Origin of the sequence: Nocardioides exalbidus, assembly GCF_900105585.1 — a bacterium.
Taxonomy (GTDB): domain Bacteria; phylum Actinomycetota; class Actinomycetes; order Propionibacteriales; family Nocardioidaceae; genus Nocardioides; species Nocardioides exalbidus.
Genome location: NZ_FNRT01000002.1, coordinates 2,710,436 through 2,934,646, shown reverse-complemented (window position 1 = coordinate 2,934,646; position 224,211 = coordinate 2,710,436). Strand labels below are relative to the sequence as shown.

The window sequence follows — 224,211 nt, the reverse complement described above, 5'->3', positions numbered from 1 at the left end:
GCCGAGGACCGGGTCGCCGACGAGCAGCCACATCACCGCCAGGTGCGGCGCCGGCCAGTCCGCGGCACCGACCACGACGATGACCCACGTCGAGACGCTGAGCACCGCCGCGAGGACGTAGCGCCACGTCGAGGCCCACCAGGTCGGGCGTCCGACCGCTGCGGTGCGGTCTTCGCGGGTCCGGGCCATGGGCCGAGGCTAGAGGTACTCGGGTCACCGCCGCGTCCGACCCAGGTGTCGGCGCCGGCCCGAGGTCGATACCGGAGTCGGATGCCGCCGACCCCTGCGCCCGATGCCCGGGCCCCCTCGCCCGGCGCAGGGTGGAGCCATGATCACAGTCGAGAACCTCACCAAGCGCTACGGCGGGTTCACCGCCGTCGACGACATCTCCTTCGAGGTGCGTCCCGGCAGCGTCGTCGGCTTCCTCGGTCCCAACGGTGCCGGCAAGTCCACGGCGATGCGGATGATGACCGGGCTGACCCCGGCGACCTCCGGCCGCGCCACGATCCTCGGGCAGACCTATCGCGAGCTGCACAACCCCGGCCGCCAGGTCGGCGTCATGCTCGACGCCTCGGCCCAGCACCCGGGCCGCACCGGCCGCGAGGTGCTCCGCGTCGCCGCCGTGTCCGTCGGTGTCTCGAAGGCCCGCGTGGAGGAGGTCCTGCACACCGTCGGCCTCACCGACGAGGAGGCGGGCCGCCGGGTCCGCAACTACTCCCTCGGCATGCGCCAGCGCCTCGGCATCGCCGCCGCGCTGCTCGGCGAGCCGCAGGTCCTCATCCTCGACGAGCCGGCCAACGGCCTCGACCCGCAGGGCATCCACTGGATGCGCGGGCTGCTGCGCCGCTTCGCCGACGGCGGCGGCACCGTCCTGCTGTCGAGCCACCTGCTCCACGAGGTCCAGATCGTCGCCGACGACCTGGTCATGATCGGCCGCGGCCGCATCGTCGCAATGGGCTCCAAGGAGGAGCTCCTCAGCCGCGGCGGCACCACCGTCCAGTCCACCGACGACGCCCGCCTGGTCGGCCTGCTCGAGAAGGCCGGCGTGCCGGTCTCCCGCACCGGCTCCGGCCTCGTCGTCGACGCCGAGGCCGAGGTCGTCGGCCGGATCGCCGCCGAGGAGCGCGTCGTGCTCCTCGAGCTGCGCTCCGGTGGCTCCGAGGGCCTCGAAGAGATGTTCCTCGGCCTCACGGCCGCCACCTCCCGGGAAGGGGACGCAGCATGAGCACCACCGCCACTGACAACACCACCCCGGCCACCGTGCACCCGCACCCGTCGTCGGCGGGGACGCGGACGACGTACGACCGGTCCCCACGGCCCTGGAGGGCCGCCCGGGCGTGCCGTTCGCCCGCACCCTCCAGAGCGAGCTGCGCAAGGTCGTCGACACCCGAGCCGGCCTCTGGATGGTCATCGTGATGGGCCTCCTGGCCGCGATCGTGCTGGCCGCCGTCGTCATCTGGGGCGAGCCCGGGGACGCGACCTTCGACGGCCTGCTCGGGATGGCGACCATGCCCCTCGCGATCGTGCTGCCGATCCTGGGCATCATGGCCGCGACCGCCGAGTGGTCGCAGCGCACCGGCCTGGTGACCTTCACCCTGGAGCCGCGCCGCGGTCGCATCGTCGCCGCCAAGGCCGTCGCGTCGATGCTCTTCGCGCTGGGCGTCATCGCCGTCGCCTTCGTGGCGTCCGCCCTGGTCAACGTCACCGCCGGCACCGGCACGTGGGACCTGACGGGCGCCGCCGCGGGCGGGCTCGTGCTCGCGCTGATGCTCTACGTCCTGCAGGGCGTGGCCTTCGGCCTGGTCTTCCTCAACACCCCGATCGCCATCGTCGCGAGCCTGGTGCTGCCGAGCATCTGGGGCATCGCGACGGCGCTCATCAGCCAGCTCGAGGAGGTCGGCCGGTGGATCAACCTGGACCGCGTCATGGAGCCGCTGTTCGCCGGTGAGATGGCCGGGCAGGACTGGGCGCAGCTCGGCACCGGCGTCGCCGCGTGGGTGCTGCTCCCGCTCGCGATCGGCACCTACCGGGTGCTCAACCGCGAGGTGAAGTGAGACGTGGGGTGACGTCGGTCGGGGGACCCGTCACCCCATCCGTCGCCTCCTCACCAGGGGACGTCGATCTCGACCTCTCCTGAGGCGACACGGGCCGCCAGCCCGCCCAGCGTGACCACGTCACCGGGGACGAGCTGGCGGCCCCGTCGCGTCTCGACCTCGTCGTTGACGAGCACGGCGCCGTCGGCGATCACCGGCTTGGCCTCGGCTCCCGACTCCACGAGGTTCGCGAGCTTGAGGAACTGGCCGAGCCGGATCGACTCGTCACGGATGGGTACGTCGATGGGCTCCGGCCGGGGGGACATGGGCATCAGTGAACCAGCACCGAGAACGCGTGGATCAGCACGCCCACGAGACCACCGACGATGGTGCCGTTGATCCGGATGAACTGCAGGTCCTTGCCCACGTGGAGCTCGATGCGCCGGGCGGCCTCCTTGCCGTCCCAGCGCTCGATGGTCGTCGTGATCACGGTGGTCAGCTCGGCGCCGTACCTCGCGACCATGAAGACGGTCAGGTCGGCGGCCGTCCGGTCGAGGCGCTCGCGCAGGGCGGCATCGTCGCGCAGCCGCTGGGAGAACTGGTTGAGCTCCAGGAGCAGCCGCTGGCGGACGGCGCCCTCGCGGTCCTGGACGGAGGCGAGGAGGGCTGCGCGCATCGCCTTCCAGAGCGAGATCGCGGTCGTGACCACCTGCGGGTGGTCGAGCAGGCGCTCCTTGAAGGCCTCGGCGCGCTCCTGGGTCTCGCGGTCGTGGAGCAGGTCGGCGGCGAGCTGGCCCAGCATCGAGTCGAGCGCCTCGCGGGCGCGGTGGTGCGGGTCGTCGCGGATGTCCTCGAGCCACGCGAGGGCCTGCACGTGCAACCGGGAGGTGACGGCGTCGTTGAGGCGGGTCGGCGTCCACCAGGGGGCACGCTCCTCGAGCACCTGGGAGAACGTCTCGGGGTTGTCCACCAGCCAGCGGTGCATCTCGTCGAGGGCGAGGTCGACCACACCGTGGTGCAGGTCGTCGCGCAGCACCTCCATGAGCGTCGTGCCGAGCAGCGGCGCGATGGGCTCCTCGCGGAAGCGCGGGACGAGGGCCTGCGTCACCAGGTCGGCGACGTGGTCGTCGCGCACCTTGTCCAGCGCGATCGCGGCCACGTCGGAGGCCTCGTCGACGACCCGCCGGGCGTTGACCGGGTCGGCCAGCCAGTCGCCCACGCGTGCCGAGATCGTCGCGGCGGCGACACGGTCGCGGATGATCTCCTCCTGGAGGAAGTTCTCCCCCACGAACTCCTCGAGACCCTTGCCCAGCTCGTCCTTGCGCTTGGGCACCAGCGCGGTGTGCGGGATCGGCAGGCCGAGCGGGTGCTTGAAGAGCGCGGTGACGGCGAACCAGTCGGCGATCGCACCGACCATCGACGCCTCGGCGCCCGCGTTGACGAAGCCCCACGCGCCGTCGCGACCCAGCGTGGCGACGTACACGCAGGCGGCGAGCAGGAGCAGCCCGACGGCGACCGTGCGCATCTGCCGCAGCCCGCGCCGACGTGCCTCGTCGGCGCCGGGGTCGGGCGTGATCAGCGAGACCTTCGGCCGGGTCGTGCTGTCAGTGGTCGCCATGGCAGCCATTCTCTCCGACGGCACCGCCTCGGCCGCACCACCCCGCGGCGTGCGTGCCAGAATGCCGCGCATGCCTCGCACCGTCATCACCTTCGGGACGTTCGACGTGTTCCACGTCGGTCACCTGCGCGTGCTCGAGCGCGCAGCGGCGCTGGGCGACAGGCTCGTGGTCGGGGTGTCCGCGGACGCCCTCAACGAGCGCAAGAAGGGCCGGGCCCCGATCTTCAGCGAGCGCGAGCGACTCGCGATCGTCGGCGCCCTCAAGGTGGTCGACGAGGTCTTCGTCGAGGAGAGCCTGGAGCAGAAGCGCGACTACATCGTCGAGCACGCCGCAGACGTCCTCGTCATGGGCGACGACTGGGCCGGGAAGTTCGACGAGTTCGGCGACGTGTGCGAGGTCGTCTACCTCGAGCGCACGCCGGCCATCTCCACCACCGCGATCATCGAGCACATCGCCGACCTGTAACAGGTTTCGTCACCGTGGCGCTGGGTTAGTGTCACTCCGAGCTGACAACCAAGAGGGGAACCAGAGGACACCATGCGCAGAATCCTCACCACCGCCGTGGCCATCGCACTGATGGGAGGCGCGGCGCTGTCCGCGCCCGCCGTCGCCGCCGAGGGCCAGCGGACGATCGACCCACGCACCGCCGACCCGTCGCCGTCGACGTCCGGTGCCGCGCCGCAGGCCGCCCTGCCGGAGGTCGCCGACATCGCCGGCGCGGACGCGCTCACCACGGCGCGCCGCGTGCTGTCCGGCAAGGCCCGCGCCTCGGACCCCTCCGTCACGCTCGCGCTGCGCGACCTCTGGGCGAAGAAGTCCGAGCTGAGCGGCCGCGACCTGGCCCAGGCCGAGGACCTCCTCGCCCGCCCGACCGACGGTGCCGGCGACTCCCAGGGATTCGGCTACACCGTCCCCGAGGCCGCCCCCGTCTGCAACACCCGGCTGTGCCTGCACTACGTGCCCACCACGGCCGACGCCCCGCCGTCGCTCGACTGGGTCAACCAGAACCTCGCCGTCATGGACTCGATCTGGTCCACCGAGGTCGACCAGCTCGGCTACCGCGCTCCGCTGAGCGACGGCGCCAAGGGTGGCGGTCCGCAGCTCGACGTCTACCTCAAGGACCTCGGCGGTCAGGGCATCTACGGCTACTGCGCACCCGAGACCCGGGTCAAGAACCGCACCGCCTCGGGCTACTGCGTCCTCGACAACGACTTCTCCCAGGCGCAGTTCCCCAACGCCACGCCGGTCGACAACCTGCTGGTCACCGCCGGCCACGAGTTCTTCCACGCCATCCAGTTCGGCTACGACTACAACGAGGACCGCTGGATGATGGAGTCCACGGCGACGTGGATGGAGGAGCGGGTCGCGACCCACGTCAACGACAATCGCCAGTACTTCGAGACCAGCCCGATCTACGCGCCCTACGTGCCGCTCGACCTGTTCAGCAGCCAGTACACCTTCCAGTACGGCAGCTGGGTCTGGTGGGAGTACCTCTCCACGAAGTACGGCAAGAAGATCGTGAAGCAGGCCTGGGACCAGGCCGGCTCGCTCAAGAAGGACGGCGGCAAGAACAGCATCGAGGCGCTGCAGAAGGTGCTGAAGAAGAAGGGCGGGCTCACCAAGACCTTCGCCAAGTTCGCCGCCGGCAACCTCACACCCGCCGCCAACTACCCCGAGGGCGCCGAGTACGAGTTCCCGCAGTTCGCCAACGGCAAGGTGCTGAAGAAGGGCAAGTCGAAGCGCTACAGCGCGAAGGTCTACCACCTCGCGTCGGCCTCCTACGGGTTCGCCCCGAAGAACAGCAAGGGCAAGAAGTGGAAGCTCGCCGTGACCGTCAACGGTCCGGTCAAGCGCACCTCGCCCGCCGCCGTCGTGGTCGTCCACCTGAAGAACGGCAAGCGCCAGGTCAAGCTGGTCAAGCTCAACAACAACGGTGACGGCCGCATGCGTGTGAGCTTCGACAGCAAGAAGGTGCTCGTCGTGTCGGTGACCCTCGTCAACGGCTCGACCCGCTACCAGTGCAACCGCGGCACGGGCTACGCCTGCCAGGGCAAGCCGCTCGACGACAAGGCGCGCTTCTCGGTGACGGCTCGCGTCACCAAGTAGTCAGCCAGCAGTCACGGCCTGAGGGCCAGCAGGGCGTGGAGCGCGGCGACGCACTCCGCGACCAACCCTGACACCGGGACCGGGCGTTCGCCGGTCGGCACTGCCGACCACGTGAGCGCCCGGTCCTCTGTGTACGCCCACCACGCCCGCACGACGTCGCGCTTGCCCTCGGCGACGGCGAGCGCCGTCATCACGCGTTCGGTGGTGCCGTCGCGGACCGAGTCCATCACCTCGCTCACCCGCGGGTCGGCCACGCCGTGCCCGTGGACGAGCGCGAGGTAGAAGTCGCGACGGCGCTCGATCTGCTCGACCATCAGCCGGGTCACCATCTCGACCTGCGCCGCCCCGGCAGGTCCTCGTCAGGCGCCGTGGTGCGCAGCATCCGGCGCCCTGCGGCCGCGATGCAGGCGAGGTAGAAGTCGGTCTTGGTCGGGAAGTAGTGGAAGAGCAGGCCGCGCGAGATCCCCGCCTCGGCCGCGATGTCGTCCATCGAGAGGTCCTGGATCGGCTTCTCGACGATCTTCGACAGGCCGATGCCGACCAGCTGGCGACGGCGCTCCTGGGCGCTGAGCCGACGGCGTACGGGCGCCGTCCCTGGCCCTGCCGCGCCGTCCGTCACACTATTGAGCATTGCTCAACAGTGTGCGAAGGTCAATGGCATGGACTTCTCCCTCTCCCCCGCGCCGCCGACCTCCGTGACCGCGTGCGCGCGTTCGTCGCCGACGAGGTCGAGCCGATCGAGGCCGAGGCGCACCGCCGGATCACCCGGCTGCGCGAGTCGGGTGGCGACCACTGGACGCCGGACCCGGTGATCGCCGAGCTCCAGGCCAAGGCGCGCGAGCAGGGCCTGTGGAACCTGTTCCTGCCCGCCGCGCACGCCGGTCGGTATGCCGCCGACTTCGGCACCGACGGCGGCGAGGGCCTCTCCAACGTCGACTACGCGCCGGTGGCGGAGGCGATGGGCCGCTCGTTCCTCGCTCCCCTGGTCTTCAACTCCAACGCCCCCGACACGGGCAACATGGAGGTGCTGCTGCGCTACGGCACCGAGGAGCAGAGGGCGACGTGGCTCGAGCCGCTGCTGCGGGCCGAGATCCGCAGCGCCTTCTGCATGACGGAGCCGGCCGTGGCCTCCTCCGACGCGACCAACATGGCGGCGACCGCGACGGTCGACGGAGACGAGGTCGTCATCAACGGGCGCAAGTGGTGGTCGACCGGCGTGGGCAACCCGGACTGCAAGATCTTCGTCTTCATGGGCCTGTCCGACCCCGACGCCGACCGGCACTCGCGACACACGATGGTGCTCGTGCCGCGCGAGACCGCCGGGGTGAAGGTCGAACGGATGCTCACCACGATGGGCTACTACGACGAGCCGCTCGGGCACGGTGAGGTGTCCTTCACCGACGTGCGCGTCCCGGTCGGCAACATCCTCCTCGGCCCGGGCCGGGCGTTCGAGATCGCGCAGGGCCGGCTCGGCCCCGGCCGCGTCCACCACTGCATGCGCGCCATCGGCCTCGCCGAGCGGGCCCTCGAGCTCGCGTGCGCCCGCGCCACCAGCCGCACCGCGTTCGGCAAGCCGATCGCCAACCTCGGCGGCAACCGCGAGCGGATCGCCGACGCCCGGATCGCGATCAACCGCTCGCGCCTGCTGGTGATGCACGCCGCGTGGCTGCTCGACCAGGGCCTCAGCGCCGAGGCCGTGTCGGCGGTGAGCGAGATCAAGGTCGAGGTGCCCCGCATGGCGCTCGACGTCATCGACATGGCGATCCAGCTGCACGGTGGCGGCGGGATGAGCGACGACTTCCCGCTGGCCAACGCGTGGGTGGGCGCCAGGTCGCTGCGGCTGGCCGACGGGCCGGACGAGGTCCACCGCAACGTAATCGCCAAGATCGAGCTCGGGAAGCACACGACATGAGCCGGGTCCTGGTCACGGGGGCGGCCTCCGGCCTCGGCGCCGCGCTCGTCGCCGCCCTCCGGGCTCGCGGTGACGAGGTCCTCGCGACGGACCGGGTCGCCGCCGACGGCATCGACCTCGTCCTCGACATCACCTCCGACGACGACTGGGCGGCCGCGGTGGCCGCGGTGACCGAGCGGTGGGGAGGCCTCGACGTGCTGGTCAACAACGCCGGCGTCGCCGGTGGCGGCCGGGTCGACGTCTGCACCCTCGACGAGTGGCAGTGGATCACCGACATCAACCTGTTCGGCGTCGTCCGCGGCACCCGCGCGTTCGTGCCGATGCTCAAGGCGCAGGGCTCCGGCCACCTGGTCAACGTGGCCTCGCTCGCCGGCCTCGTCCACCCGGGCGGCATGGGCTCCTACAACGCCGTGAAGGCCGCGGTCGTCGCGTTCACCGAGACCTGCGGCCACGAGCTGGCGTCGTACGGCATCCGGGCGAGCGTGGTGTGCCCCTCCTACTTCCGCACCCACCTGATGGACTCGATGCAGGGCAGCGACGAGCTCGTCGGCCAGGTGGTCGGCGGGCTGGTCGCGCGCTCCTCGATCACCGCCGACGACATCGCCGCCGCGGTGCTGGCCGGGATGGAGGCCGGCGACGACGTGATCGTGCCGGACGAGCCCGCGCGCCAGGCGTACTTCCTCAAGTGGGCCGACCGGCCGGCCTACGACGCCGTGATGCGCGATCAGGCGGCGAAGCTGCAGGCGGCCGGGAGCGGCTCGTGACCGCCGTGCCCGGCGCCCGGGCGGTGCGTGAGGAGGACGCCTTCGACGTCACCGCCGTCGCCGCGTGGATCCGTGCGAACGCCGCGAACCCGGACGGCCTCGACGGCCACCCCGAGGTCCGGCAGTTCACCGGCGGTGCCTCCAACCTGACCTACCTCCTGCGCTACCCCTCGGGCCGCGACCTGATCGTCCGGCGCGCCCCCGCGGGCACCAAGGCGAAGGGTGCGCACGACATGCACCGGGAGTACGTCATCCAGTCGGCGCTCGCGCCCGTCTTCGACTACGTCGCCCCGATGGTCGCCTTCTGCGACGACCCCGAGGTGGTGGGCGGCGACTTCTACGCGATGGACCGGATCGCCGGGGTGATCCCGCGCAGCGAGTGGCCGGCCGACGTGCCGCTGTCGCCCGAGCAGGCGCGGGAGCTGTGCCTCCACGCGGTCGACGTGCTGGCCGAGCTCCACGGCATCGACCCCGCCACGACCGGGCTCGGCGACCTCGCCAAGGGGGCCGGCTACGTCCGCCGCCAGGTGGAGGGGTGGTCGACGCGCTACCGCAACGCCCGCACCGACGACGTACCCGCCCTCGACGAGGTCATGGCGTGGCTCGACGAGCACCAGCCCGACGACGTCGCGACCTGCGTGATCCACAACGACTTCAAGCTCGACAACCTCGTGCTCTCCGGCGACGACGTGACGCGCGTGGTCGGCGTCCTGGACTGGGAGATGGCGACGCTCGGCGACCCGCTGATGGACCTCGCCGGCTCGATGGCCTACTGGGTGCAGGCCGACGACACCGAGGAGTTCCAGATGATGCGGCGGGTCCCGACCCACCTGCCCGGGATGCTGACGCGCGAGGAGTTCGTGGCGGCGTACGCCGAGCGCACGGGGCGGTCGGTCACGCCCGGGCAGTGGCGCTTCTACGAGGTCTTCGGGCTGTTCCGGATGGCGGCGATCGCGCAGCAGATCTACTACCGGTGGTTCCACGGCCAGACGACGAACGAGATGTACGCCCTCTTCGGTCCCGCGGTGCAGATCATCGGGCGGCGGCTCGACGGACTCATCACCGACGGGCTACCCGCGTGAGCCGGATCCTGCTGGTCCGGCACGGCCAGGCGTCGTTCGGCGCGGACGACTACGACAACCTCTCCGACCTCGGGCACGCGCAGTCGCACATCCTCGGCGCGGCGCTGGCCGCGCGCGGCACCCGCGGCGACCTCGTCGTGGCCGGCCAGATGAAGCGGCACGACCAGACTGCTCGCGGCGTGCTCGAGGGCGCCGGCTGGGAGGCCGACGTGGCCGTCGACGCGGGCTGGAACGAGTTCGACCACCTGCAGGTCCTCGGCGTGCACTCCGAGCCGAGCACCGTCGAGGGTGAGGACGAGAAGGCTGCCTTCCAGCGCTGGTTCGAGGAGGCGACCCGGCGCTGGACCTCGGGCGCCGACGAGGCGTCCTACGACGAGTCCTTCGCCGCCTTCGGCGAACGGGTCGACGCGGCCCTCGCGCGAGTGGTCGACGCCGTACCCCGGTCCGGGACGGCCGTCGTGCTGACCAGTGGCGGGGCGATCGCCTGGACAGCAGCGACGCTGCTGGCCGACGACGCGGCCGCCCGCGCGGAGCTGTGGCTGCGGCTCAACCCGGTGTCGGTGAACTCCGGCGTGACCACCCTCGTCCGGGGCCGGCGCGGCACCACCCTCGTCGCCTTCAACGCCCACGACCACCTCTCCCCCGACCTCATCACGTATCGCTAGGAGCATCCGTGCCCACGATCCTCATCACCGGCGCCAGCAGCGGCCTCGGCGCCGAGATGGCCCGCCAGTTCGCCGCGCTGGGCTACGACCTCGCGCTCTGTGCGCGGCGTACGGACCGGCTCGCGTCCCTGGCCTCGTCGATCACCGAGGCGCATCCGTCCGTGCGCGTCTCGGTGAAGGCGCTGGACGTGAACGACCACGACGCCGTCTTCGCTGTCTTCGAGGAGTTCCGCGAGGAGTTCGGCTCGCTCGAGAAGGTCGTCGTCAACGCCGGCCTCGGCAAGGGCCAGCCGCTCGGCACCGGTCGCTTCGACGCGAATCGCGAGACCGCGCAGACCAACTTCATCGGCGCGCTCGCCCAGACCGAGGCGGCCGCTGCGATCTTCCGCGCGCAGGACGCCGGCCAGCTCGTCATGGTCTCGTCCTTCTCCGCGCTGCGGGGGATGCCGAAGAACATCACGACGTACGCCGCCACCAAGGCCGCGGTCGCACACCTCGCCGAGGGCTTCCGCGCCGACGTCCACGGCACCCCGATCAAGGTGACCGTGCTCTACCCCGGCTACATCGTCAGCGAGATGTCCGGGACGTCCGCCAGGACGCCGCTCATGGCGTCGACCGAGAAGGGCGTCCGGGCCATGGTCGAGGCGATCGAGAAGGAGAAGCCGCGCGCCCGCGTGCCCGCCTGGCCCTGGGGTCCGCTCGGCTTCGTGGTGAAGCACGTGCCGACCTCGGTGCTGCGCAGGATGAGCTGACGCCGCCCGGCTGAGCAGGCATTCGGGGCCTCCGATGCGCTCAGGCCCTGTCTACCCGAGGCAGGTCGAGGTCGTGCTCGTCGACGAAGGCGTCGATGTCTGCCTGGCTGGTCTGCCCGGCCGCGAGGGCGGCCCTGGCTGCGACGAGGTGCTCGTTGGGTGCCGTGAGCTCGAGCGCGATGTCGTCGGGATCGCGGAAGTTGAGGTGGAAGCCGAGCTCCATGTCCCGGATCGGCGTGTAGGCCACGCCGAGGTCGTCGAAGCGTCGCTCCCACACCTCCAGCTCGGCCCGGGACCCGGCGGTGAGCCCGAGGTGGTCGAGACCGGTGGTGAGCTCGGTGAAGCCCCCGCCGCGCGCTCCTTCGTGCTTCATCAGCGAGAGCGTGAAGCCGGTGGCCGGGTGCATGAGGATGCGGCCGTAGCCGACGTCGAGGACGGGCACGAAGTCGAGGACGGCCGTGTAGAACTCCTGGCTCCGGGCCAGGTCGGTGACCGTCAGCGAGACGTGGTCGACTCCGGCGAACGTCACCATCCGACACCTCCAGGGGCTGCGTGGACCTCCCCGCATGATGCTCCTCGTGGAGGCCCGCGCACAGGCGGTACAGACCTCTGCGCCAGGCCCGCTGTCCGACGGCACGTGCAGACTGGCCGGCATGCCGCGCTTCGAGGACGAGGACCTGTCGGACGCCGAGTTCCGCGAGTGCGACCTGAGTCGCGCCCGCTTCGTGGGGGTGGTCATGCAGGACGCCGTCATCGACGGGCTCGTGACCAACCTCGTGGTCAACGGCGTCGAGGTGACGTCCTACGTCGAGGCGGAGCTCGACCGACGCCATCCCGTGCGGGTGCTGATCCGGTCCGCCTCCCCTGCCGACCTGGTCTCGGCCGCGTCCCGGCTGCGCGCCTGCTGGGACGCGACGGTGTCCCGGCTCCGCTCCATGCCGACCGGCTCCGAGCACGAGCGTGTCGGCGGTGAGTGGTCCGCCGTCGAGACCATGCGGCACCTGGTGTTCGTCCACGACTCGTGGTTCCGGCGGTGCTGCCTCGGCTCGACCGCGCTCTTCACCGGCCTGGGACTGGCGTCCGGCTTCGTGCCCGACCAGGAGTCGCAGGGCCTCGACCCCTCCGCGGCGCCGTCGCTCGACGAGGTGCTGGCGGTCCGCTCCGCGCAGGCCGCGGAGCTCGCCGACTGGCTCTCGGGCGTCACTCCTGCCGAGCTGGCATCGCCCGCACCGGTCCCCGACGGGCCCGGCTGGCCGCCCTACGCCCGCGGCAGGACCGTGCTCGAGTGCGTCCACGTCGTGCTCAACGAGGAGTGGGAGCACCACGGCTTCTGCGTGCGCGACCTCGCCGTGCTGGAGGGCTGACCGGCCGCGACCAGCCGGCTGACGGCCGTCGTGCCCGGGATGTCAGTGAGTCGAACGGCCCGGGGCGCTGTCGAGCCGCTCCAGGATCTCGCTCACGTGCTGACGGAGGTGGTGTGCGTGGTCCTCGGCCAGCTGCTGCAGCCGGGAGACCTCCGCCTCCTCCAGCGCGCGCTGGCGCGACATCTCGGTGCGGACGCCGGCGGCGGTCGCATGCGCGTCGTCGACGGCCTGGGCGGCCTCGGTCCTCGCGGCCTCGACCATGCTCTCCGCCGCCCGCTGCGCCGAGCGCACCATCGCGCTCGCCTCCCGCTGCGCTGCAGCGACGATCTCCGCCGCCTCGGCCCGCGCATCCGTGCGCCACTGGTCGGTGTCGCGCGCCGTCATCTCCAGGAGTCGCGCGGCGGAGGGCGACCGGGGCTCCGGCACCGTGATCCGTCCGGTGGGGTCGTCGAGCCGTCGATCGTCCGCGTCGCTGCGGACTGCTTCGTCGTGATCCTGGTTCAGCACCTGCGTCTCCTTGCGTTGCCCGCCTCAACGGGGTTGTCGGCAGCGTACGAGGTCGAGGCGCCGTCGGTCGATGGGGATCGGCACCAGGAACGGTCAGCATGCGACTGCCGAATCCTCAGGTCACCGCGCGGCGCCGGGCCGGACGGCGCCCCACCAGACCAGCAGCAGCCCTCAGATCTCGTCGCCCTCGGGCGGCTCGGGCTCGCGCGTGATGTGCATCGCGGCCTCCTCGGCGGACGCGCCGGCACCGTCGATGCCGACGTCGTGGGCGACCTCCTGCTTGTCCAGGTCCTCCCCCAGGCCCTCGTCGGGCTGGACGAGCCGGCCGGTGCGCTCGTCGGCCTCGTCGAGGCCGAGCTGCTCGTCGAGGGCGTTCTCGTCCTCGCGGTCGTCGTCCTCGTCGTCCTCCGCGTAGGGGTCGATGTCGGGCTCCTCCTCGGCGAGCTTCTCGTCGAGAGACTCCCCCTGCAGGCGCTCGGCCTCGGTCGGGTAGTCGTCGTAGCCCTTGGGCGCCCGCTCCGGCGGCGAGTAGCCGCGGTCCAGCACGTCGGTGAGGTCCCCGTCGTCGAGGGTGTCCTCCGGCTGGAGCTGGTCCTCGTCGTCGACGGACATGTCGCCGTAGGTCTCGCGATCCTCAGTCATGCCTCGAGCATGTCCAACCCGACCCCGGAGGACAAGGCTCGGACGGGTGGTCAGGCGAGCTCGCGCTCCAGGGCGTCGGTGAGGAGTGCGACGAGGGCCTCGGTCTGGATGTTGGCCGACGAGCCCACCTCCTCGTCGGAGCCGTCGAGCGCGCGGGCGGCGAGGCCGGCCTTGGAGTCGATGAGCTCCGCGATCCGCGTGTCGATCGTCTGCGCGGCGATGATCCGCCACGCGGTGACCGGGTCGCTCTGGCCGATGCGGTGCACGCGGTCGATCGCCTGGGTCTGCTCGGCGTCGGTCCACGAGAGCTCGGAGAGCACGACGTTGGACGCGACCTGGAGGTTCACCCCGACGCCGGCGGCGGCCAGCGAGCAGACGATGACCTGGACGTCGGGGTCGTTGACGAAGGACTCGATGGCCTTCTCGCGGGCCTTGGGGGTCTGGTCGCCGCGGATGGAGGTGTGCTTCAGACCGCGGCGGGTGAAGGTCTCCTCGGCGATGTCCATGACGTCGACGTGGCGGGCGAAGAAGACGACCTTGCCGACGTTGCGCGCGAGCTGCGCGGCGTAGTCGGCGGACAGGCCGGCCTTGGCGCGGCCGATGCGGCGGAACATCGAGAAGACGTTCTCCCCACCGGTGCCGTGGTCCATCTCCTCGCGCTCCCACGTCGCGACGCGACGGACGAGCTCGTGGTCGATGCCGTCGACCACGGAGCCGGTGCGGCGGGTCTCGAGGGCGGCCTTGTAGCGCTGGACGAGCCGCCGGGCGAGGTCCTCCTCGGCTGCGCGGATCGAGCGGGTGTCCTCGTCGTCGAGCTCGACGGGGATGTCGGCGATGCGGCGGGCCGGGATGTCCTCGGCGACGTCGACCTTGCGGCGCCGGACGATGCCCATGTCGATCACGGCCTTGCGCGCGGCCGGGTAGAACGGCGGGTCGGCCGGCGTCAGGTCGGTCTCCTCGAGGGCCTCCATCAGACGGGCCATCGGCTTGTGGTCGTCGATCCAGCCGAGGAACTGCCAGATCGCGCGGAAGTCCTCGATGTCGTTGATCAGCGGCGTGCCGGTGAGCGCCATCAGCAGTGGGCGCGCCATGCGGGCGCGCAGCCGCTCGGAGAGCTCGAGCACGTGGCGCGAGCGCTGGGAGGTCTTGTTCTTGATGAAGTGCGCCTCGTCGACGACCATCCCGCGGAAGCCGAAGTCGCCGAGCCAGCCGACGTGCCGGTCGAGGATCTCGTAGTTGACGATGACCACGTCGGCGAAGGCGTCGACGTGGTCGCCGTCGCCGTGGATGACGGTCGCACGGCGGCGCGGGGTCCAGCGCTCGGTCTCGCGGGCCCAGTTGGTCTTGACGACGTTGGGGCACACGACCAGGAGCGGGTAGGCGTGGGCGGCCTGCGCGGCGAGCAGCGCCTGCGCGGTCTTGCCAAGGCCGGGCTCGTCGGCGAGGAGGTAGGTGCGGTGACCCTCCGCGGCCGAGGCGATCATCGCGGCCTGGTGGGGCATCAGCTCGAGCTTGCCAGGGGCGTCGAGCGTGGTCGGCTCGGGCAGCGCCATGCACGACGACGACCCGCCGAGCTCGAAGGAGCGGAAGAGCGGGCCCAGGAGCTCCCAGGTGGTGAGCCGGCCGTGGGTGCTGCGGCGCTCGCGGCCGATGCCGAAGTCGGGCACGAGGAACGGGTTGGCGAGCTGGTGCTGCGCCACCGACTGCGGGATGACCCGGCGCTCGCCGAGGCCGGGGCCGGCCTCGTCGGTCGGCTTCGGCTCCTCGGCGACGGCCTCGACGCCGGCCTTGCGCAGCATCTCCAGGCGCAGGTCGCGGGCGCTGTCGGTGATGACGGACTCCTCGGACAGCAGGCCGAAGAGGGAGGGGTCGCGGGTCGCGGTCTTGGCCAGGATCGTGCCGATGCCGTCGAGGCGCTTGAGCTCGTCGGCCTTCTGGGCGTCGGTGAGCTCGGTGGAGGCCTTCACGTCGTGGCGGTGCTCGCGCGCCAGCAGCGCGACGACCTGGAAGCGCACACGCTGCCCGGGGGCGAGGGGTCCGCGCTGCACGGCGGACTCGAGCTCGCGCACGGCACGCGCCAGGACGGGGACGATGCCCTCGTTGTCCTTGTGGCGGGCGTGGGCAGGGGTGCGGCGGCTGCCGCGTGAACGCTGGCGCTGGGCCAAGGTGTCCTCCAGGACTGGGCTACGCGTCGTGGAGCGGGCGAGTGGAGCAGGCGAGCCGGTGTGGCTCGGTCCCGCGCGCCACGGCGTCAGGTGTGGAGCGGGCGTCAGGTGCGCGGTGGCCGGAGGATCCTGGGGGTGATCACTGCGGCACGGCGTCTGGACGCTGGCTCCACTGTAGCCCGGTCCGCGCCGCGAGCGGCAATTACCCGCGGATCAGCGCGCCGGGCGGTGGTCGACGATGCGGCGCATCTTGCCGACCGACCGCTCGATCGAGGCCACGTCCACCACCTCGACCCCCACGCTCACCCCGATCGAGGCCTTGATCCGCGCTGCGAGCTCGTCGCGGGCGGCGTACGCCTCCGCGTCCGTCGTGTGCTCGCGCCGCTCGACCCGCACGGTGAGGTCGTCGAGGTTGCCGGTGCGGTCGAGGTGGCACTGGAAGTGCGGGGAGAGCGCCGGGATGATGAGCACGAGCTCCTCGATCTGCGTCGGGAAGAGGTTCACCCCGCGCAGGATGATCATGTCGTCGGTGCGGCCGGTGACCTTCTCGATCCGGCGCATCGAGCGCGCGGTGCCCGGCAGCAGCCGGGTGAGGTCGCGGGTGCGGTAGCGGATGACCGGCATCGCCTGCTTGGTGAGCGTGGTGAGGACCAGCTCGCCCTCCTCGCCGTCGAGCAGCACCTCGCCGGTCACCGGGTCGATCACCTCCGGGTAGAAGTGGTCCTCCCAGACGTGCAGGCCGTCCTTGGTCTCGACGCACTCGCTCGCGACGCCGGGGCCGATCACCTCGGACAGGCCGTAGATGTCGACCGCGTGCATGTCCGTGCGCTGCTCCATCTCGCGGCGCATGTCGTTGGTCCACGGCTCGGCGCCGAAGATGCCCACCTTGAGCGAGGTGGAGCGCGGGTCGACCCCCTGCGCCTCGAGCTCGTCGATGATCGAGAGCATGTAGGACGGGGTCACCATGATCACGTCGGGCTCGAAGTCGCGGATCAGCTGGACCTGGCGCTGCGTCATGCCGCCGGAGACGGGTACGACGGTGCAGCCGAGGCGCTCGGCGCCCGCGTGCGCGCCGAGGCCGCCGGTGAAGAGCCCGTAGCCGTAGGCGTTGTGCAGGACCATCCCCCTCCGCCCACCGGCGGCACGGATCGAGCGGGCCACGACGTCGGCCCACATGTCGAGGTCGTCGCGGGTGTAGCCGACGACGGTGGGCTTGCCGGTGGTCCCGCTAGACGCGTGGAGGCGTACGACGTCCTCGCGGGGGACGGCGAACATGCCGAACGGATAGTTGTCCCGCAGCGTCGCCTTCGTGGTGAACGGGAGTCGCGCGAGGTCGGCCAGCGTCTCGATGTCTTCCGGAGCGACACCGACGTCGTCGAAGGCCTGCCGGTAGTGCGGGACGTGGTCGTAGGCGTGGCGCACCGACCACTGCAGCCGCTCGAGCTGCAGGGCGCGCAGCTCCTCCACGGGCGCGGTCTCGATCGGGTCGAGGTCTCCGGGTCGCGGGGCGAGGTCGTGCATGTGTCGTCCTCCAGGTCAGGCGTCGGGGCGTGGGAAGGTGGGTCCATGGCGGAAGTGTCGGGCGGGGCGGGCGTGCGGCCCGGGGGTGCACCACGGCGTGGCCGACCCGGCCACGACCAGGCCTCTGTGCTGCGGGTCGCGATCGACCTCTTCAACCGGCAGGGCTACGACGCCACCAGCGTCGGCGACCTCGCCCGCGAGCTCGGGCTGACCAAGTCGGCGATCTACCACCACGTCCCCAGCAAGGAGCACCTGCTCGAGCGGGCGCTCGACGAGGCCCTCGGAGAGCTCTCCTCCGCGCTCGACGCGGTGGGCGCGGAGGCGTCGTACTCCCCCGAGCAGCGGCTGCGTGCCGCGGTGCGCGCCAGCGTCGTGGTGCTCGCCGGGCACCTCCCCGCGGTGACGCTGCTGCTGCGGGTGCGCGGCAACACCCCAGCCGAGCAGGCGGCGCTCGCCCGGCGGCGCGACATCGACCAGCGGCTCGCCGAGATGGTGCGCGAGGCGGCGGACGCCGGGGCGATCCGCGACGACATCGACCCGCTCGTGATCAGCCGGCTGATCTTCGGCATGGTCAACTCCCTGACCGAGTGGCTGCGCCCGGACGGCGAGGCCGAGGCACTCGCGGACACGGTCGCGACGCTCGCCTTCGACGGCCTGACCAGGCACCGCTAGCCCCGTCGGTCCGCGATCGTCCGGCTGCGGCCGCGGAACTCGGCGACGACCTCGCCGACGACCGGGTCGCCCGCGCGGACGGAGACGTCGTAGATCCCGGACCTGCCGCGGCGCGACACCTCGCGCGCGTCGGCGTGCAGGACCTCGCCGAGGCGGCCGGAGCGGACGAAGTCGACCGAGAAGCCCGCAGCGACCGTCACCGGGCCGTGCGAGTTGCAGGCGAGGGCGAACGCCGAGTCGGCGAGGCTGGCGATCAGCCCGCCGTGGCACAGGTCGTGGCCGTTGACCATGTCGGCCCGCACGACCATCGAGACGCGCGCGGTGCCGGCGCCGAGGTCGTCGACCTGCATCCCGAGCGCCGCGCTGGCCGCGTCGGCGGCCCACATCGCGCGCGCCTCGGGGAAGTCGGCGGAGCCGGACGAGGCCTCAGGCATCGAAGTCGACCGTGACCTCGGGGCTGACCGGGAAGGTCTGGCAGGTCAGCACGAACTGCTGCTCGACCTCGGCGGGCTCGAGGGCGTAGTTGCGGACCATCTCGACCTCGCCGTCGGTGACCTTCGCGCGGCAGGTTCCGCATACCCCGCCCTTGCAGGCGAACGGCAGGTCGGAGCGCACCGCCTGGGCGGAGTCGAGCAGCGTCGCGTCGCGCGACACCGGCGTGGTCGTCGTACGCCCGTCGAGGACGACCGTGACGTCGCTGGTCACGCCCTCGACGACGCGGTCGGCGTGGCGCAGGGTGGGCGGCGGCTCGTCGACGAAGAACAGCTCGAAGTGGATCTTCTCCGGCGGCACGCCGAGCTCGTCGAGCACCGCGCGGGCGTCCTCGACGAGGCCGAGCGGGCCGCAGAGCCAGACGTGGTCGAGGGCCGCGAGCGGCACCTTGACCGGCAGCAGCCGCCGCAGCCGGTCGGCGTCGAGGCGGCCGGAGAAGAGCTCGACGTCGCGGGGCTCGCGGGAGAGCACGTGGACGAGGTCGAAGCGCGGGCCGTGGAGGTTCTTGAGGTCGCCCAGCTCCTCGGCGAACATCACCGACGTGGTCTCGCGGTTGCCGTAGAGCATCGTGACGGTGCTGTCGGGGTTGGCCAGGACGGAGGCGGCGATCGAGAGCATCGGCGTGATGCCGGAGCCGGCGGCGATGCAGAGGTGCCGGCCGGCCATCGACGGGTCGGCGCGAAAGCTGCCCGAGGGCTCGGCCACCTCGACGGTCTCGCCCGGCGCGACGCCGTGGATCAGCCACGAGGAGAACAGTCCGCCCGGGATCTCGCGCACGCCGATGCGCGGGGCGGCGCCGGCGGGCGCGCAGATGGAGTACGTCCGGCGGTGCTCGACGCCGTCGACGACGCGGCGCAGGGTGAGGGACTCCCCCGGCTCGAAGTCGAAGACCTCGCGCAGGTCGTCGGGCACGTCGAAGGTGACGGCGGCCGAGTCGTCGGTGAGCGGCTCGACGTCGCGGACCCGCAACGCGTGGAACGTGGGCACGGTCAGATCTCCTTGACGTGGTCGAAGGGCTCGAGGCAGGCGGTGCAGCGGTACTGCGCCTTGCAGGCCGTCGAGCCGAACTCCGAGACCAGCTCGGTCGCGGGCGAGTCGCACTGCGGGCAGCGGACCTGGCGCGCAGTGGGCAGGAGCGTCAGCGGGATCGGACCGTCGGACGACGGGGCGGGACCGGGCGGGGAGATGCCGGCCGCGGCGAGCGCGGCGCGACCCTCCGGCGTGATCCAGTCGGTCGTCCAGGCCGGGTGGAGGCTGACCCGCACGTCGACGCGGACGAAGCCGGCGCCCTGCAGCTCGCGGACGAGGTCGTCGCGCATCGCGGCCATGGCCGGGCAGCCGGAGTAGGTCGGGGTGATGTCGACGACCACGTGGCCGTCGGCGACCACGTCGACGTCGCGCAGCACGCCGAGGTCGGCCAGCGTGAGCATCGGCAGCTCGGGGTCGGTGACCTTATCGGCCACGGCACGTGCCTTCTCCAGGGGGCGGCTCAACAACCTCACCACTGCCCCCTCGGGTGCGCACGGGCCACGGACTGCATCTCGGCGAGCATCCGGCTGAGCGGCTCGCCGTGCATGCCGTCGCGGCCGGTGCGACCGAGGACGCCGGCACGACGCGGGGCCTCGGACCGCTGGACGTCGGCCGCGGCGAGCACCTGGTCGAGCACTGCCTCGGCGGCCTCGCGGACTCCTGCCGGGTCGACCCCGACCCCCTGCTCCGCGGCCGCGGCCTCCACCTCGTGGGTGTCGAACAGCTCGGGCCACAACGGCCAGAGGGCGTCGTACGCCACCAGCAGGCGGCGACGCGACTCCTCGGTCCCCCGGGCGAGGGTGACGAACCAGCGGGCGGCGTAGTCGCGGTGGTAGGCCAGCTCCTTGACGCCCTTCACGGCGACGGCGGCGAGCACGTGGTCGCGGCTGTCGCGCAGCCGCTCCCAGGTCGCCAGCCGCCACACGGAGAACAGCAGCACCCGCACGGTCGCCTCGGCGAAGTCGCCGTTGTCGAGCTCGGCGAGACGGACGTTGCGGAAGTCGTGCGCCTCGCGGAAGTAGGCCAGCGCGTCCTCGGGCGGTGCCGGTGAGCCCTCGGGCAGCGCCGGCACGACCGACTCGTCGGCCTTGGCGGCCCGGGCGAGCAGCAGCCGCGCCTGGCCCAGCAGGTCGAGCGCGATGTTGGACAGTGCGATGTCGTCCTCGAGGTCGGGCGCGTTGCTCGTCCACTCCGCGATCCGGTGCGACATGACGAGCGCGTCGTCGCCGAGCATGAGGGCGTACGCCGCGAGCGTGGGGCCGTCGACGCCCACGGGGATCGTGGTGTCGACGCCCGCGAGGGGGTCCTCGAAGTCGGTCCCGAAGGCCCAGTGGGCGTCGTTGACGAGCAGGCCGGCGTAGGCGCTGTCGTGCTCGTCCTCTGCAGGTGTCTGGATGTGGTCAGTCATGTCGCCGGGTGTCCTCACATGTGGGGGACGTTGTCGGGGATGTCGTAGAAGGTCGGGTGGCGGTAGACCTTGTCGCCGCTCGGCGCGAACATCGGGTCCTTCTCGTCGGGGCTCGACGCGGTGATCGCGTCGGCGCGGACGACCCAGATGCTCACGCCCTCGTTGCGCCGGGTGTAGACGTCGCGCGCGTGCAGCAGGGCCATGCGGTCGTCGGCGGCGTGCAGCGAGCCGACGTGCACGTGGTTGAGCCCGCGCTTGCCGCGCACGAAGACCTCGTAGAGCGGCCACTCCTTCTCGACCGGCGCCATCCCGACGCCGCTCGGGACGCCCTCGAGCGGGACCGCGCCGTGGCCGCCCTCGGCGGAGAGGTTGCTCATGCGATCGCCGCCCGCTGCTTCGCGGCGTACGCCGTCGCTGCGTCCCTGACCCAGGCACCGTCCTCGTGGGCGCGCCGGCGGTGGGCCATCCGCTGGGCGTTGCAGGGTCCGTTGCCCTTCACGCCCTGCATGAACTCCTCCCAGTCCGGCTGGCCGAAGTCGTGGTGGCCGCGCTCCTCGTTCCAGACGAGCTCGGGGTCGGGCAGCGTGACGCCGAGCGCCTCGGCCTGCGGGACGGACATGTCGACGAACTTCTGGCGCAGCTCGTCGTTGGTGTTGCGCTTGATCCCCCACGCCATCGACTGGGCGGTGTTGGGCGAGTCGGCGTCGGGAGGGCCGAACATCATCAGCGCCGGCCACCAGAAGCGGTCGACCGACTCCTGCACCATCGCGCGCTGCCCGTCGGTGCCGCGCATCATCGTGGTGAGCAGCTCGTAGCCCTGGCGCTGGTGGAAGGACTCCTCCTTGCACACGCGGATCATCGCGCGGCCGTAGGGGCCGTAGGAGGTCCGGCACAGCGGCACCTGGTTGCAGATGGCCGCACCGTCGACCAGCCAGCCGATCGTGCCGACGTCGGCGTAGGACAGCGTCGGGTAGTTGAAGATCGAGGAGTACTTCTGCCTGCCGGCGAGCAGCAGCTCGGTGAGCTCGAGCCGGGAGACGCCGAGCGTCTCGGCGGCGGAGTAGAGGTAGAGCCCGTGGCCCGCCTCGTCCTGCACCTTGGCCAGCAGGATCGCCTTGCGGCGCAGGCTGGGCGCGCGGCTGATCCAGTTGCCCTCCGGCTGCATGCCGATGATCTCGCTGTGCGCGTGCTGGGCGATCTGGCGCACGAGCGTCTTCCGGTAGCCCTCCGGCATCCAGTCGCGCGGCTCGATGCGGTCGTTGCGCGCGATCGTGGCCTCGAAGTGGGCCTCCAGGTCGCGCTCTGCTGCGGTCTCGGTGAGCGTCATCAGCGCCTCCAGAAGATTTACTGACCGATCGGTCTGGTATTAGTGTGTCACCAGTCACTGTGGCACGCAAACCTTGATCTGGCCCTGATCTGGCACTGGAGGAACACCGTGAGCCGACTGCTCGAGAGCTACGCCGCCGGACGCTGGTACGCCGCCTCGGCCGAGGGCCATCCGCTCCTCGACGCCGGCACGGGCGAGGAGGTCGCGCGCATCTCGAGCGCCGGCCTCGACCTCGGCGCGATGGCCCACCACGCACGCACGGTCGGCGGCCCGGCGATCCGCGAGCTGACCTTCCACGAGCGCGCGCTGCTGCTCAAGGAGCTGGCCACGCACCTGACCGGGCTCAAGGAGGAGTTCTACGAGCTCTCCCTGGCGACCGGCGCGACGCGGCGCGACTCGGCGATCGACATCGACGGCGGCTTCGGCACCGTCTTCTCCTACTCGTCCAAGGGCCGCCGCGAGCTGCCCAACGACACCGTCGTGTGCGACGGCGACCTCGAGCAGCTCGGGCGCACCGGGGTGTTCCTCGGCCAGCACGTCTACACCTCGCGCCCGGGCGTCGCCGTCCAGGTCAACGCCTTCAACTTCCCGGTCTGGGGCATGCTCGAGAAGCTCGCGCCGGCCTTCATCGCCGGGCTGCCCTCGATCGTCAAGCCGGCCAGCCAGACGGCGTACCTCACCGAGCTCGTCGTGCGGCGGATCGTCGAGTCGGGCATCCTCCCCGAGGGCTCGCTCCAGCTGCTGTCCGGATCGGCCGGTGACCTGCTCGACCACCTGACCGTCCAGGACTCGGTGGCGTTCACCGGCTCCGCGCACACCGCCGGGATCCTGCGCCAGCACCCCTCCGTCCTCCACGGCGGCGTGCAGCTCCAGGTCGAGGCCGACTCGCTGAACTGCTCGGTGCTCGGCCCCGACGTGGCCGCCGGCGACCCGGAGTGGGACCTCTTCGTGAAGGGCGTCGTCACCGAGATGACCGCCAAGGCCGGGCAGAAGTGCACGGCCATCCGGCGCGTCATCGTGCCCGCGGCCGTCGCCGACGAGGTGACCGACGCGATCGCCGCCCGACTGTCCTCGACGGTCGTGGGCCTCCCCGGCGACGAGTCCACCCGGATGGGTCCGCTCGCGTCCCTCGGCCAGCGCGACGAGGTCCGGAAGGCCGTCGAGGCCCTGCGCTCGTCGTGCGACGTCGTCGTCGACGAGGTCGCCGTCGACGGGAGCGAGCGCGGCGCCTTCATGACGCCGGTGCTGCTCCGTGCCCGCGCCGGCGCGGTCGAGCCGCACGACGTCGAGCCCTTCGGCCCCGTCTCGACCGTGATGTCCTACGACGACCTCGACGAGGCGGTCACGCTGGCCGCCCGCGGCCGCGGGTCGCTCGCCGGCTCCGTCGTCACCCACGACCCGGCCGCCGCGCGCACGCTCGTGCTCGGCCTCGCCCCGTGGCACGGCCGGATCCTCGTGCTCGACCGTGACGACGCGCCCGAGTCCACCGGCCACGGCTCACCCCTGCCGATGCTCGTCCACGGCGGGCCGGGGCGTGCCGGCGGCGGCGAGGAGCTCGGCGGCGTCCGCGGCGTGCTCCACCACATGCAGCGCTCCGCGATCCAGGCGTCCCCCGACATGCTGACCGCGATCACCGGCCGCTGGACCCGGGGCTCGTCGCGCACGATCACCCCTGAGCACCCGTTCCGCCACTCGCTGGCCACGCTCTGCGTGGGCGACACGATCGCCTCCGCGTCGCGAGTCATCTCGCTCGAGGACATCGACCACTTCGCCGACTTCACCGGTGACACCTTCTACGCCCACACCGACCCCGAGGCCGCGGCGGCCAACCCGCTCTTCGGCGGCATCGTCGCCCACGGCTACCTCATCGTGTCGATGGCCGCCGGCCTCTTCGTCGACCCCGCCCCCGGCCCGGTCCTCGCGAACTTCGGCGTCGACCACCTCCGCTTCCTCACCCCGGTCAAGGCCGGCGACTCGATCCGCGTGACGCTGACCGTCAAGCAGATCACCCCGCGCTCGTCGGCCGACTACGGCGAGGTCCGCTGGGACGCGCTCGTGGTCAACGGCGACGACGAGCCGGTCGCGACCTACGACGTGCTGACGCTGGTGGCCAAGGAGGCCTGAGCCCTGCGTGCTCGCCGCGGGCGGTGCGTGAGCCACATTCGGGGTCGACGGAATGTGGCTGGCGCACCGCCCACCGGCGCGCCGCCGGCCGACGCGCGGGTCCGAGGTGCGTGAGCCACATTCGGGGTCGACGGAATGTGGCTGGCGCACCGCCCACCGGCGCGCCGCCGGCCGACACGCGGGTCCGCGGTGCGTGAGCCACATCCAGGGTCGACGGAATGTGGCTCACGCACCGCTCCGGCATGCTCTAGGTTCGGCCCATGACCAGGGCAGCGCAGCGCGTCGTCGGGATCGTGGTGCTGCTCGTCCTCGGGATGCTCAGCCTGCCGCTGGCGGCGTACGTCCTCGACGGGCCGGGTGCGGAGAACTGGATCGTGCCGGTGCAGCTGGTCGCGATGGCGGCGCTCGGTGCGGCGGTCACGATCGGCCTGCCCGGCCTGGCCCGCGAGGGTGCGGGCACGGGCCGCCGGGCGATGACGGGGACGTGGTGGGGGCTGCTGGCGTCCTTCGTCGGGGTGGTCGTGTTCTGGTTCCTGCTGAACGGGATCCGCGGCGCCTGACTCACCCGGAGTACGGGACCTCGCTGGTCCAGCCCGACTCGTCGCGGGCCACCGCGGCCCAGAGGGCGTCGGCCACGCGGTCGGGGGTGAAGGCGCCCTCGCGTGCGAGCGCACCGCGCACCGTGACCGACACCGCGCGGATGCCGTCGTCGGCCAACGTCTTGTCGAGCGAGTGCACGAGGTTGCGCACGCCGGCCTTCTGCACGCCGAGCGACGCAGCGCCCTCCCACGGCTCGTCGGCCGCCATGCTGCCGGTGACCGAGATCCGTCCGCCGGCCGACATGTAGGGCCGCGCCGCCTGCACCACGGTCAGCAACGCACCGACCCCGAGCGCGACGTCCTCGAGCAGCTCGGGGACCGAGAGCGACAACGGGTCCTGCTCGCGGTAGGCGCTCGGGTTGAAGTGCAGGACGTCGATGCGGCCGGTGTGCTCACCGAAGCGGCGTACGGCGTCGCGCGCGGCCTGCTCGTCGGTCACGTCGGCGACGGTGTGGCCGACGGCCGCACCGAGGGCCTCGAGGCCGGGGACGAGGTCGTCGAGCACGGCCTGCTCGGCCCCGAGGAGCCCGACGTCGTACCCCTCCCCCGCGAAACGGCGGGCCACCGAGCCGCTGACTCCCGGCCCGGCACCCACGACGACGATCACTGGACGGCTCATGGGGAGTTCCTACCGCATCCTCAGGTCGTGTGGGGGTGCTTGCCGGTCGGGTCGTCCGGGATCGCGTTCGGTCCCTGCGAGCCCTCCTGGGTCTTGCCCGACTCGCCGTCGGGCTGCCCGCCGACCGAGTCACCGGGGTTGATCGGCTCGGGCTCGTCACCCTCCGGGACCATCTCCGAGACCTGGCCCCCCTGGCTGCTGTCCGGCTTGCCGTCCTGCTTGCTGTCCGGGCTGTCGCCCGGGCCGTTGTCCGGGCCGTTGTCGGGGTGGTCGTGGTCGTGGTCCTGGTCGTGGGTCATGCCTCCACGCAAGCACGCACGGGCGCCGGGCGGCCCACCTGCCGGGGCGGTTTGCGCGGACTCCTCGCTGGCTACGGTCGAGGCATGACCCGCTTCGGATACACCCTGATGACCGAGCAGAGCGGCCCGCGGCAGCTGGTGGACTACGCCGTGGCCGCCGAACGGACCGGCTTCGACTTCGAGGTGATGAGCGACCACTACTCGCCGTGGCTCACCGACCAGGGGCACGCGCCGCACGCCTGGACGGTGCTCGGCGCCGTCGCCCAGGCGACCGAGCGCGTGGACCTGATGACCTACGTGACGTGCCCGACGCTGCGCTACCACCCGGCAGTCGTGGCCCAGAAGGCCGCGACGCTGCAGCTCCTCTCCGGCGGACGCTTCACCCTCGGGCTCGGCAGCGGGGAGAACCTCAACGAGCACGTCGTGGGCGCCGGGTGGCCGGCGATCGCCGAGCGGCAGGACATGCTCGCCGAGGCGATCGAGATCATCCGCGAGCTGCACACGGGCGAGCTCGTCGACCACCGCGGCGAGTTCTTCCAGGTCGACTCGGCGCGCATCTGGGACCTCCCGGACGCGGGTGTCGACATCGGCGTCGCCGTCGCCGGGAAGCGCGCGATCGAGCGGTTCGCACCGCTGGCGGACCACCTCGTGGCCGTCGAGCCGAAGGCCGAGATCGTCGAGCAGTGGAACGACGTCGACGGTGCTCCGCGCATCGGTGGGGAGGCACATGCGATCGGCCAGATCCCGATCTGCTGGGACCCGTCCGAGGAGGCCGCCGTCGCCCGGGCCCACGAGCAGTTCCGCTGGTTCGCCGGCGGCTGGTCCGTCAACGCCGACCTCCCGACCCCTGCGGGCTTCGCCGGCGCCACCCAGTTCGTCCGCCCCGAGGACGTCGCGGACTCCATCCCCTGTGGGCCGGACCTCGACAAGATCGTCGAGGCCGTCTCCGACTACTGGGAGGCCGGCTTCACCGACGTCGCGCTCGTGCAGGTCGGCGACGAAGGCCAGGACCGGTTCCTCGCCGAGGCGGCCGGCCCGCTGCTCGAGAAGCTGCGCGCGGCCGCCCCCTGAGGCCGGTCAGGCGATCGCGGTGAACCGGCTGCGGCGCGCGGCCGGAGTGTCGACCTCGTCGAGGATCGCGAGCGCGAGGTCGTCGGCGGAGATCGTCGAGGCTCCCTCGGCGTCCTTGAGCAGGATGTCGCCGCCGCGGGTGTAGGTGCCCTTCGAGGGGGTGCCGAGCCACGAGCCGAAGTCCTGCGGCGGGCTCACGTAGAACCAGTCGAGCGACTCCGGGCTGTCCTGCAGCGCGGCGAGCGCGGCGAGGCCGGTCTGCACCTCGGGCTTCACCTCGTCGGGCATGTGCTCCTCGGTGACGTCCCACAGCCGCGGGCCGCCCTCCTCCACCAGCAGCGACGACGCGCCACCTACGAAGCCCAGCCGGATCGGCTGACCGGTGAGGCGCTCGACGAGGTCGGCGAGGACGCCCTCGACCTTGCCGGCCATGTCGTCGCGCGGCGAGAGCGCGCTGATGACGACGTCGGCGCCGTCGATCGCGCGGTCGAGGACGGCCGCGTCGAGGACCGAGCCCTCGACGTAGTCCGCTCCGGCGACCGGGTTGCCAGGAGCTGAGCGGCTCACCGAGGTGACCTCGTGCCCGCGGGAGACCGCCTCCGCGACGATCGCCGCGCCTGCGTAGCCGTTGCCGCCGAGAACCGTGATGCGTGCCATCGGGTGTCCGTCCTTCGTACGTCGTGGGGTGGGGTGTGCGAGGTGGTTCAGCGCCAGCCGAGGTCGGGCGCCACGTCGGTGAGCACCGTCTCGAGCAGGTGGGCGTTGTAGTCCACCCCGAGCTGGTTGGGCACCGTGAGCAGCAGGGTGGCGGCGGCGGCGATCGCCTCGTCGTCGGCGAGCTCCTTGACCAGGATGTCCGGCTCGGCGGCGTAGGTCTTGCCGAAGACGGCGCGCAGGTTGGCCTCGATCTGGCCGAACTGGTCCTGGCTGGTGCCCTCGCGGCCGAAGTACATCCGGTCGAGGTCGGTGGTGATCGGCATGATCGAGCGGCTGACCGAGACGCGCGGCTCGCCCTCGTGGCCGGCCGCCTTCCACGCCTCGCGGTAGACCTCGATCTGCTTGCGCTGCTGGACGTGGAACGGCTCGCCGGTCTCGTCGGCCTTGAGGGTCGACGACATCAGGTGCATGCCCTTCTCGGCCGTCCAGCGGGCGGTCGCGTCGGACGCGGCGCCCCACCAGATGCGGTCGCGCAGCCCGGGCGAGTGCGGCTCGGGGCGCAGCAGGCCGGGCGGGTTCGGGAACATCGGGCGCGGGTTGGGCTCGGCGAAGCCCTCGCCCTCGAGCACCTGGAGGAAGACCTCGGTGTGGCGGCGGGCCATGTCGGCCTGGTCCTCGCCCTCGGCGGGTGCGTAGCCGAAGTAGCGCCAGCCGTCGACGACCTGCTCCGGTGATCCCCGGCTGATGCCGAGCTGGAGTCGTCCGCCCGAGATGAGGTCGGCGGCGCCCGCGTCCTCGGCCATGTAGAGCGGGTTCTCGTAGCGCATGTCGATGACGCCTGTGCCGATCTCGATCCGGCTGGTGCGCGCGCCGACGGCGGCGAGCAGCGGGAACGGTGAGGCGAGCTGGCGTGCGAAGTGGTGGACGCGGAAGTACGCCCCGTCCGCGCCGAGCTCCTCCGCCGCGACCGCGAGGTCGATCGACTGGAGCAGGGTGTCGGACGCGGTGCGGACCGCGGACTGCGGCGAGTCGGTCCAGTGGCCGAAGTTCAGGAACCCGATCTTCTTCATGACTGGTTCAACGTTCAACCGCCTCAGTTGTTCCCGAGGTCGCCGGTGAACCCGTCGCCGATCACCGGCGGCCGACCCGGGGCCGCCAGGGACAGGACCGCGCGGGCGATCCAGGGCCGCTCCTCGAGGTGGTCCTCGAGGCGCTGCAGCTCCTCGGCCGCGCGGCTCTCGGGGTCGTCGCCGACCAGGTCCACGGAGCCGACGAGGAAGACCTTCTCGGGACCGACGTACTCCAGGTGCAGGCTGTTGACCGACTGCACCTCGGGACGCTCGCGGAGCCAGCCGATGACAGCCTCATAGGCCCGCGGGTCGGCGATCTGGCCGACCAGGAAGGCCATGTTGCGCCGCAGCAGGTAGATCGCGATCCCACCCAGCAGCAGGCCGACGAGGATCGACCCGATCGCGTCCCACACCGGCTGGCCGGTGACCTGGTGGAGCGCGAGGCCACTGACGGCGATGACGATGCCGATCAGCGCGGCGGCGTCCTCGAAGAAGACCGCGCGCAGGGTCGGGTCGGAGGTGCGGTCGAGGAAGGCGGCGCCGCTGATCTCGGCCTCCTGCGCCCCCTTGCGCACCTCCCGGCGCGCCTGGAGGAAGGACGTGCCCTCGAGGAGGAACGCCGCGCCCATGACCACGTAGGCCCACAGGTAGTCGGCCGACTCCTCCTCGGCACCGAGCGACTGCACGCCGTGGATCACCGACACAGCGGCGCCCACGGAGAAGAGCCCGAAGGCCGCGATCATCGACCAGACGTAGGCCTCGCGGCCGTAGCCCAGGGGGTGCCGCTTGTCGGCCGCCTTCTCCGAGCGGCGCTCGGCGACGACGAGGAAGACCTCGTTGCCGGCGTCGGCCCAGGAGTGCGCGGCCTCGGCGACCATCGACGCGGAGCCGGTGACGGCGGCGACGATCGTCTTGAGGACGGCGAGGATCGTGTTGGCGGCCAGCGCGACGACGACGGTGAGCACGGGGACAGCCTCCCACTTGACGCCCACCCCTGCGCAGTGTGCAATATATTGCATGCCGGTGCCCGCGCTTGAGGCGTCGATCCGCCCCTCCCTGCTGCGCGACCGCGTCCACGACCGCCTGCGCGACGCGATCGTCGACGGCACGCTCGCGCCGGGCGAGGTGGTGCGCGACACCGAGCTCGCCACCTGGCTCGGGGTCAGCCGGACCCCGGTGCGCGAGGCGTTGCTCAGGCTCGGCGAAACCGGGCTGGTGCGGGCCGCCCCCGGCCGCTCGACCGTCGTCGCCGAGATCGACCTCGGCGAGGTCCGCGCCGCGCACGCCGTCGTCGCCTCCATGCACCGGCTCGCGGTCGCCGAGGCCGTCGCCCACCTGACGCCCGCCGACCTCACCCGGATGCGCGAGGCCAACGAGCGCTTCGCCCACGCGATCGACGAGCGGGACACCGACGCCGCGCTCACGGCCGACGACGCCTTCCACGCCGTCGCCGTCGACGCGTCCGGCAACCGCGCGCTGGCCACCGTGCTCGACCAGTTCAGCCCCGTCGTGCGCCGCCTCGAGCGCCGCCGCTTCGCCTCCCACGCCGGCGCCGAGTCCGTCGCCCTCCACGACCGCCTGGTCGCCGCGTGCGAGGCCCGGGACGTCGACGCGGCAGCCGAGGTGGCCTTCCGCACCTGGCAGAACCTCGCCGCCCTGATCCCCGACCCCGACCCCGACGCCGAGCCCGGCACCGACATCCCCACCACCCAGCAGGAGACCCCGTGATCCTCGAGCAGTTCGAGCGCTACCCGCTCACCTTCGGCCCCTCCCCCGTCCAGCACCTCAAGCGGCTGACCGAGCACCTCGCCGCCCGGGGCGGCGGGGCGCAGGTGTGGGCCAAGCGCGAGGACGTCAGCAGCGGCCTGGCCTACGGCGGCAACAAGGTCCGCAAGCTGGAGTACATCGTCCCCGACGTGCTCGCCAGCGGCGCCGACACGCTCGTGTCCATCGGCGGCTTCCAGTCCAACCACACCCGGCAGGTCGCCGCGGTCGCCGCGCACCTCGGGCTCAAGTGCCGCCTGGTGCAGGAGAAGTGGGTGCCGTGGGACGACCCGACCAACACCCAGGTCGGCAACATCCTGCTCAGCCGGATGATGGGCGCCGACTCGCGCCTCGATCCGGCCGGCTTCGACATCGGCATCCGCGACTCGTGGAAGGACGCGCTCCGCGAGGTCGAGGAGTCCGGCGGGACGCCGTACGCCATCCCGGCCGGCGCGAGCGAGCACCGGCTGGGCGGGCTCGGCTTCGCCAACTGGGCCTTCGAGGTCGCCGAGCAGGAGAAGGCGCTCGGCATCACCTTCGACACGATCGTGGTCTGCACCGTCACCGGCTCGACGCACGCCGGCATGATCGCCGGCTTCGCGGCGCTCGAGGACCTCACCGGCGTACGACGTCGCGTGCTCGGCATCGACGCCAGCGCGACCCTGGAGAAGACGCGCGACCAGGTCGGCCGGATCGCCCGCCACACCGCTGAGCTGATCGAGCTCGGCCGCGACCTGCGCGACGACGAGATCACCGTGCTCGAGGGCTGGGCGGGCGACCTCTACGGCGTGCCGGTCGACTCGACGATGGAGGCGATGGCGCTCGGCGCGCAGCTCGAGGCGATGATCACCGACCCGGTCTACGAGGGGAAGTCGCTCGCGGGCCTCGTCGACCTCGTCGCCGGCGGGGACATCCCGCGCGACTCGCACGTGCTCTACGCCCACCTCGGCGGCCAGCCGGCGATCAACGCCTACCACTCGCTCTGGCCCGACCAGGGCTGAGTCCTCCACTAGCGTCACCCGGGTGACCGACGACCGGACGGCCGCCCTCGACTGGGCGGGGGCGAGCCTCGGCAGCGCGGTCGCCTCGGCGGACCCGCTCGAGGGCGGGATGACCTCGACGATGCTCGCGCTGACCCACGAGGACGGCCGGGAGACGGTGCTGCGACTCATGACCCACGAGCCGTGGCGCACCCATGGCGCCGCTCTGACCGCCCGCGAGCGGGACGCGCAGCATGCCCTGGCCGGCAGCGCGGTCCCGGCGCCCCGCAGCATCGCCCTCGACGCGGGTGGCGCGGCGACCGGAGTGGCCGCGCACCTGATGTCCCGTCTGCCCGGACTCGGCCGTGAGTCCCTCCGAGACTCGCGGCTCGAGGCGATGGCGGAGATGCTCGCGACCATCCACGCGGTCGCGCCGGACGAGCCGTTCCGCGCCTACGAGACCTGGGCATGGGAGGCCAAGTGGGTCGTGCCGGCGTGGACGCGACACCCGGACTCCTGGCGGCGCGCCTTCGACCTGCTCGCCGGCCCTGCGCCGGACCACGAGCCGACCTTCCTCCACCGCGACTTCAGCCACCGCAACCTGCTGTGGACCGACGACACGATCACCGGTGTCGTCGACTGGGTCGAGACCTCGACGGGACCTGCCTGGCTCGACGCCGGGCACGCCGCGACCAACCTGGTCGTCGCGTTCGGCCCGGACCCCGCCACCCGCTTCCTGGAGCTGTACGCCGACCGCGCACCGGAGCCGGTCGACCCGTACTGGCTGGTGATGGACGCCGTCGGCTTCCTCCCGCCACCCGGTCGGGCGCCGATGTTCGGCGACCCCGGGCAGCTCGCGCGGCTCGACGACTGGCTGCACCAGCTGGTCAGCTGAGCCCACACGTGTCTGCGATGTCGCCCCCGAAGGGGCTCGTCGAGGGCAGTCTCTCGGACACGTGTCCTTGCACCGGCCGGCACCCCGACCCGACGCCCATCACCCGAGCGCGAAGTCCACCGCCGCCAGCGCGTGCAGCCGCGTCGTCGCGAAGACCGGCACCTCGACGTCGTCGGCGCCGATCAGCAGCTCGATCTCCGTGCAGCCGAGGACGACCCCCTCGGCGCCGCGGGCGGCCAGCCGCCGCACCACGTCGACGTACTGCTCCCGGGACTCCTCGCGCACGACACCGTGGACCAGCTCGTCGTAGATCACCCGGTGCACCAGCTCGAGGTCGTCGCCGGCAGGGACGAGGACGGACAGGCCGTGGGACTCGAGGCGCTCGCGGACGAAAGGCTGCTCCATGGTGAAGCGGGTGCCGAGGAGCGCCACCTGCGAGGGACCGGCCGACCGGATCGCCGCCGCCGTCACGTCGACGATGTGGATCAGCGGCACGGACGTCGCCGCCTCGATGGCGCCCGCGACCTTGTGCATCGTGTTGGTGCAGAGCACGAGGCAGTCGGCACCGGCCGCCTCGAGCGCCGCCGCCTCGGCGGCGAGCATCGCGCCCGCGGCGTCCCAGTCGCCCGCCGACTGCATCGCCTCGACCTCCGCGAAGTCGACCGACGCCATCAGCACGCGCGCGGAGTGGTAACCCCCGAGCCGCTCACGGACCGCCTCGTTGACGACCTGGTAGTAGAGCGCCGAGCTCTCCCAGCTCATCCCGCCGAGCAGGCCGATCGTGCGCATCGCGTGGCTCATGCCTCCATCCAACAGGGTCCCCACGGGGTCTAGCGTGGGCGCCATGGCGACGACGGCGCTCGCGACGACCGACGACTTCCGGGTCTTCCCGGCCACCCACGCCCGCTTCGGCGACGTCCGCACGATGGTCGGCCCGAAGAACCCGACGTCCAGCGTGTGCTGGTGCCTGAGCCACCGGGTCCCGGCGTCGCTCAACCGGGAGCTGGCCGGCGCGGAGCGCGCCGACTTCGTCGAGGCCCTGACCCGCAAGCGCACCAAGCCGGGCGTGCTGGCCTACGACGGCGACGAGGTCGTCGGCTGGGCGGCCGTCGCCTCGCGCGCCGAGCTGCCGTTCGCCCGGTCCACGAAGATCCCGCACGTCGACGACCAGGACGCGTGGTCGGTCTGGTGCATCCGGGTCCGCCCCGGGCACCGCGGGCGCGGCATCTCGCACGTGCTGCTCGAGGGAGCGGTGGCCTACGCCGTCCAGCGCGGCGCCCCGGTCGTCGAGGGCTACCCGGTCGACAACCGCGGCGAGAAGGTCGACCTGACGATGGCCTACGTCGGCACCCGCGCGGTCTTCGAGGCCGCCGGTTTCGCGCTGGCGATGCGGACCGAGGCCACCTCGGCCGGCTTCCCGCGCGTGATCATGCGACGCGACGCCTGAGCCCCGCGCGCCGACTCGCCCCGTGGCCGCCCGCCTTGCTACCTTTAGTCGCGTAATTCACTGCACTAATGGGACGGAGTGGGGACATGGCGCCGATGGGGACGAACGAGGGTGACTGTCGGGTCGTGGTGGTCGGCGCGGGCGCCGGCGGCACGCTGGTCGCGACCCACCTGGTGACCGCGCTCTCCTCCCGCTTCCGCGTCGAGCTCGTCGACCCGGCGCCGACGACCGGTCGCGGGCAGGCCTACTCCACCACCGACGAGCGCCACCTGCTCAACGTCCCCGCCTCCGGGATGAGCGCCTTCCCGCGCGACCCGGAGCACTTCCTGCGCTGGCTGCGCAACCACCACGACCCGAAGTTCCAGCCCCACGACTTCGCACCGCGCGCCGTCTTCGGCCGCTACGTCGAGAGCCTGCTGACCACCGCCACGGAGTTCCCCGGCAACGCCCGGCTCGTACGCCGCCGCGCCGAGGTCGTCGACATCACCGGGTCGGGCAGCGGCTTCGTCGTCGACCTCTCCGACGGCGAGCGGCTCGAGGCGCGCGCCGTCGTGCTGGCCACCAGCAACCGCCCCGGCACCGCCTGGGCGCCGGCCGCACTGGCCGGCGACGACCGGCTCGTGGCGGACCCGTGGACGCAGCCCATCCCCGAGGTCGGCGACGTCCTCATGCTCGGCTCCGGCCTGACCATGGTCGACCTCGCGATCAGCGCCGACCGGCCGGACCGCACGATCCACGTGGTCTCGCGCACCGACGCGGTGCCGCAGCCGCACGTGCTCCCCACGACTCCCCCGGTACCGCCGCCGCCCGGCATCACGCGCACGCAGGGCCTCGACGCGCTGCGGTCCTCGCTCGCCGCGCACGTGGACGAGACCGTCGGGTCCACCGGCGACTGGCGCGCCGCGATCGACGGCCTGCGCCCGGTCACCGCACAGCTCTGGCGCGGGCTCTCCGAGGCCGACAAGCGCCGCTTCATCAGCGAGGACGCCCGCCGCTGGGACGTCCACCGCCACCGGATGGCACCCGCGACCGCCCGCCGCTTCGACGCGATCGCCGACGGGGGGCGCCTGCAGCGCCACCGCGGCACCCTCGCCGACGTACGCCCCGACGCGCACGCGCTGCACGTCACCCTCGACGACGGCACCACGCTCCGCGTCGCCGCCGTCGTGAACTGCACCGGCCCGGTGGGCTCGATCGCCGCCGACCCGTTGCTCACGCGCCTCGCGCAGACGGGCCTCGTCCGTCCCGGCCCCGCCGGCCTCGGCATCGACACCTCCGACGACGGCCGCATCCTCGGCACCCTCCCCGACACGGTGCCGTTCCTCGCGGTGGGGTCGCTGCGCAAGGGCAACATGTGGGAGTCCACGGCGATGCCGGAGATCCGCGAGCAGGCCTACGACGTCGCGCGCGTCGTGAGCCGCTCCATGCACGGGGAGTCCCGACGCCGCCCGGTCGATCCCTACGGCCTCACCCTCTCGGCCGGCGCCGACGCCGCCGACCGCTACAACGACGCGCTCGGCCGGCTGCTCCGGCTCCAGGGTGGCGTCGAGGAGGGCCTCGCCGAGGCCGTCGCCGCCGACGAGGGCTTCGTCCAGGCGCACGCCGCCCTCGCGCTGCTCGGCCACGAGTGGGGTGCGAACACCCACTGGGCCGCCTCGCTGCGCGCCGCCCACCGCGCCGCCTCCGAGCGCCACCTCGACGACCGCGAGAGCTCGTTCCTCGACGCCGTGACCACCCGGCTGCGCTCCGACGAGGCCACCGGCGCGGCCGCCCTCCTGCGCCACGTCCGGCTCTTCCCGCGCGACGCGCTGGCCGTCAGCGTCGCCGTGCCCACCGTGGCCTTCGGCGGGCTCACCAGCGGGTCCCAGACCGCCGAGCTGGTCGAGTCGCTCGGCCGCTCCTACGGCGACGACTGGTGGTACGCCGGCCAGCTCGCGTTCGTCCGCCAGGACCAGGAGCGCTGGGCCGAGGCCGAGGAGCTCTCGTCGTACGCCCTCTCCGTCGAGCCGGCCTCGGGCCACGCCGTGCACGCCCGTGCCCACGTCTTCTACGAGACGGGTGACCACACCGCCGGGCTGGCCTGGCTCGACGAGTGGATCCGCACCCGCGGCCCGGAGGCCAACCACCGCTCGCACTTCTCCTGGCACGCCGCGCTGCACGAGCTGATGCAGGACGACGTCGAGGCCGTACGCCGTCGCTGGCGCCGCGAGCTCGCGCCGTCGGTGGTGAGCGGCAGCCGGGTCGTCGTCGACAGTGGTGCCCTGCTGTGGCGGGGGCGCGTCACCGGCGCGTGGACCGAGGACCTGCCCGTCGCCGAGGTCCGCGAACAGGCACCCGCCGAGTGGCTGACCGCGCCGTCCACGCCGTTCGCGGCCATGCACGGCGCCGTGCTGCTGGCCGCCGACGGCGACGCCTCGGCGCTCACGGCGCTGGCCGAGCAGTCCGCCCGCAGCCAGGAGGCCGTCTTCCGCGACGTCGTCGCACCGCTGTGCCGTGGCCTCGTGCAGGTCGTCGAGGAGCGCTGGAACGCCGCCTCCGCGACCCTGACCGACGTGGTCCGCACGATGGCCCAGCTGGGCGGCAGCAAGGCCCAGCGCGAGGTCGTGGAGGACACGCTCGTGCACGCCCTCGCGATGGCCGGCCGCAACGCCGAGGCAGCCGCGGTCCTCGACGAGCGCCTCAGCCGTCGCTCCTCCGCCCTCGACGCGCGGCGTCGGGCGGCGGTGGCCGGGACGCTGACCCGGTCATGACCGGGCCGCTCGGCGAGGCGTTCAGCTCGGTCGCGTTCACCACGATGGTGACGCTCGCGATCATCGAGCTGCACGTCGAGCTGGTCGCGGGTGCGGCTGCCTGGCTGGCCGCGTGGTGGCTGCTGCGCGAGGACGCGCCGGCGCCCTGAGCGACGCTGCTCCCCTGCTAGGGGACCTCGAAGCGGACGGTCTTCACCGGGTTGTCGAACTCGCTCGTGCGCAGCGAGACCTGCACCTCCCAGGTCCCACCGGTCGGCAGGACCAGGTCACCGGCGTAGGTGCCCGGGCCCTGGTTGGTGAGCGTCACCTCGCCGAGGTCGACGTCGGTCGTCGACAGGCTGAGGCGGGGTGCCTCGTAGCCCTCGGTCGGCCGGCCCGCGTCGTCGGTCAGGGTGATCGTGATGGTCGTCGGACCGACCGCGAGGGGGTCGAGGGTGAGGTCGGCCGTGATGGCGTCGAGCTCCACCGACTGGTCGCCGCTCTGGCCCTGCGCGGACGGTGAGGTGACGACGACGTCCGGCTCGGGGCTCCGGTCCACCAGGAAGCCGGTGACCAGCAGGACTGCGACCAGCACGCCGGCCTCGGCGACCGTCGTCCGCACCAGGACCGACGCGGCACCGACCCGGTCCTCGCCCGACGCGGCCTGCAGGTTGGGCAGCAGCGCGAAGCGGTTCCAGGCGGCGATCACGATCGCCACCAGCACGATGAGCACCTTGACCAGGAGGAAGCTGCCGTAGCCGGTCTCCAGCAGGGCGTCCCACGAGCCGGCCACCCGCCACGCCATGAAGGTCCCGGTGATGACCAGGAGCGCCAGGAGCGCCGAGGCCCACGTGGAGAAGCGCGCCAGCACGACCGCCCCGGAGTCGTCGCGGCCGGTGAGGTCGCGCAGGACGAGCCCGATCGCCAGGAGCCCGCCCAGCCAGGTCGCGCCCGCGACGAGGTGGAGCACGTCGACGGCGATCACGAGCGCCTCGGGCGTCGTGGCCCGCGTGTGCCCGGTCATGGACGGAGCGGCCAGCGCCACCGCACAGCCCACGAGCGCCAGGCCGGCACGCGCCCGGTCCGGCGCCCCGGCGGGCAGGACGCCGACCGCGAGGGCGAGGCCGACCGCGACGGCGGCCGGGACGGCGTACTCCCAGGTCGAGAGGGTCGCCCAGGTCGACCCGTCGCCGAGCGCGGAGGTGGGCAGCCCGAGCTGGTAGAGCGCGACGAGGGGCACGGCGACCCAGAAGGCGACGATCGCCACGAGCGCACCACCGCGAGCCACGGCCCGCAGCCTGTGCCGACCGGCCTCGGGGGCGTCCCGGGGCAGGAGGAGGACGTAGAACGCGGCCAGGCCTGCGGCAGCGAGCAGCCCGAGGTAGCCCAGCCACCTGACGAGGCTGAGCACGAACGGTGCGTCGGTGCCGGCGTCCGCGCTGGTCTCGGGCACCGCGACCGTGGCGCTCGGCTCACCGACCGAGAACGTCAGGGAGCCGCCGATCGGGTGCCCGTCCGCGGACACCAGGCGCCAGACGACCACGAGGGTGCCCTCGCCGACCTCGTCCTCGAGCTCGACGACGAGCTCGGCCTCCCGCACCGTGGCCTTCGAGGCCACCACCTCGCCGGTGGCGTCGAAGACCTGGATCCCGGTGGGCACGCCGATCACGGCCTCGTTGAACGTGAACGTCACCTGGTCGGGCGCCGCGTCGAGGACCGCACCCTCGGCGGGGTCGGTGCTGACCAGCGTCGCGTGCGCCGACGCGGGAGCCGCCGTCCCCAGCACGAGGAAGGACGCCAGCGGCACGAGCAGGGCGGCGAGCAGGCGTACGACGACGTGGTGCGGCAGACGCCGGCGCGGGCGTCGCGGGTGGGGGTCTGTCATGCGCGCCGACGACGCATCACGAGGACGGCACCGCTGGCCACGCAGCCGGCCGCGAGGACGCCGGCGGCGCCGTAGGTCATCAGCCGCCCGTCACCCGGTCCGGCGACAGCGGCGCCGGTCGCGCCGGTGGACCCGTCGGACGCGGTCACCACGATCACGGGCGCCGGCATGTCGAGGTCCTCACGGCTGGCGGCGTCCTCGGCGACCTCGGTCCACGCCGACTCGCCCTGCTCGCAGCGCTGCACGATCGGGAAGACGAGCTCGGCACCCGGCTCGTCGGGCAGCCGCACGGAGAAGGCGACCTCGTCGCGCAGGGCGTCGGGGAGCGGGTCGTCCGTGGTGAAGGTGATCGACTCCCCCGCCGGCTCCGCTGCCCAGCGCTCGGTGCTCTCGGCGGTGAGCTCGCCGACGCCGGGCGGCATCCGGACCGCGAGCGCGGTCGTCGCCGAACCCGCACACCCGTGCGGCACCTCGAGCCGGACCACGGCCGTCGCACCGGCCTCGGTGGTCGTGGAGGTGATGGTGACGTGGGCGGAGGCGGCGCCACCGGTGAGCAGCAGCACGGCTCCGGCGAGGAGTCCCGGCGCGAGCGCACGCAGCGTCGCGCGGGTGCGGGTCATGGGGTCTCCTGGGTGCTGGGGTGACCGTGCTCACACAACCAGCCTGTGGAACTGTTGTCAAGGATGTGAACTGCCACTACCGTGATTCACGTCACTGAAATGAAGTCCCACGTGTGAACCTGCACGATCCACTCCCCGAAGGGAACACCCATGCCCAACATCACCGTCGAGCTGCTCAAGGGCCGCTCGGTCGAGCAGCGCCGCGAGTTCGCCCGGGCTGTCGCCGACAGCGCCGTCGAGATCCTCGGCGCCCGCCGCCAGGACGTCCGCATGGTCTTCAGCGAGATCACCCCGGACATCGTGGCCAACGGCGGCGTGCTCGCCAGCGAGGACGAGAGCCGCGCGGGCGTGGTCGCCGCGCTCGCCGACGACTGATCGGCACTCGCACCGCCGGCTGACGCTCGGCGCCAGCCGCACGCACGACGGGACGGGCCCCGGAGGATCTCTCCTCCGGGGCCCGTCCCGTTGCTGGTCGTCAGCGCTTGCGCACCCGGATCTTCAGCTGCTCGGAGGTGGACTCCACCGCCGCGCTCCCGGCGTAGGTCACGGTCAGCTTGATCCGCTTCCCCTTCGCCTTCGGCAGCTGGATGAAGACCCGACCGCCGTTCAGCGTCCCGGAGAGCGTCTTGCCCCCCGCGATCTTGAAGGTCACGTCACCGTTGACCGCCACGCCGTCGGGCGCGTCGAGGGCGACCCGGATGGTGGCGCGGTTGCCCTTCCTCACCTTCGACGGCGCCTTGACCACCATCTCCGGCACGACCTTGGCGACCACGACCGAGACCGCCGAGGACGACGGCTTGTGGCTGGCGTCTCCGAGGTAGCGGAGGGTGAGCGCCCAGGTCCCGGGCATCAGGCCCTTGGCTGCGAGGTCGATCCGGGCCTGGCCCGCGGCGAGCGTGCCGGTGCCCACCACGTCGGTGCCACTGACCAGCTCCACCTTGCCGGTGGCCGTCGCCGGGGCGACGCTGACCACGAAGCTGCCGGCCTGGCCGTAGGTGTAGGACGCCGAAGCGCCTGCCACCGCGGAGTTGACCGGACCGGTCCCGCCACCGTTGCCGCCACCGTTGCCGCCCCCGTTGCCGGTGGGCTTGACGATGATCGTGACGTTCGCCGGCGTCGAGCCGAGTGCGGCGTCGCGGGCGGTGTAGGTGAACTTGTCCTTGCCCACGAAGCCCGCGTCGGGCGTGTAGGTGAAGGAGCCGTTCGCCCGCACCACGACCGTGCCGTTGATCGGCTGGGTCGCACCCGTGGCGGTCAGCACGTCGCCGTCGGCGTCGGTGTCGTTGCCGAGGACGCCCGGGGCCGCCAGGGTCAGCGCCTCCCCGGAGATCGTGCTGAACTCGTCGTCCACCGCCACCGGCGCCCGGTTGGGCGTCTGCGGCTGGCCCGTCACCGTGATGGTCACCGTCGTGGCCGCCGACTTCGACGTCCCGTCGTTGGCCCGGTAGGTGAAGGTGTCCGTCCCGGAGAAGCCGTCGTCGGACTTGTAGGTGAAGGACCCGTTGGCAGACATCACGACCACGCCGTTGGCGGGCTGCACCACGTCACCGGCCGTGAGGGTGTTGCCCTCGGCGTCGGTGTCGTTGGCCAGGACGCCGGGCGCGGGAACCGAGAGGGTCTCCCCCGCCGTGGCGGCGTAGGCGTCGGGCGCACCGACCGGTGAGGCGTTGGTCGTCGCGTTGAAGATCGCCTGGACCTCCTGCTCGCTGAGCGTGTAGCCGTAGATGCGGAAGTCATCCACTCGCTCGGTCGGCCGGGGGTCGTTCCAGCTGCCGTTGCCGATGAAGTTGGCGGTGGTGCCGCCGTCGGCGATGTCACCGATGGTGACCGGGATGTTGTCCCGGCTGCCACCGTTCTGCAGGACGCCGTTGAAGTAGATCCGCACGGACGTCCCGGTGGCGTTCGGCGTCCCACCGAGCGTGACGGCCACGTGGGTCCACTGGTTGAGCGGCAGGTCGGTGTTGCCGTCCAGCTGGGTGCGGTACTGCTCACCGTTGTTCATGCGCATCGTGACAGCGAAGCCACGCTGGCCGTTCTCCGTCCTGGACTGCAGGAGCAGGAACTCCGTCGTGTCCTTGCCGATCTGGACGTGGGTGGTCCAGTTCGGCAGGGCGGTCGGACGGATCCAGGTGGAGATGGTCATGTCCTTGGTCATGCCGAACGTGACGTCGTTCGGCAGGTTGACGTGACCCTGGCCGGGCAGGGCGACGGCGCTGCCGTACTTGCCGTCGGCCGACCAGTCCGCGTTGCCCGTGAGCGTGGCGTTGCCGATGGCCGTGTCGGATCCCGAGTTGGCCGCCGTGGTGCCGGTTCCCTCGTCGAACTTGTAGTGGACGGGGATGCCCTCACCCACCGGCGGACGAGCCACCGTGTGCTGGACCGTGCCGGTCGAGTCGCGCCAACCGGCGGCCGCGGTGAAGCGGACCTCGATGGTGTGCGCACGCGGGCTCAGCGTGACGCCCGGGAAGGAGACCTGGCCGTTGGTGACCGTGACCTGGCTGCCGACGCTCTCGCCGTCGACCCACAGGTCGGCGACACCGGTCGGGTTCGCGTTGGCCGAGTCCTTCACCGTCGCCGACACCGTGACGGGGGTGTTGAACGGCGACGGGGAGGCCGGCGTGACGCTGACCGTCGTGGTGGTGTTGAGCGCCGTGCCGTCGGCGTACATCCCGGCGACGTCGGCGTCGGACAAGGCGGACGTGTAGAGACGCACGTCGTCGACCCGCCCGTCGAGGGGGGCGTCCGGGAAGCCGTTGCGACCGAGCCAGTTGTTGGTGGTGGGACCGACGTCGGTCATGGTGAGCGTCAGGTTGGGGTTGGTGGCGATCTTGGCGCCGTTGAGGTAGAGCGTGCCGGTGGCACCCTGCCGCGTGAAGACGACGTGGTTCCACTGGTTGAGCACGACGTCCTTGGTCGGGACCGCGTAGGTCCGTTCCTGGAGGCTGCTCCCCTTCTTCTTGAAGGTCGCCGCCAGGCCCGTCTGGCCGTTGGCCTCGGTCCGCATCTGGATCTGGAAGAAGCTGCCTGCGTCGCCCAGACCGTCACCGATGTGGAACAGACCGGTCCACGGCCGTGTCATGTCGTCCGGGCGGACCCAGAACGACGTCGTGAACGCGGCCTCGTTCTGCAGCAGGTTGTCGGGCAGGTCCACGGCGTTGGCGTTGTCGGTGCCGCCCTTGAGGTCGACCGATCCCCCGGTGACGCCGGACGGGCTCCAGCCGGTGGTGCCGGTCAGGACCGCGTCGCCGACGGTGGTGTCGGAGCCCGTGTTGGCAGCGGTGGTGCCGGTGCCCTCCTCGAACTGGTACGACACCTGGGCGTCGGCGACCCCGAGGCCCGTGCCCACGACGACGAGGTCGTCGAGGACGAGGCCGGCGGCACCGCTGCCGGTGATCGTCAGGTCCTGCTGCCGCCCGGTGGCGACGAAGGTCCCGGCGAAGGTCTCGAACGCGGCGGTGGAGGCCGTCGTGCTCGTCAGGGCCTGCGAGAGGTTGGCGACCGAGAGGGTCGCCGTGCCCGGCGCAGTGCCGCCCGTGCGGCTATCACGGGCGTAGCGCACCGACACGCGGTACTCCTTGCCCACGTCGAGGCCCTTGATGGTGCGGGTCAGCTTGCCGGCGGTGCCCACCGCGAGGTGGTAGCCGGTGCCGCCGAGGCCGCCCATGCTGCCGCCGCTGGCGCGCGTGAGCCGAACCTCGCTGTCGACCTTCCAGGGCGACATCCGGCCGTTGCCCGCAGCCACCACGACGTCGTCGGTCGAGTAGCCACCCGACAGGTAGGACGCCGGGATCCGCGGGTACTCGAACTGGTCGACCACCGTGGGGGCCGGCTTGTTCATCTTCACCGTCGGGTCGATCTGGACGATGTTGGCGACCGACGGCGTGCCGTTGCTCCACACGAAGACCATGTAGGCGCCGGGGGGCGCGAAGTTGGCGTTCGTCGGGGAGGTGATGTTGACCGTGTTGCCGCTGGTCGTGAAGGCCAGGTCCTGGAAGTTCTGGTCGTTGTTGAAGCCGTGGGTGACCGAACCGTTGCGGACCAGGGTGACCCGGTCGACCGTCTTGTCCGACGTCAGCGAGAACGAGCCGTTGTAGCCGATCCGCTTCGGGGCGTTGGTGACCACCGGACGCACGGCCGGGGTGTTGCCGTCGAAGAGGTAGGCCGGGGAGTAGTACTCGACGTCGGTGTAGTTGTGCGGGCCGGGAGCGCCGCCGCCGCCGATCATGATCCGGCCGTCGGGCAGGAGCAGTGCGGTCGAGTGGTAGAGCCGGGCGTGCTCGTAGGGGATCTTGACCTCGGTCCACTGCAAGCCGCTGGGAGCGTCCGGGTTCCAGATCTCGGCGTTGGTGACGTAGCCGGACTGGCCGTTGTTGTCGCGCGAGCCACCGGTGACGATGACCTTGCCGTCGGGCATGACCGTCGAGGACGCCCAGTGGCGGGCGTACTTCATCGGGTCGGTCGCGGTGACCACCGGGCTGGCGGTGCCGCCGGAGATGTCGACGGTGAAGCCGGCGCGGGCGCCGGCGGGGCCGCCGCCGTTGGCCCACCAGCCGCCACCGACCTGCAGGATCTTGCCGGGGCGGTACATCGTCGCGGTCGACGTGGCGCCGACCGGGTTGCCCAGGGTGCCCTGGTTGCCGCTGCCGTTGCCCAGGGTGCCGCGCATGGTGACCGCACCGTTGCCGGAGGGGTCGAGCTCGAACATCTGGGTGCCGGTGATGGTGAAGACGTTGCCGTTGGTGGGGGCGACGAAGGCGCGCGGGTACCACCAGCGGTTCTCGTCCTGCGGCGCACCGGCGCCGTCACCGTAGGCCTGGGCGCTGGTGGCGCCGGTGAGGAGCTTCCACGAGTTGCCCTGCGAGGGGTCGTAGAGCTCGGGCGTCTGGACACCGGGGCCGCCGGGGCCGCCGCGCAGCGAGCCGCCCTGGACCACGATGGAACCGCTGGGCAGCGTCGTGCCGGTCGGGTACCAGCGCGGGTAGTTCATCGGCGCCTCGTTCCTGAGGCCGGCACCCGAGGAGTAGCTGGTGACACCGATGGCGGCGTCGTTCGGGGCGTTGCCGCCGAGGCTGTCGTCACCGCCGACCGTGAAGGTCGAGCGGCGGTGCGGCATCTGCACCTGCATCGAGCAGAAGAGGTCGGTGTAGGTCGCGTTGGGCACCACGCCGGAGACGAGGTTGGCCAGCGTCCGCGGGATCTTCGGGTCCCACACGTCGATCTGGGTCTGGCCACCCTGGCTGACGCAGTCGTTGCCGCTGTAGTCGTAGGGGTTGGCGTCGGTGCAGCCCGTGCCGACGGATCCGAAGGACTGGACCTTGCCGTCGGAGGTGAGGGCCGCGTTGATCGGCATGACGGGCCACGGGGTGACCGCGCTCATCTCGCCCTGCTGGTCCTTCTGCGGCGGCGAGCAGTCGGCCGCCAGGAGGCCGGCCGAGTAGGCCATGCCGTAGCGCAGCTGGCTGCGCACGAAGTCGTCGGCGCGGTTGTCGTCCGCGTTGCCGTCGTCGGCCGCGGTCCACGTCGTCGCGTGGTGCCCGAGCGAGGAGTACCACGAGCGACCCTGGTCGATCTTCTGGCACCACGTGACGGGGTGGGAGGTGCCCTCCTCGCCGATGCGCCCGCCGCTGTACGTCGACTCGTCGACGGTGACCAGCGTCTTGACGTTCTGCGTGGGATTGACGTCCCACTCGTACCACTCGTCGGTGTAGGACAGGGGCGACTGGAGGCCCTGCGTCAGGGGGCTGGTGCCGTCGGAGACCGAGATGGTGCCGCGGTAACCGCCCGCGGGCTCGGGGTGGCCGGTCGCGGCCGCGCCGACGAGCCGCCGGTAGAACGGGTTCACGTCGTGCTCGGTCTGGTCCGGCGACCAGGCCGTGTAGTGGAGGCCGACGAAGCCACCGCCACCGCGGATGTAGGACTCGAGGGCCGCGCGCTGGTCGGTGTTGAACAGCACGCCCGCGGTGTGGGCGAAGACCAGCAGGTCCTTCGAGGCCAGGTTGTCCGTGGTGAACGCGCTGGCCTGGTTGGTCTCCTGGATGTCGACCGTCTGGTTGTACTGCGTGCCCAGCGCGGTGGCCATCTCGCGCACGGCGGCGCGGGTGTTGGGCACGGAGGCGTGCACGTTGTCGTTCGTGTAGAAGAGCAGCACCTTCAGCACGCCGTCATCGGCGGGTGCGAGGGCGGCGACCGGCGCGGCGGTGACCGTCGCCAGCGGGAAGGCCACCGCAGCGGCGGCCGTCACCGCCACGAGGTGCCTCAGCGCGCGACGGGTTCCTCCGGGCCGGCGGCCGGAGGGGCGCCAGCGGGCAGATCTGGAGAGCAGGTTCATCAACGATTCCCTAGGACTCGGCGGGGCCGGAGCTCGATGGGCGGCGGGTGCGGGCAGCGCTCACGGAGTCACGGGGTGGAGACAGGCCTGAACGTATGACGGCCGTCACACAGAGTCAAGAACTCTGTCCAGAATTGTGAACTCTTTGCGAATATCGTTCAGATACATGAAAACAGGCCTGGGCGGCCGATCCCCCGCACGGGGTCGACCACCCAGACCTGGTCCGGGGGTGTGCTGCTCGGGGCAGCGTCAGCGGCGCACGCGTGCGCTGCCACCGCTGGCCAGCGCTCGTACTTCCTCGCGGGTCGCCATGGAGGTGTCACCGGGCGTGGTCATCGCCAGCGCGCCGTGGGCGGCACCGAGCTCGAGGCACTGCTGGAGGGGCTCGCCCTCGAGCAGGCCGTAGACGAGGCCGGAGGCGAAGCCGTCGCCGCCGCCGACCCGGTCGAAGATGCCCAGGTGGTCGCGCGGGGTGGAGGCGAGCACGCCCGTCTCCGGGGACCACGCGATGGCCTGCCAGTCGTTGTCGCTGGCCGAGTGGACCGTGCGCAGCGTCGTGGCGATCACCTTGAACCACGGCATCTTCTCCGCGACCGTGCCGACCATGGCCTCGAAGCTGTCCATGGGCAGCGAGCTGAGGTTCTCGTCGACGTGGGCGACCTCGAAGCCGAGGGAGGCGGTGAAGTCCTCCTCGTTGCCGATCATCACGTCGACGTGCCCGGCGAGGCGGGTGTTGACGTCACGCGCGAACTCGGGGCCGCCGATGCCCGCCCAGAGGCTGGGACGGTAGTTCAGGTCGAAGGACACGACCGTGCCGTGCTTCTGGGCAGCGGCCATGGCCTCCTCGGCGACGGCTGCGGTGTTCTCCGACAGCGCGGCGTAGATGCCTCCGGTGTGGAGCCAGCGCACCCCGCGACGACCGAAGAGGTCGTCCCAGTCGACGGTTCCGGGCGACATGTGCGCGATGGCGGTGTTGGCCCGGTCGGACACGCCGACCGCGCCCCGCACGCCGTACCCGCGCTCGGTGAAGTTCAGGCCGTTGCGCACGGTGCGCCCGATGCCGTCGTACTTCTCCCAGCGGATCAGCGAGGTGTCGACGCCGCCCTGCATGATGAGGTTCTCGACCAGGTGGCCGATCTCGTTGTCGGCGAGCGCCGTGACGACGCCGGCGCGCTTGCCGAAGACCTTCCGCATGCCCCGGGCGACGTTGTACTCGCCGCCGCCCTCCCACGCCTCGAACCGGCGGGCGGTGCGGATGCGCCCCTCCCCCGGGTCCAGGCGCAGCATCACCTCGCCGAGCGCGACGATGTCGAACTCGCACTCCTCGGCGGGTCGGGTCTCGATGGTCATGCAGTCACTCCTTGGGCGATCGGGTGGAGGTCGGGCGCATAGAGCGCGGTGGACGCGGCGCACGTGGCGGCCACGTCGTCCCAGCGACCGGCCTTGAGCAGGTCGCCGGCGACCATCCAGCTGCCGCCGACGGCGGCGACGGACGGGTGGGCGAGGTAGGCCGGGGCGGTGTCGACGGTGATCCCGCCGGTGGGCATGAAGCGCACCTGCGGGAACGCGGCGGCCAGCGCCTTGATGGTGGCCAGTCCCCCGTTGGCCTCGGCCGGGAAGAACTTCACGGTGTCGAGGCCCAGGTCGAGGGCGAGCATGATCTCGCTCGGGGTGGCGACGCCCGGGATCACCGGCACGCCGGCCTCCTGGCAGCGTCGTACGACGGACGCGCTGAGGCCCGGGGACACGACGAACTTCGCCCCTGCCTCGATCGCCTGGTCGACCTGGCGGTCGGTGAGGACGGTGCCGGCGCCGACGACGAGGTCGTCGTTGGCCGCGAGGCGGCGCAGGACCGCCGCCGCCTCCGGCGTGCGGAACGTCGCCTCGGCGACCGGCAGCCCGCCCTGCACGAGGGCCGCGCCGAGGGCATCGGCCTTGGCTGGGTCGTCCAGGACGACCACCGGCACGATGCGGTGGCCGCCCAGGACGTCAGTGGCGTTCACGGGTGGAGTCGACCCCTCGATCAACGGAGCTCGGCGATGACGGTCTTGAGCTCGGTGTAGTCGTCGAGGCCGAACGAGCCCAGCTCACGGCCCCAGCCGGACTGCTTGAAGCCACCGCGCGGCAGCGTCACGTCGTCGGCGTGCCAGGTGTTGAGCCACACCGTGCCGGCGCGCAGCTTGCTGCCGACGCGGTGCGCGGTGCCGAGGTCCTTGGACCAGACACCGGCGGCGAGGCCGTAGACGGTGTTGTTGGCGGCCGCGACGACCTCGTCCTCGGTGTCGAACGGGATGGCGGTGATGACCGGGCCGAAGATCTCGTCGGTCTGCACGGCCATGTCCTCGGTGACGCCGGTGATGAGGGTCGGCGAGAAGAAGTAGCCGGTCTCGGCCGCCCGCTCGGGGCTGCCGGCGACGATGTTGGCGCCGTCCTTGACCGCGCCCGCGACGTAGCCCATGACCTTCTCGTGCTGCTCCTGCGAGACCAGCGGGCCCATCGTGGTGCTCGGGTCGAAGCCGTCGCCCACCTTGATGGCCTTGGCCGCGGCGGCGACACCCTCGATGACCTGGTCGAACACGTCGCGCTGGACGTAGAGGCGCGAGCCGTTGACGCAGCACTGGCCCTCGTTGAAGTAGCCGGCGAGCGCGGCGCCCGCGATGGCCGCCTCGAGGTCGGCGTCGTTGAAGATGATGTTGGGGGCCTTGCCGCCGAGCTCGAGCGAGACCTTCTTGAGGTTCTTCGAGGCACCGGCCGCGATCTTCTTGCCGACCTCGGTGGAGCCGGTGAAGGCGACCTTGTCGACGTCGAAGTGGTCGACGAGCGCGGCGCCCGCGTCACCGAAGCCGGGCAGCACGTTGACGACACCGGCGGGGACGCCGGCCTCGAGCAGCAGCTGGCCGAGGTAGAGCGCGGTGAGCGGGGTCTGCTCGGCCGGCTTGAGGACGACGGTGTTGCCGGCCGTGATCGACGGGATCACCTTGAACGCCGCCATGGTGAGCGGGAAGTTCCACGGCACGATGCCGGCCACGACGCCGAGGGCCTCGCGACGGGTGTAGGCGTGGAACTCACGACCCGGCACCGACATCGGGATGGTGGTGCCCTCCATCTTGGTGGCCCAGCCGGCGAAGTAGCGGAAGAGCTCGGCGGCCACGCCGGCGTCGCCGCGGGCGGAGGCGAGGCTCTTGCCGTTGTCGAGCGACTCGAGCTGCGCGAACTCCTCGATGCGGTCGTCGATCATGTCGCCGATGCGCCACAGCAGGTGCGAGCGGTCGCGCGGGCTCATCTTCGACCACGGCGAGCCGGCCTCGAAGGCGTTGCGGGCGGCCACGACGGCGCGGTCGGCGTCGACGGCGGACGCCTGGGCGACCGTCGCGAGGACCTGCTCGGTCGCGGGGTTGATCGTGTCGAAGGTCTTGCCGTCCTTCGCGTCGACCCACTCACCGTCGATGAGGAGCTGGCGCGGCGAGGACAGGAACGAGGAGACGGCGGGCAGGAGCTGGGAGTTCTCGGACATGAGAAGCCTTCCGGGGTACGGGGATCCAGTGCGGGGTGCTGATCGGTGGTGCTGATCGGTGGTGCTGGTGCGGTGGGCTCGGGCGCGACTACTTGATGATCGCCACCTTCGAACGGTCGAGGGTCAGCGCGACGGCGGCGACGATGATCGCGCCGTAGAGGATCTGCTCCCACGCCGACGGGACGCCGACGATGGGCAGGCCGACCCGCAGCAGGGTGACCACGAGGGCGCCCGCGAGGCTGCGCCAGAGCGAGCCGTGGCCGCCGGTGATCGCCGTGCCGCCGACCACGATGGCCGCGACGGCGGGCAGGAGCAGGTTGTCGGCCATGGTCGGGCTCCCGCTGAAGTTGCGGGAGGCCAGCATGACCGCGGCCAGGCCGGCGCAGGCGCCGGAGATGGTGAAGGCCGCGACCTTCACGATGTCGACGGGCGTGCCGGCCAGGCGGGCGGCGGACTCGGAGTAGCCGATGGCCTTCACGAAGCTCTCGAGCGGGGTGAGCTTGAGGACGAGCGAGACCACCGCGACGACGAGCAGCGCGACGAAGAACGACATCGGGACGTAGCCCGCGACGTAGAGGTTGAGCCACTTGGTCGCGTCACGGTCGATCACCCGGATCGGGCCGGCGTCGGAGATGACCAGCGCGACCGCGGAGAAGATGCTCATGCCTCCGAGCGTCACCACGAACGACGGGATCCGGAGCAGCACGTGGGCCAGGCCCTGGATCGCACCGATCGCACCGGCGGCGGCGATCACGACCAGGATCGTGAGGCCGCCCAGGTCGGGCAACCACATCGCGAAGAGGACCGTCGAGAGCGAGCAGAGCGCCGCGATCGACAGGTCGATGCCGCCGCAGAGGACCACGAGCGTGGCGCCGGCCGCGAGCACCACGAGCGGTGCCGAGGTGCGGACAGCGGCGGTGAGGCTGCGCTGGGTCAGGAAGTCCGGGTCGGCGATCGTCAGGGCCGCGAGCAGCGCGACGAGCGCGATCACCGGCATGAACGACGTGACCCGCTGGGCGACGGTCGGGCCGCCCTTGACCACGGCGGCCTCGGCCGACGGGGTCTGGCCGGACTCGGGAGCCAGGACTGGGGTGGCCATCAGACCATCTCCTTGACGAGGTCGAGCGGGGTCGGCTTGCCTCCGGAGGGGCACGCGACCTCCTTGGTCGCCCGGCCGTCGTTCATCACGATGATCCGGTCGGACATGCCGATGGCCTCCTCGAGGCTGTCGGCGAGCAGCACGGTGGCCACGCCGCTGTTGGCGAGCTCGCGCATCAGGCGGTAGACCTCCGAGCGGGCCCCGATGTCGAGGCCGCGCGTCGGGTGGTCGAGCAGCAGCAGCCGGATGTCGCCGGCCACCAGCCAGCGGGCCAGGACGACCTTCTGCTGGTTGCCGCCGGAGAGCCGGCCGATCTGCGTGCCGCGGTGCGGGGTGCGGATCGAGAGGCGCTCGATCCACTTGTCGACGAGCGTCGCCTGCTTCTGCGGGACGACCATCGGTCCGGCGCAGCGGGACTTCTGCTTGGTGAGGGTCATGTTGTCGGCGACCGACATCGGCCCGACCATGCCCTCGATCTTGCGCTCGGCGGGGACGTACCCGACACCCGACGCGACCGCGGCACGGGTGCCGGACAGGTCGAGCTTCGCGCCGTCGAGGGTGACCTCGCCGGCCACGGTCGGCTCGGCGCCGAAGAGCGCGCGGCACACGTCCTCGCGGCCGGAGCCGTGCACGCCGACGATGCCGACGATCTCGCCGGCCCTCACCTCGAGGTCGACGTCGCGGAAGGTCTTGCCGGACATCCCCTTCACGACCAGGCGGGGCTCGGCGGCCGCAGCGGACCGCTCGGACATGCCCTCGTGGTAGTGGTCATCGGAGCCGGTGGAGCCGATCATCAGGCGGTGCAGGTCGGTGGGGACGGCGTCCGCGGTGGGCATCTCGCCCACGGACTGCCCGCCACGCAGCACGGCGACGCGGTCGCACACGTCGAGCACCTCGTCGAGGCGGTGCGAGACGAAGACGACCGACGCGAACTCGCGCAGCCGGCGCACCTGCGTGAAGAGCGTCTCGATCTCCTTCGACTCCAGCACCGAGGTGGGCTCGTCGAGGATGATCACGGGCGGATTCGAGGTGCGCTCCTCGATGCGGAGCACCTTGGCGATCTCCACCATCTGGCGCTCGGCGAAGCTCAGCGAGTCGGTGCGCGCCAGCGGGTCGATGTGGGAGCCGATCTTGTCGAGCTGCTCCTGCGCCAGCTTGCGCATCGTGTCCCAGCGGTAGATGCCGCGCTTGACGCCTGCACCCTCGCTGCCGAGGACGATGTTCTCGGCGGCGGTCAGGTTGGGGACCAGCGACTGCTCCTGGAACACCATGCCGATGCCGTGGTCGGCCGCCTCGACGACGCTGCGCAGCCGTACCTTCTCGCCCCGCACCCAGATCTCGCCGGCGTCGGGCCGGACCAGGCCGACCAGCGCCTTGAGCAGGGTGGACTTGCCGGCACCGTTCTCGCCGGCGAGGCCGAGCACCTCGTGCTGGCGCACGACGAGGTCGACGCCGTCGAGCGCCTTGACGCCCGGGTAGTGCTTGACCAGGCCACGCACCTCGAGGGCGTTGACCGGGGCCGACGGCTCCGTCTCGGGATGGACCTGCAGGTTGGTGGTCACTTCGTCACCTGGTTCCTACGACGCTGCGGGATGACTGCGGCCGAGACGGCCGCGACGACGATGAGTCCCTGCACACCGCCCTGCCAGTAGGGGCTGACGCCGATCTGGACGAGGCCGTTCGTGAGGACGATGACGAGCAGGACACCGACGGCGGAGTGGAGCACGCCCCCGCGCCCGCCGGTGAGCAGGGTGCCGCCGACGACGGCGGCGGTGATCGCCGCGAAGTCGTAGCCCTTGCCGGCCTGGACCAGGCCGGCGCTGAGCTGGCTGGTCACCATCACGCCCGCCAGTCCGTAGAACGAGCCGGCGAGGGTGAAGACGGCGACCTTGAAGGGGGCGACCTTCACGCCGGAGAGCGCGAGCACCTCCTCGGCGCCGCCGATGGCGTACGCGTAGCGGCCCAGGCGCGAGTAGCGCTGGATCAGCCAGCCGACGAGCACGCAGCCCATCGCGATCCAGGTCAGGTAGGCCAGTCCCAGGAAGCGGTTGACGGCCCAGCCGTGCAGCATCTCGTCGGAGATGTTGGGCTGCACGCCCGAGAACATCAGCGTCGCGATGCCGAGCCCGACGGCGGAGACACCGAGCGTGGTCATGAAGGACGGGACCTTCAGGCTGACCAGCGCGAGCCCGCTCAGGCAGCCGAGCGCCGCGCCGAGGCCGACCGCGACCAGGACCCCGAGAAGTCCCAGGTCGTTGCCGTTGCGGTTGTTGGCGACCAGGAGGGCCACCGCGATCGCGGAGGCCCCCATGACGCCCGGGGCGGAGAGGTCGATCGACCCCATCATCAGCACGAAGGTGATGCCGCAGGTCACGACGGCGAGGACCGCCGCCGCGTCCATGATGTTCTGCACGTTGCCGACCGTGCGGAAGTCCGAGCTCAGCACCGCGAAGATGCCGAAGATGACCACCAGTGCGATCGGGGGACCTGCGTCCCGGAGCGACACCCCCCGCCGAGGCTGGGGGCGCGGCCCGACTGCGACCTCGTCGTCAGCCTTGGCGGGGGATGTCATGGTCACGAAATCGCGCCCTGCGAGCGGCTGAAGACGTTGTCGCAGTCGAAGTCGGCCTCGTCCACGACGGGAGAGGTGAAGTCGGCGACGTTGTCCCCGGTGATGAGGAACTGCTCGGCGAACCAGGCGCGGTCCTCGGCGGAGATGTCGTCCACGGCGAGCTCGCCGGTGGCGACGCAGTAGCCGATCGCCAGGCCGATGCCGCCCTGCCACGGGCCGTCGGAGGAGACGGTCGCGGTCATGGTGCCGTCCTCGATGGCGGTCAGCGCGTCCGGGACGGCGTCGATGCCGACCACGGCCACGTCGGTGCGACCGGCCTGCTCGAGCGCGGCGAGCGCGCCGAGGGCCATGTCGTCGTTGGCCGCCCAGATGCCCTTGATCTTGTCACCGTGCTTGGTGAGCAGGGTCTTGGTGACCGCGAGCGCCTCGTCACGCGAGAAGTTGGCGGTCTGCTGGTCGAGGAGCTCGACGTCGGGGTTCGCGTCGAGCGAGGCCTCGAGGCCGGCGTAGCGGTCCTTGGCGGCGCCCGTGTCGAGGATGCCCTGGAGGGCGATGATGCCGCCCGAGCCGCCGATGGCCTCGGCGAGCGCGTCACCGATCTGCTGGCCCGACTCGACACCGTTGTAGGTGATGTGGCTCAGCCACTGCGAGTAGTCCTCGACGTTGACGTCGGCGGGCTTGTTCCACTGGGTGACGAGGAAGGCACCGGCCTCCTGCGCGCCCTCGACGATCGGGAGGGTGTCGGAGTCGCCGTTGGGCAGGATGTTCATGACGAGGCAGTCGGTGTTGCCGGCGAGGAGCTGGGTGATCTGCTCCTGCTGCTTGGTCGAGTCGCCGTCGTAGGTCAGGCGCTGCTGCTCGAGGCCGACCTGCTCGGCGAACGCGTCGCCGCCGTCGAGCCACGAGGCCTCGTAGGGGTTGGACTCGTTGCGCACCTGGCCCACCAGGGTGACGTCCTCGGGCGCGCAGGCGGAGGCCTCGGAGCCGCCGTCGTTGCCGCCGCCGCCGCTGGCCTCTTCACTGCAGCCGGCGAGCGCGGCGGCAGCCAGGGTCAGGCCGATCACGACTGCGGTCGGTCGAGAGGTGAACTTCATGGTCGATCCTCATTCTCTTTCGGTGCCGGGACTCCGGCGGTGGGACTGACTGGGTCAGGCGTTGCCCCGAGGTGATGGATTCCTTGCTGGTGGTGCGGGGTCGTGCTGGTTTCTGCTGGGTGGTGCGGGTCGTGCAGGTCTAGCGGGCCATCCAGCCGCCGTCGACGACCAGCACGTGGCCGTTGACGTAGTCGGCAGCGGAGGAGCTGAGGAACACCGCGGCGCCCGCGATGTCGTCGGCGGAGCCCCAGCGACCGGCCGGGATCCGCTCGAGGATGGAGCGCGAGCGGTCGGGGTCCTCGCGCAGCGCCGTGGTGTTGTCGGTGGCGATGTAGCCGGGGGCGATCGCGTTGACCTGCACGCCGTGCGGGCCCCACTCGTTGGCGAGCGCCTTGGTCACGCCGGCGACGGCGTGCTTGCTGGCGGCGTACGACGCCACGCGGATGCCGCCCTGGAAGGTCAGCAGGCTCGCGATGCTCACGATCTTGCCGTGGCCGCGCTCGACCATCGGGCGACCGAGCGCCTGGGCGAGCAGGAACACGCCGTTGAGGTTGATGTCGAGCACGCGCTCCCAGTCGTCGCGGGAGACGTCGACGGTGTCCTGCCGGTCGATGATGCCGGCGTTGTTGACGACGACGTCGACCTGCCGCGACGCGGCGAGCTCGGCACCGGTGCGCTCGACGGCGTCGAGGTCACCCATGTCGAGGTCGACCACGTCGACCTTGCCTCCGAGCTCGACGACGGCCTCGCGGGTCGCGTCGTTGCTGCCCGGGCGTCCGACCAGGACGACCTCGGCACCTGCGCGGGTCATCCCGAGCGCGATCGCCCGGCCGATGCCCCGGCTCGCGCCGGTGACGACCACGCAGCGACCGGTGAGGTCGAACGGGGACGCCGTCTGGGACGGGTGGGTCACAGGTCCTCCACCGCCACGGGCGCGAGGTCGGTGTAGCAGTTGTTCTCGCCGGCCATGGCCCAGATGAAGGCGTAGGAGCCGGTGCCGGCACCCGCGTGGATCGACCACGGCGGCGCGATGACGGCCTCACGGTTCTTCATCACGAGGTGGCGGGTGGCGCCGGGCTGGCCCATGAAGTGGAAGACGCGGTCCTCCTCGGCCAGGTCGACGTAGCAGTAGATCTCGGTGCGACGCGCGTGCAGGTGCGGCGGGAAGGTGTTCCACACCGAGCCGTTGGCGATGACGGTGACGCCGAACTGCAGGACGGAGGTCTCGACCTCCTGGCCCCAGACGTAGCGGAAGAGGTTGCGCTCGTTGGCCGAGTCGGAGGAGCCGAGGGCGACCGGCTCGATCTGGTCGTGGCTCAGGTGGGAGGCGGGGTACGTCGCGTGGGCGGACGCGGAGACGAAGTAGTAGGCGGCCTCGGCCCCGGCGAAGGTGACCTCGCTCCCCCGGCCCGCGTAGAGGCCGTCGAGGTGCTCGAGCTCGAACTTCTCGCCGTCGACGAGGACGTGGCCCGGACCACCGACGTTGATGATGCCGAGCTCGCGGCCCTCGAGGTGCGACTCGGTGCCGAGCACGTCGGCGTACGCCGGCAGCTCGAGCTCGCCGACACTGGGAACGGCTCCGCCGATCACCATGCGGTCCTCGTGGGTGTAGGTCGCGCGGACCTCGCCGTCGACGAACAGGTCCTGGACCAGGAAGTTGTCACGGAGCTCCGCAGTGGTGGACGTCTCCGCACTGGTGGGAGAAGTCGAGTATCGGACCTGGATCACGCGGAAGCTCCTTGGTTTATGAACTGCGTTCGTCTATGTGAACTGCGGAGGACGCTACATGTGACGGCCGCCACTGGTCAAGCACCTGAATACTGTCCATGTATGCGAACTCCCGCTACAGTCGGAAGTACTGGGGACAGGGGGTCCCTGACACACGAGGAGTGCGATGTCCACGCAACAGCTTCAGAAGGAGATCGGCGTCACCGCCGCCGGTCCGGTCAAGTCAGCGGCGCGAGCCCTCGACCTCCTCGACGAGATCGCGGCCAACGGCCCCGGCACGCAGCTCCAGCTGTCGACGCGGCTGAGCATCCCCAAGAGCAGCCTGCACGCGCTGCTGCGCACGATGACCGACCGCGGCTGGCTCCAGACCGACCAGACCGGCAGCGTCTACCAGCTCGGGATCCACTCCCTCGTCGTCTCCTCCGCCTACCTCGACGGCGACCCCGTCCTCGCCCGCGCGCAGTCGGTGCTCGACGAGGTCGCCGCGGCCACGGAGGAGACGGTCCACCTCGGTCGCCTCGACGGCGACGACGTCATCTACACGGCCAAGCGCGAGTCGATGCACCCCCTGCGCATGCACTCCGCCGTCGGCCGCCGCCTCCCCGCCTACGCCACCTCGCTCGGGCGCGCCCTGCTCGCCGAGCTCCCCGTGGAGCAGCGCGTCGGCATGGTCCCCGAGCACATCAGCGCGATCACGCCCAACACCACGACGAAGAAGGAGGCGGTCCTCGAGATCATCGACCGCGCCGTCGTCCAGGGCTACGCCACCGAGAGCGAGGAGTCGTGCATGGGCGTGCGCTGCTTCGGCGTGGCGCTCCCCTTCAGCCACTCGGCCGTCGACGCGCTCAGCGTCGCGGTGCCGATCAGCCGCCTCGACAACGGCCGCGAGGACCTCATCATCGAGACGCTGCTCAGCGTCAAGGCCCGCCTCGCCGCCGTCCACGGCAACAGCATGGTGCGCTAGTCACGTCCCGAGGCCCTCAGCCCGTCACCAGCCGGTCCATGACCGCCCGCAGCGGTGGCCAGGTGTCGCGCCCGCGCCGCACGACGGCGAAGGCGCGCAGCATCGTGACGGGGTCGCGCAGGCGTACGACGCTCACCCCGCGCCGCGTCGTCCGACCGCGCGGCAGCAACGCCACTCCCCTGCCGTCGAGGATCAGGTCGTCGACCAGCTCGAGGGAGTCGATGCGGTGCACGATCCGCGGCACGAAGCCGGCGCGCGAGGCCAGGGTGCGCAGCGCGTCCTCGTCGGCGGTGTTGCGCGAGTTGACGATCCAGTCGCGGTCGGCCAGGTCGGCCAGGGCCAGACGGCGGTCACGCGTCGGGACGCCGACGCCCCACTCCCTCTGCCACAGCGGCGTGACGTCGTGGTCGTCGCGCCACTCGGCCGGGGCGAGGTCGTAGTCGTAGACCAGCGCCAGGTCGACCTCGTCGCGCGCCAGCAGGTCGAACGACTCCCGCGGCTCGTGCTCCAGGATCCGGACCTCGATGCGTGGGTGCGTACGACGCAGGTCGTCGATCGCGGGCGACAGCGAGCGGCGGATCGCCGAGGCGAAGCCGGCCACGCGCAGGACGCCGGCGGGCTCGGCGGCGGGGTCGAGGTCGAGCCGCGCGGACTCGACGGCGGCAAGGATGGTGACGGCGTGGTCGGCCAGGCGCCGGCCTGCCGGGGTGAGGCGCACCCGCCGGCCGTCGGGCTCGAGCAGCGGGGTTCCCACGTCACGGGCCAGGGCGGCGATCCCCTGCGAGACGCTCGACGTCGTGGTGCCGAGCACGCCGGCGACCTCGTGCATCGAGCCGAGCCGTGACAGCTCGAGCAGCATGGTGAGCCGGCGGACGTCCATCCTCCCATTGTGTCGATCTCACGAACGATGTGTCCAGCAGAGTCACGTGGACGCGAACGGTTCTCGTCCCCTCTACTGGGGACATGACCCGCTCGAGCTCCCTCTCCCCCGCCCGCGCCGGCGCCTCGATGGCGATCGCCTCGATGCTCTGCGTCCAGCTAGGGCTCGCTGTCTCGGTCGGCCTGATCGACGACATCGGCTCCTCCGGCGCCGCCTGGCTGCGGCTGTTCTGGGCCGGGGTCCTGCTGCTCGTCGTCGTCCGTCCGCGGCTCGGGCTCTACTCCCGCGAGGCCCTGCTCGCCGGCACGGCGCTGGGCGTGGTCACCGCCGGCGTCACCCTCCTCTTCATGGAGGCCGTCGCCCGGCTGCCGCTCGGCACCGCCAGCGCGCTGGAGTTCCTCGGGCCGCTGGCGGTCGCCGTCGTCCGCAGCCGGGGCACCGGGCGGGCGTGGGCGCTGCTCGCCGCGGCAGGCGTCGTCTGCCTGACCCAGCCGTGGTCCGGGCACGCCGACCCGGTGGGCGTGGCCTGCGCCCTCGGCGCAGCGGTGTGCTGGGCGGCGTACATCCTGCTGACCCAGCGCGTCGGCGACGCGGTCAGCGGCCTGGGCGGGCTGGCGATCTCGATGCCCGTGGCCGGCGTCGTGGCGACGGTGGTGGCGGGACCGGGCGTGGTCGACCACCTCACGCCGGAGCTGCTGCTGTACGGCCTCGGGCTGGCGATCCTGCTGCCGGTCGTGCCGTTCACCCTCGAGCTGCTGGCGCTTCGACGGCTGACGACCGGCGCCTTCGGGACGCTGATGGCCCTCGAACCGGCGTTCGCCCTCGTCATCGGATTCCTGGCCCTCAGCCAGGTGCCGAACGGGCTCGCGGTCGCCGGCATCGCGCTGGTCGTCGCGGCCGGCATCGGCGCGGAGCGCAGTGGCGCCCGGGGCGAGACCCGCGACGCGCCCGATGACGTCAGGGCGCTGGCCGCCTGACGACCCGGACCACGCCGGCCACGAACGCACACGTGTCCGAGAAGTCGCCCCTGGATCGGTGGATCGAGGGCAACCTCTCGGACACGTGTGGTCGCCGGGGGCGCGTCAGCCTGCCGAGACCGCCTGCTTGAAGCCGGCCGCCGGCTTGAACGCGGGCGAGGCGCCGGCCGCGATCTCCATCGCCTCGCCGGTCTGCGGGTTGCGACCGGTGCGCGCCGCGCGCTCGCGTCGCTCGAAGGTGCCGAAGCCCGGGAGGGTCACGCGGTCACCGGCGGCGACGGCGCGGGTGATCGCGTCGAGCACGGCGGTCACGGACGCGTCGGCGTCCGCCTGGGTGTGACCGGTGGTGGCGGCGACGGCCTCGACGAGGTCCTTGCGGTTCATGTGCTGCTCCTTGCGTGGTGCGGGTGTGCGGTGCGTGCCGGGCGGGGTTGCCCGGCTGGACGAGTGTGTCATACTTGAGAACGATTCTCGTTCTCAGGAGGACTTGTGAAGCAGGACATCCACCCCACCTACGGACCCGTGGCCTTCCGCGACCGTGCCACCGGCCGCCTCTTCGTCACCCGCTCGACGCTCGCCGGGCGCGACGGCGACGGGTCGGTCGAGCACGTCGAGGTCGACGGGACGTCGTACCCGGTCATCGACGTCGACGTGACCAGCGACAGCCACCCGTTCTGGACCGGCACCGCCCGCACGCTCGACAGCGAGGGCCGCGTCGAGAAGTTCCGGCGGCGCTACGGGGCCGGCGCATGAGGACGTCGCTCGTCGTGGTGACCGGGGTCGACCCGGTGGCGATGGACTCCACGTTGCTGACGCTGGCGTGGGACCTCCCGCGCACGGTGTCCGTCCGGCACCGCATCGACCCGCACTCCCAGGTGCTCACCCGCGTCGTGAGCGACGTCAGCGGCGTGCTCGAGCAGGTGCACACCCAGCTCGAGCACGCGTGCGTCCACTGCGCGCTGCGCGAGGACATCCTGCCGACGCTGGAGCGGCTGGCCCGTGACCCGCGCTGGGGCACGATCGTGGCCGGACTGCCCACCGGCACCGAGGCCGGCCAGCTCGCCACGGTGCTGGCCCGTGACACCCGGCTCGCCCGACACCTGCGGCTGAGCAGCGTGGTGGCGACGTTGTCGTCGGGCGACCTCGTGCGCGACCTGCTCAGCAACGACCTGCTGCGCGAGCGCGACGCCCACTGCAACCCCGGCGACGACCGCGGGGTCGGCGAGGTGGCGTGCGCGCAGCTCGAGCTCGCGGACCACGTGGTGCTCGACGCCGACCCCGGAGCCGAGGCGACCGACCTGCTGCGTGCGCTCGTACGTCCGGGGGTCCCGCTCGTCGTCGGCGTCGACCGCGTCGACGCAGCCGAGGTGGCCAGCGGTCGGCACCACCACCAGCTCGCGCACGGCTGGAGCTCGCCCGAGCTCGACACCGAGCTCCCGGCGCTGGGCGACTCGCGCGCCTGGCGGCTGCGGCTGGCCTCCCCCCGGCCGTTCCACCCCGACCGGCTGCTCGACCGGATCGAGCGCCTCGGCAGCGGCGCCTTCCGGGCCCGCGGCACCTTCTGGCTGCCGACCCGGCCCGGCGACCAGCTCGAGTGGTCGGGTGCGGGCGGCCAGCTGAGCATCGGCGCACACAGCCCGTGGGGTCGTCGTACGCCGGCCACGCGGCTGCTGTTCACCGGTCTCGGCGCCCCGCCCGCCGCGCTCGTCGCGGCGTTCGAGGACATCCTCCTCACCCCCGCCGAGGCTGCGCGCGAGCCGCGCTCGTGGCACGTCCTCGAGGACGGGCTCGAGCCCTGGCTCGGCACCATCCGCGACGTCGCCTGACCCGCCCACCACACGACAGGAGCTCCCATGGCCGTGCCCAAGCGACGTACGTCGCGCAGCAACACCCGCCACCGCAGGTCGCAGTGGAAGGCGACCCCGACCGACCTCGTGCCCGTCACCGTCGACGGCGGGACCCACCGCGTCCCGCGCCGCCTGGTCCGCGCGGTCCAGCGCGGGCTCGTCTCCCCCGGGAGGAGGTCGTCGTGAAGGTCCGCAGCTCGATCCGGTCGGTGAAGGAACAACCGGGCTCCCAGGTCGTGCGCCGCCGCGGGCGGACGTACGTCATCAACAAGCGCAACCCCCGGCTCAAGACCCGCCAGGGCTGAGCACACCAGAGCACACCAGAGAGGACCCCATGGCACGCACCTGCCAGGTGACCGGCGCCCGTCCGGGCTTCGGCCACCACGTCTCGCACTCGCACCGCCGCACCAAGCGCCGCTTCGACGTCAACGTCCAGTCAAAGCGCTACTGGGTGCCGAGCCTGCGCCGCCACGTGACGCTGACCCTCAGCGCGCGGGGCATCAAGACCGTCGACCAGCGCGGCATCGAGGCCGTCGCCGCCGACATCCGCGCACGAGGGGGTCGGATCTGATGGCCGCCGGCAACCACGTCCGTCCGAAGGTGAGGCTGCGCTCGAGCGCCGGCACCGGCTACACCTACGTCACCACCAAGAACCGCCGCAACGACCCGGACCGGCTCACCATGCGCAAGTACGACCCGCGCGTGCGCCGGCACGTCGAGTTCCGCGAGGAGCGCTGATGGCGAAGCTCTCGAAGGTCGTGGCCGACGAGCGCCGCAGGCGGACGGTGGCGAGGTACGCCGAGCGCCGGGCCGCGCTGAAGCACGCGGTCCGCACCGGCACCCCGGGCGAGCGCGACGCCGCCGTCCGCGCGCTGTCACGGCTCCCCCGCGACGCGTCACCCGTGCGCGTGCGCAACCGCGACCAGGTCGACGGCCGGCCCCGCGGGTACGTCGGCCGGGCGGGCGTCTCGCGGATCACGTTCCGCCGTCTCGCGCACGCCGGCGAGCTGCCGGGGATCCGCAAGGCGTCCTGGTAGCGCGCCACCAGGAGCGGAACCGACGAAGGCCCGGACCGTGCGGTCCGGGCCTTCGCCTTCTGTGTAGCGGGGGCAGGATTTGAACCTGCGACCTCTGGGTTATGAGCCCAGCGAGCTACCGAGCTGCTCCACCCCGCGTCGGTGAACAGAACATTACAGGGGTGGTCCGGCACTACCCAAATCGGGGTCAGCCGGCGAGGTTCACCGCCTGCTCGATGAGCTGGCGGGCCTCCTCCATGAGGCGGGCCCACTTGACCGTGTTGCCGTTGCGCTGCGCCTCGTCGGCCTGGTTGAACTTGGTCTCGGCCTGCTGGAGCAGGTCGCGGATCTGGGCCTGCGTGCCACCACCCGACGGCGGGTTCGACGGTTCCGCCGTGGGCGACTCGGTGGGCGAGGTCGTCGGCGTCTCGGTGGGCGTCTCGGTCGGGGTGCCGGGGTCCGTGCCGCCGGTCGACGCGGTGTCGCCGTCGAGGGAGTCCGAGATCGCCGACGTGAGCGTCGTACCGATCCCCACGTTGCCCTTGTAGGAGACCAGCACGAACGTCAGGACCGGGAAGGCCGACTCGTTGTTGCGCCGCGTGTAGAGCGGCTGGACGTACATGAAGTCGTCGGCCACGGGCAGCGTCAGCAGGTTGCCGTAGAGGATGTCGGCGTCGCCCTGGGTGTAGGGCAGCAGCTGGTCACGCACCTCGTCGTTGGTGCTGAGCTGGTTGGCGATCAGGCGCGGTCCGTCGGTGCCCTCGTCGGGCAGCTCCTTGACCGAGATCTTGCCGTAGCTGTCCGACGTGGCGTCGCTGTCGACCTCCATGAAGGCGGCGAGCTTGTCGCGCTTGGGCCACACGTAGGTCGAGGTCAGCGACCAGACCTGGGTGCCGTCCTGGTCGGTGAAGAGGCGGTAGGGCGGCTGCACCTTGTCGGTGGCCTGCGGGTCCTTCGGCGCCTCCCAGCGCTCGGAGCCCTCGAGCCACGACTGCGGGTCGGTGACGTGGTAGCGCTGGTACTGGTAGCGCTGGGCCTTGAAGAGGTCCTCCGGGTAGCGCAGGTGGTCCATCAGCGAGTCGGGGATCTGGTCCTTCGGCTGGACCGTGCCGGGGAAGACCGCCGACCAGGCCTTGAGGATCGGGTCGTCCTCGTCCCACTGGTAGAGCGTGACGGTGCCGTCGTAGGCGTCGACCGTCGCCTTGACCGAGTTGCGGAGGTAGTTGACTTCGTCGGTCGGGAGCGTGGCGAAGGCGTTGTCGTCCTGCAGGGCGTCCTGCGTCATCGACTCGAACGACGCCCTCTGCGAGCCGGGGTACTTGTCGGTGGTCGTGTAGCCGTCGAGGATCCACTGGATCTTGCCGTCGATGACGGCCGGGAAGGGATCGGAGTCGACGGTCAGCCACGGGGCGACCTTCTCGACCATCTCGCGCGGGTTGCGGTCGTAGAGGATCTTCGAGTCGGAGTCGACGCGCCCGGACAGCACGAGGTTCGGCTCGGAGTACTTGATCGCGTAGAGCAGCTTGGTGAAGACGTTGCCGATCGGGACGCCGCCGGCCCCGTCGTAGGTCGTCAGGCGGTCCTGCTCCTCGGCGGCATCGGTGCCGGAGTCGGTCGTCAGGTCGAGCTCGATCGAGTTCCCGTTGGGGCGGGTGCCGACGACGCTGTAGGTCGGGCTCATCTCGCCGTAGTAGACCCGCGACTCGTAGCCCTCAGGGTCCATGGTGCCCAGCGCGTTCTGGTTCGCGGCCTGGCCCTCGGCCCACTGGATGGTGCTCGACTGGCGCTCGTCGTCCTCGGGACGCTGGTTGGCGTAGGCCGCGATGACCCCGTTGCCGTGGGTGTAGACGGTGTGGAGGTTGGCCCACGTCTGGTTGTCGGAGGCGATGTTGCTCTGGTCGAGCTCACGCACGCCCAGCACGATCGCCCGGTCGTTGCCGTCGAGCTCGTAGCGGTCCACGTCGAGGACGCTGTTGACCGCGTAGTAGGGACGCACCTGCTGCTGGCGCTGGAAGGTCTCGCTCGCGACCTTGGGGTCGACCAGCGGCACCGACGAGGTGATGCCGTCCAGTGCGGCGAGCCGGCCGTCGGCGGGGATGGGCGTGCCGGCGAACTGCTCCTCCTCGATCTGGTCGAGCATGAACGCCTCACGGGTCGCCTCGATGTTCTTCTCGAGGTAGGGGCCCTCGCGGTCGGGCACGTTGGGGTTGACCTGCAGGGCCTGGACGAGCGTCGGCACGACGAGACCCAGGATGATCGCCGAGAGCGCGAAGAGCGCGACGCCGACCGACGGCAGGAGCCAGGTGCGGCGCCAGATGTTGGCGAGGAACAGCCCGGCGCACACGATCGCGATGCCGGCGAGGATCTCCTTAGCGGGGAGCACCGCCTTGTCGTCGGTGTAGCCCATGCCCGTGAAGATCGAGCCGGAGCTGGTGACCAGGTCGAAGCGGTCGAGCCAGTAGTCGACGGCCTTCGCGAGCACGAACATCGCGAGCAGCGCCGAGACCTGGATCTGGGCGGCGCTGGTCAACCGCTCCCCCGCCCGTGCGGAGAGCCGGATGCCGCCGAAGACGTAGTTCATCAGGATCGTCGCGAGCAGGCCGATGACGGCCAGCGCCATCACGTAGTCGACGAGGTAGTGCCAGAACGGCAGCTGGAAGACGTAGAACCCGATGTCCTTGCCGAAGTAAGGGTCGGTGCTCCCGAAGCTCTCGCTGTGCTGCCACAGCGAGTAGCTGCGCCACTGGCCGGTGGCAGACGCGCCCGCGAACAGGCCCATCACGGCCGCGGCGCCGCCGATCACCCAGCCCATGCGCGGCGAGAGCAGCTCGCGGTAGCGGTCCATGCCGTCGTCGGGAAGCCCGGGCATCCCCGGGAAGAGCACGGGCCGGTAGCGGTAGGCCATCGACATCGTCACCGCAACCGTCGCGGCCATCAGGCCGGCGAAGACGAAGAAGAGGCCGATGCGGGTCAGCAGCAGCGTCGTGAAGACCTCGCTGTAGCCGACGGACTTGAACCACAGCCGGTCGGTCCAGAACGACGCGAAGCCGCTCAGCAGCATGAAGAGCAGGATCAGGATGATCGCGGTGATCACCAGCGCACCGGGTCGTCGCGACGGGGCCGCGGGACGCTGCCCGCCGGGGCCACCGGGTCGCTGCGGGCCCTGGGGCCCGGTCGGTCCGCTCGGTCGGTCGAATGGAGTGCTCATGCGGGCCCTTGCTCGTGGGGGTGCTCGTGGGGGTGCTCGTGGGTGTCGTGCAACGTCGCGTGGAGGAGGTCGAGGAGGCCCGGCACCAGCTCGGTGCCGTTGACGACCGACTGCTCGTCGTCGTGGGCGCGCAGGCGCAGGGCGCAGTAGGACGCCCCGGCGCGGGTCACGCCCGCCACCATGCGTACCTCCTGGCGGTCCGGGTGCTCGCGCGCGAACAGCTCGGCCGCCGTGGGGTCGTCGGGGATCTCGTCGTCGGTGCCGGGCGGCAGCACGAGGCGCTCGATCACCGCGGCGCAGCCCGACACGCTGTCGGGCCACGCGATCGTCTGGAGCGCCTCCTCGAGCGCCTGGCCGGGCGGGAGGCCGTCCTGCTCGATCGGGGTGAACGACCCGTCGTCGCCGGGGCCGTCGATGCGCATCGCGGCGGCAAGCCCCGGCTCCTGGGCGACGAGGGCCGCGGTGTCGACGAGTGCGTAGAGCCGCGCCGGCTGGTCCCAGCCGTCCTGGGCGACGTGGGCCTCGATCTCGAGCACGGCCGCGGCCAGGGCGGGGTCCTCCGGGAGTGGCTGGTCGGGCAGCGCGGGCTCCGGCCGGGGCTCGTCGGGATTGGGCTGCTGGTCGGGCAGGTCGGTCATGAGGCGGTGTCCTCGCAGCTCGGGAGCGTGGCGTCGTGGTCGGCCACCCAGTCGGCGATCGTCGTGACCGCGCCGTCCATCGTCGTCGCCTTCGCCAGCCGCATGCCACCCGGGTCGACTCCCCCGATGCCGTCGCAGTTGTCGGCCGGCACGAGGAAGAGCTCGGCCCCCGCGTCGCGGGCGGCGGCGATCTTCTGCTGGATGCCGCCGATCGGGCCGACCTTGCCGGCGGGCGTGATGGTGCCGGTGCCGGCGATGTCGGCGCCGTCGGTCATGGATCCGGGCGTGAGCGTGTCGTAGATGGCGAGCGACATCATCAGCCCGGCGCTCGGGCCGCCGATGTTGTCGGCGATGTTGACGCTGACCTGGAACGGGAAGTCGTAGCCCACTCCGGGCGTGATCCCGACGCGGAGGTCGCCGTCGACCGTCTCGGGCGTGACCCGGACGGTCTTCTCCGTGCCGTCGCGGCGCACGACGAACGTGATCGGCTGCCCCGCCTTCGCCCTGTCGACCGCGTCGACGACGTCCTGTGCCTCGGTGATCTCGGTGCCGTCCACCTCGAGCAGCACGTCGCGGACCTCGAGCCTGCCGTCGGCCGGCAGGCCGGGCGTGACGTCCTGGACCTCGACGACGGGGGCGACCTTCTCGCCGAGCTGGGTGAGGGCCGCGGCGATGGCGGTGTCCTGCGAGGACACCATGGCCACCGCCGACTCGCGGTCGCTCGACTCGTCGGTCTCGTCAGGGGCGTAGATGGAGGACCGCGGCCACACCGCCGCGTCGGGGTCGAAGTAGGCCTTGAGCAGGATCGGGAGCGTCACGTCCTGCTCGGGCTGGCTGACGTAGACGGTGGTCATCCGCATCTCACCGTCGTCGTAGTAGGCCTTGTGGCCGGTGACCTGCACGGTCTCCTCACCGTCGCTCTTCGCGAGGATGTCGACGGTGGGGCCGGGGTAGTAGGTGACGTAGGGCAGCGGCACGAAGGCGGCGGTCCCCCACAGCACGGCCAGCAGGCACAGCGCGAGCAGCCCCGCCCTGGTCCGCTGACTCATGGGCGCAACTCTCTCAAACCGTCGCAACCCGCGGACAACCCGCCATCACCCCGAGTCGCTCAGCGGTGGTCCAGTGGTGGCTCGGGGGTGGCTCAGGAGGCGCGTCGGGTGCTGCCGTCGGTGCTGGAGCTGGGACGGACAGCGATGCCGGTGCTGCGGTCGCGTGCCGGGGTCGGACCGCGAGGTGGCGTACGACGGGCGCCGGCCGGCAGCTCCTTGGCGAGGGCCTTGGCCATCCGCTCGACGGCGACGTCGCGGTCGACCTCGCCGCGTCCGTCACGGCCCGCCCACGAGACCCACAGCATCGCCACCACCGTCGCGACGACGGCGGGCACGAGCCACAGCAGGATCTCCACACGGTGAGCCTAGGCCGCCGGCGGCGGTCGATCGGCGAGCGCGCCGAGCGTGTCGAGGCCCTACGGCGTGCCGACCCACTCCTCGGTGTCGTCGTCGAAGAGCTGGTGCTTCCAGATGGGCACCTCGGCCTTGAGCGTGTCGATCAGCGCGCGCGAGGCGGCGAAGGCGTCGCCGCGGTGGGCGGCCGTCGTGGCGACGACCACGGCGAGGTCGCCGATGCGCAGCTCACCGACGCGGTGGACCGCGGCCACCGCGCGGACGTCGTGCTCCTCCGCGACGCGGCGGCACACGTCCTCGAGCCGCGCCGCCGCGGTGGGGTGGGCGGAGTAGCCGAGCCCGACGACGCCCTTGCCGCCGTCGTGGTCGCGGACCTTCCCGACGAACAGCGTGAGGCCCCCGGAGCCGTCGTCGTCGAGCGCGTCGAGCACCTCGGTCACGTCGAGCGGCGTGTCGCGGATGGCGACGAGTCGCACCGGATCCGATCCGGGGCCGGGCTGGGGATTGCTCACGCGGGCGAGTGTAGGGCGGCGCGGCCGGGCGAGGTGTAGGTCGGGTGGGTACCGTGGACGGCATGAGTGACACCCCCGGCGGCCCCGGGCAGTCCGGCCAGGACCCCGACGACAACAACCCGTTCAAGGGCACGCCCTTCGAGCAGATCTTCTCGCAGATGGGTGGTTTCGGCGGGGGTGGGCAGATGCCCGACCTCAACGCGCTGATGTCGCAGATGCAGTCGCTCTTCGCGCCCGGCGGCGACGACGGCGGGCCGGTCAACTGGGAGACCGTCACCGACCTCGCCCGCAAGTCGGCCGCGCAGGAGCCCGACCCGACGGTGACCCCGGCCCAGTCGGGCGCGGTCGCCGACGCCGTACGGCTCGCGGACCACTGGCTCGACACCACCACCGGCTTCGCGTCCGGCGTGACCACCACCGCGGCCTGGTCCCGCGCGGAGTGGATCGTCGAGACCGTCGACGTGTGGAAGGTGCTGGTCGAGCCCATCGCCGGCTCCGCCACCAACGCCCTCGGCGCGGCGATGCCCGAGGAGATGCGCCAGCTCGCCGGCCCGCTCATGGCGATGCTCGGCAAGGCCAGTGGCGCGATGGTCGCCTCCCAGGTCGGCAGCGGCCTCGGCGCCCTCGCCGGCGACGTGCTCAGCGCCTCCGACATCGGCCTGCCCCTCGGCCCGATCGGCAAGGCCGCCCTGCTGCCGACCAACGTCACCGCCTTCGCCGCCGAGCTGCCCGACGTCACCGCCGACGACGTGCTGCTCTACCTCGCGCTGCGCGAGGCCGCGCACCAGCGACTGTTCGCCGGCGTGCCGTGGCTGCGCGACCACCTGATCGGCGCCGTGGCCGACTACGGCAAGGGCATGGACTTCGACACCTCCGGCATGGAGAGCAAGCTCCGGGAGATCGACATGACCAACCCGCAGGCGATGCAGGACGCGCTGGCCGGTGGCCTCTTCGACCCCGAGCCGTCACCCGCCCAGAAGGCCGCCCTGGAGAAGCTCGAGGTCACCCTCGCGCTCGTCGAGGGCTGGGTCGACGAGGTCGTGGGGCAGGCCACGGCCGAGCGGATGCCGGCTGCGGCCAAGCTGCAGGAGACCGTACGCCGCCGGCGTGCCGCCGGCGGCCCGGCCGAGCAGACCTTCGCCACCCTCGTCGGCCTCGAGCTGCGCCCGCGCCGGCTGCGCGACGCCTCGACCCTGTGGGGCTCGCTGCGCACCCGACAGGGCGAGGAGGCGCGTGACGGCGTGTGGATGTCGCCGCACCTGCTCCCCACCGCGGCCGACCTCGACGACCCGCTGGGCTTCCGCGAGGGCTCGGACGCCCCGAGCGCCCTCACCGAGGACGAGTTCGACGCCGAGCTGCGCAACCTGCTCGACGGCGGCACGCAGGAGTGACCGAGCTCCACGCGAGCGCCGTCGACACGCTGGCCCGCTGGGTGGCACCGACGGAGGGCCAGGACGTCCTGCGCCGCCGCTACCTCGACCACCTCGCCGCGCACCCCGACGGGCTCGCCAAGGCCTGCTTCCCCGACCACCTGACCGCCGGCGCGATCGTGGTGTCGCCCGGTGCCGACGCGGTGCTGCTCAACCACCACCGCAAGGCCGGTGCGTGGCTGGCGTTCGGCGGCCACCTCGAGCCGGGTGACGCCTCGCTGGCCGACGGCGCGCGGCGCGAGCTCGTCGAGGAGTCCGGCCTGGCGTCGTTCGACTTCGACGACGAGCCGCTGTGCCTCGACGCGCACGCCGTCGAGTTCTGCTCCGACCGCGGCACCGTCCACCACCTCGACGTGCGCTTCGTCGCCGTCGCGGAGCCCGACGGCTCCCACGCGACCAGTGACGAGTCGCTCGACGTGCGCTGGTGGCCCGTCGACGCGCTGCCCGAGACGTTCCCCGACATGTACGTCCTCATCGACACCGCGCTCGAGCGGGTCCGCTCGCGTCAGTCGTCCTCGACGCCCGGCGGCGGCTCGAGCCGCGCGGCCGCGGAGTAGCCCTCGAGGTAGCCCTTGGCCTTCTCGGCCCTCGGGTAGCGGTCCACCCACCCCCAGAACGCGGGGGTGTGCCCCGCCTCGAGCAGGTGGGCGAGCTCGTGGACGAGGACGTAGTCGACGACCCACGCCGGCACCTGCTGCAGGCGGTCGCTGAGCCGGATCGTCCGGTCGCCCGGGGTGCACGAGCCCCAGCGGGCGTTCTGGTTGGTCACCCAGCGCACCGACGCCGGCACCGCCAGGCCACCGAAGTAGAGGTCGTTGAGCTTGGCCGCGCGGGTCGCGAGGTCGTCGTCCGAGCGCAGCTTGCGCCTCTCCTGGCGCTGGATCCGGGCGACCATGTCGGCCACCCAGGTGGCCTCGTCACGCTTGCTCATCGTGGCCGGGATCAGCACGACGATGCGGTCGCCGTCGCGGTAGGCCGACACCGTGCGACGACGCCGGCGGGATCGGCGTACCTCCACGGCAGGCGGGACGTCGGGCGTGACGTCAGGCGTGCCGGCCGGGGCGCTCATGCGGCGAATCTAGCCGTCCACCCCCTGCCGCGGCACGCATCACGCGCGATCCAGACACGCTCTGGACAACCTTCACAGCCGATGCGCGGCCCACTCCAGCAGACGGTCGCGCTCCCACGTCGTGACGATCCGGTCGGGGTCGATGCCGGCCTCCGTGGCGCGCGCGGCGCCGTGGTCGAGCATGTCGAGCTGGCCGGGCGCGTGGGCGTCGGAGTCGATCGAGAACAGGCAGCCGAGGTCGCGGGCGAGCCCGAGAAGCCGGGTGGGCGGGTCGCGGCGCTCGGGGCGCGAGTTGATCTCCACCGCCACCCCCTCCTCGGCACACGCGGTGAAGACGGCCGTCGCGTCGAACTGGCTCTGCGGGCGGGTGCCGCGGTTGCCGGTCACCAGGCGGCCGGTGCAGTGGCCGAGCACGTTGGTGTGGGGGTTGCGGACCGCGCCGATCATCCGCCTCGTCATCGCGGCGGCGTCCATCTTGAGCTTGGAGTGCACCGACGCGACGCGCACGTCGAGCCGGCGGAGCATCTCGGGGGTCTGGTCGAGCGAGCCGTCGTCGAGGATGTCGACCTCGATCCCCTTGAGCAGCGTGAACGCGCCGCCGAGGTGCTCGTTGACCGCCTCGACCACGCCGAGCTGGCGCGAGAGCCGTTCGGCGCTCAGCCCGTTGGCCACCCGCAGCCGGGGGCTGTGGTCGGTGAGCACGAGGTAGTCGTGGCCGAGCTCCATCGCGGTCATCGCCATCTCCTCGATGGGCGAGCCGCCGTCGGACCAGTCGGAGTGGGAGTGCAGGTCGCCGCGCAGCCGGGCGCGGAGCTCCTCGCCGCCCGTCGCGAGCGGTCCGGCGGTCTCCTCCAGCGCGACCAGGCGCTCGGGGACGACACCGTTCACCGCGTCGGTGATGACCGCGGCCGTGCTGGGCCCGATGCCCGTGAGCTCGGTGAGCGTGCCGGCCCCCGCACGCTGGCGTACCTCCTCCTCGGGCAGCGGCAGGATCGTGCGCGCCGCCTTGCGGAACGCCTCGATGCGACGGCTCTCCTCGCGCTGGCGCTCCATCAGGAACGCGATGCGTCGCAGGGTGGCGACAGGGCCGCGGACCTCGCTCACTCTTCTCCCTCCACAGCGCCCTCGGGCGCGTCTGCGCTGGTCACCCGGCACAGTACGGCGATCCGGCGGGCGTGTCGCCCACAGGGTGCTCCCCACGACGGGGCCCGTGCTCCACGGGGTCGGGCCCGCCCTCCCCACGCTCTCCACAGGTCTGTCCACAGGGGTGGACGCCGACCCGGCGACCAGGGCCGGCGGCACTCCCGGCGTTGCGCCTCAGTCGCGGGCGGTCAGCGGCCCTCGAACCGCGGCGCCCGCTTCTCCCGCGCGGCGCGGATGCCCTCCTGCAGGTCGGCGGTCGCGAGCGTCATCGGCTGCGCCAGTGCCTCCCACTGCAGGGCGGACTCGAAGTCGGCGTGGCCGCCGTCGGCGAGCGCGATCTTGGTGAGGCGGGCCGCGATGGGGGCCGTCGCCGCGATCCCGGCTGCGGTCTCGAGCACCTCGTCGAGGAACGACGACGGCTCCAGGACGCGCGAGACCAGGCCGAGGCGGAGCGCCTCGTCGGCCTCGACGACACGGCCGGTGAGCAGCAGGTCGCGCGCGTGGGCGGGACCGACGACGTCGGGCAGCAGCCAGGTGCCGGCCATCCCGGCGTGCATCCCGAGCTTGTTGAAGGGCAGCCCGAGCCGCGCACCGGATGCCGCGTGGCGGATGTCGCAGGCGAGCGCGAGGCAGAGCCCGGCCCCGATCGCCGGGCCGTTGACCGCGGCGATCGTCGGCACCTCGAGGCGCCGGATCGAGAGCCAGGCCCGGTAGAAGGGCAGCATCCGCCGGCGCAGGTGGTCGACGCTGGCGTCGGGCTCGCTCGCGATCCACGACGTGTTGCCGCCCGAGCAGAACGCGCTGCCCTCCCCGGTCACCACGACGGCCCGCACGGAGGTGTCGGCGGCCAGGTCGTCGATGGCGGCGGACCACGACGCGGTCATCTCGTCGCTCATCGCGTTGCGCATGTCGGGGTTGTCGAGGGTGAGCAGCACGACGCCCTCGGAGGGGCGCTCGAGGCGCAGGTGGACGAGGTCTCGGTGGGGTCGCGCGGGGGTCTCGGGCATGGCCCGAGGGTACTGATCGGGCTGAGCGTGGGGAGAAGCGGTTTCACGCTCAACGCGTGTGGTGCGTGAGCGTGGCCCACGCGTGGCGTAGGGTCTTCGACGGAGCGCTGGCAACCGCCGCGTTCCCCGGCGGGCTTCCCCAAGACAACCCCGTCGCGACGACCAAGAAGTAACGAAGCAAGGAGGCCGTCATGGCGGAGACCTGGAGCGGTGAGTTCTACTGCGTCAAGTGCAAGGAGAAGCGCGAGGCGGAGGGCGAGATCAAGGTCAACGACAAGGGCACCAAGATGGCCAAGGGCGTCTGCCCGGTCTGCGGTACCAACCTGAACCGCATCCTCGGCAAGGCGTGACCTCAGCCCTCACGAGCTGAGCGCACCCCGCGCTGATCACAGCGGCGTCACCCCTCGGGTGGCGCCGCTGTTGCGTGTCGAGCCGCCAGTCAGTCGGCCGCGATCCGGAAGCCGAGGTTGCCGGCGGTCGAGTCGGGCGAGTGCGACTGCCGGGCCGAGACCCGGTAGCGGCGGCAGTACGACGCGTGGCACAGGTAGGAGCCTCCGCGGCTGACGCCGCCGGCGTCGGTCGGCGACCACTGCCCGGCGCACCACTCCCACACGTTGCCGGTCGTGGCGTGGAGGCCGAGCGCGTTGGGCGGGTAGGCCCGCACGGGTGCCGTGCCGCGCCAGCCGTCCTCGGCCGTGTCGTCCGTCGGGAAGGTGCCCTGCCACACGTTCATCCGGTGCTCGCCACCCGGTTCGAGCTCGTCGCCCCACGGGAACGGCTGACCGACCAGTCCCCCGCGCGCGCCGTGCTCCCACTCGGCCTCGGTCGGCAGCCGGCCGCCCGCCCAGGCGGCATACGCCTCCGCGTCGCGGCGCGAGACGTGCACGACCGGGTGGTCGCGGCGGTCGTCGACGCTCGACCGCGGTCCCTCGGGGTGCGCCCAGTCCGCGCCGTGCACCTCGCGCCACCACGGGGCGGCCGCGACCCCGCGCGTGGGCGGGAAGTCGTCGGGCAGGAGCCCGCCGAAGACGAACGACCACCCGAAGGTCTCGGCCTCGGTGCGGTGGCCGGTCGCCGCGACGAAGTCCGCGAACTCGGCGTTGGTCACCGTGGTGCTCGCGATCCGGTAGGCCGCGAGCACCACCTCGCGCACCGGCCACTCCTCGGGGTGGTCCGGGTCGTCGCTGCCGACGAGGGTGCTGCCGCCGGGGAGGCTGACGAGCCCGCCAGGCCCGCCGAGCCCGCCGGGACGTCGTACGACGACGGGGTCGGGCACCGCGGACGGCTCGCGACCCGCGTCCCGCCCGTGCGCCGACGGCGAGCAGCAGCCGCTCACTGGTGCACCATCACCGCGTGCTCGCGTCCCTCCTCCGTGCCCGGGTCGACGACCTCGTCGAGGTCGAACCGGACGCGGTGGATCAGGCCCTCGAACGCGTTGCGCACGGGCAGGTAGTCGTCGACCACCGGCGTGCCGCGGTCGACGCCGACGTTGAAGGTCTCGTCGAAGGAGAAGTAGTAGGCCGTGGTGACCGGGATCCGGCCGCTGCCGACCGCGACGCCGTCGACCTCGAGGGTCACGTGGGCCCCGCTTCCGACTGGGCCGCCGTCGTAGTCGAAGCGGACGACGAGGTCGTGCCGGCCCGGGGTCATCGTCTTGCCGCCGCGGACCACGTTGAGGTCGCGGCCGACGAAGTTGTAGGCGTAGTGGGGCACGCCGTTGACGACGTAGAGCGACCAGCCGCCGAACCGCCCGCCCTGGGCCACCACGACGCCGCTGGCGCCGGTGATCACCTCGATGTCGGCGGTGATCACGTGCGAGCGGTTCTTGACGTTGGGCGCGGCCTCCTCGGTCAGCCGGCCGACCCGCGGGCCGAACGACAGCGACGAGCGGCCGAGGTGCAGGTCGAGGCGACCGGCGACGTCGGGGTTCTCGCGCTCGGTGACCCGGTCGTCGAGCGGCAGCACGTGGTAGCGCGCGGCCTCCTGCATGAAGAGCTCCTGGAGCTCACGGAGCTTGTCGGGGTGCTCGGCGGCGACGTCGTGCGCCTGGCTCCAGTCGCCGCTCGTGTAGTCGTAGAGCTCCCAGACGTCGTCGTCGAACGCCGGCTTGTCGTCGCCGACCATCTCCCACGGGATGCTGTGCTGGGTGACCGCGGTCCAGCCCTCGTGGAAGATGCCGCGGTTGCCGATCATCTCGAAGTACTGGGTGCTGCGCCGCTCGGGCGCGTCGGCGTCGTCGAACGAGTAGGCCAGGCTGGTGCCCTCGATCGGCTGCTGCTCGACCCCGCCGAAGACCTCGGGGGCGGGCACCCCGGCGGCCTCGAGGATCGTCGGCAGCAGGTCGATGACGTGGTGCCACTGGTGCCGGACCTCGCCACGCGCCTTGATCCCGTTGCCCCAGCGCACGATCATCCCGTCGCGGGTGCCGCCGAGGTGGGCGAGCTGCTTGGTCCACGGGTAGGGCGTGTTCATCGCGAGCGCCCAGCCGACGGGATAGATGGCGTACGTCGTCGCGTCCCCGAGCGTGTCGAGGCGCGCCGCCATGTCGGCGGTGTCGTCCTGGATGCCGTGGCCGACCAGGTGCTCGCGGAAGGTGCCGCGCGGTCCGCCCTCGCCGGAGGCGCCGTTGTCGCCGAGCATGAGCACGATGAGGGTGTCGTCGAGCACGCCCATCTCCTCGAGCGCCTCCACGAGCCGCCCGATCTGGGCGTCGGTGTGCTCGGCGAAGCCGGCGTAGGTCTCCATGAAGCGCGCGGCCACGCGCTTCTCGGTCTCGTCGAGCTCGTCCCAGCGCGGCACGCCCTTCGCCCAGGGCGCGAGGTCGGTCGACTCCGGGACGATGCCCAGCTCCTTCTGGCGCGCGAGGGTCTCCTCGCGCTGGGCGTCCCAGCCGGCGTCGAACTTCCCGGTGTACTTGTCGCGCCACTCGGGAGCGACGTGGAACGGCGCGTGCGTGGCACCGAACGCGACGTAGGTGAAGAACGGGCGGTCGGGCGTGATCGCCTGCTGGTTCTCGATCCAGGAGATCGCCTTCTCGACGAGGTCCTCGGACAGGTGGTAGCCGTCCTCGGGCAACCTGTCCGGCTCGACGGCGTACCGGCCCTGGTAGAGCTGCGGGTACCAGTGGTTCATCTCCGCGCCCATGAAGCCGTAGAAGTAGTCGAACCCCTCGCCCATCGGCCAGCGCGGGAACGGCCCCGACGGGCTCACCTCGACCGGCGGGGTCTGGTGCCACTTGCCGACGGCCGCGGTGCAGTAGCCGTTGCCGCTGAGGATCTGCGCGATGGTGGCCGCGCTGGCCGGGCGGTAGCCGTGGTAGCCGGGCTCCGGCGTCGACATCTCCGAGGTCACGCCCATGCCGACCGAGTGGTGGTTTCGGCCGGTCATCAGCGCCTGGCGCGTCGGCGAGCACAGCGACGTGACGTGGAACCGGCTGTAGCGCAGGCCCTCGTCGGCCAGCCGCTGCGCGGTCGGCATCTCGCACGGTCCGCCGTAGGGCGACGACGCGCCGAACCCCATGTCGTCGATGAGCACCACCACGACGTTGGGCGACGTCGGCGGTGCCTCCACCGGCCGGATCGGCCGGGCGGTGGTGTCGACGTCGAGCGGAAGGCGGGTGCGGTCGGGCTGGCTGGTGGTCGCGTCGTCAGTCACCGGTGGGGGCCTCTTTCTGTCGGGTCGGTCGAGGGTCGGGTCGGCGGTGCGGTGGAGAGTCTGGCGTGCGGGAGCCCTGCAGCTCGTGGCGACGCCCGGCGATCTCGTCTGCGGCGGCGACGGCGAGCCGGCCGAGCGGCTCGAAGCGCGACTCGGTCAGCCGCTCCCCCGGCCCCCAGAGGCTGACGACGGCCACCGGGCGGCCGGACACGTCGAGCACGGGGGCCGACACGCCCCAGGCGGTGGTCTCGAACTCGCCGCGGCACACGGCGTACCCCCGTCCGCGCGTCAGCGCGAGCTCCTCCTCGAGCGCCGCGAGCGAGGTGATCGTGGCGTCGGTGTGCCGGGTCAGCCGGTCGCCGCGCGGGACCTGCAGCAGCGTGCGGAGCTGGTCGGGCTCGGAGAAGGCGAGCAGCACCTTGCCGGTCGAGGTCGCGTGCATCGACACCGCCCGGTCGCGCCAGCCCGCCGCCACGACGGCACCGCCGGTCGCCTCGGCCACGTAGGTCAGCGTCCCGTCGCGCACGACGGCGAGGGCGGCGGTCTCGCCCACGGTCGCGGCGAGGCCCTGGAGCACCGCCTGCGCCGAGCGGGCCAGGGCCGCGCCGCCGGCCTGGCCGGCGAGGTCGATCAGCCCGAAGCCGAGGGAGTAGATGCCGCTGGCGTCGTCGCGGGAGACGAGGCGCTGGTGCTCGAGGGTGGCCAGGATGCGCCAGGTCGTGGTGCGGTTGAGGCCGACGGCCTCGGCGAGGGCGGCGGCCGTGCCGTCCGGGCCGGTGGCGGCGGCCACGGCACGCAGCAGCGCGACCGCCCGCTCGACCGACTGCACCCGGTTGGCACCGGGACGACCCTGTCCGGACATCCCTTCTCATTTCCCTCAAGTTCATTGACCGCTCCTTGCGAGCGGCCTATGTTGCGTCTACCACTACTGCCGTTCGCATTGCGCAACAGGGAGCTCACGAAGTGAACCAGAACCAAGCAGGCAACTGGAAGATCTCTCGCCGTCAGATGCTCCGCTACTCCGGAGTCAGCGCGGTCGCCGTCGGAGGCAGCAGCTTCCTCGCCGGATGCGGCGGTGGTGACGGCGGCGGCGGTGGTGGCGGGGGTGGCGGTGCGCAGAGCGCGGGCGGCCAGCTCATCCACGGCGCCACCGGCGGCGGCGCGAAGGACACCCTCGACCCGCACCAGCCAGTGACCGCGGCCGACATCGCCCGGTGCCTCAACCTCTACGAGCCGCTGCTCATCTGGGACAACAACTACGAGCTCCAGCCGGCCCTGGCCGAGTCCGTGGAGCCCTCGAAGGACGCCATCACCTGGACGGTGAAGATGCGCTCCGGCGCCACCTTCCACAACGGCGCGCCCGTCACGGCCGAGGACGCCTGGCTGAGCATCCGCCGCGTCGCCGACCCGAAGGCCCCGCTCTCCGCCGGCGGCCAGCTCTCGCAGATCATCGACTTCGAGTCCTCCAAGGTCGTCGACGACACCACGCTGAAGATCGTGCTCAACACGCCCTACGCGATCCTCGACTCCCTGCTCGCCGAGTACACCCTCGGCATCATCCCGGGCGGCAAGTTCGACCCGGCCAACCCGGTCGGCACGGCGGGCTTCGCCTACAAGTCGTTCGAGGCGGGCAAGACCAGCACCTTCACCAAGTACGCCGACTACTGGGGCGACGCCGCGTTCCTCGACGAGCTGGTCATCCAGGACTTCGCCGACGACAACGCCAAGGTCAACGCCCTGCAGGCCGGCCAGATCCAGACGCTCGACAACCTGCCCTACAACCTGGTCGACACGATCAAGGGCGCGGGTGCGGGCGTGCTCACCGCCGAGGGCGGGCAGTGGGTCCCCTTCACGATGCGCGTGGACCAGGCGCCGTTCAACGACCCCAAGGTCCGCCAGGCGATGCGCCTGATCGTCGACCGGCAGGCGATGATCGACCAGACGCTCAGCGGCTACGGCTCGCTCGGCAACGACATGTACGCCCCGCTCGACGTGGCCTACGCCAGCGACCTGCCGCAGCGCGAGCAGGACATCGACCAGGCCAAGTCCCTCCTGGCCTCGGCCGGCGCCGACGGCCTCCAGGTCGAGCTCTTCACCGGCGACGACATCGGCTCGGTCGCGGTGCCCGCGGCCAACCTGTTCGCCGAGCAGGCCAAGGCGGCCGGCGTGGACGTGAAGGTCACCAAGAAGACGCCGTTCTACGACGACGACTACCTGTCCTACACGTTCGCCCAGGACTTCTGGAACACCCGCAACTACATCCCCCAGGCCGTCGTCGGCACGTTCCCGCCCGACCAGGGCGGCACCTACAACGAGACCCACTGGGACAACGCCGACCACCGCGACCTGGTCAACGCCGCGGCCAAGGAGGTCGACGAGGCCAAGCGCGCCACGCTGCTCCACGACGCCCAGGAGATCGAGTACGACGAGGGCGGCTACATCATCTGGGGCTTCCGCCAGCAGGTCGACGCCTACGGATCCACCGTGCAGGGGCTGGAGCCGAGCAAGTACCTCCCGCTCGGCAACTACAACTTCCGCAAGGTGTCCCTCTGACATGACACAGGAAGCGACTCTCCCTGATCCGCTCGAGGAGGTCGCCCCTCCTCGTGGACGCTCCGGCGGGGCGGCGTGGGGCATCTGGCTCGCACGCCGCCTCGGCCTGGCCCTCATGACGCTGTGGCTGGTGTCGATCGTGGTCTTCCTGGCCACGGCCGCCCTCGGCGACCCCGTCCGCGCGATCCTCGGGCGCGACTACGGCACCAACGTCGCCCGTCGCGAGCAGCTCGAGGCGCAGCTCGGCATCGGCGACTCGATCGTCACCCGCTACTTCGACTGGCTCGGCGGGCTGCTCACCGGTGACTTCGGCACCTCGCTCGCCAACCAGCAGCCGGTCTGGGGCCAGATCTCGAGCAGCGTGACCAACTCGCTGGTCCTGGTGCTGCTCTCGGCGCTCGTGATGGTCCCCCTCGCCTTCGGCATCGCGATGATCTCCTCGCACTTCCGCCGCCGGCGCCCCGACACCGTCATCCAGACGATCCTGCTGGCGCTGGCCGGCGTGCCCGAGTTCGTCACGGGCATCCTGCTCGTGTCGGTGTTCTCCACCACGGTGTTCAAGATCTTCCCGGCGGTCACGCTCGTGGCGCCGGGCGGCAGCCCGTGGGACGAGCCCAAGAGCATGGTGCTGCCGGTCCTCACGCTCGTCATCGCGGTGACGCCCTACGTCTCGCGCATCGTGCGCGCCACCCTGCTGGAGGTGCTCGACAGCGACTACGTCGAGCTCGCCCGGCTCAAGGGGATCCCCGAGCCCGTCGTGATGCGCAAGCACGCGCTGCTCAACGCGATCGTCCCGGGCATCCAGGTCGTCTCGCTCCAGCTCGCGTGGCTCGCCGGTGGCGTGGTGCTCGTCGAGACGCTCTTCCAGTACCCCGGGGTCGGTCGCCAGCTCGTCGACTCCGTGCGCAACCACGACGTCGCGATGGTGCAGGCGCTGAGCATGATCATCGCGGGCGTCTACATCGTGGTGAACCTCGTCGCCGACGTCCTGTCCATCCTGCTGACTCCCCGAGCGAGGACGGCGATCTCGTCATGAGCACGACTCCCTCCGCTGCACCGGTCCCGTCGTCGCCCGACGCGACGGCCCCCGCGCCCGCCGGCTTCTTCCGGCGCGCACTGCACCAGAAGCGCTTCGTCTTCGGCTTCGGCGGGACGCTCCTGGTGGTCCTGTTCGCGATCCTCGCGCCCTTCTTCGCCCCCTACGGCGAGAAGGAGACCGCCGGTCCGCCGTACGCCAAGGACGGCCTCTTCGGCACCGACTACATCGGCCAGGACGTCCTCAGCCGCGTGATGCACGGCGGCCAGGAGGTGCTGACCATCTCGGTGCTCGCCACGCTGCTCGGCATGGTCGGCGGCATCCTGATCGGCGTCGTCGCCGCCTACGCCGGGGGCTGGTGGGACGAGATCATCATGCGGCTCAACGACGTGCTGCTGGCGTTCCCCCAGATCCTGCTGTCGCTCGTCGTGCTGACCGCCCTGCAGAACCCGTCGGCCTGGGTGATCATCGTGCTCGTCGCCGCCGGCCACGCACCGCGTGTCGCCCGCGTCGCCCGCGGCGTCGCGCTCGGCATCGTCTCGCGCGACTTCGTCGTCGCGGCCGAGGCCCTCGGCGAGAGGCGCTCACGCGTGATCGTCGCCGAGGTGCTGCCCAACATGACCGGGCCCCTGCTGGCCGAGGCCGGCCTGCGCCTGACCTACTCCATCGGCATCGTCGCCGCCCTCGGCTTCCTCGGCTTCGCCGCCGACCCGGGTGCGGCCAACTGGGGCCAGATGATGAACGAGAACCGGCTCGGCCTCCAGACCCAGCCCTGGGCCGTGATGGCCCCGGTCGTCGTCATCGCGATCTTCACCATCGCCACCAACCTCATGGCCGACGGGCTCGCCCAGGCCGCCCAGAAGGGCGAGTGACATGACTGCCTCACCTGGCACCACCGACTCCGGCCACGCGGTCCGCAAGACCGGCGGGCTGGTCATCGAGGACCTCGGCGTCAGCCTGACCGGCAAGGACGTCGACGTCGTCGACGACATCGACCTGGTGCTCAAGCCCGGCGAGGTCGTCGGCCTGGTCGGCGAGTCCGGCTCGGGCAAGACCACGGTGGGCACCTCGCTGCTGAACTACTCACGCGCCGGGGCCTACATCTCGTCGGGCAAGGTGCTGCTGGAGGACCGCGACGTCCTCCAGATGCCGTGGAAGGAGGTCCGCAAGCTGCGCGGCGAGGAGATCGCCTACGTCCCGCAGGACCCGGCCTCCGCGCTCAACCCGAGCATCCGGATCGGCAAGCAGCTCGTCGAGCTCCAGCAGCTGCGCGGCATCGGCACCAGCGAGTCGCGGCTGGCCGCGGCCCGCGCCGGTCTCGAGGAGGTGGGCCTGCCCAGCGACGACGAGTTCCTCCGGCGCTACGCCCACCAGCTCTCCGGCGGCCAGGTGCAGCGCGTCGCGCTCGCGATGGCGTTCCTGCCCAAGCCCAAGGTGCTCGTCCTCGACGAGCCCACCACCGGCCTCGACGTCACCACGCAGAAGATGGTGCTCGACACGATGGCCGAGCTCTGCCGCACCTACGGCGTCTCCGCGCTCTACGTCACCCACGACCTCGCCGTCGTCGCCAACATCGCCGACCGCGTCGCGGTGATGTACGCCGGCCAGATCGCCGAGCTGGGCCCCCGGGACGCGATCTTCGCCAATCCCTCGCACCCCTACACGCGCGCGCTGCTCGACTCGATCCCGCACCTGAGCCAGGCACGCGCGCTCAAGGGCATCCCGGGTCGTACGCCCTCGCCCGGCCGTCGCCCCGGCGGCTGCCGCTTCAACGACCGCTGCACCTTCGCGATCGATGTCTGCCGCGCCGAGGTGCCGCAGCTGCGGACCATCGCCAGCGAGCACGAGGTGCGCTGCCACCGGGTCGGCGAGATCGGCACGTGGGACATCAACATCGGTACGGTCCCCGACGCCGACCCCGACCGCGAGCGCGACGTCATCCTCTCGATCCAGGGGCTCGACGTCTTCTACGGCCGCAAGCACGTCGTCCACGACGTGTCGTTCGACGTCGCCAAGGGCGAGGTCGTGGCCCTGGTCGGCGAGTCCGGCTCGGGCAAGACGACGATCTCGCGCTCGGTCGGCGGCCTGCACAAGGACTGGACCGGCTCGATCACCTTCGAGGGCCGCGAGCTGGCCACCAGCGCCCGCAAGCGCAGCGCCGAGGACCGGCGCCGGATGCAGTACATCTTCCAGAACCCCTACCTCTCCCTCAACCCGCGACTGACGATCGAGCAGATCATCAGGCGGCCGATGGAGCTCTTCGGGCTGGCCAAGGGCAAGGACGCCACCGACCGGGTGGTCGAGCTGATGGGCCAGGTCGCCCTCGGCCCGCAGATGCTGCACTACCAGGCCAGCAGGCTCTCCGGCGGCGAGCGCCAGCGCGTCGCCATCGCCCGCGCCCTGGCCGCCGAGCCCGACGTGATGATCTGCGACGAGATCACCTCGGCGCTCGACGTCTCCGTGCAGGGCTCGATCGTGGAGCTCCTCGAGGGCCTGCGGATCGAGCGCGGCATCAGCATGCTGTTCGTGACCCACAACCTCGCGCTGGTGCGCTCCATCGCGGCCCGCGTGGAGATCCTCCAGGCGGGCAGGGTCGTCGAGGCGGGCTCGGTCGTCACTGTCATGGACACGCCCCGCGAGGACTACACCCGCAAGCTGCTCAGCAACAGTCCCAGGATCGACTAGGTCGGACTGATCCACGTGCCGACCACGTCCGAGGCGGGGTCGAGGCTCTCGACCCTCCCGTTCACCGACCCCCAGCTCGAGCCGGGGTGGCGCCACGTCGTGGTGCCGGCCGCCGATCCGCGGCCCCTCGCCGCGGCGCCGCGCATGCTGGAGGTGTCGGTCGCGGGCGCCGGCCGGCTGCACACGTGGTCGCAGTGGCACGAGGCGACCTGGGGCACCTCGCTCCTCGTGCTCGACGGTGGCCGCGTCGTCCACGAGACCTACTCCGACCGGGGCGGGGCGGAGGGGCTGGGCCCGGACACACGGTTCCTCGGCGCCTCGATGACCAAGTCCGTGCTGGCGCACCTCGTGGGCCGCGCCGCCACCGACGGCGAGCTCGGCCTCGACGACCCGGTGGTGCGGCACGTCCCCGAGCTGGCCGGCACCGGCTACGACGGACCCACCGTGCGCCACGTGCTCACCATGACCACCGGCGTGGACTGGGTGGAGGACCACCGCGACCCCGACAGCCTGGCCTCCCGGCTCCTCGGGTGCTTCCCCGACGGTGACTCGCGTGCGCTGCTCCGAACGGTGCGCCCAGGCGTCGCGCCGGGCACGCGCTGGGCCTACAACACCGCCGACTCGCAGGTGCTCGACTGGGTGCGCGAGCGTGCCACCGGGCGGGACTACGCCGACGACGTCGCGCGGCTGTGGCGCGACCTGGGCTGCGCGAGCGAGGCCGTCGTCGGCATCGACGCAGCCGGCACCGCGCTCGCCGGCGGCGGCCTGGCAGCGACCGCGCGGGACTGGGCGCGGATCGCCCTCCTCGCCGTCGACGGCACGACCGACGACGGCACCCGCCTGCTGGACCCCGCCTGGGTCGAGGCCGCCGCGCGGTCGTCGTACGCCATCACGGGGGTGGGTCGGCTGCCGAGCTCGATCACCACGCACGCGGGGTTCGGCCACCACTGGTGGCCCCTCGACGACGCGGGCACCCGCCTGACCGCCGACGGCAGTCGCGGCCAGTTCGCCGCCGCCGACCGACATACCGGCGCCGTGGTCGTGAAGACCTCGCTGTGGCCCTACGACGACTTCCTCGTCGACCGCCAGGCGCGCGACCTCAGCTACCTGGGCCTCCACGCCCTGCTCGACCTGTTCGTCCCGCACTGAAACCGCACCGCCACACCCCTCGAGAAGGAGCACCACCCGTGAACCGCAACGTGATGATCACCTGTGCACTCACCGGAGCCGGCGACACCGTCGGCAGGTCCGAGCACGTGCCGGTGACACCGGAGCAGATCGCCGAGTCCGGCATCGCCGCCGCCCGTGCCGGCGCCACCATCGTGCACATCCACGTGCGCGACCCCGAGACCGGCGTCGGCTCGCGCGACGTGGCGCTCTACCGCGAGGTCGTCGAGCGGATCCGTGCCTCCGACGTCGACGTCATCATCAACACCACCGCCGGCATGGGCGGCGACCTGGTCCTCGACCCGGCCGACCCGACGACGTTCCTCGAGGGCACCGACCTCGTCCGCGGCGTGGACCGGCTCCCCCACGTCGAGGAGCTGCTCCCCGACATCTGCACCCTCGACTGCGGCAGCCTGAACTTCGGCGAGGGCAGCCTGGTCTACGTCAGCACGCCCGACATGCTGCGCGAGGGCGCGAAGAAGATCCAGGAGCTCGGCGTCCGCTGCGAGATGGAGATCTTCGACACCGGGCACCTCTGGTTCGCCAAGACCCTCGTCGAGGAGGGGCTGATCGACGCCCCGGCGATGTACCAGCTCTGCATGGGCATCCCCTACGGCGCTCCCGCCGACCCGATGACCCTCATGTCGATGGTCCAGCAGCTGCCCGAGGACGCCGTGTGGGCCTCCTTCGCGCTCGGCCCGATGCAGATGCCGTGGGTCGCGCAGTCCGTGCTGCTCGGCGGGCACGTGCGCGTCGGGCTCGAGGACAACCTCTACCTCGCCAAGGGCGTCAAGGCCACCAACGCCCAGCTCGTCGAGCGGGCCCGCACCATCGTGGAGTCGATGGGCGCCAAGGTCGCCACCCCCGACGAGGGACGCGAGATCCTCCAGCTGAAGGCGCGGTCCTGATGCGGCCCGCACCTGCCGACGTACGCACCGTCGTCTGCGTCGGCGCCGGCGTCATCGGCGGCGGCTGGGTCGCCTACTTCCTCGCCCGGGGCTACCGCGTGGTGGCGTGGGACCCCGCACCCGACGGCGAGGAGCGGTTGCGCCACCTCGTCCGCGCTGCCTGGCCGGCGCTGACCGACCTCGGCCTCGCCGACGGCGCGAGCATGGACAACCTCTCCTTCGAGCCCGACCTGGCCAAGGCCTGCGCGCAGGCCGACTTCGTCCAGGAGAGCGCACCGGAGGACCTCGAGCTCAAGCGCACCCTGCTGGCCGACATCGACGCGGCGACCCCCGAGGGCGTGGTGATCTCGTCGTCGACGTCGGGCTACGGGATGAGCGAGATGCAGGACAAGTGCGCCCACCCGGACCGCACCGTGGTCGGCCACCCGTTCAACCCGCCCTACCTGATCCCGCTCGTGGAGGTCGTCGGCGGCACCAGCACGTCGAGCGACGTGGTCGCGTGGACCTCGGAGTTCTTCACGCTGGCCGGCAAGTCGGTGATCACCATGGACCGCGAGGTCCCCGGGTTCATCGCCAATCGGCTGCAGGAGGCGCTGTGGCGCGAGGCGCTGCACATGGTCGCGGCCGGGGAGGCGACGGTCGAGCAGATCGACCTCTCGATCACCGACGGTCCCGGCCTGCGGTGGCCGATCTTCGGGCCGATGCTGACCTTCCACCTCGCCGGCGGACAGGGCGGCATGGCGCACATGCTCGACCACTTCGGCCCCTCGCTGCTCTCCCCGTGGACCCGCCTCGTCGCGGCCGAGCTCACCCCCGAGCTGCGCGACGCGGTCGTCGACGGCTGCGACCGCGAGGCCGACGGCCGGAGCATCGACGACCTGGTCGCCGAGCGCGACCGCGGCGTCGTGGCCGTGCTCCGCGCGCTGGGCAAGGCATGAGCGCACCCCCGGACCAGGGGCACGTGCTCGTCTGGCAGGAGCCGGTGCAGGAGGCGTGGATCGACTACAACGGCCACCTGTCCGAGCCCTACTACGTCCTCGTGTTCGGGCACGCGACCGACAACGTGATGGACGCCGTCGGCATCGGCCCGGACTACCGCGAGGCGAACGATGCCTCGCTCTACACTGTCGAGGCGCACGTCCGCTACCTCGACGAGGTCTCGGCCGGGGCCGACCTCGAGGTCCGCTCGACGGTCGTCGGTGCCACCGGCAAGCTGCTCTGGATCTGGCACGAGATGTGGGTCGACGGCCGGCTCCGGGCCACCGAGGAGATCCTCGGCGTGCACGTCGTCGGCGGGGGCTCCGCACCCTTCCCCGATGACATCGCCGCGCGCGCCCGGGAGCTGCTCGTCGACCCGCCGGAGGAGGCCAGCGGCCGGATCCGCCCGCTCCGCCGGGCCTGACCTCTCGCGATCCACCCGGCTCGGCTGACCCTCTCCAGCGATCCACGGCTGACCGGGGATCGCTGAAGTTGTCGGCCCTTGCAAGGCCTGACGAGTTCAGTGAGTGGCCGACAACCCCTGGGCCGCCGGTCAGGGGTGGCGGCGTACGCCGTCAGGACCCGCCGGACCGCAGATGGGCTGTGGACAACGGCCCACGTGTGCCGGCCCGGTGGCAGCGTGTCGCCATGCCCGCGAGCCGTCCCACCGCCGCCCAGTCCCTCCTCCGCGCGCAGCTCGACTGCCCGGCCGTGTGGCGCGCGCCGGTGACGGCCGCACTCGGCGCGGCCGGGATCGCGGTCGACCCCGAGGCGCCCGTGGGGATCGCCGTCGCCTCCGGTCGGCTGGTGTCGGGGACCGTCGACGACTGGACCGTCTCCTCGCTCCCCCACCTGCTCGTCGCGGTGTGGCCGTGGGCGGTCGACGTCGGTCCGTGGGCGGCGCCGGGCGTCGGGCCCTGCGCGCGGTGCGTGGCGGCGGCGGTCCTCGACGAGGGCTCCGAGGCGGTCGAGGGACGGGCTCCGGCCCACCTCCTCGCGCTCGCGGCCGGCTCCGCGGCCCGCGAGCTCGCCGCCTGGGCGCGGGGCGAGTCCCCGCACACCTGGCTCACGTCGTGGCGCTTCGACCACGAGCCGCTGCCGCGAGCACGCCGCTGGCAGCGTCACCCCTACTGCGGGTGCGGGTGGTTCGAGACGGCCTGAGCGCCGCCCGTCACCACCACTCGCTGTCGAGCTTGCTCTCCATGGCCCGCAGGTGGGTGCGCGAGCAGCTGTCGCAGAAGACCTGCTTGCGACCGCGCTCGACCGCGGTCGTCCAGGTCAGGGTCTCGGCCTCCGGCGCCTGGGTGCCGCAGAAGTCGCACGTGACGAGCTCGCTCACGCCTCGACCCTAGCCCCGTCCCGCCGGCACGCTCCGGAAATGACGAACGAGCCGGTACGTCGTCGTGGTGACGACGTACCGGCTCGTGTGTGCTCACCCGCGATCAGGGCGAGAGCTCCCACTACCGGCCGGGTGGCCGGCGGGAGGATCAGAGCGCGCGGGCGAGGGCGAGGCGCGCCTGCGCCGCGGCCCGCTCGGCCTTGCGGCTCATCCGACGGGCGAGTGCCAGCTGGTGGCCCCGTCGCAGCTCGTGCGCCTCTCCCAGGCGCGCGGACATTTGCGCGCGTGCGAGTTCTTCATGCATGAGATTCATGTCGTTGCTTCCGTTTCGGTAGGTCTTCATGGGTGGTGGTTCCTGTGTTTCCTCAGTGGGATGGGTTGCGGTGACACCTGTTCGGCGACCCCGTCTGCTGACTGACGTCCGACCTAGGCGACCTGGATGGTCTGCTCGGACTTGCGGGGCCGGCCTCGCGGCCGCTTGCGCGGGATCACCACGCCCTGGAGGAAGAGCTCGCCTCCCCAGACGCCCCACGGCTCGCGCCGCTCGAGGGCTCCGTCCAGGCACAGCGTGCGCACCGGGCAGTCGATGCAGAGCGCCTTGGCGTGCTCCACGTCCGCGGGGGACTCGGCAAACCAGAGCTCGGCGTCGTTGACGCGGCAGGGCAGCAGCTCCTCATCCACCTCGGCAGCTGCGTCGTGCAGGGCGCCCAGGGGGGCCTGGGGGTCCAGCTCGTCGGCAGCTCGCTTGCGGTCGAGAACGCTGATGGTCATGTGTTCACCTCCTTCTCGTTGACCTGATCGCGGGTGCGGTGCGGGTGCACCGCGTGGACAAACAGAAAGGCCGCGGATCCCGGGGTTCGGGTTCCGCGGCCTGGAGGCTGCCGATGCTGGTGTGGACCTAGCTCGACGGACTCCAGACAGGTGAACCCGGGAAATCGCCCTTGACGCGGACAATGGCGGCAGCGGCGCCCTGGGCAGCCACCACGCCGGCACCGAAGACACGCAGACGCGCGCAGGTGTGGCCGAGGGTGGACATGCCGAAGGACGGCGTCCACGCCGTCATCGTCATCGTGTTGTTCTCCATGGTGGCCACCTCCTTCGGGGCGTCGGGCGCGGATCGTTGTCAGCGATCTGATTGCGCGTGCGGTTGTGAGAGGAACGTTAGACCCCGACTCACGTCAGGGGCAAACGATTTTATGGGTATTACATGGATTTCTTTCGAGAAAGTTCGCGGTCGCGCTCGGGCCGGGCTGTCGGACGGCTCAGGAGGCCTTGCTGGAACCCTGGGACGCCACCAGCGCGAGCACCTCGTCGCCGTACTTCGCGATCTTGCTCGGACCGACACCGCTGATCGCCCGCAGCCCGCGCTCGTCGGAGGGGACGTGCTCGGCGATGAGCTGGAGCGTGGCGTCGGTGAACACCACGAAGGCCGGCACGCTGTCCTCGGACGCGCGGGCCAGGCGCCACTCGCGGAGCTTCTCGAACAGTGCCTCGTCGTAGGACGCCGGGCAGTCGGCGCACCGGCCGGTCTTCTTCTGGCGAGCGTCGGACAGGGGCTTGCCGCACTCGCGGCAGTGCATGGCCGCCCGGTTGCGCCTGGTCCGCTCCTTGTGGGTCGCGGAGACGCCGGGGGCGCCGTCGAGCAGGGTGGCCAGGAACGGCGAGCTGCCGCGGTTGGAGCGACCGCCGGGCTCGCGGGCGGTGGCCCACGAGACGGTCAGCTCGTCGCGGGCACGGGTCATCGCGACGTAGAGCAGCCGGCGCTCCTCCTCGACCTCCGCCGGGGTCTGCGCCTGCGAGATCGGCATCATCTTCTCGTGCATGCCGGCCACGAAGACGGCGTCCCACTCGAGGCCCTTGGCCGAGTGGATGGTCGCGAGGGTGACCGCGTCGGCCACCGGTGCGTGCTGCTCGCTGGCCCGGCGGTCGAGGTCGTCGACGAAGTCGCCCACGGTCGACTCGGGCCGCTCGCGGCCGAAGTCGGCAGCCAGGTCGACCAGCGCCTGGAGCGACTCCCAGCGGTTGCGGACCTCTCCCCTGCCCTCGGGCGGCTCGGTCGAGTGACCCATCTGGGACAGGACCGCCACCACGGCCTCCGCGACGGGTCCGGTCGCCTCACCCCCGCGGGCAGCACCACGGACGAGGGTGATCGCCTGCCGCACCTCGGCCCGGTCGAAGAACCGGGCGGCACCGCGTACGACATAGGGCAGCCCACGGGCGGCGAGGGCCTCCTCGAAGCGCTCCGACTGGGCGTTGATGCGCAGCAGCACCGCCATCCGGCTGGCCGGCGTGCCCTGCGCGCGCAGCGCGGCCACGCGGTCGGCGACGGCGTCGGCCTCGGCGACCTCGTCGGCCGCCTCGCGGTAGGTGATGCGGGCACCGGACGGTCGCTGCGCCACGAGGTCGACGCCCTTGCTGGCCGTGCCGGCGAGGAGCGTGTTGGCAGCCGCCACGACCTCGGGCGTGGAGCGGTAGTTGCGGACCAGCTCGACGCTCGTCGCGGACGGGTGGCGCTGGGTGAACTCGCGGAGGTAACGCGCGTCGGCGCCGGCGAAGGAGTAGATCGTCTGGGCGGGGTCGCCGACGACGCAGAGCTCGTCGCGGCCGCCGAGCCACAGGTCGAGCAGCGCGTGCTGGAGCGGTGAGACGTCCTGGAACTCGTCGACGACGAACCACTTGTACTGCCGGCGGACCTGGGCGGCGACCGCCTCGTTGTCGGCCAGCAGGCCGGCGCCGAGGAGGAGGACGTCCTCCATGTCCATGCGGCCCTGGCCGCGCTTGACCTCCTCGTAGCCGTCGAAGGCGCGGGCGACCACCTCGGGATCGATGCCCGAGACCTGGCGGCCGCGCTGCCGGGCGATGGCGGCATAGGTCTCCGGGCTGACGTTGGAGACCTTGGCCCACTCGATCTCGCTGGCGAGGTCGCGCAGCGTGGCCTGGTCGACGCCGAGGCGCTGGCGTCGGGCCGCCAGGGCGACCATGCCGAGCTTGGAGTCGGTGAGCTCGGGGAGCTCGCGCTGGTGCACCCGTGGCCAGAAGAACCGCAGCTGGCGCAGCGCCGCGGAGTGGAACGTGCGCGCCTGCACGCCGGGGGCGCCGAGGGCCCGGAGCCGCTCGCGCATCTCACCCGCGGCACGCGTGGTGAAGGACAGCGCCAGCACCTCGGTGGGCGCGTAGACCCCCTCGGCCACGCCGTGGGCGATGCGATGCGTGACCGCACGGGTCTTGCCGGTGCCCGCGCCGGCCAGCACCCGCACCGGTCCGCGGAGCGCCTCGGCGACCTGGCGCTGCTCGGGATCGAGCGCTTCGAGCAACGGAACAACTCCTGCGGGATGGTGGTTGAGGTGGGTGCCTGACCCTTGTTCTTCACCCTAGACGTCGGAGGGGACACTCACTCCCATGACCTTCACCATGTTCAGCACCCCGTGGTGCGGCTACTGCCACCGCCTCAAGAGCCAGCTCGACCGCGAGGGCATCGAGTTCACGATCATCGACATCGAGGCCGAGCCCGAGCACGCGTTCACCGTCGAGCAGGCCAACGGCGGCAACCAGACGGTGCCGACGCTGCTCTTCACCGACGGCAGCACGCTCACGAACCCCTCCGTGGCGCAGGTCAAGGAGAAGCTGGCCGCCCTGTCGTGACGGGCTGCCCTGATGGCCGGACACCTCCCGGGGATAGCCTGACGTCGTGTCACTGCTGAACTCGATCGACCGCCCCCACGTCCTCACCGCGATCGAGACGTGGGACAAGGCGGGTGGGGCCAACTACATGCTGGTCCGCGGCGGTGTCTCGACGCACGTGCTGCTGCACGGCGGTCGCGAGTACGACGCCGCGGCGATCATGGGCATCGCCCACGGCCTGGCGACCGGTCGCACCCTGACGCCCGCCGACATCCCGGGCGGTGGCGCCGGCGCCACCAAGGCGCTGGTGCGGCTCGGCTTCCAGGTCCGCGACGACTCGCCTCCGGCCGAGCGCGTCCCGGGCACCCGCGCCCGCGCCCCGCGCACGCCGTCCACGACGCCGCGCGCGTCGGGCGTGCGCAGCACGGGCACCCCGCGCCCCACCCGCGTCGCGGCGAGCGACCGGCCCGACAAGCTGTGCCCCACCTGCTTCATCGCGCTGCCCGCGACGGGCATCTGCGACCAGTGCGACTGACCGGCGCCGACCGAGGTCCGACGGCCCGGCTCAGTCCCAGCCGGGGCCGTCGAGCGGGCGGCCGAACCAGGACTCGATGAGGGACGACGAGATCGAGATGCCGCGCGGCACGACGAGCTCGCCCGAGCGACCGGCCGCCTCGAACTCGGCGCGCGTCCACCAGCGGGCCTCGGCGATCTCCGCGCCGTCGACGTCGATGTCGGTGCTGACGGCCCTGCCGGTGAAGCCGAGCATCAGGCTCGCGGGCAGCGGCCAGGGCTGGCTGCCGAAGTAGGCCACCTCACCGACCCGCACGCCGACCTCCTCGTCGACCTCGCGGCGCACGGCGTCCTCGAGGGTCTCACCGGGCTCGCAGAAGCCGGCCAGCGTCGACCAGCGGCCCTCGGGCCAGGCGGAGTTGCGGCCCAGCAGGATCGCCTCGTCGTCGCCGTCGCCGTGGGTGATCGCCATGATGACGGCGGGGTCGGTGCGCGGGAACTGCGCCCGGTCGCACTGCGTGCAGCGCAGCTCGTGACCGGCGGCCCGGCTGACGAGCGTGCCGCCGCAGCGGGGGCAGAACTTCGTGGCGTGGTGCCACTCGGCCAGGCCGACGGCGTGCATCAGGAGCGGTGCCTCGTGGGGCGCGTGGTCGGCGAGGAGGGACAGCACCGACCGGAGCGGCACCCACTCGTCCGGTGCGCCGGGGGCGGCCTCCGGGTCGACGATCACCGCGACGTGGACCGTGTCGTCGGCGTCTCCGAGCAGCACGAGCGTGCCGTCCGGGGCCTGGTCCCCCGGGAGCCACTGGACCGCACCGTCGACGGGCCGGAGCCGGTTGCCGGCGATGACGAGCACCTGCGTCGCCGGGTCGGCCATCTGCTCGGTGAGCCACTCGGCGTCGGTGCGCCGCAGGCCCATCCGGTTGTGGGCGTGGGCGGAGAGCGCGACGTGCGGCAGGAGGCGGTCGGAGGTCACGTCGTCAGGCTAGCGAGCCCGTCTCTTTGACAATCATTCTCATTTGCATTGAGAATCGTTCTCATGAAGCGCAGATCCCTCCATGCCCTCCTGCCCGCCCTCGTCGTACTCGGCGCCTCTGCCTGCGCGACCGAGTCCGAACCGACCACCTCGACCTCCACGTCCACCTCCACCTCGACCTCCCCCTCCGCCTCCCCCTCCAGCGACTCGTCTGCCGAGTCGGCTGCCGAGACCGGGTCCGGCACCGAGGCCGCGTCGGCCAACCCGCGGCTGGCAGTGACGTACGACGGTGGCGTGCTCGTCGTCGACACGACGAGCGGCGACGTCCTCGCCGACGAGCCGATGGAGGGCTTCGTCCGCGCGTCCGCCGCCGGCGACGGTCGCCACGTCCTCATCAGCGGCGCCGGCGGGTGGCAGGCCCTCGACCTCGGCTCGTGGAGCCACGAGCACGGCGACCACGGGCACCACTACACCGGCGAGCCCGGTCTGACGGGCGTCGCGTTCGAGGCGGCCGAGCCCGGTCACGTCGTCGTGCACGACGGGATCACGACGCTCTTCGACGACGGCACCGGCACCATCACGGTCTTCGACCCGGCCGACCTCGGCGAGGGCGCTCCCGAGGTCACGACCGCGGCCACCGACGAGGCGCACCACGGTGTCGCGGTGCAGCTGGCCGACCGCAACCTGCTGATGACGGTCGGCGACGAGGAGTCGCGCTCCGGCGTCCGGCTCGTCGGGCCGTCGGACGCGGTCATGGCCGAGACCGACGAGTGCCCCGGCGTGCACGGCGAGGCGTTCGCCGAGGACACGGCCGTCTTCGGCTGCGAGGACGGTGCGGTGGTCCTCGACGGTCGCTCCTTCACCAAGGTCTCGAGCCCCGACGGCTACGGCCGGATCGGCAACCAGGCCGGCTCCGAGGTGTCCCCGATCCTGCTCGGCGACTACAAGGTCGACGCCGACGCCGAGCTCGAGCGCCCCACCCGCGTCGCGCTGATCGACACCCGCGACGCGTCGCTGGAGCTCGTCGACCTCGGCACGAGCTACACCTTCCGCTCGCTCGGCCGCGGACCCGACGGCGAGGCCCTCGTGCTCGGCACCGACGGCGCCCTGCACGTGATCGACGAGGAGACCGGCCGCACGACCGACACCATCGAGGTCGTCGACCGCTGGCGCGAGCCGCTCGACTGGCAGCAGCCCCGCCCGGCGCTCCACGTCGTGGGCGAGACGGCGTACGTCACCGACCCGCGCCGCGACCAGGTGCACGTCGTCGACCTCGGCCGCGGCAAGGTCACCTCGACCCTCGACCTGCCGCACACGCCCAACGAGATCGTCGCCAACGCCGGCTGAGTCCCCCGTCCTGTCCGGCCGACTGCCTAGGCTGGGCGCCGTGAGCACGCACATCGGCGCCCAGCCCGGCGACATCGCCCCCACCGTCCTGCTTCCCGGCGACCCCCTCCGGGCGAGGTGGATCGCGGAGAACTTCCTCGACGATGCCCGCTGCTACAGCGAGGTGCGAGGGATGTACGGCTTCACCGGCACGTGGCGCGGCCAGCCGGTCTCCGTACAGGGGTCCGGCATGGGGCAGCCGTCGATGTCGATCTACGTCAACGAGCTCTTCACCGACTACGACGTCCAGTCGATCATCCGCGTCGGCTCGTGCGGCGCGGTGACCGAGGGTGTCGGCGTGCGCGACGTGATCATCGCGTCCGGCGCCTGCACCGACTCCTCGATGAACCGGATCACCTTCCACGGCCTCGACTACGCACCCGTCGCCGACTTCGGCCTCCTGCGCGGCGCGGTCGAGGCGGCCGAGGCTCGCGAGGGCGGCTCGCCCTTCCACGTCGGGCTGATCTTCTCCAGCGACTCGTTCTACGCCTCCCGCCCCGAGCTGCTCGGCGAGATGGTGAAGTACGGCGTCCTCGCCGTCGAGATGGAGGCCAGCGCGCTCTACACGCTCGCCGCCAAGCACGGTCGCCGGGCCCTCGCGATCTGCACCGTCTCCGACCACATCGTCACCGGCGAGGAGACGACCTCCCAGGAGCGCGAGCAGACCTTCGGCGAGATGATCGACATCGCGCTGACCGCCGCCCTCGGCTGACCTCCTGGCGCCGCCGCCGGCGGTGCGGAGGAGGATTCCAGGGGGTTCGAACCCGCGTCACACACCGCTCGCGCGCGTGTCGTCCGACGACTCACCGCCGGCGGTGCGTGAGCCACACGCGGCGACCCTCGAATGTGGATGGCTCACCGCTCGCGCGCGTGCCGTATGGCGACTCGCCGCCGGCGGTGCGTGAGCCACACGCGGCGGCCGTGGGATGTGGCTGACTCACCGCTCGCGCGCGTGCCGTATGGCGACTCGCCGCCGGCGGTGCGTGAGCCACACTCGGCGACCCTCGAATGTGGCTGACTCACCGCTCGCGCGCGTGCCGTATGACGACTCACCGCCGGCGGTGCGTGAGCCACACTCGGCGACCCTCGAATGTGGCTGGCTCACCGCTCGGGCGCGTGTCGTACGACGACTCGCCGCCAGCGGTGCGCGAGGAGGATCCGGGCGGCCCAGAGGCCTCACCAAACGCCGCCCGGGGTCAGAGGTCGAGGAGCCGCTCGAGGCCGGCCCGGTCGGGGAGGTCCTTCGGCTCGACGGTGCGGCCCGAGCGGACGTAGTGGAACGCCGCCCGGACCCGTTCGATCGGCACCCCCGTGAGCTCGGACCAGGCGAGCCTGTAGAGGGCGAGCTGGAGCGGGTCGGAGGCCTCGTGGCGACTGGTCTTCCAGTCGACGACCAGGAAGTCGGCGCCCGAGTCGGAGGCCTCGGCGTAGACCGCATCGATGCGGCCGCGGACCACCTGGCCGGCGAGCACCAGCGCGAAGGGCGCCTCGACGGCGTGCGGAGCCCGGTCGCCGAAGGGGCCGTCCTCGAAGCGCTTGACCACCTCACCGAGGTCGGCGTCGTCGTCGATGCCGGCGTCGGCACGGCCGGGCAGCTCGTCGGGCTCGATCAGCGCCTGTTGGCCGAAGCGGTCCTCGACCCAGGCGTGGAACGCCGTACCGAACCGGGCCGCCGGTGCCGGCGGACGCGGCATCGGGCGGGCGAGCTCGCGGGCGAAGCCGTCGGGGTCGTCGCGCAGCCGCGTCATCGAGGTGGCCGACAGGCTGCTCGGCAGCGGCAGGTCGATGGCGGTCGCGCGTTCGGCGCGCGCCTCCGCGACGAGCTGCGCGAGGTCGTCGTCCCACTCGGCCACCATGGCGGCCTCGACCATGTCGAGGCCCTCGTCGGGCGCGCTCGGGTCGACGGTGCGGACCAGCTCGGCGGCGGCCAGCCGTCGCGCGGCCTCCTCCCCCGGGCCGGGCACGGGCCACGGGCGGGACGGGTCGACGTCGTCGTTGGGGTTGGGCGACTTCGGGGCGGGCTTCTCGATCCAGTCGTCGACCGTCTCGCCCCACTCCTCGAGCTGCTCGCGGACCACGGCCTGGTAGCTCGACGGCCCGAACGGCGTCGAGCGCTGACCCCAGACGTAGGAGGAGACGGCGAGGTGGTGCGCGGCGCGCGTGTAGGCGACGTAGCCCAGCCGGAGCTCCTCCTCGGCGTCGTGGGCGCGGGTCGCGGCGCGGTAGGCGTCGAGGGCCGCCTTGTCATGGCCGACGAGCTGGGGCTGGTCGGCCCGGTCGCCGCGCAACGGCGCCGGCAGGACGGCGGGCGAGGAGGTCCACAGCGTGCGCGAGCGGTTGCTCGGGAACCGGGTCTCCCCCACCCCGACGCAGAAGACCGACGACCACTCCAACCCCTTGGCGCGGTGGACGGTCAGCAGCTTGACCGAGTCGGCGGCCGTCGGGGTGGCGACGTCGAGGCCGTTGCCCTGGTCGTCCTCGGCGGTGAGGTAGGCCAGCAGCGCCGGCAGCGTCACGTCGCCGTCGACCGACTGGAACTCCGCCACGGCCTTCACGAAGAGGTCGAGGTTGTCGCGCCGCGCGGCGGCCGCGGGCGAGGTCGCCGACGCCAGCTCGACGTCGACACCCGTGGTGTCGATGATCCGGCACACGACGTCGAGCAGCGGGTCGCCGACGTGGGTCCGCAGCCGGCGCAGCTCGGTGGCGAGCAGGCCGAAGCGGTCGAGCGCCTCGGGCGAGTACGCCGCCTCGCCGGGCGCCTCGACCGCGTCGCTGAGGGCGGGCAGCTCGGAGGCGTCGATGCCGTCGGCGATCTGGAGGAGCTGGTCGGCGACGGTCGCCGCCTCCTTGCGGCCGCGGACCCCGGCGATCTCGGCGGCGCGCAGCGCGAGCAGCCGCAGGTCGCGCGGACCGATCGCCCACCGTGGCCCGGTCAGCAGGGTCAGCATGGAGGTGTTGGCGGTGACGTCGTGCATCAGCGTCAGCGTCGCGACGACCTCGGCGACCTCCGGCAGGCGGATCAGGCCGGAGAGGCCGACGATCTCGACCGGGATCCCGGCGGCGGTGAGGGTGTCGTAGACCTCCTCGCCCTGGGCGTTGTCCCGGCTGAGCACGCCGATGTCGGACCAGTCCGTGCCGGACTCGTGGACCCGGCGCACCTCGGCGGCGAGCCAGGCCAGCTCGTCGACGGCGCGCTCGAAGACGTGGGTCTCGACGATGCCCTGCTCGGCGATCTCGGCCGCGCGCAGGCGGGCCACCTTGTCGCCGTAGGCCTCGAGCAGCGGCTGGGCGAGCCGGTTGGCGACGTCGAGGATGCGCCGGTCGGAACGCCGGTTGACCGTCAGCGGCAGCCGGCCGGGCTCGCCGTCGGCGGCGGGGAACGTCTCGGCGAAGTTGAGGATGTTGGACACCGAGGCGCCGCGCCACCCGTAGATCGCCTGGTTGGGGTCGCCGACCGCCATCACCGGGTGGCCGAGGCCGTGGTCGTCGTCGGGGCCGGAGAACAGGCGGGCGAGCATCGTCGCTTGCGCGACCGAGGTGTCCTGGTACTCGTCCAGCAGCACGACCTTGAAGCGCCCACGCTCGATCTCCCCCACCTCGGGCTGGTCGTCGACCAGCCGCGCCGCGAGGGCGATCTGGTCGCCGAAGTCCATCAGCCCGAGGTCGGCCTTCAGCCTGCGGTAGCCGGCGACGAGCTGCAGCAGCTCGGCCCGCCGGTCGATGGCGTTGATGGCCTTCGCCGGCGGCTCGAGGTAGGTCTTGCGGGCCTTGCCGGCCAGCTCCTCCTCGATCGCGCGCTCGAAGCCGCGTCGGGCCTCGGCGTCGATGCGTCGTACGTCGTCCTCGTCGACGAGGTGCTCGCTCATCGCGCCGTCGAGGGCGAGGAGGTTCTGGATGGCGGTCGCGGGGTGGTCGGTCAGCAGCTCGATGTGCCCCGTGAACCGCTCGATGACCCGCGCCCCGAGCTGGTAGCGCGAGGCGTCGGAGACGACCCGGGTGTCGGGCTCGTGGCCGATGCGGAGGCCGTGGTCGGTCAGCAGGTTGGCGGCGTAGGCGTGGTAGGTCGCGACGGTGGGCTCGAGGACGTCCTCGCCCTCGGCGACGACCGACCGGTCGAGCAGCCCTGCGTCGCCGAGCGCCTGGGTGACGCGCTGGCGCAGCTCGGCGGCGGCCTTGGTGGTGAAGGTCAGGCCGAGCACCTCCTCCGGGCGGACCCGGCCGGTGGCGACGAGCCAGACGACGCGTTGCGCCATCAGCGTGGTCTTGCCGCTCCCGGCCCCGGCCACGACCACGGTCGGGCGCAGCGGGGCCGTGATCGCGGCCCACTGCTCGTCGCTCGCGGCGTGCTTCGCCCTCATCAGGTCGCGGAGGTCCTCCGCGGTGTCGAGGCGGATCGGCGTGAACGCGGGCGGGACGTCGTGCGTCGTGGTCGGCTCGGTCACTGGACGGTCACGCTCCCCGCGCCCTTGGCCGGGCAGAGGGCGACGAACGGGCAGTCGCGACAGTGCGGTCCGGCGGTCGCCGGGAAGCTCTCGGCGCGGACGAGCGCGGCCGCGCGGGCCAGTCCGTCGCGCAGCGCGGTGCGCTCGGCCCCGTCGGCGGAGTGGGCCGGCTGCGCCTGGACCTTGGCGCTGGAGGAGTCGTCGTCGATGCCGAGCTGCACGAGCTCGGCACCACCGGAGGCGAACGAGCGACCGCCCTCCTCGTCGAGCGCGCCGGCGTCGACGGCGTACTGGTAGAGGGCGAGCTGGAGGTTGCCGGCGACGGCTGGCCCGGACGGTGCGGTGCGGGCGCTCTTGAAGTCGACGACCACCACACGACCGGCGTCGTCGATCTCGAGCCGGTCGGCGTAGCCGGTCAGCATCACCGGTCGTCCGTCGACGTCGACCACGCCCTGGAAGCGCTGCTCGGCGCCGAGGACCTCGCGGGGGTTGGCGAGGTGCCACTGGACGAACCGGCCGACCGCCTTGCGGATGCGGGCGAGCTCGCGCTGGCGCGACCACGGCGTGCGGAAGGCGAGGCGGTCCCAGATCGCCTCGACCTCGGCCATCAGCGGGTCGACCTCGGGCGGCAGGTCGCCCACCGCCACGCGCTCGGCGAGGGCGTGGAGCACCTGGCCGAGGTTCGCGGACTGGTGGACGGCCGAGACGCCGCCGGCCTCGCGCTCGAAGAACCACTGCGCCGGGCAGAGCAGGATCGAGTCGAGCATGCTGGCCGAGATCGGCACGGGGCGCTCGGGGTCGCGGATCGGCTCGACCGACCGCGTGGCGCTGCGCGTGCCCCACCAGGTCGACGGGTCGGCCGTCGGGACGAGCCGACGGCCGTCGACCTCCTCGACCGCGAGGGCGGCCAGACGCCGGGCCGCGGCCTCGCGGAGCGCGGGCGACACGGACGGGTCGGCGGCGTTGCGGCGGAGCTCGGCGACGAGGCCGCCGAGGGACAGCGGGCGCGGCGGGCGACCGTCATGGTGCTCGATGGTGACGCCGAGCTCCTCGAGGAAGCGGGAGGGCTGCTCGCCGTCGTCGTCGGGCGAGCGCACCGCGCTGACCACGAGGCGGCGGCGGGCGCGGGTGCAGGCTACGTAGAACAGCCGGCGCTCCTCCATCAGGAGCGCCCGGGCCGTGAGGGGCGGGACGAGGTCGGGGTGCCCGGAGGCGTCCACACCGATGCGGTCGGCGCCGAGGAGGGTCGTGCGACGTCGCAGGTCGGGCCAACCCTCCTGCTGCACGTGGGCGACCACGACGAGGTCCCACTCCAGGCCCTTCGACCGGTGCGCCGTGAGGAGCCGGACCGACTTGCCGCGCACGCCGCGCTCGGCGAGCGTGTCGGCCGGCAGCTGCTGGTCGACGAGGTTGGCGAAGAACGCCCCGACTCCCGTGTGGTCGCGCTGGTCCACGACGCGCGAGGCGAGCTCGAAGAGCGCGACGACGGCGTCGAGGTCGCGGTGTGCCCGGCGGGTGGCCGCGCCGCCGAGGTCGACCTGGCGACGGAGCCGCTCGGGCCACGACGTGCTCGACCAGAGGTGCCAGAGCAGGTCCTCCGCGCCGGCCTTCTCCTCCAGCATCCGGGCGCCCGCGCGCAGCAGCGCGGCGAGCGCGACGGCGCGCTCCACGTCGGGGCCCTCGATCCCGTCGAGGAAGCCGTCCTCGACGAGCGCGAGCCGGAGCAGCTCGCGGCTGGTGCGTCGGGCCGTGGCGTCGGGCAGCTCCTTCTCGCGCGTGCGGAGGCGGCGGGTGAGGGCACGCAGGTCGGACGCGTCGAGACCGCCGAGCGGTGAGAGCAGCAGCGACTCGATGCGCCCGGGGTCGAGGAACCCGGGCGAGTCGGGGTCGTCGTTGTCGAGGTTGACCACCGCGCGGAGGCCGTCGAGCAGGGGCACCACCGCGGGGTCGTGGACGAGCGGCAGGTCGTCGGTGGCGACCTCGACGGGCACGCCGGCGGCTGCCAGCGCGCGTCGCAGCGGCGGGATGCTGGTGCGACCGGAGCGCACGAGCACGGCCATCCGGTCCCAGGCGATGCCGTCCTCGAGGTGTGCGCGGCGCAGCAGGTCTGCGAGCCGCTCGGCCTCGGCACGCTCGGTGTCGTAGGTCATCACCTCGACGCGGCCGTCGCCCTGCGGACCGGGCACCGCCTCGGGCGAGAGGAACGCCTCGCGCGCCGCGCCGTCGATGCTGCCGGTCAGCGTCAGCCGGCTCGCGACCCGACCGGCGCCGAGCAGGATCCGCGGGCCGAAGCGACGCGTGCGCCGCAGCACCACCACGGGCGCGGCGTCGCCGGCCGAGGTCGGGAAGGCCGCGGGGAAGTCGAGGATGCCGCGGACGTCAGCCCCGCGGAAGCCGTAGATCGACTGGTGCGGGTCGCCCACCACCGTGAGGTTGCGCCCGTCGCCCGCGATCGCCCGGAGCAGGGCGACCTGGCCGGGGTCGGTGTCCTGGTACTCGTCCACGAAGACGTGCGCGTAGCGCGCCCGCAGCTCGTCGCGGTGCGCCTCGGCCTCGATCACCGCGCGGCGGATGAGGTCGGAGTAGTCGGTGGCCCCGAGGTTGTCGAGGACGGTGAGGTACTGCTCGAGGAAGAGCCCGGCGGCGATCAGCTCGGGCAGCTCGTGCTCGATGCCGAGCGCGCGCAGGCCGGCCGGGTCGAGCCCCTTCTCGCGCGCGCGGGCGAGCACCGCCTGCACCTCGCGGACGAACCCGCGGGTGCCGACCGCGCGGCGCAGGGCGTCGGGCCACACGACCGACTCGGGGTTGTCGCGCAGCAGCTCGCGCAGCACGACGTCGGCCTCGGGCGCCGACAGCAGCCGGATCGCACCCTCGTAGAGCTCGGCGGGCGCGTACTTCCGGACCAGTGCGTAGGCGAAGGAGTGGAAGGTCGAGCAGGCGGCGGCAGAGGTCGTGCGCGCCACCCGTGCGGTGACCCGGTCGCGGAGCTGCTCGGCGGCCTTGCGGGAGAAGGTGAGCGCGAGCACCGAGTCGGGCGGGGCGCCGCGGTGCTCGAGCCGGTCGACGATCGCCTCGACGAGCGTCGTGGTCTTGCCGGTGCCGGGACCGGCGAGGACGAGGAGCGGACCGCCCTCGTGGTCGACGACGCGCTGCTGGTGCTCGTCGAGCGTGGGCACGACGACCTCGCGCTCGGGGCGGACCAGCCGGTACGTCGTCATGGGGACACACCATCACGGACCACCGACAGCGAACGTCGTACGCACCCGGTGTCGGTGGACGAGCACGACGTCACGCGGACGGGGCGACCCCCGGCCCCGTCCGCACGACGTCCCGGGGTGGTCAGGAGAGGTCGACGATGGCGGCGACCGGGCCGCCGCCCTCGGGTCCCTGGTGGGCCGCGGAGACCGAGACGAAGACCGCGGGGTCGCCGGTGACCGACGCGGTGACGCCGCCCACGGCCGCCTTGATCTGGCGGTGCCAGTGCACGTCGGAGTCGTCGAGCATCGCGTTGCGACGCCCACGCACCTTGCCGTCGGCCGACGCCTCGCACTTGAGGAACACGTTGACCAGGCGGCCGTCGAGGTCCTCGGTGCGCGGACGCTCGGGCAGGTCGAGGCCGGCGGAGCGGATGGCGTCCCAGATGCCGTCGGCGTCGAGCGCGTCGTCCATGACCGAGTGGCCGATCCGGTAGTTGCCGCCGACACCGGTGGCGTTGCCGACGACGACGACCTGGGCGCGGTCGAGCTCGACGCCGGAGGAGCACGAGGCGACGCTGGAGAAGAGGTCGCGGTCGCGCAGGACCTGCTCGTCGGTCGGCATCTCGATCTCGCCGAGGGCGACGGCGATGCCGAGGGCCGTACCGCCGTTGGAGACGTCCATCGAGTAGAGCGTGTCCTCGGTGAACACGTCCTTGCCGCGCGACTTGGCGTCCTCGATCGTCGAGAGCGTGAGCAGCGGGGTCTTCGTCTGCACGTAGTGGACGTCGGAGGCGTCGGTGATGCCCGCGCGCTCCATCGCCACCTCGACGGCGGCGGCGACCTTCGACACCATCGCCGTGCGGCCGATGTCCTCGGGCAGGAGCACCTCGCTCATCGCGAAGCCGACCGTCAGCCGCGGCTCGTCGCTGGGCTCGGCGTCGGTGGTCGCGAAGATGGTGGCGTGGGGGCTGATCACGCCGTCGGTGCCGCCCGACCACACGATCGGGATGCCCTTGACCTGCTCGGCGTCGGCCCCCTTGGCGACCAGCGCCTCGCGGAACGCCCGGTCGGCGATGATCCGGGTGTAGTCGTTGACGCCGCCGTTGCCCTCGGTCTTGCCGATGATCGCGATGACGCGGTCGGCCGCGATGACACCCTCGTCGATGAGCTTCGTCAGCTCGGAGGCGTCGGAGACGGAGTGGATCGGGACCTTGCGTACTTCGATGGCGCTGGGCATTTCGAGGGTTCCTTTCGGCAGGGTTATGCGGGTACGACGACGGTGCCGGCGTCGCCGGCGACGGCGGAGGTGATCTGGTCGAGGCTGGTGATGACGCCGCGCCTGCCTGTGTCCTCGACGAACCGGCAGACGGCGTCCACCTTGGGTCCCATCGAGCCGGACGCGAAGTGGCCGTCGGCGGCGTACGCCCTCATCTCCTCGAGCGTCACGGTCCCGAGCGGGCGTGCGTCGGGGGTGCCCCAGCCGATGACGGCGTTCGGGACGTCGGTGGCGATCACCATGACGTCGGCGCTGGTCGTGCCGGCCAGCAGGGCGGCGCCGAGGTCCTTGTCGATGACCGCCTCGACCCCTCCGAGCGAGCCGTCGGGGAAGCGCACGTGCGGGATGCCGCCGCCGCCGTTGGCGACGACGACGAAGCCGGCCTCGATCAGCGCGAGCACGGCGGGCGCGTCGAGGATCTCGAGCGGCTCGGGCGAGGCGACCACGCGTCGCCAGCCCTTGTCGCCGCGGTCCTCCCACGTCTCGCCGTGCTCGATGAGCACGCGCGCCTCGGCCTCGGGCAGGTGCCGGCCGATCGGCTTCGTCGGGGTCGTGAAGCCGGGGTCGTCGGCGTCGACGAGCGTGCGGGTCACCACGGCGGCACTGCGCCGGTCCACGCCCCGCGCGGCCAGCTCGCGATCGAGCGCGTCCATCAGCACGAACCCGAGGGTCGCCTGCGTCTGCGCGCCGCACCAGTCCAGCGGGACGGGAGGCACGACGGAGGCGGCGAGCTCGTTCTTGACGAGGAGGTTGCCGACCTGGGGGCCGTTGCCGTGGGTGACGACGACCTCGTGGTCGTGCTCGAGCAGACCCGCGACAGCGGCCATGGCGACGCCGGCAGCAGCGATCTGGTCCTCGGGACGCGCGCGGCCGTCGGCGTTCGTCATGGCGTTTCCGCCGAGCGCGAGCAGGACCCTCATGGGTCGACCCTAGTGACGCGGGCCGACCCGTCCCCACGGCACTTTCGGCCAACAACCCAGCCATTCGATGGCAAGAGTTGCCCGGCCGGTCGTCCGGAGGGTCAGACGAAGGCGAAGTAGCGGAGGTAAACCCAGCCCCACGCCACGACCAGCGTCATCGCGGTCACCACGACGCCGTACTTGGTGAAGCCCCAGAAGCTGATCGGCTCCCCCGCCTTGGCGGCGATGCCGAGCACCACGACGTTGGCGCCGGCGGCGACCGCGGTCGCGTTGCCGCCGAGGTCGGCGCCGAAGACGAAGGCCCACCAGAGCGGGCTGTCCGCGCCGGAGGCGGAGGTGCTGGCGACCATCTCCTCGACGACCGGGACGGTGGCGGTCGTGTAGGGGATGTTGTCGACGAAGGCGCCGACGATGCCCGAGCCGAACAGGAGCGCGGTCGCGCCGAGCAGCTCGCGCCCGCCCATCGCCTCGGCGGCCCACTCGCTGATCGCGCCGATGACGCCGACCTGCACGAGCGCGCCGACCAGCACGAAGAGCGCCATGAAGAAGGCGAGGGTGTCCCACTCGACCTCCTCGAGGAACTCCTCGGGCTCGGTGCGCGAGACCAGCACCATCGCACCGGCACCCATCATCGCGACGACCGACGGGTCGAGGTGGAGCACGGTGTGCAGGCCGAAGGCGACCATCACCAGGACGAGCACGACCAGGCACTTGCGCAGCATCCGGACGTTGGTGATCGCGTCGCCCGGGCTCAGGTCGTCGAGCCCGTGCACGTCGGCGACGTGGTCGAGGTCCTTGCGGAAGAGCCACTTCGCCATCACCACGAAGAGCACCAGCAGGATGATCGTGAGCGGCAGCGCGTGGACGAGGAAGTCGGTGAAGCTCAGCCCCGCGCGGCTGCCGATGATGATGTTGGGCGGGTCGCCGATGAGGGTCGACATGCCGCCGATGTTGGAGGCCAGGATCAGGGAGATGAGGTACGGCGCCGGTGGCAGGCCGAGCCGCCGGGTGACCGACAGCGTGACCGGGGCGACCAGCAGCACGCAGGTCACGTTGTCGAGGATCGGCGAGACCGCGGCCGTGATGAGCACCAGCAGCACGAGCAGCTTGTAGGGCTCACCGCCCGACTTCTGCGCGGCCCACAGGGCGAGGAACTCGAAGAGGCCGGTCTGCTTGAGCACGCCGACGATGATCATCATCCCGAAGAGCAGGAAGATGACGTTCCAGTCGACGCCCGTGTGCTCGTGGAAGAACGCGGTCTCGGCGTCGACGAGGCCGAGGACGACCATGCCGGCGACACCGCCGAGCGCGGCCGCGACGCGGTGCACGCGCTCGGTCGCGATGAGGGCGTACGCGACGATGAAGACCGCCAGGGCGGCCGAGGTGAGGATCACGCGGCCGTGACCCCCGACCGGCGACGGACGCCGAACGCGCGGACCGAGCCGGAGTGGTCGTCCATGTCCTCCGCCCACGTGGCGAGCCGGCCGTAGCGGCTCACCGACCGCAACCGCTCCTCGACCGCGCTGACCTGGCCGAGCGCGGCGACGACGAGCACCTGGTCGCCCGTGCGCAGCACGCTGCGGTCGTCGGGGACGAAGACGTGCTTGCCGCGGGTGACGATCGCGACGCCCGAGCGCTCGGGCAGCCGCAGCTCGCCGATCTCCACGCCCTGCAGGCGCGAGCCGCTCTCGACCTCGAAGCGGAGCATCACCGCGTCGAGCCGGTCGAGGTCGGCGAAGCCGATCGACACCTTGTGCACGAAGCTGCCCTTCTCCTGCCAGCGCGGCTGGCGGCCACGGCCGACGGCCAGGCCGATCGCGAAGCCGATCGCCGAGGCGAGCAGCGCGACGGAGACGGCGACCTCGAGGAGGTAGGGCGTGTCGCTCATGCCGCGCCGCCGGTCAGGCGCGCCTCGACCTCGGTGACGTCGAGCGCGACGGCCTCGGTGCCGATCGGCAGCTCGCGGCTCAGCTCGAGGGGCCACCGCTCCTCGAGCGCCTCGAGGTCGTCGACGAGCGCGCGCACCTCGAGCTGCTCGACCTGACGGCCGACCACCTCCTCCGCGCGTCGTACGACGTCGGTGGTCGGGACCCACGGGTCACCGGACTCCACCTCGTGGACCTCCACGGTCAGGTCCGCCAGCGCGATCACGTCGACGCCGTCGCACGTGCGGGCCCGGACCACGAGCGGGAGCACCCGCGGCCCGGTCGGGACCGACTCGAAGGACTCGAGCACCGGCGTACGCGGCACCAGGCCGAACCGGCGCGAGCGCACGACCGTGCCGTGGCGGACCACCAGGACGAGCTCGCCGGGACCCACGCGTCGTACGCACGCGAACGCCGCGACCAGCAGGCCCGGGCCGACGATCACGAGCCAGACGACCCACGCGGTCCCGCTCGGGTCGACGGTGGTGTTCTCGTCCGGCGGCGGCATGCATCCATCCTTCGGGGCCCGCGGACCGCAGCACATGGGGCGCGGACCCCATCTCGCCCTGGCCGTGCGTGGCGGTCGCGGATGGGAGGCTGGGGCCATGCGCCTGCCCAGCCACCTCCCGTTGTTCTGGACGATCTGTCTGATCAACGGTGCGGTCTTCGTGCTCGGCGCGCTGCTGCTCGTGCTGTCGCCGGCGAGCGTCTCGGCCGACCCGGTGCCCTCGGAGCTGGTCGTGATCGCGATCGGGCTCGGGGTCATGATCCTGACGAACGCCCTGCTGATCCGGTGGGCCCTGGCCCCGCTGCACCGGCTGATCCAGCGTCTCGGCGACATCGAGCACCTCGAGCCGACCCGGCTGCCCGAGGAGGGGTCGGGCCCGATCCGCGGCATCACGACGAGCGTCAACGGCCTGCTCGCCCGGCTCGCCGAGGAGCGCCGCGACGGCGACGCCCGGGCGCTGGCCGCACAGGAGGCCGAGCGGCACCGCATCGCCCAGGAGCTGCACGACGAGGTCGGGCAGGGGCTGACCGTCGTCCTGCTCGGGCTCAAGCAGGTCGAGCAGCGCGCGCCCGCAGAGCTGGTCGAGGAGCTGCACGCGCTGCGCGAGAGCACCCGCGCCGGCCTCGACGACGTACGACGCGTGGCGCGGCGGCTGCGACCCGGGGTGCTCGAGGACCTCGGCCTCACCAGCGCCCTCGCCGCCCTCGCCACCGACTTCGCCGACCACAGCCCGGCGCCGGTGCGGCGCTCGTTCGCCCCCGGGCTCCCCACGCTCAGCCCGGAGGCGGAGGTCGTGGTCTACCGCGTCGCCCAGGAGGCGCTCACCAACGCCGCCCGGCACGCCGACGCCCACGAGGTCGAGCTCTCCCTGCAGAAGCTCGGCGGCTCGGTCGTGCTGGAGGTGCGCGACGACGGCCGCGGGTTCAGCGGGCTCACCGAGGGATCCGGGCTGATGGGGATGCGCGAGCGGGCCGCGCTGGTGCGTGCCGAGCTGTCGGTGATCAGCCAGCCCCGACGGGGTACGACGGTCCGGCTGCGCGTGCCCGTCGGCGGCGAGGTGGTCGGATGATCCGGATCCTGCTGGCCGACGACCACACGCTCGTCCGGCGCGGCGTGCGCCTCATCCTCGAGCAGGAGCCCGACCTCACCGTGGTGGCCGAGGCCGCGGACGGGGCCGAGGCCGTCGAGCGCGTGCGCGACACCGAGGTCGACCTCGTCGTGCTCGACATCGCGATGCCGCGCATGACCGGACTCCAGGCGGCCGCCGAGATCGCCGCCCGCCGCGACCCGCCGAAGATCCTCATGCTGTCGATGCACGACAACGAGCAGTACTTCTTCGGCGCGCTCAAGGCCGGCGCCAGCGGCTACGTCCTCAAGTCCGTGGCCGACGAGGACCTCGTCGGCGCCTGCCGCTCGGCGATGCGCGGCGAGACCTTCCTCTACCCCGGCGCCGAGAGCACGCTCGTGCGCGACTACCTCGACCGGCTGCGCCGCGGCGAGCGCGTGCCGACCTCGGTGCTCACCGCACGCGAGGACCAGGTGCTCAAGCTGATCGCCGAGGGCCGCTCGTCGCGCGAGATCGCCAAGGAGCTCCACATCGCGCTCAAGACCGTCGAGGGCCACCGCGCCAACATCCTCGGCAAGCTCGGCATGCGCGACCGGGTCGAGCTGACGCGCTACGCCATCAGGGCCGGGCTGATCGAGCCCTGACCCGGCCTGGACCCCAGCGGACCTGTGTCCGCTCAGGTGGCCCTGTGTCCGCTCGAGCAGGGATCTTGGGGGCTGTGGGGAACCGACCGGTCGCGATCGAGGCCGTTCCGCTGCCCGACGATTCCCCACCCAAGCCGCGCGGCCCCGCCGAGATCCGCGTACTGCTCGTGCCCCGTTGCGACCTGCTCACCCCTGGTAGGGCGGAGCGACGCCCCAGCCCCAGCGCGGCGTGGGCGCGTGCTCGACGGGAGCAGCGCCGGGCCGGGAGTTCTCCATCGCGAGACGCGTGCCCCACTCGAGGTAGCCGATGATCGCGGCGCGGAACTCGGGGTCGGCCGGCAGCTCCGCGTCGTCGGCCGCCAGGCTCATCGTCGAGGCGAACCGGTGCCGCTGGGCCGGGGTGATGTCCGGCCGAGGTGGTGGCGGAGCATCGACTCGTAGCCACCGTGCTCGTCGGTGTAGGTCGTCGGGCCGCCGAGCACCTCGGCCCACCAGTCGGCCACGTGCGACCGGTGCGCCTGCGAGACGCCGCCGGGGAAGAACCCCGCGAGCGCCTCGTCGGCCTCGACCCGGTCGTAGAAGCAGTCGATCATCCGGCGCAGCGGCTCGAGCCCGCCCGCCCACTCGTAGAGGGTCGGCAGCCCCGGTTCGTCCACTCCCATCCCGCCATTGCACCTCATCGGCGCCCGCGGCGCACCCGGGTTGACGACGGGTCAGCCGAGCAGGGCCGCGAGCGTACGCGTGCCGACGAGGAGCCCGTGGTCGTCGTAGTACTCGAACATCGCCGAGAGCCCCGGGTGCGTCTTCGGGTCGGGGACGTGCCGGACCTCGACGCCGGCCCCGGTCGCGAGCTCGCGCACCGTCGCGACCCGACTGGCGAGCTCGTAGGTCGCCCCGACGTGGCCGGGCTGGGTCAGCACGACCGCCGCGGCCCGGCCCAGGTCGGTGAGGTCGAGGAAGCCGAACGGCCGGTCGGGCGAGTACGGCAGGTCGATCGCGGCGGTGAGGTCGAGGTTCTGCAGGTAGGCGCCCGGCTGGAGGATCGTCCAGTCCAGGTCGGAGCGGCGGACGAGGTCCTCGCTGGCGGCCTTGCCGAGGTGGTGCGGCATCGACGGCGCGTAGGGCGAGGCCACCGAGTGGTAGACCACCCGCCGGATCCCCGCCTCGATGAGCGCGGTCAGCACCTCGCCGACGTACGCCGGCTCGTCGGGGTGGAGGTTGGGCGCGATGACGTACGCCGCCTCGCAACCGGCGGCCGCTGCCGCGAGGTCCGGCCAGTCGGCGCGACCCAGCGGCAGCGCCCCCACGTCGACGGCGCCCAGCGCGTCGCACACGGCACGGCCGGTCTTGCCGTGACCACCGACCACGGCGACGCGCAGCGCGGGCATCAGATCCTGTCCACCTCGGCGAAGGCGGCACCGTCGGCGAGCGAGGAGTAGCCGGGGCCGCGGTCGAAGAAGGCGTCGTCGTCGCGGCTCCAGGCCGCACGGCCACCCCGCTCGCCTGCCGTCGCGTCGGCGTCGAAGCCGAGGTCGCCGGCTTCCACGGAGCCGGTCAGCACGACGCCGTAGTCGCGCAGCGCCGCCGCGGCCGAGACCTTGCCCCAGACCACGTCGCGCACGACCGACCCGGGGTCGCGGGCCAGCGGGTCTCCCCAGCCGCCACCACCCGTCGTACGGATGCGCACGAGCTGGCCGGCCTTGACCACCTCGGCGTCGGCGAGGGCGTCGACCTCGCGCTCGTCGGGGCCGCCCGGGTCGATGACGACCTGGAACGGCATCCCGGCCTTGCCGCCGCGGACCCCCCAGCAGGCCAGGATCGAACGGTCGGCGATGGACATGAAGTGCGCGTCCTTGAGCATCCGGATGTGCTTCTCGTAGCCCAGGCCGCCGCGGTACTCCCCCGCGCCGCCGGAGTCCTGGGCCAGGCCCAGGCGCTCGACGATGAAGGGGAAGCGCGACTCGGTGAACTCGGTCGGCAGGTTGCGCGAGTCCGGCACCACGTGGATGGTGTCCTCGCCGTCGGCGTAGTAGCGACCGCCCGAGCCGCCACCAAGCACCTCGCGCATGAGGTAGTCGTTGCCCTCGAGGTCCTTGCCGTAGACACCGGTGTAGCGGATCGTCTCCTGGTCGGCCGGCATCTTGCCCTCGACGGCCTTGGCCACCACGCCGGCGAGCACGCCCAGCAGCCGCAGGATCACGAACGTGCGGGCGTTGGTCGGACCGGGGTGGATCGGCGTGAGGAGCGTGCCCTTCTCGGGGAAGCGCATCTCGATCAGCGGCACGATGCCCTCGTTGACGTCGAGCTCGGCCATCCGCTCCGGGGTGTCGGCGAGGTTGCGGAGGATCGGCGCGAGCCACTTCTTGAGGAAGTTGCCGCCGACGTAGTCGCCGCAGTGGTTGATCGGGCCCTTCGCCTGGGCGCTCGTGCCGGTGAAGTCGATGATCAGCCGCGGGCCTGCAGGCCGGCCGTTCTCCGGGTCGGCGGGTGCGTCGCTCACCTTGGTCAGGGTGATGCGCTGCGTGTGCAGCTGCGGCTCGTCGACGCCGTCGTGCTCGGCGTAGTCCTCCCAGACGTAGGTGCCGTCAGGGATCTTCGACAGGATCTCGCGGCGGTAGGTCTCGGTCGTCGCGTCGAGGATCGCGTCGAACGACGCCTCGATCGAGTCGCGGCCGTAGCGCTCGAAGAGCTCACCGAGCCGCCGGGCGCCCATCAGGCAGGCCGAGCACTCGGCGTCGAGGTCGGCGGCCAGGCTGTCGGGCATCCGCGAGTTGCGCGTCATGATCCGCAGCGCGGACCGGTTGGGCACGCCGGCGTCCCACAGCTTGATCGGCGGGACCGCCAGCCCCTCCTCGTAGACGGTGGTCGCATTGCTGGGCATGGACCCCGGCACGGCACCGCCGATGTCGTCGTGGTGGCCGAAGGCCTGCACGAAGGCGACCACCTCGCCGTCGTGGAAGACCGGGACGGTCACGCAGAGGTCGGGCAGGTGGCCGATGCCGCCCTCGGACTCGTAGACGTCGTTGTGGAAGAAGACGTCGCCCTCGCGCATCTCCTCGATCGGGAAGTCGCGCACGATCGGGTGCACCAGCGCGCTGTAGGACCGGCCGGTGAGCTTGCGCAGCTGGCGGTCGTGGATGCCGGCACGGAAGTCGTGGGCGTCGCGGATCATCGGGCTGCGCGAGGTGCGCCCGATCGCGGTCTCGACCTCCATCTCGACGCTCGCCAGGGTGCCCTGGACGATCTCGACGAGGATCGGGTCGACGGTCGTGCCCTCGGCGGTCAGGCGACCGCCGTGCTCGTAGGCCGTCGGCAGGCCGGCCGGGTTCACCGGCTTCGCGGTGACGTACGCGGGGTCGACTGCAGCCATCACGCCACGACCTTTCGGATCACGAGGTTGGCCCAGTCGTCGACCACGACCTCGAAGCCGGGGTGGACGGGGATCGTCGAGCCGAACTCCTCGACGATCGCGGGGCCGCTGAAGGTGTCGCCGGCGCCGAGGTCGGTGCGCCAGATGACCGGGGTGTCGACGTATCCGACCTCCGGGTCGAAGCAGACGGCCCGTCGCCCGCGCACGGCGCGCTCGACGTCACCCTCCGCCTTCGCCAGCGTCGGAATCTCCGGACGCGTGATCGGGCCGATGCCCGTGACCCGGAGGTTGACCCACTCGACCTGCTGGTCGCGGTCGCCGCGGAAGTCGTAGCCGTAGAGCTGCTTGTGCTCGGCGTGGAAGGTCTCCGCCACCTGCTCGACGTAGGCCGCGTCGACGGTGCCCTCCGGCGCGTGGACCCGCACCTCGAAGGCCTGGCCGACGTAGCGGACGTCGATCGTGCGCTGGAAGCGGTGCTCGTCGGACGTGAAGCCCTCCTTGGCGAGCGCCTCGCGGGCCCGGCCGGTGAGGTCGTCGAGGATCGCCTGGACGGCCGCGTGGTCGAGCGCCGACTCCTTGGCGACGTGGGTCTGCACGTAGTCGTTCTTCACGTCGACGGTGAGCAGGCCGAAGGCGCTGACGTTGCCCGGGTTGGGGGGTACGACGACTCCCGCAAGGTCGAGGATGTCGACGAGCCGGCAGGCCAGGAGCGAGCCCGATCCACCGAAGGTGGTGAGCATGAAGTCGCGCACGTCGAGCCCGCGTTTCACCGAGACCTGACGCAGCGCGTTGGCCTGGTTCCACGCGGAGATCTCGAGGATGCCGGTGGCACAGCGCTCGAAGTCGAGCCCGAGCTGGTCGGCGAGGTCCGCGATGCCCGTCCGGGCCGCCTCGACGTCGAGCGGGATCTCGCCGCCGAGCAGGTGCGGAGGGATCCGGCCGAGGGTGACGTGGGCGTCGGTGATGGTCGGCTGGGTGCCGCCCTTGGCGTAGCAGAGCGGGCCGGGGTCGGCGCCTGCCGAGTGCGGACCGACCTTGAGCGTGCCCTCGGGCGAGAGCCAGGCGATCGAGCCGCCGCCGGCGCCGACCGTGACCACGTCGATCATCGGGATCTTGCTGGGGTAGGCGCCGACCGTGCCCTCGGTCGTGAGGGTCGGCTCGCCGTCGAGGACGACGGACACGTCGGTCGACGTCCCGCCTCCGTCGCACGTGAGGATCTTCGGGAAGCCGGCGACCTTGGCGATCAGCGCGGCGCCGAGCGCGCCTGCGGCCGGGCCGGACAGCACGGTGGTGATCGGCTGGTGCACGACCTCGTCGGCGGAGAGCACGCCGCCGTTGGACTTCATCACGTAGAACGGGATGACGTTGCCGGTGAAGTTCACCAGCCGGTCGGAGATGTTGGTGACGTAGCGGCTGACGTTGGGCTTCACCGCGGCGTCGACGAGCGTGGTCATCGAGCGCTCGTACTCGCGGTACTCGCGCAGCACCTCGCTCGAGATGGAGACGACGGCGTCGGGGTGCTCGCGGCGCAGGATCTCGCGCATCCGCAGCTCGTGCTCGTCGTTGGCGTAGGCGTGGAGGAAGCAGACGCCGAGGGTGGTGATGCCCTGGTCGCGGAACCAGCGGGCGGCGGCGACCGCGGCCTCCTCGTCGAAGGGGCGGATCTCGGCGCCGGTGAAGTCGAGGCGGCCGCCGACGGTGCGGACGCGGTCGGCCGGCACGATGCGGTCGGGCTTCACCCAGAAGTAGGAGTTGCCGTAGCCGTCGGGCACCGACTGGCGGGCGATCTCGAGCATGAACTCGTAGCCCTCGGTGGTGATGAAGCCGAGCGCCTCGACCTTGCCCTCGAGGAGCTTGTTGGTCGCGACCGTCGTGCCGTGCGAGACGGCCGTGATGTCGCTCCCCTCGGCGTCGACGATCCCCAGGATCTTCTCGATGCCGGCGATGAAGCCGTCGGCCGGGTTGCCCGGCGTGCTGGGGGTCTTGGTCGTGACCAGCTCTCCCGAGTCCTCGTCGAAGGCGACCACGTCGGTGAACGTGCCCCCGGTGTCGATGCCGATCCTGATCCGCCGGTTGCTCATGGGTCAGATTCAACTCACGCGAGACGATCGGGACCACGGCAGAGATTGCCGACGAAGCAGCGATTCATCGGCAAGTTGTGAGGTGCGCCGGAAAGAGGTGAAGGGCCCTTGACGGTATGAGCGTCAAGGGCCCTTCGGTGTGACCGGTGGCGGTGATGTCCCGGTCGATCGCTCCCTCTGTCCGGTCCCAGCCACCTCATCACCCGGTGACTGCGGTGCTTCCCCAGCGGACTGGTTCTGCGCCGTGCGGACCCTCCTTCCGGAGCCATCCCGCCTCCCCTTGCGGGGCTGCGTAGGGAGAGTTCTATGCCGTCGCCGCACAGCTGCGCAAGGGGTTCTGACCAGCGTCTTTCACATACCTCGGGTTCCGGCGCGTCGTCCACCGGAAGGCGGCTTCCATCCCCAGCCGCGGAACGTTCTCCACACCTCTCTGCACAGCTTCGTGCACAGGGTGCGGTCCAGACCGCGGACGCGGGAGGAGCGGTCGAGCCGCGTCAGCCGGCGATGTAGGCGTCGGTCATCGAGCCGTCGGGCTCGACCTCGACGAGGACCACGTGGCCGAGGAAGAGGTCGCCGTCGTCGTAGTAGGGCGTCGCCGCCCCGTCCGAGGTGATCGCGAGCTCGCTCAGCCGGATCCGCCGCACGAAGGACTCCGGCGTGACCTCCTCGACCTCGCCCTCGTCCTCGCCCTCGTCCTCCACGGCCTGGCCCTGCCAGTCGTTGGCGAGGTCGACGAGGGTGGTGGCGGCGTAGGCCCGCCAGCGCGCGTCGGTGCCGGCCGCGTCGGCGGCGTACGACGTCAGCCGGGCCAGCGCGGCCTCGCAGGTCTCGGCGCCCTCGGCCGCCGAGTCGTCGACGTCGAGCAGCACGTGGACGGACCTGCCGGCCCAGTCGATCTCTCCGGAGAAGTGCCCGTAGGCGCGCTCGAGGGTGAAGTCACCGAGGTCGGAGGTCACCACGACCGGCGCGAGGTAGGCCGCGAGCCGCTCGTCGAGCGCGGGCACGTGCACGTCGCGCCGGACGACCTCGTCGAGGGCGAAGTGCCCGGACAGGTCGGGGACCGGCTGGCCGTACCTCGCGTACTCCGCCGGGTCGGGGTCGGTCCGACGGACGCGGACGACGTACTGCGTGTGTGCCTGCAGGTCGTGGATCCAGGTGGCGCGCTGCTCGTCGGTGGCGAGCCAGCTGAGCCGGCCGTCACCGGTGACGACGGCACCGTCCTGGTTGACGTGGGCGATCACGTCGGCCGACGGCGTCCACAACACCGCGTCGCCCGCCTTGCCCGCGCCGCCGACGGTCGTGCCGGTCAGGACGGTGATCTCGACGACCTCGCTCGCGTGCCGCCGGTCGAACGCCTCGCGCTCCTGCTTCTCCCCCATGGCGACAGCGTAGGAGGGGCGGTCGGTCAGGTCGCGGGCCAGGCGGCCATCGCGGTGTCGGCGATGCCTGCGAGGTCCTCGGCCGTCCCGCCGTCGCGAGCGCAACCGGACATGCCACGCATGACGGCCACCAGGAACGCGGCCAGCTGGTCGGTGGCGACCGAGGCCGGCAGGTCTCCCTCCTCGACACCGCGGTCGAGACGGTCCCTCACGAGCCGGCGCAGCACCTCCCGCTGACCGTCGAGCAACGGCTCGGTCAGCATCAGGCAGCCCGGAGGGGTCGCCACGTCGGTGTGGGCACGCGCGGTGTCGTGGAGCATCCGGACCACGGCCTCCCGTGCGGTCGGGAGCTCGACCGCACGAGTGAGCCCCTCGCAGGTGCGGGCGAAGTAGGCCGCCGACGCCTCCTCGAAGAGACGTCGCTTGTCACCGAAGGCCGCGTAGAGGCTCGGTGGCGTGATGCCCATCGCGGAGGTCAGCATCGCGATCGACGTCGCCTCGTAGCCCGAGCGCCAGAACAGCTCCACGGCCGCAGCCAGCGCTGCGTCGCGGTCGAAGCTGCGCGGCCGCCCCACCATGTGAGCCACCCTAACGTATCGATCACTACAGAACCTGCTACCGTCGTGCTGAATCACTAGCGATCACTACAGAATGGATGTCCCATGGACCTCAACGGCGCGGTGGCACTGGTCACCGGAGCGAATCGCGGCATCGGCGCGGAGTTCGTCGAGCAGCTGAAGAAGCGCGGCGTGCGCAAGGTCTACGCCGCGGCTCGCGACACGAGCACCCTCCGGGCGGAGGGCATCCACGCGATCGCGCTCGACGTCACCGACCCCGCCCAGGTCGCAGAGGCGGCCGCGGTGGCGAGCGACGTCCAGCTGCTCATCAACAACGCCGGCATCTCCACCGGGACGCCGCTCGTGACCGGTGACGAGGCAGCGATCCGGCGCGAGATGGACACCAACTTCTTCGGCCCGCTGCAGCTGACCCGGGCCTTCGCACCCGTGCTGGCAGCGAACGGCGGTGGAGCGATCCTCAACGTCGTCTCGGCCCTGTCGTGGTTCACCGTCCCCGGCGCCGGGGCCTACTCCGCCTCGAAGGCCGCCGCCTGGATGCTGAGCGACTCGACCCGCCTCGAGCTCGCGCCGCAGGGCACCCACGTCGTCGCGGTGCACATGGGCCTCGTCGACACCGACATGGCGCAGGGCGTGGACGCACCCAAGATCAGCCCGGCCGACCTGGCGAGTGCGGGCCTCGACGCCGTCGAGTCCGGCCGCCAGGAGGTGCTGGGCGACGACTGGGCGCGCTTCGTCAAGTCGGGCCTCGGCCTCGACCCGCACGAGCGCTACGAGCAGATCTTCGGCGCGTTGGGCGCCTGATCACGCACGGTCGGCCAGCAGCTCCTCGACGGCGGCGGCCACCTCGAGCAGCTGCCGGTCGGCGCCGTGGCGGGCGACGAGCTGGACGCCGACCGGCAGGCCCTCCGGAGTCGTGCCCGCCGGGACCGAGATGGCCGGGCAGCCGGTGACGGAGATGAAGTACGCCGAGCGCATCCAGGCGAGGTAGTCGGGCATCTCGTTGCCGTTGATCGTCTCGGGGAACTCGTGCTCCACCGGGAACGGCGGCACCTGCGAGGTCGGCAGCAGCAGCACGTCGTGGTGCCCGAAGAAGAGCCGCATCGTCTCCGAGAGCGAGGTGCGCTGGGCGTAGCCGCGCGCGACGTCGGCGCCCGTGAGCGGCTCGCCGGCCCGGATGTTGGCCTCGAGCGAGGGCTTGAACGACGTCGGGTTGTCGGCGAGCAGCCGGCCGAGCTTCGCCTGGAAGTGCCACGCGCGCAGGGTGCGGAAGGTGTCGTCGGCCAGCGACAGGTCGGGGTGCGCCTCGGTGACCGCGGCGCCGGCGTCGGAGAGCCGCGCAGCCGTGGCGCGTACGACGTCCGCGACCCGGTGGTCGACCTCGAAGGCCGCGCCGAGGTCGATGCTCGTGGCGACCTTCAGCCCGGCGATCGGGGCGGGCGCGAGCGGCGGCGCGAACGTCGTACCGGCGTCACCGAGGGCCTGCGGCGCGCGCGGGTCGGGACCGGCGAGCACGGACAGCAGGAGGGCGACGTCGCCGACGTTGCGGGCCATCGGACCGCCGACCGAAGTGGTCTCCCACTGGTTGTAGAGCGGCCACTCCGGCACCCGGCCGAGGGACGGGCGCATGCCGACGACGCCGCAGAACGACGCCGGGTTGCGGAGCGAGCCGCCCATGTCGGAGCCGTCGGCGAGGGGCACCATGCCGGAGGCCAGCGCGCACGCCGCTCCCCCGCTGGACCCGCCGGCGGACCTCGTCGGGTCGACCGGGTTGCGGGTGACGCCGAAGACCGGGTTGAAGGTGTGCGAGCCGGAGGCGAACTCGGGGACGTTGGTCTTGCCGACGAAGACGACGCCGGCGCCGCGGAGGCGCTCGACGAGGAGCTCGTCGTGGTCGGCGACGTGGTCGGCGTAGACCGGCGAGCCGAAGGTGTGCGGCCAGCCCTTGAGGGCGTGGGTGTCCTTCACGGCGAAGGGCAGCCCGTGCAGCGGTCCGGTCTCCTCGCCCGAGGCCTGCGCCTGGTCGGCGACCGCCGCCCACGCCCGGGCGCGCTCGGCGTCGAGCGAGACGATGGCGTTGAGCTCGGGGTTGCGCTCCTCGATCCGGTCCAGGTGGAGCTCGAGGAGCTCGGTCGCGGAGATCGTGCCGTCGCGGACCGCCGCCGCCTGCTCGCGCGCGGTGGAGCCGACCGTCAGGTCGGTCATCGGCGACGACCGAAGAGGCCGCCGACCACGACGCCGAGCACGACGAGCCCGGCACCCACGGCGACGCCGGTGAGGAACTCCTGCCTGCTCCCGGCAGCGGGCGCCTTCGCGGGCGCGGTGAAGACCTGACCGGCCGCAGGAGCCGTCGCCGGCGTGCCCGTCGCGGGTGCCACCGCGGCCGCGGCCGGGGCCACCGGCCCGCCCGCGATCGCGGAGTCGACGTTGCCGAAGAATTCCCCCGCCATCCGGCGCGAGACGGAGGTGAGCATCCGCTGCCCGACCCCGCCGATCATCCCGCCGACCACCGCGTCAGCGTCGTAGGACACCCGCGTGGTGTCGCCCTCGGGCGTGAAGCGGACGTGGACCGTCGCGCCGATCGTGCCGGGCGCGCCGGCGCCGTCGAGCTTCATCACGAGCGACTCGTGCTCGACGAGGTCGCTCATCACGCACGAGCCGGCGTAGGTGCCCTTGATGGAGGCGACGCCCGCGGTCACGGTCATGGCGTAGGCGTTGTCGCCGGTGGCCTCGAGCTTCTCGCAGCCCGGGATGGTGCGGACCAGGACGGACGGGTCGAGCAGCGCGTCCCAAGCCTGGGCGACGGGTGCGGCGATGGTGTTCTCACCGGTGAACTTCATGCGGGGGTCTCCTTCAGGTCGTGCTCGAGCCGCAGGGCGAAGAGCTCGGAGGGCGAGATCGGCATCGCGGCGATGGGGAAGCCCTCGGCGTCCTCGATGGCGGCGGCGAAGACGGCGGCCGACGGGATCACGCCCGCCTCGCCGGCGCCCTTGATGCCGAGCGGGTTGAGCGGCGACGGGGTCTCGAGGTGGTCGATGTCGATGGTCGTGGGGACCTCGGTGACGTAGGGCATCAGGAAGTCCATGAACGAGGCGTTGAGCAGCTGCCCCGACTCGTCGTACTCCATCCGCTCGTAGAGCGCACCGCCGACGCCCTGCGCGACGCCGCCGTGGATCTGCCCCTCGACGATCATCGGGTTGATGAGGTGGCCGCAGTCGTGGACGACGGCGTACTTGAGGATCGTGATCTCGGCCGTGTCGGGGTCGGTCTCCACGATCACGGCGTGCATGCCGTTGGCGAAGGTGGAGCGCTCGGGCGAGTAGAAGTCCTTCCCCTCCAGGCCGGGCTCGTCGTCCTCGGCGACCGGCGGCTTGCCGGGGTCGCCGACGGAGAACTGGGTGGCCGCCTTGGACGCCTCGTCGAAGGCGTAGCGCAGCGGGTTGGACAGCACTGCCACGGTGCCGAGGTCGATGGAGGCGTCGGTGCCGCGCACCGAGACGACGCCGTCGGAGATCTCGAGGTCGTCCTCGGCCGCCTCGAGCGCCTCGGCCGCGATCCGCAGCGCCTTCTCCTTGGCGCGCAGCGCCGCGAGATGGATGGCCGAGCCGCTCATCACGGCCGCGCGGGAGGCGAAGGTGCCCACCGCGTAGGGCATCTTGCGGGTGTCGCCGGTGGTGATCTCGACGTCCTCGAACCGCACGCCCAGGGTGTCGGCGACGATCTGCGCGAACGCCGTCTGGTGACCCTGGCCCTGGGTGGTGAGGCCGGTCGCCACCTTGACCTTGCCGGACGTCTCGATGTGGACGTGCGCGCCCTCGTAGGGGCCGACGCCGGTGCCCTCGACGTAGCAGGCCAGCCCGATGCCGACCCGCCTCCCCTGGGCGGCCATCTCGGCGCGGAAGTCCTCGAACTCGTCCCAGCCGACGAGCTCCTTGAGCTTGGTGAGCGAGGCGGGGTAGTCACCCGAGTCGTAGGTCAGCGGGCGGCCGTCCTGGAAGACCAGTCCGTGCTCGTAGGGGAACTCGTCGGGCTGGATGAAGTTGGTCGAGCGGACCTCGGTGCGGTCCTTGCCGAGGTAGGCCGCAATGGCGTCCATCGTCCGCTCCATGACGAAGCAGCCCTGCGGGCGGCCGGCGCCGCGGTAGGGCGTGACGATGACGGTGTTGGTGTAGAGCGACTCGAGGGACACGCGGTAGTTGTCCGGCTTGTAGGGGCCGAGCAGCTGCGTCGAGGTGATGATCGGGACGATCAGGCCGTAGGGCGTGTAGGCGCCGTGGTCGTGCCAGAACTGCACGTGCAGGCCGAGCACGTGGCCGTCGTCGTCGAAGCCGACCTCGACGTGGTGCTGCTGCGCGCGCTCGTGGGCCGACGAGATGAAGTGCTCGCGGCGGTCCTCGGTGAACTTCACCGGCCGACCCAGTGTCATCGCCGCCAGCGGGACGAGCAGCTCCTCGGGCCACGGGTGGTTGATCTTCACGCCGAAGCCGCCGCCCACGTCGGGCGTGATCACGTCGACCTTCGCCAGGTCGAGCCCGAGCTTGGCGGCCACGCAGCCGCGGACGCCGGTGCTGGTCTGGGTCGAGCTCCACACCGTCAGGCGGGACGTGTCGGGGTCCCACCGGGCCACGGTGCCGCGGCCCTCCATCGGCGTGCAGGCGGAGCGCTCGATGTCGAGGTCGAGGGTCAGCACGTGCGGCGCGGCCGCGATGGCGGCACGGGCGTCGCCGTTCTCCTGCGTCATCCGGGCGCCGACGTTGTCGGGTACGTCGTCGTGCACGGCCGTGGCCGCGGCGCGGGCGGCGGCGATGCCCACGACGGGCTTCAGCTGCTCGTAGTCGACGCGGATCCGCGAGACGGCGTCCTCGGCGACGTAGCGGTCGACGGCGACGACGAAGGCGATCGCCTCGCCGACGTAGTTGACCTCGTCCCTGGCCAGTGCGTACTGCGTGCGGCCGTGGGTCAGCGTCGGGTGCGGGATCAGCAGCGGCAGCGGCTCGGCCATCGGGCCGGTGAGGTCGTCCCACGTCCACACGGCCAGCACGCCCTCGAGGTCGAGCAGGTCGGAGACGTCGATGTCGACGATGCGCGCGTGCGCGTGGGGCGAGCGGAGGACGGCGGAGTGCAGCAGCCGCGGGTCGTCGGTGAGCAGGTCGTCGACGTAGCGGCCCTGGCCGCGCAGGAAGCGCTGGTCCTCGACCCGCGGGACCTTGGTGCCGAACAGCTTGGTGGTCACTCGCGCTCCTTGGTGATCTCCGCAGCACGCAGGACCGACTTCACGATGTTCTGGTAGCCGGTGCAGCGACAGAGGTTGCCGGCGATCATCTCCCGCGCCTCGTCCTCGGTGGGGTCGGGGTTGTCACGCAGCCCCGCGGTGATCGTGGTGAGGAAGCCGGGCGTGCAGAAGCCGCACTGGAGGCCGTGGCAGTCCTGGAATCCCTGCTGGACGGGGCTCAGCCGTCCCTGCGCGGTGCCGTCCGGCTCGGTCAGCCCCTCGACCGTGGTGATCTCGGAGTCGACCGCCGAGACCGCGAACATCAGGCACGAGCGCATCGGCCTGCCGTCGACCAGGATCGTGCACGCCCCGCAGACGCCGTGCTCGCAGCCGACGTGCGTGCCGGTGAGGCCGAGGTCGTGGCGCAGCGCGTCGGACAGCAGCCGACGGGCAGGCACCCGCACCTCGTGGACCGTCCCGTTGACGGTGAGGCGGACGTCGTGGAGCTCCTCCCCCGACGGGCTGGGCTGGATGCTCATGAGGCCCTCCTGTCACGTGCGTGGTCGGTGGCGGCCGCGAGCACCTTCGGCACCAGCACCTTCACGAGGTGGGCGCGGTAGATCGCGGTCGCGTGGATGTCGTCGGCCGGGTCGAGCTCGGCCAGCGCCTTCTCGGCGGGTGCACCGAGTGCGTCGGTGACGTCGACGACGGTCGGCACGTCGCTCACCGACACGAAGCCGAGCCGCGCGCGGGTGACGGTGTCGCCGTCCGCGCCCGTGCCCAGCTGCACGTGGGCGGCGACGCCGACGAGGGCGTAGTCACCGTGGCGACGGGCGATCTCCTGGAACGCCACGCCCGCGCCCGGCGCGAGGGCCGGGAACGACGCCCCGACCGCGATCTCGTCGTGGGCCAGCGTCGACTCGAGCGGGCCGGCGAACAGCTCGGCGGCCGGGACCGTACGACGACCGCGCACCGATGCGACGTCCACGGATCCCTCCAGCAGTCGCAGCACCATCGGCATCTCGGCCGCGGCGTCGGCGTGCACGAGGGAGCCGACCGTCGTACCCCGGTTGCGGATCGTGGGGTGGGCGACGTGGGACAGCGCCATCGCGAGCAGCGGCTGCACGTCGGCCGCCTCCGCCGAGGCGAGGACCTCGGCGTGGCGGGCGAGGGCGCCGATCCGGACGCCGTCCGCGTCGGCGGTGACGTGGCCGAGGTCCGGCAGTGCGTTGATGTCGACCAGGGTCGAGGGAGCGGCCAGCCGCATGGACAGCAGCGGCACCAGCGACTGGCCGCCTGCCAGCACCTTCGCCCCCTGGTCCTCCGCGAGGGCCGCGAGGGCTTCGTCGAGGGTGGTCGGACGCAGGTAGGCGAAGGGTGCGGGCTTCACGGGGTTACTTGGCCTCGCCCTCTGCGGACTCGGTGTGGCTGAGGTTCCGGGTCACGCGACCGGCGCCGTCGCCCGTGCGCCCCTTCACCATGTGGAAGAAGACGATGACGAGGATCGTGCCGAGCGAGATGCCGCCGAGCTGGAAGTCGTCGGTGAAGGTCAGGGTGACGCCACCCACGCCGGCGATGATGCCCGCGGCGAGGCCGACCATGTTGACGGGGTTGCCGAAGTCGACGTTGTTCTCGACCCAGATCTTCGCTCCCACGAGTCCGATCATCCCGTAGAGGACAACCGTGATGCCGCCGAGCACACCACCGGGGGTGGCGCTGACGATGGCACCGAACTTCGGGCACAGGCCCAGCAGGATCGCGACGCCGGCGGCGACGTAGTAGGCCGCGGTCGAGTAGACCCGGGTGGCACCCATGACGCCGATGTTCTCGGCGTACGTCGTGGTCGGCGAGCCGCCGAAGGCGCTGGCGAAGGCGGTCGCGACGCCGTCGGCACCGATCGCGCGGCCCATGTAGGGGTCGAGGTTCTCCCCGGTCATCTCGGCGACCGCCTTGACGTGGCCGGTGTTCTCGGCGACGAGGGCGATGACGCCCGGGAGGACGAGGAGGATCGCGGTGAGCGAGAACGACGGGCCGTGCACGACGGAGACGCCGTCGGCCAGCGTGCCGCTCGGGAGCCCGATCCAGTCGGCTGCCTGGACGCCTGCCCAGGAGACGCGGTCGTGCTCGGTCGCCTCGGTCGCGCCGCCGAGGACGGACGTGATCGGGCCGAGGACGAGGTCGGCGAGCCAGGACAGGACGTAGCCGAAGATCAGCGCCAGGAAGACCGCGATGCGCGACCAGAAGCCCGGCAGCATCACGGCCGCGAAGACCATGAACGCCGCGGTCAGCAGTGCGATCCACTGGTCCTGGGGCCAGTAGACGCCCGCGACCACCGGCGCGAGGTTGAAGCCGATCAGCATGACCACGGCACCGGTCACGGCCGGCGGCAGGATCTTGTGGATCAGCTCCGCACCCGCGAAGTGGACGAGCACGCCGACGGCTGCGAGGACGAGGCCGCCGACCAGGATCGCGCCGGTGACGTAGGACGAGTCGTTGCCCTCGTCGAGCATCCGGATCGCCGCGACCGACGCCACGAAGGAGGCGCTCGTGCCGAGATAGCTGGGCACGCGGTTCTGGACGATCAGCAGGAACAGGATCGTGCAGAGGCCCGAGAACATGATGGCGAGGTTGGCGTCGAGCCCCATCACCAGCGGGAAGACGAAGGTCGCTCCGAACATCGCGACCACGTGCTGGGCGCCGAGCCCGATGGTCTTGCCCCACGGGAGGCGCTGGTGCGGGAGCACCGCCTCGCCCGGAGCGGGATCCACCACGTCCCACTTGAACATCGACATGTCAGGCCTCCAGATTCGCAGGGGTGTGTACCCGAGATGCCACAAACTAGTGCGGCCCATCTCACACCCTCACTGGCGACACTTGCCGAAGGAACGCCGCGGTCGATGACAAGTTCTCGCGCGCGTTACGGTCGTCACTACGGTGGGTGCATGGATCTGCCTGCCACCTCCCTGCGGCGGGCCACCCCCGCGGACGTGGCTGGGGTCGCCGCCCTCGCGGAGGCGGCGTACTCCCCCTACGTCGAGCGGATGGGCGGCCTCCGCCCCGGCCCGATGGACGTCGACTACGCCGCTGCTCTCGCGTCCGACGACGTCGAGGGGTGGGTCGCGGACGTCGACGGAGTGATCGGCGGCTACCTCCTGCTCGTCCCCGAGGACGACGGGCTCCTGCTCGACAACGTCGCCGTCCATCCCTCGCTCCACGGCCGCGGGCTGGGCCGGGCGCTGCTGTCCCACGCGGAGCTCCGCGCGCGTGCCCTCGGCCTCTCCCGGATCCGGCTCTACACCCACGTCTCGATGGTCGAGAACCAGCGGCTCTACGCCCACCTCGGCTACGTCGAGACGCACCGCGCGACGACCCACGGGTTCACCCGGGTGTTCTTCGCCAAGGACCTCTAGGCCGGGGACAGCATCGCCCCGTCCACCCACATCTCCACGATCGCCCAGCCGCCGTCGTCGGGCACGGCCACGCAGATGCGTCCGTCGTACCGTCCCTGGATGTTGCGCCACGCCAGCAGCAGGACCGCCTGCCGGCCGCGCGGGCCGTCGTACCAGGCGTGCTTCACCGGCGGTGGCGGGCGCTCCTCGTTCGGCTCCACCTCGACGGCCGGAGCCGGCTGCTGCCCCGCCTGCCGTGCGCGGGTGTTGGCGACGCGCTGGGCCAGCGTCTCGCGCTCGGGGTCGTCCCTCCTGCCCATCCCGCCTGCCACGCCGATCATGGTATCCGCTGATCGATCACATGATCGAATATTGTTGGCTTCGGCCGGATCTCGAGCGCTGTCTCGGCGACCCGGTGGCCATGCGGCGCTGACCGGCCCATAATCCGGACCATGACGACCGTCCGCCCCGAGCGCCTCTCCCCGGACCGGCGCGGTGTCGCGACCGTCGGCGCCCTGGCGACCGGACTCCTCGTGTCGGTGCCACTCTGGTGGATCTCGGGTGGGACGGGGATGAGCGTCCGGGAGCTCCAGCGCTGGGTCAGGGTCGTGGCCCTGGGTGCCCTGGCGATGCTCACGATCGGCGTGCTGCTGTGGCGGTCGGAGCGCGGGCGCGGCGACGGAGCAGGACTCCTGGCCGGCACGGTCTGGGCGCTCGCGGCCGACGCCACGTGGTTCTCGCTCGCCGCGTCGACCGCAGGTGACTGACTCACGCCTCCGGCCGCACCAGCACCTCGAAGTCCTTCCCGTCGTACGTCGACGAAAACCGCCCGACGCGGGAGAAGCCGAGGCGCTCGACCACCCGCAGCGCGCGGGCGTTGAACGACGCGACCGTCACCCGGAAGGCGGGCGGCGCGAAGGCGGCGCGACCATGGGCCAGCCCGGCCGCGATGGCGACCGGACCGAGCCCCTGGCCGGTCAGCGAGGGCCGGAGCCCGCCGCCGGTGTCGAGTGCGTGGTCGTCGTACTCCCAGCCGGGGACGCGACCGTCCTCGCCGTAGGAGCGGAAGCCGACGAGCTCACGGCCGCGCAGGACGGCGTGGAAGCCGGACGCGGGATCCAGCAGCCGGTCCGGGTCGGCACCGGTCATGTCGTAGGAGGAGTACGGCGCGGCGTACTGCCACGTGCAGATCTCCAGTGCGTGCTCGCGCGACAGGGGCGCGATGACGAGGCCGCTCACCGGCGCGGGGTGGCGTCGGGTGCCCGGACGGCGTACTGCACGTCGGGCGCGGGGTACCCGGGCCCCACCAACGAGCCCAGCGTGATGCTGGTGTTCCCGGAGCCGGCGACGACATCGATGGTCGGATCCTTCGGCAGCCGCCAGGTCTGCTCGGTCGCACCACGCAGGCCACCGCGGGGGCCGACCGTGAACGACCGAGCCGTCACCGCCCAGTCGGTCGCGTCGCGCTCGTGCTGCGCGTGCGCCACGACCCCGCGCCCGTCGCCGCCGACCGACAGGTCGAGGGAGCGGTCGAACCACGCGGCGTCGCCCGCCGTCGTGGTGCCGGCGAGGCGCCGGGCGGTGGGGCGGCCGCGCGAGGGGGCCCACGTCGCGACCCAGCTGCGCAGCTGGCTCACGGGCGAGGCTCCCAGCGGTTCGTCCACGGGCACCGGCTTGCCCGCTGCCTGCCAGGCGACGACCCCCACGCCGGAGGCCGTCATCGCAGCGCGGCCGGCGGCCACGCCGTAGGTCCAGCGCGGTGTCCACGAGCGCGGAGCGGAGGGCCGTCCCGACAGCACCAGGACACGGTAGGCCCGCCCGTAGAGCTCACCGGTCGACCGGGACTCCACGACGGTCGCCACGAACCGGCCGCCGGAGACGTCCACGGCCCGGGCGGTGAATCCGCCGGACTGCCGGCGACGGGAGTGCTTGATCGTCCACTGCTCGGTGCGCGCGTTGTAGCCGTCGATGCGGAGGCGGCCGTCGTACCAGGACCCGGGCTCCTCCTCGTAGCCACCGCCACGCACGGTGAGCACGCTCCCGGAGTCGTTGATGGCCCCGATCATGTCGGCACCGGAGTTGCCGCGGGCCACCGGCCGGGTCAGGTCGCGCCAGCCGAGGTCGGGGTGGTAGCTGGTCAGGTGGTGCGGCCGGCCGTAGCCGCTGTTGCTGGCGAACAGGGCGTACTGGCCCTGCGGCGAGTAGTCCACCGACCCGATCTCGCCCTCGGGCCGCACCTTCCACACCCAGCCGTCGTCACCCGTCCACACCAGCTGCACGAGGCGGGTCGGCGGCTCCTCGGTGTCGGTCCGCACCCGGCACTCGACCGCCACGGCGAGGTTGGAGACGGCGGTGGCCGCGTCGACGACACGGCAGTCCTCGACGTCGTCCACGCTGGTCACCTCCGTGCGCGGACCGAGCGAGCCGTCAACGCCCAGGCGCTGGTCGAAGACCGTCGCGTCGTGGTCGCCGCCGACACTCACCAGCGCGGCGCTGCCGTCGGCGAGCGCGATCGCGAGGCTGCCGGTCGCGGGGTGCAGGGGGCTCCACTGCCCGGGAGCGCCCGCGCGGAGGTGCCCGACGACGCGGTCCGGGGACGGTGCGGTGGGCTGCGCACCCGACGCTGCGAGCGGCACGCCGACCACGGCGACGACGAGCGCGGGCAGCAGGCGGTGGCGGCGTACGTGCACGAGGGGCTCCCGGGACAGGTGGTCCGCCGACCCTACGCTTCCCTCAGCCCACGATCTCCAGTGCGCGCAGTGCGACCGCGACGTCGAGGCGCAGGTGCGGGTCGGTGGCGACGGGGCCGAGAATCCGCTGCAGCTTGCCGACGCGGTAGCGCATCGTGTTGTAGTGGAAGAACTGGGCGCGGGCGGCCTCGGCGACGTTGAAGTTCGTGTCGAGCAGCACCTGCAACGTCTCGCGCAGGTCGGCCGCCTCGGGCGTGCGCTCGGCGAGCGGTCCGAGCACGTCGGAGGCGAACGCCGTCAGCTCGGCGCCGTCGGGCACGAGCGCCAGCAGCCGGTGCAGGCCCAGCTGGTCGAAGCGGGTCACCGAGCCGCCGCCGTGGACCCGCCGGCCGATCTCGACCGCGCGTTGCGCCTGCCGGAAGGCCTCGGGCAGCTCACCGAGCCCGTCGGCCACCCGGCTCACCCCGGCCGAGAACGCGATGCGGCCACCGCCGCGGTCGCCGCGCACCGCCTCGACGATCCGGTCCACGGCGGCATGGCCGGCCTGGACGTCGGAGCTCGGGACGAGCGGCACGAGGGTCACGACCTCGCGGCTGAACGCGACCGAGGCGATGCTGTCGTCCGCTGCTGCCGCGACCTGCCGCCACGCGTTCGCGAACCGGTCCTGCCAGGCCCGACGCTCCTCCGGTCCGGGGTGCAGCGCGGCCATCGCGTCGGGGTCGAGGGTCGCCACGACCACCACGACCGGCCGGCCGAGCTGCCAGCCGAAGGCCTGGGCGTGCTCGGCGACGTAGTCGTCCTCGCCTGCCCGGCCGAGGAAGACGTCGCGCAGGAAGTCGCCGCGGTACTTGTTCTCCACCGCGGTGATCGCCTCGACGCGCGTCACCAGCAGTGCCGCGACGATCGCGGCGCGCTCGAGGGCGTGCACGTCGGAGGCGTGGATCCGGCCGTCGGGACGCAGCGCGACCAGGCGCGCGAGGTCGACCCCGGCCGCCACCACCCGGCGTACGAGTGCCTCACCGTCGCCCACCGCGGTGCCGTCGGGGTCGATCCGCTCGACGCGCAGCCGGCCGGTCTGGTCCCACAGGTCGGCGGTCGCCAGCGCGTCGCGCTGGGCGTCGTCGAGGTGGGCCGCCCGCTCGCGCCCGTCGGTCGAGGTGAACACCACCCCACACCCCAGCGCGTCGCCCACCGCCTCGGCGATCGCGGCCAGGTCGCCGCCCTCCAGCACGATGTGCGACAGCGCGGTGTGCAGCGCGTCGGCGCGTTCGAGCGCGGCGACGGCGTCCGGGTCGCTTATCAAGTCTTGGCCCACTTCTGCCCCTTGCTTGTCAGGAACTCACATCGGCGAGTGTGTCATGGCCCGATAGCGTCGGGGTCGTGAAGTCCGGCTCGATCTCCGTCGTGGCGCCGATCCGGGTGCGTGAGCGGCTGGCGGAGGCGAGCGACGGACCGCGCGACGTGCTCCACGCGAGCAGCACCGCGCTCTACGTCGACCTCGACGGCTGGTGCCTCGGGCTCGTGTCGTCCTCGGCGACGCGGGTGCCCTGCGCCCTCTGGTCGACGCTCGACGACCTCACGCCGCTGGCCGGTCGTCCCGTGGTCGTCTGCGACGGCACGCTGCTCGTCGGCGACCTCGACGTCCGGGTGGGGCGCCTGGTGGACCCGCGGGTCACCCGGGTCGGACGTCATGGAGATCCTCGGTCCGAACCGGTCATCCCCATGACGTCCGGTGTCGACCTGCCCGCCGACGGACGCCTCACCGGCCCCGACCTCGACCGGCTGGTCGGTCGCGGTCCGGGCCTCACCCCGCTCGGCGACGACGTGGTCGCCGGCTGGCTGGTCACGCGCGCCGCGCTCGGCCGGCCCGACGACGCGGTGGTGGACGGCGCACGACACCGGCTCGGCGCGACCACGCTGCTGTCGGCGACCCTGCTGGACTGCGCGATCCGGGGCGAGGCACTCCCCCCGCTCGCGCACTGGCTGGCCGCGCCGTCCGAGGCGACCGCGCGGGCCCTGCTCGCCGTCGGCGCCACCTCCGGCGCGGGCCTGATGGCCGGCGCCTCGCTCGCACTCACCTCACTCGAAGAGAAGTCCCGGAGGGCCGCATGAAGGACCACGTCGAGCTCAGGAGCGGTGCCTACGCCGACTCCGTCACCCTGCTCCAGGTGAGTCGCGCCGTTCAGGGGGCGCCCGGGGTGGTGGCCGCCCAGGTGGCGATGGCGACCGGCCTCAACCTCGAGGTGCTCACCGGGATGGGCTTCGACGTCCCCGACTCCTCCCCCAACGACATGGTCGTCGCGCTCCGCCTCGACGACGACGCCGACCTCGCGGCTGCGCTCGCCGCCGTCGACGCCGCGCTCGTGCCGACCCGACCCACGTCGGGCGACACGACGGTCGCTCCCCCGCGCACGACCGGGTCCGCCTTCCGCCGCACCGGACCGGGCGCCGTCGCGCTCGTCTCCGTCCCCGGCGCCAGCGCGACGGTCGAGGCGATGGACGCCCTCGAGGCCGGCCACGACGTGATGGTCTTCAGCGACAACGTCCCGGTGGCCGAGGAGGTCGCCCTCAAGCGCTACGCCACCTCGGTCGGCGCGCTCGTGATGGGCCCCGACTGCGGCACCGCGGTCATCGACGGAGTCGGCCTCGGCTTCGCCAACACCGTGCGCCCGGGACGGATCGGCATCGTCGCCGCGTCGGGCACCGGCTGCCAGCAGCTGCTCGCACTGCTCGACCACGCGGGGGCCGATCTCGACGGCGTCGGTGTGCGCCACGCGCTCGGCGTCGGTGGTCGCGACCTGTCCTCGGCCGTCGGCGGGCTCTCCACCCGCGAGGCGATCCGCCGGCTCGACGAGGACCCTGAGGTCGACCTCGTCGTCGTGGTCTCCAAGCCGCCGGCGCCCGAGGTCGCTGCGTCGCTGCAGGAGTACGCCGACGGGCTGGGCACGCCGGTCGAGCTCGGCCTGCTCGGCCGCGGGCAGCGCGACCTCACCGCGGTCGCCGAGTCGGTGCTGGCGCGCCTCGGGCACGACGCCCCGGCGTGGCCGTCGTACGGCGCCGACGACACCGCAGCCGCGACCGGCCCGCTGCTGCGTGGCCTCTTCGTCGGCGGCACGCTCTGCGACGAGTCGATGCTGATGGCGACCGAGGCGCTCGGCCCCGTGCGCAGCAACATCCCGCTCTCCGACGACCTCGCGCTCGGCGACGACCTGCTGGTGGACGACCACACGTTCGTCGACTTCGGCGACGACGCCCTCACCCAGGGCCGCGCGCACCCGATGATCGACCCGACGCTGCGCAACGAGCAGCTCGCCCGCGCGGCCGCCGACCCGGCGACCGGCGTGATCCTGCTCGACCTGGTCCTCGGCCACGGCGCCGAGCCCGACCCCGCCTCGCTGCTGGCACCCGCCATCGCGGCGGCCCGCGCGGAGCGGCGGGTCCCGGTCGTCGTGAGCCTCGTCGGCACCGAGCTCGACCCCCAGAGACTCGCCGCCCAGCGCGACGCGCTCGTCGCCGCCGGCGCCGAGGTCCACCTCTCCAACGCGGCCGCGACCCGCCGCGCCCTCCAGCTGATCGAAGGAGCCCAGTGATGAGCGAGACGACCGTCGTGACGGTGGGCGCCGACATGTTCGCCGAGGCCGTCGAGGGCCAGGCCGTCGGTGTCGAGCGGGTCGACTGGCGACCGCCGATGCCCGGCACTGAGGCTGACCTCGCGAAGGTCGCCACCGACGCGCGACGGCCCGAGGCCAACCGGTTGGCCGTCGAGGCGATGCTCGGCGTCACCGCCCACCTCGTCGATGTCGCGCCGGCGTCCGAGGTGCTCGGCCTGGAGAAGGGCCAGTTCCTCCACGCCGGACCTCCGATCACCTGGGACCGCGCGTCCGGTCCGCTGCGCGGTGCTCTCATGGGCGGGGCTGCGCTCGAGGGCCTGGTCGACGACCCGGAGGACGCCGTCGCGCTCTTCGAGTCCGGCAGCTCCGTGAGCCTCGAGCCGTGCCACCACCGCAGCGCCGTCGGCCCGATGGCCGGAGTCGTCACGCCGTCCATGTGGATGTGGGTCCTCGAGGACCGCGCCACCGGCAGGCGGACGTACTGCTCCCTCAACGAGGGCCTCGGCAAGGTGCTGCGCTACGGCGCCTACAACGACGAGGTGCTCACCCGGCTGCGCTGGATGGGCGACGTGCTCGGCCCGCTGCTGCAGGCCGCGGTGCGCGGCACCGAGGAGGCCACCGACGTCACCGGCATCCTCACCCAGATGCTCCAGATGGGCGACGAGGCGCACAACCGCAACCGCGCCGGCACGCTCATGCTGCTGCGCGACCTCTCCCCCGCGATGGTGGGCAGCATCGACCGGGGAGGCTTCGCCGCCAAGGACGTCGCGGCCGCGCTGCGCTTCGTCGGCGGCAACGACCACTTCTTCCTCAACCTCGCGATGCCCGCCTGCAAGCTCGCCCTCGACGCCGGGCGCGACGTGCCCGGCTCGACGATGGTCGTCGCGATGGCGCGCAACGGCACGGACTTCGGCATCCAGGTCTCCGGCACCGGCGACGAGTGGTTCACCGGGCCGGCCCAGGTGGCCGAGGGCCTCTTCCTCGGCGACTACGGGCCCGACGACGCCAACCCCGACATCGGCGACTCCGCGATCACCGAGACCGCCGGCATCGGCGGGTTCGCGATGGCGACCGCGCCCGCGATCGTCCGGCTCGTCGGCGGCACCGTCCCCGACGCGCTCGCGACCACCCGCCGGATGCACGAGATCACCCTCGCGGAGAACCCCCGCTGGTCGGTCCCCGTCCTCGAGTTCCAGGGCACGCCGACCGGCATCGACGTGAGCAAGGTCGTACGCACCGGGATCCTGCCGCAGATCAACACCGGCATGGCCGGCGCGGTGGCGGGCGTCGGCCAGGTCGGCGCCGGGCTCGTGACCCCGCCCGCCGAGATCTTCCCGAAGGCGCTCGCCGCCCTCGCGGCGCGCGTACCTGCCTGAGCGGTGCGTGAGCCACATTCGACGCGTGCGAAAGGTGGCTCACCCACCGCCCACGGGCGTGTCGCGACCGAGGCGCTGATGGAGCGGTGGCCCAGCGACGTTCCACCGCCCTGGAATGTGGCTCACCCACCGCTCACGAGAGGATCAGGCGTCGACCGGCCGCTCGTTGTAGACGCCGGCGGGCTCCTGGTCGGTGAGGCCACCGATGGCGGCCATGATCCGGTCGGTGAGGTCGCGACGGGCGCGGCCGGTGGGGACGCCGTCGTACTCCCCCGCGACGCGGATCGGCTCGCCGAACCTCACGGTGACCTTCGCCAGGCGCGGGACGTTGGAGCCGATCGGCTGGATGTCGGGCGTGCCGGTCAGCCCGACCGGGACGACGGGGCAGCCCGCGGTGAGCGCGAGGTGCGCGACCCCGGTGCGGCCACGGTAGATCCGGCCGTCGCGCGAGCGGGTGCCCTCGGGGTAGATGCCGAACGCCTCGCCGCGACCGAGCACCTCGAGCGCGGTGTCGAGGCTGGCCAGCGCCGCCTTCGTGTCGTCACGGTCGACCGGCAGCATGCCGAGGCCCTCGAACCACGCGCGCTGCGCGGCACCCTTCACGCCGCTGCCGGTGAAGTAGTCGGACTTGGCGAGGAAGACGACCTTGCGCGGCACGATGCACGGGATGACCACGCTGTCCACGAAGGACAGGTGGTTGCTCGCCACGATCACCGGACCCGTGGCGGGCACGTGGTGCAGGCCCTCGACCGTCGGCCGCCACACGGCTCGCGCCAGTGGGGGTACGACGCTGTGGAGCACCGTGTAGAGCATGGCGGTCATTCTGCCCTGAGCCCGGGCTGCCAGAACGCGAGGCTCAGATCCACGGACCCCGACGCCCGGAGCGGCGTGCCCTCCTCGAGGTAGGCCTGCCGCGCCTCCTCTCCGTGCGACGGCGGGAGCGACCCGTCCGCACGCACGACCCGCCACCACGGCACCGCCGCACCGTGCGTCGCCATCACGTTGCCGACGAGGCGGGGGCCACCGCGCCCGAGCCGTTCACCGACCACGTCCGCGATGGCGCCGTAGGTCGTCACGCGACCGCGCGGCACCGACTCGGCGCACTGCAGCACGAGCTCGGCGTAGAGCTCGCGCTCCTCCTCGGCGGTCACTCGCCCACCGGCTGGGTCACCCGCAGCGTCACGAGCACGAGCACCACCACGACCAGGGCCGCGGACGACCACACCCAGGGCGGGGCGAGGTCGGCGTCGAGGCCGCGGACGGCGACCCACGTGAACGGCAGCGGCACCAGGGCCAGCAGACCCCGCCTGAGCCAGAGGGCAGCCAGGCGCGGGTCGACGGCGAGCGCGACCGGGCCGTAGGACAGGACGACCGACACGACGTGCGCCGCCACGAGGAGCACCCCGACGACCAGGACCCGCCAGTCGACGACGCCGTGGACGGTCCACCACACCATCACGACCGCCAGCACGAGGCCGCCCGCCACGTGGTCGGGCGTGCGCGCCCACATCGCCGACATCAGCACGACAGCGACCACCACGACGACGTGCGGGCGGGTGGGGAGGGCGAGCGCGAGGGCGGCGCACGGCAGTGCGAACAGCACGACGCGGAGCGCGAGCGCCCCCGTGGTCAGCCCGGCCGGGAGGCGCAGCAGGGAGGCGGCCGTCATCGCGCACGCACCTTCGGCACCTGCGCGCGCCGGGCGAGCTGGTGGAGGACGGTGTCGAGGGTGCCGGGGCCGCGCCACGGCACGACCGGACAGCCGAGCGCGGCCAGCTGCTCCAGCCGGTCGTCGCGCTCGATCTTCTGCATCCGGGCGGCCAGGCTGTCCAGCGCGAGCGGGTCGGCACCCTCCGGGCGTTCCCCCAGCGTGTCGATGACGACCGCCGAGGTCCCGCCACGCAGCAGGCTGGCGGTGGCGGAGACGAGTGGTGTGAACAGCATCGGCGAGAGGACGTAGACGACGCTGCCGGCTCCCGCGCCGAGGTCGAGCCGCTCGGGCGCGACGCCGCGGGCCTCGGTGCGCACCCGCGAGAGCGTGCCCTGGATCTGCTGGAGGTGCCGCGGCCCCGAACCCAGGCGCACCCGGGCCGCGTCGGAGGCGACCACCAGCATTCCCACCCGGTCACCCGTGCGCACGTGGTGCTCCGCCAGCGCGGACGCGGCGCGGACCGTGAGGTCGAGGCTGCTGGCGGCGCCGTCGATGCCACCCGAGACACCGATGTCGCGCAGTCCGTCGACCACGAGCCACACGCCCGCGTCCTGCTCCGCGCGGGTGGTGATGACGTGCAGGTCGCCGGTGCGCAGCGACACCGGCCAGTTGATCCGCTTGAGCCGGTCACCCGACGCGAACGGCCGGATCCCCTCGAACTCCGTGCCGCTCCCCAGTCGTCGCGACCGGTGCCGGCCGACCAGGCCGTCGGGTTGCGGGACCTCCGCGCGGCTGTCGTACGTCGCCGCCTGCGGCAGCACCACCAGCCCGTGCTCCGGCAGGTCGACCGGCCCGCTGCGCCAGCCGGCCCACGCCGAGGTCAGCGCCACCCGCTCCGCCCCGATGGTGCGCCGGCCCCACCGGCGCGGGCTGAACTCGATCGACGGGAGGCCGTGGGCGACCAGCGACCCCACGGTGCCGTACGTCGGCCGCGTGGCGACGTGCGGCGCCCTGGCGGACGCCCGGGTGACGTGCTCGACCCCCGCGAGGTCGCCGACCACGAGCCGGGACGTGGTGCCCTGCCCCTCGTGCAGGCGGCGGTGGTCGATGGTCGTGCGGATCGTGGGGACGGTGCCCGGCCGGCTGACCAGCGCCATCGCGCCCAGCACCACGAACGGGGCGGCGAGCACCACCAGCACCTCGCGACCGGCCACGACGCCGCCGCCGAGGCCCACCAGCGCGAGCAGGCAGGCCCGCACGGCCGCGGGGGTGGGCTGCCACGAGGTCACGCGCGCGACTCCAGCGTCCGCGGCGTCTCGACGCTGCCCATGACCGAGTCGACGACGCGGGCACCCGATGCCTGGGTCATCCAGAGGTCGGGCTTGACCGTGATCCGGTGGGAGAGGACGGCCCGCGCGACGACCTTCACGTCCTCGGGCACGACGTAGTCCCGGCCGCGGATCGCCGCCCAGGCCCGTGCCGTGAGGACCAGCCCGAGGCTGCCGCGCGGCGAGGCACCGGTGAGCACGTCGCCGTGGGTGCGGGTGGCCGCGACCAGGGCGACGCAGTAGCGGACCACCGACTCGTCGACCGCGACCCGCTCGACAGCGGCCTGCACGGCGGCGAGCCCGGCGGCGTCGGTCACCTGCTCGACCTCGACCTCCTCCTGCCTGCGGTCGAGCCGACGGCGCAGGACGTCGTACTCCTCCGCCGCCGACGGGTAGCCGAAGCCGACCCGCAGCAGGAAGCGGTCGAGCTGGGCCTCGGGCAGGGGGTAGGTGCCCTCGTACTCGACCGGGTTGGCGGTCGCGAGGACGTGGAAGGGCCGCGGCAGCCGGTGGGTCTGCCCCTCCACTGTCACCTGGCCCTCCTGCATCGCCTCGAGGAGCGCGGCCTGCGTCTTCGGCGGCGTGCGGTTGATCTCGTCGGCCAGCAGCAGCCCCGTGAAGATCGGACCCGGCCGGAAGTCGAACTCGGCGCGCCGCTGGTCGTAGACGTAGGACCCGGTGAGGTCGGCCGGGAGCAGGTCGGGGGTGAACTGCGCGCGGGCGAAGTCGAGGCCGAGCGCAACGGCGAACGACCGCGCAGCGAGCGTCTTGCCGAGTCCCGGGAAGTCCTCGAGCAGCACGTGTCCCTTGGCGAGCACGCCCGCCAGGACGAGGGAGAGCGCCTCCCGCTTGCCGACGACGGCCCGGCCCACCTCGTCCAGCACGCGCTCGGCGAGGGCAGCGACCTCGCCGGCTCGCAGGTCACCGTCGGTCATGGGACTCCTCGATTCGGGTCAGGATGCGGTCGATCTCGGCGGGCGTGATCCGCCGGGACCCGGACAGCTCGGTGCGGAGCTCGTCGGCGAGGGCTGGATCGCGACCCCGGGCGAGCGCGACCAGCCGGTCGGAGAGGGCGTCGGACGGCTCGGTCGCCTGCTGGTGGCTCGAGAGCACCCGCAGGTCGGAGGTCGCCTCGTCGACGCGGTCGCCGGTGGTCGGCAGTGTCGGCGTCCAGTGCGTCGGCTCGCCGTCGACCACGTCGACGAGCAGCCAGACCAGCGACAGCACGACGGTCATGGCGACGGCGTACGGCACGGGCTGGGGGTCGAAGCGCAGCAGCCGCGCGAAGAGGAAGCCGACGACGCCGATCGAGGCAGCGATGACGAGCCGGTTGCGCCACGGCCGGGAGATCGCGCCCCGCATCAGCCCCGCACCCCCAGGCGGGCGCGGATCTCGCCGAGTGCCTCGAGCGCCTCCGTGCGGTGGACCTCGGTGATCGGGTGCTCGGAGAACCGGGCCTCGCGGTAGAGCACGGCCAGCCGGTTGACCGCACCTGCGTCCGCGGCGACGAGGTCGAGGATGCGGATGGCGTACTCCGACGAGGTCTCCCACGACCTGCGGGGGACTCCGGCCTGCTCGCCCTGCACCTCGAAGCGCTGCCAGGCCGCGACGATCGCGTTGCGCGGATCGCCCTCGCGCAGCGCCGCGTCCTGCTGCGCGGCGTCGCGGGTGATCGCCGCCGCCAGCCGGCCCGGCTCACCGAGCGTGTCGAAGTCGACGGCGGTGCGGGCGGCCTCGCGCCGGTGGCCGCGCCGGTCCAGCAGCACGCTGGCGAGGAACACCAGGAAGGCGAGCAGCACGAGGAGGAGGCCGGCGACGAACACCCAGAGCAGGACCTTCACCCAGGTCGGTGCGTCAGCGGTGGAGGTGGGCCGCGGCTCACCGGGGTCGCTGCCGTTGTCCTCGCAGACCGGGAGCCGGCGCGGGTTGTCGGGCAGCGTGGTCGTCTCGGTGCCGTCAGGGCCGGTCACGACCTCCGACGGGACACAGGTCTCGGCCGGCTTGGTGACCGTGAAGTCGAGCCGCCCCGGGCCGGTGAACACCTCACTCGGGCCGATCAGCGTCGCCCAGGCGGCGAGCACCATGAACAGCGTGGTCACGGCGACCACCAGCACGGCGCGCGCGCCGGGCGGGACTGCCGGGAACACACGCATGGCGTGACCCTAGGTGAGTGGGTCACGCCATGCGAGCGGGGCGCGGCAATGGTGCTGGATCGTTGCCGAAGGGCTCCGAGGTGCCCTTCGGAAGGAGTGGCCGCGGGGTCGGTGGGGTCAGAGGACGGGGGTGAAGGGCTCCGTCCCGAGGACGAGGCGCAGGCCCGCGATGCCCGCGTGCTGCTGGGCGTAGGCGAGCTCGCGGGACAGGTCGCCGATGTTGTTCGACGCGGGCAGCGGGGCCAGGCCGAGCGTGGAGAGCGTGCCGAGCGCGTTGCCGCTGCCGTCGAGGAAGGCGCTCCCGGAGTCGCCCGGGATGCCCGGGGTGACCGTGTAGAGCGGGTGGGTCCAGCCGTTGTCGGCCGCGTCCTGCCCGAGGCTGATCCCGGTCTTCGGCGAGAGCTGCTCGACGCCGCCGCGCAGCCCGGAGTTGCCGAAGCTGTGGACGCGGTCGCCGGCGGTGGTGCCGCTGGTGTTGATGCCGACCGGGCCGCCCCAGAACGGGATCGACGGGTTCACCTCGCCGACGTCGGCCGCGTCGACCTCCACCAGTGCGAAGTCGTTGCAGGCGCAGGTGGTGGCGTCGGTCTCGCCGCGGGCCTGCATGGTGTTCCACGAGCTGTACGCCAGCGTGCCGGCGCCGACCTGCGTGCCGGCCGAGACGATGCTGCCATTGCGGTTGAAGGTCACCCGCGTGCCGAGTGGCAGGGTGCCGGCGTCGCAGCCGTTGGTGTCGGTCGCCTCACCCAGCCCCGAGCAGTGGGCCGCCTGACCGACGTAGACGGAGCCCGCGGCGTCGGTGAACACGAAGTTCGCGGTGCACTGGCCCGACCCCTCGGTGTTGGTCTGGACGCCCGGGGTGATCGCGGCCGAGGCGGCAGGCGCCCAGGCGGTGACGGGAGCGGCCGTCGCGGGGCCGCCGACAGCCGCACCCAGCGCGCCGGTGAGGGCGAGGCCGGAAGCGACGGCGAGGAGCTTCGTCGAGGTACGCATGTACATCAGAACGAGGGATGGCCCGAAAGGGTTACGCGCGGGTAGCCCTTTCGGGCCACGAGCACGACGAAGGCCCCCGACCGTGGTGGTCGGGGGCCGTCGTCGTGGCCGTCAGTACGTCGGCTGGCTCGGGTCGATCTGGCTGACCCAGGCGACCACGCCGCCGCCCACGTGCACCGCGTCGGCGTACCCGGCGCCCTTGACGATCGCGAGCGTCTCGGCCGAGCGCACGCCCGACTTGCAGTGCATGACGATCTGCTTGTCGCTGGGCAGCTGGGTGAGCGCGTTGCCGTTGAGGAACTCGCCCTTGGGGATCAGGATCGAGCCCGGGATGTGGTTGATCTCGGCCTCGTTGGGCTCGCGGACGTCGACGAGGACGAAGTCGCGCTCACCGTTCTCGCGCTCCTTGAGCATGTGCTCGAGCTGGACGACCGAGATCGTCGAGCCGACGGCCGCCTCGGCCGCCTCGTCGGAGACCGCGCCGCAGAAGGCGTCGTAGTCGATGAGCTCGGTGACGGTGGCGTGCTCGCCGCACAGCGCGCAGTTGGGGTCCTTGCGGACCTTGAGCTTGCGGTACTCCATCTCGAGGGCGTCGTAGATCATCAGCCGGCCGGCGATCGGCTCACCGATGCCCGTCAGCAGCTTGATGGCCTCGTTGACCTGGATCGAGCCGATCGACGCGCAGAGCACGCCGAGCACGCCGCCCTCGGCGCAGCTCGGGACCATGCCCGGCGGCGGCGGCTCGGGGTAGAGGCAGCGGTAGCAGGGCAGGTCCTCGCCGAGCATCGGCGCGAAGACGGAGGCCTGGCCGTCGAAGCGGTAGATCGAGCCCCAGACGTAGGGGATGCCGAGGAAGTACGCCGCGTCGTTGACCATGTAGCGCGTGGCGAAGTTGTCGGTGCCGTCCACGATCAGGTCGTAGCCGCGGAAGACGTCGAAGACGTTGTCGTTGTCGAGCCGCTCCTCGTGGAGGACGACCTCGACGTAGGGGTTGATCTCGGCGATCGACTCCTTCGCGGACAGGCCCTTCGGCTTGTCGATGTCGCTGACGCCGTGGATGACCTGGCGCTGGAGGTTCGACTCGTCGACGGTGTCGAACTCGCAGATGCCGAGCGTGCCCACGCCCGCGGCGGCGAGGTAGAGCAGCGCGGGCGAGCCCAGCCCGCCGGCGCCGATGACGAGCACCTTCGCGTTCTTCAGCCGCTTCTGCCCGGTCATCCCGACGTCGGGGATGATCAGGTGGCGGCTGTAGCGGCGTACCTCGTCGATGGTCAGCTCGGCGGCCGGCTCGACAAGTGCGGGGAACGACACGATCTCTCCTTGGCTCGGGTGCAGGTGCAACAGCACCGTCACGCTCCATGTTCCCCGCGGTGCCGAGGCGCGCCGGACGACGTCCCGCGATACGGACGCCGGCAGGAGGACGGTGGCCGCTAGGCTCACCCGGACCGCACTACTCAGGAGTACGACGTGACAGCAGGCCACCTGGACCAGGAAGCACCCCGACCGCGCGGGGGCCGGATGCCTCGGCGCGAGCGTCGCGTCCAGCTGCTGGAGTCGGCCCTCGAGGTCTTCGTCGCGCAGGGGTACCACGCTGCCGCGATGGACGACATCGCCGAGCGCGCGGGCGTCTCCAAGCCCGTGCTCTACCAGCACTTCCCGGGCAAGCTCGACCTCTACCTCGCGCTGCTCGACGCCTCGTGCGACACGATCATCGAGAACTGCCGCGAGGCCCTCGCCTCCACCACGGACAACAAGGACCGGGTCGCGGCGACGATGAAGGTCTTCTACAGCTACGTCGCGTCCGAGGAGGGCGCGTTCCGGCTGGTCTTCGAGTCCGACCTCACCAGCGAGCCCGACGTGCGCGAGCGCGTCGACCGGGTGACCACCGAGTGCGCCTCCCTGATCGCCGACGTGATCCGCAGCGACACCGGCCTGCCCGACGAGGCCTCCGAGCTGCTCGCGGTGTCGCTGGTGGGAATGGCGCAGGTGTCCGCGCGGTTCTGGCTCGCGGGCGGCGGCGAGATCACCCAGGACGACGCGGCGGCCCTCATCGCCGGCCTCGCGTGGCGCGGGATCCGGGGCTACCCGATGACCGACGACCACTGACCCGGCACGATTCACCTAGCACCACACATCCCCTGAGCTGAGGAGCATTTCCGTGGAGGTCAAGATCGGCGTGCAGCACGCCCAGCGCGAGCTCGTGCTCGACACCGACAGCACGCCCGAGGACATCGAGAAGCAGCTCGGCGAGGCCCTCGCCAGCAGCGGCGTCCTGCACCTGAAGGACACCAAGGGCCGCGCCGTCGTCGTGCCGGCCGACAAGATCGCCTACGTCGAGCTCGGCTCGCCGTCCGCGGCCACGGTCGGCTTCCGCTGAGCCGACCCGCACGACCAGCAGCTGGGAGGACCGGGGCGCCATGGGCCTGATCTGGACCGTCGTCGTCACGATCGTCCTGGGCCTCGTCATCGGCTTCCTCGGCAAGGCCGTGGCCCCGGGGTCGCGCGACAACATCCCGCTGTGGCTCACGGTCGTGTGCGGGGTGGTCGGTGCCTTCGTCGGCAGCTACCTCTACTACGCCGTGTTCGGGGTCGCCGACAACAACCCCGGCGGCGACATGTACGACACCAGCCGCGGCATGGACTGGTGGCGCCACGTGTGGCAGGTCGGGTCGGCCGCCGTGCTCGTCGTGATCGCGGCGACCATCACCGGCCGGCACGACCGGCGCAGCTGAGCCGCGCCCCTAGGCCTCGAGCCCGAGCTCGGCCATCCGGGCCGTGTGCAGCTCGGTGAGTCGCGTGAACATCCGCCCGAGGGCCGCGAGGTCGAGCCCGGGACGGTCCACTCCCCCGGCCAGCAGCGCCGTGAGCGCGTCGCGGTCGCCGGCCACGCGCTGCGCCTGCGTGAGCGCCTCGCCCATCAGCCGGCGGCCCCACAGCGCGAGCCGTCCGCCGAGGCGGTGGTCCTCGGCGATGCCGGCCCGGACGCGGTCCACGATGAAGGCGGTCTGCCCGGAGTCCTCGAGCGAGGCGATGATCACCTCGCGGGTCTCGGCGTCGAGGTAGGCCGCGATCTCGCGGTAGAAGTCCGCGGCGAGACCGTCGCCGACGTAGGCCTTGATGAGGCCCTCGTAGTAGTCCGCCGGCGCCGTGTGGGCGTGGAACGCCTCGAAGCTCGCGCGGAACTCCTGCATCGCCGCGGCCGGGTCGGCGCCGAGCTCGGCGATCCGCGCCACGAGCTTCTGCAGGTGCCCGAACTCGGCGGTGGCCATCGCGCCGATGGCGATCTTGTCGTCGATGCCGGGGGCCATCTTGGCGTCCTCGACGAGCCGCTCGAACGCCGACAGCTCCCCGTAGGCGATCGCCCCGAGGAGGTCGATCGCGGCCAGGCGGTAGTCCTCGTCGGAGGAGCCGAGGTCAGCCGATGCGCTCATGCGCGCAGCCTAGCGATACGATCGAGTCACCCGAGCCGCCGACGACCGTTGCCGGTGGCCGCCTGTATGTGCGCGGTCGGTAACCCCATCGAGGGCCCTCGCAGAACCTTTCCGAGTCGCTGACCGCATCCGTGTGGGACATCCCGACTCCTGAAAGCGACACCGTGACCACCTTCCGCGACATGGGCGTGAACGCCCAGATCTGCGACGCGCTCGAGCGCGCCGGCATCACCACCCCCTTCGCCATCCAGGAGATGACCCTCTCGGTCGCCCTGCTCGGCACCGACCTCATCGGCCAGGCCCGCACGGGCACCGGCAAGACTCTGGCCTTCGGCATCCCGGTGCTGCAGCGCTCGGTGGCGCCCACCGACCCGGCCTACGCCGACCTGCCGCAGGGCAAGCCGCAGGCGCTGATCGTGGCCCCGACCCGCGAGCTCGCGCTCCAGGTCTCCGGCGACCTCGCGCTCGCCAGCGCCGACATGGGCCTGCGCGTCCTCACCGTCTACGGCGGCGTCGGCTACGAGCCGCAGCTCGAGGCCCTCGACACCGGCGTCGACATCGTCGTCGGCACGCCCGGGCGCCTCATCGACCTCGCCAACCGCCGCGCGCTCGACCTCTCGCACGTCCACGCCCTCGTCCTCGACGAGGCCGACGAGATGCTCGACCTCGGCTTCCTGCCCGACGTCATCACCCTGCTGTCGAAGACCCCCGAGACCCGTCAGACGATGCTGTTCTCGGCCACCATGCCGGCCGCGATCGTCGCGCTCGCCCGCACCCACATGCGGCACCCGATGAACATCCGCGCCGAGTCGTCCTACGACACCACGATGGTGCCGGCCACGGCGCAGTTCATCTACCAGGCCCACGACCTCGACAAGCCGGAGATCATCGGCCGCGTCCTGCAGGCCGACGACGCCGACAAGATGATCGTCTTCACCCGCACCAAGCGCCAGGCGCAGCGCATCGCCGAGGACCTGCAGGAGCGCGGGTTCCGCGCGTCGCCGCTCCACGGCGACATGGCGCAGGTGGCGCGCGAGAAGGCGCTGGCCCGCTTCCGCGAGGACAAGATCCAGGTCCTCGTCTGCACCGACGTCGCGGCCCGCGGCATCGACGTGCGCGGCGTCTCCCACGTCATCAACTACACCTGCCCCGAGGACGACAAGACCTACGTGCACCGCATCGGCCGCACCGGTCGCGCCGGCGCCTCGGGCACCGCGATCACCTTCGTCGACTGGGCCGACCTGCACCGCTGGAAGATGATCAACAAGGCGCTCGACCTGCCCTTCGACGAGCCGCAGGAGACGTACTCCACCTCCGAGCACCTCTTCCACGACCAGGGCATCCCGGCCGGCACCAAGGGTCGCGTCGTCGACCCCGCCCCGCCGGCGCCGAAGGCCGAGCGCACCCCGCGCGAGGGCTCGCGCGGCGCCAACCGCTCCGGCGGCTCGAGCCGCGGCTCCGGCTCCGGCTCGTCCGCGGACGGTCAGGGCTCGTCGGAGCGGTCCGGCGACGCCCCGCGCCGCCGCAACCGCAGCCGCCGCCGCACGCGCGGTGGTTCGGCGGTCGAGACCCCCAAGTCCTGACCCGTCGCGACAGCCGGGCGGGGGCTCAGCGCTTGCGCGCCTTCTTCGCCTTCGGCCGGCTGGCGCGGGCCACGAGGTTCTCGGCCACCTCGCGGTAGGCCTGCGCGCCCTTGCTGGTGCGGCTCGTCGCGAGGATCGAGCGCCCGGCGGCCGGGGCCTCGGCGAACTTGATCGTCTTGGGGATCGGCGGCTCGACGACCTCGAGGTCGTAGGTCTCGCTGATCGTCTCCAGCACCGTGCGGGCGTGGTTGGTCCGGCCGTCGTAGAGGGTCGGCAGCACGCCCCACACCTCGAGGCCACGGTTGGTGAACCGGCGGACGTCGTGGACGGTGTCGAGCAGCTGCCCGACGCCGCGGTGCGAGAGCGTCTCGCACTGCAGCGGCACGAGCACGCCGTCGGCCGCGGTGAGCGCGGCGACCGTCAGCACGCCCAGCGAGGGCGGGCAGTCGAGCAGGACCCAGTCGTACGCCTCGTCCCCCAGGTCGTCGGCGAGGCCCTCGAGCGCACCCTTGATGACGTGCTCGCGCCCGGTGCGGGTGAGCAGGTCGGCCTCGGCGCGGGCGAGCTCGATCGTGGCGGGGAGCACGTCGACGCCGTCCTCGGTCGCGATGATGACCTCGGCCGGGTCGACGCCCTGGGTCAGGACGTGGTGGACCGAGGTCTCGAGGTCCTCGGGGTCGATGCCGAGGGAGAAGGTCAGGCACGCCTGCGGGTCGAGGTCGACCAGCAGCACGCGGTGGCCCAGCTCGGCCAGGGCGGCGCCGATCGAGGCGACGGACGTGGTCTTGGCGACCCCGCCCTTCTGGTTAGCGACGGCCAGGGTGATCGGGCCGACAGGCTTCTTGGGACTCATTGCCCGCCATCATGCCGGACGGGGTCGCGTCGGCCACACGTCTCCTGAAATGCTGGGCGCATGACCACCTCCCTCATCACCGGCGCGACCGCCGGCATCGGCCACGAGTACGCCGTCCAGCTCGCCGCCCGCGGCGACGACCTCGTCCTGGTGGCGCGCGACGTCGCCAGGCTGGAGGAGGTGGCCGAGGAGCTGCGGCGTGCCCACCAGATCGACGTCGAGGTGCTGCCCGCCGACCTGACCGACCGCGACGACCTCGCCCGCGTCGAGGCGCGTCTCGCCGACCGCGACCGGCCCGTCGACCTGCTGGTCAACAACGCCGGCTTCGGGCTCAAGCAGCGCTTCCTCGACAACTCCGCCGACGACGAGACCCGGATGCTGGAGGTGCTGGTGACCTCCGTGCTCCGGCTCAGCCACGCGGCCCTCGGCCCCATGGCCGAGCGCGGCCACGGCGGCATCATCAACGTCTCCAGCGTCGCCGCCTTCCTCCCGCGCGGGACGTACTCGGCCGCCAAGGCGTGGGTCAACCAGTTCAGCGAGTGGGCGCACCTCGAGTACAAGTCACGCGGCGTGAAGGTGATGGCGCTCTGCCCGGGCTTCACCAAGACCGAGTTCCACCAGCGGATGGAGGTCAAGCGCGGCGACGGCTTCATGTGGCTGGACGCCGACTTCCTCGTCCGCAAGTCGCTGGAGGACTTCGAGAAGGGACGGGCGTACTCCATCCCCGGCGCGCAGTACAAGACGATCATCGCGCTCACCAAGGCGATCCCGAACCGCGCGCTCCGGCTCACCCAGTCGATGGGCCGCCGGTGACCACGCACCGATAGCCTCCACCCGTGGACGCCGCAGCACGGATCAGGGCCGGGCAGGGCGACGTCGTCCTGTTCGCGATCACGCCTCCCCGCCGGTCGACGGCCGCCGAGCGACTCCCGGAGATCGCCCGCGCCACCCTCGACCGGCTCGAGCCGCTCGACCTCGACGGGCTGGTGCTCTACGACATCGACGACGAGAGCGACCGCAACCCGGCCGAGCGCCCGTTCCCGTTCAGCCCGACGGTCGACCCCTCCGACTTCCGCGCCGCGCACCTCGGGTCGTGGCAGCGGCCGGCCGTGGTCTACCGCGCGATCGGCAAGCACGACCGCGACTCGATGCGCGCCTGGTTCGCGGCGCAGGACCCCGGTCGTACGTTGACGGTGCTCGTCGGCGCCTCGTCGAGCGACACCGTCGCCCCCGTGACCCTGGCCGAGGCGCAGCAGCTGCGGGCCGAGGTCAACCCGGACCTGCTCCTCGGCGGGGTCGCGATCCCCGAGCGCCACAGCCGCCGCGAGGACGAGCACCTGCGGATGCTCGCCAAGCAGCAGGCGGGCTGCCGGTTCTTCGTCAGCCAGGTGGTCTACGACGTCAACGCGACGAAGAACCTCGTCTCCGACTACTTCTACGAGTGCGAGTCGCAGGGCGTGGCGCCCGTGCCGATCGTCTTCACGTTCTCGGTGTGCGGCTCGATGAAGACCCTCGAGTTCCTGCGCTGGCTCGGGGTCGACGTACCTCGCTGGATCGAGAACGACCTCCGGCACTCGGCCAACCCGCTCCGCGCCTCCCTCGAGCAGGCCGCGAGCGCGGCCACCGAGATCGCCGACTTCTGCCGCTCGCTCGGGGTCCCCTTCGGCCTCAACGTCGAGAGCGTGTCGATCCGACGCGAGGAGATCGAGGCCTCGGTCGCGCTCGCGGCGCGGCTGACGCCGCTCGTCCGCCCGGCCTGAGGCTCGTGCCCGCGCTGCTACCGAACAGTCGCGGGGTGAACGGGGCCGGATGGGGACCGTACTGTTCGGTAGCGCCCGGCACCCGGTCGGCGCTCCGGTCCGGGAGGACCGTCATCGCGCCAGTGAGAGCAGCCGCTCGTACTGCTCGGGGACGGTCGTGTTGACCCCGAGGTCGTGGTCGACCTTGCCGAGGCCGTGGTAGTCGCTCGACCCCGTCACCACCAGGTCGAGGTCGCGCCCGATCGCGCGGAGCTGCTCGCGCAGCTCGGGCCGGTGGTCCTGGTGGTCGACCTCGATGCCGGCGAGGCCGAGCTCCTTGAGGCCGCCGAGGGCGGACGCGTCGAGCACGGTGCCGCCGCCACGCCCCCACGGGTGCGCGATCACCGGCACCCCGCCGGCGGCGACGAGCAGCGGGATCATGGCCTCGAGCTCCGCGGCGTAGCGGTTGCGGTAGCCCGGCTTGCCGGGGTTGAGCAGCTCGTCGAAGGCCTGCGTCCGGTCGCGCACGATGCCGAGCCGGACGAGCGCGTCCGCCACGTGCGGACGACCGGCCGCGACGGAGCCTCCGGCCTCGCGGCGTACGTCCTCCTCCGTGATGTCGATCCCGTGGTCGCGCAGCGCGGCCACCATCGCCGGCGTGCGCTCGGTGCGGCCGGCGAGGATGCGGTCGAGGGCGGCGAGGAGGGGCGGGTACGCCGGATCCGGCAGGTAGCCGAGCAGGTGCACGCCGCGGTGGCGGAATGTCGTGCTGATCTCGAGGCCCGGCACCAGGGTGACGCCGGCCTCGTCGGCCGCCTGCTGGGCCTCGGCCCAGCCGGAGGTGGCGTCGTGGTCGGTCAGCGCGACGACGTCGAGGCCCGCGGCCGCGGCCTTGCGGACGAGGTCGGCCGGGGAGTCGGTGCCGTCGCTCGCGGCCGAGTGCGTGTGGAGGTCGATCCGCACGTCAGCTGTTCCACTTCAGCAGCACCGGGGTCTCGCGCTCGAAGCCGAGCACCGAGACCGTCGAGGTGTCGAGCCGGAAGAACCGGCCCTCCTCCGCGGGCTGCTCGAGCCACCGCGCGGTGAGCACGCGCAGGGAGTGGCCGTGGGCGAAGACGAGCGTGCGGTCGTGCTCGAGCGCGCGCCCGATGACGCGGTCGAGGCGGGCGGCGACCTCGGCTGCCGTCTCGCCCCCGGGAGTCGGGTGGCTCCAGACGGACCAGCCCGGGTCGGTCTCGCGGATCTGGTCGGTCGTGATGCCCTCGTAGTCGCCGTAGGCCCACTCGGCGAGGTCATCGTCGACCTGCGCGTCGGCGAAGCCGGCCAGCTCGGCCGTCCGGCGGGCGCGCTGGCGCGGGCTGGTCAGCACGAGGTCGAAGTCGACGTCGTAGAGGCGCGGGCCGAGCAGGATCGCCGCCTCCTCGCCGTCGGAGGTCAGCGGCAGGTCGGTCGTCGAGGTGTGGCGGCCGTCGCGGCTCCACTCGGTCTCCCCGTGCCGGACGATCCAGAGCTCGGTACCGGCCACGGATCCGGTCTGGGACGACATGCAGCGAGTCTCCCATGCAGGCAGGCCCGCCCTGCCACGATGCTCAGCATGGCGACAGACCTCCGACCGGCCCGCCTCGCGATCGCGGCCGCGTTCCTGACCCAGGGCCTCGTCTTCATCAGCCTCACCACCCGCCTGCCGCGCATCCAGGACCGGTGGGACCTCGACGAGCTCGCGCTGTCGGGCGTGCTGCTGATGATGGTGCTGCTCGCCGGTGTCGGGTCCCTGGTCGCGGAGAAGCTCGCGCCCCGCCTCGACAGCGCGGTCGTGCTCCGCGCGGGACTGGTGCTCATCGCGGTGTCGGTCGCCGTGCTGCTGCTCGCACCGGCGATCGGGGTCTTCGTGGGGGGCCTGGCGGCGTACGGCGTCGGGCTCGGCATCGTCGACGCGACCGGCAACATGCAGGCGGTCGCCCTCGAGCACCGGATGGGCCGCGTGGTCCTGCCGTCGTGCCACGGGGCCTGGACGCTCGGCGGCATCGTCGGGGCGCTGCTCACGCTGGGCACCAGCGACGTGCCGTGGTCGGCCCTCGCGCTGCTGGCCCTCCTGCCGCTGGCATCGGCAGCGGCGCCGTACCTCGCCCGCGACTCCGGGGTGGCGGCCACCTCGACCGACACCGACGTCCCGTGGCGGGCGATCGTGATGATCGGTCTGGCGCTCGTCGTCTTCTACACCGTCGACACGGCCGCGGCGACGTGGGGACCGGTCTACCTCGACGACGTCTTCACCGCCCCCGAGGAGCTGGTCGCGCTGGCGACGCTCCCCTACCTCCTCGCCAGCGGGCTGGTCCGGCTCGCCGGCGACCGGCTCACCGAGCAGGTCGGCGCGGTGCGGCTGCTGCGGGTCGGCGCCGGGATCGCCTTCGTGTCGCTCGCGATCGTCGTGGCGGCGCCGTCGTGGCCGGTGGCGGTGCTCGGCTTCACCCTGCTCGGCTGCGGCGTCGCGGTCGTCGCGCCGCTGAGCTTCTCCGCCGCGGCCGCGCTGGCAGGCCGGGACGCCGACCCGGCCACGCGCCAGGCGCGGGTGGACGCGGTCGTGGCACGCTTCAACCAGTTCAACTACGCCGGCGCCCTGCTCGGCGCGGTGATGACCGGCGCCGTCGGGTCGAGCTCGCTGCGGATCGGTTTCGCCGTCCCGCTGGTGCTGGTCGTGGCCCTCTTCTGGCTGGCGAGGGCCTTCGCGCCGGCGGACGACCCCTCGGTGTGAGGGACGCCCGCCGACGCGTGGTCACACGGGTCAGGCGCCGCCGCCACCGGCCTTGCGGCGGTGCATCGGCTTGGCGACGTTCTTGTCGTTGATCTCCGAGCCGTGGGCCTTCTCGTGCGAGCCGGCGCTGTCGTCGGGATGGTGGTGGCCCTTCTTGCGATCGAGGGCCTCCCGCATCTTCGCCTTGATGTCGGCGTTGGGGTCCTGATCAGCCATGGGTCCTCCTGGGATCCGTCTGCGTTCGGGTGCTGCCACCTTGCCAAAGACGACCGACGAGGGCCACCGACTTACGGCTGGCTCAGGGCTTCTGCAGCACGTCCACGCGCCCGGCGAGCTTGCCCGCCATCTTGTAGACCTGCCAGCGGCAGTCGCCGACCATGACGTCGTACGCCGCGTCGCCGAACTCGCCGCGGTAGCGCTCCGGGTCGCGCAGCAGCCGGGCGAGGTGGAGGAGCGCGCGCCCCGCGCTCCCGTCGTCCTCCTGTGCCGCCTCTCCCCACTCGTCGGCGAGGTCGATCGTGTCGACGACGTGCAGGCCGGAGGCGGCGATGGCCTCGTCGACGACGACGGGGTCGGCCGAGGTGGGCACCACGCCCATCACGTCGAACAGGTCGAGCGCCTCCTCGGCACCCAGCAGGTCGGTGCCGACGACCTGGTAGGAGACGACGTACCCACCCGGGCGCAGCACGCGGGCGAACTCCGCGAACGCGTCCGCCGGGTGGTCGACGTGCACCATCACGTCGCGGCACCAGACCAGGTCGAGGGTGGAGTCGTGGGCGGGCACGTGCGTCGCCGAGCCCCGCTCGAAGGACACGCGTGAGGCGATGTCGGCGGCCAGCTCGCGCCGCGCCTCGCGGGCGAGGTCGAGGTGGCGCTGGACGGGGTCGATGCCGAGGACGCGGAGGCCGAAGTGCGTGGCGAGCCGGAAGGCGTGTGCGCCCTCGCCGCACCCGACGTCGACGGCCCGGCTGTCGGGGCGCAGGTCGAGCTCGCGCACGACCTGGAGCAGGACCGACGGGTCGCGCGGGGCGAGGCTCTCGTCGAGCCGCGCGGCGAACGCCTCCTCGACGCGCGGGTAGGTGTCGTAGAAGAACTCGCGGTCCCAGGCCATGGGAGGAGTCTGCCGGTTCCCTAGGATCAGGACATGGCTCGCCGCGTGTTCCTCCACTGCGGGACCGCCAAGTCCGGCACCACCTACCTGCAGGACCTGTGGTGGCGCCACCGCGACGCCCTCCGCGACCGCGGGCTGCTGCTGCCGGGTGAGGCGCTGCGCGACCACTTCCACGCGGCCGCCCTGGTCAAGGGGATGGACGTCATCGTCGACGACCTCGACCCGGCCGACCGCGACGTGTGGCGACGGCTCGTCGCCGAAACGCGCGCGTGGGACGGCGACGTGCTGATCAGCCACGAGCACTTCTCCGACTCCACGGCCGACGCGGCCGCCGCCGCGCTGGCCGACCTCGCCGCCGCGGCCGACGAGGTCCACCTCGTGGTGACCGTGCGCGACCTCGGCCGGGTGCTCCCGTCGGCCTGGCAGCAGCGCGTCAAGCAGGGCGCCCGCCAGCCCTACCGGAAGTTCCTGGCGACGGTCCGGAGGGGCGACGACGACCAGAAGTTCTGGCGCTACCAGGACGTCGTCGGCATCCTCGACCGCTGGGCGGCCGACCTGCCGGGCGAACGCGTGCACCTCGTCGTCGTACCTCCCCCGGGCGCGGATCGCGACGAGCTCTGGCTGCGCACCGCGTCGGTCCTCGGCGTCGACGTGGGCGGCCTCGACACCGACCCGAGGCTGCCCAACGACTCGCTCTCGATCGTCGAGGCCGAGCTGCTCCGGCGGGTCAACACGGTCATCCCCCGCGAGCGACGGTCCGTGGCGCTCACCCGGCTGACCAAGGGCGCCTTCGCGCGCGACCTGCTCGCCGGGAGCGCGCCGAAGGAGCCGTTCGTGCTGCCCGCCAAGCACGCCGGGTGGGTGCGCGAGCGGTCCGAGGAGATGGTGGCCGCGCTCCGCGAGGGGCAGTACGACGTCGTGGGCGAGCTCACCGACCTGCTGCCCGCCGACCCCCGCTCGGGCCGCACCCCCGACCAGGCCTCCGACGGGGAGCTGCTGGCCGTCGCGACGACCGTGGTCGCCCGGATGATCGAGCAGGAGCCCTGATGGCGCAGCGCGTCTTCGTGCACATCGGCACCCCGAAGTCCGGCACGACCTACCTCCAGAGCCTGTGGTGGCACAACGCCACCGCGCTCGCCGACCAGTGGCTGCTGCTCCCGGGGGCGTCGGCCGACGTGCAGTTCCAGGCGTCCGCCGTGGTGCGGGCCAACGAGGCCGTGCTCGCCACGATGACGGACCGCCAGCTCGGCGCGTGGGACCGCCTGGTCGAGGAGGTCGAGCCCTTCGACGGCGACGCCCTGATCAGCCAGGAGCAGCTGGTCGAGGCGTCGCACGTGTCCGCGACCGCCGCCCTCGCACGCCTGCGTGGCGTGGCCGAGGAGGTCCACGTCGTCGTCACGGCGCGCGACCTCGTCCGGCAGGTGCCCAGCGCGTGGCAGCAGCGGGTCAAGCACGGGTCACCGAGCACGCTGCGGAGGTTCTTCACCCGCGTCGCCAAGGACGACCCCGACTTCAACTTCTGGCACCACCAGGACGTGCCGAGGATCCTCGAGCGGTGGACCGACGGCGTGCCGCCCGAGCACGTGCACGTCGTACCCCTCCCCCGTCCGGGCGCCGACCGCGACCTGCTGTGGCGGCGCACGTGCGCGCTGCTCGACATCGAGGACTTCGGCCTCGACCTCGACGCGCCGGTCGCCAACGAGACCCTCGCGCCCGCCGAGATCGCCTTCCACCGCGCGGTCAACGCGCACTTCCGCAACGCCCACCTCGACGTCGCGCTCTCGCGGCGGGTGAAGGCGTTCATGGAGCCGCGCCTCGGCGGCGCGCCGGCCCAGCGGATCGCCCTCGCGCCCGACATGCACGCCTGGCTCGTCGAGCGCGGCAACCGGATGGTCGACGAGCTCGCGGCCGCGCCCTGGCACGTCGTCGGCGACCTCGACGACCTCCGGCCCGACCCCGCGCCGAGCGCCGGCGTCGACCCCGATGCCGTACCCGACTCCGAGGTGCTCGCGGTCGCCCAGGAATTCCTCGCGGCCGAGCTGCTGGCTCGGGCCGAGCCTGCGGGCGGCGGAGCGGTGAGTGAGCCACATTCCGAGCCGCCCGAAGGTGGTTCACGCACCGCCCTCGGGCGTGTCCTGCGACGACTCACCGGCGGGCGGTGACCCAGCCACCTTCCGGCCGCCGGAAATGTGGCTCACTCACCGCCCCACCGGCGGCTCAGCGCGGGACGAACGCCCAGTAGTCGAGGTCGAGCAGCACGCCGGGGGCGTACTTCTGGTCGTCGCCGCGGAGCGTCATCGACTCGTCGCGGCCCGCGGTCGCGACGAGCCGGAGCCGGAGCGCCCCGACACCGGGGGCGTCGACCTGCGCGCGGTCGAGCACCTCCGACCACGCGTAGACCGTGTCGCCGGCGAAGGCCGGGGCCACGTGGGCACCGGCGTTGATGGCGGCGACCAGCTGGGCGTTGGCCAGTCCGTTGAACGACAGCGCCCGGGCGAGCGAGATGACGTGGCCGCCGTAGACGAGGCGGCGGCCGTCGGGCCGGGCCTCGGTGGAGAAGTGCACCTTCGCGGTGTTCTGCCACAGCCGGGTGGCCATCATGTGCTCGGCGTCGGTGAGCGTCACGCCGTCGACGTGGTCGATCCGCTCCCCCACCTCGTAGTCGTCGAAGGTGTGCGGCGAGCCGGAGGCAGCGGTGTCGTACGACGAGAAGTCGAGGCCGGCGGGCACCACGAGGTCGGCGGCGGCGACCGCGTCGGCCAGCGTCGGGACGACCGTCTCGGGCGCGGGCGAGGACTCCGAGCGCTTGTGGACCATCACCCAGCGCGCCCAGTCGACGGCGACCTCGCCGCGCTGGTTGGTCGCGGTCGAGCGGACCCACACCACGCCGGTCCGGCCGTGGGAGTTCTCCTTGAGCCCGATGACCTCGGAGCGCGTGCTCAGCGTGTCGCCCGGGACGACGGGCAGGTGGAAGCGGCACTCGGCGTAGCCGAGGTTGGCCACCGCGTTGAGCGAGACGTCGGGGACGGTCTTGCCGAAGGCCACGTGGAAGCCGACCAGCTCCTCGACCGGGTGCGGCGCCAGACCGACGGATGCGGCGAACTCCGCGGACGACGGGACTGCGAAGCGCGTCGGGTAGATCGCGCCGTAGAGCGCCCGGTCGCCCTCGGTGATCGTCCGCGGCGTCGCGTGCTCGATCACCTGCCCGACGGTGAAGTCCTCGAAGAAGTTGCCGGCGTTGGTCTTCATGCCCGACATGGTGCCGCACCGTCGACCGCCCACGGCGTCGGTGTCGGATGTCTCACGCCGAGGAGGGGATCCGCCGCGTCACCTGTCCTGCGGGCGTGCTGCTGAGGTAGGCGGTCTCGCCGAAGTCGTTGCCGACGTAGATGTCGATCTCGGTCGGCCCGTCGCCCCAGCGGATCAGGACCGCGTGGGTGAAGCGGGCCTTCTCCACGCCGAGGGTCTTGCGTGCGGTGGCGACGTTGGCGACGAGGCGGCGTACGTCGACCGCACCGAGGTCGACACGCTGGTAGGGACCGGCCACCGCCGCGGCCTGCGTGTCCTGGCGCCACTCGCCGTTCCACGCCCAGCGCTCCATCCGCGGCCTGGAGCCGCGCACCGGGACCTGCGCCTGGATCCGGTCGGGGAAGAACGAGACCTCGTAGGCCTCCAGGGTGCCGAACTTGTCCTCGTAGCCCCTCACGAAACGACGCACGGACGCAGCGGTGAAGGCGAACGCGGGCGCGCCGGTCCCCTCGATCGGTGCGGCAGTGGCGGTCGCCCTCCCGGAGTCCACGGACACCGAGGTCACGGTCGCCGACATCACCACGACCAGCGTGGTGACCAGGCCGACCACCACCAGCGCCACCCCGGCGACCACCAGGCCGATCAGCGCCGGTCGCGGACGACGCCCGGAGCGCGAGCGGACGTAGGCGTGCGGGGCCTGGCCCGGGACCGTCCCCGGAGACGGCGGCGGGACACCCGGCCGCTGCAGGTCGCGGGTGAGCGTCTCGAGCTCGTCGAGCGTCTCGGCCGAGAGCGCCCGACCGACGCGGAGCTCGCGGTCGGCGTCGCCGAGCTGGCCGTCGGCGTACGCCGCCTCGATCAGGTCGACGTAGCGCTCACGGTCCGAGTCCTTCGCCCGGAACCCCCTCATGGCAACCCCCTCATGGCCGGGAGTCTAGGGCGAGCCGTCAGCCGTCGGACTGCTTGCTGAAGTTCGCGTCGAACGACACCGCAGGCGGGTCGAAGTCGAGCGCGCGCAGGTGCGCCAGCGCCTCGGGCGCCCCGCGGAGCCGGTCCATCCCGGCGTCCTCCCACTCGACCGAGATCGGGCCGTCGTAGCCGATCGCGGTGAGGGTGCGGAAGCAGTCCTCCCACGGGATGTCGCCGTGCCCGGTCGACACGAACGTCCACCCGCGGCGCGGGTCGTCCCACGGCAGGTGCGAGGAGAGGATGCCGTTGCGGCCGCCGCCCATCCGCATCCGGGTGTCCTTGCAATCGACGTGGTAGATCCGGTCGGCGAAGTCGGTGATGAACGCGACCGGGTCGATGCCCTGCCAGAGCATGTGGCTGGGGTCCCAGTTGATGCCGAACGCCGGGCGGTTGCCGATCGCGTCGAGGGCGCGGCGCGTGGTCCAGTAGTCGTAGGCGATCTCGGACGGGTGCACCTCGTGGGCGAACCGCACGCCGCACTCGTCGAAGACGTCGAGGATCGGGTTCCAGCGGTCTGCGAAGTCCTGGTAGCCGGCCTCGATCCGCTCCGCGGGCACCGGCGGGAACATCGCGACGTACTGCCAGATCGAGGACCCGGTGAAGCCGACGACGGTTTTCACGCCCAGCTTCTGCGCGAGCCGCGCGGTCAGCTTCATCTCCTCGGCCGCGCGCTGGCGCACGCCCTCGGGGTCACCGTCGCCCCACACGCGCTCGCGCACGATCGCCTGGTGGCGGAAGTCGATCGGGTCGTCGCAGATCGCCTGGCCGGTGAGGTGGTTGGAGATCGCGTGCAGCTGGAGGCCGTGCTCCTCGAGGATGCCGAGCCGCTCGGCGACGTAGTCGTCGTCGTCCCAGCGCCACGCGTCGAGGTGCTCGCCGGAGACCGCGACCTCGAGGCCGTCGTAGCCCCACGCGGCGGCGAGGCGGGCGACCTCGTCGAGCGGGAGGTCGGTCCACTGGCCCGTGAAGAGCGTGAAGGGACGGGTCATCAGATCTGCTCCACTCGTACGTGCGTGCCGTCCTGCGCGGCGCTGGCCTCGATCGCGGCGAGCACCCGCTGCACGGCCAGCCCGTCCTCGAACGACGGCGTCGGCTCCTCCTCCGCTGCCAGGGCTGCGAGGAAGTCGGACGCCTGGTGGGTGAACGTAGCGTCCCAGCCGAGCACGTGTCCCGGGGGCCACCAGCCGTCGATGTAGGGGTCGCCAGGCTCGGTGACCATCACCCGGCTGAAGGCGTCGGCCCCGTCGAGGCAGACGTCGAGCTGGTTGAGCTGCTCGAGGTCGAAGCGGATCGCGCCCGTGCTGCCGTAGACCTCGATGCCCAGCGCGTTCTTGCGCGAGGTCGCCATCCGGGTGACCTCGAGGCTGACCACGGCACCCCCGGACGTACGCATCGTGCTCCAGGCCGCGTCGTCGACGGTCACGTCCTCCGGACCGGACGTCCCGGCGCGCTGGGTCACGAACGTCTCGGTCAGGGCGTTGACGCCGGTGACCTCCTGGCCGAGCAGGAACCGGACCTGGTCGACCGCGTGCGAGGCGAGGTCGCCCAGCGCGCCCGACCCGGCGAGCTCGCGGCGCAGCCGCCACACCATCGGCGCGGCCTCGTCGGCGAGCCAGTCCTGGAGGTAGGCGATGCGCACCTGGCGCACGTCGCCGATGCGACCGGCCGCGACGTGCTGGCGGGCCAGCGCGAGCGCGGGCACCCGGCGGTAGTTGAACCCGACCATCGAGTGCACACCACGCTCGCGGGCGGCCTGCGCGGTGGCGACCATCTTCTCGGCCTCCGCCATCGTGTTGGCGAGCGGCTTCTCGGCGATCACGTGCTTGCCGGCCTCGAGGGCGGCGATCGCGACCTCCGCGTGGAGGTGGCCGGGGACGCAGACGTCGACGACGTCGATGTCGTCACGCTCGAGCACGGCGTGCCAGTCGGTGGCCGACTCGGCCCAGCCGAACTGCGCGGCCGCGACGGTGACGGCGTCCGCGTCGCGTCCGACCAGCACCTGCTGGCGTACGCCGGGTGCGCCGGGGTGCAGGGCGGCGACGTTGCGCCAGGCGTGGGAGTGCGCCTTGCCCATGAAGGCGTAGCCGATGACGGCGACGCCCAGCTCGCGGCCTGTGATGGCGTGTGTGGTCACGGCGTTCTCCTTGCTGGGAGCGAACGGAGGAAGGCCAGGCCGTCGCGGGCCAGGTCGTCCTGTGTGGGCGCCAGCGGCCGCCAGATGGAGGCGGCGGTGGCGATGGAGGCGTTGTCGGCGGTGAAGCTCTCGATCACGAGCGGGCCGCCGTAGCCCACGTCGTCGAGGGCCGCCACGAGGGCCGGCCAGTCGGTCTGGTCGCCACCCGGTGCGCCGCGGTCGCTGCCGCAGACCTGCACGTGGACGAGGTGCTCCCCGGCGGAGCGGACCGCGTCGGCGCTGGAGCGCTCCTCGATGTTGAGGTGGTAGGAGTCCAGGGCAAGCCCGAGGCCCTCGCCGAGCAGCGGGGCCAGCGCGGTGAGCGCCTGGTCGACGGTGTTGACGAGCGAGGTCTCGTAGCGGTTGAGCGGCTCGACCCCGAGTCGCACGCCGTGCGCGACGGCGTGGTCGACCACGGGTGCGAGGTGCGTGCGGACGGCGTCGTACGCCGCCTCCCGCTCCCCCGCGTCCATCCGCCAGACCCGGCCGGTGGCGGCGTAGAACGGGCCGCAGACCGAGCGGGCGCCGATGCCGGCGGCCAGGTCGATGCACGCGCGGAGGTAGTCCTGGGTGTCCCCGACGCAGGCGGCGTCGACGAGGTCGCGACCGGGTGCCATCGCCCCGACGACGTAGGGCCTCAGGCCCGTCTCGGCGAGCACGTCGGCGAGCGCCGCCACCGTCAGGTCCCCGGCGGTCTCGAGCGGCAGCTCGACGGCGTCGAATCCCATGCCGGCGATCCGTCGCAGCAGGTCGGGGGCGCTCGCGTCGGTGAGGGGCGAGGTCCAGACCCACGTGTTGACGCCGAGCTCGCGCATGCGGGGGCCGCCTTCCGGGGCGAGGGATGGGGGGACGAAGGGAGAGGTGCGTCGGTGGGCCGGGCTCGGGACCCGGCCCACCGACGGCGCTGCTGGGTGGTGCGTCAGTGCCGGATCAGGGGATCTGGCGCTCCTGCCAGACCTCGGGGTAGCCCGGCAGGTTCTCCCCGCCGAACTTGGCGTAGTGGCCGTCGGGCATGCCGTCGTTGGCCTCGAGGTAGTCGGCACGCTCGTCCTCGGTGATCGGCACCTGCGGCAGGACCCACTCCTTCGGGACCTCCTCGCCGGCGAAGATCTTCTGGAGCGCGAGGAGCGGGGTGCGCCACTGGAAGTTCGAGTAGACGGGCGCGAGGCCGGTCATCCCGGTGTCCTCCCACTTGCGCAGGAAGCTCATCTCGTCCTCGCCGGTCATCACCGGGTAGTCGGCGCCGGCGTCCTCGAACGCCTCAATGGCGGCGACGGCACCGTCACCGGCGTCCATCCAGACGCCCTGGACGTCGCCCTTGGCGAGCTCGTCGGTGATGATCTTCTTGATCTCGGTCGGGTCGGCGCCGGTGAAGTAGTCGACCGCCTCGATGCCGTTCTCGTCGAAGAGCTTCTCGGCCGCGGCCCAGCGCTGCTCGAGCACGTCGACGCCGGGCAGGATCCGCAGCGCGACGACCTTGTCGCCCTCCTCGAGGTTGTCGATGAGGAACTCGGCGGTGTCGATGCCCCACGCGAAGCCACCGATCGGGTGGATGAAGGTGGTGGCGCAGTCGGTCTGCACGCCGCGGTCGAAGACCACGACGGGCTTGCCGGTCTCGCAGGCCCGCTCGACCGCGTCGGTCATGGCGGCGGTGGAGTTCGGCGAGATGATGAACGCGTCGCAGTCGCCCTCGGAGATGAAGTAGTCGATGTCGGCGATCTGGGTGTTGTCGTCGTCCTCGGCGTCGCGGGTCTCCATGTCGGAGATGACGCCGTCGCTCTTGAGCTGCTCGAGCTGCTGGTTCATGGTGATCCAGCCGGTCTGGCGCCACGGGTTGGAGATCGAGGCGTTGGCGAAGCAGGCCTTCTTGGCACCGGTGGACTTGAACTCCGAGGTGTCGGTCATCTCGCCGTCGATGTACTGCAGGTACGGCTCCTCGGGGTCGCCCTCGAAGGTGGCCGAGCGCTGGTCGAACTGCTCGTCGTAGACGGCCTGGTCGAACCACTCCACCTCCTCGGTGGGGCTCTCCTCGGCGGCCGGGTCCTCCTCGGTCCCGGCCGACTCCGAGGTGTCGTCGGTCCCGGTCCCGGACGTCGGGTCCTCGGTGCTGCAGGAGGTGGCGAACACCCCCAGCAACATGGCCGAGGCGATGGCCATCGGCGCGCGGTGGGTCAATCGGCGCATCAGTTTTCTCCTGGTTCGGTGCCCGGGCGGGCAGGGGTGGGTGATGGTGCTGCTGACTGGTCGGACGTGGTTCGGGTGGGGCGGCGGCCGAGCGACCAGGCGCGGGCGGCCAGGGCGACGGCGAGGATGATGATCAGTCCCTGGACGGTGTTCCTCCAGGTGGACTCGACCTCCTGGAAGTTCAGGAACGAGAAGAGCAGCTCGAGCGCGAAGGCGCCTGCGGCGGCGGAGAGCACCCAGCCGCGGCCACCGCCGAGGACGACGCCGCCGAGGACCACGGCGGTGATCGCCTGGAACTCGTAGCCGGAGCCGACCGACGGGTGCACGCCGGCGTACCCGACGAGCAGGATCCCGGCGACCGTCGCGGAGAGCGAGGACAGCACGAAGGCGCGGGTCTTGACCCACCACACGTGCGCTCCGGCGAGGCCGGCGGCGTCGGGGTTGTCACCCGTGGCGATCAGCGTGCGGCCGAAGGGCGAGCGCATCAGCAGCACCGAGGCGACGGCGACGACGACCAGGATGATCACGGGGTACGGCAGGATGTCGAGGACGGGCACGTCCTCGATGCCACCGCGGCCGATCTGCCGGAAGCTGTCGACCGGGTTGCCGGTCGCGGCGCCGCCGGTCAGGTAGCGCACGAGGCCCCCGAGCGCGAGCATCGTGCCGAGGGTGACGATGAAGCTCGGCACCTTCAGCAGGGTGGTGGCGAGGCCGTTGATCACGCCGATGCCGGCGCCGACGACGAGCATCAGCACGAGCGCGGGGAGCACCCGGCTCTCGTCGTCGCCGATGTAGTTGCCGGCGATGACGACCTGGGTCGCGATCACCGCGCCCATCGACAGGTCGAACTCGCCGGAGACGATCACGTAGTACTGCCCCATCGCGGCGATCGCGATCGGCGCGGTGCGGCCGATGAAGCGGATCAGCTGCGGCGGCTCGCCGAAGCTCGGGTTCACCACGATCACCGCGACGAACAGCACCGCGGCCAGGATGAACACGGCTCCGCCGGGGGTCACCGCCCCCCGCAGGATCCGCTGCACGAGGGAGCCCTCGGTGAGCGGGAGGGCGCGGCCGGCGGTGGACGTGGTCGTGGCGCTCATGCCGTCTCCTCCTTCGTCGGGGCAGCGGTCCTGTCGGCGCCGAAGCGCGGTGGGCGGCGTACGACGCTGCGGCGGGCGTAGACAGCGACGGCGAGCACGATCACCAGGCCGCGGACGAAGTCCTTCAGGAACGGGTTCACCTGCATGACACCCATGACGTTGTCGATCACGGCGAAGATCGCGACGCCGCCGATCGTGCCGATGACGCTGCCCTTGCCACCGGCGAGCAGGGTGCCGCCGAGCACGACGGCGGCGATCGAGAGCAGGTCGTAGCGGCCCTGCGAGCCGATCGTCGGGAGCCCGACGCCGGTGCGCGAGAGCAGGAGCAGCCCGGCGATGCCGGCGAGCACCGAGCAGAGGACGTGGGCCGCGATGACCGGCAGCGCGGTGCGGACGCCGGACATACGGGCCACGGCGCGGTTGCCGCCGATCGCGTAGAGGTGGTGGCCGAGCCGCGTGTAGCGCAGCAGGAGCGTCACCAGCAGGGCCGCGACGAGCAGGATGATGAACGACGTCGGGATGGTCGCCGCGATGCCGCTGCGGCCGAGCAGCCGCAGCTGCGGGGACGCGGCGCCGTGGCTGCCCTGGTAGTTGGTGGCGAGGTAGCCGCTGACGACCAGGCCGATGCCGAGGCTCGCGATGAAGCCGTGCACGTCGAACACGCTGACCAGCACGCCCATGACCAGCCCGATGACCGCGACGGTGACGAGCGTGTTGACGACGGCGGGCGCGAAGTTGGAGTCGAGCCCCTTCATCCCGCCGGCGGCGATCAGCGTGGACAGGCTGACGACGTAGGGCACCGACAGGTCGAGGCTGCCGACCAGGATCACGAGCGTCTGGCCGATCGCGATGAGCCCGAGCACGCTCATCGCGGTGAGGATCGCCCAGATGTTGCCCTGGCTGAAGAAGTTGCGGCCCTCGTTGGCGGTCAGCGCGATCGACACCGCGACGACGCCCACCAGCACGAGGTAGATCAGCTGCGTCGAGCTGAGGCGCTCCCTCGGTCCCTTCGGGCGGGCGGCGCGGCGACGGCGTACGGACGCGGTGGGCTCCGCGGGCGCCTCGGGCGTGCGGTCGGTCGCGGCGCTCATGCGGCGTCCTCCGCGGCACCCGTGGCCATCGCGAGCACCGACTCCTCGGACGAGCCGGCGGGTAATTCGCCGGCGAGTCGGCCGTCGCGCATCACGAGGATCCGGTCGGACATCCCGATCACCTCGGGCAGCTCGCTGGAGACCATCAGCACGGCGACGCCCTGGCGGGTGAGCTCGCGCATCAGCTCGTAGACGCGGTGCTTGGCACCCACGTCGATGCCGCGGGTCGGCTCGTCCATCAGCACGACGAGCGGGTCGATGCTCAGCCAGCGGGCGAGCACGACCTTCTGCTGGTTGCCGCCGGAGAGGAACTGCACCTCCTGGCCCAGGCTCGCCGCCGCGACGTCGAGGTTGGAGAGCACCCCGGGCATGTCGCGTCGGGCCTGCGCCGTGCGGCGCGGGAAGACCGAGCGGACCACGCCGAGCGTGTTGTCGAGGATCGACTGGTTGAGGGCGAGGCCCTTGGCCTTGCGATCCTCGGTGATGAAGGCGAGGCGGGCGCGTACGCCCTGGCGCGGGCTGCGCACGCTGATCGGGCGCCCGTCGAGGCTCACCGTGCCGCGCGCGACGGCGTGGACGCCGAAGACGGTCTCCAGGAGCTCGGTGCGTCCCGATCCCTGGAGCCCGGCCAGGCCGACGATCTCGCCGGCGCGGACCTCGAGCGAGACGCCGTCGACGTAGCCGTTGCCGACGCCGTCAAGGGCGAGCCTGACCTCACCGACCTCGACGTCGACCGGCTTCTCGGGGAAGTACGTCGTCAGCGGGCGCCCGACCATGAGGCGCACGAGCTCGGCCTCGGTCAGCTCCTCGACCGGCCTGGTCGCGACGTGGCGGCCGTCCTTGAGGACCGTGATCGTGCGGCAGAGGTGGAAGACCTCCTTGAGCCGGTGCGAGACGTAGAGGATCGCGACCCCGCGCTCGGTGAGCCGCTCGATGATGCCGTAGAGGAGCTCGACCTCGTGGTCGGCGAGCGCCGCGGTGGGCTCGTCCATCTGGATGACGGTGGCGTCGAAGCTGACCGCCTTCGCGATCTCGACGATCTGCTGCTCGGCGACCGACAGGCTGCGCACGAGCGTGGAGGCCTTCAGCCCGGAGACGCCGAGCCCGGCGAGCAGCTCGTCGGTGTCGCGACGCATCCTGGCCGTGTCGACCGGTCCGACGCGGCCGAAGCGCCGCGGCTCGCGGCCGAGCCAGATGTTCTCCGCGATCGTGCGCTCGAGCAGGAGGTTGAACTCCTGGAAGACCGTGGCCACCCCGGCGCGCTGGGCCTGGACCGGGTGGCCGAACGACACCTGCTCGCCGCCGACGACGATCGTGCCGCTGTCGGGCGTGTGGACGCCGGCGAGCATCTTCATCAACGTCGACTTGCCGGCGCCGTTCTCGCCCACGAGCCCGTGGACCTCGCCCGCACGCAGGGTCAGGTCGAGGTCGGCGAGGACGGTGTTGCCGAAGAAGCTCTTCGTCATGCCGCTGGCGACCAGTGCGGGGTCGCCGTGCTCGCTCGGGGGCGTGCTCGTGGGGGTGGTGACGGTCACGGCGTCACTGTGGCATGCGTTACAGGCTTTTGTCGAGCACCTTCCAAAAGTCTCCGGTCTAGCGTGCAAAGTCGTGCATGTGCTTGACTCCGCCGGTGCGCACCGGCGAGCTGTTCGACCTCCTCCGCGACGGAAGGCCCTGGACGCGTGCCCAGCTGGCCGAGGCCACCGGGCTGGCCCGCTCGACCGTGACCGCCCGGATCGACACGCTGATGCGCCTCGGACTGGTCGCCCCGTTCGGCGGCGCCCGGTCCACCGGCGGCCGCCCTCCCGCGCTCTTCGCGCTCAACCCGACCGCACGGCTCGTGGTGGGCGTCGACGTCGGCGCCACCCACGCCAGCGCCGCCCTCACCGACCTCAACGGCTCGATCCTCGGTGAGGTCGACGCCCGGATCGCGGTGGCCGACGGGCCGCAGCCCGTGCTCGCCTGGGTCGTGGAGTCGGTGGAGGCGCTCCTCGCCGACGCCAACCGCCCGGTCGAGGACCTCGCCGCGATCGGCATCGGCCTGCCCGGCCCCGTCGAGCACTCCACCGGGCGCCCGATCAACCCGCCGATCATGCCCGGCTGGGACCGCTACGACGTCCCCGGCCACCTGCAGCAGCACTACCCGGTGCCGGTCCTGGTCGACAACGACGTGAACATCATGGCGCTCGGTGAGCGCCGCCGGCACCTGCGCGACGTCGACGACCTGGTCCTCATCAAGGTCGCGACCGGCATCGGGGCCGGCATCGTCTCCGGCGGGGTGCTGCAGCGAGGCGCGCAGGGCACCGCCGGCGACCTCGGGCACGTCCGCGTGCCCGGCGCGGACGACGTACCGTGCCGCTGCGGCAACTCGGGCTGCCTCGAGGCCGTGGCCGCCGGCCCCGCGCTCGCCGCGGCCGTCCGCGCCCAGGGTGAGGAGGCTCAGACCGGCGGCGACGTCGTCGAGCTGGTCCGCGCCGGCAGCCAGGTGGCGATGGCCGTCGTCCGCCAGGCCGGCCGCGACATCGGCGAGATCGTGGCCACGATGGTCAACCTGATCAACCCGTCCGTCGTGGTCATCGGCGGGCAGGTCGCCGGCGCCGGCGAGCACCTCCTGGCCGGGATCCGCGAGTCGGTCTACCAGCGCTCGCTCCCCCTCGCCACCGAGCACCTGCGCATCGTGACCTCCCGCGCCGGCGGCGAGGCGGCCGTCCTCGGCGCCTCGGCGCTCGCCATCGAGCACGTCCTCTCCCCCGACGTCGTCGAGGCCGCCAGCGAGGCGCTCGCCGCGGCCGACGCCGAGGCGGAGGCCGCGGGCTCCTAGGCGCGCGACCGGGTCGACGTCGCGGCGTTGCGACCACCCGTGACTGTCAGGACGGTCCGGTGGTCGTGTGGGTGGTCGCGCGGTCCCTCGATGAGGACCGACGGGTCGTGCAGAGCCTCCGGTGGCGCAGCACATGCTGACTGCGTGGTGCGCTCGGATCACGCGGATGCAGTGCCTAGCTGCAGTAGCTGAACTCGTATCGCTCGCCCAGCTCGGACCGTAGCCGCGCCAGGAGCACCTGGGCTTCTGCATCGCGCCGCGTGAAGTCTCGGCGCCCATCCCAGCGCGTGCCCCAGTCCTCCAGGGCCAACGCAAGTCCCGGACTGAGGCCGAGCAACCGAGCTCCCTCTTCTGCGTCGGCGACCAGAAGTCCTTCATTCCACAAGGGCATGTCGGCTCCGAAGTCACCCATCAACCTGATCAGCGACCCGGCCCGCGGTGGCTCCCACTCCTCGACACCCGCGTGGGCCGCCGGTTCGTACGAGAGACGACACTCGAGGGTTGCGCGCTCGTCGGGACTGCCCACGGGGACCAGTCTGCCTCGAGAGGTCCGGGCATCGGCAGATGTGCGCTCATCGCGGCAGATCCAGATGTGGCCCTCTCGCTGACGTCATGACACCAGCTGCCTCCGCGACCGCTCTTCATGACGTCATGAGAACCATCGGTGAAGACCGCGAGATCTCATGACGTCCTGACATCGGCATGTGCGGATGTCACGGGGCAGCGCTCCGGTCGAGTTCATCGAGATGCCGCGACGGTCCGACCTGATGGCTCACGTCCGCATGACGAAGGTGAGGGTGTTGTCGGCGTGGATGGTCGTGACGTAGCGGCTGCTGTGGGCCAGGCGGTGGTGTCGTGGGCACAGGAGCCGGCCGTTGGTCAGGTCGGTGGGCCCGCCTCTGGACCAGGGGTCGTCGTGGTGGGCATGACAGCCCGACGCGGTGGTTTCGCAGCCGCGGGCGGTGCAGCCACCGTCCCTGATTCCGAGCGCGATCCTCTGCGCCTTGGTGTGCAGGCGGCGGGTGCGGCCCAGGTCCAGCGGCACGGACGTGGATCCGAGGACGGCGGGGATGATCCCGGCCTCGCACGCCAGCCTGCGCGCCTGACCCGCACTGATCCGGGTGCCGTCGTCCAGGACGGCAGTCGCTGAGTCGCCGAGCAGCTGCTCGAGGGTCATCGTGACCACCACGGTGGCGTTCACTCCCGCGGTCTGGGGTGACGCCTCGACCGGGTAGCGCTCGATGTACTCGATGAACGCCTCACCCAGCCTGCGCCGCAGCGGCTTCCACCCACCGTCCTCGTCGCAGTTCTTGTCCTTGAGGTCGGCGTCGGTGTGGCGGGCCGGGTTGGCCAGGGCGAGGAGGTGGCGCCGGAGCATCTTCGCGACGTGCGAGGGCACCACGAACGTGCCACGGCAGCGGCCTTCGCCTTCGCCGTCGTCGGTGAGGGTGAGGTCGGCGTCGGTGAACGCGCGCGCCTCCTCGGCCTCGAGGACGGCCTCCTCGTGGGACTCCCCGACCTCGGGGGCCACGACGTCGAGGATCCGCTTCCCGAGCACCCTCAGGTCCTTCGCGTCGTGTCGTGCAGCGTGGTCCAGCAGCACCGCCTCCGCCTTCGACCGGATGTCGGCGTCGACATGCTTCGGCAGGACGTCGACCGCGTCCACGATCACCCGCGCCTGCTCCACCCCGACGGTGCCTGCGGCCAGCGCGGAAGCCGTAGGCGCGTGCTGCTCAGTCGCGAGCGCGATGCCGAGCCTGGTCAGCCGGTTCGCCTCCGCGCGGGTCAACCCGCTGCGTCCGGCCCACCACTGGTGCGTGTGACGAGCACCCACGCTGTCGCCCAGCCGCCTACGGTCAGCCTCCGCGGCCGCGCGGCACTGCACGGCAGTGAGCCGTCCCGACGCAACCGTCACCCCGTCCAGCAGTCGCACCACGTCCGCGTCCGACAACCCACCCAGACCCAGGTCGTACAGCCCACCCAGCACCCCATCCAGACGACGCAGCAGCCCAGCCACCACCGGCGAGGCCCCGGCGTCGACACCTGGCGCACGCCACGTGACGCTCTCGGGCCGCTCAGACGGTGGGGCACTCACCAGACACAGACCTCTCCACGCCCTGGTGGCGCGGTCGACGACAGGAAACGGGGTCTGTGTCTGAGGTGTGTACGGCCGGAGATCGGCTATCTGGAGGACCCGAGCACGCTCGCTCGAAACTGTCTCGAGACTAGACGCGACCACCGACAGTCGGATCCGACGTCAGGGTGGGCCGGGTCTCGTGACGGTCGCCAACGCGACCTCCTCGACCAACGGCACGTCACGTGGCCTTGGTTTCGACACGCTCGCTGGGGCTCGCTGCTCAACCAGCGGCCGCGCTCGACAAGCGGCCCTGCTCGACCAGCGGGGAGCCTGTCAGCGCAGCTGGTAGTCCTTGAGCAGGCTGCGGCCGATGATCATCTTCTGGATGTCGGAGGTGCCCTCACCGATGAGCATGAACTTGACCTCGCGCATCAGGCGCTCGATCTCGTACTCCTTGGAGTAGCCGTAGCCGCCGTGGATCCGGAAGGAGTCCTCGACGACCTCGTTGGCGTACTCCGAGGCGACCATCTTCGCCATCCCGGCCTCGACGTCCATCCGCTCGCCGGTGTCCTTGAGCCGCGCAGCCTTGACCATCATGGTGTGCGCGACCTCGACCTTGGTCGCCATCTCCGCGAGCCGGAACAGCACGGCCTGGTGCTCGGCGATGGCCTTGCCGAAGGTCTTGCGCTGCTGGGCGTAGGCGATGCCGAGCTCGAAGCCGCGCCACGCCAGTCCGCAGGCGCGCGCAGCGACGTTGACCCGGCCGACCTCGACGCCGTCCATCATCTGGAAGAAGCCCTTGCCCGGCTCGCCGCCCAGGACCTGCTCGGCGGCGATCTGGTGGCCCTCGAGGATGAGCTCGGTCGTCTCGACGCCCTTGTAGCCCATCTTCTCGATCTTGCCCGGCACGGTGACGCCCTGCGCGGTCTCCCCGAAGCCGGCCTCCTTCTCCACCAGGAAGGTCGTCATGTTCTTGTACACCGACTCCGCACCCTCGTCGGTCTTCGTCAGCAACGCGACCAGGGTGGACGTGGCGCCGTTGGTCAGCCACATCTTCTGACCGGTGATGGAGTACGACCCGTCGTCGGCCCGCGTGGCCTTGGTGGACACCGCCGACACGTCCGAGCCCAGCCCGGGCTCCGACATCGAGAACGCACCCCGCACCTCACCGGTCGCCATCCGCGGGAGGTACTTCTGCTTCTGCTCGTCCGTGCCGTGCTGGATCAGCATGTAGGCGACGATGAAGTGGGTGTTGATCACGCCCGAGACGCTCATCCAGCCGCGCGCGATCTCCTCGACCACCAGCGCATAGGTCAGCAGCGACTCCCCCAGCCCACCGAACTCCTCCGGGATCGTGAGCCCGAAGACGCCGAGCTCCTTGAGCCCCTCGATGATCTCGGTCGGGTACTCGTCAGCGTGCTCGAGCTCCTGGGCCACCGGGATGATCTGCTCGTCCACGAACTGGCGCACGGCCTTCAGGATCTCGGTCTGGTCCTCGGAGAGGCCATCGGTCTGGCAGAGACGGGGCATGTGGAACTCCTCGGCGCTCGCGGGTGCAACGCTTGCTGACTCTAGTTACCCGCCGGTCACCTGGGCAGGGCCGTCGCCCGAGACGGATGTCACATCGTCCCGCGGCTCGAGCGGCTTGTGCTGGGGCGTGGTCCACGGCCGCTCGTCGCGCCTGCGGCGACGCGACGACCGCCAGCTCACCAGCGCCAGGCCCAGCCCGATCAGCGTGCCGACGCCCGCTCCGAGGAGGCCCAGCGTGAGACCGGGCGGACGGTAGGTGAGGTCCACCGTGCCGCTCGCGCCGGCCGGCAGGGTGACGACCAGGAGCCCGGCGTCGGTGCGGGTGACCGACAGCGGCTTGCCGTCGAGGTCGGCCGACCAGCCGGGCCAGGCGAGCATCGAGAAGATCAGCTCGCCACCGTCGGCGGCCGAAGTCACGTCGACGCGCTCGTGCAGCGTCGTACGGGTGTCGGCGCTCGCGACCTCGACGCCGTCGGAGACCCACGACAGCTCGGAGCCGGCGTAGGGCTGCTCGCCGTCGTGGCGCAGCACGATCGCCTTGTCGTCGCGCGACTCCTCGGTCCAGCCCTCGGCCGGGGTGACGCCCTCGGCGAGCTTCGGCTGGACGACGATGGTGTCGAGCTTCATCAGGTCCGCGAGAGACGGCTGGCCGGAGCCGCCGACCTTCCAGAGGTTGCGGTAGCCGCAGGCCTGGGTGAGGCCGTCGTACTCCATGCAGAACGTGCGGGTGAACGGCACGAACCCCATGCCGGTGTAGTTGTTGACCGCCTCGACGCCGGCAGGGTGGTACATGCTGCCGGGCAGGAACGTGTCCCACTGCTTCTCGAGCTTGGCGACCTGCCCCTTGTTCTGCAGCGGCTTGAGGTCGGCGAACTGCATCAGCCGGCCCTCGCGGTCGGCGAAGGTCTTCTGGAGCGCGGAGACGTCGCTCGGCACGTGCCACACGCGCGAGCTGGCGTTCTCGCCGAACACCCCGACCTGCATCGCGAGCACGGCACCCACGCCGCCGATCGCGACGAGGGAGACCAGCGCGGTGCGGCGTACGACGAGGTGCGCGGCGAGCGCGACGACGGTCAGCGCGGCCACGACGGCGGTCCCGAGGGCGGCACGACGCAGCGCCGCGGGGTCCTGCGACCAGGTCAGCCAGCCGAGCGCCACCACGACGAGGCCGGTGCCCACGAGGCGCGGGCGCATCGTCGAGCGCGCGAGCCCCTGGCTGAGCAGGATCGCGAACACGACCATGACGCCGAGGTAGAAGTACTCGATGACCCGCAGCGGCCAGCGGAAGAGCCACAGCTTGCTCGGACCGAGCGTCATCGCGAGGTAGACGACGGTGATCAGGCCGAGGCCGGTGAGCTCGCGCGCGCGGCGCCTGATCACGTCGTAGCGCAGCCACGGCAGCAGCGGCAGCACGAACCAGGCCAGGAAGGTCGCCGGCACCATCATCGGGCCGGTGATCGCCCGGATCGGCGGGGTGTGCAGCGGCGAGCTCGCCGCCAGCAGGTCGCCGGCCGTGGGACGGAGCTTGCCGCTGTTCTCGAAGAGCGCACCGGCGGAGCGGACCGCGAGGTCCGACGACTCCAGCAGCGGCAGGTAGACCAGCGGCAGGAACGCCGCGACCGCGATCCCGGCGAGCGCGAGCCGGACCACGCCGCCCCACGAGCGCAGCACGATCCCCTCGACGACCAGCGCGGCGCCGATGGTGATCACCGCGAGGGTGCCGTAGGGGTTGCCGTTGAGGACCGCGAGGAGCCCGGCGAGGAACGCCCAGAACGGGCTGCCGACCCCGCGCAGGGTGCGGCGGAAGGTCAGCCACACCCACGGCGCGTAGGCGAACGCCATCAGGCCCGACGGCCAGGAGCCGGCGTCCCAGAAGAGCGTGAAGCCGGAGAACGGCAGCGCGATCGCGACGGCCGCGGACGGGGCGGGAGCGCCGTCGTACTCCCGGGCGAGGAGATAGGTGCCGAGGGCGAGCAGCACCATGACGACGGCCTTGACGGCGTAGGTCGACAGGGCGAGGTCGGGACCGAAGGAGACGGTGAGCCAGACCAGCACGTTGAGCGGGTTGTAGGTGCCGAACAGGGCCTCAGCGACGTAGTTGCCGCCGGCCCACGACTCCGGGTCGAGCCACAGCGGCCACTGGCCCCCGCGGACCATCTCGCCGAAGTGCCACCACGTCGGTGCGAACTGCGCCGCGGTGTCACCGCGCTGGTAGAACCAGCCGGTGATCACGTAGGGGACGGCGGTGTAGACGGCCGTCACCACGATGACGAGGACCGGCCAGATCCAGCCGGTGCGGGGCGAGTCGTGCTCCTCCGACCTCGCCGTGGCCGCCCGCCGCCTGCCGCCTCCACGGGCGGCGGTCGTCTCGGTGGTCGTGCTGGTCTCGCTCACGCCTGCTCGCTCCGTTCGGTGCCGTGCCCTTCCTCGAGCGCCTCGTGCTCGCGCCCGAGGACGCTGGTCACGGGGGCGTCGAGCTCGCTGCTCTCCTTGAGGAGGAACAGCGGCCGTTGCTTGGTCTCGGCGTAGATGCGCCCGAGGTACTCCCCGATCACGCCGAGGACGATGAGCTGGACGCCACCGAGCGCGGTGACCGCGCAGATCGTGGTGACGTAGCCGGGCACGCTGTTGCCGTTGACGATCGCGTCGACCAGCACCCACAGGGCGTAGCCGACGGCGATCGCGGTGACGACGATGCCGAGCCAGATCGACATGCGCAGCGGCCGGTAGTTGAACGACACGACCCCGTCGATGCCGTAGTTGAACAGGCTGCGCAGGCTCCACTTGGTGGCGCCGGCCTCGCGGGAGACGTTCTCGTAGTCGACGACGGCGGTCGGGAAGCCGATCCAGGCGAAGAGGCCCTTGGAGAAGCGGTTGGTCTCCCCCAGGGTCAGCAGCGCGCGGACCGCGCGGCGGTCGAGGACCCGGAAGTCGCCGACGCCGTCCTCGAGCTCGACCTCGACGAGCCGGTTCATCATCTTGTAGTAGAGCCGCGAGAGGGCGGTGCGCACGACCGGGTCGTCGGTGCGCGTGCGACGGGCGACGACCTGGGAGTACTCGCCGGACTCGAGCAGCGGCAGCATCTGCGCGAGCAGCGTCGGGGGGTGCTGGAGGTCGGCGTCCATGATCGCGACCTTGTCGCCGCGCGCGTGGCTGAGACCGGCGAGCATCGCCGACTCCTTGCCGAAGTTGCGGCTCAGCGAGAGGTAGCGGAAGCGGGGGTGGGCGCGGTGCACCTCGCGGAGCATCGGCAGCGTGCGGTCGCGGCTGCCGTCGTCGACGAGGATCACCTCGAAGTGCGGGGTCAGCGCGGAGAGCTCCTGGGTGAGGACCTCCACCAGGCGCGGCAGCGACTCCTCCTCGTCGTAGCAGGGCACCACCACGGACAGCTCGATCGGCATGGCCGTCATGCTCCCATCACCTGCCCGGTCGTACGACGCTCCAGCACCGTGGCGACGTCGCGCTCGAGCGCATCGACGATGCGCGCCAGCGGCACCTGGAGCGAGGTGTTCTCGCGCACCGCGACCTCGAGGGAGTCGACCGACTCCTCGAGACCGGCGAGCTCGTCCAACCCGGTGGCCGTGGCGACCCTGCCCTGCACGCGGCGGCGTACGCCGCTGCCCAGCCGCTCCAGGCGGCGCTCCGTGCGGGTCACAGCGACCGGCCCCGGTAGGTCCGCAGCGCCGACATGGTGATCTCCTCGTCCTGCTGCGCGGCCGGCAGCAGCAGCTGCGCCACCACGTCGGACAGCGTCGCGACGCGCAGGTGGAGCGCACGCGAGGCCTCGACCTCCGCCTCGAGCTCGGCGATGCGCTTCTCCAGGCGGGCGACGCGCCGGTCCCGCACCGGGGAGGCGAGCCGGGCCAGCGAGCCCCGGACAGCCACCTTGACGCGACCGGCGGGCTCCTCGACCTGCGCGGTCGGCGCCGGCGTGCGGACGTCGGCGCCGGCCTCGCGGGCCCACACCAGCAGGTCGGCCAGGGCGAGCGCGGCCGACTCGGCGACCTCGGAGTCGGCGACCTCGCTGGGCAGCCGGCCGTTCGCCGGAGCAGGCCGGAGGTCCTCGAGGTCGCCGTGGACCTGGTAGCCGGCGGCGGTGATCGCGGCGATCGCGGCGTCCGCCTGGACCGCGGCCTCGTCGGCCTGGGCGGGGGTGAGCCCGATCGGCTCGCGGCCGATCGGGGCGAGGATCGTGTGGGCCAGCAGGTCGCGCACCCACAGCGACTTCTGCCGGCCGCCCGTGATGCGGCCGTCGACGGCACCGTTGACCCGGCGCAGCAGCTCGGCCTCGACCACGCCGAGCGACTCGTTGGCGCGCTCGACCCCGAGGTCGAGGTCGTCGACGCCGGTCAGGCCGGTCGCGCTCGCGAAGCGGTGCCACAGCTCGTCGGCACCCGCCGAGCGGGCGGGGACGGTCACGACGTGGACCTGCGAGGCGGGGAGGTCGGCTCCCCAGCGCGCGGCGACGTTGGCCGGCTGCATCGTGCGCCAGCCCCACTCGCTGTCGACGGCGGACTCCTGCGGCGGCGACCACGCGTCGAGAGGCTTGGTGATGCCGAACTTGAGCTGCTCCTGCCACGACGAGGCGATGGCCTTGCCGAGGTCGCGAGCAGAGACCACGACGTGGACCTCGATGCCGTCGAGCCGCTCCAGCGCGGTGCGGACCTGCTCGACCGAGGCGTTGGCGAACAGCTCGTAGCTCACGATCGCGGCGTCGCCCTGCCACTCGCGCACCTGCTCGGTGACGCGGTCCCACGCGTCCGCCGCGGCGGCGGGGAGGTCGGCCAGCCGCTGGTCGCCGCGCACCGCCATCGCGGCGTGGATCAGCTCCAGCCGCGGCCCGACCACGAGCACGCCCGCCCTGGCCAGCGCCGCCCTGTTGTGGTCCAGCACCTGCTGGATGAAGGTGGTGCCCGACTTGGGACCACCCACGTGGAGATGTACGACCTGCGTCATCGCTGCGTCCGACCGTCCTTGCCCTGATCCGTGGCCTGCTGTGTCGCCCCGGGGTACTCGACCATCATCCGCCAGCTCGCCGGGCTCCCCGAGCGACTGGCCCGGGACGCCGCGGCGAGTCCCTCCCGGAGCACCACGCGGCCGCCGCTCGCAACGACGTCGGCGACGACGTCGTGCGGGTCGACGGGCCACAGTCGCGGCGACCCGGTGCGCTCCTGCGCGGCGCGGCACTCCTGCGGCGTCCGGCTCATGCCCTCGACGTAGACCCGACCGCCCTCGGCGAGCGCCATCGAGGCGAAGCGCCACACGAGCGACCGCGAGCGCGGCGGCACGGCCTCGAGGACGCGGCGCACCGTGACGACCTTGCGGCCCTTCTGGCGCGCGGCGAGCGCGCCGACGGTGAGCACGTCGCGCTCGTCGAGCAGGTTGACCACCCGGCGGCCGACGTCGGAGGGCAGGTCGATCTCCTTGCCGCCGAGCGCGTGCTTGCCCGGGTGGGCGTAGTCGTAGCCGATCGCCTTGGCGCCGGCGCGGTGGTAGAGCCGCAGGTCGGCTGACGAGCCGGAGCCGACGTCGAGAACCCGCAGGTCGTCGTCACGATCGTCGTCCAGGGCACCGTCGGCGGTGAGCTGGTCGACGACCCAGCGGGCGAACGGGCTCGGCCGCGCGCCGGCGGCGCCGACCTGACCGTTGAACTGGGTCCAGTCGCGCCGGTTGGTCATCACCGAGCTGAACCAGCCGTCGAAGCGGTCGAGGACCTCGCGCGAGGGCTGGTGCCGGAACGACGGGTCGGGCACCTTCCAGCCCGGGCCGTAGGAGACCGTGAGCATCCGGTCCGGGTCGGCAGGCGCCGGCATCCCACGCCCCTCGAACTCCAACGCCCGGAGCGGCAGGATCGCCGAGCGCGGCACCCGCTCCCGCACGGTGGCGGTCTCGTGGAGCAGGTCGCCGACGTAGAAGCAGGTGTAGATGTCGATGCCGTCCTCGCCGCCGTCGGGGGCGTCGTAGACGACGGTGATGAAGCTCGCGGTCTTGTGCTTGACCGAGATCCCGGCGTCGACCAGCGCACGGGCGACATCCCAGATCTCGACCGCCATCTCGGCGGGGGTCTCCTTCTCGGAGAGGAAGCAGAGGTCGATGTCGCTGTCGTGGCCGATCACCTTGCCGGAGCGTGCCGCGCCGAGCAGCGTGCCGAAGGAGATCCAGCCCTCGAGCCCGCACGAGTCGCGCATGACGCCGAGGACCCGCTCGGCCATGGCGGTCATCGCCTCGACGGCGCCGCCCTCGCGGCGGGTCTCGAAGATCCGCTGGGTCAGGCCCCACTTGTCGATGATCACCGGGTTGCCGAACCGGTCGACGAGCTCGACGCGCCCCTCGCCCGATCCGAAGGTGACCTCCTGGCGGAACACCTCGGCGTCGTCGACCGTGACGCTGACGAGCGAGACGCCGTCGAGCCGCGCGCGGAGCCGCTTCGGCCACGGGATCGTGACCGGGTCCACGCCGTCCTCGACGGCGACCGACCATCCGCGCCAGCCGTCGAAGTGGACGTCGAGCGAGCCGTCGAAACCGCGCTCGAGGTGGAGTCCGTCGTCGTCGACGCGCTGCACGCTCGCCCTCACCACGACTCCTCCCCTGCTACCGCCCCGCTGTCCGGCTGCCCGGCCCGCTGACGCGATGCCCGGGCAGCCGGGACATTACTGCACGGTGAACCGCGAGGAGACCACCGCGTGGTCGGTCGTGCGCCGCACCTGGGCACCCTGGTTGACCTCGGTGTTGTCGAAGGTCCCGCCCTTGCCGAAGATCCAGTCGACCCGCATGGCCGCGGGCGGCTGGCACTTGTTGCCGGCGGTGTTGCCACCGACGGCAGCGTTCATCTGGGTGGGGCAGGCGATGCGGCGGAACGCCTTGACGTGCTCGTTGAGGTCGCCCGTCACCAGGATCGGCAGGCCGTCGCCGCCGAGCTGCTTGACGACCTGCTTGATCGTCTCCATGCCCTTGTCGCGGTCGTCCTGCATCTTGCCGGGCGAGAGGTGCGCGTTGACCCAGTAGACCTCGCGGCCGGTCGACCTGTTCTTCAACCGGACCAGGGCCTGCGGGCGTGAGGACTTCATGAAGGGCATCTGCAGCGTGGTGCCCCACACCAGGGACCACTCGGAGTCCTTCCACATCACCGACTGCGGTGCGGCGTCGTAGCCCATCGAGTTGCCGGGGTAGAGCGTGAAGTCGCCGTTGGTGGCCACGTCCAGGGACGTGATCTGGTCGGGCTGCGGCTCCGAGAGGCCGATCAGCGTCGAGCCGCGCTGGTTGATGAGGTTCTTGGCCCACTCGGCGCGGACGCGCCCGGGTGCGAAGTTGGGACGGGCACCGCCGGGGGCCGTGTGCTGGCTGCCGAGCAGGTTGAAGGTCATCACCTCGACGGCCATGGCGTCGCGCTTCGAGCCGCGCCGGGCCTTCGCGCTGACGTCGGGACGGGTCGCGATGGCGTTCTTGACCACCTTGGTGGGTCCCCACTTGCGCATCTGCTGGGTGCTGACCGCCGGGACCGGGCCCCACGTCGCGGCCGCGGCCGGCATCGAGGCCTGGGTGATCGTGCCGTTGCCGAGCTGGCCGACGTCGTTGGCGCCCCAGCAGCCGGCACCCTCGGCGCACAGGTGCAGCCAGCCGCCGGTGACCTTGCCGGTGGCGACGACGCCCGCGGCGACCGGAGTGCTCGAGCCGCTGCCGCTCGCGGCGGGGCCGAGCTGGCCGTAGCGGTTGTCGCCCCAGCACAGGACCTGGCCGTCGGTGCGCACCGCGCACGACGCCGTCACGGCCGTGCCGACGGAGGTGTAGGAGCCGCTCGCGCTGACCTGGACCGGCTTGGCGGAGTTGGTGCGGGTGCCGTTGCCGAGCTCGCCGTTGGAGTTCTCGCCCCAGCACCAGACCTGGCCGGTGGGCGTGACGCCGCAGGTGCGGCCCCACGTCGCGGAGAGCTGGGAGAACTGCAGGCCGCCGGTGACGACGGTCGGGCGGTTGCGGTTGGTGATGGTGCCGTCGCCGACGGACCCCATCGAGTTCTCGCCCCAGCAGTACGCCGTACCGCTGGAGGTGGTGCCGCACGACGTCCAGCCGCCGGCGGTGACGGAGGTCCACACCTGGTCGCCGAGCACGCGGACCGGTGCCGTGCTGCGGGCGCCGTTGGTGCCGCCGCCCAGCTGGCCGCGCTCGTTCTGGCCCCAGCACCACGCGGAGCCGTCGGCCATCGTCGCGCAGGCGTGCTGCCAGCTCGCCGAGACGTCGCTCCAGGTCGTGCCGGTGCCGACCTGGCGCGGCAGCACGCTGGTGACCTTGTCGGCGCCGCCGAGCTGGCCGAAGTTGTTGAGGCCCCAGCACCACAGCGTGCCGTCGAGCTTGACGCCGCAGGTGAAGCTGCCGCCGGTGGAGATGCGGGCCCAGCCGGTGCCGACGACCTGCACGGGGCTGACCCGCAGGGTGGTCGTGCCGTCGCCGAGCTGGCCGAAGTCGTTGCGGCCCTGGCACCAGGCGGTGCCGTCGGGCCGGACCGCGCACGAGGACTGCCCGCCGGCCGCGGCGCCGCTGGAGGGCTCGCGGACCAGCACGGTCAGGACGTGGGTGGTCGGGACGGTCGCCGGGGAGACGCCGGCGAGCGTGTAGGTGATCGGGTAGCTGCCCGGGGCGTCGAGCTGGCCGGAGACGACACCGGTCTCGCTGAGGCTCAGCCCGGCCGGGACGCTGACCGGCGTGAAGCGGGCCGCGGGGGCGGTGGTCGACCCGCCGGCGACGCCGAGCTGGGACGAGATGGGCGTCTTGACGCTGGCCACGACCTGCTGGGTGGTGGGCACGGGCCAGAGCGCGGCACGCGCCCACGCCCGGTCGGCCGCCGTACGCATGGCGGAGCGGGAGTACTTCGAGCCGTACGACAGCGAGAGCTTGAGCGCCTTGGTCGCGGCGACCTTGCTCGGGTTGCAGATCAGGTCGCCCTTGTGGCACACGGAGACCGCACCGAAGGTGTCGGTGGCCGACGGCACGTCACCGCGCGACTTCGTGAAGCGGGTGAGGATGCCCTCGGAGTTCTTCGCGGCCGCCGGGCTGCCGAGCGGGCGACCTGCCGACGACTTCCGCACGCGGGTGGGGTCGGACACGGTGACGGCGCCGACGACCTTGCCGAGCGCGTCCTTCTTGTCCAGGTCCTGGAGCACCTGGTGGACGACCGCGGCGCCCTGGGCGTAGCCGACGAGCATGACCTGCTGGTCGGGGCACGAGCCGAGCTGGCCGTTGACCAGCTTGCGGGTGGCCTTCACACCGGAGCGGATCGGCTTCTTCCAGCGCTTCAGGCCCGCCTTGGAGACCGCGGAGGCACCGGCCCCGCGCTTGGTGCGCAGGGTGACGACGGCGCCGGGCGTGGAGATCCGGACCCGCTTGACCGTGACCGAACGACCCTGCTTCTGGGCCGTCGACCGGAGCTTGTTGGTGATCGCCGAGACGGCCTGGCCGGGCGTGTCCTTCTTGCCCTGGCCGTTGCCGTCGACCGCGACGACGAGCAGGTTGGCGCAGGCCGTCGCCTTCTTCGAGGAGGCGGGCGACTGGGTCGGCTGGGCCGGGTCCGCTTGGGCCGGCGCGCTGGTGGCGCCGGCCAGGAGGAGACCGGCCACCAGGCCGACCGTCGCGAGCTGAGCGACCCTCGGTGCGAACCCTGTGACGGGAGACTCCTTGCGGATTCTGCGGGTCCGGGCTCGCACGGGGGTCATGTCAGTTCTCCTCCTTGATGAGGGCGTAGGGGTCGACACCGCGCTCCTTGGCGCGCTGCTCGACCATGGCGTCGTACGCATCGGTGGCCGCGACCCGGGCCTCGTAGGTGTTCAGCGAGTCGAGCGACCCGGCCGTGACACGACCGGTCGGCGACGACGCGTTGTTGCCCGGGTGCTCCGGGCCCCACGCGGCGGGCCGGTGGGTGAACATGTAGTCGATCCACTGCATGTAGCGGTTGGTGACCCACTTCTGGCGCACGATGCCGACCACCTCGTCGCTGGCGATCGCCACCGACGTCCAGTTGGCCGAGCCGTTCCAGACGATCTTCGCGCCGGGGTCGCCGGCGTAGTTGCCGCTGATGGCCATCGACTTCATGTGGACGTAGCGGTCGTAGAGGCCGTCGTCGTTGTTGTCGTAGGCGAGGTGGGTCAGCGGGACCTTGGCGGCGCGCATGATCCGCAGGACCTCGTTGCCGAACATGGCGTAGACGAGGCGGATGTTGCAGCCCTGGCGCTTGAGCTGGGCGATCTTGTTGGCCAGCGCGAGGCCGCGGTCGCCGTACATCGAGGTCTGGGCGATCCGGATCCGGGTGGTGCCGGACGCGTTGGTCGTCGCGCCCTTGCACGAGACCTGGTTGAGCACGTCCATGATCGGGTCGCCGGTGATGCCCTTGCCGATGTAGGGGTAGAAGCCGGTGGCGATCACACCGTCGTCGTAGCCCGTCACCGGGTTCTTGATCGGGGTGTCCTTCGTCATCTGGTTGAAGACGTCGAGGAAGTTCTTGTAGCGCGGCTCGTCGTTCTTGATCGTGAAGAGGTCGTTCCACTGGATCGTGGCGCCGAGCTCAGTGGCGTTGTAGGAGCCGTACATCGTCACCCAGCGCACGGTCTTGACCGGCGACTTCTTGCCGCCGCGCTGCACGCGCACCTTGTTGAAGAGGAAGAACTTCGAGTGCGGGATGCCGTGCTTGCCCCGGCACGAGCCGATGCAGCGGCGCAGGAAGCTCTTGTCCGACTTCGACCGCTTCTTGTTCCCCTGCTTCAGGGCGGCGGCCAGGCGCGCGGCGTCCTGGTTGGGGTTGTTCGGGTTCCAGTTGGCGCGGTCCATGACGACCTGCACGCTCACCTTGCGCTGGTGGGCGCGGATGAGGGCGTTCGTGATGGCGGCGCTGCGCACGTTCCACGCGGAGATGCGGATCTTGCCGCCCCGCGGGACCGAGTCGATGGTCTTGTTGACCTGCATGATCAGCCGGCGGACGGAGTCCTGCTTGCCGTAGGGGTTGTTAAACGCCGGCCCCGACTTCGGGACGTACTTCTCCGGCGTGCCGCCCTTCGGCTTCGCCTGGGCAGGCGCCCCGGCCAGCGTCACCGCGACCAACGCGGTGGCGACGAGGATGATCATCTTGCGCACGGCTGTTTCCCCACTGATTCGTGTGTGTCCTGGCGGGCGACGGGCGAGGCGACTGCGCGCACGCGTCATCGATTCCCGGGACGAACGATTGCTGACTGTATCTCAATTTTCACTTCAGTCACATGAGCACCACTGGTACGCGGTGCATGCGGCTGGAGACTGGGCGGTGGTCGGACACGTGACGACGTGCGGGTCCGCGTATGGGACGCGGCTCAGGCCCCGCAGGTTGTCAGGATCTTCTGGAAGTCCTTGTCGCGGGCGAGCGGGACCTCCGACTCGGTGATCACCTCGCCCTTGGCGGCGTAGAAGTTGCGCTGGTAGGTGACGAGGCGCTGCCCCGAGGAGCAGTGGTAGACCATCGCCTGGACCCACTTGTCCTTCTCGGCGTCCTGGCACCCGTCGTACTTCTCCGGGAGCGTCGCACCGGCGACCCACACGTCGGCGCACGCAGGCCCGGCGGGCTCGGTCGGGGTCTCGCTGGTCGACTCCGACGGGGTCTCGGTCGGGGTCTCGCTGATGCTGGTCTCACCCGCGGACGGGTCCTCGGCGGTGCCGCTGTCGTCCGAGCCGCAGGCCGTCAGACCCAGGCCGGCGACGAGGGTGAGGGCCGCTGCGGCCCAGTGGTGCGTCGAGATCGTGCGTGTCATGGCGTGTCCCCCGGGCTCGTGACGCTGACGTCGGCGTGGATCATGTAGTGATCGCTGATCCTCGCCAGAGTAGCCCCGTCCTGGACATAGCCCGAGAAGCTCACGCCGTTGCCGCCGCCGCCCATGATCCAGTCGACGCGCAGCGGGCCGCCGGGCAGCGAGCAGCCCGGGCCGCCACCGTTGGCGGCGAGGAAGCCGGTCGCGTTGCAGACGTTGTAGAAGAACTTGGTGTGCTCGTTGACGTCGCCGCCGATGATGACCGGGTCGCCGGTCGACGCCATCAGCTCCTTCATCAGGTTGATCGCGATCGCGGTGCCCGCGTCGCGCTCGCCCTGGAGCCGACCCGCCGAGGTGTGGATCGAGATGACGTAGAACTCCGCACCGGTGCCGAGGTCCCGGAGCCGCACCCACGGCATCGGGATGGCCTGGCTCGCGAAGGTGAAGGTCACCGAGCCGCCGTCGACCATCTCGAACTGCGAGGCGCGCCAGGCGATCTGGAGGCGCTGGCCGTTGCTGCCGAGGGTCTGCTGGGGCCAGATGGAGTACCCGGCCATCCGGTTGTTGAGGACCGCGAGCTGGTCGTCCTGGACCTCGGACATCGTGATCACGTCGATGCCCCGGCTCATCACCAGGCCGGCCGCCATCGCCGCCCGGTCGGTGCCGGGTCCGTAGCCGCCGGGGCCTGCGGTGTGCTGGCTGCCGAGGATGTTGAGGGCGCCCACGCGGAAGCTGGAGGTCTTCTCCATCGCGGCGATCCGCGCCATGCGGCGCATCCGCTTGGCCTTCTGCTTGGCCTTGCGCGCGGCGATCCGGGCCTGGCGGTGGCGCTCCTGCACGACCACCACGCCACGCCGCGCCGCCGAGTTGTCCAGGGTCCGTGCCTTGCGGGCCTTCAGCCCGCGACCGGCGTCACGGCGGTCGCTGCGCGAGACGCCCGGCGTGTGCGTCGCGGCCACCTCCTGCGCAGCCGCGCTCGTCGGCTGGTCGACCGCGCCCGACTGGTCGTCCCCGGGGAGCAGGACCAGCGAGGCCACCATCAGCGCCGTCACCACGACCGCCGGCAGCAGCAGCCGCCACGAGGACCACCCGGACCTGGTCGGGCGAGCTGGCTTGTCCGCCCGTCGGCTGGGCGCGCGGTGGGAGGGCACGGGGGAGAGAGATCCTTCGGCGTCGGTCGCGAGTCCCCCACACGGACGAGGTGGGGCGAGGTGGGGGCCGATCGAGGGTAACCCAAATGCGCTCCGCGCTCACGTCCTTGAGAACATCCCCGCGACCGCGCGGGGAGGCGCGGGAGGTGCGCCCACCCGGACCGCTACCGTTGCGCGGGTGAGCGCCACCCCGACCCGCGTCTTCGTGGCCCGGCTCGTCGGGCTGCCGATCTTCGACCCCCAGGGCGACCAGGTCGCGAAGGTGCGCGACCTGGTGGTCGCGATCCGCACCGAGACCAGCCAGCCGCGCGTGCTGGGCCTGGTCGCCGAGGTCTTCGGCCGCCGGCGGATCTTCGTGCCGATGACGCGGATCACCGCGATCGACAGCGGCCAGGTCCACACGACCGGCCTGCTGAACATGCGCCGCTTCCAGCAGCGCGGCACCGAGACGCTGGTGATGGGCCAGATGCTGGACCGCACCGTGACGATCAAGGACTCCGCGAAGGACGGCGGGGTCACCGGGCTCGTCTTCGACGTCGCCATGGAGCAGGCCCGCAACCGCGACTGGGTGATCTCGCGCGTGGCGATCCAGGAGCCGAGCAAGGGCTTCCGCCGGCGCGGCCAGACCCACGTGGCCGAGTGGCGCGACGTCACCGGCCTCACCGCGGCCGAGCCCGCCCAGGGCGCCACCCACCTGATCGCGGCGCTCCACGACATGCGCCCGGCCGACGCGGCGAACATGATCCACGAGCTCCCGCCCGAGCGGCGTACGGCCGTGGTGGCCGCGATGGACGACGAGCGGCTCGCCGACGTGCTGGAGGAGCTGCCCGAGGAGGACCAGGTCGAGATCCTCGAGCACCTCGACTCCGAGCGCGCCGCGGACGTCCTGGAGGAGATGTCGGCCGACGACGCCGCCGACCTCATCGCCGACCTCAACCCGGAGACCGCGGCGACGCTGCTCGGGCTGATGGAGCCCGACGAGGCCGAGGACGTCCGGCGCCTCATGTCCTACGACGACAACACCGCGGGCGCGATGATGACGCCCGAGCCGGTGATCCTCTCCCCCGACGCGACCATCGCCGACGCGCTCGCCCACGTGCGCAACCCCGAGCTCACCCCCTCGCTGGCCGCGCTCGTCTACGTCTGCCGCCAGCCGCTCGAGACGCCGACCGGCCGGCTGCTCGGCGCCGCGCACATCCAGCGGCTGCTGCGCGAGCCGCCCTCGACCCTGGTCGCCGCCGCGCTCGACGACTCCATGGACCCGCTCCGCCCGGACGCCACCATGGACGAGGTCGCCGCCCACCTCGCCACCTACAACCTCGTCGCCGCGCCCGTCGTGGACGACGAGGGCCGGCTGCTCGGCGCCGTGACGGTCGACGACCTGCTCGACCACATGCTCCCCGAGGGCTGGCGCGACCGCGCGCCCCGACCGGGCCGGATCAACGGCGGCCCGACCGCGGGGAGGGCCGGATGAGCGACACCCGCCGCACGCGCCTGGACACCCCGCGCGACACCCGCCGCCAGATCGTCAGGCGTCCGGCGGTCGACGCCGACGCGTTCGGCGTCTTCGCCGAGTCGTTCGCCCGCTACATGGGCACCGCCAAGTTCTTGCTCTGGATGACGGCGTTCGTGGCCGCCTGGATCGTGTGGAACGTGCTGGCTCCCTCGAGCCTGCGCTTCGACGAGTTCCCCTTCATCTTCCTGACGCTGATGCTCAGCCTCCAGGCGTCCTACGCCGCGCCGCTGATCCTGCTCGCGCAGAACCGCCAGGAGCAGCGCGACAAGGTCGTCGCCGAGCAGGACCGGCAGGCCAACGCGCGCGCCCACGCCGACATGGAGTTCCTCGCCCGCGAGGTCGCCTCGCTGCGCATGGCCGTCGGCGAGGTCGCCACCCGCGACTTCCTCCGCTCGGAGCTGCGCGGGCTCCTCGGCGACATCGAGGACCTGTCCCGCAGCGAGGCCGCCGATCCTGTCGTCGGGGAGACCCCGCCCACACCCGGCGACCAGGATCCCCGGTCGACCCCGTGATCCCACGGGTCGGCTCGTAGACTTCCCGATCATGAGCACCCCCACGCAGCAGCAGGTGATGGACGCGCTGGCGACCGTCAACGACCCGGAGATCAAGCGACCGATCACGGAGCTGGGGATGGTCGACTCGGTCGAGGTCGCCGACGACGGCTCCGTCGCCGTCCACGTGCTGCTCACGGTGGCCGGCTGCCCGCTCAAGGACACGATCAACCGCGACGTCACCGCCGCCGTCACGAAGGTGCCCGGTGTGGCGTCGGTCGACCTCACGCTCGGCGTGATGACCGCCGAGCAGCGCGCCGGACTCAAGGAGATCCTCAGCGACGGCCGCGCCCAGCGCGAGATCCCGTTCGCCCAGCCCGGCTCGCTGACCAAGGTCTACGCGATCGCCAGCGGCAAGGGCGGCGTGGGCAAGTCGTCGGTGACGGTCAACCTCGCCCTCTCGCTCGCCGCGCAGGGCCTCCGGGTCGGCGTCGTCGACGCCGACATCTACGGCCACTCGGTCCCCGCGATGCTCGGCGTGGCCGACACCCGCCCGACCCAGGTCGACGACCTGATCATGCCCGTCCCGACCCCGAGCGGCGTCTCGGTGATCTCCATCGGGATGCTCAAGCCCCGCCGCGACCAGGTGGTCGCGTGGCGTGGCCCGATGCTCGACCGCGCGCTCGTGCAGATGCTCGCCGACGTCTACTGGGGCGACCTCGACGCGCTCCTGCTCGACCTGCCGCCCGGCACCGGTGACGTCGCGATCTCCCTCGGCCAGCACCTGCCGAGCGCCGAGGTCATCGTGGTGACCACGCCGCAGGAGGCCGCGGCCGAGGTCGCCGAGCGCGCGGGGACGATGGCCTCGATGATGCACCAGCGCGTCATCGGCGTGGTCGAGAACATGAGCTACCTCCCCTGCCCGCACTGCCCGCCCGAGGACGACCACCGCCTCGAGGTCTTCGGCTCCGGGGGCGGCGCGCGCGTGGCGCAGACGCTCTCCGAGCGGTTCGGCTACGACGTCCCGCTGCTCGCACAGGTGCCGCTCGACATCTCGCTGCGCGAGGGCGGCGACGTCGGCAAGCCGATCGTGGAGGCCGACCCGACCGCCCCCGCGGCACGCGAGCTCACCAAGATCGCGACGACCCTGTCGGGCCGTGGCCGCGGACTCGCCGGGATGCAGCTGGGCCTCACCCCGTCGAGCAAGTTCTAGCCAGTAGGTTCTGACGCATGTTCGACATCGGGTTCATGGAGATCGCGGTGATCCTGCTCGTCGCCGTCGTCGTGCTGGGCCCCGACAAGCTCCCCGACCTCGCGCGCCAGGCCGCCCAGCTGCTCCACCGTGCACGCGGGCTCGCCCACAACGCCCGCGACGAGCTCCGCAGCGAGCTCGGCCCGGAGTACTCCGACCTCCAGCTCCGTGACCTCGACCCGCGCACCATCGTGCGCAAGCACATCACCGAGGCGATGGCCGAGGTCGACCGCGAGCAGGCGGAGAAGGCCGAGAAGGAACGCCTCCCCGAGGGCCAGCTCCCGCCCTACGACGTCGAGGCCACCTGAGCCTGCCGCCGACCTCGTGAGGTCAGTCCTCGCGCCGCTGCACCGCCACGAGGGCGTCGTACGGCACCAGGAACGTCTCACCCGAGGTCGCGCGCCACTCCGCGAAGTCGGCGCCCACCCGCTGCACCCACGCCTCGTGGCGCGAGCCGTCGACCAGGTGCACCAGGCACCGCTCCCCCGCGTCGCCGATCCGGCGCAGCGCCGCGCCCAGGCCCAGCCGGTCGACCGGTGACCACGCCACGTCGGGCACCGAGCGCTCGCTCGCGCCGCGGACCGCGGAGACGAACCGCAGCGGCACCACCCAGTCCTGCCCCTGCGCGCTGAGCAGGCACCACCCCTCGCCCACCCGGGCCAGCCGTCCCTCCAGCCGTCCGACGTGCGGCAGGTCGATCGCGACGTCGTGGCCGACGGAGGCCATCATCCGGCTCGCCAGCGTCACCGAGCCGTACTCCGCGCGCGCCCGGTCCGCGAGCTCCGCCTCGCGCTCGTCCTCCCACGCGGCCGCGGCCTGACCCTCGAGGTCGTCGAGCAGCGCGAACAGCTCGTGCTCCCAGGACATGTCCCGAGCCTAGCGACGGGAGACGGAGTCGACCGTCGCGTGGCGAGGGAGGTCGAGTGCCGCCGCGACCGAGGAACGAGGTCGCGACGCGGTGTACCGAGACCCCGGGCACCTTGACGACGTCAGTCGGACGCCGAGCCGCGCGATCGACCGGTTGACCGCGCGCCAACCACGTTGTGGAGAAACCTTTGACAACACCCGTGAACGTTCGTTGAATGATGCAAACGCACGCAAACGAAAGGTTCGGGTCGTGTCTCGGGGCAACATCAAGGTCTGGCGACCGCTCGCGGTCTGGCTCGGCGTCACCGGCGCCGGCGTCGCGACGGCGACCGCGGTGCCCGGCGCCTGGGTGTCCGCCCTCGACGACTCCTCGGCCGTCCCCACGGCCGACGTGGTCGTCGCGGGGTGCACGACGGCCCTCGCCGCGGCGCTGGGCTGGCTCTGGGTGGTCACCACGGCCACCGTGGTCGAGCTGATGGCCGGCAGCACCCGGGTCGGCGGTGGGACGACCCGGCGGCTGGTGCTGGTGGCCTGCGGCGCGGCTGTCGTCGCCGGGGCGGGCGTCCCGGCCCTGGCCGCGGACGACCCGGCCGGCGCCGAGCTCCTCGGCGGGCTGCCGATGCCCGAGCGGGCCGTCGCCCGCGCCGACCGTCCTCGGCCGGCACCGGAGCCGGCCCCTGCACGGGCGCGCCCGGCGAACGCGGTCGCCGACCACTACGTCGTACGCCCCGGGGACTCGCTCTGGTCGGTCGCGCAGGCCCACCCGGGCGGCGATGCCGACATCGACCGGCGCTGGCGCGAGATCTGGCAGGCCAACCGCGACGTCGTGGGCGACGACCCCGACCTGATCCTCCCCGGCCAGGCGCTCCGCCTGCCGGCACCCGAGAAGAACACCGACAGCCAGACCGACACGGACGGAGACCGATGATGACGACCACCGCCAGGTCCGCCACGACCCCGGGAGCCGAGGTCATCCTGCTGCGCCCCGAGGGGCCCGCGGCGAGCGTGCAGGGCGCGCTGGCGCTCGACCTGACCCCGCGCACCGCTCCCCCGCGGCCACGACCCCGGCTCGCGCACACCAACGACCTGGTGGCCGCCGGCACCGCCGACCGCCAGCAGGTCGACGCGATCATCGCGCGCTACCTCGCGGCCGTCGTGGAGATCGCCGCCGGCGACCGGCCGGTGAGCCAGGTGCTGCGCCACTCGCTCCCGCAGGTGTACGACGACCTCGCCGCGCGCGCCCGCACGGTGCGGGCGGCCGCCGGGGCGGGCACCTCACGGGTGAGCGGCCCGAACCCGGCCCGGCCGGTGATCCTCAGCGTGCGCACCGCCCTCATCCGCGACGATGCAGCCGAGGCCAGCGCGCACGTGCGCTACGGCCGTCGCTCGCGCGCGGTCGCCGCCCGGTTCGAGGTCGTGCGGGACCGCTGGCAGTGCGTGGCGCTCACCTTCGGTTGAGCGACTCCGGCCGGCTGCTCAGCCACCCATGGTGGCGCGGCCGGTGGCCCCGCCCGGAGCACCGTGGCAGCGCTTGAACTTCTGGCCCGAGCCGCAGGGGCACAGCGAGTTGCGGCCGATCCCGGCGAACTCGTCGTCCTCGGCAGCGGCACCTGCGACCACCTCGGCGTCGCCGTCCTCGGACGGGGCGCTGTAGGAGAGGTTCTGCGGACGCTTGGGCTTGTCGAGGCCCTTGGCCCGGATGGTCGGGGTGTGCGGCTGCTGGGCGGCGCCGCTCTGCGCCTCCGGCGCGTGGGCGGCGGCCTGGGCGAAGTCGATCTGCGGCGTCGCCACCGAGATGGTCGGCGCCGGAGCCTGCTCCTCCTCCTCCACCTCGACCTGGAGGTTGAACAGGAAGCCGACCGACTCCTCCTTGATGCCGTCCATCATGGCGGCGAACATGTCGAAGCCCTCGCGCTGGTACTCCACGAGCGGGTCGCGCTGGGAGTAGGCCCGCAGGTAGATGCCCTCGCGGAGGTAGTCCATCTCGTAGAGGTGCTCGCGCCACTTGCGGTCGAGGACGGAGAGCACGACGCGACGCTCGAGCTCGCGCTGGACCTCGTCGCCCATCTCGTCCTCGCGACGGTCGTAGGCCTCCTGGATGTCCTTCTGGAGGTCCTCGATGAGCTTCTCGCGGCTGAGCCCGTCGACCCCTCCGGCCTCCTTCAGGACGCCCTCCTTGGTGAGGCCGACCGGGTAGAGCTGGCCGAGGCCCGTGAACAGGCCGTCGAGGTCCCAGTCCTCCGCGTAGCCCTCGGTCGCGCCGCTGACGTAGCCGGTGATCACGTCGTCGATGAAGCCGCGGATCTGCTCGCCGAGGTCGGCGCCCTCGAGGACGCGGCGGCGCTCGGCGTAGATGACCTCGCGCTGGCGGCTCATCACGTCGTCGTACTTGAGGACGTTCTTGCGGGACTCGAAGTTCTGCGACTCGATGTTGGCCTGGGCGCCGGCGATGGCGTTGCTGACGCGCTTGGCGTCGATCGGCACGTCGTCGGGGACCTTGAGGACCGTCAGGATCCGGTCGACCCACTCGGACTTGAACAGCCGCATCATCTCGTCCTCGAGCGAGAGGTAGAACCGGGACTCGCCCGGGTCTCCCTGGCGTCCGGAACGACCACGCAGCTGGTTGTCGATGCGGCGCGACTCGTGGCGCTCGGTGCCGACGACGTAGAGACCGCCGAGCTCGCGCACCTCGTCGTGCTCGCTGGCGACCTGGGCCTTGATCCGCTCGACCATCGCGGGCCACGCCTCGTCGTAGGCCTCGGGCTCCTCGACCGGGTCGAGGCCCTGCTTGCGCAGCTCCTGGTCGGCGAGAAAGTCGACCGAGCCGCCGAGCATGATGTCGGTGCCTCGACCGGCCATGTTGGTGGCGACCGTGACCGAGCCCTTGTGGCCGGCGAGCGCGACGACCTTGGCCTCGTCGGCGTGCTGCTTGGCGTTGAGGACCGTGTGCGGGATGCCGCGCTTCTTGAGCAGGTTGGCGAGGTACTCGGACTTCTCGACCGACACGGTGCCGATGAGGACCGGCTGGCCCTTCTCGTGGCGCTCGGCGATGTCGTCGGCGACGGCCTCGTACTTCGCCTCCTCGGTCCGGTAGACGAGGTCGACGTTGTCGACGCGCTGCATCGGGCGGTTGGTCGGGATCGGGGTCACGCCGAGCTTGTAGATCTTGTCGAACTCGGACGCCTCGGTCATGGCCGTACCGGTCATGCCGGAGAGCTTGTCGTAGAGGCGGAAGTAGTTCTGGAGCGTGATCGTGGCGAGGGTCTGGTACTCCTCGCGGACCGTCACGTTCTCCTTGGCCTCGATGGCCTGGTGGAGGCCGTCGTTGTAGCGGCGCCCGGCCAGGATCCGGCCGGTGTGCTCGTCGACGATGAGCACCTCGCCGTCCATGACGACGTACTCCTTGTCGTTGCGGAACAGCTCCTTGGCCTTGATGGAGTTGTTCAGGAACGAGATGAGCGGGGTGTTGACCGAGTCGTAGAGGTTGTCGATCCCGAGGTGGTCCTCGACCTTGGTGATGCCGGGCTCGAGCACCGAGATGGTGCGCTTCTTCTCGTCGACCTCGTAGTCGGTGTCCTTGACGAGCTTCTTGGTCAGCTTGGCGAACTCGGCGTACCACTTGACCTCGTCCTGCGTCGGACCACTGATGATCAGCGGGGTCCGCGCCTCGTCGATGAGGATCGAGTCGACCTCGTCGACGATGGCGAAGTTGTGGCCGCGCTGCACGCACTCCTCGACGGAGTCGGCCATGTTGTCGCGCAGGTAGTCGAAGCCGAGCTCGTTGTTGGTGCCGTAGGTGATGTCGCAGGCGTAGGCCTCGCGACGCTCGGCCGGGCGCATCGACGGCAGGATCACGCCGGTGGTGAGGCCGAGGAAGTGGTGCACGCGGCCCATCTGCTCGGACTGGAACTTCGCGAGGTAGTCGTTGACGGTGACGACGTGGACGCCCTTGCCCTCGAGGGCGTTGAGGTAGGCCGGCAGCACCGCGACGAGGGTCTTGCCCTCACCGGTCTTCATCTCGGCGATGTTGCCGAGGTGCAGGGAGGCGCCGCCCATGACCTGGACGTCGAAGGGGCGCATGCCGAGCACGCGCTTGCTCGCCTCGCGGACGGTGGCGAAGGCCTCCGGCATGATGTCGTCGAGGGTCTCGCCCGCCTCGAGCCGCTCGCGGAACTCGTCGGTCATCGCGCGGAGCTCGTCGTCGCTCATCTTGACGAAGTCGTCCTCGATGGCGTTGACCGCCTTGGAGATGGCTTCGAGCTCACGGAGGATCTTGCCCTCGCCGATGCGGAGGAGCTTGTCGATGATGGCAGGCACGAGTGGTAACTGTACCTACCGTCCCAATCAGGCTCCCAATGCGTGCGCCAGCGCACCCGCGAGGTCGCCGCGACCACCCACGACGACGTCGTCGAGGCCGAGCCAGCCGGCCAGCCGCCACAGCTCGGCCGCGAGCTCCTCGGCGGTCTCCGGCGGCGCCCCGGCCTCGGCGAACGCGCCGGGCACGAGCAGCACGCCGGTGGCGCGGTCGGCCTTGAGGTCGACCCGGCCGACGAGCCGGTCGCCGAGGAGGAACGGCAGGACGTAGTAGCCGTGGAGCCGCTGCTCCTTCGGGACGTAGATCTCGATCCGGTAGAAGAAGTCGAACAGCGCCTCGGCCCGCGCCCGCTCCCACACGACCGGGTCGAACGGGCTGAGCAGGGTGCGGGCGCCCACCCGGCGCGGGAGCCGGGCGTCGCGGTGGAGGTAGGCCTGGCGCTTCCAGCCCTGCACCGTCACCGGCGACAGCTCGCCGGACTCGACGAGCTCGTCGATCGCGACCTTCGCGCTCGCCTTGCCGGGGGCGGGCTGGAGCCGGAGCCGGTAGTAGTCGGCGAGGTCGGCGCCGCTGGCGACGCCGTGCGAGCGCGCCGCGCGGCGCACGAGCTCGGTGACCGCCTCCTGCGGCGTGGGCGTCGGTGCGGCGAGCACCTCCGCCGGCAGCACCCGCTCGGGCACGTCGTAGAGGACCTCGAACTGGGTGGTGCGCCCGGCGATGGCCACGTCGCCGACGAGGTAGAGGTAGTCGAGGACCTTGCGCGCCTCGGACCAGTTCCAGCCCCAGTGCTCCTTCGTGCGCGGGCCGGTGCTGAACTCGTCCTCGAGGTCGCGGGCGGTGACCGGCCCGCGGTCGCGGACCGCGTCGAGGACCCGGGACTCGAGGTCGGCGTCGGCGGCGAAGCCCCACTTGCCGCGCTCGGAGCGGTAGTGGTCCATCCGGTGCTGCATGACGGGCCACAGGTCGACCGGCATGAAGGCCTGCACGTGCGCCCAGTACTCCACGACGCGGCGCGGCCTGCTGCCCGGCGGCTGGGCGGCCCGCCGCAGCAGGTCGGTGTCGTAGGGGCCCATCCGCGAGTAGAGCGGCATGTAGTGGGCGCGCTGGAGGACGTTGACCGAGTCGACCTGGAGCACGCCGGTGCGCGCCACGGTGCGCTCGAGGGTCCTCATCGACGGCACCGCGTGCGCGCGGTCGGTGAAGCCCTGCGCGGCGAGCGCGATGCGGCGGGCCTGGAGCTGCGTCAGCTGGTCCACGTCACGCACCCCACCAGAGGCGTACGACAACCGGTCCCGTCGAGGGGAAGGTCAGGGGAGGTCGAGGAGCTTCTCGCGCATGGCGTACATGACCGCCTCCATGCGGGAGTGGAGCTGCAGCTTCTCGAGGATGTTGCGGACGTGGTTCTTGACCGTGTTCTCGGAGATGAACAGCTCCTTGGCGACCTCGCGGTTGTTGAGGCCCTTGGCCACCAGGCGCAGCACCTCGAGCTCGCGGTCGGTCAGCCGCAGCGCGGGACCCTGCTCGCGCTCGGGCTTCGACATCTGCTTGAACTCGTCGATCAGCTTGACCGCCATGGACGGGCTGATCAGCGACTGGCCCTCGTTGACCACGCGGACGGCCTGCGCGACCTCCTCGATGGAGGAGTCCTTGAGCAGGTAGCCGGAGGCGCCGTTCTTGACCGACTCGTAGAGGTCGGCCTCCTCGTCGGAGACCGTGAGCATGATGATCTTGGCGCTCGGCACGGACTCCTTGATGGCCCGGCAGGCCTCCACGCCGGTGCGGCGCGGCATCCGGACGTCGAGCAGGATCACGTCCGGCGCGGTCTTCACCGCGAGCTCGGTGGCCGTCACGCCGTCGGCGGCCTCACCGACGACCTCGATGTCGTCGTCCCCCCCGAGCAGCATGATCAGCCCTCGGCGGAAGAGCTCCTGGTCGTCGACCACGAGCACACGGACGGGTTCGGTCCCAGTTGCCTCGGTCACGCGCGCATCATTGCACGCGCGCGCGACCGAGGTTGACCGAAACCTGAGGCTCAGCCGTCGACGTCCAGCGAGATCACGCCGTAGTCGTAGCCGCGACGGCGGTAGACCACTGCGGGCCGGTCGCTGTCCTTGTCGACGTAGAGGTAGAAGTCGTGGCCGACCAGCTCCATCTCGTAGAGGGCCTGGTCGAGGGTCATCGGGACCGCCTGGTGCGACTTCTCGCGCACCACCAGGGGGCCGTCGCCGGTCACGGTGATCGGACCGACCTGTCGTTCGGTGACGACGTCGTCGTCGGCGGTGTCGTCGACCTCGGGCAACCCGGCGAGGGCCTCACCGACGCCGGTGTGCGAGTTGCGACCCTTGTGCACCCGGCGGCGATCGGCCGCGCGGCGCATCTGGGACTGCATCTTGTCGAGGGCGAGGTCGAGCGCGCCCATCTTGTCCTCGGCTGCCGCTTCGGCCCGGATCACCGGGCCCTTGGAGAACGCCGTGAGCTCGACCTTCGTCGATCGATCGTGCTGACGGGGGTTCTTCTCGAGCTCCACCTCCACCTGGACCCGCATGATGCGGTGGTCGTGCTTCTCCAGACGCGTGAGCTTCTCCGAGACATGTTCGCGGAATCGATCGGACACCTCGCAGTGCCGTCCCGTGACCACAACCTCCATGTGAACCTCCTCAACTAGCGAGCGGACCGCACCCTTCCATGAGCCGCGGCACCGTGCGCCGGGGCAGGGTGGGATGGAGTCCGCCCGGCCGACCTGGTCTTCGACCCCACAATCGCCTGCTGAGACGTTCGCAGCTTCTCCGCCACTACTGGCCTTCTCCCGGCACCCGGCGCATCTGACGCCGAGGACGAGGCAGGACTTACTTCTAAGCCGCACCGTGATCGTCCTGACGGGGCGAGCCCCGCGGACTTACGTGGACCGTTTCGCCTGCGACTGGCATCGGCTAGCCGCGGGGTGGACGTGCGCTCGCGCGCAGCCCTCTCCGCAGCGCAACCACGGACCCGGGCGGACTCCATGAACAGACGCTAGCCCTTCGGGGGCCCTGAACCAACTGTCAGGCCACGCCTCGGTCGGCCCCCGCCCGCCCCGCTCCGTGGCGCCGCCTCGTCGCGGCGACGGCGGCGATCGCGACGGGTCGCAGACCGACGGCCTCGAGGGCGCGCTGGGCCTCGCGGGCCGTCGCCCCGGTGGTCACCACGTCGTCGCACACGACCACGTGCGCACGGGGGAAGCGGCGGGCCACGCGGGCCAGCGCGGACGAGGGACAGTGCATCGAGTGGTCCACGTTGGCGGCCCGCCCGCCCGCGTCGAGACCGGCCTGGTCGGCCGCTCCGCGCGACACCAGCAGCGGCGCGACCGCGGCCCGACGCTCACCGCGCAGGCTGCGCGCCGCGGCCCGGACCAACGCCTCGGTCGCGTCGTAGCCGCGCTGGCGACCGGCACCCGGTCGCGACGGCACGGGCACGAGGAGGAGCGGCGTGTCGTGCCGGGCGGGGTGGTCGTCGTACGCCGTCGCGGCGCGGACCGCCTCGGCCAGCAGGCTGCCGAGCACGCGCCGGTGGCCCCACTGGCCGCGGTCCTTGTGACCGACCACGAGCGCGCGCACCGCGCCGTCGTAGGACTCCGTCGCCCACGGCTCCACGAGACCGACCGGGACCGGCGAGGGCCACGCGGGCGCGGCGCGGTGCGACAGCAGCCCACGGCAGTCGGCACACAGCATCCGGCCCGGCTTCTCGCAGCCGACGCACCGGCTGCCGAGGAACAGGTCGAGGGCCTCGTCGAGCACGGGCCCATGCCAGCAGCCAGTGGCGTACGACGGCAACCGGGCGCCGGCAGCCTGTGGATCAGCCGGTGTAGGTGAGCGAGGTCAGGCCGCGCGGCAGGTCGGGCACGGTGCGCTCGGGGTGCGTCAGGTTGGTGATCGCACGGCCGTCCAGTGCGAACGCGTCGGGCCCGAGCCCCTCGACCGGGCTGGTGACCAGGACCCGGTTGAGGCCGCGGGCGCGAGTGGCGCCGGTGGTCGTGATCTCGCCGGGGGCGCCGTCGACCGACGTGGTGCGGATCTCCGACGAGCCGTTCTGGAGGTCGCGGAGCACCGAGACCGTCGTGGGCGAGCGCCAGCCGATGTCGCGGATGCGTCCGCTGCCGTCGGCGATGAGCGGCAGCGTGCGGAAGGGCGTGAAGCCGAGGATCCTCCCGTCCGTGTCGTGGCGGATCCGGGCCGACACGACGCGGTCGGCCGCGCGTCCGCGGATCACGGCGACGAGCCGGGTGCCGTCGCGCGAGACCAGGAGCTTGGTGACCCGCTCGCCCGAGACTCCCGGCACGTCGATCACGCGAGCCCGGTCGTCGACGACCAGGACCACCCGCGCCCTGCCGGCGTTGCGGTCGAGCGCCCAGACGCGTCCGCGGTAGTCCCAGTGCGGCGCCGCCAGGTCGACGGCGCCCACCACCGGCTCGACGACGTCGCCGCTCGGCGCCTCGGTGGGCGCGAGGTAGAGGCCGGTGCCGTCGGCCGTGACCGCGGCGACCCGGGAGCCGTCGGTGCTCGCGCCGATCGACCGGACGTCGTAGCCCTCGGTCCAGAGGGGGCCGAGGGTGTCCTCGAAGGCGCCCAGGGACCCCGTGACGACCAGCCCCTGGTCCAGGGCGAACAGGTCGGGGTCGGAGCGCTGGCCGTAGGCGTCGTAGGCGGCGCCGACGTCGAAGCCGGTCTGCGTGGACCCGCCCTGGTAGCTGATCAGCCGGCCGCCCACCGTCAGCTCGACCGCCTGGATGTCCTCGTCCTGGCGCAGGGTCCAGACGAGCTGTGCCAGCATCCGGCCGGCGGTGTCGTCGTCGATCGCGTCGGGGTCGCCCGAGAGGGACACGGTCGCGATCCCGGACCGCACCGGCACCGACAGCCCGCTGGTGGCGACCTGCGGGAAGTAGGTGCGTACGACGTCGCTGGCCTCGTCGGTGAGCGGCGCGAGCAGGCCGCGCACCAGCGTCGAGGCGAACTGCTCGCCGCGCGGGACGAACACCGGCTCGGGCACGAGGACCTCGGAGGTGGGGTCGAAGTAGTAGAGCGAGACGCGCTGGTACCAGTCGTCGAACCACGAGTCCGGCACGATCAGCGCGTCGGGCACCTCGTCGATGCGCCACTCGCCGTCCTCCTGGACCAGGCCGAGGTCGAGCTCGCTCGTCGGCTGGGTCCCCTCCCAGGCGCCGCGCGCGTCGTAGAGGTTGACGTCGGCCAGCGGGATCTTGACCGACATGTCACCCGCTGCGTCGCCCAGCTCGCCGTAGGTGAGGATCTGCTGCTCGGGCGCCCAGACGTCGGCGGCCTCGCGCGAGAGGAACTGGCGCGCGACGGTCAGGCTGATCGGAGTGGCCTTCATGGCCTCGAGGAAGCCGGCGACGGTCTCGGTCGGGGACTCGCCGTCCTGCGGCGGCCGGGGGTCGAACGAGATGCCGGGCGGGTCCTCGGTGCCCGCCGTCACCTGGGGCTCGACGACGGGTCCGGAGGTGGGCATCTGGACGCACCCGGCCAGCAGGGCGCACACAGCGACCACCAGAAGACCCTTCACGGACGCCGCGGGGTGGCGGTTCATGCGGTCTCCCGGGTGTCATCGGGCACGAGCGGGAGCGGTGAGTGGCGCAGCTGCACGCCGAGGTGGCGCGGCAGGGTGAGGCGGAACTGCGCGCCCTCCCCCGGGCGACCCCAGGCCTGGAGCCAGCCGCCGTGCAGGTGGGTGTCCTCGAGCGAGATCGAGAGCCCGAGGCCGGTGCCGCCGCTGGTGCGGGCGCGGGCGGGGTCGGCGCGCCAGAAGCGGTTGAACACCATGGCCGACTCCCCCGGGCCGAGGCCGATGCCGTGGTCGCGCACGGCGATCGCGGACGACTGGAGGTCGGTGCCGACGAAGACCTCGACGTCGCGCGACTCCGCGTGGTCGATCGCGTTGGTGACCAGGTTGCGCACGATCCGCTCGACGCGGCGTACGTCGGCCTCCGCGACGCAGCGCGTGCCGGGGTCGTGCAGCACGACGCGGATGTCGCGCTGGGCGGCCAGGGCGGACGTCATGTCGACGACGCGGCGGGCGACGTCGACGAGGTCCACGTCCTCGGCCTCGAGCACCGCGGCGCCCGCGTCGAAGCGGCTGATCTCCAGCAGGTCGGCCAGCAGGGTCTCGAAGCGGTCGAGCTCCTTCTGGAGCAGCTCGGCGGCGCGGCCCGTGACCGGGTCGAGGTGCGGCTTGGCGTCGTGGATGACGTCGCTGGCCATCCGCACCGTGGTGATGGGCGTGCGCAGCTCGTGGGACACGTCGGACACGAACCGCCGCTGGAGCCGGCTGAGCTCCTCGAGCTGGCGGATCTGCTTCTGGAGGTTGGAGGCCATCTGGTTGAACGACGTCGCCAGGCGCGCGAGGTCGTCCTCGCCACGCACCCGCAGCCGCTCCTGCAGCTGGCCGGCCGCGAGCCGCTCGGCGACCCGGCGGGCCATCCGGATCGGCGTCACCACCTGGCGGGTGACCAGCCAGGTGAGCAGGGCGACCAGCACCAGCAGCGGCACGCCGGCGACGAGCATCGCCCGGGAGACGAGCGCGAGCGTCTCCTGCTGCTCGGCGAGCGGGTAGAGGTAGTAGAGGGTGTACGTGTTGTCGTCGGCCGGCAGCCTGACCTGGCTGCCCACCACGATGCCGGGGCCGTTGGGCAGCCCGGGGATGTCGCGGGTGGTGCGGATGTCGGTGTAGGTCCAGGCGGTGGGCGCGACCGCGTCGAAGCGCGCCTCGAGCGACTCCGGCACGCTCGCGAGGTTGAGGCCCTCGGTGAACTTGGCGCCGCCGTCGGCCAGTCGGAGGCCCTCGCCGATCGGCGGGGACAGCACCACCGCGAACCCCCGGGTCGCACCCCGGGCCTGGAGCGGCTGGACCAGGGACTCCTGCTGGGCCGACTCGTTGGCGTCGAGGCCGGGTTGTGCGGCGAGGGAGATGCGCGCGGCCTCGGTCTCGGCCTCGGCCTCCTGCACCACGGCCTCGACGCGGTGCTCCAGCAGCCCGTCGCGCGTCTGCTGGATGAGGAACCAGCCGACCACGCCGACGACCAGCGCGGAGAGGACCAGCGTGCTGAGCACCACCCGCACCTGCACGGAGCGTCGCCAGAACGCCGGACCGTGGCGCAGCGCCGCCGGCAGCCGGGCGACGAGGCGCCGCAGGGCTCCGGGTGGGCGGGACGACGCGCCGGACGATCCCAGCGGTGTCAGCGAGGTCATGACGTGGACATGGGTCGGTGGGTGCCTAGGACTTGCCGGCCTTGTAGCCCACACCGCGCACGGTCAGCACGACCTCGGGGTTCTCCGGGTCGTGCTCGACCTTGGAGCGCAGTCGCTGGACGTGCACGTTGACCAGGCGCGTGTCCGCGCTGTGGCGGTAGCCCCAGACCTGCTCGAGCAGCACCTCGCGGGTGAAGACCTGCCAGGGCTTGCGCGCCAGGCAGACGAGCAGGTCGAACTCGAGCGGCGTCAGGTTGATCGGCGTACCACCGCGGGTGACCGCGTGGCCGGCGACGTCGATGCTCACGTCGCCGATGACGAGGCCCTCGTCGGGCGCGACGTCGTTGCGCCGCACGCGGGCGCGGACGCGGGCGATGAGCTCCTTGGGCTTGAAGGGCTTGACGATGTAGTCGTCGGCCCCGGACTCGAGGCCGACGACGACGTCGACGGTGTCGCCCTTCGCGGTGAGCATCACGATCGGCACGCCGGACTCGGCGCGGATCTCCTTGCACACGTCGATGCCGTCCTTGCCGGGCAGCATCAGGTCGAGCAGGACGAGGTCGGGCTTGTAGTCCCGGAACGCGTCGAGCGCGAGGTCACCGCGACCGACGATCCGGCTGTCGAACCCCTCCTGGCGCAGGACGATCGAGAGCATCTCGGCAAGCGAGGCGTCGTCGTCGACGACGAGCACGCTGCCGCGCGCGGGCTCCGGGAGGTCGGTCATGGCGCCAGTCTAGGGAGGCCCTGCGACCGAGCCCGTGACCGGCGCCGTGACCGCGCCCCGCCCGCTACCGCTCAGTAGCGGTAGTGGTCGGACTTGTAGGGCCCCTCGACCGGGACACCGAGGTAGGAGGCCTGCTCCTTGGTGAGCTCGGTCAGCTCGACGCCGAGGGCGTCGAGGTGCAGCCGGGCGACCTCCTCGTCGAGGTGCTTGGGCAGCACGTGCACGCCGAGGGCGTACTCGTCGGCCTTCGCGAACAGCTCGATCTGGGCGAGCACCTGGTTGGTGAAGGAGTTCGACATCACGAACGACGGGTGGCCCGTGGCGTTGCCCAGGTTGAGCAGGCGACCCTCGGACAGCACGATGATCTTCTTGCCGGGCTTGTCGTCCTCGGACGGGAAGATCCACTGGTGGACCTGCGGCTTGATCTCGTCCTTGACGATGCCGGGGATCTTCGCGAGGCCGGCCATGTTGATCTCGTTGTCGAAGTGACCGATGTTGCCGACGATCGCCTGGTGCTTCATCTTGTGGAAGTGCTCGACCGTGATGATGTCGAAGTTGCCGGTCGTGGTGATGAAGATGTCGGCGGTCTCGACCACGGACTCGAGGCGGCGCACCTCGTAGCCGTCCATCGCGGCCTGCAGCGCGCAGATGGGGTCGATCTCGGTGACGATGACGCGGGCACCCTGGCCGCGCAGCGACTCCGCGGAGCCCTTGCCGACGTCGCCGTAGCCGCACACGACCGCGACCTTGCCGCCGATCATGACGTCGGTGGCGCGGTTGATGCCGTCGACGAGCGAGTGGCGGCAGCCGTACTTGTTGTCGAACTTCGACTTGGTGACCGAGTCGTTGACGTTGATCGCCGGGAAGAGCAGCGTGCCCTCCTTGAAGCGCTCGTAGAGGCGGAGCACACCGGTGGTGGTCTCCTCCGAGACGCCCTTGATCATCGGGGCGCGCTTCGTCCAGCGCTGCGGGTCGGCCTCGAGCGAGCGGGCCAGGACGCGCAGCACCTCCTTGAACTCGTGGTTGTCGGTGGAGTCCTGCGACGGGACGGCGCCGGCCGCCTCGTACTCGACACCGAGGTGCAGCAGCATGGTGATGTCGCCGCCGTCGTCGAGGAGCATGTTGGGGCCGCCCTCGGCGAAGTCGAAGACCTTCTCCGCCTCGTCCCAGTACTCGGCGAGGGTCTCGCCCTTCCAGGCGAAGACCGGGACGCCCTGCGGGTCCTCGGGCGTGCCGTTCGGGCCGACCACGACGGCCGCGGCCGCGTGGTCCTGGGTCGAGAAGATGTTGCAGGTGGCCCAGCGGATGTCCGCGCCGAGAGCCGCGAGGGTCTCGATCAGCACGGCGGTCTGGATCGTCATGTGCAGCGAGCCGGCGATGCGCGCGCCCGCGAGGGGCTGGTCCTTGCCATAGCGCTCGCGCATGGCCATGAGGCCGGGCATCTCGTGCTCGGCGAGCTCGATCTCCTTGCGGCCGTAGGCAGCGAGGCTGAGGTCAGCGACGTGGAAGTCCATCAGTTTCTCCTGGAGTGGAGGAGGTGTGTCTGCGCCGCACATCTGTGCATCGTCGGGATCTCCCGCGCGGACCAGAAGAGCGTATGACCGCCCTCAGTGATTCGAGGAATCCTCGGCGCCGTGGGTGGCCCCGTGCCCACCGCCGACACCGAGGGCCCTGAGCACGACGAGCACGATCGCGCCGACGACCAGCCCGACCACAGCGGAGACGACCGTGTTGAGCACCCAGCCGACGATGCCGCCGATCGGCCCGCCGATCGCGTCGTGGACCTGGACCTCCCAGTGGTGCAGCGTCTCGTAGGGCCAGTGCAGGGCGTCGCCGAAGCCGGTGCCCTCGAGCAGGCCGTCGTGGCCGCCGATCTCGTAGAGGCTGACCAGGAAGATGTGCCCACCGACCCAGAGCATCGCGAGCGTGCCGATGGCGGAGATGGCCGCGAGCAGCTTCGGCATCGCCGAGACGAGTGCGAGGCCGACCCGCTGCGAGGCCTGGGACGGCTTCTCGGCGAGGTGCAGGCCGACGTCGTCCATCTTCACGATCAGCGCGACCACGCCGTAGACGAGGACGGTGATGAGGACCGCGACCACGGCCAGCACGATCGCGCGCATCCAGATGCTCGCGTCGGCGTCGGAGCTGACGACCTCCTTGAGCGCGATGACCATGATCTCGGCGCTCAGGATGAAGTCGGTGCGCACGGCCTGCGCGATGGTCCGCGCCTCGTGCTCGGGGGTGAACTCCCCCCGCTCGGCGACCTGCTCCTCGGCCTCCGTCGCGTGGCCGGCGTACTTCTCGTGGACCTTGTGGGCGCCCTCGTAGGCCAGGAACCCGCCACCGAAGATGAGGATCACGGGCAGCAGCCACGGCAGGAACTGCCCGAGCAGCACGGCCGCCGGGAGGATGAAGAGGAGCTTGTTGCGCAGCGAGCCGATCGCGATCTTCTTGATGATCGGGAGCTCGCGCTCCGCGGCGGAGCCGTGGAGGTACTGCGGGGTGACCGCGGTGTCGTCGACCACGACGCCTGCCGCCTTGGCGCTGGCGCGGCCGGCTGCGGCGGCGACGTCGTCCACGCTGGCCGCGGCGATGCGGGCGAGAGCGGCGACGTCGTCGAGGAGGGCGAACAGTCCGCCGGCCATGGTCGATCCTTCGGGTCGTGGGTCGGGTCGTCGCCCGGCTCAGGACGAAGCCTATCGGCGCGTGTGCCGGCGTCGTGCCAGCAACCGGCCGCTGCTGGCAGGATGAGGCGCATGTCGGGGGACGGAGCGCGGGTGCGACGCGCGTGGACCGGGCTCGTGCTCGTCGCCGCACTGGGAACGGGTTGCGCGTCGGGACCGGTCGAGCCGGTCACCGCCGACCCGTGGGTCGAGGGCGGCCTCCCCGCCTACTGCGACGGTCGCGGCGGCGAGCTCACGGACTTCTGGGAGGTCGTGCACCAGACGTGCGCGATCGCCCAGGACGGCGACGAGCTGCAGGGCGCGGTGCTCGAGGACGTGCTCGCGCAGCTGCCCGCGACGACGTCGCGGAGTTCGACCGGACCTTCCACCGGCTCAACCGGCAGCTCCGGTCGATCAGTCCGGTCGCCGACGACATCTGCCTCCCGAGCCTGGGCCTGGGCTCGGACCTCGGCACCGACTACCGCAGCTGGGTGATCGCCCACGGGCAGGACGCCTACGAGGCCGTGCTCGCCGACCCCGAGCGCCTGCGCGACTTCCCGGACGCGAGGTCCGGCTGCGGGCTCGGCGAGCGCTTCTTCGACGCCGTGGTGCCGCCGCGGTCCTGAGGTCAGCCCTCCACCGTGCGACGCACGACCCAGCGCCACTTGGAGATCCGGCGGTCGCGCACGAACCCGAGGTCCTCGTAGAGCGTCTCGGGGCCGGTGTGGAGGTACGCCCCGCGCTGGGGCTTGCGGTCGTCCACCTGCTCCGGGTAGGCCTCGACGACTCCCCCTCCCGCCTGCCGGATCTCGTCGAGGACGGCGGTGACGGCCGCCCGCGCGACGCCCCTCCCCCGGTGCTTGCTGCCGGTGAAGATGCACCCGATCCGCCACGTCGGGAGCTCGACGAGGTCCTTCTCGTAGGCCTTCAGGTTCTTGATGTTCGGCAGCTCGTCGGGCGTGCCGAACTGGCACCAGCCGACCGCCGCCCCACCGTCGTACACCAGCACCTGGTGCACCGTGCCCTCGCGCACGTGCCTCTCCTTCGCCGCGCGGTGCTCCGACGCCTTGCCCGTGAAGCCCTCGGGGTGGAAGCCCATGCACCAGCACCCGCCCCACACCACGTTGTTCGCCTCGACCAGCGTGGCGAAGTCGTCCCACGTGTCCGGGCCGAGGAGCCGGGTCGTGTACGTCGTCATGCCTCGCACGCTAGAGGACGATGCGGACGATCTCGGGGCAGTAGCCTCGCGTCCGTGCCGGACAGCGACCTCGACCCGGTCCTCGACCACCAGTGGGCGATCGAGGAGCGGGAGTACGCCCGGCACGAGGCCCGGCGCGGGCGCCGGCACGCCTACGAGCACCTCGACCCGCGGCGCACGGCGCTCGTGGTCGTCGACGTCGTGCCGTTCTTCGTGAGGGAGTCGGCGTACGTCCGCGGGATCGTGCCGCGCGTCAACGAGCTGGCCTCCGCCCTGCGCGCTGCCGGCGGCGTCGTGGCCTGGGTCGTGCCCGGACACGCCGAGCCGAGCGCCAAGGACCGGGAGTTCTTCGGCGACGAGGTGGCGGAGGCCTACGCCGTGTCGGGTGCCGAGGGCTTGGACCCGTCGCTCGCCGCGGCGCCGGGCGACCTCGTCGTCCAGAAGACCGCGCGGAGCGCCTGGACGCCGGGATCGTCCGAGCTCCCCCGGCTGCTCGCCGACCGCGGCATCGACACGATCGTCGTGACCGGCACCGTCACCAACGTCTGCGTCGAGCACACCGCGCGGGACGCCAGCGCCGCCGGGCTCCGCGTCGTCCTCGTCGCAGACGCCTGCGCCGCGATGCGCGATGCCGACCACAACGCCACCCTGCACGTCGTCTACCGCTCCTACGGCGACGTCCGCCCGACGTCGGAGGTGCTCGGGCTGATCGCGAGCTCGTAGGCCAGGAGCTCGGCATGGGGCCATGGCGACAGCTGGCCGCTGGCTGAGCAGCGCCGCTGGTTGAGAAGGACGCGCCCTGCCGCTGGTTGAGCATCGCCGCGCAGCTGGTCGAGAAGGGCGGATTTGCCGCTGGTTGAGCAGCGAGCGCCAGCGAGCGTGTCGAAACCCAGGCATCCCCGCCCCACCGCCGCCGTTGGTCGAGGAGGGCGCCCCGCGCCCGTCACGAGACCAGACCATCCCTTGACCGAACCTCGCGTCTCCGACCATCGCCGCTGTCGGACCCAACGCCTACAATCGAACACATGAGTGAAGCGCTGGCAACGGATTCAGCGGCAGAGGTAGACGACCTCACCGCCTCCGCCCTGCTCGCCTCGATTCGCTCCGAGCGCGACACCGAGAACGCCGCCGCCGCACGCCAGCTCGACCTCGCCGCCCGGTGGGCTGATCTCCACCCACCCGAGTCCATCCACCTGGCCGCCGCGTTCACCACCCCCGGCTCCGAGCATGAGGAGCCGATCGCGGGCGAGGGCTGCCCGCTGGTCGCGGAGTTCTGTGTCGCAGAGCTCGGCGCCGTGCTCGGCACCAGCACGACCGCTGCGAAGAAGCTGATCGGGCACGCCCTCGAGCTCCGCCACCGTCTCCCGCGTATGTGGGGTCAGGTGCACGCAGGCATGGTTCCGGCGTGGCGGGCGCGGTCGGTCGCCGAAGCGACCATCCACGCGGTTCCTTCGCTGACCCGGGAGGCCGCGAGCTGGGTCGACGACCAAGTCAGTGCGGTCGCCGGCAAGGTCGGTGTCGCGCAGCTCGACCGCCTCGTCCAAGAAGCCATCAAGCGGTTCCAGCTCGCTGCACCTGATCCCGCGTCGGATCCGGAGGACGGCTACCTGTACGTCGACCCGCGGCACGTCACCGTGCACGACCAGGACGTCCACTTCGCCGGGACCATCCACGTCGAGGCCGACCTCGACCTCGCCGACGGCATCGACCTCGACCACGCCCTCGCGCGCGACGCAGCGACGCAGAAAGCCCTCGGCTCCACCGAGACCCTCGACGTCCGGCGGGCCAAGGCCCTCGGCAACCTCGCCCGCACCCAGACCGCCCTCGACCTCTTTCACGCGCAGGACGCTACGGCGGCCCCCTCCGAGGACGACCGGAAGGACGACCTCCCCGTGGCCCGCGAGGTCGTGCTCCACGCCCACTTCGACGCAGACCTGGTCGAGGAGACGATGGTGTTCGGTCCCACCGGACGGATGGAGAACCGGCAGAAGCTCCTCCTCCTCGAACAGCTCCAGTCGTGGTGCGCCGACTCCCGCACGACGGTGACCATCAAGCCGGTCATCGACCTCAACCACAACCTCACCGCACCCGGCTACGACATCCCCGACCGGATCCGTGAGCAGGTCATCCTGCGCGACCGCACCTGCGTGTTCCCGCACTGCACGAGACCAGCCAGGGGCTGCGACATCGACCACATCACCGCCTACGACCACGACGCTGATGCAGAAGGCAGATCCCAACCGGGTCCGACTCGGTCCGACAACCTCGCCTGCCTGTGCCGCTCCCACCACCGACTCAAGACCTTCACCAGCTGGCGCTACCAGATGGCCGCGCCCGGCGTCTTCGAGTGGACCAGCCCCCACGGACACCAGTTCAGACGCGACCGATCAGGCACCACCCCGGTCGAGCCCGCACGACCATGACACCGCCCTGCACCCCGCCGGTCACCACGACGGCGGGGTCACAGGCACGCGCGGTGTCAGTGAATCCCCTTGGTCTCAAGCAACTGAGCCATCCTGGCCTCTGCGTCTGGATCGAACAGCCACTCCTTCACCTCGAAGTCGCCCACTCGCAAGGTCGGCAACCATCCGTGCTCGGACGGAAGCAGGTCGGCCAGGCTGTCGCGAAAGGCGCGTTGCAGGTGTCTCCCTCCGGCCTCCGGGAACAACGGTGGCGTCGGCCTTCCGAATCCCCCGCCCCTCATCCTCGTCCCCCGAGATGAGCCCTCGGCCCAGGCGGATTGCTCGAAGGCCGTTCGGGTGGCGGACGGGTAGTGAGCAAAGGTCCTTGCCCGGGGAGGTGTGAAGTGTGGGGCCTCGTCGATCTCGACGATGCGACTCGCTCCGTCGTCCGCGGTCAGCACGCCATCGATGCTCCGGCGTTCTCGGGCCGGCATCACATCAGGCAGCACTGCTCCATCGGTGAGGTCGGAGTAGATGGCCCGGATCACCGGCCAGACAGCTCCGCACTCCGCTGCCCCGGGACGCATCAACCACGTCGGCGCGACCTCGCGCTCCAGCGTCGTACCCGTGACTTCCTCGATGAGGTCGACGACCCGATTCTGCAGCTCCCGTGCCATGTCAGCTCCGATCTCTTGAGCGACGGTAGCCCCTGTGGTCAGGATGGCCTCGTGACCAGGACCGCGGGCACGACCACGATGCCCACCCACGTCGGCGTGGTGATGGACGGCAACCGACGCTGGGCGCGGCGAGCCGGGCTGGCGAACGCGAGCGACGGGCACCGGCGGGGCGCCGACCACGTCGAGGACCTGCTCGGCTGGTGCGAGGCACGAGGCATCGAGCACCTCACGGTCTACGTCCTCTCCGCCGACAACATCCGGAAGCGCTCGGGGACCGAGGTCGGATTCCTGTTCGAGCTCGTCCGCGAGGTGCTCCCGGCCATCGTCGAGCGCACGGAGCACTGGGCGCTGCACGTCAGCGGCGACACCTCGCTCCTGCCCGACGCGGTCGCGAGCGCATTGCGCCGGGCCGAGCGCTCCACCGCTGGTCGCGACGCGCACGTGACGCTGGCGATCGGGTACGACGGTCGCGGCGACATCGTCGCCGGGATCCGGGCGGCGGTCCTGGCCGGCGCCACCACGACGGGTGAGCTCGACCCGGACGTGATCACCGACCACCTCGCCGGCGGGCCGGTGAAGGAGATCGATCTCGTGATCCGCACCAGCGGCGAGCAGCGCCTCTCGGGGTTCTTCCCCTGGCAGACGGCGCACGCCGAGATCCACGTCAGCCCGAAGCTCTGGCCGGACTTCGACGCGGCCGACCTCGACCTCGCCCTGGCCCAGTACGCCGCGGCCCACCCACCCGCAGGGGGCGCAGCATGATGGACCGTCTGGTCCGGCTCGGCGCGACCGTGCTCGCCGAGGAGCACCGGGACCTCGTGGCCATGGCCGACCCCGAGAGCAACGAGTTCTGCCTGCAGACCTGACCGAGTGCCGTTGTCGGACCGGCGCGCCAGACTGGCCGCATGGACGCAGCAGCCGTGCTCACCCGCCTCGCGGAGGTCATCGACGCCCACGACTGGGACGGTCTGCCGGCCCTGCTCCACGAAGACTTCACGTGCCGCCTCGTCCACACGGACGAGGAGTTCGGCAAGGACGCGTGGGTCGCGTTCAACGCCGACTACCCCGGCTTCGAGCGGATGCACCTCGAGGACCTCGTGGCCGGCGGTGACCGGGCCGTGCTGCGTGCGCGGGTCATCGGGCGCGGCGACGGCGGCGAGGAGCTGGTCTTCGCGGTCGCCAGCTTCGCGACCGTGCGCGACGGCCTGGTCAGCGAGCTCGTCGAGGTCTGGGCCGACGTCGGCCAAGAGGCCCCGGAGGGGACGCGCCTAGGTTGAGCACGTGCTGCCAGACCCGACCGAGCGCCTGCGACTGCGTCGCATGGCGATGTCCGACCTCGACGACATGACCGCCGTGCTGGCGGCTCCCGACCCCGTGCCCTTCGACCGCCCGCAACGCGGTCGCGACGACGCGATCCGGTGGATCGAGTGGCAGCAGCGCAACTACGCCGAGCACGACTTCGGGCTCTGGGTCGTCGAGACCCACGCCGGCGAGTTCGTGGGCGACTGCGGCCTGACGGTGCAGGACGTGGAGGGCACGCCCCACGTCGAGGTCGGCTACCACGTGGTGCCGGGGCTGCGTGGCCGTGGGTACGCCACCGAGGCGGCGCGCGCAGTGCGTGACTGCGCGGCCGCCCACGGCGTGGATCACCTCGTGGCGCTGATCCGCCCCGAGAACACCCCGTCCCAGGGCGTCGCCCGCCACCTCGGCATGGAGGTCGAGCGGACGGCGTACGTCCACGGGGCGGACGCCCTGGTGTTCGGGATGGTGCTGCAGAAGTCGACGTGACGCGGCGTCACTTCATCTTCTTGGCGGCCACCTTCGCGAGCTTCTTCACGCTCGAGGTCGCGACCGGCGCGTCGTCGACGACGGCGATCGTGCCGAGGCGCTTGCCCACGATGGTCAGCACGCTGGTGGAGTAGCTCACCACGCCGGAGAACGTCGTCTCCTGCACGACCGTGAGCGAGGAGTCGCCGAGCTTGAACGACTTGCCGAGCTTCGCGGTGACGGTGGCACCCGTGGTGGGCTCGGTGAAGGTGCCGCACTTCTTCACGTACTTCTTGTAGGCCGCCAGGTAGGACTTGGCCTGCGCAGCGGACTTCACCTCGGCGACGCCGGCGACGACGACGCTGGTGCCGGTCGTGGAGACGCCGGTCGTGGTGGAGCCCGACTTGGCCTTCTGCAGGCCGGCGGTGCCGCCGCAGCTCTTCGGCGGGACGGCGACCTGCTTGGTCTTGTCGGTGCTGAAGGTGCCGCCGGCCAGCTCGGGGAACGCCTTGGTGATGTCGGCCTGGCTGGGGACGTCCTTCGCGCTGACGGCGGCCTGCGCAGCCGGCGCGGAGACGAGCATGACGGCGGTGGCGATACCGGCGGCGAGGGACAGGGAGGTGCGCTTCATGGGATCTCCTGGATCGTGTGGGTGATGCGTCCCCCACGTCCTACCCGCGCCACACGGGCCCCACCCTTCCCGGAACCGGGTAGTCGCACCCCTCGGGGTGACCGGCCGGCCGTCCGGGTCAGTCGTCGACGAGCCCGACGCGGAGGTACTCCGCGGCGTAGGTCCCGGTGAGCAGCAACGAGGCGTAGCGCGCCACCTCGGCGTCGGCATCGGTGTCGACGGTCTCGACGCGGACGCCGTGACGTGCCGCCGCGGCCAGGAGCGTGCCGGTCTGCTCGCGCACGGCCGGGTCGTCGGAGCGGTCGTCCAGGATCAGCAGCAGCGGCCGGAGGTCGGCGGGCTCCTCGGCGAAGGGATCGGCGAAGACGTCCTGCGGCTTCGTGGCCTCGATGACCGGGAGGAGGTGCTCGGCGTCGCCGGCGATGGCCGAGCGGCCGCTGGTGCGGCGCAGCGACTCGGCCAGCCGGCGGGCCGCGCGGGCGGCGAGGACGGACCCGCCCCACACCAGCGGGTTGGTGTCGGCCATCGCGATGGCCAGCATCTTCGCCGGGTTGACCGCGAGGTCGCGGTGCGGGGAGCAGCTGGTCGCGACGTCGTCGAGCGACGCCGCGACCGACGCCGCGTCGGCGCGGGGGCCGAGGTGGACGTGGGCGAGGTAGTCGAGCATCACCACGGCGGTCGCGAGCTGGTCGCCGGTGACGGTCGGCAGCACGGTGACGTGGCGACCCTGGGCGTGCTCGCCGACCAGCGACCGCTCGGGACACGCGACGACGACCTGGCACCCGCGGCGCACGGCCTCGGCGACCGCCGACGCGGAGCCGTGGTCATTCCCTTCGGGCGCCAGCATCACGACCAGGTCGAGCGACCCCGCCCAGCCCGGCAGGCCGGGGTTGGGCCACGCCACGAACGGCACCGGGCACCAGGGCTCGAGCACCGCGCGCAGCAGCCGTGAGTCGGGGCCGGCGGCGATCACCGCACGGGGACGCTCGCCGTCGCGACCGGCGGCGATCAGCTCGGCGGTCGCGGTGGCCGCCTCGTGCGCCTCACGTCGTACGCGCGCACCGCTCTCGGCGAGCGTGCGCAGCCGCAGGTCAGCGGTCTCGAGCACGCCGGCGTCGTCGAGCCGGGCCTCGTCGAACCAGGTCACGACCGGCCTCCTGTCAGGGCTGTCAGGGCTGTCAGGGCTGTCAGGCGGGCTTGCGGGCCTCGTCGACCAGCAGCACGGGGATGTCGTCGCGCACCGGGTAGGCGTTGCCGCACCCCTGGCACACCAGCTCCTCGGCGCCGGTGTCGGCGACCAGCTCACCGTGGCAGGCCGGGCAGACGATGATGCTCAGCAGCTGCGCGTCGATGTTCACGCCGATGATCCTAGAGGGGACGTCAGTCGGTGGACGTGAGCACCCGCAGGTGCCCCCGCTTGGCGCCGCGCGTCGCGTCGTCGGTGGAGTGCAGCGGCGCCGGGGACGGGGCCGGACGTGCCGCCTCGCGCACGGCGTCGGCGAGCGCGAGCAGGTCGTCGCTGCTCGGTCCGGGAGCCTGCCGGTCGGACGCGAGCCGGATCACCTCCCAGCCGCGCGGCGCGGACAGCCGCTCGCTGTGCACGTCGCAGAGGTCGTACGCGTGCGGCTCGGCGTAGGTCGCGAGCGGACCCAGGACAGCGGTCTGGTCGGCGTAGACATAGGTGAGCGTGTTGACCGCCGGACGGCCACACGCCGTGCGCGAACACCGACGGGCAAGACTCACGACGCCGACGCTACCCGGCGGATGCACCTGCGGCCCTTAGGCTCGCGGCGTGGGAGATGGCGTGACGGGTGACGTGGGTGGCGACGTCGGTGGGGAGGTGCGTCGGACGCGTGACCGACGGGGCCGCGGCATGCGAGGCCCCGGTGTCCTGCCCGACCGGCCCGGCACCCCGGCGCTGCGCACCCCGCGGCAGCGGTTCGACCAGCTGGTGCTCGACGTCGTCACACCGCTCGACGAGCGCTGGCAGCGCCACCTTGGCCTGGTGGAGTACGCCGTCGAGGACGCGCCGATGCTGCCCGACGACTGGGGCGACGACACCGTCCCGCTCTCCTCGCTGGTGCGCGGCAAGGGCCAGTCACCGACCCGGCTGGTGCTCTTCCGCCGGCCGATCGAGCACCGGGCCAGCGGCCGCGACGAGCTCGAGGCGATGGTGCACACCGTCGTCGTCGAGCAGATCGCCGAGCTGCTGAACCTCACGCCCGGCCAGGTCGACGAGCGCTACGAGGACTGAGCCCGTCTAGCGCTGCGCCGGGCGGACGTCCGGCACCTGGCTGGTGGTCTCGAGCTGCGTGAGCGGGAGGAAGGACAGCCCGCGGTCGCTGACCTCCAGGGAGACGACCCCGCCCGTGCGCTCGAGCTCGACCAGCGCCAGCACGGCGTCGTCGGGCAGGTTCACACGCGCCGCCGTCCCGGCGTCGACCTCGATCCGGCGCTCGCGGACGACCTCCTGGCCGTCGGCGTCCCACGCCTTCAGGACCAGGACGCCGGGCGCGGTGGCACCGGTGACGACGAGCTTCTTCGTGCCCGCCGGCAGCGCGGCGGCGGTCTCGGAGGTCACCGTCGAGCCGGCCGCGGCGAGCGCCAGGTCGCCGGCCGTCCTCGTCCGGAGGCTCGCCGTGACGGGACCCGTCGCGTCGAGGCGGAGCGCCTGGACCCCGGCGAGGGTCTTGCCGCGCAGCACGCCGCTCAGGTCGACCTCGGTGACCGTGGCCGGCGCCAGGGTGACCTCCTCGAGGCCCGACGGCGCGAACTCGCTCTCCCCGCTCACGAGCCTGATCGTGACCCGCTCCTCGCTGTCACCGGGGTTGGCCAGCGTCAGCACGCGGTCGGCGGCCGCGCTCCCGACCCCGACGACGTACGACGTCGTGGCGGGCGCGGCCTGCCCGGGCAGCCACTCGCGCACCGGCTTGTCGCGCCCCAGCGGATCGATCGTGTCGACCACGCTCGCGGCGAGGCGGCCACGCGAGACCAGCACCTGAGCGGCGAGGGCGTCGCGGTTGGGCGTGACGTCGGCGAGGTCGAAGGAGATCGAGCGGCCGCCCGGGACGCGGACGCCGCGCAGGGCGGGGGCGTCGACGAGCCCGGTGCCGTCCCAGAGGGACACGTCGGCGACGGCGGGACCCTTGTCGGGGTTCACCAGCGTCAGCGTCGAGGAGTGCTCCGCGGAGGCGCCCAGGCCGGTGAACCACCGCTCCGGCGAGGGCTGCTCGCAGCCGGTCGCCGAGCCGCCACCGGAGCGCGACACGACGAGCCCCGGCGCGAGGTCGCCGGTGCCGTTGACCACGACGGGCGGGCGCTCCTCGCGGGAGGCGACACCGTCGACGAGCGCCTCGGTGTCCTCGTCACGACCGACCCGCAGCGCGAGGTCGCCCGAGCCGAGCCCGGTGCTGCCGAAGCGCACCTCGGCCGCCGCACCCAGCTGCGGCGGGCAGACGGCCGTGACCCGGTCGAGCGGCGCACCGGCGGGGTCGTAGGACGTCGGCTGCTCCGCGGCCGGTCGCACCACGGCCAGCGCGCCGATGGTCAGCAGCGGGATGAGGACCGCCAGCAGGGTGAGCGGGGACGGCCGGCGGGTGGCGGCCGCCGCGACCCTCCGGCGCCCGTCGGACGGCGTGGGTGCGGGTGTGGGCTCAGTCATCACCGCGCTCCTCCCTCCGGGCACGGACGGTGGGCGCGGCGAGCACGAGCGCGAGCAGGATCGCGAGTCCCTGCACGACGAGCAGGCCGGTGCGCCACCACGACGTCGGGTCGTCGAGCGCCGAGGCGTCGAGCGGGCGGTCGACCCGCCACGCGCGGGTGGTGCGGTCCTCGGCGCTGGCCTGCTCGAGGCCCGCGGTGGCGTCGAGGAGGGAGGAGATCGAGCCGTCGGCGGGCGTGCTCAGCACGACGTACTCGATCCCACGCGAGCCGAGCGCCGCGACCACACCGGGAGTCGGCGACGAGACCAGCGCCTTCACCTCCGAGGTGAGCTCGGGGTCCTCGTCGGCGAGCGTGAGGATCTCGTCCTCGCCGACCGTGGTGCCGTCGTCGCGGCGGATCCGGTAGGTGATCCCGTCGTCGACCGAGCCGGCCAGCACGAGCACGCCGTGCTCGTCGCCGAGCAGCGAGCTCTGCTCCATGTAGACCGGGACCTGCTGGTCGGCATCGCGCGCGAGCGCGTTCTCCGGGGTGGCGAGCCACCAGCCGAGCCCGCCGAGCGGGACGACCGCGGCCGCGACGGCGAGCGACGCGGCCAGCGCGCGCTGCCAGGCGGGGTGGTGCTCGTCGAGCCGGCGGAGGTAGGCGTCGGCGCCGAGCACGACGGCCACGACCGCAGTGCCCTGGAGGATCACCACGAAGAGGCCGAGGCTCGGGCGGGTGGTGACGGCGGGCAGGTCGAGCGTGACGTGCGACAGCGCTCCGGACACGACGGCGGCCGCCAGGGCGACCAGCCAGCAGATGACGACCGGGATGCGGGTGCGCCGTGGGAGCAGGGCGGCGACCGCGAGCACGCCCAGCACGACGCCGAGCCACCACGGTGCGCCGAGGTCGTTGAGCCGACCGGTGAGCAGGCCGTCGAACGTCACCCGGTCGACGGTGAGCCGACCGGCCTCGAGCAGGACGCCCGACGTGGACCCGGTCGTGACGAGCGGGACGAGCCACGGGGCCAGCAGCACCGGGGTCGCGGCGACCGCGAGGACGGGCGGCCCCCAGCTGTCGCGCTCCCTGAGCAGGCGCGGCGCGATGAACGCGGCGCCGCCGAGCACGACGGCGGTGGCCAGCAGGGCGAAGAGCCAGAACCCCGGCACGAACGCCGCGCCGAGCGCCACCAGCAGGGCGGTGCGCCAGGCGGCACGCCAGCGCCTGTCGCGCTCGGGGTCGACGAAGCCGAGCGCCGCGTGCGCGGCCCAGGGCAGCAGGCTGGCGACCGCGACGGTGCCGAACCGCCCCTCGGCCCAGGCGCCGGACGTCACCGGGACGAGCGCGTAGGTCAGCGCTCCCCACACCACGAGCCACCGCGGCAGCCCGAGCGGGTCGACGAACCGGCCGACGACCTTGAGCAGCCGCCACGCACCCCAGGCGGCGATCGGGACCGCGAGCAGCATCAGGCCGGACACGACGGCGCCCGTGTGGCCGAGCAGGAGGGTCGCGGCGAGCGCGAAGGGCAGGACGTAGGCGGGAGCGGGCACGTCGGTGCCGGAGCCGAGCGGGTGCCACGTCGCGACGTGCAGCCGCCACCAGTCCCCCGCGGCCGACGGCACGGGCGAGAGCGCACCGCCCGTGATCGAGCCGAACGCCTCCCTCCCGGCCACCAGCGCGAGGATCCCGAACAGCACGAGCATCAGCGCGACGGGGTTGGTGAGGAAGCGCGCGACCAGGCCGGTGTCGGTGAGGTAGGCCTCCTCGTCGTCCTCGCCGGCGCCCGCCGCTCCGCGACGCTCGTCCCGCGCCGCCGGTGCTCCGTCCGGTGCCGCAGCCAGCCGGCGCCGCTCGGCGACGTCGGCAGCCTGGCTCGTCGCGGCCGACGCGAGGTCGGTGACGAAGTCGAGGCCGTGGCGGTAGGGCAGCCACGTCGGCGCCAGCAGGTGGCGTACGACGTCCTGCCGGGGCGCATCGCCGGCGCGGCGGCGGGCGCGCTCGCGCCGGGCGGCCAGCACCTGCCGCGGCCGACCGTGCACGGACAGGGTGGCCGCCAGCTCGTCGAGCGCCTCGCCCACCGAGCGGACGGCGAGGAAGCCGAGGACCCGCAGGAGGGAGCCGAGGAACAGCCGGACGTAGTGCCAGGCGAAGGCGCGGGAGGACACGTTGGCCAGCGAGGTGAACAGCGCCGCCCGGCGCTCCTGGTAGTGCGTGTGGCGTCCGGTCAGCGGGGTGCGCCGGATCCCGCGGTGCGCCGCCTCGGCGTGGAAGACCACGGACTGGGGCACCACCATCGTGCGGTGCCCGGCGAGCGCGGCGCGCCAGCCGAAGTCGATGTCGTTGCCGAAGATCGGCAGCTCCTCGTCGAGACCGCCCAGGGACTCGAGGACGTGCCGCTTGACGAGCATGCCCGCGGTGTTGACCGCGAGGACCTGGCGTACGGCGTCGTGCTGGCCCTGGTCGTACTCGCCGCGCTCCAGGCCGGTCTCGCGGCGGCCGGTGCCGCTGATGGTGAGGCCGACCTCGAGCAGGCGCCGCAGGGACGGCCACTCGCGGAGCTTCGGCCCGAGGATCGCCGCGTCCGGGTCGCCCTCGGCGGCCGCGAGGAGCTCGAGCAGCGCATCGCGGTCGGGCAGGCTGTCGTCGTGGAGGAGCCAGATCCACTCCGGCTCGTCGGGTGCCTCGGGGTCCGGAGGCAACGGCGGCGCGAGCTCGAGGCCGTGGCGCACGGCGGCGGGGTAGCTCGTCGAGCCGGGCACCACGTCGACGACCAGGCGGTCGCCGTCGAACCCGGCGGAGGCGAGGTGGTCGCGCACGAGCGCGACGCTGTCGTCGCGGCTGGTCGTGTCGACAGCGACGACGCGGTCCGGCGGGAGGGTCTGCCCGGTCAGACCAGGGAGGACCGTCGGGAGCCAGCGGGCCCCGTCATGACTGACGAGGAGCGCGGTGACGGACACCGGAGCACCTTAGCGAGGGCCCCCACGCCCTCAAAAAGAGCAGTTCGGCTCAGCCGGCGGCACTCTTCTTGAGCTTGCGGCGCTCGCGCTCGGAGAGCCCGCCCCAGATGCCGAAGCGCTCGTCGTTCATCAGTGCGGACTCGAGGCACTCGTCGCGCACCTCGCACGTGAGGCAGACCTTCTTGGCCTCGCGGGTGGAGCCGCCCTTCTCGGGGAAGAACGCCTCAGGATCCGTCTGCGCGCACAGTGCGCGGTCCTGCCAACCGAAGTCCTCGCCCTCGGGCTCGAGGAGAAACAGCTCCGTCCTCATTGCCTTCGCCCCATTTCGACCCTAGTGATGCTGCGACCCGTCGCCGCCCTGGCCGAACCCCTCGAAGAGGCTTCCCAGAAGCGAACGACACTGTGGGAATTACATGCCTGTCGTGCACCGCAAGTCAAGCCCGGATCTGATATGTGCATTCCGCTTCGGGCAGGCTTGCCCTATGCCATCATCCGCGCCCACGCTCCGCCGTATCACCGTCCTGTCAGGCGGTGTCGGCGGGGCCCGGTTCCTCCAGGGACTCCTCCACGGCCTCCGCTCCGGCGTCGTGCCGGGGGGCTCCGCCGACACCGAGGTCACCGTCGTCGCCAACACGGCGGACGACTGGTGGATCCACGGGCTCAAGGTCTGCCCCGACCTCGACACCGTGATGTACACCCTCGGCGACGGCATCGACGTCGAGCGCGGGTGGGGCCGTCGCGAGGAGACGTGGAGCGCGAAGACCGAGCTCGAGGCCTACGGCGTCGAGCCGACCTGGTTCGGCCTCGGCGACCGCGACATCGCCACCCACCTCGTCCGCACCCAGATGCTCGAGGCCGGCTTCCCCCTCTCGCAGGTGACCGAGGCGCTGTGCCGCCGCTGGCAGCCCGGCGTGCGGCTGCTGCCGATGAGCGACGACCGCGTCGAGACGCACATCGCCGTGGCCGACCCCGACAGCGCGAGCGGGCGGAAGGTCATCCACTTCCAGGAGTACTGGGTGCGCCTGCGCGCGGAGGTCCCCGCCGAGGCGGTGCTCGTCGTCGGCCAGGAATCGGCCACTCCGGCGCCGGGGGTGCTGGAGGCGATCGCCGGGGCCGACCTCGTCGTCCTGCCCCCGTCGAACCCCGTCGTCTCCGTGGGCACGATCCTCGGCGTCCCGGGCATCCGCGAGGCCGTCCGGTCCACCGCGGCACCGGTCGTCGGGGTCTCCCCCATCGTCCGCGACGCGCCGGTCCACGGGATGGCCCGGCAGCTGCTCACCAGCATCGGGGTCGAGGTCAGCGCGTCCGGGGTCGGCGTCCACTACGGCGCCCGCTCGGCGGGCGGCGTGCTCGACGGCTGGCTCGTCGACGCGGGCGACGCGGGCCAGGTCGCGCGTCTCGAGGAGGCCGGCATCAGGTCGCGGGCCGTGCCGCTGATGATGACCGATCCCGACGCGACGGCGGCGATGGTGGCCGAGGCCGTGACCCTGGTGGGGACGTGAGCGGACTGCATGCCTGGGCGCCCGACGGGATCCCCGAGGTCCGGCCGGGCGACGACCTGGCGGCACTGGTGCTCGAGGCCTGCGCCGGTGGGGCCGACCTGCGCGACGGCGACGTCGTCGCGGTCACCAGCAAGGTGGTCAGCAAGGCCGAGGGCCGGATCCGCACGGGCGACCGGGAGGAGGCCATCGAGGAGGAGAGCGTCCGGGTCGTCGCCCGCCGCGGCGCGACCCGGATCGTGCGCCACCGGCTCGGCCTCACCATGGCCGCGGCCGGCGTGGACGCCTCCAACGTCGAGCCCGGCACGATCGTGCTGCTCCCCCTCGACCCGGACGCCACCGCGCAGGCGCTGCGGCGCGACCTGCTCGCCCGCGGGGGCGTCAACGTCGCCGTCATCGTGACCGACACCGCCGGCCGCGCCTGGCGCGAGGGCCAGACCGACATCGCGATCGGTGCCGCCGGGCTGCTCGTCGCGGAGGACTTCGCCGGTCGCACCGACGGCTACGGCAACCCGCTCGCCGTCACCCTCCCCGCCGTCGCCGACGAGCTCGCCGGCACGGCCGAGCTGGTCCAGGGCAAGCTGGGCGGCCGGCCCGTCGCCGTGGTCCGCGGCCGGGGCGACCTGGTGCTGCCGCCCGGGGAGGACGGACCCGGCGCGAGGGCGCTCGTGCGCGCCGAGGGCGGGGACCTCTTCGGCTGGGGCGCCCGCGAGGCGGTCGTACGCGCCCTGGCGGGTGACGATGCCGACCGCCTCCCCTTCGGCAGCCCGGCGCCGCTGGCCGAGCTCCAGCACGCGGTCGGCAGGGTCGCCGGCCGGAGCAGGGCGATGTCGTCGACCCTCTCGCTCACCTTCGACGACGACCCCGGTCGCGTCGAGCTGCGCCTGCCCGGCGACGCCGACCGCACCGCCGTGGCGGCGGTGTGCTTCGCGCACGGCTGGCGGATCCGGTCGTGGGGGGCGGCCCAGGACGGGGCCGGGAGCGACGTCGTGTGCGCTCTCTCACCCGTCACTACGTAGACTCTGCCAGCGCAGACCAGTCACCACCCGATCCAGCGACCGAGAGACTCCGAGCACCGTGGCCAAGAAGGCAGCAAAGACCGACCGTCAGGCGGTCATCGACTCCATCCGCTCCCAGCAGTCCAAGCGGGAGAACCGCCGCGGCATGGCGATCGTCGGCGTGTGCGTCACGGTCGCGATCGTGATCATCGGCGCCGCCGCCTTCAAGCCGGTCAAGGACTGGTACGACCTGCGCTCCTACGCCTCGGACTCGCTCAGCGACATCGGCGCCAAGGCCTCGGTCTGCCAGAAGGTCACGACCAAGCCCGCCGAGGGCAACCAGGACCACGTCGAGGTCGGCACGCCGATGACCTACCCCGACTCCCCGCCGGCCTTCGGCCAGCACTGGAACATGTGGGACACGATGGACCGCAAGCTCTACACGGTCTCCGACCGCCCCGAGCTCGGTGAGCTCGTCCACAACCTCGAGCACGGCTACACGATCCTCTGGTACGACAAGACCATCCAGGACGACTCGTCGAAGATGGACGTGCTCCGCGGCATCGCCTCCAAGCTCCAGGGCACCACCAACCTGCGCGACAAGTTCAAGGCCGTGCCGTGGGAGTCCAAGGACGGCAAGGCGTTCCCCAAGGGCCAGCACGTCGCGTTCACGCACTGGTCGGTCGGCGGCGTCGGCGAGACCGACTCCTCCAAGCAGGTCGGCGTCTGGCAGTACTGCTCGGACCTGAGCGGTGCGGCCCTCGACACCTTCATGACCGACTACCCCTACATGGACTCCCCGGAGCCCACGGTCGTCTGACCCGTCCCGGGTCCCCGCGCCTCTCCCATGAGCACCTTCGCCGAGGTCCTCGCCGCCCAGCTGCGGCGGGACCCCGGCCGACCCCTGCTCACCTTCTACGACCACGCCACCGACGAGCGGGTCGAGCTGTCGGTGACGACGTACGCCAACTGGGTGGCCAAGGCGTCCGGCCTGCTGACCGACGTCGCCGACCTCGAGCGCGGGATGACGCTGCGCGTCGACCTGCCGCCGCACTGGCTCTCCCCCGTCTTCCTCGGCGCGGCCTGGACGATCGGCCTGCGCGTGACGGCGTCCGACGAGCCCGACGCGGTCGTCTGCGGTCCTGACGGCCTCGGGACCTGGGCGGGCCGCGCCCCCCGCACGCCGGTGCTGGCCTGCAGCCTGCGCCCGCTGGGCACGCGCTTCGCCGAGCCGCTGCCGGCCGGTGTGCTCGACGTCGGCGTCGAGATCTGGTCGCAGCCCGACGGGTTCGCGGCCTGGGACCCGCCGGGCGACGACGACCTCGCCACGGACGACCTCACGCAGCGCGAGCTCCTCGACCCGGCGACGCACTCCACGCACGACCTGACGGCCGCCGCCGGGAGCTCTCTCACCGACGGCGGCCGTCTTCTGTCGGTGACGGACCCGGCTTCCCCACCAGGAACCGCCACCTTCACCGAGCCCCTCGTGAGAGGCGGCTCGCTGGTCCTCGTCCGCAATCCCGACCCGGCTCGCCTCGACGGCGTCTTCGACGCCGAGCGGGCGACAGCCCGGGCCTGATCGCGGCCCTTCTCCACCTGCGCCTAGCCGGCCAGGTCGTAGCCCTCCAGCCCACCCAGCAGGCGCGGGCTCGAGACGCCCGACTTGCGGCCCGAGAAGACGTACGCCGTCCCGCTCGCGCGGTCGCGGACGACGTAGTCGAGCCTGCCCTTGAGCGTCATCGGCTGCACCCCGAACACCCAGTCGAAGGCGGAGAGGTCGGACGGCAGCCCGGCCGGGACCGGCAGCTGGCCGCCCTTCACCGGAGCGGGGGCGTTGAAGCCCGAGCCGTTGCCGGCCCAGACGGAGAGCGTGCCCCCCGACGGCGTGCCGACCAGGTCGGGGATGCCGTCGCCGGTCACGTCCCCGACCGCGGTGATGCCGGCCACTGTGTTCCAGCCGCCGCCGAGCGCGGTCGGGCCGGACAGCGCACCCGTGCCGTTGCCGGCGTAGAGGAACAGCTGGCCCTCCGGGTTCCGGGTGAGCACGTCGCCGAAGCCGTCGCGGTTGACGTCGCCGGCGTTGAGCAGGAGGTCCATCCCGGCGAAGGAGACGCCGGTGTCGATCGGCGCGCCGAGCTCGTAGGTGTCGCGGTTGGCGACGACGACGAGCTGCTTGCCGGCGATGCCGATGAGGTCGGCCCCGGGGCCGTCGACGAGGTTGGAGGCGGTGATGCCGCGCATCGTCTTGAGGTTGGACGCGGGGCCACGGGCGGCGCCGAAGGTGCCGTCGCCGTTGCCGGGCATCAGCAGCATGTTGCCGGTGCTGTTGCGGACCACCAGGTCGGGCCGGCCGTCGCCGTTGAAGTCGGCGGCCACGACCCGGTTGATCTTGCTCCAGCTGCCGGCGACGCGCTGCGGCGGGGCGAAGCGGCCGGTGCCGTAGCCGGTCTGGAGGTAGAGCCGGTTCTTGGTGCGCAGCAGGAGGTCTGCGCGACCGTCGCCGTTGACGTCACCCGCGCCGACGATCTGCTTGTAGTCGCCGTAGCCCTTGCGGGTCACCTTGCGGGCGAAGCCGCCCTTGGCGGTGGCGGTGAGCACGACGAGGCGGCCCTTGAAGCGGGCGACGAGGTCGTTGCGGCCGTCGCCGTTGATGTCGCCGACGGCGGTGACGAGGGAGTAGCCCCGCAGCTTCAGCTTGCGGACCGTCTTGCCGAACTTGCCGTTGCCGGCGCCGGCGCGGATCCGGACGATGCCCGACTTGTCGACCGTCACGAGGTCGGCGACGCCGTCGCCGGTGAGGTCGGGCGACACGAGCACGTCGGCCGCCTTGTCCCAGCCCTTCTTGCCCACGACCGTCCGCTTCTGGAACGACGTGAGGCCACCGGTCGGGACCACCAGGCCGCGACCGTCGGAGGCGCGGCGCACGACCAGGTCGGGGTACGGCGACGCGTCGAGGTTGTTCTGCGGGTTCGGCTCGGTGATCGTGACCGGCGTGGGGGCGGTCGGGGTGGTGGTGACCCCACCGGCCTGGCTGGCGTAGGTGCGGATCAGCGGGATCTGCGCGTAGAGGTACCTGCCCGGGCAGGCGGTGGAGCCGGCGTCGCGGTGGCCGTTGATCGCGGCGAAGGTCTTGCTGCCGATCTTCTGCGACATCGAGGCCGGGTCGACGCCGCTCAGGGACAGCTTCCAGGCGAAGAGCTGGCCGTAGGCGCGCAGCATCGCGTCGGTGGGCTGGACGACGTCGTAGTTGCCGATGGCCGACATCGCGAAGGAGTACTGGTTGTAGTTCAGCGTGTGCGCGCCGACGACGGGCTTGTCGATGCCGCCGTAACGGCCCTCCCAGATCCGGCCGAACCGGTCGACGAGGAAGTTGTAGCCGATGTCGCTCCAGCCACGGGACTTCACGTGGTAGGCGTAGATGCTGCGGATGATCGCAGGCACCTGGTCCTCGGTGTAGTCGTTGGCGTTGACCGTGTGGTGGACGAAGCCGCCGTTGATGGTGCCGTAGCGCAGCGAGCTCTTGTTGCGGATGCTCTCGTCCGCTCCCCACTGGGCCCGGGAGAAGATCGTCGGCTGCGCGACGGTCTTCGCCTTCGCGTTGACCGTGGCCGAGCGGAGGCTGAGGCCGTCGGCGGGTGACCCGGAGCCGCCCACGAGCGCGCCCTGCTCGGCGTACTTCTGCTCCGCGGAACCCGCCTCGTCGGCCGGGGCCTCGGTCTCGCTGGCCTTCGCGGAGCCGGGGTCGACCAGCGCGAGGGACAGGTCGTCGGGGAGCGTGGCGCCGCCGGCGGTCCTGGCCTCGACCTGCACGTCGTCGACCTCGCCGACGAAGGTGGGCTCGGTGCCCGGACGCGAGGTCGCGTCCTCGGCGCTGCCCGGGTCGGGGCCGTGCTCGTCGTGGTACTCCAGGTTCTGCCACGCGCTCCACTCGTCGCCCTCACGGGTGCGGACGCGGAGCGTGATCTGGTCCTCCTCGAGGTCCTCTCCGTGCTGCCAGGTCACGCCGATGGCCGAGAAGCCGGTCACGGCCTGCGGCTTGCTGACCACGCGCGAGGTGGTCGCCCCGCCGGCGACGGTGCGGCCCATGAGGCCCGCGAACCCGCCCGCTCCCCCGGTCAGTGGCACCTCGGTGACGGTGGGCTCCACGGCCTTCAGCGGCACGGTCGCCGACATCAGCTCGGCCGGAGCCGGCCTGCCCGCACCCGCGGGCTGCTGGCCGGGGTGCTCACCGACGATGTCGAGCGAGACCACGCCGGAGGCGGGCGTCAGCACGACGAGGACGACACCCAGTGCCAGCACCTGCTGACAGAGGGTGACCAGACGGGCCTGGAGAGGTCGCATGAAGAGTCTCTGTTCCTGTGTGGGGGAAGGTCACACAAGGCAGAAGTTCACACCAGTCACACCAGTCACGGAAGAGTTTCTGAGTAACTACAACGCTGTAATTTCCACTCGACACGCCGCTACATCAGTGTAATTCTCACCGATTCTGGCACATCGGGGCGTCGAGCGGTGCGTGAGCCACGTCTTCGGGCGCGCAGATGTGGCCCACGCACCGGCGCGGGGGCTCCGAACGGTGTCGGCTCAGATGTCGGAGGCGAGGGCCTCGTCGCGCTCGTCGACGTCGTCCTCGTCGCCGTCCTCGTCACCATCGTCGTAGTGGAGGTACTTGATGGCCTCGTCGACGTCGCCGTCGAAGCCGACCTTGCCCCTGTCGAGGACGATGGCGCGGTCGCACATCTTCTGCACCGAGCCGGCGGAGTGGCTGACGTAGAACATCGTGATGCCGGACTCGCGGATCTCCTTCATGCGCTTGAGGCACTTGCGCTTGAAGGGGCGGTCCCCCACGGCCAGGACCTCGTCGGCGATGAAGATGTCGCAGTCGACGTGGACGGCCACGGCGAAGCCGAGGCGGGCGAACTGGCCCGAGGAGTAGTTGCCGACCGGCATGTCGAGCTGGCGGCCGACGTCGGCGAAGGCGGCGATGTCGTCGAACTTGGAGTCGATCTCCTCCTTCGACATGCCGAGCATCGCGGCGTTCATGTAGATGTTGTCGCGGCCGGAGAGCTCGTTGTGGAAACCGGCGCCGGTGGCGATGAGGCCGGAGATCCGGCCCCGGGTCAGCACCTGTCCCCCGTCGGGCACCATCACGCCGCTGACGAGCTTGAGCAGCGTCGACTTGCCGGACCCGTTCAGGCCCATCAGGCCGATCGACTCGCCCTGCGTGACCTCGAACGAGACGCCGTCGAGGGCCTTGAAGGTGTCGGAGGGCCTCGGCTCGTCCGGCTCGGCGTCACGCTTGCGGCGGTCGGGACGCAACATCTGCTTGAGCGTGCGGTTGTACTGGTAGCGGAAGGTCTTCGAGACGTTGTCCACCACGATCGAGGTCGTCATCAGAGGCGCTCCGTGATCGACTTCTCGAGGCGGGAGAAGACCCACTGGCCGACCACCAGCAGCACCAGTCCGATTCCCAGCATCACGAAGCCGCGGCTGAAGAGATGGTCGGCGAAGTTCGGGGCCGGGATGAGCGTGCCGTCGCCGTTGGGGTTGGGCATCGTCGCGCAAGGACCGTCGCACGTCGGGTACCAGAAGCCGCGCTGGATGAGCATCACGGCCTCGGCCACCGGGTTCGACACGTAGAGCTGGGTGTACTGGGTGGGGATCCGCTCACCGTCGGCGATGACGTAGTACGGATACATCATGGGAACTGTGAACGGAATCATGTTGATGAACGTCTGCACGATGCGCTGGAAGTCGCGGAAGAGCACGTTGATGCACGAGAACATCAACCCGAAGGCCGTGCCGTAGACCATCATCAGCACGAAGCCGAGGAGCGCCGCGCCCATGCCGACGGCGTCGGGGACCCACAGCGGACCGTCGCCCCAGACACCGGTGGCGATACAGGCGACGAGCAGGATCAGCAGCTGCGGGATCGTGTGCCAGAGCGAGACCAGCATCGAGGCCACCGGGAACATCTCCCGAGGCATCGCCATCTTGGTGATGACGCCGCGGTTGGACAGCAGGGATCGAGTGCCGGCCGTCACCGACTCGGTGAAGTAGTTGACCAGCACCATCCCCGCGAACAGGTGGATCGCGAAGTTCTGGATGCCCAACCCACGGCCGAGGATCAGGCCGAAGACGACGTAGAAGGTGACGAAGCGCGTGAACGGGTTGATGTAGGACCACAGCAATCCGAACGCCGTGCCGGCGTAGCGCGCCTGGATCTCGCGCCTCACCAGCAGCCGGAGCAGGTAACGGCGCCGGAAGACCTCGAGGACACCCGACGTGCGCGACGGCGGCGACAGCGGGACGTGCGCGAGGTCGTGGCGCTGCTCGACCGACCGCGCGCCAGTGCTCACCTGGCTCACGCACCCTCACCCTTGCCGGCGGGAGCGTCCGTGTCGCTCCACGGTGCGAACGTCTTCTCCCAGGACTCGGGCGAGGTGATGTCGCCCAGGGCGTCGCGGTACTGCTGGGCGAGCTGCGGCCACTCGCGGTGGAAGCGCCGGTGGATCTCGATGGTGCGCTTCAGCAGGTCGCGGTAGTGCTCGGGGTCGCGCTTGTAGAGGGCGACCGAGCTGCCGTCGTTCATCGAGACGACGGCCGAGTCGTACTTCACGAGGTTCCACCACTTGGCGTCCATCGCGGTGAGCTCGGTCTCGGGGTACTGCCCCGCGAGCTCGCGCACCGGGCGGAGCTGCCGGATCGGGGCGAGCGCGGCCGCGACCAGGGTCGACTTCCGGCCCGGGATCTCGATGTCGGACTTGCCCTTCTTCGGCGGCTTCTTGCGGCGCACCGGCGGCAGGTCGTCGCGGTCGGTGAGGAGCTGCGCGTCGGGCCACTGCTTGCGGAAGGTGTTGATGTCGGCCAGCTTGGTCGACAGCTCACCGTGCAGCGCGTGCGGGCCGCGCAGCACGTCCTCCATCGCGAGGTGACGCAGCTCGGCCGTGGAGTACTGGAGCGACGCGAGGTGCTTGACCTGGTGGTTGAAGCTCTCGCGCACCATCCGGCCGCCGCGCTCGTAGGGCGAGTGCAGCAGTGCCGCGATGATCCGGTTGCGGTGGTGGAAGTACGACTGCCAGTCGAGGCCGTCGTTCTTGTCGGTCCACGGCACGTGCCAGACGGCGGCTCCGGGGAACGACACCGTCGGGTAGCCGGCCGCCTTGGCGCGCAGGCCGAACTCGGAGTCGTCCCACTTGATGAAGACCGGCAGCGAGAGGCCGACCTCCTCGAGGACGACCCGCGGGATCAGGCACATGAACCAGCCGTTGAAGTCGACGTCGGCCCGCTTGTGGAGCCAGCGCGAGGAGCGCAGGTTGCGGGCACCGAAGTCCCACTGGGAGTAGCCGTCGAGGCGGGTCTGCCACCAGAAGCGCCACGGCTGGACGATCTCGCCGAAGGAGTGCAGCTCGGAGCGGCTGTAGAGGTTGAACATGTGGCCGCCGACGATCGTGGGGCGCTTGGCGAGGTCGCCGAAGGTGACCGCGCGGATGATGCCCTCGGGCTCGCAGACGACGTCGTCGTCCATCATCATCGCGTAGGTCGCGGTGCCCTTGCGGACGCTCTCGAGCTGGCCGCGGGCGTAGCCGCCGGAGCCACCGAGGTTGCCCTGGACGATGACCCTCAGCTTGTCGCCGAGGCCCTTCTTCGCGGCCGGGAAGTACTCGCTGTCGGTGACCTTGTCCTTGCCCTGGTCCATGACCATGACGGTGTCGAGGTAGGGCTGGAGCTCCTCGGCGTCGCCGAGCTGGGTCAGCAGCTGGGCGCTCATGTCGGGCAGCATCGTGGTGATGCAGACGTCGACGGTGCCGTGCTCGGCGCGGTCGGCCGGGACCTGCGCGGTCCACTCGGCGGACTCGACCGTGGCGCCGTCGTCACCGGCGACGACGTCGTACCAGTACCACCCGCCGTCGACGAACGGCTTGAGCGTGAGGTCGAACGAGAAGGTGCCGGACTCGCCCTCGACCGTGGCGCCGTCGACGCGCTGGGCGTGTCCGCGGGCCATCGACTTGTAGACGGTGACCATCGAGCCGGTGCCGGAGACCGAGACGGTGAGCTGGACCTGGTCGACGACCGTGTGGCGGCGCCAGTAGGACGCCGGGAAGGCGTTGAAGTAGGTGCCGAACGACAGCAGCTGCGACGGCTCGAGGCGCAGCGCGGTGCGCGACCGGATCTGGTCGGGGTGCAGCTTGCGCCCGGTCGAGGTCGACTGGCGGATCGCTGCGTTGTTGAGGTCCTTGGCCGCCTTGTCGCCGCCGACCGCGTCACGGTCGGTGTCGAGCTTGGCGTCCTCGAGGTCGACGTAGAGCGGGAAGACGTCGGGGTCGCGGTCGATCGGGAAGATCTGCCGCTGGAGCAGACGGGTGGTGGTGGTCATGCGTCGATGCCTCCGGACTTGAGCTCGGCGCCCTCGGCGAAGTGGGGCTTCAGCTTGTTGTCGTACATCGACAGCGCCGATCCGATCGCCATGTGCATGTCGAGGTACTTGTAGGTGCCCAGGCGCCCGCCGAAGAGCACCATCGGCTCCGCCGCGGCGAGGTCGCGGTACTTCAGCAGCTTCGCACGGTCGTCGGCGGTGTTCACCGGGTAGTAGGGCTCGTCGCCCTCCTCCGCGAAGCGGCTGTACTCGTGCACGATCACGCTCTTGCCGGGCAGGTGGGTCTTCTCCCGCTCCGGGTGGAAGTGCTTGAACTCGATGATGCGGGTGTAGGGGACGTCGCCGTCGTTGTAGTTGACGACGCCCGTGCCCTGGAAGTCGTCGGTGTCGACGACGCTCTCCTCGAGGTCGACGGTGCGCCACGACAGGCGGCCCTCGGAGTTGCCGAAGTACTCGTCGACCGGACCGGTGTAGACGATCGGGACCTTGCCCTTGTAGTCGTCGGCGACCGCGAAGAAGTCGGTCTCGAGGCGGACCTCGATGTTCGGGTGGTCGGCCATCTTGCTCAGCCACGCGGTGTAGCCCTCGGTGGGCAGGCCCTCGTAGGTGTCGCTGAACCAGCCGTTCTGGAACGTGTAGCGCACCGGGAGCCGGGTGATGATGTCGGCACTGAGCTCGGTGGGGTCGGTCTGCCACTGCTTGCCGGTGTAGCCCTTGATGAACGCCTCGTAGAGCGGGCGGCCGATCAGGCTGATCGCCTTCTCCTCGAGGTTCGACGCCGACGCCGTGTCGAACTCCGAGGCCTGCTCGGCGATGAGCGCACGCGCCTCGTCGGGGGTGTGGGACTTGCCGAAGAACTGGTTGATCAGCGCGAGGTTGAGCGGCAGGGAGTAGACCTGCCCCTGGTACTTCCCGAACACCTTGTGCCGGTAGTCGGTGAACGACGTGAACCGGTTGGCGTACTCCCACACGCGCTCGTTGGAGGTGTGGAAGAGGTGGGCGCCGTACTTGTGGACCTCGACGTTGGTCTCGGGGTCGCGCTCGCTGTAGGCGTTGCCGCCGAGGTGGTGGCGACGCTCGAGGATCAGCACGCGCAGGCCGAGCTCCTCGGCGCAGCGCTCGGCGATGGTGAGGCCGAAGAGGCCGGCGCCGACGATGACGAGGTCCGGAAGAGGGGTGGTGCCCTGGGACAAGGGAGGAACTCCTGTGGTGGGGTGCAGACGCCGGTGGTGCGAGGTGGTGCGAGGCTGCTCGAGTCTAGCGAGGAGGCAGTGCCGGATCGGTCAGGCGGCGCATGCCCCGTGCCGAGGCCATGGCCCGGATCACGTTGCGCGCCTCGGCACGTCCGCCGCGCACGGGGCTGAGCAGCACGACGGCGAGGGTGATGAGCCAGGGCTTGAGCCTGACCAGCGCGTTCTCCCCGTGGCGCAGGTGCACCACGAAGAGGTTGCGGTACATGTAGTAGCCCTTCCAGCCGGCGAGGTCGTGCTGCTGGTTGAAGTCGAGCTGGCGCACGAGGACGGCGTCGCGGACCGCCCAGATGCGGTGGCCGGCCTCGCGGGCCCGGATGGCGTAGTCGGCGTCGTCGTAGAAGATGAAGAAGGAGGGGTCGGGGAAGCCGATCTCCTCGATCACGCGACGACGGCACATGAAGCCCTCGAAGGCGACGTTGTGGACCTCGACGCGCTCCGGCATCGACGCGCGGTCGGCGTACGTCGAGTCGACCGAGGCGCGCTTCGGCTTGATCGCGAGCGGGTTGCGGAGGTCGAAGTCGACCGCGGCCTTCTCGACCAGGGCGCCGGAGAGGTCCTCGCGGACCGCGATCAGGCAGTCCTCGTCGACCGCCATCAGCGCCTCGAGGCAGCCGGGGTCGGGCACCACGTCGTCGTCCATCAGCCACACGCGGTCGTAGCCGCCGTCCCAGGCCGCCCGCACGCCGCGGTGGAAGCCGCCGGCGCCGCCGAGGTTGGTCTCCGTCGTGGTCACGTGGAGCGGCAGGTCGGTGCGCGCGTCGAGGACCTCGCGGGTGTGGTCGGTGCTGAGGTTGTCGATCACGATGACCGCGTCGGGCCGCCGGGTCTGGGCGGCGAGCCCGTCGAGCATCCCGACGAGCAGGTCGGCGCGGTTGAACGTGACCACGACCACCGCGACGGTCTCGTGCCCCGTCACGACAGGAACCTCCGGTGGCCGTCGAAGTCGCCGGCGAGACCGGCGCGCATGGCGCTGGCCGACAGCCGCAGGCGCGACAGGCTCGGGCGGGTGAAGGTGTAGAACCAGGCGGTCTTCACCACGAAGGCCATCGCGTGCAGCGGACCGCGGTAGTCGCGGAGGTTGACCAGGTTGTTGCGGGCCATGCAGTAGTGCTTGAGGTCGCTCGGGGAGTCGTTGTAGGTCGTGCGGCCGAACATCATCGGCGTGCCGAGGTTGCCGACGCTCGGGTGCCGGACGGTGGCGGTGACGACAGTGGCGACGCGGGCGCCGGACTCCTCCGCGCGCAGGCGGTACTCGTGGTCGTCGCCCCAGATGAAGAACTCCTCGCGGGGCAGCCCGATCCGGTCGACGAGCTCCTTGGTGACCAGCACGCCGTTGAAGGGGATGACGATCCCGTCGATCCGGTCGCGGCGCGCGGCACGGCGTACGTCGTCGACGGCGTGCACCACGCGGGTGCCGCCGGGCAGCCGGATCGGGAACACCAGCCGACCCGGGTCGGCCTCGTCGACGACGAGCGGACCCCAGAAGTCGAGGTGGTCGGTCTCCAGCAGCAGCTGGTCCAGGCAGTCGACGTCGGGCAGGCCGTCGTCGTCCATCAGCCAGACCAGGTCGGCCTCCTGGTCGATCGCCCAGGCCAGACCGTCGTGGAAGCCGCCGGCGCCACCGCGGTTGGTCGACAGGGACCGCGAGAGCAGCGGCACCTCACCCGCGTGGCCGCGGGCGGCGAGCCACTCCTCGGTGCCGTCGGACGAGGCGTTGTCGATGACCAGCACGGCGGCCAGGCCCTCGATCTCGCCCAGCCGGTCGACCAGCTTCTCGAGGAGGCCGAGCCGGTTGAAGGTGACCACGACCGCGATGATGCGGGGCAGCGGTCCGGTGGTCACGGCGTCCACCCTAGGGGCCGCGTCCGGGCCCTCAGCAAACCGCGCCGAGGTCCTCCGACTCGTTGGCGGCGTAGCCCTCCTTGAGCGACCCGACCGAGCCGCCGGTGACGGACGGCGGGTTGGTGGTGGGCGCGGTGCCGGGGGTGCTGTCGGACGTGGTGTCGGACGTGCTGTCGGACGTGGTGCTGGGCGGGCTGCTCGACCCGTCCGTCGCGGCGGGCGCCTCGCTCGAGGTGTCGGTCGCCGCGGCGGCGGTGTCGGTCGTCGGCTTCTGGCCCTCGGCCCGGTCGATCGCGGCCTGCACCTTCTGCTGGACGAGCGCGATGTCGGGGTTCGCCGTGTTGATCATCGGCGGCACCAGCGACAGCGTCGCGATCTTCTGGCCCTTGGCCTTGAGGGCGAGCTGCACGAAGCGGTCGACCTCGCTCCGCGGGATGTCGGTGGAGACCATCGCCGAGCTCGCCTTGGCGATCTTCTGGAAG

General features: G+C 72.0%; 222 protein-coding genes and 1 tRNA gene (2 of these 223 only partly in view). 82 read left to right on the top strand and 141 right to left on the bottom strand.

What is annotated here, in order from left to right:
- On the bottom strand, positions 1-189 hold the 5' end (the start) of the coding sequence (locus BLV76_RS14410) for a sensor histidine kinase (protein ID WP_090969745.1). It extends 1,011 nt beyond the left edge of the window; the window shows 189 of its 1,200 coding nt (coding positions 1-189); its start codon is at positions 187-189; its stop codon lies off the left edge, out of view.
- Between the two features lie 139 nt (positions 190-328).
- Here BLV76_RS14410 and BLV76_RS14405 point away from each other — a divergent pair, with 139 nt between their 5' ends.
- On the top strand, positions 329-1,225 hold the full coding sequence (locus BLV76_RS14405; RefSeq protein WP_090969744.1) for an ABC transporter ATP-binding protein: 897 nt from the start codon (positions 329-331) through the stop codon (positions 1,223-1,225).
- A gap of 112 nt (positions 1,226-1,337) precedes the next feature.
- Entirely contained in the window at positions 1,338-2,054 is a 717-nt protein-coding gene (locus BLV76_RS14400) for an ABC transporter permease (protein ID WP_175539687.1), read from the top strand.
- Positions 2,055-2,104: 50 nt separating this feature from the next.
- Here the strand turns inward: BLV76_RS14400 and BLV76_RS14395 are convergent, their stop codons facing one another.
- Both BLV76_RS14395 and BLV76_RS14390 read right to left on the bottom strand, forming a co-directional pair.
- A complete protein-coding gene (locus tag BLV76_RS14395; protein WP_090972755.1) occupies positions 2,105-2,359 on the bottom strand; it encodes an RNA-binding S4 domain-containing protein in 255 nt (84 codons plus the stop codon).
- Positions 2,360-2,364: 5 nt separating this feature from the next.
- The gene (locus BLV76_RS14390) at positions 2,365-3,651 is read right to left on the bottom strand and encodes a DUF445 domain-containing protein (protein ID WP_090969743.1); all 1,287 of its coding nucleotides are present in this window, start codon (positions 3,649-3,651) and stop codon (positions 2,365-2,367) included.
- 70 nt (positions 3,652-3,721) lie between these two features.
- On the opposite strand from BLV76_RS14390, the gene BLV76_RS14385 reads away from it, so the two are divergent.
- A complete protein-coding gene (locus BLV76_RS14385; protein WP_090972754.1) occupies positions 3,722-4,117 on the top strand; it encodes an FAD synthase family protein in 396 nt (131 codons plus the stop codon).
- Positions 4,118-4,189: 72 nt separating this feature from the next.
- Positions 4,190-5,758 (top strand): MXAN_6640 family putative metalloprotease, encoded by a 1,569-nt coding sequence (locus BLV76_RS14380; protein ID WP_090969742.1) that lies wholly within the window; start codon positions 4,190-4,192, stop codon positions 5,756-5,758.
- A gap of 11 nt (positions 5,759-5,769) precedes the next feature.
- Here the strand turns inward: BLV76_RS14380 and BLV76_RS14375 are convergent, their stop codons facing one another.
- Both BLV76_RS14375 and BLV76_RS14370 read right to left on the bottom strand, forming a co-directional pair.
- A complete protein-coding gene (locus BLV76_RS14375; RefSeq protein WP_139306579.1) occupies positions 5,770-6,084 on the bottom strand; it encodes a hypothetical protein in 315 nt (104 codons plus the stop codon).
- The gene (locus BLV76_RS14370) at positions 6,081-6,389 is read right to left on the bottom strand and encodes a TetR/AcrR family transcriptional regulator (protein WP_090969740.1); all 309 of its coding nucleotides are present in this window, start codon (positions 6,387-6,389) and stop codon (positions 6,081-6,083) included. The genes BLV76_RS14375 and BLV76_RS14370 overlap by 4 nt, the downstream gene beginning before the upstream one ends.
- A 72-nt stretch (positions 6,390-6,461) precedes the next feature.
- Here BLV76_RS14370 and BLV76_RS14365 point away from each other — a divergent pair, with 72 nt between their 5' ends.
- The 5 genes from BLV76_RS14365 to BLV76_RS14345 are packed head-to-tail and all read left to right on the top strand — an operon-like array spanning position 6,462 to position 10,933.
- Complete coding sequence (locus tag BLV76_RS14365) at positions 6,462-7,670, top strand: acyl-CoA dehydrogenase family protein (RefSeq protein ID WP_245734687.1); 1,209 nt, start codon at positions 6,462-6,464, stop codon at positions 7,668-7,670.
- Positions 7,667-8,434: an SDR family NAD(P)-dependent oxidoreductase gene (locus BLV76_RS14360; protein WP_090969738.1), complete on the top strand. Its 768-nt coding sequence runs from the start codon at positions 7,667-7,669 to the stop codon at positions 8,432-8,434. Before BLV76_RS14365 ends, BLV76_RS14360 begins: the two co-directional genes overlap by 4 nt.
- Positions 8,431-9,516 carry a phosphotransferase family protein gene (locus tag BLV76_RS14355; RefSeq protein ID WP_090969737.1) on the top strand — a complete coding sequence of 362 codons (1,086 nt, stop codon included), beginning with the start codon at positions 8,431-8,433 and terminating at the stop codon, positions 9,514-9,516. Before BLV76_RS14360 ends, BLV76_RS14355 begins: the two co-directional genes overlap by 4 nt.
- A complete protein-coding gene (locus BLV76_RS14350; RefSeq protein WP_090969736.1) occupies positions 9,513-10,181 on the top strand; it encodes a histidine phosphatase family protein in 669 nt (222 codons plus the stop codon). The genes BLV76_RS14355 and BLV76_RS14350 overlap by 4 nt, the downstream gene beginning before the upstream one ends.
- 8 nt (positions 10,182-10,189) lie before the next feature.
- Positions 10,190-10,933: an SDR family oxidoreductase gene (locus BLV76_RS14345; RefSeq protein WP_245734686.1), complete on the top strand. Its 744-nt coding sequence runs from the start codon at positions 10,190-10,192 to the stop codon at positions 10,931-10,933.
- A 40-nt stretch (positions 10,934-10,973) separates the two neighbouring features.
- On the opposite strand, the gene BLV76_RS14340 is transcribed toward BLV76_RS14345, so the two are convergent.
- Positions 10,974-11,462: a VOC family protein gene (locus BLV76_RS14340; protein WP_175539686.1), complete on the bottom strand. Its 489-nt coding sequence runs from the start codon at positions 11,460-11,462 to the stop codon at positions 10,974-10,976.
- A gap of 124 nt (positions 11,463-11,586) precedes the next feature.
- Between BLV76_RS14340 and BLV76_RS14335 the strand changes: the two genes are divergently transcribed.
- Complete coding sequence (locus BLV76_RS14335) at positions 11,587-12,297, top strand: DinB family protein (RefSeq protein ID WP_090972749.1); 711 nt, start codon at positions 11,587-11,589, stop codon at positions 12,295-12,297.
- A 42-nt stretch (positions 12,298-12,339) separates the two neighbouring features.
- Here BLV76_RS14335 and BLV76_RS14330 read toward each other — a convergent pair whose 3' ends face one another.
- From BLV76_RS14330 to paaK, 4 genes are all read right to left on the bottom strand, one after another.
- Positions 12,340-12,804, bottom strand: coding sequence for a hypothetical protein (locus BLV76_RS14330; protein ID WP_090969735.1), 465 nt, complete (start codon positions 12,802-12,804; stop codon positions 12,340-12,342).
- 171 nt (positions 12,805-12,975) lie between these two features.
- Positions 12,976-13,446 carry a DUF5709 domain-containing protein gene (locus BLV76_RS14325; RefSeq protein WP_090969734.1) on the bottom strand — a complete coding sequence of 157 codons (471 nt, stop codon included), beginning with the start codon at positions 13,444-13,446 and terminating at the stop codon, positions 12,976-12,978.
- A 50-nt stretch (positions 13,447-13,496) separates the two neighbouring features.
- Entirely contained in the window at positions 13,497-15,611 is a 2,115-nt protein-coding gene (locus tag BLV76_RS14320) for a DEAD/DEAH box helicase (protein WP_090969733.1), read from the bottom strand.
- A gap of 213 nt (positions 15,612-15,824) precedes the next feature.
- A complete protein-coding gene (paaK, locus tag BLV76_RS14315) occupies positions 15,825-17,132 on the bottom strand; it encodes a phenylacetate--CoA ligase PaaK (protein WP_090969732.1) in 1,308 nt (435 codons plus the stop codon).
- Positions 17,133-17,177: 45 nt separating this feature from the next.
- Here paaK and BLV76_RS14310 point away from each other — a divergent pair, with 45 nt between their 5' ends.
- Entirely contained in the window at positions 17,178-17,804 is a 627-nt protein-coding gene (locus tag BLV76_RS14310; protein ID WP_090969731.1) for a TetR/AcrR family transcriptional regulator, read from the top strand.
- Here the strand turns inward: BLV76_RS14310 and paaI are convergent.
- Genes paaI through paaA form a run of 6 tightly spaced genes read right to left on the bottom strand, consistent with a single transcriptional unit; the run spans position 17,801 to position 22,060 of the window.
- Positions 17,801-18,238 (bottom strand): hydroxyphenylacetyl-CoA thioesterase PaaI, encoded by a 438-nt coding sequence (paaI, locus tag BLV76_RS14305; RefSeq protein WP_090969730.1) that lies wholly within the window; start codon positions 18,236-18,238, stop codon positions 17,801-17,803. The genes BLV76_RS14310 and paaI overlap by 4 nt on opposite strands.
- The gene (gene paaE, locus BLV76_RS14300) at positions 18,231-19,283 is read right to left on the bottom strand and encodes a 1,2-phenylacetyl-CoA epoxidase subunit PaaE (RefSeq protein ID WP_217630353.1); all 1,053 of its coding nucleotides are present in this window, start codon (positions 19,281-19,283) and stop codon (positions 18,231-18,233) included. The genes paaI and paaE overlap by 8 nt, the downstream gene beginning before the upstream one ends.
- Positions 19,284-19,285: 2 nt before the next feature.
- Entirely contained in the window at positions 19,286-19,759 is a 474-nt protein-coding gene (gene paaD / locus BLV76_RS14295) for a 1,2-phenylacetyl-CoA epoxidase subunit PaaD (protein ID WP_245734685.1), read from the bottom strand.
- A 35-nt stretch (positions 19,760-19,794) separates the two neighbouring features.
- Positions 19,795-20,733: a 1,2-phenylacetyl-CoA epoxidase subunit PaaC gene (gene paaC / locus BLV76_RS14290; protein ID WP_090969729.1), complete on the bottom strand. Its 939-nt coding sequence runs from the start codon at positions 20,731-20,733 to the stop codon at positions 19,795-19,797.
- Between the two features lie 14 nt (positions 20,734-20,747).
- On the bottom strand, positions 20,748-21,110 hold the full coding sequence (gene paaB, locus BLV76_RS14285; protein WP_090969728.1) for a 1,2-phenylacetyl-CoA epoxidase subunit PaaB: 363 nt from the start codon (positions 21,108-21,110) through the stop codon (positions 20,748-20,750).
- Positions 21,107-22,060 carry a 1,2-phenylacetyl-CoA epoxidase subunit PaaA gene (gene paaA, locus BLV76_RS14280; protein WP_090969727.1) on the bottom strand — a complete coding sequence of 318 codons (954 nt, stop codon included), beginning with the start codon at positions 22,058-22,060 and terminating at the stop codon, positions 21,107-21,109. Before paaA ends, paaB begins: the two co-directional genes overlap by 4 nt.
- Positions 22,061-22,168: 108 nt before the next feature.
- On the opposite strand from paaA, the gene paaZ reads away from it, so the two are divergent.
- Both paaZ and BLV76_RS14270 read left to right on the top strand, forming a co-directional pair.
- A complete protein-coding gene (gene paaZ / locus BLV76_RS14275; RefSeq protein ID WP_090969726.1) occupies positions 22,169-24,184 on the top strand; it encodes a phenylacetic acid degradation bifunctional protein PaaZ in 2,016 nt (671 codons plus the stop codon).
- Between the two features lie 260 nt (positions 24,185-24,444).
- Entirely contained in the window at positions 24,445-24,744 is a 300-nt protein-coding gene (locus BLV76_RS14270; protein ID WP_090969725.1) for a hypothetical protein, read from the top strand.
- A gap of 1 nt (position 24,745) precedes the next feature.
- Here BLV76_RS14270 and BLV76_RS14265 read toward each other — a convergent pair whose 3' ends face one another.
- Together BLV76_RS14265 and BLV76_RS14260 are read right to left on the bottom strand one after the other, a co-directional pair.
- Positions 24,746-25,402 (bottom strand): SDR family oxidoreductase, encoded by a 657-nt coding sequence (locus BLV76_RS14265; RefSeq protein ID WP_090969724.1) that lies wholly within the window; start codon positions 25,400-25,402, stop codon positions 24,746-24,748.
- A 20-nt stretch (positions 25,403-25,422) separates the two neighbouring features.
- Entirely contained in the window at positions 25,423-25,701 is a 279-nt protein-coding gene (locus tag BLV76_RS14260) for a hypothetical protein (protein WP_090969723.1), read from the bottom strand.
- 84 nt (positions 25,702-25,785) lie between these two features.
- Between BLV76_RS14260 and BLV76_RS14255 the strand changes: the two genes are divergently transcribed.
- On the top strand, positions 25,786-26,772 hold the full coding sequence (locus BLV76_RS14255) for an LLM class F420-dependent oxidoreductase (RefSeq protein ID WP_090969722.1): 987 nt from the start codon (positions 25,786-25,788) through the stop codon (positions 26,770-26,772).
- A 6-nt stretch (positions 26,773-26,778) separates the two neighbouring features.
- Here the strand turns inward: BLV76_RS14255 and BLV76_RS14250 are convergent, their stop codons facing one another.
- The 3 genes from BLV76_RS14250 to BLV76_RS14240 are packed head-to-tail and all read right to left on the bottom strand — an operon-like array spanning position 26,779 to position 29,464.
- Positions 26,779-27,429, bottom strand: coding sequence for an NAD(P)-dependent oxidoreductase (locus BLV76_RS14250; RefSeq protein ID WP_090969721.1), 651 nt, complete (start codon positions 27,427-27,429; stop codon positions 26,779-26,781).
- 47 nt (positions 27,430-27,476) lie between these two features.
- Positions 27,477-28,499 (bottom strand): LLM class flavin-dependent oxidoreductase, encoded by a 1,023-nt coding sequence (locus tag BLV76_RS14245; protein ID WP_090969720.1) that lies wholly within the window; start codon positions 28,497-28,499, stop codon positions 27,477-27,479.
- 23 nt (positions 28,500-28,522) lie between these two features.
- Positions 28,523-29,464: a cation diffusion facilitator family transporter gene (locus BLV76_RS14240; protein WP_245734684.1), complete on the bottom strand. Its 942-nt coding sequence runs from the start codon at positions 29,462-29,464 to the stop codon at positions 28,523-28,525.
- 52 nt (positions 29,465-29,516) lie between these two features.
- On the opposite strand from BLV76_RS14240, the gene BLV76_RS14235 reads away from it, so the two are divergent.
- The 3 genes from BLV76_RS14235 to BLV76_RS14225 are packed head-to-tail and all read left to right on the top strand — an operon-like array spanning position 29,517 to position 32,138.
- Positions 29,517-30,227: a GntR family transcriptional regulator gene (locus BLV76_RS14235; protein WP_090969718.1), complete on the top strand. Its 711-nt coding sequence runs from the start codon at positions 29,517-29,519 to the stop codon at positions 30,225-30,227.
- Positions 30,224-31,264: a 1-aminocyclopropane-1-carboxylate deaminase gene (locus BLV76_RS14230; RefSeq protein ID WP_090969717.1), complete on the top strand. Its 1,041-nt coding sequence runs from the start codon at positions 30,224-30,226 to the stop codon at positions 31,262-31,264. Before BLV76_RS14235 ends, BLV76_RS14230 begins: the two co-directional genes overlap by 4 nt.
- A gap of 22 nt (positions 31,265-31,286) precedes the next feature.
- Positions 31,287-32,138, top strand: a complete 852-nt coding sequence (locus BLV76_RS14225) for an aminoglycoside phosphotransferase family protein (protein WP_090969716.1) — start codon at positions 31,287-31,289, stop codon at positions 32,136-32,138.
- 99 nt (positions 32,139-32,237) lie between these two features.
- On the opposite strand, the gene BLV76_RS14220 is transcribed toward BLV76_RS14225, so the two are convergent.
- A complete protein-coding gene (locus BLV76_RS14220; RefSeq protein WP_281246167.1) occupies positions 32,238-32,939 on the bottom strand; it encodes an aspartate/glutamate racemase family protein in 702 nt (233 codons plus the stop codon).
- A gap of 43 nt (positions 32,940-32,982) precedes the next feature.
- On the opposite strand from BLV76_RS14220, the gene BLV76_RS14215 reads away from it, so the two are divergent.
- The 3 genes from BLV76_RS14215 to BLV76_RS22605 all read left to right on the top strand — a co-directional run bounded on the left by BLV76_RS14215 (position 32,983) and on the right by BLV76_RS22605 (position 36,484).
- Positions 32,983-33,585, top strand: coding sequence for a GNAT family N-acetyltransferase (locus BLV76_RS14215; RefSeq protein ID WP_090969715.1), 603 nt, complete (start codon positions 32,983-32,985; stop codon positions 33,583-33,585).
- Between the two features lie 95 nt (positions 33,586-33,680).
- Positions 33,681-36,335: an FAD/NAD(P)-binding protein gene (locus tag BLV76_RS14210; RefSeq protein ID WP_175539685.1), complete on the top strand. Its 2,655-nt coding sequence runs from the start codon at positions 33,681-33,683 to the stop codon at positions 36,333-36,335.
- The gene (locus BLV76_RS22605) at positions 36,332-36,484 is read left to right on the top strand and encodes a hypothetical protein (RefSeq protein ID WP_175539684.1); all 153 of its coding nucleotides are present in this window, start codon (positions 36,332-36,334) and stop codon (positions 36,482-36,484) included. Before BLV76_RS14210 ends, BLV76_RS22605 begins: the two co-directional genes overlap by 4 nt.
- A 17-nt stretch (positions 36,485-36,501) precedes the next feature.
- Here BLV76_RS22605 and BLV76_RS14205 read toward each other — a convergent pair whose 3' ends face one another.
- On the bottom strand, positions 36,502-38,199 hold the full coding sequence (locus BLV76_RS14205) for a copper resistance CopC/CopD family protein (protein WP_090969713.1): 1,698 nt from the start codon (positions 38,197-38,199) through the stop codon (positions 36,502-36,504).
- Positions 38,196-38,819 (bottom strand): YcnI family protein, encoded by a 624-nt coding sequence (locus BLV76_RS14200; RefSeq protein ID WP_090969712.1) that lies wholly within the window; start codon positions 38,817-38,819, stop codon positions 38,196-38,198. Before BLV76_RS14200 ends, BLV76_RS14205 begins: the two co-directional genes overlap by 4 nt.
- 150 nt (positions 38,820-38,969) lie before the next feature.
- Here BLV76_RS14200 and BLV76_RS14195 point away from each other — a divergent pair, with 150 nt between their 5' ends.
- Positions 38,970-39,194: a tautomerase family protein gene (locus BLV76_RS14195; protein WP_090969711.1), complete on the top strand. Its 225-nt coding sequence runs from the start codon at positions 38,970-38,972 to the stop codon at positions 39,192-39,194.
- 100 nt (positions 39,195-39,294) lie between these two features.
- Here the strand turns inward: BLV76_RS14195 and BLV76_RS14190 are convergent, their stop codons facing one another.
- The 10 genes from BLV76_RS14190 to kduI all read right to left on the bottom strand — a co-directional run bounded on the left by BLV76_RS14190 (position 39,295) and on the right by kduI (position 55,154).
- Positions 39,295-45,147 (bottom strand): LamG-like jellyroll fold domain-containing protein, encoded by a 5,853-nt coding sequence (locus tag BLV76_RS14190; protein ID WP_090969710.1) that lies wholly within the window; start codon positions 45,145-45,147, stop codon positions 39,295-39,297.
- 249 nt (positions 45,148-45,396) lie between these two features.
- Positions 45,397-46,497, bottom strand: coding sequence for a sugar kinase (locus BLV76_RS14185; RefSeq protein ID WP_090969709.1), 1,101 nt, complete (start codon positions 46,495-46,497; stop codon positions 45,397-45,399).
- Positions 46,494-47,150, bottom strand: coding sequence for a bifunctional 4-hydroxy-2-oxoglutarate aldolase/2-dehydro-3-deoxy-phosphogluconate aldolase (gene eda, locus BLV76_RS14180; RefSeq protein WP_090969708.1), 657 nt, complete (start codon positions 47,148-47,150; stop codon positions 46,494-46,496). The genes BLV76_RS14185 and eda overlap by 4 nt, the downstream gene beginning before the upstream one ends.
- A gap of 20 nt (positions 47,151-47,170) precedes the next feature.
- The gene (locus BLV76_RS14175) at positions 47,171-48,661 is read right to left on the bottom strand and encodes an aldehyde dehydrogenase family protein (protein WP_090969707.1); all 1,491 of its coding nucleotides are present in this window, start codon (positions 48,659-48,661) and stop codon (positions 47,171-47,173) included.
- 88 nt (positions 48,662-48,749) lie between these two features.
- Positions 48,750-49,760: an ABC transporter permease gene (locus BLV76_RS14170; RefSeq protein ID WP_090969706.1), complete on the bottom strand. Its 1,011-nt coding sequence runs from the start codon at positions 49,758-49,760 to the stop codon at positions 48,750-48,752.
- The gene (locus BLV76_RS14165) at positions 49,760-51,322 is read right to left on the bottom strand and encodes a sugar ABC transporter ATP-binding protein (protein WP_090969705.1); all 1,563 of its coding nucleotides are present in this window, start codon (positions 51,320-51,322) and stop codon (positions 49,760-49,762) included. The genes BLV76_RS14170 and BLV76_RS14165 overlap by 1 nt, the downstream gene beginning before the upstream one ends.
- Positions 51,319-52,266 (bottom strand): ABC transporter permease, encoded by a 948-nt coding sequence (locus tag BLV76_RS14160; protein WP_090969704.1) that lies wholly within the window; start codon positions 52,264-52,266, stop codon positions 51,319-51,321. The genes BLV76_RS14165 and BLV76_RS14160 overlap by 4 nt, the downstream gene beginning before the upstream one ends.
- A gap of 68 nt (positions 52,267-52,334) precedes the next feature.
- Entirely contained in the window at positions 52,335-53,426 is a 1,092-nt protein-coding gene (locus BLV76_RS14155) for a substrate-binding domain-containing protein (protein WP_090969703.1), read from the bottom strand.
- Positions 53,427-53,565: 139 nt separating this feature from the next.
- Positions 53,566-54,339 (bottom strand): SDR family oxidoreductase, encoded by a 774-nt coding sequence (locus BLV76_RS14150; protein ID WP_090969702.1) that lies wholly within the window; start codon positions 54,337-54,339, stop codon positions 53,566-53,568.
- Positions 54,336-55,154: a 5-dehydro-4-deoxy-D-glucuronate isomerase gene (gene kduI / locus BLV76_RS14145; protein ID WP_090969701.1), complete on the bottom strand. Its 819-nt coding sequence runs from the start codon at positions 55,152-55,154 to the stop codon at positions 54,336-54,338. Before kduI ends, BLV76_RS14150 begins: the two co-directional genes overlap by 4 nt.
- Positions 55,155-55,320: 166 nt before the next feature.
- On the opposite strand from kduI, the gene BLV76_RS14140 reads away from it, so the two are divergent.
- On the top strand, positions 55,321-56,118 hold the full coding sequence (locus BLV76_RS14140; RefSeq protein WP_090969700.1) for an IclR family transcriptional regulator: 798 nt from the start codon (positions 55,321-55,323) through the stop codon (positions 56,116-56,118).
- Positions 56,119-56,134: 16 nt separating this feature from the next.
- Here BLV76_RS14140 and BLV76_RS14135 read toward each other — a convergent pair whose 3' ends face one another.
- Positions 56,135-56,998 (bottom strand): LysR substrate-binding domain-containing protein, encoded by an 864-nt coding sequence (locus BLV76_RS14135; RefSeq protein ID WP_090969699.1) that lies wholly within the window; start codon positions 56,996-56,998, stop codon positions 56,135-56,137.
- 83 nt (positions 56,999-57,081) lie between these two features.
- Here BLV76_RS14135 and BLV76_RS14130 point away from each other — a divergent pair, with 83 nt between their 5' ends.
- Positions 57,082-57,975, top strand: coding sequence for an EamA family transporter (locus BLV76_RS14130; RefSeq protein ID WP_090969698.1), 894 nt, complete (start codon positions 57,082-57,084; stop codon positions 57,973-57,975).
- 105 nt (positions 57,976-58,080) lie between these two features.
- On the opposite strand, the gene BLV76_RS14125 is transcribed toward BLV76_RS14130, so the two are convergent.
- Positions 58,081-58,431, bottom strand: coding sequence for an HU family DNA-binding protein (locus BLV76_RS14125; RefSeq protein WP_175539683.1), 351 nt, complete (start codon positions 58,429-58,431; stop codon positions 58,081-58,083).
- A gap of 33 nt (positions 58,432-58,464) precedes the next feature.
- Here BLV76_RS14125 and BLV76_RS14120 point away from each other — a divergent pair, with 33 nt between their 5' ends.
- Genes BLV76_RS14120 through rpsN form a run of 7 tightly spaced genes read left to right on the top strand, consistent with a single transcriptional unit; the run spans position 58,465 to position 60,859 of the window.
- On the top strand, positions 58,465-58,728 hold the full coding sequence (locus tag BLV76_RS14120) for a type B 50S ribosomal protein L31 (RefSeq protein WP_090969696.1): 264 nt from the start codon (positions 58,465-58,467) through the stop codon (positions 58,726-58,728).
- Entirely contained in the window at positions 58,725-59,801 is a 1,077-nt protein-coding gene (locus BLV76_RS14115; RefSeq protein ID WP_090969695.1) for a CobW family GTP-binding protein, read from the top strand. The genes BLV76_RS14120 and BLV76_RS14115 overlap by 4 nt, the downstream gene beginning before the upstream one ends.
- A gap of 27 nt (positions 59,802-59,828) precedes the next feature.
- Positions 59,829-60,008 (top strand): 50S ribosomal protein L32, encoded by a 180-nt coding sequence (gene rpmF, locus BLV76_RS14110; RefSeq protein WP_090969694.1) that lies wholly within the window; start codon positions 59,829-59,831, stop codon positions 60,006-60,008.
- Positions 60,005-60,127: a type B 50S ribosomal protein L36 gene (gene ykgO / locus BLV76_RS14105; protein WP_090969693.1), complete on the top strand. Its 123-nt coding sequence runs from the start codon at positions 60,005-60,007 to the stop codon at positions 60,125-60,127. Before rpmF ends, ykgO begins: the two co-directional genes overlap by 4 nt.
- Positions 60,128-60,156: 29 nt before the next feature.
- A complete protein-coding gene (gene rpmB / locus BLV76_RS14100) occupies positions 60,157-60,393 on the top strand; it encodes a 50S ribosomal protein L28 (RefSeq protein WP_090969692.1) in 237 nt (78 codons plus the stop codon).
- Positions 60,393-60,560: a 50S ribosomal protein L33 gene (gene rpmG / locus BLV76_RS14095; protein WP_090969691.1), complete on the top strand. Its 168-nt coding sequence runs from the start codon at positions 60,393-60,395 to the stop codon at positions 60,558-60,560. The genes rpmB and rpmG overlap by 1 nt, the downstream gene beginning before the upstream one ends.
- Positions 60,560-60,859, top strand: coding sequence for a 30S ribosomal protein S14 (gene rpsN / locus BLV76_RS14090; protein WP_090969690.1), 300 nt, complete (start codon positions 60,560-60,562; stop codon positions 60,857-60,859). The genes rpmG and rpsN overlap by 1 nt, the downstream gene beginning before the upstream one ends.
- 64 nt (positions 60,860-60,923) lie before the next feature.
- On the opposite strand, the gene BLV76_RS14085 is transcribed toward rpsN, so the two are convergent.
- The 6 genes from BLV76_RS14085 to BLV76_RS14060 form a co-directional block, all read right to left on the bottom strand.
- A tRNA-Met gene (locus BLV76_RS14085) sits at positions 60,924-60,997 on the bottom strand.
- Positions 60,998-61,046: 49 nt separating this feature from the next.
- Positions 61,047-64,046, bottom strand: coding sequence for a UPF0182 family membrane protein (locus BLV76_RS14080; protein WP_090969689.1), 3,000 nt, complete (start codon positions 64,044-64,046; stop codon positions 61,047-61,049).
- The gene (locus BLV76_RS14075; RefSeq protein ID WP_217630352.1) at positions 64,043-64,684 is read right to left on the bottom strand and encodes a PPA1309 family protein; all 642 of its coding nucleotides are present in this window, start codon (positions 64,682-64,684) and stop codon (positions 64,043-64,045) included. Before BLV76_RS14075 ends, BLV76_RS14080 begins: the two co-directional genes overlap by 4 nt.
- On the bottom strand, positions 64,681-65,733 hold the full coding sequence (locus BLV76_RS14070; protein ID WP_090969688.1) for a YlbL family protein: 1,053 nt from the start codon (positions 65,731-65,733) through the stop codon (positions 64,681-64,683). The genes BLV76_RS14075 and BLV76_RS14070 overlap by 4 nt, the downstream gene beginning before the upstream one ends.
- 92 nt (positions 65,734-65,825) lie before the next feature.
- Complete coding sequence (locus BLV76_RS14065) at positions 65,826-66,089, bottom strand: hypothetical protein (protein WP_245734683.1); 264 nt, start codon at positions 66,087-66,089, stop codon at positions 65,826-65,828.
- A gap of 60 nt (positions 66,090-66,149) precedes the next feature.
- Entirely contained in the window at positions 66,150-66,599 is a 450-nt protein-coding gene (locus BLV76_RS14060; RefSeq protein ID WP_090969687.1) for a molybdenum cofactor biosynthesis protein MoaE, read from the bottom strand.
- A gap of 62 nt (positions 66,600-66,661) precedes the next feature.
- Between BLV76_RS14060 and BLV76_RS14055 the strand changes: the two genes are divergently transcribed.
- Together BLV76_RS14055 and BLV76_RS14050 are read left to right on the top strand one after the other, a co-directional pair.
- Positions 66,662-67,990 carry a zinc-dependent metalloprotease gene (locus tag BLV76_RS14055; RefSeq protein ID WP_090972738.1) on the top strand — a complete coding sequence of 443 codons (1,329 nt, stop codon included), beginning with the start codon at positions 66,662-66,664 and terminating at the stop codon, positions 67,988-67,990.
- Entirely contained in the window at positions 67,987-68,586 is a 600-nt protein-coding gene (locus BLV76_RS14050) for an NUDIX hydrolase (RefSeq protein WP_090969686.1), read from the top strand. The genes BLV76_RS14055 and BLV76_RS14050 overlap by 4 nt, the downstream gene beginning before the upstream one ends.
- Here the strand turns inward: BLV76_RS14050 and BLV76_RS14045 are convergent.
- From BLV76_RS14045 to BLV76_RS14035, 3 genes are all read right to left on the bottom strand, one after another.
- Positions 68,535-69,098 carry a M48 metallopeptidase family protein gene (locus BLV76_RS14045; protein ID WP_090969685.1) on the bottom strand — a complete coding sequence of 188 codons (564 nt, stop codon included), beginning with the start codon at positions 69,096-69,098 and terminating at the stop codon, positions 68,535-68,537. The two genes, BLV76_RS14050 and BLV76_RS14045, sit on opposite strands and share 52 nt — an antisense overlap.
- A gap of 72 nt (positions 69,099-69,170) precedes the next feature.
- Positions 69,171-70,202, bottom strand: a complete 1,032-nt coding sequence (locus BLV76_RS14040; protein WP_281246166.1) for a PHP domain-containing protein — start codon at positions 70,200-70,202, stop codon at positions 69,171-69,173.
- Between the two features lie 227 nt (positions 70,203-70,429).
- Positions 70,430-71,248 (bottom strand): enoyl-CoA hydratase/isomerase family protein, encoded by an 819-nt coding sequence (locus BLV76_RS14035; protein ID WP_090969684.1) that lies wholly within the window; start codon positions 71,246-71,248, stop codon positions 70,430-70,432.
- A gap of 191 nt (positions 71,249-71,439) precedes the next feature.
- Between BLV76_RS14035 and BLV76_RS22600 the strand changes: the two genes are divergently transcribed.
- Entirely contained in the window at positions 71,440-71,598 is a 159-nt protein-coding gene (locus BLV76_RS22600) for a DUF5679 domain-containing protein (RefSeq protein ID WP_090969683.1), read from the top strand.
- 89 nt (positions 71,599-71,687) lie between these two features.
- On the opposite strand, the gene BLV76_RS14025 is transcribed toward BLV76_RS22600, so the two are convergent.
- The 3 genes from BLV76_RS14025 to BLV76_RS14015 are packed head-to-tail and all read right to left on the bottom strand — an operon-like array spanning position 71,688 to position 75,764.
- Complete coding sequence (locus BLV76_RS14025) at positions 71,688-72,524, bottom strand: formylglycine-generating enzyme family protein (protein ID WP_090972734.1); 837 nt, start codon at positions 72,522-72,524, stop codon at positions 71,688-71,690.
- A 56-nt stretch (positions 72,525-72,580) separates the two neighbouring features.
- Positions 72,581-74,902, bottom strand: a complete 2,322-nt coding sequence (locus BLV76_RS14020; protein ID WP_090969682.1) for a sulfatase-like hydrolase/transferase — start codon at positions 74,900-74,902, stop codon at positions 72,581-72,583.
- The gene (locus tag BLV76_RS14015; RefSeq protein ID WP_090969681.1) at positions 74,895-75,764 is read right to left on the bottom strand and encodes an IclR family transcriptional regulator; all 870 of its coding nucleotides are present in this window, start codon (positions 75,762-75,764) and stop codon (positions 74,895-74,897) included. Before BLV76_RS14015 ends, BLV76_RS14020 begins: the two co-directional genes overlap by 8 nt.
- A gap of 101 nt (positions 75,765-75,865) precedes the next feature.
- Here BLV76_RS14015 and BLV76_RS14010 point away from each other — a divergent pair, with 101 nt between their 5' ends.
- The 9 genes from BLV76_RS14010 (at position 75,866) to BLV76_RS13970 (ending at position 85,390) form a co-directional block, all read left to right on the top strand.
- On the top strand, positions 75,866-77,455 hold the full coding sequence (locus tag BLV76_RS14010) for an ABC transporter substrate-binding protein (RefSeq protein ID WP_217630351.1): 1,590 nt from the start codon (positions 75,866-75,868) through the stop codon (positions 77,453-77,455).
- Between the two features lies 1 nt (position 77,456).
- Positions 77,457-78,491 (top strand): ABC transporter permease, encoded by a 1,035-nt coding sequence (locus BLV76_RS14005; RefSeq protein WP_090969679.1) that lies wholly within the window; start codon positions 77,457-77,459, stop codon positions 78,489-78,491.
- Positions 78,488-79,363, top strand: a complete 876-nt coding sequence (locus BLV76_RS14000; RefSeq protein ID WP_090969678.1) for an ABC transporter permease — start codon at positions 78,488-78,490, stop codon at positions 79,361-79,363. The genes BLV76_RS14005 and BLV76_RS14000 overlap by 4 nt, the downstream gene beginning before the upstream one ends.
- Position 79,364: 1 nt before the next feature.
- Complete coding sequence (locus BLV76_RS13995; RefSeq protein ID WP_090969677.1) at positions 79,365-81,176, top strand: ABC transporter ATP-binding protein; 1,812 nt, start codon at positions 79,365-79,367, stop codon at positions 81,174-81,176.
- 15 nt (positions 81,177-81,191) lie between these two features.
- The gene (locus tag BLV76_RS13990; protein ID WP_090969676.1) at positions 81,192-82,325 is read left to right on the top strand and encodes a serine hydrolase domain-containing protein; all 1,134 of its coding nucleotides are present in this window, start codon (positions 81,192-81,194) and stop codon (positions 82,323-82,325) included.
- A 38-nt stretch (positions 82,326-82,363) separates the two neighbouring features.
- The gene (locus BLV76_RS13985; RefSeq protein WP_217630350.1) at positions 82,364-83,251 is read left to right on the top strand and encodes a beta-keto acid cleavage family enzyme; all 888 of its coding nucleotides are present in this window, start codon (positions 82,364-82,366) and stop codon (positions 83,249-83,251) included.
- Positions 83,251-84,189, top strand: coding sequence for a 3-hydroxyacyl-CoA dehydrogenase NAD-binding domain-containing protein (locus tag BLV76_RS13980; RefSeq protein WP_090969675.1), 939 nt, complete (start codon positions 83,251-83,253; stop codon positions 84,187-84,189). The genes BLV76_RS13985 and BLV76_RS13980 overlap by 1 nt, the downstream gene beginning before the upstream one ends.
- The gene (locus tag BLV76_RS13975; protein WP_175539682.1) at positions 84,186-84,653 is read left to right on the top strand and encodes a thioesterase family protein; all 468 of its coding nucleotides are present in this window, start codon (positions 84,186-84,188) and stop codon (positions 84,651-84,653) included. Before BLV76_RS13980 ends, BLV76_RS13975 begins: the two co-directional genes overlap by 4 nt.
- Before the next feature lie 224 nt (positions 84,654-84,877).
- Complete coding sequence (locus BLV76_RS13970) at positions 84,878-85,390, top strand: hypothetical protein (protein WP_139306578.1); 513 nt, start codon at positions 84,878-84,880, stop codon at positions 85,388-85,390.
- Between the two features lie 10 nt (positions 85,391-85,400).
- On the opposite strand, the gene BLV76_RS22595 is transcribed toward BLV76_RS13970, so the two are convergent.
- From BLV76_RS22595 to BLV76_RS13950, 5 genes are all read right to left on the bottom strand, one after another.
- Entirely contained in the window at positions 85,401-85,568 is a 168-nt protein-coding gene (locus tag BLV76_RS22595) for a hypothetical protein (protein ID WP_175539681.1), read from the bottom strand.
- A gap of 148 nt (positions 85,569-85,716) precedes the next feature.
- Positions 85,717-85,845 carry a hypothetical protein gene (locus BLV76_RS23350; protein WP_281246165.1) on the bottom strand — a complete coding sequence of 43 codons (129 nt, stop codon included), beginning with the start codon at positions 85,843-85,845 and terminating at the stop codon, positions 85,717-85,719.
- Positions 85,846-85,994: 149 nt separating this feature from the next.
- A complete protein-coding gene (locus tag BLV76_RS13960; RefSeq protein ID WP_090969671.1) occupies positions 85,995-86,339 on the bottom strand; it encodes a WhiB family transcriptional regulator in 345 nt (114 codons plus the stop codon).
- A gap of 127 nt (positions 86,340-86,466) precedes the next feature.
- Positions 86,467-86,652 (bottom strand): hypothetical protein, encoded by a 186-nt coding sequence (locus BLV76_RS13955; RefSeq protein ID WP_139306577.1) that lies wholly within the window; start codon positions 86,650-86,652, stop codon positions 86,467-86,469.
- 178 nt (positions 86,653-86,830) lie between these two features.
- A complete protein-coding gene (locus tag BLV76_RS13950) occupies positions 86,831-88,882 on the bottom strand; it encodes a UvrD-helicase domain-containing protein (RefSeq protein ID WP_090969669.1) in 2,052 nt (683 codons plus the stop codon).
- Positions 88,883-88,967: 85 nt separating this feature from the next.
- Here BLV76_RS13950 and BLV76_RS13945 point away from each other — a divergent pair, with 85 nt between their 5' ends.
- Together BLV76_RS13945 and BLV76_RS13940 are read left to right on the top strand one after the other, a co-directional pair.
- Positions 88,968-89,210, top strand: coding sequence for a mycoredoxin (locus tag BLV76_RS13945; RefSeq protein ID WP_090969668.1), 243 nt, complete (start codon positions 88,968-88,970; stop codon positions 89,208-89,210).
- Between the two features lie 46 nt (positions 89,211-89,256).
- A complete protein-coding gene (locus tag BLV76_RS13940) occupies positions 89,257-89,724 on the top strand; it encodes a ScoMcrA-related endonuclease (protein ID WP_090969667.1) in 468 nt (155 codons plus the stop codon).
- Positions 89,725-89,754: 30 nt separating this feature from the next.
- On the opposite strand, the gene nudC is transcribed toward BLV76_RS13940, so the two are convergent.
- Positions 89,755-90,678, bottom strand: a complete 924-nt coding sequence (gene nudC / locus BLV76_RS13935; protein ID WP_245734682.1) for an NAD(+) diphosphatase — start codon at positions 90,676-90,678, stop codon at positions 89,755-89,757.
- Positions 90,679-90,741: 63 nt separating this feature from the next.
- Here nudC and aztD point away from each other — a divergent pair, with 63 nt between their 5' ends.
- Together aztD and deoD are read left to right on the top strand one after the other, a co-directional pair.
- On the top strand, positions 90,742-92,025 hold the full coding sequence (gene aztD / locus BLV76_RS13930) for a zinc metallochaperone AztD (protein WP_090969666.1): 1,284 nt from the start codon (positions 90,742-90,744) through the stop codon (positions 92,023-92,025).
- A 40-nt stretch (positions 92,026-92,065) separates the two neighbouring features.
- The gene (deoD, locus tag BLV76_RS13925; protein WP_090969665.1) at positions 92,066-92,776 is read left to right on the top strand and encodes a purine-nucleoside phosphorylase; all 711 of its coding nucleotides are present in this window, start codon (positions 92,066-92,068) and stop codon (positions 92,774-92,776) included.
- A 484-nt stretch (positions 92,777-93,260) separates the two neighbouring features.
- Here deoD and BLV76_RS13920 read toward each other — a convergent pair whose 3' ends face one another.
- The 7 genes from BLV76_RS13920 to BLV76_RS13890 all read right to left on the bottom strand — a co-directional run bounded on the left by BLV76_RS13920 (position 93,261) and on the right by BLV76_RS13890 (position 104,332).
- On the bottom strand, positions 93,261-96,422 hold the full coding sequence (locus BLV76_RS13920) for an ATP-dependent helicase (RefSeq protein ID WP_090972729.1): 3,162 nt from the start codon (positions 96,420-96,422) through the stop codon (positions 93,261-93,263).
- Positions 96,423-96,502: 80 nt separating this feature from the next.
- The gene (locus tag BLV76_RS13915; protein ID WP_090969664.1) at positions 96,503-99,724 is read right to left on the bottom strand and encodes an ATP-dependent helicase; all 3,222 of its coding nucleotides are present in this window, start codon (positions 99,722-99,724) and stop codon (positions 96,503-96,505) included.
- Positions 99,725-99,845: 121 nt separating this feature from the next.
- Positions 99,846-100,940, bottom strand: a complete 1,095-nt coding sequence (gene bar / locus BLV76_RS13910) for a barbiturase (protein WP_090969663.1) — start codon at positions 100,938-100,940, stop codon at positions 99,846-99,848.
- 23 nt (positions 100,941-100,963) lie between these two features.
- Positions 100,964-101,899, bottom strand: a complete 936-nt coding sequence (locus BLV76_RS13905; protein ID WP_090969662.1) for a carbamate kinase — start codon at positions 101,897-101,899, stop codon at positions 100,964-100,966.
- Between the two features lie 101 nt (positions 101,900-102,000).
- Positions 102,001-103,293, bottom strand: coding sequence for an ArsB/NhaD family transporter (locus BLV76_RS13900; RefSeq protein ID WP_342711920.1), 1,293 nt, complete (start codon positions 103,291-103,293; stop codon positions 102,001-102,003).
- Positions 103,290-103,787, bottom strand: coding sequence for a TrkA C-terminal domain-containing protein (locus BLV76_RS13895; RefSeq protein WP_090969661.1), 498 nt, complete (start codon positions 103,785-103,787; stop codon positions 103,290-103,292). The genes BLV76_RS13900 and BLV76_RS13895 overlap by 4 nt, the downstream gene beginning before the upstream one ends.
- Positions 103,784-104,332 (bottom strand): SPFH domain-containing protein, encoded by a 549-nt coding sequence (locus tag BLV76_RS13890; RefSeq protein ID WP_090969660.1) that lies wholly within the window; start codon positions 104,330-104,332, stop codon positions 103,784-103,786. The genes BLV76_RS13895 and BLV76_RS13890 overlap by 4 nt, the downstream gene beginning before the upstream one ends.
- Before the next feature lie 97 nt (positions 104,333-104,429).
- Between BLV76_RS13890 and BLV76_RS13885 the strand changes: the two genes are divergently transcribed.
- A complete protein-coding gene (locus BLV76_RS13885) occupies positions 104,430-105,401 on the top strand; it encodes a sensor histidine kinase (protein WP_090969659.1) in 972 nt (323 codons plus the stop codon).
- Positions 105,398-106,042 (top strand): response regulator, encoded by a 645-nt coding sequence (locus BLV76_RS13880; protein ID WP_090969658.1) that lies wholly within the window; start codon positions 105,398-105,400, stop codon positions 106,040-106,042. The genes BLV76_RS13885 and BLV76_RS13880 overlap by 4 nt, the downstream gene beginning before the upstream one ends.
- A 186-nt stretch (positions 106,043-106,228) precedes the next feature.
- On the opposite strand, the gene BLV76_RS22865 is transcribed toward BLV76_RS13880, so the two are convergent.
- The 7 genes from BLV76_RS22865 to BLV76_RS13850 all read right to left on the bottom strand — a co-directional run bounded on the left by BLV76_RS22865 (position 106,229) and on the right by BLV76_RS13850 (position 113,450).
- Positions 106,229-106,411, bottom strand: a complete 183-nt coding sequence (locus tag BLV76_RS22865) for a globin family protein (protein WP_217630348.1) — start codon at positions 106,409-106,411, stop codon at positions 106,229-106,231.
- Positions 106,408-106,704, bottom strand: a complete 297-nt coding sequence (locus tag BLV76_RS22860; protein WP_217630347.1) for a globin domain-containing protein — start codon at positions 106,702-106,704, stop codon at positions 106,408-106,410. Before BLV76_RS22860 ends, BLV76_RS22865 begins: the two co-directional genes overlap by 4 nt.
- Positions 106,705-106,755: 51 nt before the next feature.
- Positions 106,756-107,430 carry an NAD(P)H-binding protein gene (locus BLV76_RS13870; protein WP_090969657.1) on the bottom strand — a complete coding sequence of 225 codons (675 nt, stop codon included), beginning with the start codon at positions 107,428-107,430 and terminating at the stop codon, positions 106,756-106,758.
- The gene (locus BLV76_RS13865) at positions 107,430-109,412 is read right to left on the bottom strand and encodes a hydantoinase B/oxoprolinase family protein (protein WP_090969656.1); all 1,983 of its coding nucleotides are present in this window, start codon (positions 109,410-109,412) and stop codon (positions 107,430-107,432) included. Before BLV76_RS13865 ends, BLV76_RS13870 begins: the two co-directional genes overlap by 1 nt.
- Positions 109,412-111,493 (bottom strand): hydantoinase/oxoprolinase family protein, encoded by a 2,082-nt coding sequence (locus tag BLV76_RS13860; RefSeq protein WP_090969655.1) that lies wholly within the window; start codon positions 111,491-111,493, stop codon positions 109,412-109,414. The genes BLV76_RS13865 and BLV76_RS13860 overlap by 1 nt, the downstream gene beginning before the upstream one ends.
- 494 nt (positions 111,494-111,987) lie before the next feature.
- On the bottom strand, positions 111,988-112,872 hold the full coding sequence (locus tag BLV76_RS13855; RefSeq protein ID WP_090969654.1) for a DUF2262 domain-containing protein: 885 nt from the start codon (positions 112,870-112,872) through the stop codon (positions 111,988-111,990).
- A 26-nt stretch (positions 112,873-112,898) separates the two neighbouring features.
- Positions 112,899-113,450, bottom strand: a complete 552-nt coding sequence (locus BLV76_RS13850) for a TetR/AcrR family transcriptional regulator (protein WP_090969653.1) — start codon at positions 113,448-113,450, stop codon at positions 112,899-112,901.
- Between the two features lie 84 nt (positions 113,451-113,534).
- Here BLV76_RS13850 and BLV76_RS13845 point away from each other — a divergent pair, with 84 nt between their 5' ends.
- Positions 113,535-114,251: an SDR family oxidoreductase gene (locus BLV76_RS13845; protein ID WP_090969652.1), complete on the top strand. Its 717-nt coding sequence runs from the start codon at positions 113,535-113,537 to the stop codon at positions 114,249-114,251.
- Here the strand turns inward: BLV76_RS13845 and BLV76_RS13840 are convergent, their stop codons facing one another.
- From BLV76_RS13840 to BLV76_RS13815, 6 genes are read right to left on the bottom strand one after another with little or no spacing between them, the layout of a single operon-like run.
- Entirely contained in the window at positions 114,252-115,652 is a 1,401-nt protein-coding gene (locus tag BLV76_RS13840; RefSeq protein WP_090969651.1) for an amidase, read from the bottom strand. It lies immediately after the preceding gene.
- Entirely contained in the window at positions 115,649-116,287 is a 639-nt protein-coding gene (locus BLV76_RS13835; RefSeq protein ID WP_090969650.1) for an SRPBCC family protein, read from the bottom strand. Before BLV76_RS13835 ends, BLV76_RS13840 begins: the two co-directional genes overlap by 4 nt.
- Positions 116,284-118,680, bottom strand: a complete 2,397-nt coding sequence (gene cutA, locus BLV76_RS13830) for an aerobic carbon-monoxide dehydrogenase large subunit (RefSeq protein WP_090969649.1) — start codon at positions 118,678-118,680, stop codon at positions 116,284-116,286. Before cutA ends, BLV76_RS13835 begins: the two co-directional genes overlap by 4 nt.
- Positions 118,677-119,198: a (2Fe-2S)-binding protein gene (locus BLV76_RS13825; protein WP_090969648.1), complete on the bottom strand. Its 522-nt coding sequence runs from the start codon at positions 119,196-119,198 to the stop codon at positions 118,677-118,679. Before BLV76_RS13825 ends, cutA begins: the two co-directional genes overlap by 4 nt.
- Positions 119,195-120,049 (bottom strand): FAD binding domain-containing protein, encoded by an 855-nt coding sequence (locus tag BLV76_RS13820; RefSeq protein WP_090969647.1) that lies wholly within the window; start codon positions 120,047-120,049, stop codon positions 119,195-119,197. The genes BLV76_RS13825 and BLV76_RS13820 overlap by 4 nt, the downstream gene beginning before the upstream one ends.
- Positions 120,050-120,053: 4 nt before the next feature.
- Positions 120,054-121,451, bottom strand: a complete 1,398-nt coding sequence (locus BLV76_RS13815; RefSeq protein ID WP_217630346.1) for a uracil-xanthine permease family protein — start codon at positions 121,449-121,451, stop codon at positions 120,054-120,056.
- A gap of 150 nt (positions 121,452-121,601) precedes the next feature.
- Here BLV76_RS13815 and BLV76_RS13810 point away from each other — a divergent pair, with 150 nt between their 5' ends.
- Positions 121,602-122,069: a GNAT family N-acetyltransferase gene (locus BLV76_RS13810; protein WP_090969646.1), complete on the top strand. Its 468-nt coding sequence runs from the start codon at positions 121,602-121,604 to the stop codon at positions 122,067-122,069.
- Here the strand turns inward: BLV76_RS13810 and BLV76_RS13805 are convergent.
- The gene (locus BLV76_RS13805; RefSeq protein WP_139306576.1) at positions 122,066-122,380 is read right to left on the bottom strand and encodes a hypothetical protein; all 315 of its coding nucleotides are present in this window, start codon (positions 122,378-122,380) and stop codon (positions 122,066-122,068) included. The two genes, BLV76_RS13810 and BLV76_RS13805, sit on opposite strands and share 4 nt — an antisense overlap.
- A 120-nt stretch (positions 122,381-122,500) precedes the next feature.
- On the opposite strand from BLV76_RS13805, the gene BLV76_RS13800 reads away from it, so the two are divergent.
- Positions 122,501-122,815 (top strand): hypothetical protein, encoded by a 315-nt coding sequence (locus BLV76_RS13800; protein ID WP_090969644.1) that lies wholly within the window; start codon positions 122,501-122,503, stop codon positions 122,813-122,815.
- 1 nt (position 122,816) lies between these two features.
- On the opposite strand, the gene BLV76_RS13795 is transcribed toward BLV76_RS13800, so the two are convergent.
- Genes BLV76_RS13795 through BLV76_RS13785 form a run of 3 tightly spaced genes read right to left on the bottom strand, consistent with a single transcriptional unit; the run spans position 122,817 to position 126,041 of the window.
- Positions 122,817-123,287: a GNAT family N-acetyltransferase gene (locus BLV76_RS13795; RefSeq protein WP_090969643.1), complete on the bottom strand. Its 471-nt coding sequence runs from the start codon at positions 123,285-123,287 to the stop codon at positions 122,817-122,819.
- The gene (locus tag BLV76_RS13790) at positions 123,284-124,738 is read right to left on the bottom strand and encodes a hypothetical protein (RefSeq protein WP_090969642.1); all 1,455 of its coding nucleotides are present in this window, start codon (positions 124,736-124,738) and stop codon (positions 123,284-123,286) included. Before BLV76_RS13790 ends, BLV76_RS13795 begins: the two co-directional genes overlap by 4 nt.
- A gap of 43 nt (positions 124,739-124,781) precedes the next feature.
- Positions 124,782-126,041, bottom strand: a complete 1,260-nt coding sequence (locus BLV76_RS13785) for a PucR family transcriptional regulator (protein ID WP_139306575.1) — start codon at positions 126,039-126,041, stop codon at positions 124,782-124,784.
- Positions 126,042-126,118: 77 nt separating this feature from the next.
- Here BLV76_RS13785 and BLV76_RS13780 point away from each other — a divergent pair, with 77 nt between their 5' ends.
- Genes BLV76_RS13780 through BLV76_RS13770 form a run of 3 tightly spaced genes read left to right on the top strand, consistent with a single transcriptional unit; the run spans position 126,119 to position 129,725 of the window.
- The gene (locus BLV76_RS13780) at positions 126,119-126,850 is read left to right on the top strand and encodes an oxamate carbamoyltransferase subunit AllH family protein (protein ID WP_090969640.1); all 732 of its coding nucleotides are present in this window, start codon (positions 126,119-126,121) and stop codon (positions 126,848-126,850) included.
- Positions 126,847-128,328 (top strand): AllF/FdrA family protein, encoded by a 1,482-nt coding sequence (locus BLV76_RS13775; protein WP_090969639.1) that lies wholly within the window; start codon positions 126,847-126,849, stop codon positions 128,326-128,328. The genes BLV76_RS13780 and BLV76_RS13775 overlap by 4 nt, the downstream gene beginning before the upstream one ends.
- Complete coding sequence (locus BLV76_RS13770) at positions 128,328-129,725, top strand: YlbE family protein (RefSeq protein WP_090969638.1); 1,398 nt, start codon at positions 128,328-128,330, stop codon at positions 129,723-129,725. The genes BLV76_RS13775 and BLV76_RS13770 overlap by 1 nt, the downstream gene beginning before the upstream one ends.
- 144 nt (positions 129,726-129,869) lie before the next feature.
- On the opposite strand, the gene BLV76_RS13765 is transcribed toward BLV76_RS13770, so the two are convergent.
- From BLV76_RS13765 to moeZ, 9 genes are all read right to left on the bottom strand, one after another.
- Positions 129,870-130,538, bottom strand: coding sequence for a lysophospholipid acyltransferase family protein (locus tag BLV76_RS13765; protein ID WP_090969637.1), 669 nt, complete (start codon positions 130,536-130,538; stop codon positions 129,870-129,872).
- 5 nt (positions 130,539-130,543) lie between these two features.
- Positions 130,544-130,876: an MGMT family protein gene (locus tag BLV76_RS13760; protein WP_090969636.1), complete on the bottom strand. Its 333-nt coding sequence runs from the start codon at positions 130,874-130,876 to the stop codon at positions 130,544-130,546.
- Positions 130,873-131,394, bottom strand: a complete 522-nt coding sequence (locus BLV76_RS13755; RefSeq protein WP_090969635.1) for a hypothetical protein — start codon at positions 131,392-131,394, stop codon at positions 130,873-130,875. The genes BLV76_RS13760 and BLV76_RS13755 overlap by 4 nt, the downstream gene beginning before the upstream one ends.
- The gene (locus tag BLV76_RS13750; RefSeq protein WP_090969634.1) at positions 131,391-132,665 is read right to left on the bottom strand and encodes a DUF58 domain-containing protein; all 1,275 of its coding nucleotides are present in this window, start codon (positions 132,663-132,665) and stop codon (positions 131,391-131,393) included. The genes BLV76_RS13755 and BLV76_RS13750 overlap by 4 nt, the downstream gene beginning before the upstream one ends.
- Positions 132,662-133,639 carry an AAA family ATPase gene (locus BLV76_RS13745; protein WP_090969633.1) on the bottom strand — a complete coding sequence of 326 codons (978 nt, stop codon included), beginning with the start codon at positions 133,637-133,639 and terminating at the stop codon, positions 132,662-132,664. The genes BLV76_RS13750 and BLV76_RS13745 overlap by 4 nt, the downstream gene beginning before the upstream one ends.
- Positions 133,626-134,066, bottom strand: a complete 441-nt coding sequence (locus tag BLV76_RS13740) for a hypothetical protein (protein ID WP_090969632.1) — start codon at positions 134,064-134,066, stop codon at positions 133,626-133,628. Before BLV76_RS13740 ends, BLV76_RS13745 begins: the two co-directional genes overlap by 14 nt.
- Positions 134,066-134,857 (bottom strand): DUF4129 domain-containing protein, encoded by a 792-nt coding sequence (locus BLV76_RS13735; protein WP_090969631.1) that lies wholly within the window; start codon positions 134,855-134,857, stop codon positions 134,066-134,068. Before BLV76_RS13735 ends, BLV76_RS13740 begins: the two co-directional genes overlap by 1 nt.
- A 117-nt stretch (positions 134,858-134,974) precedes the next feature.
- On the bottom strand, positions 134,975-135,856 hold the full coding sequence (locus tag BLV76_RS13730) for a hypothetical protein (RefSeq protein WP_217630345.1): 882 nt from the start codon (positions 135,854-135,856) through the stop codon (positions 134,975-134,977).
- Positions 135,857-135,961: 105 nt separating this feature from the next.
- Positions 135,962-137,161 carry an adenylyltransferase/sulfurtransferase MoeZ gene (gene moeZ, locus BLV76_RS13725; RefSeq protein WP_090969630.1) on the bottom strand — a complete coding sequence of 400 codons (1,200 nt, stop codon included), beginning with the start codon at positions 137,159-137,161 and terminating at the stop codon, positions 135,962-135,964.
- A 207-nt stretch (positions 137,162-137,368) separates the two neighbouring features.
- On the opposite strand from moeZ, the gene BLV76_RS13720 reads away from it, so the two are divergent.
- The 3 genes from BLV76_RS13720 to BLV76_RS13710 are packed head-to-tail and all read left to right on the top strand — an operon-like array spanning position 137,369 to position 138,582.
- Positions 137,369-137,956: a TetR/AcrR family transcriptional regulator gene (locus BLV76_RS13720; protein ID WP_090969629.1), complete on the top strand. Its 588-nt coding sequence runs from the start codon at positions 137,369-137,371 to the stop codon at positions 137,954-137,956.
- A gap of 52 nt (positions 137,957-138,008) precedes the next feature.
- Positions 138,009-138,227, top strand: a complete 219-nt coding sequence (locus tag BLV76_RS13715; protein WP_090969628.1) for a DUF3107 domain-containing protein — start codon at positions 138,009-138,011, stop codon at positions 138,225-138,227.
- Positions 138,228-138,267: 40 nt separating this feature from the next.
- Positions 138,268-138,582: a GlsB/YeaQ/YmgE family stress response membrane protein gene (locus BLV76_RS13710; protein ID WP_090969627.1), complete on the top strand. Its 315-nt coding sequence runs from the start codon at positions 138,268-138,270 to the stop codon at positions 138,580-138,582.
- A gap of 9 nt (positions 138,583-138,591) precedes the next feature.
- Here the strand turns inward: BLV76_RS13710 and BLV76_RS13705 are convergent, their stop codons facing one another.
- On the bottom strand, positions 138,592-139,281 hold the full coding sequence (locus BLV76_RS13705) for a ferritin-like fold-containing protein (protein WP_090969626.1): 690 nt from the start codon (positions 139,279-139,281) through the stop codon (positions 138,592-138,594).
- A gap of 164 nt (positions 139,282-139,445) precedes the next feature.
- Here BLV76_RS13705 and BLV76_RS13700 point away from each other — a divergent pair, with 164 nt between their 5' ends.
- Complete coding sequence (locus BLV76_RS13700; RefSeq protein ID WP_425433732.1) at positions 139,446-140,864, top strand: DEAD/DEAH box helicase; 1,419 nt, start codon at positions 139,446-139,448, stop codon at positions 140,862-140,864.
- 25 nt (positions 140,865-140,889) lie between these two features.
- On the opposite strand, the gene BLV76_RS13695 is transcribed toward BLV76_RS13700, so the two are convergent.
- Entirely contained in the window at positions 140,890-141,717 is an 828-nt protein-coding gene (locus tag BLV76_RS13695; RefSeq protein ID WP_090969625.1) for a ParA family protein, read from the bottom strand.
- A 60-nt stretch (positions 141,718-141,777) separates the two neighbouring features.
- Here BLV76_RS13695 and BLV76_RS13690 point away from each other — a divergent pair, with 60 nt between their 5' ends.
- Positions 141,778-142,530, top strand: a complete 753-nt coding sequence (locus tag BLV76_RS13690) for an SDR family NAD(P)-dependent oxidoreductase (protein WP_090969624.1) — start codon at positions 141,778-141,780, stop codon at positions 142,528-142,530.
- Positions 142,531-142,553: 23 nt separating this feature from the next.
- Complete coding sequence (locus BLV76_RS13685) at positions 142,554-143,477, top strand: methylenetetrahydrofolate reductase (RefSeq protein WP_090969623.1); 924 nt, start codon at positions 142,554-142,556, stop codon at positions 143,475-143,477.
- 111 nt (positions 143,478-143,588) lie between these two features.
- Here the strand turns inward: BLV76_RS13685 and BLV76_RS13680 are convergent, their stop codons facing one another.
- Both BLV76_RS13680 and BLV76_RS13675 read right to left on the bottom strand, forming a co-directional pair.
- On the bottom strand, positions 143,589-144,419 hold the full coding sequence (locus BLV76_RS13680; protein ID WP_090969622.1) for a PHP domain-containing protein: 831 nt from the start codon (positions 144,417-144,419) through the stop codon (positions 143,589-143,591).
- A gap of 1 nt (position 144,420) precedes the next feature.
- Positions 144,421-145,002 carry a histidine phosphatase family protein gene (locus tag BLV76_RS13675; RefSeq protein WP_090969621.1) on the bottom strand — a complete coding sequence of 194 codons (582 nt, stop codon included), beginning with the start codon at positions 145,000-145,002 and terminating at the stop codon, positions 144,421-144,423.
- Positions 145,003-145,050: 48 nt separating this feature from the next.
- Between BLV76_RS13675 and BLV76_RS13670 the strand changes: the two genes are divergently transcribed.
- Positions 145,051-146,208, top strand: a complete 1,158-nt coding sequence (locus BLV76_RS13670) for an MFS transporter (protein WP_090969620.1) — start codon at positions 145,051-145,053, stop codon at positions 146,206-146,208.
- A gap of 30 nt (positions 146,209-146,238) precedes the next feature.
- Here the strand turns inward: BLV76_RS13670 and BLV76_RS13665 are convergent, their stop codons facing one another.
- Both BLV76_RS13665 and BLV76_RS13660 read right to left on the bottom strand, forming a co-directional pair.
- Positions 146,239-146,424, bottom strand: coding sequence for a DUF5302 domain-containing protein (locus tag BLV76_RS13665; protein WP_090969619.1), 186 nt, complete (start codon positions 146,422-146,424; stop codon positions 146,239-146,241).
- An 82-nt stretch (positions 146,425-146,506) separates the two neighbouring features.
- A complete protein-coding gene (locus BLV76_RS13660) occupies positions 146,507-147,319 on the bottom strand; it encodes a class I SAM-dependent methyltransferase (protein ID WP_090969618.1) in 813 nt (270 codons plus the stop codon).
- A gap of 33 nt (positions 147,320-147,352) precedes the next feature.
- Here BLV76_RS13660 and BLV76_RS13655 point away from each other — a divergent pair, with 33 nt between their 5' ends.
- Positions 147,353-148,366 carry a hypothetical protein gene (locus tag BLV76_RS13655; protein WP_090969617.1) on the top strand — a complete coding sequence of 338 codons (1,014 nt, stop codon included), beginning with the start codon at positions 147,353-147,355 and terminating at the stop codon, positions 148,364-148,366.
- The gene (locus tag BLV76_RS13650) at positions 148,366-149,481 is read left to right on the top strand and encodes a hypothetical protein (protein ID WP_090969616.1); all 1,116 of its coding nucleotides are present in this window, start codon (positions 148,366-148,368) and stop codon (positions 149,479-149,481) included. The genes BLV76_RS13655 and BLV76_RS13650 overlap by 1 nt, the downstream gene beginning before the upstream one ends.
- 55 nt (positions 149,482-149,536) lie before the next feature.
- On the opposite strand, the gene BLV76_RS13645 is transcribed toward BLV76_RS13650, so the two are convergent.
- From BLV76_RS13645 to BLV76_RS13605, 9 genes are all read right to left on the bottom strand, one after another.
- Entirely contained in the window at positions 149,537-150,568 is a 1,032-nt protein-coding gene (locus tag BLV76_RS13645; protein ID WP_090969615.1) for a MaoC family dehydratase, read from the bottom strand.
- Positions 150,569-150,620: 52 nt separating this feature from the next.
- The gene (locus BLV76_RS13640; protein ID WP_090969614.1) at positions 150,621-151,478 is read right to left on the bottom strand and encodes a DUF1707 SHOCT-like domain-containing protein; all 858 of its coding nucleotides are present in this window, start codon (positions 151,476-151,478) and stop codon (positions 150,621-150,623) included.
- 37 nt (positions 151,479-151,515) lie between these two features.
- Positions 151,516-152,526 (bottom strand): sugar phosphate isomerase/epimerase family protein, encoded by a 1,011-nt coding sequence (locus tag BLV76_RS13635; RefSeq protein WP_090969613.1) that lies wholly within the window; start codon positions 152,524-152,526, stop codon positions 151,516-151,518.
- The gene (locus tag BLV76_RS13630) at positions 152,526-153,671 is read right to left on the bottom strand and encodes a Gfo/Idh/MocA family protein (RefSeq protein WP_245734680.1); all 1,146 of its coding nucleotides are present in this window, start codon (positions 153,669-153,671) and stop codon (positions 152,526-152,528) included. The genes BLV76_RS13635 and BLV76_RS13630 overlap by 1 nt, the downstream gene beginning before the upstream one ends.
- Entirely contained in the window at positions 153,668-154,525 is an 858-nt protein-coding gene (locus BLV76_RS13625) for a sugar phosphate isomerase/epimerase family protein (protein WP_090969612.1), read from the bottom strand. Before BLV76_RS13625 ends, BLV76_RS13630 begins: the two co-directional genes overlap by 4 nt.
- Before the next feature lie 115 nt (positions 154,526-154,640).
- The gene (locus BLV76_RS13620; protein WP_217630343.1) at positions 154,641-155,894 is read right to left on the bottom strand and encodes a substrate-binding domain-containing protein; all 1,254 of its coding nucleotides are present in this window, start codon (positions 155,892-155,894) and stop codon (positions 154,641-154,643) included.
- Positions 155,894-156,994, bottom strand: a complete 1,101-nt coding sequence (locus BLV76_RS13615; protein WP_090969611.1) for an ABC transporter permease — start codon at positions 156,992-156,994, stop codon at positions 155,894-155,896. The genes BLV76_RS13620 and BLV76_RS13615 overlap by 1 nt, the downstream gene beginning before the upstream one ends.
- A complete protein-coding gene (locus BLV76_RS13610; RefSeq protein WP_090969610.1) occupies positions 156,991-158,085 on the bottom strand; it encodes an ABC transporter permease in 1,095 nt (364 codons plus the stop codon). The genes BLV76_RS13615 and BLV76_RS13610 overlap by 4 nt, the downstream gene beginning before the upstream one ends.
- Entirely contained in the window at positions 158,082-159,620 is a 1,539-nt protein-coding gene (locus BLV76_RS13605; protein WP_217630342.1) for a sugar ABC transporter ATP-binding protein, read from the bottom strand. The genes BLV76_RS13610 and BLV76_RS13605 overlap by 4 nt, the downstream gene beginning before the upstream one ends.
- Before the next feature lie 95 nt (positions 159,621-159,715).
- On the opposite strand from BLV76_RS13605, the gene BLV76_RS13600 reads away from it, so the two are divergent.
- A complete protein-coding gene (locus tag BLV76_RS13600) occupies positions 159,716-160,906 on the top strand; it encodes an ROK family transcriptional regulator (protein WP_245734679.1) in 1,191 nt (396 codons plus the stop codon).
- Positions 160,907-161,678: 772 nt separating this feature from the next.
- On the opposite strand, the gene BLV76_RS13590 is transcribed toward BLV76_RS13600, so the two are convergent.
- The 11 genes from BLV76_RS13590 to BLV76_RS13540 form a co-directional block, all read right to left on the bottom strand.
- On the bottom strand, positions 161,679-162,821 hold the full coding sequence (locus BLV76_RS13590) for an HNH endonuclease signature motif containing protein (RefSeq protein ID WP_281246182.1): 1,143 nt from the start codon (positions 162,819-162,821) through the stop codon (positions 161,679-161,681).
- 495 nt (positions 162,822-163,316) lie between these two features.
- Entirely contained in the window at positions 163,317-164,513 is a 1,197-nt protein-coding gene (locus BLV76_RS13585; RefSeq protein WP_090969606.1) for an acyl-CoA dehydrogenase family protein, read from the bottom strand.
- A gap of 45 nt (positions 164,514-164,558) precedes the next feature.
- Positions 164,559-166,907, bottom strand: a complete 2,349-nt coding sequence (locus BLV76_RS13580) for a YfhO family protein (protein WP_090969605.1) — start codon at positions 166,905-166,907, stop codon at positions 164,559-164,561.
- Entirely contained in the window at positions 166,904-167,914 is a 1,011-nt protein-coding gene (locus BLV76_RS13575; RefSeq protein WP_245734678.1) for a glycosyltransferase family 2 protein, read from the bottom strand. The genes BLV76_RS13580 and BLV76_RS13575 overlap by 4 nt, the downstream gene beginning before the upstream one ends.
- Before the next feature lie 5 nt (positions 167,915-167,919).
- The gene (locus BLV76_RS13570; RefSeq protein ID WP_090969604.1) at positions 167,920-168,168 is read right to left on the bottom strand and encodes a hypothetical protein; all 249 of its coding nucleotides are present in this window, start codon (positions 168,166-168,168) and stop codon (positions 167,920-167,922) included.
- The gene (locus tag BLV76_RS23135) at positions 168,165-169,469 is read right to left on the bottom strand and encodes a DUF6752 domain-containing protein (RefSeq protein WP_245734677.1); all 1,305 of its coding nucleotides are present in this window, start codon (positions 169,467-169,469) and stop codon (positions 168,165-168,167) included. Before BLV76_RS23135 ends, BLV76_RS13570 begins: the two co-directional genes overlap by 4 nt.
- Positions 169,466-171,088 (bottom strand): hypothetical protein, encoded by a 1,623-nt coding sequence (locus BLV76_RS13560; protein WP_090969603.1) that lies wholly within the window; start codon positions 171,086-171,088, stop codon positions 169,466-169,468. The genes BLV76_RS23135 and BLV76_RS13560 overlap by 4 nt, the downstream gene beginning before the upstream one ends.
- Before the next feature lie 75 nt (positions 171,089-171,163).
- Entirely contained in the window at positions 171,164-174,121 is a 2,958-nt protein-coding gene (locus BLV76_RS13555) for a cutinase family protein (protein WP_175539679.1), read from the bottom strand.
- 97 nt (positions 174,122-174,218) lie between these two features.
- Positions 174,219-175,619 (bottom strand): phospholipase D-like domain-containing protein, encoded by a 1,401-nt coding sequence (locus BLV76_RS13550; protein WP_245734924.1) that lies wholly within the window; start codon positions 175,617-175,619, stop codon positions 174,219-174,221.
- Between the two features lie 221 nt (positions 175,620-175,840).
- Positions 175,841-176,275: a hypothetical protein gene (locus BLV76_RS13545; protein ID WP_090969600.1), complete on the bottom strand. Its 435-nt coding sequence runs from the start codon at positions 176,273-176,275 to the stop codon at positions 175,841-175,843.
- A complete protein-coding gene (locus BLV76_RS13540; RefSeq protein ID WP_139306574.1) occupies positions 176,272-177,423 on the bottom strand; it encodes an exonuclease/endonuclease/phosphatase family protein in 1,152 nt (383 codons plus the stop codon). The genes BLV76_RS13545 and BLV76_RS13540 overlap by 4 nt, the downstream gene beginning before the upstream one ends.
- 178 nt (positions 177,424-177,601) lie before the next feature.
- Between BLV76_RS13540 and BLV76_RS13535 the strand changes: the two genes are divergently transcribed.
- From BLV76_RS13535 to BLV76_RS13520, 4 genes are read left to right on the top strand one after another with little or no spacing between them, the layout of a single operon-like run.
- Positions 177,602-178,897, top strand: a complete 1,296-nt coding sequence (locus BLV76_RS13535; RefSeq protein WP_090969598.1) for a magnesium transporter MgtE N-terminal domain-containing protein — start codon at positions 177,602-177,604, stop codon at positions 178,895-178,897.
- A complete protein-coding gene (locus BLV76_RS13530) occupies positions 178,894-179,451 on the top strand; it encodes a DUF1003 domain-containing protein (RefSeq protein WP_090969597.1) in 558 nt (185 codons plus the stop codon). The genes BLV76_RS13535 and BLV76_RS13530 overlap by 4 nt, the downstream gene beginning before the upstream one ends.
- A gap of 31 nt (positions 179,452-179,482) precedes the next feature.
- Entirely contained in the window at positions 179,483-180,643 is a 1,161-nt protein-coding gene (locus tag BLV76_RS13525) for an Mrp/NBP35 family ATP-binding protein (protein ID WP_090969596.1), read from the top strand.
- 17 nt (positions 180,644-180,660) lie between these two features.
- Entirely contained in the window at positions 180,661-180,990 is a 330-nt protein-coding gene (locus tag BLV76_RS13520) for a sec-independent translocase (RefSeq protein WP_090969595.1), read from the top strand.
- Positions 180,991-181,012: 22 nt separating this feature from the next.
- Here the strand turns inward: BLV76_RS13520 and BLV76_RS13515 are convergent, their stop codons facing one another.
- Positions 181,013-181,549 (bottom strand): hypothetical protein, encoded by a 537-nt coding sequence (locus BLV76_RS13515; protein ID WP_090969594.1) that lies wholly within the window; start codon positions 181,547-181,549, stop codon positions 181,013-181,015.
- A gap of 250 nt (positions 181,550-181,799) precedes the next feature.
- Between BLV76_RS13515 and BLV76_RS13510 the strand changes: the two genes are divergently transcribed.
- Together BLV76_RS13510 and BLV76_RS13505 are read left to right on the top strand one after the other, a co-directional pair.
- Complete coding sequence (locus BLV76_RS13510) at positions 181,800-182,477, top strand: LysM peptidoglycan-binding domain-containing protein (protein WP_217630340.1); 678 nt, start codon at positions 181,800-181,802, stop codon at positions 182,475-182,477.
- Entirely contained in the window at positions 182,477-183,007 is a 531-nt protein-coding gene (locus BLV76_RS13505) for an Rv3235 family protein (RefSeq protein WP_090969593.1), read from the top strand. The genes BLV76_RS13510 and BLV76_RS13505 overlap by 1 nt, the downstream gene beginning before the upstream one ends.
- An 18-nt stretch (positions 183,008-183,025) precedes the next feature.
- Here BLV76_RS13505 and secA read toward each other — a convergent pair whose 3' ends face one another.
- The 10 genes from secA to BLV76_RS13455 form a co-directional block, all read right to left on the bottom strand.
- On the bottom strand, positions 183,026-185,866 hold the full coding sequence (gene secA / locus BLV76_RS13500) for a preprotein translocase subunit SecA (protein ID WP_090969592.1): 2,841 nt from the start codon (positions 185,864-185,866) through the stop codon (positions 183,026-183,028).
- Positions 185,867-185,893: 27 nt separating this feature from the next.
- A complete protein-coding gene (locus tag BLV76_RS13495; protein ID WP_090972708.1) occupies positions 185,894-187,120 on the bottom strand; it encodes a winged helix-turn-helix domain-containing protein in 1,227 nt (408 codons plus the stop codon).
- A 51-nt stretch (positions 187,121-187,171) separates the two neighbouring features.
- A complete protein-coding gene (locus BLV76_RS13490) occupies positions 187,172-187,846 on the bottom strand; it encodes a response regulator (protein ID WP_245734676.1) in 675 nt (224 codons plus the stop codon).
- Between the two features lie 50 nt (positions 187,847-187,896).
- The gene (hpf, locus tag BLV76_RS13485; protein ID WP_090969590.1) at positions 187,897-188,511 is read right to left on the bottom strand and encodes a ribosome hibernation-promoting factor, HPF/YfiA family; all 615 of its coding nucleotides are present in this window, start codon (positions 188,509-188,511) and stop codon (positions 187,897-187,899) included.
- A gap of 394 nt (positions 188,512-188,905) precedes the next feature.
- Positions 188,906-189,637, bottom strand: coding sequence for a ComF family protein (locus BLV76_RS13480; RefSeq protein ID WP_245734675.1), 732 nt, complete (start codon positions 189,635-189,637; stop codon positions 188,906-188,908).
- A 58-nt stretch (positions 189,638-189,695) separates the two neighbouring features.
- The gene (locus tag BLV76_RS13475) at positions 189,696-191,444 is read right to left on the bottom strand and encodes an LpqB family beta-propeller domain-containing protein (RefSeq protein WP_090969589.1); all 1,749 of its coding nucleotides are present in this window, start codon (positions 191,442-191,444) and stop codon (positions 189,696-189,698) included.
- Complete coding sequence (gene mtrB / locus BLV76_RS13470) at positions 191,441-193,102, bottom strand: MtrAB system histidine kinase MtrB (RefSeq protein ID WP_090969588.1); 1,662 nt, start codon at positions 193,100-193,102, stop codon at positions 191,441-191,443. Before mtrB ends, BLV76_RS13475 begins: the two co-directional genes overlap by 4 nt.
- Before the next feature lie 25 nt (positions 193,103-193,127).
- Positions 193,128-193,826 carry an MtrAB system response regulator MtrA gene (mtrA, locus tag BLV76_RS13465; protein ID WP_090969587.1) on the bottom strand — a complete coding sequence of 233 codons (699 nt, stop codon included), beginning with the start codon at positions 193,824-193,826 and terminating at the stop codon, positions 193,128-193,130.
- A gap of 71 nt (positions 193,827-193,897) precedes the next feature.
- Positions 193,898-195,340: an adenosylhomocysteinase gene (gene ahcY, locus BLV76_RS13460; RefSeq protein WP_090969586.1), complete on the bottom strand. Its 1,443-nt coding sequence runs from the start codon at positions 195,338-195,340 to the stop codon at positions 193,898-193,900.
- A 93-nt stretch (positions 195,341-195,433) separates the two neighbouring features.
- A complete protein-coding gene (locus BLV76_RS13455; RefSeq protein WP_090969585.1) occupies positions 195,434-196,471 on the bottom strand; it encodes a DUF808 domain-containing protein in 1,038 nt (345 codons plus the stop codon).
- A 302-nt stretch (positions 196,472-196,773) separates the two neighbouring features.
- Between BLV76_RS13455 and BLV76_RS13450 the strand changes: the two genes are divergently transcribed.
- Positions 196,774-197,115: a DUF4240 domain-containing protein gene (locus BLV76_RS13450; RefSeq protein ID WP_175539677.1), complete on the top strand. Its 342-nt coding sequence runs from the start codon at positions 196,774-196,776 to the stop codon at positions 197,113-197,115.
- Positions 197,116-197,117: 2 nt separating this feature from the next.
- On the opposite strand, the gene BLV76_RS13445 is transcribed toward BLV76_RS13450, so the two are convergent.
- Complete coding sequence (locus tag BLV76_RS13445) at positions 197,118-197,687, bottom strand: GNAT family N-acetyltransferase (RefSeq protein WP_090969583.1); 570 nt, start codon at positions 197,685-197,687, stop codon at positions 197,118-197,120.
- Between the two features lie 54 nt (positions 197,688-197,741).
- Here BLV76_RS13445 and BLV76_RS13440 point away from each other — a divergent pair, with 54 nt between their 5' ends.
- Positions 197,742-198,410 (top strand): cysteine hydrolase family protein, encoded by a 669-nt coding sequence (locus tag BLV76_RS13440; RefSeq protein ID WP_090969582.1) that lies wholly within the window; start codon positions 197,742-197,744, stop codon positions 198,408-198,410.
- Between the two features lie 302 nt (positions 198,411-198,712).
- Positions 198,713-200,110, top strand: coding sequence for an HNH endonuclease signature motif containing protein (locus tag BLV76_RS13435; protein WP_090969581.1), 1,398 nt, complete (start codon positions 198,713-198,715; stop codon positions 200,108-200,110).
- Between the two features lie 56 nt (positions 200,111-200,166).
- Here BLV76_RS13435 and BLV76_RS13430 read toward each other — a convergent pair whose 3' ends face one another.
- Positions 200,167-200,766, bottom strand: coding sequence for a hypothetical protein (locus BLV76_RS13430; RefSeq protein WP_090969580.1), 600 nt, complete (start codon positions 200,764-200,766; stop codon positions 200,167-200,169).
- A gap of 51 nt (positions 200,767-200,817) precedes the next feature.
- Here BLV76_RS13430 and uppS point away from each other — a divergent pair, with 51 nt between their 5' ends.
- Genes uppS through BLV76_RS13415 form a run of 4 tightly spaced genes read left to right on the top strand, consistent with a single transcriptional unit; the run spans position 200,818 to position 202,554 of the window.
- Positions 200,818-201,528: a polyprenyl diphosphate synthase gene (gene uppS, locus BLV76_RS13425; RefSeq protein ID WP_090969579.1), complete on the top strand. Its 711-nt coding sequence runs from the start codon at positions 200,818-200,820 to the stop codon at positions 201,526-201,528.
- Positions 201,525-201,632, top strand: coding sequence for a VOC family protein (locus BLV76_RS22590; RefSeq protein WP_175539676.1), 108 nt, complete (start codon positions 201,525-201,527; stop codon positions 201,630-201,632). Before uppS ends, BLV76_RS22590 begins: the two co-directional genes overlap by 4 nt.
- A 39-nt stretch (positions 201,633-201,671) precedes the next feature.
- The gene (locus BLV76_RS13420) at positions 201,672-202,043 is read left to right on the top strand and encodes a nuclear transport factor 2 family protein (protein ID WP_090969578.1); all 372 of its coding nucleotides are present in this window, start codon (positions 201,672-201,674) and stop codon (positions 202,041-202,043) included.
- 4 nt (positions 202,044-202,047) lie between these two features.
- Entirely contained in the window at positions 202,048-202,554 is a 507-nt protein-coding gene (locus BLV76_RS13415; protein ID WP_245734674.1) for a GNAT family N-acetyltransferase, read from the top strand.
- Positions 202,555-202,561: 7 nt separating this feature from the next.
- Here the strand turns inward: BLV76_RS13415 and BLV76_RS13410 are convergent, their stop codons facing one another.
- The 4 genes from BLV76_RS13410 to BLV76_RS13395 form a co-directional block, all read right to left on the bottom strand.
- Entirely contained in the window at positions 202,562-203,164 is a 603-nt protein-coding gene (locus BLV76_RS13410) for a hypothetical protein (protein ID WP_090969577.1), read from the bottom strand.
- 118 nt (positions 203,165-203,282) lie between these two features.
- Positions 203,283-204,311, bottom strand: coding sequence for an SIS domain-containing protein (locus BLV76_RS13405; protein WP_090969576.1), 1,029 nt, complete (start codon positions 204,309-204,311; stop codon positions 203,283-203,285).
- Between the two features lie 40 nt (positions 204,312-204,351).
- Positions 204,352-204,522 carry a Trm112 family protein gene (locus BLV76_RS13400; protein ID WP_175539675.1) on the bottom strand — a complete coding sequence of 57 codons (171 nt, stop codon included), beginning with the start codon at positions 204,520-204,522 and terminating at the stop codon, positions 204,352-204,354.
- A gap of 22 nt (positions 204,523-204,544) precedes the next feature.
- The gene (locus tag BLV76_RS13395; protein WP_090969574.1) at positions 204,545-204,907 is read right to left on the bottom strand and encodes a DUF3499 domain-containing protein; all 363 of its coding nucleotides are present in this window, start codon (positions 204,905-204,907) and stop codon (positions 204,545-204,547) included.
- Positions 204,908-204,956: 49 nt separating this feature from the next.
- Between BLV76_RS13395 and BLV76_RS13390 the strand changes: the two genes are divergently transcribed.
- Positions 204,957-205,418 carry a metallopeptidase family protein gene (locus BLV76_RS13390; protein ID WP_245734673.1) on the top strand — a complete coding sequence of 154 codons (462 nt, stop codon included), beginning with the start codon at positions 204,957-204,959 and terminating at the stop codon, positions 205,416-205,418.
- Between the two features lie 6 nt (positions 205,419-205,424).
- On the opposite strand, the gene BLV76_RS13385 is transcribed toward BLV76_RS13390, so the two are convergent.
- The 3 genes from BLV76_RS13385 to BLV76_RS13375 are packed head-to-tail and all read right to left on the bottom strand — an operon-like array spanning position 205,425 to position 210,073.
- Positions 205,425-206,825, bottom strand: a complete 1,401-nt coding sequence (locus BLV76_RS13385; RefSeq protein ID WP_090969572.1) for a DUF5719 family protein — start codon at positions 206,823-206,825, stop codon at positions 205,425-205,427.
- Positions 206,818-209,763 carry a glycosyltransferase family 2 protein gene (locus BLV76_RS13380; RefSeq protein ID WP_090969571.1) on the bottom strand — a complete coding sequence of 982 codons (2,946 nt, stop codon included), beginning with the start codon at positions 209,761-209,763 and terminating at the stop codon, positions 206,818-206,820. Before BLV76_RS13380 ends, BLV76_RS13385 begins: the two co-directional genes overlap by 8 nt.
- Before the next feature lie 49 nt (positions 209,764-209,812).
- Positions 209,813-210,073 (bottom strand): WhiB family transcriptional regulator, encoded by a 261-nt coding sequence (locus BLV76_RS13375; protein WP_090969570.1) that lies wholly within the window; start codon positions 210,071-210,073, stop codon positions 209,813-209,815.
- Positions 210,074-210,245: 172 nt separating this feature from the next.
- Here BLV76_RS13375 and cofD point away from each other — a divergent pair, with 172 nt between their 5' ends.
- From cofD to BLV76_RS13355, 4 genes are read left to right on the top strand one after another with little or no spacing between them, the layout of a single operon-like run.
- Positions 210,246-211,265 carry a 2-phospho-L-lactate transferase gene (gene cofD, locus BLV76_RS13370; RefSeq protein ID WP_090969569.1) on the top strand — a complete coding sequence of 340 codons (1,020 nt, stop codon included), beginning with the start codon at positions 210,246-210,248 and terminating at the stop codon, positions 211,263-211,265.
- Positions 211,262-212,281 carry a coenzyme F420-0:L-glutamate ligase gene (cofE, locus tag BLV76_RS13365; RefSeq protein WP_090969568.1) on the top strand — a complete coding sequence of 340 codons (1,020 nt, stop codon included), beginning with the start codon at positions 211,262-211,264 and terminating at the stop codon, positions 212,279-212,281. Before cofD ends, cofE begins: the two co-directional genes overlap by 4 nt.
- A gap of 58 nt (positions 212,282-212,339) precedes the next feature.
- The gene (locus BLV76_RS13360) at positions 212,340-213,080 is read left to right on the top strand and encodes a DUF3105 domain-containing protein (protein WP_245734672.1); all 741 of its coding nucleotides are present in this window, start codon (positions 212,340-212,342) and stop codon (positions 213,078-213,080) included.
- Positions 213,081-213,107: 27 nt separating this feature from the next.
- Entirely contained in the window at positions 213,108-213,839 is a 732-nt protein-coding gene (locus tag BLV76_RS13355) for a TIGR03089 family protein (protein WP_090969567.1), read from the top strand.
- 23 nt (positions 213,840-213,862) lie between these two features.
- On the opposite strand, the gene BLV76_RS13350 is transcribed toward BLV76_RS13355, so the two are convergent.
- The 8 genes from BLV76_RS13350 to BLV76_RS23130 all read right to left on the bottom strand — a co-directional run.
- Positions 213,863-216,601, bottom strand: a complete 2,739-nt coding sequence (locus BLV76_RS13350) for an FG-GAP-like repeat-containing protein (RefSeq protein WP_175539674.1) — start codon at positions 216,599-216,601, stop codon at positions 213,863-213,865.
- 240 nt (positions 216,602-216,841) lie between these two features.
- Complete coding sequence (locus BLV76_RS13345) at positions 216,842-217,651, bottom strand: ABC transporter ATP-binding protein (protein WP_090969565.1); 810 nt, start codon at positions 217,649-217,651, stop codon at positions 216,842-216,844.
- Positions 217,651-218,625, bottom strand: coding sequence for an ABC transporter permease (locus tag BLV76_RS13340; protein ID WP_090969564.1), 975 nt, complete (start codon positions 218,623-218,625; stop codon positions 217,651-217,653). The genes BLV76_RS13345 and BLV76_RS13340 overlap by 1 nt, the downstream gene beginning before the upstream one ends.
- Positions 218,622-220,634: a glycosyltransferase gene (locus tag BLV76_RS13335; protein ID WP_090969563.1), complete on the bottom strand. Its 2,013-nt coding sequence runs from the start codon at positions 220,632-220,634 to the stop codon at positions 218,622-218,624. The genes BLV76_RS13340 and BLV76_RS13335 overlap by 4 nt, the downstream gene beginning before the upstream one ends.
- Positions 220,631-221,827, bottom strand: a complete 1,197-nt coding sequence (gene glf, locus BLV76_RS13330) for a UDP-galactopyranose mutase (protein WP_217630339.1) — start codon at positions 221,825-221,827, stop codon at positions 220,631-220,633. Before glf ends, BLV76_RS13335 begins: the two co-directional genes overlap by 4 nt.
- A gap of 64 nt (positions 221,828-221,891) precedes the next feature.
- Complete coding sequence (locus tag BLV76_RS13325; RefSeq protein ID WP_090969561.1) at positions 221,892-222,803, bottom strand: glycosyltransferase family 2 protein; 912 nt, start codon at positions 222,801-222,803, stop codon at positions 221,892-221,894.
- Entirely contained in the window at positions 222,800-223,729 is a 930-nt protein-coding gene (locus BLV76_RS13320; RefSeq protein WP_245734671.1) for a glycosyltransferase family 2 protein, read from the bottom strand. Before BLV76_RS13320 ends, BLV76_RS13325 begins: the two co-directional genes overlap by 4 nt.
- A 31-nt stretch (positions 223,730-223,760) precedes the next feature.
- Positions 223,761-224,211, bottom strand: partial view of an LCP family protein gene (locus BLV76_RS23130; RefSeq protein ID WP_245734922.1) — the 3' portion only. The gene runs 278 nt beyond the window's last position; the window shows 451 of its 729 coding nt (coding positions 279-729); its start codon lies off the right edge, out of view; its stop codon occupies positions 223,761-223,763.

Coding starts and splice junctions, on each gene's coding strand:
- BLV76_RS14405 (WP_090969744.1), top strand. CDS start 329: ATGATCACAGTCGAGAACCTCACCAAGCGCTACGGCGGGTTCACCGCC.
- BLV76_RS14395 (WP_090972755.1), bottom strand. CDS start 2,359: ATGTCCCCCCGGCCGGAGCCCATCGACGTACCCATCCGTGACGAGTCG.
- BLV76_RS14390 (WP_090969743.1), bottom strand. CDS start 3,651: ATGGCGACCACTGACAGCACGACCCGGCCGAAGGTCTCGCTGATCACG.
- BLV76_RS14385 (WP_090972754.1), top strand. CDS start 3,722: ATGCCTCGCACCGTCATCACCTTCGGGACGTTCGACGTGTTCCACGTC.
- BLV76_RS14380 (WP_090969742.1), top strand. CDS start 4,190: ATGCGCAGAATCCTCACCACCGCCGTGGCCATCGCACTGATGGGAGGC.
- BLV76_RS14370 (WP_090969740.1), bottom strand. CDS start 6,389: ATGCTCAATAGTGTGACGGACGGCGCGGCAGGGCCAGGGACGGCGCCC.
- BLV76_RS14360 (WP_090969738.1), top strand. CDS start 7,667: ATGAGCCGGGTCCTGGTCACGGGGGCGGCCTCCGGCCTCGGCGCCGCG.
- BLV76_RS14335 (WP_090972749.1), top strand. CDS start 11,587: ATGCCGCGCTTCGAGGACGAGGACCTGTCGGACGCCGAGTTCCGCGAG.
- BLV76_RS14325 (WP_090969734.1), bottom strand. CDS start 13,446: ATGACTGAGGATCGCGAGACCTACGGCGACATGTCCGTCGACGACGAG.
- paaK (WP_090969732.1), bottom strand. CDS start 17,132: ATGCACGACCTCGCCCCGCGACCCGGAGACCTCGACCCGATCGAGACC.
- BLV76_RS14310 (WP_090969731.1), top strand. CDS start 17,178: ATGGCGGAAGTGTCGGGCGGGGCGGGCGTGCGGCCCGGGGGTGCACCA.
- paaI (WP_090969730.1), bottom strand. CDS start 18,238: ATGCCTGAGGCCTCGTCCGGCTCCGCCGACTTCCCCGAGGCGCGCGCG.
- paaC (WP_090969729.1), bottom strand. CDS start 20,733: ATGACTGACCACATCCAGACACCTGCAGAGGACGAGCACGACAGCGCC.
- paaB (WP_090969728.1), bottom strand. CDS start 21,110: ATGAGCAACCTCTCCGCCGAGGGCGGCCACGGCGCGGTCCCGCTCGAG.
- paaA (WP_090969727.1), bottom strand. CDS start 22,060: ATGACGCTCACCGAGACCGCAGCAGAGCGCGACCTGGAGGCCCACTTC.
- BLV76_RS14270 (WP_090969725.1), top strand. CDS start 24,445: ATGACCAGGGCAGCGCAGCGCGTCGTCGGGATCGTGGTGCTGCTCGTC.
- BLV76_RS14265 (WP_090969724.1), bottom strand. CDS start 25,402: ATGAGCCGTCCAGTGATCGTCGTCGTGGGTGCCGGGCCGGGAGTCAGC.
- BLV76_RS14260 (WP_090969723.1), bottom strand. CDS start 25,701: ATGACCCACGACCAGGACCACGACCACGACCACCCCGACAACGGCCCG.
- BLV76_RS14255 (WP_090969722.1), top strand. CDS start 25,786: ATGACCCGCTTCGGATACACCCTGATGACCGAGCAGAGCGGCCCGCGG.
- BLV76_RS14250 (WP_090969721.1), bottom strand. CDS start 27,429: ATGGCACGCATCACGGTTCTCGGCGGCAACGGCTACGCAGGCGCGGCG.
- BLV76_RS14245 (WP_090969720.1), bottom strand. CDS start 28,499: ATGAAGAAGATCGGGTTCCTGAACTTCGGCCACTGGACCGACTCGCCG.
- BLV76_RS14235 (WP_090969718.1), top strand. CDS start 29,517: ATGCCGGTGCCCGCGCTTGAGGCGTCGATCCGCCCCTCCCTGCTGCGC.
- BLV76_RS14220 (WP_281246167.1), bottom strand. CDS start 32,939: ATGAGCCACGCGATGCGCACGATCGGCCTGCTCGGCGGGATGAGCTGG.
- BLV76_RS14215 (WP_090969715.1), top strand. CDS start 32,983: ATGGCGACGACGGCGCTCGCGACGACCGACGACTTCCGGGTCTTCCCG.
- BLV76_RS14210 (WP_175539685.1), top strand. CDS start 33,681: ATGGGGACGAACGAGGGTGACTGTCGGGTCGTGGTGGTCGGCGCGGGC.
- BLV76_RS22605 (WP_175539684.1), top strand. CDS start 36,332: ATGACCGGGCCGCTCGGCGAGGCGTTCAGCTCGGTCGCGTTCACCACG.
- BLV76_RS14205 (WP_090969713.1), bottom strand. CDS start 38,199: ATGACAGACCCCCACCCGCGACGCCCGCGCCGGCGTCTGCCGCACCAC.
- BLV76_RS14200 (WP_090969712.1), bottom strand. CDS start 38,819: ATGACCCGCACCCGCGCGACGCTGCGTGCGCTCGCGCCGGGACTCCTC.
- BLV76_RS14195 (WP_090969711.1), top strand. CDS start 38,970: ATGCCCAACATCACCGTCGAGCTGCTCAAGGGCCGCTCGGTCGAGCAG.
- BLV76_RS14190 (WP_090969710.1), bottom strand. CDS start 45,147: ATGAACCTGCTCTCCAGATCTGCCCGCTGGCGCCCCTCCGGCCGCCGG.
- BLV76_RS14185 (WP_090969709.1), bottom strand. CDS start 46,497: ATGACCATCGAGACCCGACCCGCCGAGGAGTGCGAGTTCGACATCGTC.
- BLV76_RS14175 (WP_090969707.1), bottom strand. CDS start 48,661: ATGTCCGAGAACTCCCAGCTCCTGCCCGCCGTCTCCTCGTTCCTGTCC.
- BLV76_RS14170 (WP_090969706.1), bottom strand. CDS start 49,760: ATGGCCACCCCAGTCCTGGCTCCCGAGTCCGGCCAGACCCCGTCGGCC.
- BLV76_RS14155 (WP_090969703.1), bottom strand. CDS start 53,426: ATGAAGTTCACCTCTCGACCGACCGCAGTCGTGATCGGCCTGACCCTG.
- BLV76_RS14140 (WP_090969700.1), top strand. CDS start 55,321: ATGTCCACGCAACAGCTTCAGAAGGAGATCGGCGTCACCGCCGCCGGT.
- BLV76_RS14135 (WP_090969699.1), bottom strand. CDS start 56,998: ATGGACGTCCGCCGGCTCACCATGCTGCTCGAGCTGTCACGGCTCGGC.
- BLV76_RS14130 (WP_090969698.1), top strand. CDS start 57,082: ATGACCCGCTCGAGCTCCCTCTCCCCCGCCCGCGCCGGCGCCTCGATG.
- BLV76_RS14125 (WP_175539683.1), bottom strand. CDS start 58,431: ATGACACACTCGTCCAGCCGGGCAACCCCGCCCGGCACGCACCGCACA.
- BLV76_RS14115 (WP_090969695.1), top strand. CDS start 58,725: ATGAGGACGTCGCTCGTCGTGGTGACCGGGGTCGACCCGGTGGCGATG.
- rpmF (WP_090969694.1), top strand. CDS start 59,829: ATGGCCGTGCCCAAGCGACGTACGTCGCGCAGCAACACCCGCCACCGC.
- rpmB (WP_090969692.1), top strand. CDS start 60,157: ATGGCACGCACCTGCCAGGTGACCGGCGCCCGTCCGGGCTTCGGCCAC.
- rpmG (WP_090969691.1), top strand. CDS start 60,393: ATGGCCGCCGGCAACCACGTCCGTCCGAAGGTGAGGCTGCGCTCGAGC.
- rpsN (WP_090969690.1), top strand. CDS start 60,560: ATGGCGAAGCTCTCGAAGGTCGTGGCCGACGAGCGCCGCAGGCGGACG.
- BLV76_RS14080 (WP_090969689.1), bottom strand. CDS start 64,046: ATGAGCACTCCATTCGACCGACCGAGCGGACCGACCGGGCCCCAGGGC.
- BLV76_RS14075 (WP_217630352.1), bottom strand. CDS start 64,684: ATGACCGACCTGCCCGACCAGCAGCCCAATCCCGACGAGCCCCGGCCG.
- BLV76_RS14070 (WP_090969688.1), bottom strand. CDS start 65,733: ATGAGTCAGCGGACCAGGGCGGGGCTGCTCGCGCTGTGCCTGCTGGCC.
- BLV76_RS14055 (WP_090972738.1), top strand. CDS start 66,662: ATGAGTGACACCCCCGGCGGCCCCGGGCAGTCCGGCCAGGACCCCGAC.
- BLV76_RS14045 (WP_090969685.1), bottom strand. CDS start 69,098: ATGAGCGCCCCGGCCGGCACGCCTGACGTCACGCCCGACGTCCCGCCT.
- BLV76_RS14035 (WP_090969684.1), bottom strand. CDS start 71,248: ATGCCCGAGACCCCCGCGCGACCCCACCGAGACCTCGTCCACCTGCGC.
- BLV76_RS22600 (WP_090969683.1), top strand. CDS start 71,440: ATGGCGGAGACCTGGAGCGGTGAGTTCTACTGCGTCAAGTGCAAGGAG.
- BLV76_RS14015 (WP_090969681.1), bottom strand. CDS start 75,764: ATGTCCGGACAGGGTCGTCCCGGTGCCAACCGGGTGCAGTCGGTCGAG.
- BLV76_RS14005 (WP_090969679.1), top strand. CDS start 77,457: ATGACACAGGAAGCGACTCTCCCTGATCCGCTCGAGGAGGTCGCCCCT.
- BLV76_RS14000 (WP_090969678.1), top strand. CDS start 78,488: ATGAGCACGACTCCCTCCGCTGCACCGGTCCCGTCGTCGCCCGACGCG.
- BLV76_RS13995 (WP_090969677.1), top strand. CDS start 79,365: ATGACTGCCTCACCTGGCACCACCGACTCCGGCCACGCGGTCCGCAAG.
- BLV76_RS13980 (WP_090969675.1), top strand. CDS start 83,251: ATGCGGCCCGCACCTGCCGACGTACGCACCGTCGTCTGCGTCGGCGCC.
- BLV76_RS13975 (WP_175539682.1), top strand. CDS start 84,186: ATGAGCGCACCCCCGGACCAGGGGCACGTGCTCGTCTGGCAGGAGCCG.
- BLV76_RS13970 (WP_139306578.1), top strand. CDS start 84,878: ATGCCCGCGAGCCGTCCCACCGCCGCCCAGTCCCTCCTCCGCGCGCAG.
- BLV76_RS23350 (WP_281246165.1), bottom strand. CDS start 85,845: ATGTCCGCGCGCCTGGGAGAGGCGCACGAGCTGCGACGGGGCCACCAG.
- BLV76_RS13960 (WP_090969671.1), bottom strand. CDS start 86,339: ATGACCATCAGCGTTCTCGACCGCAAGCGAGCTGCCGACGAGCTGGAC.
- BLV76_RS13955 (WP_139306577.1), bottom strand. CDS start 86,652: ATGGAGAACAACACGATGACGATGACGGCGTGGACGCCGTCCTTCGGC.
- BLV76_RS13945 (WP_090969668.1), top strand. CDS start 88,968: ATGACCTTCACCATGTTCAGCACCCCGTGGTGCGGCTACTGCCACCGC.
- aztD (WP_090969666.1), top strand. CDS start 90,742: ATGAAGCGCAGATCCCTCCATGCCCTCCTGCCCGCCCTCGTCGTACTC.
- BLV76_RS13920 (WP_090972729.1), bottom strand. CDS start 96,422: ATGAGGGCGAAGCACGCCGCGAGCGACGAGCAGTGGGCCGCGATCACG.
- BLV76_RS13915 (WP_090969664.1), bottom strand. CDS start 99,724: ATGACGACGTACCGGCTGGTCCGCCCCGAGCGCGAGGTCGTCGTGCCC.
- bar (WP_090969663.1), bottom strand. CDS start 100,940: ATGCCCAGCGCCATCGAAGTACGCAAGGTCCCGATCCACTCCGTCTCC.
- BLV76_RS13905 (WP_090969662.1), bottom strand. CDS start 101,899: ATGAGGGTCCTGCTCGCGCTCGGCGGAAACGCCATGACGAACGCCGAC.
- BLV76_RS13895 (WP_090969661.1), bottom strand. CDS start 103,787: ATGAGCGACACGCCCTACCTCCTCGAGGTCGCCGTCTCCGTCGCGCTG.
- BLV76_RS13890 (WP_090969660.1), bottom strand. CDS start 104,332: ATGCCGCCGCCGGACGAGAACACCACCGTCGACCCGAGCGGGACCGCG.
- BLV76_RS13885 (WP_090969659.1), top strand. CDS start 104,430: ATGCGCCTGCCCAGCCACCTCCCGTTGTTCTGGACGATCTGTCTGATC.
- BLV76_RS13880 (WP_090969658.1), top strand. CDS start 105,398: ATGATCCGGATCCTGCTGGCCGACGACCACACGCTCGTCCGGCGCGGC.
- BLV76_RS22865 (WP_217630348.1), bottom strand. CDS start 106,411: ATGAGCCTGGCGGCCGACGACGCGGAGCTGCCGGCCGACCCCGAGTTC.
- BLV76_RS22860 (WP_217630347.1), bottom strand. CDS start 106,704: ATGGGAGTGGACGAACCGGGGCTGCCGACCCTCTACGAGTGGGCGGGC.
- BLV76_RS13870 (WP_090969657.1), bottom strand. CDS start 107,430: ATGCCCGCGCTGCGCGTCGCCGTGGTCGGTGGTCACGGCAAGACCGGC.
- BLV76_RS13865 (WP_090969656.1), bottom strand. CDS start 109,412: ATGGCTGCAGTCGACCCCGCGTACGTCACCGCGAAGCCGGTGAACCCG.
- BLV76_RS13860 (WP_090969655.1), bottom strand. CDS start 111,493: ATGAGCAACCGGCGGATCAGGATCGGCATCGACACCGGGGGCACGTTC.
- BLV76_RS13855 (WP_090969654.1), bottom strand. CDS start 112,872: ATGGGGGAGAAGCAGGAGCGCGAGGCGTTCGACCGGCGGCACGCGAGC.
- BLV76_RS13850 (WP_090969653.1), bottom strand. CDS start 113,450: ATGGTGGGGCGGCCGCGCAGCTTCGACCGCGACGCAGCGCTGGCTGCG.
- BLV76_RS13845 (WP_090969652.1), top strand. CDS start 113,535: ATGGACCTCAACGGCGCGGTGGCACTGGTCACCGGAGCGAATCGCGGC.
- BLV76_RS13840 (WP_090969651.1), bottom strand. CDS start 115,652: ATGACCGACCTGACGGTCGGCTCCACCGCGCGCGAGCAGGCGGCGGCG.
- BLV76_RS13835 (WP_090969650.1), bottom strand. CDS start 116,287: ATGAAGTTCACCGGTGAGAACACCATCGCCGCACCCGTCGCCCAGGCT.
- BLV76_RS13825 (WP_090969648.1), bottom strand. CDS start 119,198: ATGAGCATCCAGCCCAGCCCGTCGGGGGAGGAGCTCCACGACGTCCGC.
- BLV76_RS13815 (WP_217630346.1), bottom strand. CDS start 121,451: ATGTCGATGTTCAAGTGGGACGTGGTGGATCCCGCTCCGGGCGAGGCG.
- BLV76_RS13810 (WP_090969646.1), top strand. CDS start 121,602: ATGGATCTGCCTGCCACCTCCCTGCGGCGGGCCACCCCCGCGGACGTG.
- BLV76_RS13800 (WP_090969644.1), top strand. CDS start 122,501: ATGACGACCGTCCGCCCCGAGCGCCTCTCCCCGGACCGGCGCGGTGTC.
- BLV76_RS13775 (WP_090969639.1), top strand. CDS start 126,847: ATGAAGGACCACGTCGAGCTCAGGAGCGGTGCCTACGCCGACTCCGTC.
- BLV76_RS13770 (WP_090969638.1), top strand. CDS start 128,328: ATGAGCGAGACGACCGTCGTGACGGTGGGCGCCGACATGTTCGCCGAG.
- BLV76_RS13765 (WP_090969637.1), bottom strand. CDS start 130,538: ATGCTCTACACGGTGCTCCACAGCGTCGTACCCCCACTGGCGCGAGCC.
- BLV76_RS13755 (WP_090969635.1), bottom strand. CDS start 131,394: ATGACGGCCGCCTCCCTGCTGCGCCTCCCGGCCGGGCTGACCACGGGG.
- BLV76_RS13745 (WP_090969633.1), bottom strand. CDS start 133,639: ATGACCGACGGTGACCTGCGAGCCGGCGAGGTCGCTGCCCTCGCCGAG.
- BLV76_RS13740 (WP_090969632.1), bottom strand. CDS start 134,066: ATGCGGGGCGCGATCTCCCGGCCGTGGCGCAACCGGCTCGTCATCGCT.
- BLV76_RS13735 (WP_090969631.1), bottom strand. CDS start 134,857: ATGCGTGTGTTCCCGGCAGTCCCGCCCGGCGCGCGCGCCGTGCTGGTG.
- BLV76_RS13730 (WP_217630345.1), bottom strand. CDS start 135,856: ATGTACATGCGTACCTCGACGAAGCTCCTCGCCGTCGCTTCCGGCCTC.
- BLV76_RS13720 (WP_090969629.1), top strand. CDS start 137,369: ATGCCTCGGCGCGAGCGTCGCGTCCAGCTGCTGGAGTCGGCCCTCGAG.
- BLV76_RS13710 (WP_090969627.1), top strand. CDS start 138,268: ATGGGCCTGATCTGGACCGTCGTCGTCACGATCGTCCTGGGCCTCGTC.
- BLV76_RS13705 (WP_090969626.1), bottom strand. CDS start 139,281: ATGAGCGCATCGGCTGACCTCGGCTCCTCCGACGAGGACTACCGCCTG.
- BLV76_RS13695 (WP_090969625.1), bottom strand. CDS start 141,717: ATGAGTCCCAAGAAGCCTGTCGGCCCGATCACCCTGGCCGTCGCTAAC.
- BLV76_RS13690 (WP_090969624.1), top strand. CDS start 141,778: ATGACCACCTCCCTCATCACCGGCGCGACCGCCGGCATCGGCCACGAG.
- BLV76_RS13675 (WP_090969621.1), bottom strand. CDS start 145,002: ATGTCGTCCCAGACCGGATCCGTGGCCGGTACCGAGCTCTGGATCGTC.
- BLV76_RS13670 (WP_090969620.1), top strand. CDS start 145,051: ATGGCGACAGACCTCCGACCGGCCCGCCTCGCGATCGCGGCCGCGTTC.
- BLV76_RS13665 (WP_090969619.1), bottom strand. CDS start 146,424: ATGGCTGATCAGGACCCCAACGCCGACATCAAGGCGAAGATGCGGGAG.
- BLV76_RS13660 (WP_090969618.1), bottom strand. CDS start 147,319: ATGGCCTGGGACCGCGAGTTCTTCTACGACACCTACCCGCGCGTCGAG.
- BLV76_RS13655 (WP_090969617.1), top strand. CDS start 147,353: ATGGCTCGCCGCGTGTTCCTCCACTGCGGGACCGCCAAGTCCGGCACC.
- BLV76_RS13650 (WP_090969616.1), top strand. CDS start 148,366: ATGGCGCAGCGCGTCTTCGTGCACATCGGCACCCCGAAGTCCGGCACG.
- BLV76_RS13645 (WP_090969615.1), bottom strand. CDS start 150,568: ATGAAGACCAACGCCGGCAACTTCTTCGAGGACTTCACCGTCGGGCAG.
- BLV76_RS13640 (WP_090969614.1), bottom strand. CDS start 151,478: ATGAGGGGGTTCCGGGCGAAGGACTCGGACCGTGAGCGCTACGTCGAC.
- BLV76_RS13635 (WP_090969613.1), bottom strand. CDS start 152,526: ATGACCCGTCCCTTCACGCTCTTCACGGGCCAGTGGACCGACCTCCCG.
- BLV76_RS13625 (WP_090969612.1), bottom strand. CDS start 154,525: ATGCGCGAGCTCGGCGTCAACACGTGGGTCTGGACCTCGCCCCTCACC.
- BLV76_RS13620 (WP_217630343.1), bottom strand. CDS start 155,894: ATGCGCCGATTGACCCACCGCGCGCCGATGGCCATCGCCTCGGCCATG.
- BLV76_RS13615 (WP_090969611.1), bottom strand. CDS start 156,994: ATGAGCGCCACGACCACGTCCACCGCCGGCCGCGCCCTCCCGCTCACC.
- BLV76_RS13610 (WP_090969610.1), bottom strand. CDS start 158,085: ATGAGCGCCGCGACCGACCGCACGCCCGAGGCGCCCGCGGAGCCCACC.
- BLV76_RS13585 (WP_090969606.1), bottom strand. CDS start 164,513: ATGCCCCGTCTCTGCCAGACCGATGGCCTCTCCGAGGACCAGACCGAG.
- BLV76_RS13575 (WP_245734678.1), bottom strand. CDS start 167,914: ATGCCGATCGAGCTGTCCGTGGTGGTGCCCTGCTACGACGAGGAGGAG.
- BLV76_RS23135 (WP_245734677.1), bottom strand. CDS start 169,469: ATGACGCAGGTCGTACATCTCCACGTGGGTGGTCCCAAGTCGGGCACC.
- BLV76_RS13550 (WP_245734924.1), bottom strand. CDS start 175,619: ATGATCATCCTCGTCGCCACCGCGTTGGTCGCGGTGACGCTGGCCGGG.
- BLV76_RS13545 (WP_090969600.1), bottom strand. CDS start 176,275: ATGACACGCACGATCTCGACGCACCACTGGGCCGCAGCGGCCCTCACC.
- BLV76_RS13530 (WP_090969597.1), top strand. CDS start 178,894: ATGAGCGACACCCGCCGCACGCGCCTGGACACCCCGCGCGACACCCGC.
- BLV76_RS13525 (WP_090969596.1), top strand. CDS start 179,483: ATGAGCACCCCCACGCAGCAGCAGGTGATGGACGCGCTGGCGACCGTC.
- BLV76_RS13520 (WP_090969595.1), top strand. CDS start 180,661: ATGTTCGACATCGGGTTCATGGAGATCGCGGTGATCCTGCTCGTCGCC.
- BLV76_RS13515 (WP_090969594.1), bottom strand. CDS start 181,549: ATGTCCTGGGAGCACGAGCTGTTCGCGCTGCTCGACGACCTCGAGGGT.
- BLV76_RS13505 (WP_090969593.1), top strand. CDS start 182,477: ATGACGACCACCGCCAGGTCCGCCACGACCCCGGGAGCCGAGGTCATC.
- hpf (WP_090969590.1), bottom strand. CDS start 188,511: ATGGAGGTTGTGGTCACGGGACGGCACTGCGAGGTGTCCGATCGATTC.
- BLV76_RS13475 (WP_090969589.1), bottom strand. CDS start 191,444: ATGAACCGCCACCCCGCGGCGTCCGTGAAGGGTCTTCTGGTGGTCGCT.
- mtrB (WP_090969588.1), bottom strand. CDS start 193,102: ATGACCTCGCTGACACCGCTGGGATCGTCCGGCGCGTCGTCCCGCCCA.
- mtrA (WP_090969587.1), bottom strand. CDS start 193,826: ATGACCGACCTCCCGGAGCCCGCGCGCGGCAGCGTGCTCGTCGTCGAC.
- ahcY (WP_090969586.1), bottom strand. CDS start 195,340: ATGGACTTCCACGTCGCTGACCTCAGCCTCGCTGCCTACGGCCGCAAG.
- BLV76_RS13455 (WP_090969585.1), bottom strand. CDS start 196,471: ATGGCCGGCGGACTGTTCGCCCTCCTCGACGACGTCGCCGCTCTCGCC.
- BLV76_RS13445 (WP_090969583.1), bottom strand. CDS start 197,687: ATGACGACGTACACGACCCGGCTCCTCGGCCCGGACACGTGGGACGAC.
- BLV76_RS13435 (WP_090969581.1), top strand. CDS start 198,713: ATGAGTGAAGCGCTGGCAACGGATTCAGCGGCAGAGGTAGACGACCTC.
- BLV76_RS13430 (WP_090969580.1), bottom strand. CDS start 200,766: ATGGCACGGGAGCTGCAGAATCGGGTCGTCGACCTCATCGAGGAAGTC.
- BLV76_RS22590 (WP_175539676.1), top strand. CDS start 201,525: ATGATGGACCGTCTGGTCCGGCTCGGCGCGACCGTGCTCGCCGAGGAG.
- BLV76_RS13420 (WP_090969578.1), top strand. CDS start 201,672: ATGGACGCAGCAGCCGTGCTCACCCGCCTCGCGGAGGTCATCGACGCC.
- BLV76_RS13410 (WP_090969577.1), bottom strand. CDS start 203,164: ATGAAGCGCACCTCCCTGTCCCTCGCCGCCGGTATCGCCACCGCCGTC.
- BLV76_RS13385 (WP_090969572.1), bottom strand. CDS start 206,825: ATGACTGAGCCCACACCCGCACCCACGCCGTCCGACGGGCGCCGGAGG.
- BLV76_RS13375 (WP_090969570.1), bottom strand. CDS start 210,073: ATGAGGACGGAGCTGTTTCTCCTCGAGCCCGAGGGCGAGGACTTCGGT.
- cofD (WP_090969569.1), top strand. CDS start 210,246: ATGCCATCATCCGCGCCCACGCTCCGCCGTATCACCGTCCTGTCAGGC.
- BLV76_RS13355 (WP_090969567.1), top strand. CDS start 213,108: ATGAGCACCTTCGCCGAGGTCCTCGCCGCCCAGCTGCGGCGGGACCCC.
- BLV76_RS13350 (WP_175539674.1), bottom strand. CDS start 216,601: ATGCGACCTCTCCAGGCCCGTCTGGTCACCCTCTGTCAGCAGGTGCTG.
- BLV76_RS13345 (WP_090969565.1), bottom strand. CDS start 217,651: ATGACGACCTCGATCGTGGTGGACAACGTCTCGAAGACCTTCCGCTAC.
- BLV76_RS13335 (WP_090969563.1), bottom strand. CDS start 220,634: ATGACCACCACCACCCGTCTGCTCCAGCGGCAGATCTTCCCGATCGAC.